Source organism: Uliginosibacterium flavum (assembly GCF_040566545.1).
Taxonomy (GTDB): domain Bacteria; phylum Pseudomonadota; class Gammaproteobacteria; order Burkholderiales; family Rhodocyclaceae; genus Uliginosibacterium; species Uliginosibacterium flavum.
This window is the reverse complement of sequence record NZ_JBEWZI010000001.1, coordinates 172,231-396,649: the sequence shown is the minus strand read 5'-3', so window position 1 is coordinate 396,649 and position 224,419 is coordinate 172,231. Positions and strand designations below refer to the sequence as shown.

General features: G+C 60.2%; 190 protein-coding genes, 1 tRNA gene, 1 other RNA gene and 2 riboswitches (1 of these 194 cut by a window edge). Of the genes, 104 read left to right on the top strand and 88 right to left on the bottom strand.

Annotated features, from left to right (window positions below):
* Window positions 1–107 precede the first annotated feature (107 nt).
* Window positions 108–710, top strand: a complete 603-nt coding sequence (locus ABXR19_RS01735; RefSeq protein ID WP_354599347.1) for a DUF4125 family protein — start codon at window positions 108–110, stop codon at window positions 708–710.
* Between the two features lie 95 nt (window positions 711–805).
* Here the strand turns inward: ABXR19_RS01735 and ABXR19_RS01730 are convergent, their stop codons facing one another.
* The 5 genes from ABXR19_RS01730 to ABXR19_RS01710 all read right to left on the bottom strand — a co-directional run bounded on the left by ABXR19_RS01730 (window position 806) and on the right by ABXR19_RS01710 (window position 4,462).
* Entirely contained in the window at window positions 806–1,357 is a 552-nt protein-coding gene (locus ABXR19_RS01730) for a DsbA family protein (protein ID WP_354599346.1), read from the bottom strand.
* The gene (locus ABXR19_RS01725; protein WP_354599345.1) at window positions 1,354–1,809 is read right to left on the bottom strand and encodes an OsmC family protein; all 456 of its coding nucleotides are present in this window, start codon (window positions 1,807–1,809) and stop codon (window positions 1,354–1,356) included. Before ABXR19_RS01725 ends, ABXR19_RS01730 begins: the two co-directional genes overlap by 4 nt.
* 44 nt (window positions 1,810–1,853) lie before the next feature.
* Window positions 1,854–2,924: a flavodoxin family protein gene (locus ABXR19_RS01720; protein WP_354599344.1), complete on the bottom strand. Its 1,071-nt coding sequence runs from the start codon at window positions 2,922–2,924 to the stop codon at window positions 1,854–1,856.
* A 294-nt stretch (window positions 2,925–3,218) separates the two neighbouring features.
* A complete protein-coding gene (locus tag ABXR19_RS01715) occupies window positions 3,219–3,563 on the bottom strand; it encodes a YkgJ family cysteine cluster protein (protein WP_354599343.1) in 345 nt (114 codons plus the stop codon).
* Window positions 3,564–3,802: 239 nt separating this feature from the next.
* On the bottom strand, window positions 3,803–4,462 hold the full coding sequence (locus ABXR19_RS01710; RefSeq protein WP_354599342.1) for a hypothetical protein: 660 nt from the start codon (window positions 4,460–4,462) through the stop codon (window positions 3,803–3,805).
* A gap of 591 nt (window positions 4,463–5,053) precedes the next feature.
* Between ABXR19_RS01710 and imuA the strand changes: the two genes are divergently transcribed.
* The 9 genes from imuA to trhO all read left to right on the top strand — a co-directional run bounded on the left by imuA (window position 5,054) and on the right by trhO (window position 15,899).
* Window positions 5,054–5,761: a translesion DNA synthesis-associated protein ImuA gene (gene imuA / locus ABXR19_RS01705; RefSeq protein WP_354599341.1), complete on the top strand. Its 708-nt coding sequence runs from the start codon at window positions 5,054–5,056 to the stop codon at window positions 5,759–5,761.
* Window positions 5,762–5,764: 3 nt separating this feature from the next.
* The gene (locus ABXR19_RS01700) at window positions 5,765–7,204 is read left to right on the top strand and encodes a Y-family DNA polymerase (RefSeq protein ID WP_354599340.1); all 1,440 of its coding nucleotides are present in this window, start codon (window positions 5,765–5,767) and stop codon (window positions 7,202–7,204) included.
* Window positions 7,205–7,397: 193 nt separating this feature from the next.
* The gene (locus ABXR19_RS01695; protein WP_354599339.1) at window positions 7,398–7,694 is read left to right on the top strand and encodes a GIY-YIG nuclease family protein; all 297 of its coding nucleotides are present in this window, start codon (window positions 7,398–7,400) and stop codon (window positions 7,692–7,694) included.
* A 224-nt stretch (window positions 7,695–7,918) separates the two neighbouring features.
* Window positions 7,919–11,029, top strand: coding sequence for an error-prone DNA polymerase (locus ABXR19_RS01690; RefSeq protein ID WP_354599338.1), 3,111 nt, complete (start codon window positions 7,919–7,921; stop codon window positions 11,027–11,029).
* Window positions 11,030–11,231: 202 nt separating this feature from the next.
* Window positions 11,232–11,918, top strand: a complete 687-nt coding sequence (locus ABXR19_RS01685) for a bifunctional 4-hydroxy-2-oxoglutarate aldolase/2-dehydro-3-deoxy-phosphogluconate aldolase (RefSeq protein WP_354599337.1) — start codon at window positions 11,232–11,234, stop codon at window positions 11,916–11,918.
* A gap of 87 nt (window positions 11,919–12,005) precedes the next feature.
* On the top strand, window positions 12,006–13,109 hold the full coding sequence (locus ABXR19_RS01680) for a sugar kinase (protein WP_354599336.1): 1,104 nt from the start codon (window positions 12,006–12,008) through the stop codon (window positions 13,107–13,109).
* Between the two features lie 202 nt (window positions 13,110–13,311).
* Window positions 13,312–14,523 carry a selenium metabolism membrane protein YedE/FdhT gene (gene yedE / locus ABXR19_RS01675; protein WP_354599335.1) on the top strand — a complete coding sequence of 404 codons (1,212 nt, stop codon included), beginning with the start codon at window positions 13,312–13,314 and terminating at the stop codon, window positions 14,521–14,523.
* Complete coding sequence (gene yedF, locus ABXR19_RS01670; protein WP_354599334.1) at window positions 14,520–14,759, top strand: sulfurtransferase-like selenium metabolism protein YedF; 240 nt, start codon at window positions 14,520–14,522, stop codon at window positions 14,757–14,759. The genes yedE and yedF overlap by 4 nt, the downstream gene beginning before the upstream one ends.
* 267 nt (window positions 14,760–15,026) lie before the next feature.
* Window positions 15,027–15,899, top strand: coding sequence for an oxygen-dependent tRNA uridine(34) hydroxylase TrhO (trhO, locus tag ABXR19_RS01665; RefSeq protein WP_354599333.1), 873 nt, complete (start codon window positions 15,027–15,029; stop codon window positions 15,897–15,899).
* Between the two features lie 79 nt (window positions 15,900–15,978).
* Here trhO and ABXR19_RS01660 read toward each other — a convergent pair whose 3' ends face one another.
* The 3 genes from ABXR19_RS01660 to ABXR19_RS01650 all read right to left on the bottom strand — a co-directional run bounded on the left by ABXR19_RS01660 (window position 15,979) and on the right by ABXR19_RS01650 (window position 18,841).
* A complete protein-coding gene (locus ABXR19_RS01660; RefSeq protein WP_354599332.1) occupies window positions 15,979–16,410 on the bottom strand; it encodes a COG4315 family predicted lipoprotein in 432 nt (143 codons plus the stop codon).
* A gap of 86 nt (window positions 16,411–16,496) precedes the next feature.
* Window positions 16,497–17,123 (bottom strand): lytic transglycosylase domain-containing protein, encoded by a 627-nt coding sequence (locus tag ABXR19_RS01655; protein ID WP_354599355.1) that lies wholly within the window; start codon window positions 17,121–17,123, stop codon window positions 16,497–16,499.
* 8 nt (window positions 17,124–17,131) lie between these two features.
* The gene (locus ABXR19_RS01650) at window positions 17,132–18,841 is read right to left on the bottom strand and encodes a proline--tRNA ligase (RefSeq protein WP_354599331.1); all 1,710 of its coding nucleotides are present in this window, start codon (window positions 18,839–18,841) and stop codon (window positions 17,132–17,134) included.
* 143 nt (window positions 18,842–18,984) lie between these two features.
* Between ABXR19_RS01650 and ABXR19_RS01645 the strand changes: the two genes are divergently transcribed.
* Both ABXR19_RS01645 and coq7 read left to right on the top strand, forming a co-directional pair.
* Entirely contained in the window at window positions 18,985–19,512 is a 528-nt protein-coding gene (locus tag ABXR19_RS01645) for an RNA pyrophosphohydrolase (RefSeq protein ID WP_354599330.1), read from the top strand.
* 11 nt (window positions 19,513–19,523) lie between these two features.
* Window positions 19,524–20,144 carry a 2-polyprenyl-3-methyl-6-methoxy-1,4-benzoquinone monooxygenase gene (gene coq7 / locus ABXR19_RS01640; protein WP_354599354.1) on the top strand — a complete coding sequence of 207 codons (621 nt, stop codon included), beginning with the start codon at window positions 19,524–19,526 and terminating at the stop codon, window positions 20,142–20,144.
* A 16-nt stretch (window positions 20,145–20,160) separates the two neighbouring features.
* On the opposite strand, the gene ABXR19_RS01635 is transcribed toward coq7, so the two are convergent.
* Window positions 20,161–20,592 (bottom strand): OsmC family protein, encoded by a 432-nt coding sequence (locus ABXR19_RS01635; protein WP_354599329.1) that lies wholly within the window; start codon window positions 20,590–20,592, stop codon window positions 20,161–20,163.
* A 494-nt stretch (window positions 20,593–21,086) separates the two neighbouring features.
* Between ABXR19_RS01635 and rplM the strand changes: the two genes are divergently transcribed.
* Entirely contained in the window at window positions 21,087–21,515 is a 429-nt protein-coding gene (gene rplM, locus ABXR19_RS01630) for a 50S ribosomal protein L13 (protein WP_354599328.1), read from the top strand.
* A gap of 17 nt (window positions 21,516–21,532) precedes the next feature.
* Window positions 21,533–21,928, top strand: coding sequence for a 30S ribosomal protein S9 (rpsI, locus tag ABXR19_RS01625; RefSeq protein ID WP_354599327.1), 396 nt, complete (start codon window positions 21,533–21,535; stop codon window positions 21,926–21,928).
* A 130-nt stretch (window positions 21,929–22,058) separates the two neighbouring features.
* Here the strand turns inward: rpsI and folE2 are convergent, their stop codons facing one another.
* From folE2 to ABXR19_RS01605, 4 genes are all read right to left on the bottom strand, one after another.
* Window positions 22,059–22,868: a GTP cyclohydrolase FolE2 gene (folE2, locus tag ABXR19_RS01620; protein ID WP_354599326.1), complete on the bottom strand. Its 810-nt coding sequence runs from the start codon at window positions 22,866–22,868 to the stop codon at window positions 22,059–22,061.
* Between the two features lie 106 nt (window positions 22,869–22,974).
* Complete coding sequence (gene dxs / locus ABXR19_RS01615) at window positions 22,975–24,822, bottom strand: 1-deoxy-D-xylulose-5-phosphate synthase (protein ID WP_354599325.1); 1,848 nt, start codon at window positions 24,820–24,822, stop codon at window positions 22,975–22,977.
* 42 nt (window positions 24,823–24,864) lie between these two features.
* Entirely contained in the window at window positions 24,865–25,758 is an 894-nt protein-coding gene (locus ABXR19_RS01610; RefSeq protein ID WP_354599324.1) for a polyprenyl synthetase family protein, read from the bottom strand.
* Window positions 25,755–25,994, bottom strand: a complete 240-nt coding sequence (locus ABXR19_RS01605; protein WP_354599323.1) for an exodeoxyribonuclease VII small subunit — start codon at window positions 25,992–25,994, stop codon at window positions 25,755–25,757. The genes ABXR19_RS01610 and ABXR19_RS01605 overlap by 4 nt, the downstream gene beginning before the upstream one ends.
* An 89-nt stretch (window positions 25,995–26,083) precedes the next feature.
* Between ABXR19_RS01605 and ABXR19_RS01600 the strand changes: the two genes are divergently transcribed.
* Window positions 26,084–27,238, top strand: a complete 1,155-nt coding sequence (locus tag ABXR19_RS01600) for an aromatic ring-hydroxylating oxygenase subunit alpha (RefSeq protein ID WP_354599322.1) — start codon at window positions 26,084–26,086, stop codon at window positions 27,236–27,238.
* Between the two features lie 229 nt (window positions 27,239–27,467).
* On the opposite strand, the gene ABXR19_RS01595 is transcribed toward ABXR19_RS01600, so the two are convergent.
* From ABXR19_RS01595 to eat, 8 genes are all read right to left on the bottom strand, one after another.
* Window positions 27,468–28,136, bottom strand: coding sequence for a hypothetical protein (locus tag ABXR19_RS01595; protein ID WP_354599321.1), 669 nt, complete (start codon window positions 28,134–28,136; stop codon window positions 27,468–27,470).
* A gap of 526 nt (window positions 28,137–28,662) precedes the next feature.
* Window positions 28,663–29,100 (bottom strand): Cu(I)-responsive transcriptional regulator, encoded by a 438-nt coding sequence (gene cueR, locus ABXR19_RS01590; RefSeq protein WP_354599320.1) that lies wholly within the window; start codon window positions 29,098–29,100, stop codon window positions 28,663–28,665.
* Between the two features lie 54 nt (window positions 29,101–29,154).
* Window positions 29,155–31,152 carry a methyl-accepting chemotaxis protein gene (locus tag ABXR19_RS01585; protein WP_354599319.1) on the bottom strand — a complete coding sequence of 666 codons (1,998 nt, stop codon included), beginning with the start codon at window positions 31,150–31,152 and terminating at the stop codon, window positions 29,155–29,157.
* Between the two features lie 129 nt (window positions 31,153–31,281).
* Entirely contained in the window at window positions 31,282–33,663 is a 2,382-nt protein-coding gene (locus ABXR19_RS01580) for a heavy metal translocating P-type ATPase (protein WP_354599318.1), read from the bottom strand.
* A 448-nt stretch (window positions 33,664–34,111) separates the two neighbouring features.
* Window positions 34,112–34,975 carry a TorF family putative porin gene (locus ABXR19_RS01575; protein ID WP_354599317.1) on the bottom strand — a complete coding sequence of 288 codons (864 nt, stop codon included), beginning with the start codon at window positions 34,973–34,975 and terminating at the stop codon, window positions 34,112–34,114.
* A 70-nt stretch (window positions 34,976–35,045) separates the two neighbouring features.
* Entirely contained in the window at window positions 35,046–35,837 is a 792-nt protein-coding gene (gene eutC / locus ABXR19_RS01570; RefSeq protein WP_354599316.1) for an ethanolamine ammonia-lyase subunit EutC, read from the bottom strand.
* On the bottom strand, window positions 35,834–37,231 hold the full coding sequence (locus tag ABXR19_RS01565) for an ethanolamine ammonia-lyase subunit EutB (protein WP_354599315.1): 1,398 nt from the start codon (window positions 37,229–37,231) through the stop codon (window positions 35,834–35,836). The genes eutC and ABXR19_RS01565 overlap by 4 nt, the downstream gene beginning before the upstream one ends.
* 18 nt (window positions 37,232–37,249) lie before the next feature.
* Window positions 37,250–38,638: an ethanolamine permease gene (gene eat, locus ABXR19_RS01560; RefSeq protein WP_354599314.1), complete on the bottom strand. Its 1,389-nt coding sequence runs from the start codon at window positions 38,636–38,638 to the stop codon at window positions 37,250–37,252.
* 281 nt (window positions 38,639–38,919) lie between these two features.
* Between eat and ABXR19_RS01555 the strand changes: the two genes are divergently transcribed.
* From ABXR19_RS01555 to ABXR19_RS01545, 3 genes are all read left to right on the top strand, one after another.
* On the top strand, window positions 38,920–39,891 hold the full coding sequence (locus ABXR19_RS01555) for a helix-turn-helix domain-containing protein (protein ID WP_354599313.1): 972 nt from the start codon (window positions 38,920–38,922) through the stop codon (window positions 39,889–39,891).
* 144 nt (window positions 39,892–40,035) lie between these two features.
* Entirely contained in the window at window positions 40,036–40,227 is a 192-nt protein-coding gene (locus tag ABXR19_RS01550) for a heavy-metal-associated domain-containing protein (RefSeq protein ID WP_354599312.1), read from the top strand.
* Between the two features lie 367 nt (window positions 40,228–40,594).
* The gene (locus tag ABXR19_RS01545; protein WP_354599311.1) at window positions 40,595–41,443 is read left to right on the top strand and encodes an SIR2 family protein; all 849 of its coding nucleotides are present in this window, start codon (window positions 40,595–40,597) and stop codon (window positions 41,441–41,443) included.
* Window positions 41,444–41,679: 236 nt separating this feature from the next.
* Here the strand turns inward: ABXR19_RS01545 and ABXR19_RS01540 are convergent, their stop codons facing one another.
* Both ABXR19_RS01540 and pap read right to left on the bottom strand, forming a co-directional pair.
* The gene (locus ABXR19_RS01540) at window positions 41,680–42,318 is read right to left on the bottom strand and encodes a DUF2971 domain-containing protein (RefSeq protein ID WP_354599310.1); all 639 of its coding nucleotides are present in this window, start codon (window positions 42,316–42,318) and stop codon (window positions 41,680–41,682) included.
* Window positions 42,319–42,480: 162 nt separating this feature from the next.
* Window positions 42,481–43,959: a polyphosphate:AMP phosphotransferase gene (gene pap, locus ABXR19_RS01535; protein WP_354599309.1), complete on the bottom strand. Its 1,479-nt coding sequence runs from the start codon at window positions 43,957–43,959 to the stop codon at window positions 42,481–42,483.
* A gap of 187 nt (window positions 43,960–44,146) precedes the next feature.
* Here pap and ABXR19_RS01530 point away from each other — a divergent pair, with 187 nt between their 5' ends.
* The 3 genes from ABXR19_RS01530 (at window position 44,147) to ABXR19_RS01520 (ending at window position 45,692) form a co-directional block, all read left to right on the top strand.
* Window positions 44,147–44,530, top strand: coding sequence for a DUF2946 family protein (locus tag ABXR19_RS01530; protein ID WP_354599308.1), 384 nt, complete (start codon window positions 44,147–44,149; stop codon window positions 44,528–44,530).
* Between the two features lie 80 nt (window positions 44,531–44,610).
* Window positions 44,611–45,135 carry a YcnI family copper-binding membrane protein gene (locus ABXR19_RS01525; protein ID WP_354599307.1) on the top strand — a complete coding sequence of 175 codons (525 nt, stop codon included), beginning with the start codon at window positions 44,611–44,613 and terminating at the stop codon, window positions 45,133–45,135.
* A gap of 56 nt (window positions 45,136–45,191) precedes the next feature.
* Window positions 45,192–45,692, top strand: a complete 501-nt coding sequence (locus tag ABXR19_RS01520; protein ID WP_354599306.1) for a copper chaperone PCu(A)C — start codon at window positions 45,192–45,194, stop codon at window positions 45,690–45,692.
* Window positions 45,693–45,982: 290 nt separating this feature from the next.
* Here ABXR19_RS01520 and ABXR19_RS01515 read toward each other — a convergent pair whose 3' ends face one another.
* The gene (locus tag ABXR19_RS01515; protein WP_354599305.1) at window positions 45,983–47,428 is read right to left on the bottom strand and encodes an MORN repeat-containing protein; all 1,446 of its coding nucleotides are present in this window, start codon (window positions 47,426–47,428) and stop codon (window positions 45,983–45,985) included.
* A 146-nt stretch (window positions 47,429–47,574) separates the two neighbouring features.
* Window positions 47,575–49,035: a S41 family peptidase gene (locus ABXR19_RS01510; protein ID WP_354599304.1), complete on the bottom strand. Its 1,461-nt coding sequence runs from the start codon at window positions 49,033–49,035 to the stop codon at window positions 47,575–47,577.
* A gap of 167 nt (window positions 49,036–49,202) precedes the next feature.
* Between ABXR19_RS01510 and aroG the strand changes: the two genes are divergently transcribed.
* Window positions 49,203–50,285, top strand: a complete 1,083-nt coding sequence (aroG, locus tag ABXR19_RS01505) for a 3-deoxy-7-phosphoheptulonate synthase AroG (protein WP_354599303.1) — start codon at window positions 49,203–49,205, stop codon at window positions 50,283–50,285.
* A gap of 76 nt (window positions 50,286–50,361) precedes the next feature.
* On the opposite strand, the gene ABXR19_RS01500 is transcribed toward aroG, so the two are convergent.
* The 5 genes from ABXR19_RS01500 to pgl all read right to left on the bottom strand — a co-directional run bounded on the left by ABXR19_RS01500 (window position 50,362) and on the right by pgl (window position 56,040).
* A complete protein-coding gene (locus tag ABXR19_RS01500; RefSeq protein ID WP_354599302.1) occupies window positions 50,362–51,075 on the bottom strand; it encodes a PEP-CTERM sorting domain-containing protein in 714 nt (237 codons plus the stop codon).
* 627 nt (window positions 51,076–51,702) lie between these two features.
* Window positions 51,703–52,497, bottom strand: coding sequence for an N-formylglutamate amidohydrolase (locus ABXR19_RS01495; protein ID WP_354599301.1), 795 nt, complete (start codon window positions 52,495–52,497; stop codon window positions 51,703–51,705).
* A 31-nt stretch (window positions 52,498–52,528) separates the two neighbouring features.
* Complete coding sequence (pgi, locus tag ABXR19_RS01490) at window positions 52,529–54,151, bottom strand: glucose-6-phosphate isomerase (protein WP_354599300.1); 1,623 nt, start codon at window positions 54,149–54,151, stop codon at window positions 52,529–52,531.
* A 244-nt stretch (window positions 54,152–54,395) separates the two neighbouring features.
* Window positions 54,396–55,379 (bottom strand): glucokinase, encoded by a 984-nt coding sequence (locus ABXR19_RS01485; RefSeq protein ID WP_354599299.1) that lies wholly within the window; start codon window positions 55,377–55,379, stop codon window positions 54,396–54,398.
* Complete coding sequence (gene pgl / locus ABXR19_RS01480) at window positions 55,360–56,040, bottom strand: 6-phosphogluconolactonase (RefSeq protein ID WP_354599298.1); 681 nt, start codon at window positions 56,038–56,040, stop codon at window positions 55,360–55,362. Before pgl ends, ABXR19_RS01485 begins: the two co-directional genes overlap by 20 nt.
* 330 nt (window positions 56,041–56,370) lie before the next feature.
* On the opposite strand from pgl, the gene edd reads away from it, so the two are divergent.
* The 3 genes from edd to ABXR19_RS01465 all read left to right on the top strand — a co-directional run bounded on the left by edd (window position 56,371) and on the right by ABXR19_RS01465 (window position 60,831).
* Entirely contained in the window at window positions 56,371–58,194 is a 1,824-nt protein-coding gene (gene edd / locus ABXR19_RS01475) for a phosphogluconate dehydratase (RefSeq protein WP_354599297.1), read from the top strand.
* A 272-nt stretch (window positions 58,195–58,466) separates the two neighbouring features.
* Window positions 58,467–58,835 (top strand): hypothetical protein, encoded by a 369-nt coding sequence (locus ABXR19_RS01470; protein ID WP_354599296.1) that lies wholly within the window; start codon window positions 58,467–58,469, stop codon window positions 58,833–58,835.
* A gap of 526 nt (window positions 58,836–59,361) precedes the next feature.
* A complete protein-coding gene (locus tag ABXR19_RS01465) occupies window positions 59,362–60,831 on the top strand; it encodes a pectate lyase (protein ID WP_354599295.1) in 1,470 nt (489 codons plus the stop codon).
* A gap of 220 nt (window positions 60,832–61,051) precedes the next feature.
* On the opposite strand, the gene ABXR19_RS01460 is transcribed toward ABXR19_RS01465, so the two are convergent.
* A complete protein-coding gene (locus ABXR19_RS01460; RefSeq protein WP_354599294.1) occupies window positions 61,052–62,305 on the bottom strand; it encodes a putative Na+/H+ antiporter in 1,254 nt (417 codons plus the stop codon).
* Between the two features lie 144 nt (window positions 62,306–62,449).
* Between ABXR19_RS01460 and ABXR19_RS01455 the strand changes: the two genes are divergently transcribed.
* On the top strand, window positions 62,450–63,244 hold the full coding sequence (locus tag ABXR19_RS01455) for a secretin N-terminal domain-containing protein (RefSeq protein WP_354599293.1): 795 nt from the start codon (window positions 62,450–62,452) through the stop codon (window positions 63,242–63,244).
* Window positions 63,245–63,425: 181 nt separating this feature from the next.
* Here the strand turns inward: ABXR19_RS01455 and msbA are convergent, their stop codons facing one another.
* The 6 genes from msbA to tfpB form a co-directional block, all read right to left on the bottom strand.
* The gene (gene msbA / locus ABXR19_RS01450; protein ID WP_354599292.1) at window positions 63,426–65,222 is read right to left on the bottom strand and encodes a lipid A export permease/ATP-binding protein MsbA; all 1,797 of its coding nucleotides are present in this window, start codon (window positions 65,220–65,222) and stop codon (window positions 63,426–63,428) included.
* A gap of 105 nt (window positions 65,223–65,327) precedes the next feature.
* Complete coding sequence (locus ABXR19_RS01445; protein ID WP_354599291.1) at window positions 65,328–65,987, bottom strand: hypothetical protein; 660 nt, start codon at window positions 65,985–65,987, stop codon at window positions 65,328–65,330.
* A gap of 127 nt (window positions 65,988–66,114) precedes the next feature.
* On the bottom strand, window positions 66,115–66,780 hold the full coding sequence (locus ABXR19_RS01440; protein WP_354599290.1) for a tyrosine-protein phosphatase: 666 nt from the start codon (window positions 66,778–66,780) through the stop codon (window positions 66,115–66,117).
* 322 nt (window positions 66,781–67,102) lie between these two features.
* Window positions 67,103–68,719, bottom strand: coding sequence for a methyl-accepting chemotaxis protein (locus tag ABXR19_RS01435; RefSeq protein ID WP_354599289.1), 1,617 nt, complete (start codon window positions 68,717–68,719; stop codon window positions 67,103–67,105).
* A gap of 91 nt (window positions 68,720–68,810) precedes the next feature.
* Complete coding sequence (locus tag ABXR19_RS01430; protein ID WP_354599288.1) at window positions 68,811–69,266, bottom strand: cache domain-containing protein; 456 nt, start codon at window positions 69,264–69,266, stop codon at window positions 68,811–68,813.
* A gap of 330 nt (window positions 69,267–69,596) precedes the next feature.
* Window positions 69,597–71,429: a type IV pilus assembly ATPase TfpB gene (gene tfpB, locus ABXR19_RS01425; protein WP_354599287.1), complete on the bottom strand. Its 1,833-nt coding sequence runs from the start codon at window positions 71,427–71,429 to the stop codon at window positions 69,597–69,599.
* A 295-nt stretch (window positions 71,430–71,724) separates the two neighbouring features.
* Here tfpB and yoaA point away from each other — a divergent pair, with 295 nt between their 5' ends.
* Both yoaA and ABXR19_RS01415 read left to right on the top strand, forming a co-directional pair.
* Entirely contained in the window at window positions 71,725–73,686 is a 1,962-nt protein-coding gene (gene yoaA / locus ABXR19_RS01420; RefSeq protein ID WP_354599286.1) for a DNA repair helicase YoaA, read from the top strand.
* Window positions 73,687–73,880: 194 nt separating this feature from the next.
* Window positions 73,881–74,387: a hypothetical protein gene (locus tag ABXR19_RS01415; protein WP_354599285.1), complete on the top strand. Its 507-nt coding sequence runs from the start codon at window positions 73,881–73,883 to the stop codon at window positions 74,385–74,387.
* 2 nt (window positions 74,388–74,389) lie between these two features.
* Here the strand turns inward: ABXR19_RS01415 and msrQ are convergent, their stop codons facing one another.
* Complete coding sequence (gene msrQ / locus ABXR19_RS01410; protein ID WP_354599284.1) at window positions 74,390–75,085, bottom strand: protein-methionine-sulfoxide reductase heme-binding subunit MsrQ; 696 nt, start codon at window positions 75,083–75,085, stop codon at window positions 74,390–74,392.
* Complete coding sequence (gene msrP, locus ABXR19_RS01405; RefSeq protein ID WP_354599283.1) at window positions 75,085–76,026, bottom strand: protein-methionine-sulfoxide reductase catalytic subunit MsrP; 942 nt, start codon at window positions 76,024–76,026, stop codon at window positions 75,085–75,087. Before msrP ends, msrQ begins: the two co-directional genes overlap by 1 nt.
* Before the next feature lie 221 nt (window positions 76,027–76,247).
* Between msrP and ABXR19_RS01400 the strand changes: the two genes are divergently transcribed.
* Window positions 76,248–76,338, top strand: a tRNA-Ser gene (locus ABXR19_RS01400).
* A 185-nt stretch (window positions 76,339–76,523) separates the two neighbouring features.
* Here the strand turns inward: ABXR19_RS01400 and ABXR19_RS01395 are convergent.
* Entirely contained in the window at window positions 76,524–77,693 is a 1,170-nt protein-coding gene (locus ABXR19_RS01395; protein ID WP_354599282.1) for a branched-chain amino acid ABC transporter substrate-binding protein, read from the bottom strand.
* Window positions 77,694–77,849: 156 nt separating this feature from the next.
* Here ABXR19_RS01395 and ABXR19_RS01390 point away from each other — a divergent pair, with 156 nt between their 5' ends.
* Window positions 77,850–78,776 (top strand): malate dehydrogenase, encoded by a 927-nt coding sequence (locus tag ABXR19_RS01390; protein WP_354599281.1) that lies wholly within the window; start codon window positions 77,850–77,852, stop codon window positions 78,774–78,776.
* Here the strand turns inward: ABXR19_RS01390 and ABXR19_RS01385 are convergent, their stop codons facing one another.
* The 7 genes from ABXR19_RS01385 to gcvT form a co-directional block, all read right to left on the bottom strand.
* The gene (locus ABXR19_RS01385; protein WP_354599280.1) at window positions 78,777–79,046 is read right to left on the bottom strand and encodes a biotin/lipoyl-containing protein; all 270 of its coding nucleotides are present in this window, start codon (window positions 79,044–79,046) and stop codon (window positions 78,777–78,779) included.
* A 290-nt stretch (window positions 79,047–79,336) separates the two neighbouring features.
* Window positions 79,337–79,642, bottom strand: coding sequence for a DUF5710 domain-containing protein (locus ABXR19_RS01380; protein WP_354599279.1), 306 nt, complete (start codon window positions 79,640–79,642; stop codon window positions 79,337–79,339).
* A gap of 122 nt (window positions 79,643–79,764) precedes the next feature.
* Window positions 79,765–80,553, bottom strand: coding sequence for a DUF2971 domain-containing protein (locus tag ABXR19_RS01375; protein ID WP_354599278.1), 789 nt, complete (start codon window positions 80,551–80,553; stop codon window positions 79,765–79,767).
* A gap of 70 nt (window positions 80,554–80,623) precedes the next feature.
* Complete coding sequence (gcvP, locus tag ABXR19_RS01370; RefSeq protein WP_354599277.1) at window positions 80,624–83,551, bottom strand: aminomethyl-transferring glycine dehydrogenase; 2,928 nt, start codon at window positions 83,549–83,551, stop codon at window positions 80,624–80,626.
* A 107-nt stretch (window positions 83,552–83,658) separates the two neighbouring features.
* Window positions 83,659–83,826: a hypothetical protein gene (locus ABXR19_RS01365; RefSeq protein WP_354599276.1), complete on the bottom strand. Its 168-nt coding sequence runs from the start codon at window positions 83,824–83,826 to the stop codon at window positions 83,659–83,661.
* Window positions 83,827–83,970: 144 nt separating this feature from the next.
* Window positions 83,971–84,351, bottom strand: a complete 381-nt coding sequence (gene gcvH / locus ABXR19_RS01360; RefSeq protein ID WP_354599275.1) for a glycine cleavage system protein GcvH — start codon at window positions 84,349–84,351, stop codon at window positions 83,971–83,973.
* Between the two features lie 51 nt (window positions 84,352–84,402).
* Window positions 84,403–85,500, bottom strand: coding sequence for a glycine cleavage system aminomethyltransferase GcvT (gene gcvT / locus ABXR19_RS01355; protein ID WP_354599274.1), 1,098 nt, complete (start codon window positions 85,498–85,500; stop codon window positions 84,403–84,405).
* Between the two features lie 50 nt (window positions 85,501–85,550).
* Window positions 85,551–85,749: riboswitch (glycine riboswitch) on the bottom strand.
* Window positions 85,750–85,833, bottom strand: a riboswitch (glycine riboswitch).
* A 272-nt stretch (window positions 85,834–86,105) separates the two neighbouring features.
* Here gcvT and ABXR19_RS01350 point away from each other — a divergent pair.
* The 15 genes from ABXR19_RS01350 (at window position 86,106) to ABXR19_RS01280 (ending at window position 102,928) form a co-directional block, all read left to right on the top strand.
* A complete protein-coding gene (locus tag ABXR19_RS01350) occupies window positions 86,106–86,948 on the top strand; it encodes a 3',5'-nucleoside bisphosphate phosphatase (protein WP_354599273.1) in 843 nt (280 codons plus the stop codon).
* Between the two features lie 52 nt (window positions 86,949–87,000).
* Window positions 87,001–87,624 carry an L-threonylcarbamoyladenylate synthase gene (locus tag ABXR19_RS01345; protein WP_354599272.1) on the top strand — a complete coding sequence of 208 codons (624 nt, stop codon included), beginning with the start codon at window positions 87,001–87,003 and terminating at the stop codon, window positions 87,622–87,624.
* Between the two features lie 110 nt (window positions 87,625–87,734).
* Complete coding sequence (locus ABXR19_RS01340) at window positions 87,735–88,391, top strand: site-2 protease family protein (protein ID WP_354599271.1); 657 nt, start codon at window positions 87,735–87,737, stop codon at window positions 88,389–88,391.
* A gap of 42 nt (window positions 88,392–88,433) precedes the next feature.
* Window positions 88,434–89,276, top strand: coding sequence for a segregation and condensation protein A (locus ABXR19_RS01335; protein WP_354599270.1), 843 nt, complete (start codon window positions 88,434–88,436; stop codon window positions 89,274–89,276).
* Between the two features lie 40 nt (window positions 89,277–89,316).
* Complete coding sequence (gene scpB / locus ABXR19_RS01330) at window positions 89,317–89,955, top strand: SMC-Scp complex subunit ScpB (protein ID WP_354599353.1); 639 nt, start codon at window positions 89,317–89,319, stop codon at window positions 89,953–89,955.
* Window positions 89,870–91,345 (top strand): 23S rRNA pseudouridine(2605) synthase RluB, encoded by a 1,476-nt coding sequence (gene rluB / locus ABXR19_RS19670; protein WP_435594290.1) that lies wholly within the window; start codon window positions 89,870–89,872, stop codon window positions 91,343–91,345. Before scpB ends, rluB begins: the two co-directional genes overlap by 86 nt.
* Window positions 91,346–91,574: 229 nt before the next feature.
* Window positions 91,575–92,003: a ribosome maturation factor RimP gene (gene rimP, locus ABXR19_RS01320; RefSeq protein ID WP_354599269.1), complete on the top strand. Its 429-nt coding sequence runs from the start codon at window positions 91,575–91,577 to the stop codon at window positions 92,001–92,003.
* Between the two features lie 27 nt (window positions 92,004–92,030).
* Window positions 92,031–93,503, top strand: coding sequence for a transcription termination factor NusA (gene nusA, locus ABXR19_RS01315; RefSeq protein ID WP_354599268.1), 1,473 nt, complete (start codon window positions 92,031–92,033; stop codon window positions 93,501–93,503).
* A gap of 21 nt (window positions 93,504–93,524) precedes the next feature.
* Window positions 93,525–96,311: a translation initiation factor IF-2 gene (infB, locus tag ABXR19_RS01310; RefSeq protein WP_354599267.1), complete on the top strand. Its 2,787-nt coding sequence runs from the start codon at window positions 93,525–93,527 to the stop codon at window positions 96,309–96,311.
* A 71-nt stretch (window positions 96,312–96,382) separates the two neighbouring features.
* Window positions 96,383–96,799, top strand: a complete 417-nt coding sequence (gene rbfA / locus ABXR19_RS01305; RefSeq protein WP_354599266.1) for a 30S ribosome-binding factor RbfA — start codon at window positions 96,383–96,385, stop codon at window positions 96,797–96,799.
* Window positions 96,796–97,701, top strand: coding sequence for a tRNA pseudouridine(55) synthase TruB (truB, locus tag ABXR19_RS01300; RefSeq protein ID WP_354599265.1), 906 nt, complete (start codon window positions 96,796–96,798; stop codon window positions 97,699–97,701). Before rbfA ends, truB begins: the two co-directional genes overlap by 4 nt.
* Window positions 97,702–97,785: 84 nt before the next feature.
* A complete protein-coding gene (gene rpsO, locus ABXR19_RS01295; RefSeq protein ID WP_354599264.1) occupies window positions 97,786–98,055 on the top strand; it encodes a 30S ribosomal protein S15 in 270 nt (89 codons plus the stop codon).
* 221 nt (window positions 98,056–98,276) lie between these two features.
* Complete coding sequence (gene pnp / locus ABXR19_RS01290; RefSeq protein ID WP_354599263.1) at window positions 98,277–100,394, top strand: polyribonucleotide nucleotidyltransferase; 2,118 nt, start codon at window positions 98,277–98,279, stop codon at window positions 100,392–100,394.
* Between the two features lie 139 nt (window positions 100,395–100,533).
* Complete coding sequence (locus ABXR19_RS01285) at window positions 100,534–102,060, top strand: YiiX/YebB-like N1pC/P60 family cysteine hydrolase (RefSeq protein WP_354599262.1); 1,527 nt, start codon at window positions 100,534–100,536, stop codon at window positions 102,058–102,060.
* A gap of 43 nt (window positions 102,061–102,103) precedes the next feature.
* Entirely contained in the window at window positions 102,104–102,928 is an 825-nt protein-coding gene (locus ABXR19_RS01280; protein ID WP_354599261.1) for an HDOD domain-containing protein, read from the top strand.
* A 125-nt stretch (window positions 102,929–103,053) separates the two neighbouring features.
* Here ABXR19_RS01280 and pbpC read toward each other — a convergent pair whose 3' ends face one another.
* Entirely contained in the window at window positions 103,054–105,402 is a 2,349-nt protein-coding gene (gene pbpC / locus ABXR19_RS01275) for a penicillin-binding protein 1C (RefSeq protein ID WP_354599260.1), read from the bottom strand.
* 52 nt (window positions 105,403–105,454) lie between these two features.
* A complete protein-coding gene (locus ABXR19_RS01270; RefSeq protein ID WP_354599259.1) occupies window positions 105,455–105,931 on the bottom strand; it encodes an OmpA family protein in 477 nt (158 codons plus the stop codon).
* 258 nt (window positions 105,932–106,189) lie between these two features.
* On the opposite strand from ABXR19_RS01270, the gene ABXR19_RS01265 reads away from it, so the two are divergent.
* From ABXR19_RS01265 to ABXR19_RS01250, 4 genes are all read left to right on the top strand, one after another.
* The gene (locus tag ABXR19_RS01265; protein ID WP_354599258.1) at window positions 106,190–106,849 is read left to right on the top strand and encodes a retropepsin-like aspartic protease family protein; all 660 of its coding nucleotides are present in this window, start codon (window positions 106,190–106,192) and stop codon (window positions 106,847–106,849) included.
* Between the two features lie 4 nt (window positions 106,850–106,853).
* Complete coding sequence (locus tag ABXR19_RS01260; RefSeq protein WP_354599257.1) at window positions 106,854–107,441, top strand: CoA pyrophosphatase; 588 nt, start codon at window positions 106,854–106,856, stop codon at window positions 107,439–107,441.
* 22 nt (window positions 107,442–107,463) lie between these two features.
* Entirely contained in the window at window positions 107,464–108,441 is a 978-nt protein-coding gene (locus tag ABXR19_RS01255) for a CobD/CbiB family protein (protein ID WP_354599256.1), read from the top strand.
* A gap of 228 nt (window positions 108,442–108,669) precedes the next feature.
* Window positions 108,670–110,265, top strand: coding sequence for a GDSL-type esterase/lipase family protein (locus ABXR19_RS01250; protein WP_354599255.1), 1,596 nt, complete (start codon window positions 108,670–108,672; stop codon window positions 110,263–110,265).
* Window positions 110,266–110,391: 126 nt separating this feature from the next.
* Here the strand turns inward: ABXR19_RS01250 and trmA are convergent, their stop codons facing one another.
* Window positions 110,392–111,495, bottom strand: a complete 1,104-nt coding sequence (gene trmA / locus ABXR19_RS01245) for a tRNA (uridine(54)-C5)-methyltransferase TrmA (protein ID WP_354599254.1) — start codon at window positions 111,493–111,495, stop codon at window positions 110,392–110,394.
* A 287-nt stretch (window positions 111,496–111,782) separates the two neighbouring features.
* On the opposite strand from trmA, the gene ABXR19_RS01240 reads away from it, so the two are divergent.
* The 5 genes from ABXR19_RS01240 to ABXR19_RS01220 are packed head-to-tail and all read left to right on the top strand — an operon-like array spanning window position 111,783 to window position 115,404.
* Window positions 111,783–112,199, top strand: a complete 417-nt coding sequence (locus ABXR19_RS01240; protein ID WP_354599253.1) for a DUF1924 domain-containing protein — start codon at window positions 111,783–111,785, stop codon at window positions 112,197–112,199.
* Window positions 112,200–112,209: 10 nt separating this feature from the next.
* Window positions 112,210–112,665, top strand: a complete 456-nt coding sequence (locus ABXR19_RS01235) for a cytochrome C (RefSeq protein ID WP_354599252.1) — start codon at window positions 112,210–112,212, stop codon at window positions 112,663–112,665.
* An 11-nt stretch (window positions 112,666–112,676) separates the two neighbouring features.
* Window positions 112,677–113,357: a cytochrome b/b6 domain-containing protein gene (locus ABXR19_RS01230; protein WP_354599251.1), complete on the top strand. Its 681-nt coding sequence runs from the start codon at window positions 112,677–112,679 to the stop codon at window positions 113,355–113,357.
* A 54-nt stretch (window positions 113,358–113,411) separates the two neighbouring features.
* Window positions 113,412–114,083 (top strand): response regulator, encoded by a 672-nt coding sequence (locus ABXR19_RS01225; RefSeq protein WP_354599250.1) that lies wholly within the window; start codon window positions 113,412–113,414, stop codon window positions 114,081–114,083.
* Window positions 114,073–115,404 carry an ATP-binding protein gene (locus ABXR19_RS01220; RefSeq protein WP_354599249.1) on the top strand — a complete coding sequence of 444 codons (1,332 nt, stop codon included), beginning with the start codon at window positions 114,073–114,075 and terminating at the stop codon, window positions 115,402–115,404. The genes ABXR19_RS01225 and ABXR19_RS01220 overlap by 11 nt, the downstream gene beginning before the upstream one ends.
* A gap of 119 nt (window positions 115,405–115,523) precedes the next feature.
* Here the strand turns inward: ABXR19_RS01220 and ABXR19_RS01215 are convergent, their stop codons facing one another.
* The 5 genes from ABXR19_RS01215 to ABXR19_RS01195 form a co-directional block, all read right to left on the bottom strand.
* A complete protein-coding gene (locus ABXR19_RS01215) occupies window positions 115,524–118,007 on the bottom strand; it encodes an ATP-binding protein (RefSeq protein WP_354599248.1) in 2,484 nt (827 codons plus the stop codon).
* Entirely contained in the window at window positions 118,004–119,008 is a 1,005-nt protein-coding gene (locus ABXR19_RS01210) for a TRAP transporter substrate-binding protein (protein WP_354599247.1), read from the bottom strand. Before ABXR19_RS01210 ends, ABXR19_RS01215 begins: the two co-directional genes overlap by 4 nt.
* Complete coding sequence (locus tag ABXR19_RS01205; protein WP_354599246.1) at window positions 119,005–119,817, bottom strand: transporter substrate-binding domain-containing protein; 813 nt, start codon at window positions 119,815–119,817, stop codon at window positions 119,005–119,007. Before ABXR19_RS01205 ends, ABXR19_RS01210 begins: the two co-directional genes overlap by 4 nt.
* Window positions 119,814–120,542 (bottom strand): transporter substrate-binding domain-containing protein, encoded by a 729-nt coding sequence (locus tag ABXR19_RS01200; protein WP_354599245.1) that lies wholly within the window; start codon window positions 120,540–120,542, stop codon window positions 119,814–119,816. The genes ABXR19_RS01205 and ABXR19_RS01200 overlap by 4 nt, the downstream gene beginning before the upstream one ends.
* Before the next feature lie 167 nt (window positions 120,543–120,709).
* A complete protein-coding gene (locus ABXR19_RS01195; protein WP_354599244.1) occupies window positions 120,710–121,525 on the bottom strand; it encodes a transporter substrate-binding domain-containing protein in 816 nt (271 codons plus the stop codon).
* A 236-nt stretch (window positions 121,526–121,761) separates the two neighbouring features.
* Between ABXR19_RS01195 and pyrG the strand changes: the two genes are divergently transcribed.
* From pyrG to ABXR19_RS01165, 6 genes are all read left to right on the top strand, one after another.
* Window positions 121,762–123,396, top strand: a complete 1,635-nt coding sequence (gene pyrG, locus ABXR19_RS01190) for a CTP synthase (RefSeq protein WP_354599243.1) — start codon at window positions 121,762–121,764, stop codon at window positions 123,394–123,396.
* Window positions 123,393–124,232: a 3-deoxy-8-phosphooctulonate synthase gene (gene kdsA, locus ABXR19_RS01185; protein WP_354599242.1), complete on the top strand. Its 840-nt coding sequence runs from the start codon at window positions 123,393–123,395 to the stop codon at window positions 124,230–124,232. The genes pyrG and kdsA overlap by 4 nt, the downstream gene beginning before the upstream one ends.
* Window positions 124,233–124,236: 4 nt before the next feature.
* On the top strand, window positions 124,237–124,530 hold the full coding sequence (locus ABXR19_RS01180; protein WP_354599241.1) for a Dabb family protein: 294 nt from the start codon (window positions 124,237–124,239) through the stop codon (window positions 124,528–124,530).
* A gap of 165 nt (window positions 124,531–124,695) precedes the next feature.
* Entirely contained in the window at window positions 124,696–125,985 is a 1,290-nt protein-coding gene (gene eno, locus ABXR19_RS01175; protein WP_354599240.1) for a phosphopyruvate hydratase, read from the top strand.
* A 229-nt stretch (window positions 125,986–126,214) separates the two neighbouring features.
* A complete protein-coding gene (gene ftsB / locus ABXR19_RS01170; protein WP_354599239.1) occupies window positions 126,215–126,505 on the top strand; it encodes a cell division protein FtsB in 291 nt (96 codons plus the stop codon).
* 29 nt (window positions 126,506–126,534) lie between these two features.
* Window positions 126,535–128,349: a tetratricopeptide repeat protein gene (locus ABXR19_RS01165; protein ID WP_354599238.1), complete on the top strand. Its 1,815-nt coding sequence runs from the start codon at window positions 126,535–126,537 to the stop codon at window positions 128,347–128,349.
* Here the strand turns inward: ABXR19_RS01165 and ABXR19_RS01160 are convergent.
* The 7 genes from ABXR19_RS01160 to ABXR19_RS01130 form a co-directional block, all read right to left on the bottom strand.
* Window positions 128,346–128,669 carry a hypothetical protein gene (locus ABXR19_RS01160; RefSeq protein WP_354599237.1) on the bottom strand — a complete coding sequence of 108 codons (324 nt, stop codon included), beginning with the start codon at window positions 128,667–128,669 and terminating at the stop codon, window positions 128,346–128,348. The two genes, ABXR19_RS01165 and ABXR19_RS01160, sit on opposite strands and share 4 nt — an antisense overlap.
* Before the next feature lie 76 nt (window positions 128,670–128,745).
* The gene (locus ABXR19_RS01155) at window positions 128,746–129,564 is read right to left on the bottom strand and encodes an FkbM family methyltransferase (RefSeq protein WP_354599236.1); all 819 of its coding nucleotides are present in this window, start codon (window positions 129,562–129,564) and stop codon (window positions 128,746–128,748) included.
* 1,065 nt (window positions 129,565–130,629) lie between these two features.
* Window positions 130,630–131,148 (bottom strand): C40 family peptidase, encoded by a 519-nt coding sequence (locus tag ABXR19_RS01150; protein WP_354599235.1) that lies wholly within the window; start codon window positions 131,146–131,148, stop codon window positions 130,630–130,632.
* Window positions 131,148–131,585: a D-aminoacyl-tRNA deacylase gene (dtd, locus tag ABXR19_RS01145; protein ID WP_354599234.1), complete on the bottom strand. Its 438-nt coding sequence runs from the start codon at window positions 131,583–131,585 to the stop codon at window positions 131,148–131,150. The genes ABXR19_RS01150 and dtd overlap by 1 nt, the downstream gene beginning before the upstream one ends.
* On the bottom strand, window positions 131,582–132,109 hold the full coding sequence (locus ABXR19_RS01140; RefSeq protein WP_354599233.1) for a DUF6036 family nucleotidyltransferase: 528 nt from the start codon (window positions 132,107–132,109) through the stop codon (window positions 131,582–131,584). Before ABXR19_RS01140 ends, dtd begins: the two co-directional genes overlap by 4 nt.
* Window positions 132,099–132,422 (bottom strand): hypothetical protein, encoded by a 324-nt coding sequence (locus tag ABXR19_RS01135; protein ID WP_354599232.1) that lies wholly within the window; start codon window positions 132,420–132,422, stop codon window positions 132,099–132,101. The genes ABXR19_RS01140 and ABXR19_RS01135 overlap by 11 nt, the downstream gene beginning before the upstream one ends.
* 112 nt (window positions 132,423–132,534) lie before the next feature.
* A complete protein-coding gene (locus ABXR19_RS01130; protein ID WP_354599231.1) occupies window positions 132,535–133,056 on the bottom strand; it encodes a gamma carbonic anhydrase family protein in 522 nt (173 codons plus the stop codon).
* A 348-nt stretch (window positions 133,057–133,404) separates the two neighbouring features.
* Between ABXR19_RS01130 and ABXR19_RS01125 the strand changes: the two genes are divergently transcribed.
* The 8 genes from ABXR19_RS01125 to ABXR19_RS01090 all read left to right on the top strand — a co-directional run bounded on the left by ABXR19_RS01125 (window position 133,405) and on the right by ABXR19_RS01090 (window position 143,708).
* The gene (locus tag ABXR19_RS01125; protein ID WP_354599230.1) at window positions 133,405–133,932 is read left to right on the top strand and encodes a pilin; all 528 of its coding nucleotides are present in this window, start codon (window positions 133,405–133,407) and stop codon (window positions 133,930–133,932) included.
* Between the two features lie 164 nt (window positions 133,933–134,096).
* Window positions 134,097–134,849, top strand: a complete 753-nt coding sequence (tfpZ, locus tag ABXR19_RS01120; protein WP_354599229.1) for a TfpX/TfpZ family type IV pilin accessory protein — start codon at window positions 134,097–134,099, stop codon at window positions 134,847–134,849.
* Window positions 134,850–135,107: 258 nt separating this feature from the next.
* The gene (locus tag ABXR19_RS01115; RefSeq protein ID WP_354599228.1) at window positions 135,108–135,638 is read left to right on the top strand and encodes a pilin; all 531 of its coding nucleotides are present in this window, start codon (window positions 135,108–135,110) and stop codon (window positions 135,636–135,638) included.
* Window positions 135,639–135,766: 128 nt separating this feature from the next.
* A complete protein-coding gene (locus tag ABXR19_RS01110) occupies window positions 135,767–137,470 on the top strand; it encodes an O-antigen ligase family protein (protein ID WP_354599227.1) in 1,704 nt (567 codons plus the stop codon).
* 295 nt (window positions 137,471–137,765) lie between these two features.
* On the top strand, window positions 137,766–138,866 hold the full coding sequence (locus ABXR19_RS01105) for a glycosyltransferase (protein ID WP_354599226.1): 1,101 nt from the start codon (window positions 137,766–137,768) through the stop codon (window positions 138,864–138,866).
* Window positions 138,863–140,290: a lipopolysaccharide biosynthesis protein gene (locus ABXR19_RS01100; RefSeq protein WP_354599225.1), complete on the top strand. Its 1,428-nt coding sequence runs from the start codon at window positions 138,863–138,865 to the stop codon at window positions 140,288–140,290. Before ABXR19_RS01105 ends, ABXR19_RS01100 begins: the two co-directional genes overlap by 4 nt.
* Window positions 140,287–141,411: a glycosyltransferase family 4 protein gene (locus ABXR19_RS01095; protein ID WP_354599224.1), complete on the top strand. Its 1,125-nt coding sequence runs from the start codon at window positions 140,287–140,289 to the stop codon at window positions 141,409–141,411. The genes ABXR19_RS01100 and ABXR19_RS01095 overlap by 4 nt, the downstream gene beginning before the upstream one ends.
* A complete protein-coding gene (locus ABXR19_RS01090; RefSeq protein WP_354599223.1) occupies window positions 141,408–143,708 on the top strand; it encodes a glycosyltransferase in 2,301 nt (766 codons plus the stop codon). The genes ABXR19_RS01095 and ABXR19_RS01090 overlap by 4 nt, the downstream gene beginning before the upstream one ends.
* 78 nt (window positions 143,709–143,786) lie before the next feature.
* On the opposite strand, the gene ABXR19_RS01085 is transcribed toward ABXR19_RS01090, so the two are convergent.
* Window positions 143,787–145,031, bottom strand: coding sequence for a nitronate monooxygenase (locus ABXR19_RS01085; RefSeq protein WP_354599222.1), 1,245 nt, complete (start codon window positions 145,029–145,031; stop codon window positions 143,787–143,789).
* A gap of 183 nt (window positions 145,032–145,214) precedes the next feature.
* Between ABXR19_RS01085 and purB the strand changes: the two genes are divergently transcribed.
* From purB to ABXR19_RS01060, 5 genes are all read left to right on the top strand, one after another.
* Window positions 145,215–146,591 (top strand): adenylosuccinate lyase, encoded by a 1,377-nt coding sequence (purB, locus tag ABXR19_RS01080; protein WP_354599221.1) that lies wholly within the window; start codon window positions 145,215–145,217, stop codon window positions 146,589–146,591.
* 9 nt (window positions 146,592–146,600) lie between these two features.
* Window positions 146,601–147,431: a glutamate racemase gene (gene murI, locus ABXR19_RS01075; protein WP_354599220.1), complete on the top strand. Its 831-nt coding sequence runs from the start codon at window positions 146,601–146,603 to the stop codon at window positions 147,429–147,431.
* Window positions 147,428–147,814 (top strand): MAPEG family protein, encoded by a 387-nt coding sequence (locus ABXR19_RS01070; RefSeq protein ID WP_354599219.1) that lies wholly within the window; start codon window positions 147,428–147,430, stop codon window positions 147,812–147,814. The genes murI and ABXR19_RS01070 overlap by 4 nt, the downstream gene beginning before the upstream one ends.
* Before the next feature lie 57 nt (window positions 147,815–147,871).
* Window positions 147,872–148,741: an HDOD domain-containing protein gene (locus ABXR19_RS01065; RefSeq protein ID WP_354599218.1), complete on the top strand. Its 870-nt coding sequence runs from the start codon at window positions 147,872–147,874 to the stop codon at window positions 148,739–148,741.
* An 85-nt stretch (window positions 148,742–148,826) separates the two neighbouring features.
* A complete protein-coding gene (locus tag ABXR19_RS01060; RefSeq protein WP_354599217.1) occupies window positions 148,827–149,573 on the top strand; it encodes a PP2C family protein-serine/threonine phosphatase in 747 nt (248 codons plus the stop codon).
* Window positions 149,574–149,801: 228 nt separating this feature from the next.
* On the opposite strand, the gene ABXR19_RS01055 is transcribed toward ABXR19_RS01060, so the two are convergent.
* The 8 genes from ABXR19_RS01055 to amrB form a co-directional block, all read right to left on the bottom strand.
* A complete protein-coding gene (locus ABXR19_RS01055; RefSeq protein ID WP_354599216.1) occupies window positions 149,802–150,833 on the bottom strand; it encodes a hypothetical protein in 1,032 nt (343 codons plus the stop codon).
* A gap of 300 nt (window positions 150,834–151,133) precedes the next feature.
* The gene (locus ABXR19_RS01050; protein ID WP_354599215.1) at window positions 151,134–152,180 is read right to left on the bottom strand and encodes a hypothetical protein; all 1,047 of its coding nucleotides are present in this window, start codon (window positions 152,178–152,180) and stop codon (window positions 151,134–151,136) included.
* A 266-nt stretch (window positions 152,181–152,446) separates the two neighbouring features.
* Window positions 152,447–153,559 carry a pectinesterase family protein gene (locus ABXR19_RS01045; protein WP_354599214.1) on the bottom strand — a complete coding sequence of 371 codons (1,113 nt, stop codon included), beginning with the start codon at window positions 153,557–153,559 and terminating at the stop codon, window positions 152,447–152,449.
* Window positions 153,560–153,759: 200 nt separating this feature from the next.
* Window positions 153,760–154,278, bottom strand: coding sequence for a putative metalloprotease CJM1_0395 family protein (locus tag ABXR19_RS01040; RefSeq protein ID WP_354599213.1), 519 nt, complete (start codon window positions 154,276–154,278; stop codon window positions 153,760–153,762).
* Between the two features lie 71 nt (window positions 154,279–154,349).
* Window positions 154,350–155,045: an alpha/beta hydrolase gene (locus ABXR19_RS01035; RefSeq protein WP_354599212.1), complete on the bottom strand. Its 696-nt coding sequence runs from the start codon at window positions 155,043–155,045 to the stop codon at window positions 154,350–154,352.
* Window positions 155,042–156,115, bottom strand: a complete 1,074-nt coding sequence (gene amrS / locus ABXR19_RS01030) for an AmmeMemoRadiSam system radical SAM enzyme (protein ID WP_354599211.1) — start codon at window positions 156,113–156,115, stop codon at window positions 155,042–155,044. The genes ABXR19_RS01035 and amrS overlap by 4 nt, the downstream gene beginning before the upstream one ends.
* Window positions 156,112–156,678 carry an AmmeMemoRadiSam system protein A gene (amrA, locus tag ABXR19_RS01025; RefSeq protein WP_354599210.1) on the bottom strand — a complete coding sequence of 189 codons (567 nt, stop codon included), beginning with the start codon at window positions 156,676–156,678 and terminating at the stop codon, window positions 156,112–156,114. The genes amrS and amrA overlap by 4 nt, the downstream gene beginning before the upstream one ends.
* Before the next feature lie 14 nt (window positions 156,679–156,692).
* A complete protein-coding gene (gene amrB / locus ABXR19_RS01020) occupies window positions 156,693–157,508 on the bottom strand; it encodes an AmmeMemoRadiSam system protein B (RefSeq protein WP_354599209.1) in 816 nt (271 codons plus the stop codon).
* A gap of 136 nt (window positions 157,509–157,644) precedes the next feature.
* Between amrB and lpxC the strand changes: the two genes are divergently transcribed.
* A complete protein-coding gene (gene lpxC, locus ABXR19_RS01015; protein WP_354599208.1) occupies window positions 157,645–158,568 on the top strand; it encodes a UDP-3-O-acyl-N-acetylglucosamine deacetylase in 924 nt (307 codons plus the stop codon).
* Window positions 158,568–158,756: a hypothetical protein gene (locus ABXR19_RS01010; protein WP_354599207.1), complete on the top strand. Its 189-nt coding sequence runs from the start codon at window positions 158,568–158,570 to the stop codon at window positions 158,754–158,756. Before lpxC ends, ABXR19_RS01010 begins: the two co-directional genes overlap by 1 nt.
* A gap of 272 nt (window positions 158,757–159,028) precedes the next feature.
* On the opposite strand, the gene ABXR19_RS01005 is transcribed toward ABXR19_RS01010, so the two are convergent.
* Window positions 159,029–159,472, bottom strand: coding sequence for a DciA family protein (locus ABXR19_RS01005; RefSeq protein WP_354599206.1), 444 nt, complete (start codon window positions 159,470–159,472; stop codon window positions 159,029–159,031).
* A 160-nt stretch (window positions 159,473–159,632) separates the two neighbouring features.
* Between ABXR19_RS01005 and secA the strand changes: the two genes are divergently transcribed.
* Together secA and ABXR19_RS00995 are read left to right on the top strand one after the other, a co-directional pair.
* Entirely contained in the window at window positions 159,633–162,371 is a 2,739-nt protein-coding gene (gene secA, locus ABXR19_RS01000) for a preprotein translocase subunit SecA (RefSeq protein WP_354599205.1), read from the top strand.
* Window positions 162,372–162,648: 277 nt separating this feature from the next.
* Window positions 162,649–163,290 (top strand): RpiB/LacA/LacB family sugar-phosphate isomerase, encoded by a 642-nt coding sequence (locus ABXR19_RS00995; RefSeq protein ID WP_354599204.1) that lies wholly within the window; start codon window positions 162,649–162,651, stop codon window positions 163,288–163,290.
* 157 nt (window positions 163,291–163,447) lie between these two features.
* Here ABXR19_RS00995 and rlmF read toward each other — a convergent pair whose 3' ends face one another.
* The 3 genes from rlmF to ABXR19_RS00980 form a co-directional block, all read right to left on the bottom strand.
* Window positions 163,448–164,419, bottom strand: coding sequence for a 23S rRNA (adenine(1618)-N(6))-methyltransferase RlmF (gene rlmF, locus ABXR19_RS00990; RefSeq protein ID WP_354599203.1), 972 nt, complete (start codon window positions 164,417–164,419; stop codon window positions 163,448–163,450).
* Between the two features lie 278 nt (window positions 164,420–164,697).
* Window positions 164,698–165,060, bottom strand: coding sequence for a nucleotide pyrophosphohydrolase (locus ABXR19_RS00985; RefSeq protein WP_354599202.1), 363 nt, complete (start codon window positions 165,058–165,060; stop codon window positions 164,698–164,700).
* Window positions 165,044–166,075, bottom strand: coding sequence for an aminoglycoside phosphotransferase family protein (locus ABXR19_RS00980; protein WP_435594289.1), 1,032 nt, complete (start codon window positions 166,073–166,075; stop codon window positions 165,044–165,046). Before ABXR19_RS00980 ends, ABXR19_RS00985 begins: the two co-directional genes overlap by 17 nt.
* Window positions 166,076–166,379: 304 nt before the next feature.
* Between ABXR19_RS00980 and ABXR19_RS00975 the strand changes: the two genes are divergently transcribed.
* The 10 genes from ABXR19_RS00975 to ABXR19_RS00930 all read left to right on the top strand — a co-directional run bounded on the left by ABXR19_RS00975 (window position 166,380) and on the right by ABXR19_RS00930 (window position 179,634).
* Window positions 166,380–168,842, top strand: coding sequence for an LPS-assembly protein LptD (locus ABXR19_RS00975; RefSeq protein ID WP_354599200.1), 2,463 nt, complete (start codon window positions 166,380–166,382; stop codon window positions 168,840–168,842).
* Between the two features lie 37 nt (window positions 168,843–168,879).
* Window positions 168,880–170,157, top strand: a complete 1,278-nt coding sequence (locus tag ABXR19_RS00970) for a peptidylprolyl isomerase (RefSeq protein ID WP_354599199.1) — start codon at window positions 168,880–168,882, stop codon at window positions 170,155–170,157.
* A gap of 10 nt (window positions 170,158–170,167) precedes the next feature.
* Window positions 170,168–171,160 (top strand): 4-hydroxythreonine-4-phosphate dehydrogenase PdxA, encoded by a 993-nt coding sequence (gene pdxA, locus ABXR19_RS00965; RefSeq protein ID WP_354599198.1) that lies wholly within the window; start codon window positions 170,168–170,170, stop codon window positions 171,158–171,160.
* A gap of 15 nt (window positions 171,161–171,175) precedes the next feature.
* On the top strand, window positions 171,176–172,093 hold the full coding sequence (locus ABXR19_RS00960) for a patatin-like phospholipase family protein (RefSeq protein WP_354599197.1): 918 nt from the start codon (window positions 171,176–171,178) through the stop codon (window positions 172,091–172,093).
* Window positions 172,094–172,104: 11 nt separating this feature from the next.
* Window positions 172,105–172,893 carry a 16S rRNA (adenine(1518)-N(6)/adenine(1519)-N(6))-dimethyltransferase RsmA gene (gene rsmA, locus ABXR19_RS00955; RefSeq protein ID WP_354599196.1) on the top strand — a complete coding sequence of 263 codons (789 nt, stop codon included), beginning with the start codon at window positions 172,105–172,107 and terminating at the stop codon, window positions 172,891–172,893.
* A 121-nt stretch (window positions 172,894–173,014) separates the two neighbouring features.
* Window positions 173,015–174,121 (top strand): nucleotidyltransferase family protein, encoded by a 1,107-nt coding sequence (locus ABXR19_RS00950; RefSeq protein WP_354599195.1) that lies wholly within the window; start codon window positions 173,015–173,017, stop codon window positions 174,119–174,121.
* The gene (locus ABXR19_RS00945; protein ID WP_354599194.1) at window positions 174,118–175,101 is read left to right on the top strand and encodes a serine/threonine protein kinase; all 984 of its coding nucleotides are present in this window, start codon (window positions 174,118–174,120) and stop codon (window positions 175,099–175,101) included. The genes ABXR19_RS00950 and ABXR19_RS00945 overlap by 4 nt, the downstream gene beginning before the upstream one ends.
* A 16-nt stretch (window positions 175,102–175,117) precedes the next feature.
* Complete coding sequence (gene rfbC, locus ABXR19_RS00940; RefSeq protein WP_354599193.1) at window positions 175,118–175,666, top strand: dTDP-4-dehydrorhamnose 3,5-epimerase; 549 nt, start codon at window positions 175,118–175,120, stop codon at window positions 175,664–175,666.
* Window positions 175,667–175,976: 310 nt separating this feature from the next.
* The gene (gene galE, locus ABXR19_RS00935) at window positions 175,977–176,993 is read left to right on the top strand and encodes a UDP-glucose 4-epimerase GalE (protein ID WP_354599192.1); all 1,017 of its coding nucleotides are present in this window, start codon (window positions 175,977–175,979) and stop codon (window positions 176,991–176,993) included.
* Window positions 176,994–177,438: 445 nt separating this feature from the next.
* The gene (locus tag ABXR19_RS00930) at window positions 177,439–179,634 is read left to right on the top strand and encodes an OsmC domain/YcaO domain-containing protein (RefSeq protein ID WP_354599191.1); all 2,196 of its coding nucleotides are present in this window, start codon (window positions 177,439–177,441) and stop codon (window positions 179,632–179,634) included.
* A gap of 161 nt (window positions 179,635–179,795) precedes the next feature.
* Here the strand turns inward: ABXR19_RS00930 and ABXR19_RS00925 are convergent, their stop codons facing one another.
* Complete coding sequence (locus tag ABXR19_RS00925) at window positions 179,796–180,515, bottom strand: TonB family protein (protein WP_354599190.1); 720 nt, start codon at window positions 180,513–180,515, stop codon at window positions 179,796–179,798.
* Between the two features lie 93 nt (window positions 180,516–180,608).
* Here ABXR19_RS00925 and ABXR19_RS00920 point away from each other — a divergent pair, with 93 nt between their 5' ends.
* From ABXR19_RS00920 to ABXR19_RS00905, 4 genes are all read left to right on the top strand, one after another.
* Complete coding sequence (locus ABXR19_RS00920; protein ID WP_354599189.1) at window positions 180,609–181,784, top strand: M20 aminoacylase family protein; 1,176 nt, start codon at window positions 180,609–180,611, stop codon at window positions 181,782–181,784.
* A gap of 402 nt (window positions 181,785–182,186) precedes the next feature.
* A complete protein-coding gene (dctP, locus tag ABXR19_RS00915) occupies window positions 182,187–183,155 on the top strand; it encodes a TRAP transporter substrate-binding protein DctP (RefSeq protein WP_354599188.1) in 969 nt (322 codons plus the stop codon).
* A 172-nt stretch (window positions 183,156–183,327) separates the two neighbouring features.
* Window positions 183,328–184,461 (top strand): chorismate synthase, encoded by a 1,134-nt coding sequence (aroC, locus tag ABXR19_RS00910; protein WP_354599187.1) that lies wholly within the window; start codon window positions 183,328–183,330, stop codon window positions 184,459–184,461.
* Between the two features lie 157 nt (window positions 184,462–184,618).
* Window positions 184,619–186,829, top strand: a complete 2,211-nt coding sequence (locus ABXR19_RS00905; protein WP_354599186.1) for a PhoX family protein — start codon at window positions 184,619–184,621, stop codon at window positions 186,827–186,829.
* A gap of 314 nt (window positions 186,830–187,143) precedes the next feature.
* Here the strand turns inward: ABXR19_RS00905 and ABXR19_RS00900 are convergent, their stop codons facing one another.
* The 4 genes from ABXR19_RS00900 to ABXR19_RS00885 all read right to left on the bottom strand — a co-directional run bounded on the left by ABXR19_RS00900 (window position 187,144) and on the right by ABXR19_RS00885 (window position 191,822).
* A complete protein-coding gene (locus ABXR19_RS00900; protein ID WP_354599185.1) occupies window positions 187,144–187,866 on the bottom strand; it encodes a PEP-CTERM sorting domain-containing protein in 723 nt (240 codons plus the stop codon).
* Between the two features lie 179 nt (window positions 187,867–188,045).
* Window positions 188,046–188,594 (bottom strand): PEP-CTERM sorting domain-containing protein, encoded by a 549-nt coding sequence (locus tag ABXR19_RS00895; protein ID WP_354599184.1) that lies wholly within the window; start codon window positions 188,592–188,594, stop codon window positions 188,046–188,048.
* A gap of 465 nt (window positions 188,595–189,059) precedes the next feature.
* Entirely contained in the window at window positions 189,060–190,229 is a 1,170-nt protein-coding gene (locus tag ABXR19_RS00890) for a hypothetical protein (protein ID WP_354599183.1), read from the bottom strand.
* Between the two features lie 204 nt (window positions 190,230–190,433).
* Window positions 190,434–191,822 carry an esterase-like activity of phytase family protein gene (locus ABXR19_RS00885; RefSeq protein ID WP_354599182.1) on the bottom strand — a complete coding sequence of 463 codons (1,389 nt, stop codon included), beginning with the start codon at window positions 191,820–191,822 and terminating at the stop codon, window positions 190,434–190,436.
* A gap of 184 nt (window positions 191,823–192,006) precedes the next feature.
* On the opposite strand from ABXR19_RS00885, the gene ABXR19_RS00880 reads away from it, so the two are divergent.
* Window positions 192,007–193,101, top strand: a complete 1,095-nt coding sequence (locus ABXR19_RS00880) for a glycerophosphodiester phosphodiesterase (protein WP_354599181.1) — start codon at window positions 192,007–192,009, stop codon at window positions 193,099–193,101.
* An 83-nt stretch (window positions 193,102–193,184) separates the two neighbouring features.
* On the opposite strand, the gene ABXR19_RS00875 is transcribed toward ABXR19_RS00880, so the two are convergent.
* The gene (locus tag ABXR19_RS00875) at window positions 193,185–195,056 is read right to left on the bottom strand and encodes a glycoside hydrolase family 64 protein (protein ID WP_354599180.1); all 1,872 of its coding nucleotides are present in this window, start codon (window positions 195,054–195,056) and stop codon (window positions 193,185–193,187) included.
* Between the two features lie 498 nt (window positions 195,057–195,554).
* Between ABXR19_RS00875 and ABXR19_RS00870 the strand changes: the two genes are divergently transcribed.
* A complete protein-coding gene (locus ABXR19_RS00870; protein WP_354599179.1) occupies window positions 195,555–196,730 on the top strand; it encodes an acetylornithine transaminase in 1,176 nt (391 codons plus the stop codon).
* 369 nt (window positions 196,731–197,099) lie between these two features.
* On the top strand, window positions 197,100–197,522 hold the full coding sequence (locus ABXR19_RS00865) for a carboxypeptidase-like regulatory domain-containing protein (RefSeq protein ID WP_354599178.1): 423 nt from the start codon (window positions 197,100–197,102) through the stop codon (window positions 197,520–197,522).
* 388 nt (window positions 197,523–197,910) lie between these two features.
* Here the strand turns inward: ABXR19_RS00865 and ssrA are convergent.
* The 5 genes from ssrA to ABXR19_RS00840 all read right to left on the bottom strand — a co-directional run bounded on the left by ssrA (window position 197,911) and on the right by ABXR19_RS00840 (window position 202,502).
* Window positions 197,911–198,275, bottom strand: a transfer-messenger RNA (tmRNA) gene (gene ssrA / locus ABXR19_RS00860).
* A 109-nt stretch (window positions 198,276–198,384) separates the two neighbouring features.
* Window positions 198,385–199,959 carry a TRAP transporter large permease subunit gene (locus ABXR19_RS00855; protein WP_354599177.1) on the bottom strand — a complete coding sequence of 525 codons (1,575 nt, stop codon included), beginning with the start codon at window positions 199,957–199,959 and terminating at the stop codon, window positions 198,385–198,387.
* Between the two features lie 12 nt (window positions 199,960–199,971).
* A complete protein-coding gene (locus tag ABXR19_RS00850; protein ID WP_354599176.1) occupies window positions 199,972–200,511 on the bottom strand; it encodes a TRAP transporter small permease in 540 nt (179 codons plus the stop codon).
* 68 nt (window positions 200,512–200,579) lie between these two features.
* Window positions 200,580–201,551, bottom strand: a complete 972-nt coding sequence (locus ABXR19_RS00845) for a TRAP transporter substrate-binding protein (protein ID WP_354599175.1) — start codon at window positions 201,549–201,551, stop codon at window positions 200,580–200,582.
* A gap of 219 nt (window positions 201,552–201,770) precedes the next feature.
* The gene (locus ABXR19_RS00840) at window positions 201,771–202,502 is read right to left on the bottom strand and encodes a FadR/GntR family transcriptional regulator (RefSeq protein WP_354599174.1); all 732 of its coding nucleotides are present in this window, start codon (window positions 202,500–202,502) and stop codon (window positions 201,771–201,773) included.
* Window positions 202,503–203,037: 535 nt separating this feature from the next.
* On the opposite strand from ABXR19_RS00840, the gene ABXR19_RS00835 reads away from it, so the two are divergent.
* Together ABXR19_RS00835 and ABXR19_RS00830 are read left to right on the top strand one after the other, a co-directional pair.
* Complete coding sequence (locus ABXR19_RS00835; RefSeq protein ID WP_354599173.1) at window positions 203,038–205,365, top strand: Tex family protein; 2,328 nt, start codon at window positions 203,038–203,040, stop codon at window positions 205,363–205,365.
* 463 nt (window positions 205,366–205,828) lie between these two features.
* Window positions 205,829–206,251 (top strand): universal stress protein, encoded by a 423-nt coding sequence (locus ABXR19_RS00830; RefSeq protein ID WP_354599172.1) that lies wholly within the window; start codon window positions 205,829–205,831, stop codon window positions 206,249–206,251.
* A 101-nt stretch (window positions 206,252–206,352) separates the two neighbouring features.
* Here the strand turns inward: ABXR19_RS00830 and ABXR19_RS00825 are convergent, their stop codons facing one another.
* Window positions 206,353–208,719 carry a pectate lyase family protein gene (locus ABXR19_RS00825; RefSeq protein ID WP_354599171.1) on the bottom strand — a complete coding sequence of 789 codons (2,367 nt, stop codon included), beginning with the start codon at window positions 208,717–208,719 and terminating at the stop codon, window positions 206,353–206,355.
* A gap of 501 nt (window positions 208,720–209,220) precedes the next feature.
* Between ABXR19_RS00825 and ABXR19_RS00820 the strand changes: the two genes are divergently transcribed.
* The 6 genes from ABXR19_RS00820 to ABXR19_RS00795 all read left to right on the top strand — a co-directional run bounded on the left by ABXR19_RS00820 (window position 209,221) and on the right by ABXR19_RS00795 (window position 216,216).
* A complete protein-coding gene (locus ABXR19_RS00820) occupies window positions 209,221–210,171 on the top strand; it encodes an RluA family pseudouridine synthase (protein WP_354599170.1) in 951 nt (316 codons plus the stop codon).
* Window positions 210,172–210,527: 356 nt separating this feature from the next.
* Window positions 210,528–211,412, top strand: coding sequence for an NAD kinase (locus tag ABXR19_RS00815; protein ID WP_354599169.1), 885 nt, complete (start codon window positions 210,528–210,530; stop codon window positions 211,410–211,412).
* A 55-nt stretch (window positions 211,413–211,467) separates the two neighbouring features.
* Complete coding sequence (gene recN, locus ABXR19_RS00810) at window positions 211,468–213,132, top strand: DNA repair protein RecN (RefSeq protein WP_354599168.1); 1,665 nt, start codon at window positions 211,468–211,470, stop codon at window positions 213,130–213,132.
* 80 nt (window positions 213,133–213,212) lie between these two features.
* Entirely contained in the window at window positions 213,213–214,136 is a 924-nt protein-coding gene (locus tag ABXR19_RS00805; protein ID WP_354599167.1) for an alpha/beta hydrolase, read from the top strand.
* Entirely contained in the window at window positions 214,133–214,630 is a 498-nt protein-coding gene (locus tag ABXR19_RS00800; RefSeq protein WP_354599166.1) for a heme-degrading domain-containing protein, read from the top strand. The genes ABXR19_RS00805 and ABXR19_RS00800 overlap by 4 nt, the downstream gene beginning before the upstream one ends.
* 5 nt (window positions 214,631–214,635) lie before the next feature.
* On the top strand, window positions 214,636–216,216 hold the full coding sequence (locus tag ABXR19_RS00795) for a B12-binding domain-containing radical SAM protein (RefSeq protein WP_354599165.1): 1,581 nt from the start codon (window positions 214,636–214,638) through the stop codon (window positions 216,214–216,216).
* 572 nt (window positions 216,217–216,788) lie between these two features.
* On the opposite strand, the gene glnE is transcribed toward ABXR19_RS00795, so the two are convergent.
* Window positions 216,789–219,455, bottom strand: coding sequence for a bifunctional [glutamate--ammonia ligase]-adenylyl-L-tyrosine phosphorylase/[glutamate--ammonia-ligase] adenylyltransferase (gene glnE / locus ABXR19_RS00790; RefSeq protein WP_354599164.1), 2,667 nt, complete (start codon window positions 219,453–219,455; stop codon window positions 216,789–216,791).
* Window positions 219,456–219,751: 296 nt separating this feature from the next.
* On the opposite strand from glnE, the gene ABXR19_RS00785 reads away from it, so the two are divergent.
* Window positions 219,752–223,726 (top strand): YhdP family protein, encoded by a 3,975-nt coding sequence (locus tag ABXR19_RS00785; protein ID WP_354599163.1) that lies wholly within the window; start codon window positions 219,752–219,754, stop codon window positions 223,724–223,726.
* Window positions 223,723–224,419, top strand: partial view of a carbon-nitrogen hydrolase family protein gene (locus ABXR19_RS00780; protein WP_354599162.1) — the 5' portion only. It continues 116 nt past the right edge of the window; the window shows 697 of its 813 coding nt (coding positions 1–697); its start codon is at window positions 223,723–223,725; its stop codon lies off the right edge, out of view. Before ABXR19_RS00785 ends, ABXR19_RS00780 begins: the two co-directional genes overlap by 4 nt.

Below are 224,419 nucleotides of genomic sequence, written 5' to 3'. Positions count from 1 at the left end.
CTTGCGACTTGCGACTTGCGACTTGCGACTTGCGACTTGCGACTTGCGACTTGCGACTTGCGACTTGCGACTTGCGATAACGATTCATCACCACAGGACTCAGCCCCATGACCCCCATCGACGCCATCATCAGCCTGGAATGGAGCGCCTTCGATAAGGTGAATAACGCCGGCGGCCGCGCGAATTGCCAGGACGATTTCGCCACGTTTGAGCTCATGCGCAAGAGCCAGTTTCTGAGTTGGGATAAAGCCACGCGGGAGAGCTATCTGGACGATCTGCAGCGCGCCAAAAAAGCTGGCCGCAACCTGATCCAGGAAAAATACGCGCGCATGATGATCTCCACCGCGCCGCAGGAATACGCCACTTTTGAGCACACCTTGCCGCCGCTCAGCGCCTGGCAGCTCAGCACTATCGAGGCGATCATTACCCAGCAGCTCGAATGGCGCGAAGCCTTTGCGCGCGTGTATCCGCGCATGTCCAGTCAGGCCCGCCTGATCCGCACGGCAGAGGATTCGCCCAGCGGAACATCGTTTGAGACCTATCTGCGCGGGGAGCTGGGCACCTATTCCGAGGCGACGCTGCAGGCCTATCAGAAAATGATCGATGACTATGTGCAGCGCGGCGAGAACATCACGACGGCGGCCATGCAACACACGGCGCTGCTCTACGGTTACGAGAGTTTGGCGGCGGCGGAACAGAAGCTGCAGTAAGGCAGGCTGTAGAGCCTCATTTGGCTTCGCTCTTCACGATGCCTGCCTGAAGAAGCCCGACAGATGAGGATCTTCAGGCAGGCGATGAACGCCCTTTATTTTCCGGCCAGAGCGGCACGAACCGCGTCTTCAAGTTTTCCGAAACCATCAGAAACGTCGATCAACTTGCCGTCGAGGAAGAAGGCTGGCGTGGTCTGCAGGCCGCTTTGCTCCCCCGCCCGCCGGTGTTCCTGCACGCGCTGAGTGTAGATCCGGTCCGCCATTTCGCCGTTGAAGCGGATCATGTCGAGTTCGATTGATTCGGCATAGGCGGCAAGGTCCGGCAAAGTCAGCTTGTGGATCTGGCTGAAAAGCAGTTGGTGCATGGGCCAGAACTGGCCTTGTGCCGCCGCGGCTTCGGCTGCCTCGGCGGCCAGTTCGGCGTGGGCGTGCAATTCGACCAGCGGGTAGTGGCGGAACACGAAGCGCAAGCGCGGGCCAGTGGTTGCGATCAGACCTCGCACCAGCGGTTCGGCGCGGATGCAGGCGGGGCATTCGTAATCGCCATATTCGAGCAGGGTCACGCTGGCGTGGGATTCGCCCAGGCTGTGCTCGGTCGCGGCCAGCGCGGCTTCAGGCGCGTCGACGGTATCTTCGGCGTAAATCATGAGGCGGCACCTTTGCTGGTCTGGAGCGTGGCGCGCAGAGTGATCTCGGGCACGCTCGCCAGCGCCTTGGACAGCGGGCAGTCGCGCTTGGCTTGCTCGGCAATTTCCTGGAAGCGGGCATCGTTGATCCCGGGCACGCTGGCCGTCAGGCTCAGGGCGATTCGGTCGATCACGAAGGCGTCGCCTTGCTGGGTCAGGCGCACCTTGGCCTGGGTGTCGATCACGGCGCTGGGGAATCCGGCTTTTTCGCAGGCAAAAGAGAAGGCCATGGTGAAACAGGCTGCATGCGCTGCGCCGAGGAGTTCTTCGGGGTTGCTGCCTTTGCGCTCATCCTCGAAGCGGCTCGCAAAGCCGTAGGGATAAGCCTTGAGCGCCGCAGTTTGAGTGCTGATCTGGCCCAGGCCGGCTTTGCCGGAGCCTTCCCAATGTACGTTGGCGGTTTTTTCGGTCATGGTGAAGCCTTTCAAGTAAGGGGTGGGTGGATGAAGCGGCCGGCCTATTTGGGGCGCGGTGGCCGGGTTTGTTTGTCTGGCCGGCTCAGGCGCCCGGCGCGCAGTTCCGCGACCGCGCTGACTACCGCGCGCGCCACGTTGCGGACTTCTTCCTGCATGGCCGTGTCCTTGTCCAGCGCCGCGTGGCTGCCGTAGTAGGACTCGTAGTAGGCGATGTAACGGTCGATTTTGGCGGCCGCGCCGGCATCGATCATGCCCATCCACTCCAGCCAGTCGCACAGATTGCGCCGGTGCACTTCAACGCCGGCCACGTCGCCATGCACCACTACGCCAAAGGCGCGGCCAGCCAGATGCTTGGGGTAGTCCCAGCCTTGTTGTTCGATGAGTCTGGCTTCGGCCAGATGTTTGCCGTGAGTCGTGGTCGGATCGGGATTGCCCCCATCGGCACAGACCATGCGGTCGATCATCTGCTTCAGCGGGCCGGGCGACTGATACCAGTAAGTCGGCGCCAGAATGATTACGGCATGAGCGGCGACCCAGCGCTCGTAGATCTCGGCCATCCAGTCGTCGGCGTGATCGAGGGCGTGATTCGGGTAACAGCTGCAGGGCCAGTGGCACAGCGGCATCGCACTCGACACACAGCCCTTGCACGGCTGAATGCTGCGGCCATATTCGGAAGTGACCAGACTCAGATCCAGCACATCGGCCTCGACGCCGGCCTGCTCCACGATCTGCTGGGCAAGCCCGGTCAAACGCCAGGTTTTCGAGTTCTCGCCCGCGCAACTGCCATCGTTGCGCGCGCTGCCACAGATCAGCAGGACGCGTGAGGGCGCGGCGCTGTCTTCCCAGCGTGCCTGCGCCAGACGCAAACGCTTGCGGGTTTCCAGCCACTGCACCGATATCTGATAGCTCGGGTCGGCAAACTCCGGCCCCGCAGCCTGGGTGATCGGCGCCTTGCGCCCGTCCTGAATGGCTTGCCAGGCAATCTCTTCGAGGCGGGCAATCGCTTCCTGCTCGACCGCATAAGCCGGGTCGTAGAAGCGGACCTGATAGAGCGTATGAAACTGCTCGCGCGTCAAAGGCGCCGGGGCCTGTCCCGTCCGGATTTCGCTCATGTCCATTCCTCGCTGCAGATGCCGTCAGGCAATGACGCGATCTGCGTGCCCGGCAGCACAGTCGCGCCGGTACGACGCACATCGAGGCGCAATGGTCGCAGTCAGGAAACGGGAGGTCTGTTTGCCAGCGTACAAAGCTCATTCATGCGCTGCACGGGACGCGAGAAGGAATGATCCGAGGTGCAGAGGGATTACGGCGATGTGGGGCAGGGTGCCCGAAGAACCGCACCCCGCCAGGCTGCGCACGATGCCATGCTGAAGAGGCTTGCTGGGGGCGGCTCTTCAGGTAGGGGCCTAAAACGGCCCCTTCAGCGGATGCACGGTGCCGCCGTTTTTGGGCGCATCAAGGTGCGCGCGCTCCTCGATACAAGCCAACCCGCCCATGTCGTAGTCGCGGCACACGTCCGGCCGGCGCTCGTAGATCGTGCACAGCATCGTGTCGCGATTCAGCGCCACGCACCAGCCATCGTCGAGGCGACGCATCACCTCGCCGCCCCATTCATCTTCATGCGTCAGGTGGCGCGGCACGCTGTCCTCGCCCATCAGGATCACTTCCAGCTGACAGCAGCAGGCCCGGCAGGTGGAACAGCTGACGCTGGGGTCGATGAAGGCGGCGTCGGAAGGGTAGGTGGAACTCATGGCGGGCATTGTCCCACGCCGGCCGCCATTCCCGTTCCTGAAAAACCGGTTCAGGACGCCCGCAGAATTGGGTCAGCCGCGAGCATCTGGTTGATCAGCGCGCTGGCGGCATCTGATCACGCTGCTGAGTAGCCGCTTGAACGTTTGACATGAAAGGCGCTTTGAGGCCGTAGGCCGGAAAGCGTCCTCTCGATGGAAGGTTAGGCGCTTCTTATGGGCATGTGCCGTTTTCTTTGTCTTCAGACAACACGGTGAACCTCACCAATTACGAAGCGTTCAGCCTCAGCGCTAAGATCGAAACGTACTTCTCCTGGCAACCCATCTGCATCTACGTAGTTGATGGTTGCAATGGTTGGGTTTGGACTCGCCTTGAAACTAAGGCTGATGACTTCCCCGTTGGAGACGATGGCTTGGTTGTGAAATGAGAACCCATCTAGCTCTGGATCGACTCTCATCCTGAATTTGGTTGCGGTATTCCCGACATTCACCAACTTAATCTTGTATTCAGTCGTTCCACCGCTTCGTATAGTAGTGGAGTGCTGAGGAATAAACTTTGGTCGCGCTGCGTCTCGTCGTCTTTCGCGCTCATCCTCCAGCGCGCGCAGTTCTTGCTGCATCTGCTCGCGACTTACTGCGACAAGCTGACTCTGCTGCTCGACGGAGTTCTTTAGTTCTTCCGCTTGCAGTCTTAGTGCCTCGGTACTGTGGCGAAGCTCCTCACCTTGCTGCAAGTAACCTAGAACTAGCCAGAGGAAGGCGAGTGGTGCAAAGAACCCTGCAAAGAAATCACCCCATGCATTCAGCTCTGTTGGCTGCTTTTTAGTCAAGAGCATGTATAGCGAGAAGCCCAACCAGCCGACAGTAAAGATCAATCCAGCAACGAAACGCTTGTCTTTCATGGTTCCTCGATTCGCATAGCGCTGCGATGAAGCGCCTAACGTGTTATAGGGCGCAGGTTTGCCTTTAATTATCGGCGTGTGCTCCCTGTTATGGCGCGACCGAATGGCGAAGAATGGCTTCCTTCATTTTGGGGACTCTGCCGGAGAGTCCGCTCATGGCGACAGCCGCCAAATGATCTCAGCGACCAGCACGCCAGCATCATAGCAATAGCGTCGTGATCATGTTGCTCCAGCACGGGTGATCAAGTGCGGCGGCTTGGGCAAGGGCTTGCCTGAAAGCCTTGCTGGGCGGTAATGCAGTTTAGTTAAGCCTCCAAAACACCGTTCGCCCTGAGCGTAGCGTAGCGAAGTCGAAGGGTTGGGGCCCAGCCCTTCATGCTTCGACTTCAGTCGCTTCGCTCTTTACGCTCTGCACGAACGGCTTAACTATGCTGGGCGGCCCTGTTCGGGATGCCTGCCTGTAGAGCGCCACTGCGCGCGGCTTTCAAAGAGGGCTGGCATTCGGGCTGAAGCGCTTTATACTGTGTAAAAAACTACTGTATAAATAATCAGCATTCGCTGGCGCCTGCGTGCCAGGCCGGATCGGAAACCATGGCTGCCGCTGCGCAAATTGCCCCTTCTCTGCAAACCGTTCTGCTGCGCAACGACATCTGGCGTGGCGACCGCTTGGCTATGCCGGGCGAGGCCGGCGTGGCCAGCGGCTTTGCTGCACTGGATGCGGAGTTGCCGGGCGGCGGCTGGCCGCGCGGGGCGCTGAGCGAATTGCTGCTGGAGGCCAGCGGGATCGGTGAGTTGTCGCTGTTGCAGCCGGTGTTGCAGGCCTGCGCGGTGCAGGCGCCGATTGCGCTGATCGCGCCGCCACAGCGCCCGCACGCGCCGGCCTGGGCGGCGGTGCTGCCGCTGGAGCGTCTGTTGCTGGTCGAGGCGCGCGGGGCGGAAGTCGCCTGGGCGGCGGAGCACCTGCTGGCTAGCGGTGCGCTGGGCGCCTTGCTCGTCTGGCTGCCGGCGCAGATCGATACGCGCACTTTGCGCCGCCTGCAAATGGCTGCCGAAGGCCATCCCGCGCCGGCTTTCGTGTTTCGCCCGGCGGCGGCTGCGCGTCAGGCTTCGCCAGCACCCTTGCGTTTGAACCTTGCCGGCTCGGCCGAGGGTTTGCAGCTGCGTGTTTTCAAGCGGCGCGGCCCGCTGAGTTCGCAGACTTTGTGCCTGCCGGTCGCGCGGCCGGTGGCGCAGGCGCGTCTGCTGGCCCGGCTGGCGCCCGCGCAAACGCCACTCGTGGCGCAAGCCGCATGGGCCTGAGCCATGTTGTGGCTGTGCTTGCGTTTTCCTTTGCTGGCGCTGGAGGTCTTTCCGCCCGATGACGGCCCGGTGGTGGTGACGGCGCGCCAGCGCGTCGTGTGCGCCAACGCTGCGGCGCAGGCCGCCGGCATCGCGCCCGGCCTGCGTCTGGCCGCAGCGCTGGGGCTGGCGCCGGGGCTGAACGTGCGCGAACAGCAGGCGCCGCGCGAGGCCGAGTTGCTGCACATGCTGGCGTGCTGGGCCGAAGGTTTTACGCCGCAGGTCAGCGTTGCGCCGCCCGATGAGTTGCTGCTCGAAATCGGCGGTTGCGTGCGCCTGTTCGGCGGCTTGGCCGCCTTGTGCGACAAGGCCCTGGCCGAGTTGCAGGCGCAGGGGCTGACGGCCGTTCAGGCGGTGGCGCCCACGCCGCTGGGCGCGCAGTGGCTGGCGCGCGCCGAGGACGCCGGGCCCTGCGAGAGCCTGCTCGACTTGCCGACGCGGCTCGCCCCTTTGCCACTGGCGGTGCTCGGCGAGCTGGATGGCCCGACGACGCGCACCCTGGCGGCGCTGGGTGTGCGCGCGCTTGGCGATCTGTTCACCTTGCCTGCGGCCGGATTGCGCCGGCGCTTTGGTGGCGCGCTGCCGCTGTGGCTGGCGCAGGCGCGCGGCGAGGTGCCGGATCTGCGTGAGAGTTTCATCTTCCCCGAGCATTTCGAGCAGCGTCTGGAGCTGCCGGCCAAGGTTTCTGACGCCAGCATGCTGCTGTTTGCGGCGCGCCGGCTGATGGCGAGTCTGGCCGGCTGGCTCGCCGCACGCAGTGCGGGTGTGGCGGAGTGCAGCTTGCTGCTGGAACACGAAGACGGCCTGCCGCCGACCGTGCTGACGCTGGCTTTCGCCGAGGCCACGGCCGATCTGGCGCGCCTGGAACGGGTGCTGCGCGAGCGCATCGAGCGCTGCCGCCTGACCGCGCAGGTCTGGCGCCTGCAACTGGTGGCCGCTGCGCCGCAGCCGCTGGCCGGCCGCACGCTGGGCCTTTTCGGACAGGAAGCCGCGCTGGCCCTGGCCCCGGTGATCGAGCGCCTGCGTGCGCGGCTGGGCAAGGACGCCGTGCACGGCCTCACGGCCGTGGCCGATCACCGCCCGGAATGCGCCAGCCGCGTCGTGGCAGAAGGCGCTCCGGCGGCGGCCGGATTGGCGGCGGGTGCGCAGCCCCTGTGGTTGCTGCCCGCGCCGCAAGCCCTGAGCGAGCGCGATGGCGTGCCGCAGCGCGGCGGCAATCTGCTGCGCCTGGCCGGGCCCGCGCGCATCGAAAGCGGCTGGTGGGAGCAGGGCGAACAACGCGAAGCGCGCGCGCTGATCGGCGACGTGCAGCGCGATTACTTCGTCGCCTGCAGCCCGCGCGGCGAGTGGCTGTGGGTGTTTCGCGATGCGCGGGGTTGGTGGTTGCACGGGCTGTTTGCGTGAAAGATCACAAATTTCCCGTCGTTCCCGCGAAGGCGGGAACCCAGAGTCTTTGGGGGGGCGGTGAGTCGCTGGGTCCCCGCCTTCGCGGGGACGACGGTGTTGCTGGTTTGTGTGGGTGTCTGTTGCTTTGGGCGTCTGTCAGCGCGGGAGCGACGGAGTTTGATGGTTTGTTTCGATTGAAGAGGCCGAGGTGATGAGAGAGCGGAATCCGTGTGTCTACATTCTGGCGAGCCAGCGCAACGGCACGCTCTACGTTGGTGTGACTTCCGATCTCATCAAGCGAGTCTGGCAGCACAGGAATGGTGAAGTGGATGGGTTCTCCAAACGTCATGGCGTTAGCCTGCTCGTCTGGTTCGAACAGCACGCGACCATGGACTCGGCGATCACGCGTGAAAAACAAATCAAGAAATGGAACCGGGACTGGAAGCTGCGCCTGATTGAGGAACGTAATCCCTATTGGCATGATTTGTGGGAGCAGGTTTGTGGTTGAACATGCGCATTTTCGTCATTCATGTCACCGACTAATTCTTTCGAGCACAGGCTACGGCGGGAGCCAGCGATCCGCAGAGCGGCAGCGGCCGACAGCAAGCCGTCGTTCCCGCCCCCGACTAATTCTCTCGAGGGCAGGCTGCGGCGGGAATCCAGCGACTGTGGGCGCGCGTGGTAAGTCACTAGGTCCCCGCCTGCGCGGGGACGACGGGAGGGGGCGTGTTCATGTCTAAACTCCCCGATTACGCCGAACTCCACTGCCTCTCCAGCTTCAGCTTCCTGCGGGGCGCCTCGCTGCCGGCGGAGTTGATCCAGCAGGCGGCGCAGCGTGGCTACCGGGCGCTGGCGATCACCGATGAATGCTCGCTGGCCGGCATCGTGCAGGCCTGGCAGGCGCAGCGGGAACTGGAGAAAGCCGGCATCCCGGCGCCGCAGTTGATCATCGGCAGCGAGTTCCGGCTGGCCTGTGGCTTGCGGCTGGTGTTGCTGGCGTGCAATCGCGAGGGCTACGGCAATCTGTCGGCGCTGATCACGTTGGCCCGACGGCGTTCGGAGAAGGGCAGCTATCGCCTGCTGCGAGGTGACTTGGAGGCAATCTCGCCGAGCGGCGCGGTGCCGGATTGTCTGGCGCTGTGGCTGCCCGGCGAAGAATCCGCAGAAGCCGACGGCCACTGGTTGAAAGCGCGCTTTCCGCGCCGTCTGTGGATCGCCGCCGAGTTACTGTGCGGCGCCGATGATGCGGGCTGGCTGGCGCGGCTACGCGCGCTGGGCGCGGCGTGCGAGTTGCCGCTGGTGGCTGCGGGCGATGTGCACATGCATGCGCGCAGCCGTCGCGCGCTGCAGGACACGCTGACCGCGATCCGCCTGCGCACGCCGCTGTTCGAGGCCGGCAAGGCGCTGTTCCCGAATGCCGAGCGCCATCTGCGCACGCGCCTGCGTCTGGCCCGTCTGTACCCGCCAGCGCTGCTGGCCGAAACGCTGAAGATCGCCGCGCTGTGCCGTTTCTCGCCAGCGGAGTTGCGCTACGAATACCCGCAGGAGGTGGTGCCGCCCGGCCACACGCCGACGAGCTGGCTGCGCGCGGCGACCGAAGAAGGCCTGGCGCGGCGCTATCCGCAGGGCGTGCCGGCCAAGGTGCGCGCGGGCGTGGAGAAGGAATTGAGCTTCATCGCCAGCGTGGCGTATGAACCTTTCTTTCTGACCGTGTATGACATCGTTTTGTTTGCACGCTCGCGCGGCATCCTGTGTCAGGGGCGCGGCTCGGCGGCGAATTCCACCGTCTGTTATGCGCTGGGAATCACCGAGGTGGACCCGATGCGCGCCGAGTTGCTCTTCGAGCGATTCCTGTCGAAGGAACGCGATGAGCCGCCGGATATCGACGTGGATTTCGAGCATGAGCGGCGCGAAGAAGTGATCCAGTACATCTATGGCAAGTACGGCCGCGAGCGAGCCGCACTGGCCGCCTCGGTGATCTGCTACCGAACGAAAAGCGCGCTGCGCGATGTGGGCGTGGCGCTGGGTTTTGGCGAAGCCGAGGTGTCGGCGCTGACAAGCTCGCTGGCCTGGTGGGACAAGCGCGAAGAGCTGCCCGAGCGCCTTGCGGCCATCGGCCTGAATCCGACCAGCCCGCGCGTGGCGCGCTGGCTGGCGCTGGCCGAGCAGTTGCGCGGCTTTCCGCGCCATCTCTCGCAGCACGTCGGTGGTTTCGTGATTTCGCGCGGGCCGCTGGCGCGTCTGGTGCCGGTGGAAAACGCGGCGATGGCTGAGCGCTCGGTGATCCAGTGGGACAAGGACGATCTCGAAGCGCTGGGTCTGCTCAAGGTCGATGTGCTGGCGCTGGGCATGCTCACGGTGATCCGCAAGGCGCTGGATCTGGTGGCGCAGCGTCGCGGAGTCCCGTTTGGCATGAGCGACATTCCGGAGGGCGACCGCGCCACTTACGAGATGCTCAGCCGCGCCGATTCGATTGGCGTGTTTCAGGTCGAATCGCGTGCGCAGATGAGCATGCTGCCGCGCCTGAAGCCGCGCCAGTTCTACGATCTGGTGGTGCAGGTGGCAATCGTGCGGCCCGGCCCGATTCAGGGCGACATGGTTCATCCCTACCTGCGCCGGCGCGAAGGCAAGGAGGCCGTGGCGCGTATCAGCCCGGAGATCGACGCAGTGCTGAGCCGCACCTATGGTGTGCCGATTTTTCAGGAGCAGGTGATGCAGCTGGCCATTGTCGCGGCGGGCTTCACGCCTGGCGAAGCCGATCAGCTGCGCCGCGCCATGGCGTCCTGGAAGCAGAAGGGCCACGTCGAGCGTTTCAAGGATAAATTGCGTGCCGGCATGCACGCGAAGGGTCATCCGGCCGAATTTGCTGATGCCTTGTGCCGGCAGATCGAGGGCTTTGGCGAGTACGGCTTTCCCGAGTCGCACGCCGCCAGTTTCGCGCTGCTGGCTTACGTGTCGGGCTGGCTCAAGCGCCACGAGCCGGAGGCCTTCTTGTGCGCACTGCTTGATAGCCAGCCGATGGGCTTCTACGCCCCGGCGCAGCTGCTGCAGGACGCGCGCCGGCATGGTGTGACAGTGCTGCCGGTTGATGTGAATGTGAGTGCGGCGGATTGCATGCTGGAGCCGTGTGCGCCCCGCCGGCCGGCTGTGCGGCTTGGCCTGTTACAGGTGGCCGGCCTGAGCTTTGAATCTGCGCAGGCTATCGTGGCGGCGCGCGCGCAGGGCGCCTTTCGCGATGTGGCGGATCTGGCTGCGCGCGCCGGGCTGGAGGCCGGGCAACTGCGCCGCCTGGCCGAGGCCGATGCGCTTGCCGGTCTGTCCGGTCATCGCCGTGATGCGGCCTGGCAGGTCAGCGGTCTGCACTTGCAGCACGATCTGTTTGAAACCGTGCCGGCGCCCGAAGCGCTGGTCGAATTCGTTGCGCCCAGCGTGGGCCAGAATCTGGTGGCGGACTATGCCAGCCTCGGCATGAGCCTGCGAGCCCATCCGCTCAGCCTTTTGCGCGAGCGCCTCGCGCAGAGGCGCTTCCTGCCTGCGTCTGCAGCCATGCAGGCGGGAGACCGAGCACTGGCGCGGGTCGCGGGCATTGTGACTTCGCGGCAGAAGCCCGGCTCGGCCAAGAGCGTATTCGTTACGCTGGAAGACGAAACCGGCATGCTCAACGTGATCGTTCATCCCTGGCTGGCCGAGCGCCAGCGCCGCGAGTTGCTGGGGGCGCGCCTGCTTGGCGTCTTCGGTCAGTTGCAGTCCGAGGGCGGGGTGGTGCACCTGATTGCCAAGCGCCTGGTTGATCTGACGCCCTGGCTGGGTCGGCTGGATACGACGAGCCGGGATTTCCACTAGTTGCTTTGCACTGTGTCAAATCCCTGTAAAGCCTTGCGTGACATCATCCTTCCGCTTTTTATCGTCCGTTTTCCGGGAATATTGCTGATGAATCAGGGTCTTTGCCTTGATAGTTGGCTGCTATTGCGGGAAAATCGCGGGCTTGCTGGACCGCGTGTCGCTCCCCCTGCGGCGCAACTTAATACTAATCAGGAGATTTGCAATGGCTGCAAAAGACCGTATGGCCGTATTGGCCGCGATGATGGACCAGGCTGTGATTCCGGTGTTTTATGATTCGGACGTCGAAGTTTGCAAGAGCGTTATCCAGGCTTGTGCCAATGGCGGCGCGCCTTGCGTCGAGTTCACCAACCGTGGCGATTTCGCTTCGCACGTGTTTTTTGAAGTCACCAAGTACTTCTCCAAGGCTGATCCGTCCGTGATCATGGGCGTGGGCTCCATCGTTGAAGCCCCGACAGCCGGTATCTATATTGCCAACGGCGCCAAGTTCATCGTCGGCCCGATGCTGAACGCCGAAGTGGCCAAAGTCTGTAACCGTCGTGGCATTCCTTACAGCCCCGGCTGTGGCTCCGCGACCGAAATCGGCTACGCACAAGAGCTGGGCTGCGAAATCGTCAAGGTGTTCCCGGGCGCTTCCGTGGGCGGTCCCGAGTTCGTCAAGAGCGTCATGGGCCCGATGCCCTGGACGCGCATCATGCCCACCGGTGGTGTCGAGCCGACCGAAGAGTCCCTGCGCAAGTGGTATGGCGCCGGCATCGTTGCTTGCGGTATCGGTTCCAACTTGATCACCAAGAAGCTGCTCGACGCCAAGGATTACAAGGGCATCGAAGAAAACGTTCGCAAGACCGTTCAGCTGGTCAAGACCATCAAGGCCGAACTGGCTGCGAAGTAATCTGTTTTGAATTCTGTCGGGCCGCTCAGCGCAAGCTGCGCGGCCCGCAGTACGAACATCGACTCCACTCACATCACAGGATAAAAAATGTCTTCTGAACTGATCATCAAATCTGCCGCCGAAACCAAGTGGGACTGCGTGTCCTTCGGTGAAGTCATGCTGCGTTTCGACCCGGGCTTCGGCCGCGTGCGTAACTCCCGCCAGTTCCAGGTGTGGGAAGGCGGCGGCGAGTACAACGTCGCTCGCGCCATGAAGAAGTGCTGGGGCAAGCGCGCTGCAGTCGTCACGGCTCTGCCGAAGAACGACCTGGGCTGGCTGGTTGAAGATTTCATCATGCAGGGCGGCGTGGACATGTCCCACGTCATCTGGCGCGATTTCGACGGTCTGGGCAAGAACACCCGCGTCGGTCTGAACTTCACGGAAAAGGGCTTCGGCATCCGTCCGGCTCTGGGTTGTTCCGATCGCGGCCACACGGCTGCTTCGCAAATCCGCCCGGGTGAAGTGAACTGGGAAAAGCTGTTCGGTGAAGAAGGCGTGCGCTGGTTCCAGACCGGCGGCATCTTCGCCGCGCTGGCCTCGAACACCGCTGAAGCCGTGATCGAAGCCGTTGAATGGGCCAACAAGTTCGGCACCGTCGTGGCCTATGACCTGAACTACCGCGCTTCCCTGTGGAAGAGCCAGGGTGGCAAAGAAGGCGCGCAGAAGATCAACCGCAACATCGCCAAATATTGCGATGTGATGATCGGCAACGAAGAAGACTTCACCGCCTGTCTGGGCTTCGAAGTGGAAGGCGCCGACGAGCACCTGACCAACATCGAAACCGACAGCTTCAAGAAGATGATTCAAACCGCTGTCGCCGAGTTCCCGAACTTCAAGGTGGCTGCCACCACCCTGCGCAACGCCAAGACCGCGACGATCAACGACTGGTCCGCACTGTGCTATTACCAGGGCGAGCTGTATCAGTCCATGAAGCGCGAAAACCTGGAAATCTATGACCGCGTCGGTGGCGGTGATGGTTTCGCTTCCGGTCTGGCCTATGGCTTCCTGGAAGGCAAGGGCCCGCAAGCTGCCGTCGAATACGGCGCAGCGCACGGCGCACTGGCCATGTCCACCCCGGGCGATACCTCCATGGTTCGCGTGGAAGAAGTTGAAGCTGCAATGAAGGGCAAAGGCGCTCGCGTCATTCGATAAATTTGCGCATTGCGCTACTGCGCGGGCCGATCTCGAAACTCCGGTGCTCAACGTACTCACGTACGTATCCGCTCCTCGTTTCGACCTCGACTCCGCTCGCTACGCGCCCTGCACAAATCTGACGGTTGGGTTGTAAATCAAAAAACCCGCAGGCAATGTCTGCGGGTTTTTTGTTGGGAAACATGAAAGAGAGTGTCACGCCATGACCTGGCAAGAATTCAAACAGAACTATCTGGTGCGTTTCTGGGCGCCTGTGCCTGCGGTGCTCGCGGCGGGCGTGCTCTCGGCGTATTACTTCGGCATCACCGGCACCTTCTGGGCCGTGACTGGCGAATTTACGCGCTGGGGCGGGCATCTGCTACAGGCCTTCGGCGCTCAGCCTGAAAGCTGGGGCTACTTCAAGGTGATCGGGCTGGCGGGTACGCCGTTGGATCGCGTCGACGGCATGATGATCATCGGCATGTTTGCCGGGTGTCTCTCTGCCGCGTTGTGGGCCAATAACGTCAAGTTGCGTATGCCGCAGCACCGCATCCGCATCGTACAGGCGGTCGTCGGCGGCATGATCGCCGGTTTTGGCGCGCGGCTGGCGATGGGCTGCAACCTCGCGGCTTTCTTCACCGGCATTCCGCAATTTTCCCTGCATGCCTGGTTTTTCATGCTGACGGCGGCGGCCGGCTCCTGGTTCGGTGCGCGCTTCACCATGCTGCCGGTATTTCGCATTCCGGTGAAGCTGCAGAAGGTGTCGGCCGCCCAGCCGCTGACGCAGCATCCCGATCACGCCGCACGGCGTTTCCGCTTGGGCATGCTGGTATTTGTTGGCGTCGTCTTGTGGGCTGTCGCTACCACCTTTTCTGCACCCAAGCTCGGGTTGGCGGCCTTGTTCGGCGTGGCCTTCGGCTTGATCATCGAGCGTGCGCAGGTGTGTTTCACTTCGGCCTTCCGTGATCTGTGGCTCACCGGCCGCACCCAGATGGCCAAGGCCATCCTGATCGGCATGGCCGTGAGCACCATCGGTGTGTACAGCTACGTGCAGCTCGGCGTGCCCGCCAAGATCATGTGGATGGGGCCGAATGCCGTCATCGGCGGGCTACTCTTTGGCTTCGGTATCGTGCTGGCGGGTGGCTGCGAAACCGGCTGGATGTATCGCGCGGTGGAAGGACAGGTGCATTACTGGTGGGTCGGGCTGGGCAACATCATCGGCGCCACCGTGCTGGCCGCCATGTGGGATGACATTGCCCCGGCGCTTGCCACCAGCTATCCCAAGACCAATCTGCTGGAAGTCTTCGGTCCGCAAGGTGGTCTGATCGTGACTTATTTGTTGCTCGCGCTGGCCATGCTGGCCGTATTGGCCTGGGAGAAACACTTCTTCGCCCGTAAAGCCGCAAAAGATACCCTTGCCAAGGAGGCTGTATGAACAAGCCCGTTTACGTTCCCGACTATCGTTTGGATATGGTCGGTGAGCCCTGTCCTTATCCTGCGGTCGCCACGCTGGAAGCTATGCCGCAGCTCAAACCCGGCGAGATTCTGGAGGTGGTCAGCGACTGCCCGCAGTCCATCAACAACATTCCGCTGGATGCGAAGAATCACGGTTATGAAGTGCTGGAAATTCAGCAGGATGGCCCGACCATCCGTTATCTGATCCGGCGTTGAAGCGCAGGCAATAGTGAAATAGCCCGCCGGCGGAAAAACGGTGGGCTTTTTCTTGTCTGTAGTGCTGTGTTGGGGCGCTGAGAGGCTCGGCCTGAAGAGGCTTTCTGCTGCTTGTTCTTCAGCGTGCCTGCCTGCACAGCAAGGCGGGGTGAGGCTGTGCAACAGGCCTGCTCGAAGACGCCCGCTGCATGCGGCTCTTCATGTGTTTGTCCGCTGGCGCGCGATAGCGGCTATCATCGCCGCGCCCCCGTTAGCCCAGAACAAGACATGCCTACCCCAGAGACCTTGTCGCCCGAGTCGGCGATTTTTCACATTTCCTTTTACAAATTCGTTGCCCTGCCTGATCCCGAGGCAGTGGTGGAAACCCTGTGTGAGCTGACCGAAGGTTTGCTTGGCAGCATCCTGGTGGCGGGTGAGGGCATCAACGGCATGCTTGCAGGTAGTGCGCTGGCGCTGGATGCGTTCGAGCGTCAGTTGGCGACCGATCCGCGTCTGGCGGGAAAATTCGTTGGCCTGCATTTCAAGCGCAGCCCGTGCAGGACGGCACCTTTCGGCAAGATGAAGGTACGGCTGAAGGCGGAGATTCTGCCGCTGGGTGTGCCGGGTGTGGATGCGACTGCGCAGACCGGTATCGACCTGAATCCGCAGCAATGGCGCGAGCTGATTGCGCAGGATGATGTGGTGTTGATCGATAACCGCAACAGTTTTGAATTCCGTCTGGGTCACTTCAACAAGGCCATCGATCCGCTGGTGAATAACTTCCGCGACTTCCCGCGTTATGTTGAGGCGCATCTGGATGAGTGGAAGAGCGAGGGCAAGCGTGTGGCCATGTATTGCACCGGAGGCATCCGCTGCGAGAAGACCAGCGCCTGGTTGCTGGATCGTGGGCTGACGGTGTATCAGCTCGAGGGCGGCATTCTGAATTTTTTCGAGAAAATGCCGGATGCCGAGGCGGACTGGCAAGGCGAGTGTTTCGTCTTCGATCGGCGCGTCGCGCTCGATACGCATCTGCAGGAAACCGCCACGACCGTGGAGGATGTGTATGTCGATGCGCCAGGTGAGCAATGGCGGCTGGCGCGTGCGCAACGTCTGGATCAGGAGCCGGAGGGGGCTGCAGATCGGGATGCTGAGATTTCGTAAGCAGCCTGCGCAAATAAAAATGCCGCCAAGCTGACTTGGCGGCATTTTTTCGAGCAGCCCTTTTCAGGCTTGCCGGATATTACGGCTTGGCGATTTCAAAGTCGGCCATGGCCTTGGCACAGTTCGCGGCAGCTGTTTCAGCTGCTTTTACCATTGATGCGGGGGCGCCCGTTGGAGCCTTGGCGCCCGTGCACAGGTACAGTGGCTTGCCTTTGAGTGCCCATTGGCTCATGCCGTCAGTGCGCTCGATGATCTTGTAGTCACCAATATCTGCGTCATCAGGCGTCGGAAACAGAGGGCCAAACACTTTGAGGCAGTCGCGTACGCATGCGCTCTCATTGGGCTTGGTGTCCTTCTTGTAGAAGTACAGTGTTTCGCCGCTGGTGCTGACCAGCATGTCGCCCTTGACGATGGCAGGGGCGACAGCTTCCGGAACGGAGGGAGTTGAACTGCATGCAGACAGCAGTGCGAGAGAGAGCGATGCAACGACGAGGCTAAGCTTTTGCTTCATATGTGTGTCCTCCTGGTGTGTTGTCAAACAAACTCTGGGTCATTTTGGGACGCCAATCGGCATTATTCCAAGTACTGCGCGCTTTCTCAATGGATAATTGCAGCAGGTGACGATTGTGCAACAGTATCCGACGTCAGCTTCCAGTTGTTCTGCCAGGCAGCGCGTACGGCGTTGGGATATTCTGCTTTGCCTAGGCTGCCGTTGTAACGCCCCAGTGCTCGGTATAAATCCCCTTTTTCAATGTCGAGATAGTGACGCAGGATCGTGCAGCCGAAACGCAGGTTGGTGCGCAAGTGAAACAAATTTTGATCCGGAGCGCCAATCTGTTTTACCCAGAAGGGCATGATCTGCATCAGCCCGCGTGCGCCAGCGCTGGATACTGCGTATTTGCGAAAGCCACTTTCCACCTGGATCAGACCCAATACCATTTGTGGGTCGAGGCCTGCCCGTTGCGCTTCGTAATAGACTGTTTTGAGGAGATCAATGCGTTCCTGTGGATCAGGCATTTTGCGAGCGAGCCGTGGAACCATCTCGTTAAGCCAGCGTAGTTTGCTGTCGAGAGACGAGAAAATCGGCTCAGGCGAAGCCCGGTCGCTGACCGCCGCATGCAGGGCAGCCTGTACGCTGGCTGCGAGCTCCTCTTCTTTTTGCGCCCCCGCCCAAGCTGGCGCGCAAAGCAGAACAAAGAAGAGGGCTGCGAGGCGTTGAAGCATTTTGATGTTCACTGCCCGAGCTTGGTTTTGATGAAGGAGACGATATCCGTGATGTTTACTTTGGTGGCTTCGGTATCACGACGGCCCTGATATTCGGCCTGGCCTTCTTTCAACCCGCGATCACCAATGACGACGCGATGTGGCACGCCAACCAGCTCCCAGTCGGCGAACATGACGCCAGGGCGTTCGTCACGGTCATCAATGATGACGTCGATGCCGGCGGCAAGCAGTTCGGCGTGAAGAGCATTGGCGGCATTACGAACGGCTTCAGAACGGCTCCATCCCATTGGGCAGATCACGATCTGGAACGGGGCGATGCTGTCGGGCCAGATGATGCCGCGGTCATCGAAATTCTGTTCGATGGCGGCTCCCATGATGCGGGTGACGCCCACGCCATAGCAGCCCATCTCCATGATCTGCTCCTTGCCATCTTCGCCAATGAATTTGCAGCCCATGGCTTCGGAGTAGCGCGTACGCAGCTGGAAAATGTGGCCGACTTCGATGCCGCGACAAATGGCTAACTGGCCTTTACCGTCGGGCGAGGGATCGCCTGCCACGACATTGCGGATGTCTGCGAATTCGGGCTCAGGAAAATCGCGGACAAGGTTGGCGCCGGTGAAGTGGTAGTCGTTTTCATTGGCGCCGATGACAAAATCTGCCATTGCGCTTACTGCACGGTCAGCATAAATGCGGCCTTTGAAACCGATTGGCCCGAGCGAGCCGGGTTCGCTGCCGAAGGCGTCGCGGATGGTGGTGGGGGAGGCGAAACGCAAGGGCGAAAAAACGCCAGCCAGTTTGCTGGCCTTCACTTCGTTCAGCTCGTGGTCACCGCGCAGCAGCAGCAAGACCGGAATGCCATCCTCACCGTCGACGACGACGGACTTGAGTGTCTGTGTGGCTGAGAGCTTGAGGAAGGCCGCCAGTTGTTCAATGGTCTTGGCGCCGGGCGTGTGAACTTTGACAAGTTCAGCCTGGGCTGTCGGCCGGACTGCCGCTGGCGCCATGGCTTCTGCCAGTTCGACATTGGCGGCGTATTCGGAGTCGGGATTGTAGGCAATCGCGTCTTCGCCGGTCTCGGCAATTACGTGGAATTCGTGCGAGCCAGTGCCGCCGATAGCGCCTGTGTCGGCTGCCACGGCACGGAACTCAAGGCCCAGGCGGGTGAAAATCCGCGAATAGGCGCTGAACATGTTCTGGTATTCGCGTTGCAGATCTTCAAAGCTGGTGTGGAAGGAGTAGGCATCCTTCATCGTGAACTCGCGGCCACGCATGATGCCGAAGCGCGGGCGGCGCTCGTCACGGAACTTGGTCTGGATCTGATAGAGATTCTTTGGCAGTTGGCGATAACTGCGCAAATCCTGACGGACGATGTCGGTCACTACTTCTTCGGAAGTTGGCTGGATGATGAAGTCGCGATTGTGGCGATCCTTGAAGCGCAACAACTCGTCGCCCATCTTGTCGAAGCGGCCCGTTTCGTGCCACAGCTCGGCCGGTTGCACGACCGGCATTGACAGCTCGATCGCGCCGGCTCGATTCATTTCCTCGCGGATCACGTTCTCGATCTTGCGGATGACGCGCAGCCCCATCGGCATGTAGTTATAGATGCCCGCAGATAGTTTTTTGATGAATCCGGCACGCATCATCAGTTTGTGGCTGACGATCTCGGCGTCGGACGGAGCTTCTTTGAGGGTGGAGATGTAAAACTGGCTGGCACGCATGGTCTGGGAGGGGCGCTGATCGTGAAAAGAGGGTGAATTGTACCCGAGCGGCTGTATTGGCGGACATGGCGGAGCCGGGTGGTTTCCTTGGGCGGTGATCTGTGAAAGAATCGGTTCAACGTTCAACATTCAGGTGATTCATCATGCTCGACCGGGACGGTTATCGCCCCAATGTCGGCATCGTCATCGTCAACTCGAACAACGAGGTATTCTGGGGCAAACGCATCCGCGAACATTCTTGGCAGTTTCCACAAGGTGGCATCAAGCAGGGTGAATCACCCGAGCAGGCGATGTTCCGTGAACTCTACGAGGAAGTTGGCTTGCGTCCCGAGCATGTGCGTGTGCTCGCCCGGACTCGTGACTGGTTGCGCTATGACGTGCCCAAACACTGGATCAAGCGCGAATGGCGCACGACATACCGTGGACAGAAACAGATCTGGTTTCTGTTACGTCTGGCTGGTCGCGATTGCGATGTTGATCTGCGCGCCAGCGGGCATCCCGAGTTCGACGCCTGGCGTTGGACCGGATTCTGGGTGCCACTGGAGTCGGTAATCGAGTTCAAGCGTGGTGTTTATCGCTTGGCGCTCAATGAATTGGCCGACATCCTGTTTCATGGGGATGTACAGGCCCGACCGCGCGGCTATGAGCTTGATGTGGCGGGAAGCCAGTGAGTCCGTTTTCCATGCTCGACAAAGCGGTTCTGCATTTTGATCGCGTTCTGCGCACGCTCGCCGCGCCGCCACGTTCCGCCCGCCCGACCCCGGGCGCCGACTTGCCTGAGTGCGAAATGGCCGAAGCCGAGCGGCGTCACACTGCGGGGCTCATGCGCGTCAATCACGTCGGTGAAGTTTGTGCTCAGGCCTTGTATCAAGGCCAGGCGCTGACGGCACGTTCGGATCATGCGCGTGCGGCGCTGGACAAGGCTGCTGATGAAGAAACCGAGCATCTGGCCTGGACGCACCAAAGGATCAAGGAATTGGGTGGGCGAGTCAGCCTGCTTAACCCTTTGTGGTACGGCGGCGCTTTGTCGATCGGTGTGGCGGCAGGGCTGGCAGGGGATAAATGGAGTCTCGGGTTTCTTGCTGAAACAGAGCGACAGGTAGAAGCCCATCTGGGTTCACACCTTCAAAAAGCTGCGGCCCAGGATTTGCGGACCCGCAGCATTCTTGATCAGATGCAGCGCGATGAAGCTGCACATGCCGAGATGGCAGTCCAGCTTGGCGCGCACGCATTGCCGGTTCCTGTGCGCATGGCGATGAAGCTGGCGTCGCGCGTGATGACGACGCTGGCCTATCGTATATAAGCCAGCGCAAGCGTCATCAGGGCGCCGTTGCTGCAGTCTCGATGATCTCGAAATCGTGGCTGATCTCCGCTGTTTTGCCGAGCATGATCGACGCAGAGCAGTACTTGTCGGAAGAGAGCTTGATGGCTCGTTCAACGACTTCCGGTTTAAGGCTCTGTCCGCTGACTACATAGTGATAGTGGATGCGGGTAAAAACCTTGGGGTCGGTTTCAGCGCGCTCCGCACTCATGCGTACTTCGCAGCCATTCACGGCGTGCCGGCCGCGTTTGAGGATGAGTACGACATCATAGGCGGTGCAGCCGCCGGCGCCGACCAGAATCAATTCCATGGGGCGTGGCGCCTGATTCGTGCCGCCGAGCTCGCCTGCGCCTTCCATGGCAACCTGATGACCGCTACCTGTCGTCGCGCTGAAGGACGCGTCTCCGGTCCATTTGACTGTGCATTCCATGCTGAAATCTCTGTAAGTGGTGGGTTTGAGAGTGTAGCGGCAGGCGAAGATTTGCGGGGTTTCTGTCCGCAAGCCCGCTGTATCAGGGCTTCGTAAGACTTTGTGGCAGCAGGGCCGTCTTTGATAAGCGTGATTTATTTACTTATAGAAACATTCTCCATGCGTCAAACAAATAGATCTTGCAACGCAACATCGGGCTGACACATAATGGAACTGTGCTGATCGACATGCCTTGCATGTGCCGGATCAGAAGATTGTCTCCTCCACCCTCCTCCTTTGGTGTGGACTTGGCGCAGCCCCACAAGGGCTGCGTTTTTTTATTCCGAATTCACGGTGAAGCACGAACAGGTCGGGCGAATGCTTGGGCTGCAGAGTTTTGCTGAATGCGCAGATCTTGTTTGACAGCGCTGTTTGAACAGGCATATACTTGCCGACTTTCCGCGCACGGGTGTCCGTGCGACGCACAACAAGACAAGACAAGAGGAAACTCTGTGATGAAGACCTTTTCCGCCAAGCCGCATGAAGTGACGCACGATTGGTTCGTCGTCGATGCGACTGACAAAGTGCTCGGTCGTTTGGCTAGCGAGATCGCTCGCCGCCTTCGCGGCAAGCACAAGGCTATTTATACGCCGCACGTTGATACCGGCGACTTTATTGTCGTCGTTAATGTTGAGAAGTTGCGCGTTACGGGTGACAAAGCCCAAGACAAGAAGTACTACAGCCATACCGGTTATCCGGGCGGCATCAACGAAACCAACTTCACCAAGCTGCAACAGCGCTTCCCGGCGCGTGTGCTTGAGAAGGCCGTCAAGGGCATGTTGCCCAAGGGTCCTCTCGGCTACGCCATGCTCAAGAAGCTCAAGTGCTATGCTGGCGCTGCGCATCCGCACGCTGCACAGCAGCCCAAGGTGCTGGACATCTAATTCAGGAGCGATAGAGTATGCCCGTCGGTCAATATAATTACGGTACGGGTCGTCGCAAGACGGCTGTTGCCCGTGTCTTCATCAAAGCTGGTTCTGGCAAGATTGTTGTCAACGGCAAGCCTGTTGATGAGTTCTTTTCGCGTGAAACCGGTCGTATGATCGTTCGTCAGCCGCTTCAGCTGACCGAAAACGTTTCGACCTTTGACATCATGGTTAACGTTATCGGTGGTGGTGAGTCTGGCCAAGCCGGTGCGGTGCGTCACGGCATTACGCGTGCCCTGATCGACTTCAGCCCTGAGCTGAAGCCGGTTCTGAAGAAGGCTGGTTTCGTGACACGTGATGCGCGTGAAGTGGAACGTAAGAAAGTCGGCTTCCGCAAGGCACGTCGGCGTAAACAGTTCTCCAAGCGCTAAGCGCAGGGGAATTGCCCAAAGAACCCGCTTCGGCGGGTTTTTTGTTGCCCAGTTTTTCGTGCGTGCGTGCGTGTTGTCAATGTGGAAAAGGCCGCAATTGCGGCCTTTTGTCATTCTGGTGACGCAAAACTCACATGGGTTGTGTGCGTTTGTCGTGCTCGATCAGCGCGTAAGCCGAATGGTTGTGGATGGATTCGAAATTTTCGGATTCGACGACATAGGCATCGATGCGCACTTCGGCATTCAGGCGTCCTGCTACGTCGCGTACGAGATCTTCGACAAACTTTGGATTGTCGTAGGCGCGTTCGGTGACGTATTTTTCATCCGGGCGCTTGAGCAGGCCGAATAACTCACACGAAGCCTCTGCCTCGGCCAGTTCGACCAGTTCCTCGATCCAGACCAGCGTATTGGTTTTCGCCGTGATGGTGACGTGTGAGCGCTGGTTGTGCGCACCGTAAGCCGAAATTTTCTTGGAGCAGGGGCACAGGCTGGTAACGGGGACGATGACCTGCATGGTCAGTGAGAAGTTGCCACCTGCGACAATTTCGCCAATGAAGCGGATGTCGTAGTCCATCAGGCTTTCGACCCCGGAAACAGGGGCTGTTTTGTTGATGAAGTAGGGGAAGCGCATTTCCAGGTGGCCGGTTTCGGCCTCCAGGCGCTTGACCATTTCACGCAGCATCGGCTCGAAGGATTCGACCGAAATTTCACGATCTTGGCTGTTCAGGATCTCCACAAAGCGCGACATGTGGGTGCCCTTGAAATTGTGGGGCAGGCCGACATACATGTCGAACGTGGCAATGGTGTGCTGTATTCCATGGCCGCGATCCATAACGCGTACAGGATGGCGGATGGATTTGATGCCAACTTTGTTGATGGCCAGGTGGCGGCGATCTTCAGAGCCTTGGACGTCGGGGATTGTTGTGTCTGGGGAATTCATGGGGGCCTTGTCGATTCACCCTGTGCTTGAGGGCGAGGGTGGTTTTTGTATCAGTCTCAAGTGTAAGTCTATAAATCCTGAGTGAAAAACTCAACTATTCTTGGTCTTAGCTTTTGGCTATTGCCGCATGCAGGCGGATTCGCGCGAGGATTGCAGGCGCGTCCAGCCCTGCATCATGCAGAAGTTGTGCCTGATCTCCGTGATCAATGAAGTGGTCGGGCAAACCCATGCGCAGCAGGGAGGTTTTCAGTCCTGCCTCTTCCAGCACGCGCGCCACTTCACTGCCGGCGCCGCTGATGACGGCATTTTCTTCCAAGCTGACCAGCAGCTCATGGCTGGCAGCGAGTTCACGAATCAGTGCCGCGTCAATCGGCTTGGCAAAACGCATGTTGGCGACCGTCGCACCGATTTCTTCACCGACTTTGATGGCTTCATGCAGCAGTGTGCCGAAGGCGAGTAGGGCTACTTTGCTGCCTTGACGACTGATAGCGCCTTTGCCGATAGGGAGCGCCTGCATTTCGGCGGCGGGGGCAATGCCATTGCCGCTGCCGCGCGGATAGCGCACGGCGCTGGGGCCGTTGTGTTGATAGCCCGTTGTGAGCATCTGGCGACATTCGTTCTCGTCGCTGGGCGTCATGACGATCAGATTTGGCACGCACAGCAGAAAAGACAAGTCGAAGGCGCCGTGGTGCGTGGCGCCATCAGCGCCGACCAGACCGCCGCGGTCTATCGCCAGCAAGACCGGTAGGTTCTGCAATGCGATGTCGTGGATCAGCTGATCGTAGGCGCGTTGCAGGAAGGTGGAGTAGATCGCCACGACCGGCTTCATGCCTTCGCAAGCCAGGCCGGCAGCGAAGGTCAGCGCGTGCTGTTCGGCGATGCCAACGTCAAAATAACGCTGGGGGAATTCCTGCTCGAAGCGCACCAGACCCGAGCCTTCGCGCATGGCAGGGGTGACCGCCATCAGACGCTCGTCCTGTTTGGCCATGTCACACAGCCAGTCCGAGAAAACCTGGGTAAAGGTCAGCTTGCCGCTGCTCTTGCCTGTCTGAATGCCGGCGGTGCGATCAAATTTTCCGACGCCGTGATACAGGACCGGATCGGCCTCGGCGAGTTTGTAGCCTTGGCCTTTGCGCGTGATTACGTGCAGGAACTGCGGCCCCTTCAGGTTGCGGATGTTCTGCAAGGTGGGGATCAGGGCATCGAGATCGTGGCCATCAATGGGGCCGATATAGTTGAAACCGAATTCTTCGAACAGGGTGCTGGGCGTGACCAGGCCTTTGACGTGCTCTTCAACTTTTCTGGTCAGCGACGGGCCCAGTACCCGTTCGCCTGCGCGGCGTGCGGCGGCGTAGGTCCGGCCTGAAAGCATGCGTGCGAGGATCTTGGTCAGTGCGCCCACCGGCGGTGAAATCGACATTTCATTGTCGTTGAGCACCACCAGCAGATTGGCATCCAGTACGCCACCGTTGTTGAGCGCCTCAAAAGCCATGCCGGCCGACATGGCACCGTCACCAATCACGGCGATGCCATGACGATCTTCCCCCTTGCGTTGCGCGGCTACGGCCATGCCGAGCGCGGCGGAAATCGACGTCGAGGAGTGGGCGGTGCCGAAGGTGTCGTATTCGCTTTCGCTGCGACGTGGAAACCCGGAGATTCCCTTGTACTGGCGCAGGCTGGCCATGGCTTCTCGGCGACCGGTGAGGATCTTGTGGCCGTAGGTCTGATGACCGACGTCCCAGACGATGCGGTCTTCCGGCGTGTTGAACGCGTAGTGCAGGGCAATCGTCAGTTCGACGGTGCCGAGGTTGGACGATAGGTGGCCGCCGGTTTTTGATACGGACTCGACCAGAAAGGCGCGCAGTTCTTCAGCTACTTGTGGCAGTTGCTTGCGATCAAGCTGGCGCAGATCGCTCGGCGAATTGATCGTTTTCAGCAGCGGATAGGAGTTCATGAGTCGGGGCTTTGCCTTGTAATTATCTGTGTGTGCGGCGGATCAGAACTGGCGGCTGACGATGTAGTGCGCCAGCTCACGCAGGCAGGCGGCACGGTCGCCAAAACTGGAAAGTGCGTCCGTGGCTTCTGCAGCGAGTTCCGTGGCCAGTGCTTTGGATTCGGAAAGCCCCAAGATGCTGACGTAGGTGGGCTTGTTGTTGGCAGCATCCTTGCCGGCCGTCTTGCCCAGCGTAGCGGTGTCGGCCACCGCGTCGAGCACGTCATCGACGACCTGGAACAGCAGGCCGATGCATTTGGCGTAACGGTCGAGGTGCTGCAACTGTTCGTCGCTGACTTCGCCAGACAGTGCGCCGAGCAAAACGGCGGCGCGGATCAGCGCGCCGGTTTTGTGCAGATGCATCACTTCCAGCTCGGCGCGGGAGAGTTCCTTGCCGACCGAGGCCAGATCGATGGCCTGGCCGCCGGCCATGCCGCGCGAGCCGGAGGCTTGCGCCAGCGTGTGGATCGCGCGCAATTGGCGCGCCGGATCGGCAAACAGGCCGGGGGCGGAAAGGATGTCGAAGGCCTGTGTTTGCAGTGCATCACCGACCAGCAGGGCGGTGGCCTCGTCGTACTGCACATGCACGGTGGGTTTGCCGCGGCGCAGTGCGTCGTCGTCCATACAGGGCATGTCGTCATGCACCAGCGAGTACACGTGGATGCATTCCACGGCGCAGGCGGCTGCGTCCAGCGTCTTTGCTGCAGCATTGGCCAACTCGCCCGCCGCGTAGGCCAGCAGCGGGCGTACCCGCTTGCCGCCCCCCAGCGTGGTGTAACGCATGGCTTCGTGCAGGCGTTCGGGCGCAATGCTGGCCGCGGGCAGGGCGTGCTCCAGCGCTGTCTCGACGCGTTGCTGATGGTGGTGCATCCAATCGGTGAATTTTACTGCGCTCATGCGGCGTCTCCGGCGGGCAGGTCGACGAGTTTGCCGTCTTCCAGCATTTTGATCTTCTGTTCGGCGGCCGTCAGCGTGCCCTGACACTGGCGCAGCAAGGTGATGCCGCGTTGATAACTGGACAGCGCCTGTTCCAGCGGCAGATCGTCGCGCTCCATGGCGGTGACGATGGATTCGAGTTCGGCGACGGCCTTTTCGAAGCTTTCCGGTTGTTCCGTTTGTTTGCTTTTGACCATTGCGATGGGCGATACGGGGGTTTAGCTCAGGGTAAACAGTTGATTATAATTTATCGCCCCGGGTTTCCGGCCGAAAAGGATTGTTCTGCATGTTCGAAATCGCATCATCCCGCCAGTCGGCAGCTGCAAGTTCCAGTGAACAGGCTCAGTTGCCGGTCTCCGCTTACTTTGATCCAGCGCTGTTTGAAGTGGAGAAGCGCCTGCTTTTCGATGCCGGGCCGGGTTATGTTGGGCATGCGCTGATGGTGCCCGAAGTGGCCGATTACCATACGCTGCAGTGGCTGGATCACGCGCGCATGTTGATGCGCGGCGCAGATGGCGTACACCTGATGTCGAATATTTGCCGGCACCGGCAAGCCTTGATGCTGGAAGGGCGGGGCAAGGCGCGCAACGTCGTGTGCCCGGTGCATCGCTGGACCTACAGCAATCAGGGCGAGCTGATCGGCGCTCCGCACTTCCCGCAGAACCCTTGCCTGAATCTGGAACGGCAGGAGCTGGAGACCTGGCAAGGCTTGCTGTTCAAGGGGCCACGCAGCGCAGGTGCCGATCTGGCCGGCATGCAGCTGGCGCCGGAGCTGGATTTTTCCGGCTACGTGCTCGGTCACGTCGAGCATCATGAATGCAAGTACAACTGGAAGACTTTCATTGAAGTTTATCTGGAGGATTACCACGTCGCGCCTTTTCATCCGGGCTTGGGCAACTTTGTCACCTGCGACGATCTTTCCTGGCAGTTTGGCGATTGGTATTCGGTGCAGCGCGTGGGCAGCACTTCACTGAAGAAGGCCGGCAGCCCGGCTTATGCGCGCTGGCAGAAGGCGGTGCTGGAGGCCAATGGCGGCGAATTGCCCAAGCACGGCGCGATCTGGCTGACCTATTTCCCCAACATCATGGTCGAGTGGTATCCGCACGTGCTGGTGGTCAGCCATCTGCAGCCGCTGGCCGTGGACAAGACGCTGAATGTGGTCGAGTTCTACTACCCGGAGGACATCGCGGCCTTCGAGCCGGAGTTGATCGAAGCCGAACGCGCCGCCTATATGGAAACCGCCGTTGAAGACGATGAGATCGGCGAGCGCATGGATCGCGGCCGGGCAGCGTTGCTCAAGCAGGGCATCAATGACGCCGGCCCTTACCAGTCGCCGCTGGAGGATGGCATGCGGCATTTTCATGCGTTTTATCGTCGGCAGATGGGCGGGTACTTGCCGCCTGCGGCGGAGGATTGTGTGCTGCCTTCGGCAGAGTGCTGAGCAATGAGGACTGAGTGCTGAGTGGGCATGCTTGTAGAGCCGCGCGCGGTAAGCTTCTTCGAGTAGGTGTGCTGCAGAGGGAATACGGGTGCGAATCTTTGGATGTGCGTGGTAAAGAGGCTTGGCCATCGCGCTTCTCGGAACAAACTGCCCACGCACTCAGCACTCAGCACTCAGCACTCAGCACTCAGCACTCAGCACTCAGCACTCAGCACTCAGCACTCAGCACTCAGCTTTTCGGCTTGAAGATCTGCAGGCGCATCTGCTCTTTGTCGGGCAGGGCGTTGGCGGGCCAGCGTAGTACGCGCAGGCGGTGCTGGCGCAACAGGGTTTCGGCGCGATCGAGCATCGGGTCGATTTGATCGCGCTCGATGAAAATCACCACGACCGGCGAGAAATCTTTCTTGCACACCACGAAATCGGCCTGCACGCGCGGTGGCGTTGGGCCATGCGGGTCGAGCAGGCTGGCGATGTCCACGCCTGCGAGTACCGGGAAGTTGTTCAGATCATTGCGTAGTTGCAGAAAAACAGATTGCGCAGCCGCGTCCAGCACGGGTTTGCGGCGTGCAGGCTGAAGGTCGTTGCTGGGCGGGGCTTTGCGATGATTCTTATGAAGATCTACCACCGGCGCGGCTTTGCGCGCAGGCTTTGCAACGAGGTCTGGATTCGAAGCGACAACGACGGCGCGCGGCGCGCGTGGTTTGCGCATTGCCAGCACTTCGGGCGTGGGGGCAGGTTCGGCGGGTAACTCGAATTCTTCGCGCTGTGCCATCAGCAGGGCGAGGTGGTCGGCGTCGAACTCGTGGCGGTTCGCAAAGCGTTCCTGCCACACCTTCCAGGCACGGAAAAGGAAGTAGCCCATCACTCCGAATATTGCCGCCAGGATCAGCCAGCCCACGTTAATGCCTCCGCAAAAGTTGGGGCATTGTAGAGCGATGCGCTGCCGGATGGGTGGGCAGGTGTCCAGAAGATGGGGCCGTCGGTCTTGTTAACGGCAGGACTGAGCTGCCGCCTGCGGCGGAGTGCTGGGCGGTTGCCTTCAGCAGAGTGCTGAGCAATGAGGACTGAGTGCTGAGTGGATATTTCCGCCGGCTTCGCCTGCGTGGGTTTTGTAGGAGCGGCTTTAGCCGCGAAGAGCATTCGCGGCTAAAGCCGCTCCCCCGATCAAGTCGAGGGCAGTCTCTACAGGGCATGCTTGCAGAGCCTTGCCTGTATTGGGTCTTCGGGTAGTCGCGTTGCAGAGGCAATATGGGCGAGGCTCTGCGATCATGCCGAAACCGTAGGGCGGACGAGCGCAGCGAATTCCTGCGTATGGGGTTTTGCGGCGTGGCGTGAGGCGATCCTGCAGATCGTTGGCAGAATTCGCTTTGCTCGTCCGTCCTACGAAAATCAAGCGAGAGTGCCGAGTTTGATTGGGGCGGTGTTTAACTTTGCCCCGCCAGATCCGCCAGAATCGGGCAGTCCGGGCGGGCGTCGCCGGCGCAGCAGGCGGTGAGCTGGCTGAGGGTGTCGACCATGCCTTGCAACTCGGCAATGCGCGCTTCCAGCTCGGCAATGTGGCTTGCGGCGATCTGTTTGACGGCGGCGCTGGAGCGCTGGCGATCCTGCCATAGGCCGAGCAGGGTGCGGATCTCGTCCATCGAGAAGCCGAGTTTGCGGCTGCGCAGGATGAAACGCAGGGTGTGGACGTGCTGCGCGGCATACACGCGGTAATTGGCGGCGGTGCGCGGCACGGCGCCCAGCAGGCCGAGTTCTTCGTAATGGCGGATCATTTTGATCGATACGCCGCTGGCGGCCGAGGCGGCGCCGATGTCTACGAAGCCGGCCTCGAGGGCGTCGGCGTGTTCAAGCGGGACGGGCATGGCGTGATTCCGGCAAGGTGAGTGCCGATTTTAACGCTGCCTCGCCAGCGCGTGTCAGTAGCGCACGAAACCACCGCGCTCTGGCGCGATGCCTGAAGAGCCTCGTCGGTTGGCGCTCTCCGGGCTGTTGCCGTGAAGAGAGCCGCCCGCTGCGGCTCTTGAGCCTGCCAGCTTGAAGAAGTCCATCAGCTGCTGCAGTTGCTCGGCCTGCCCGCTCATTTGCTCGGCAGTGGCGGCGAGCTCTTCGGAGGCCGAGGCGTTCTGCTGGGTCAGCTGCGAGAGCTGGCCCAGTGCGGTGTTGATCTGGCCGACGCCAGTGGATTGTTCCGTTGAGGCCGCGGCGATTTCCTGTACCAGTTCCGCGGTTTTCTGGATGGCGGGCACGATGGTGTCGAGCAGTGTGCCCGCCCGCTCGGCCATGCTCACGCTGCTGCCGGCCAGTTCGCCAATCTCCTGTGCGGCCACCTGGCTGCGTTCGGCGAGTTTGCGCACCTCTGCGGCCACCACGGCGAAACCCTTGCCCTGCTCACCAGCGCGGGCGGCTTCAATCGCCGCGTTCAGCGCCAGCAGATTGGTCTGGTAGGCGATGTCATCAATGATGTTGATCCTGGCGGCGATCTGTTTCATCGCGTGTACGGTTTGCCCGACGGCTTTGCCGCCATCGCCGGCTTCGCGGGCCGCCTGGACTGCCATACTGTCGGTGATGCGAGCGTTGTCGGCGTTCTGGGTGACCGAGCTGCTCATCTGTTCCATCGAGGCGGAGGTCTGTTCCACGCTGGCGGCCTGCTCGCTGGACGATTGCGACAGGGATTGCGAGGTGGCGCTGATCTGGCCGGAGGCGCCGGTCAGGCTGTCGGCGGCACTGCGCACCTCGGCGATGATCTCGGCGAGTTTGCCCGTCATGGCGTGCATGGCGATCATGAGCTTGCCGACTTCATCGTGACTGCGCGCTTCTACGCGTACGGTCAGGTCGCCCGCCGCAATTTTTTCGAAGACCCGTACCGCCTCATCCAGAGGCTGGCTGATCCAGAGCCGCCCCATCAGTGCAGTGCTGGCCGCAATCAGCACGGCGATCAGCAGCACCGCGACAATGAGCATGGTCTGCACGCTACGCGCATCGCGCGTGAATTCCTCGACGAAGCCGTCCGAGACGATCAGCCAGTTCCAGTGGGGGAAGCTGCCGAACACGCTGAGTTTTTCCCGGCTCTGGCCTTGTGTGGTTTTCTCGTTCCAGGTGAAGGCGCCGGTTTTCTGTTCCAGCATCTGGCGAATGACTGACTTGTCATCCGTCGATTTCAGATCCAGCAGGCTTTTGCCCTCGGCCTCAGGGTGCACCACGGCCTTGCCCGCATCGGCACCACTGCTTTCCAGCACGAAGACGTGGCCGGTCTCGCCGATGCGGAGGTCGCGGATCTTCTGCTTCAACGTGGCCAGCCCCTCGGTGAAATCGATGCCGATGAAGCCGATGCCGATGACCTTACCGTTTTCCAGCAAGGGTAGATAACGCACGACGTAGTCGCGGCCGAAGAGCTTGGCGCGCCCGGTGTAGGGCTTGCCGGCCTGCATCAAGTCATACGCCGGGTGCTTGTGGTCGAGTTGGGTGCCGGTGGCACGTTTGCCGTTGGCGTCTTGCAGCGAGGTGGCAACGCGGGTGAAGTCATCGCCTTCGCGCACAAACAGCGTGGCAACCGCGCCTGAGGCGGCGCTGAAGCTGTCGATCAGCGCGGCAGCCTTGCTGTGATCCGCTTTCACGCTGCTCTGGCGCATGGTTTCCGGCACGGCACTGCCCAGGCGCGAAACGAATTCGGCGCCGAGCTGGGTGGCCGTGTTTTCCAAGCTGACAGCGTACACCTCGACCATGTCGACGATGCGTTGGTTGGCCACTTGCAGCGCAGTCGTGGCACTGGTCTGCATGCGGCTGGATAGCTGGCTGCACAGATAGCTGCCGGCGATGCCGAAAATCAGTACCAGCAGGCCGACCGTGAGCAAGCTCAGACGGGTGGCGATGGACAGGTCGGCAAAACGGGTGCGGATTGAGGCGTGACGGATCATGACGGAGTCTTCCGTTTATCGGGCCGGCGCTTGTCGGGTGGCGGTCGGCCAATGTCTGGACATTGGTGGCTACTTCCCTGTTTGCGGCACGCCGATCAGATCGCTGGAGCCCTCTGCCCGAATGGTCGATCAGAAGCGTCGGCCATGCCAGCGCTTCAGCAGTAATGCATTCGTGACCACGCTGACGCTGGAAAAGGCCATCGCCGCACCGGCAATCACCGGGTTCAGCAAGCCCGCGGCCGCCAGCGGAATGCCGATCAGGTTGTAGATGAAGGCCCAGAAAAGGTTCTGGCGGATCTTTGTCGTGGTGCGGCGCGAGATGTCGATGGCGTCCATCACCCGGCGCGGGTCGGCCTGCATCAGCGTGATGCCGGCTGCGCCCATGGCCACATCGGTGCCGCTGCCCATCGCGATGCCGACATCGGCGGCGGCCAGTGCGGGGGCGTCGTTGATGCCGTCGCCGACCATGGCGACTGTGCCATAGGCTTCACGCAACTCCCCTACGATGCGCGCCTTGTCGGCCGGCAGCACCTCGGCGCGCACATCCTTGATGCCGAGTTGCTGGGCGATGGCGGCCGCCGAGGTGGCATGGTCGCCAGTCAGTAATACCGGACGGATGCCGGCGGCTTTGAGTGCAGCGACGGCATCACGTGCCTCCGCGCGAGGCTGGTCACCAAAGGCGAGCAGGGCGAGCAGTTTGGGCGTTTCAGTGATGTCAGCCAGCCAGGAAGCGGTGTGACCCTGCGCCTGATGTACTGCGGCTTGCACTGTCAGCTCTTCACGCTTGAAGCCCAGCTCCTCCATCCAGCGCAGGCTGCCCAGCGCGTAGTCGCGGGCGCCAATGCTGCCGCGAATGCCGCGCCCGGCTTCGGCCTTAACACCGCTGGCGGTCGGTAGCGTGAGATCTTTTGCCGCAAGGACGACGGCATGCGCCAGCGGATGCTCGCTGCCGGCCTGCAATGCCGCAGCGATGGCAAGTGCATCGTCGCAGTCAGATTCGATGGCCGCCAGTGTCGGTTTGCCAAGCGTCAGCGTACCGGTCTTGTCGAAGGCCACCACCTGCACGCGGTGGGCGATCTCCAGTGCCTCGGCGTCGCGGATCAGGATGCCGTGCTTGGCCGCCACGCCCGTGCCCGCCATGATCGCCGTGGGCGTGGCCAGCCCCAGCGCGCAGGGGCAGGCGATGACCAGCACGGCCACCGCGTTGAGAATGGCCTGCTGCCAGTCGCCGGCCGCAAAACCCCAGCCGAGCAGGGTGGCGAGCGCGATCACCAGCACCACCGGCACGAACACTGCCGCGACCTGATCGACGAGGTGCTGGATCGGCGCCTTCTTGGCCTGAGCGTTTTCTACCAGTTCGATGATGCGCGCCAGTGCGGTTTGCGCGCCGACTGCCGTGGTGCGCAGCGCGATCAGGCCTTCGCCATTCACGCTGCCACCAATCAGCACCGCGCCGGGCGATTTGGCGACCGGCAGGCTCTCGCCGGTGATCAGTGCCTCGTCGATGTGCGATTCGCCTTCGATCAGCACGCCATCAGCCGCGATGCGCTCGCCGGGGCGCACGATCACGATGTCATTGACGCGGAGCTGGCCGATGGGGATTTCCTTTTCGCCATCCGCTGAGCGCACTCGCGCGGTTGCCGGTCGCAGCGCCTGCAGCGCGCGGATCGCGGCGGTGGTCTGGCGCTTGGCGCGGCTCTCCAGCCACTTGCCGAGCTGCACCAGCGTGATCACCACGGCAGCCGCCTCGAAGTACAGATGCATGCCGCCAGCGAGCCACTGGTACAGGCTCAGGCCGTAGGCCGCGCTGGTGCCCAGCGCCACCAGCAGATCCATGTTGCCGCTGCCCGCGCGCAAAGCTTTCCAGCCCGCCCGATAGAAACGCGCGCCGAAGACGAACTGCACCGGTGTGGCCAGCGCCAGTTGCAGCCAGCCCGGCAGCATCCAGTGCGCGCCCCACAACTCGCCCAGCATCGGCAGCACCAGCGGCAGGCTCAGCGCAATACTGAGGACCAGCGCGAGCCGCTCCCAGCTTTGCTTCGCAGACAGGCCATCTGAAGAGTCGCTTTCAGCGGCGTTCTCGCGCACACTGCCGTCGAAACCCGCGCGCAGCAAGGCTGCCAGCAGGGGGGCGGGATCAGCATCCAGCCGGGTATGTACGCGCGCCGATTCAGTCGCCAGATTCACGTCCGCCGCGCTCACGCCCGCTACCTTCAGCAAGGCTTTCTCGACGCGGCCGACGCAGCTCGCGCAGGTCATGCCGAGTACGTTCAGATCCAGCGTGCGCTCGGGCACTTCGAAACCGGCGCGGGTGATGGTGGCGAGCACCGCCTCCAGCGCCACTTCGCCACTCACACTGGCCCGCTCGCTGGCCAGATTCACCGTGGCCTCAGCCACGCCGGGCGTGGCGCGCAGCATTTTCTCCAGCCGCGTTGAGCAGCTCGCGCAGGTCATGCCTTCGATGGGGAGTGAGAAATGAACAGAAGCAGGAGCAGGGGCGGGCGCGTTCATGGCGGGAGTCCGGAGTGGCGAGACAGTTTTACTTTATTGTCTCCCATCGTGGCAGGGTCAAGACTTCCTGTCGGTGGGTTGAAGCACATTCCTTTGATTGCTACAGCGGGTATTAATCAGATCAGATTTGAATCAGCGGGGCGCTTTGAGCGGCTACGCCGATTGCAAAGCTGAAGGTGCGTTTCAAGCGAATCACAAGCAGGGGCCAACCATGTACGGCGTGTGCTTGAAGAGCCGCATGCAGTAAGGCTCTTCGGGGTGCGCCTCGTAGACGCAAGCGGGGTGCGGGTCTTCGGGCATGTTGTGTGATGGCTTAGGGCGGAAGGCAAAGCGATTCCGTCAGTCGCCTGAAGAGCTCGCGTCGGTCGAAGCCCTTGGAAAATGACGAGGCCATCCCGGCATGCCGGGATGGCCTCGCGTGCTGCACTGCTCTTCTCGTTCAGAAGGCTCAGAAGGTCTTGCTCAGGCTCAGGACGGTCTTGTCCTTGGCGATGTTGGAGCTTGAGGTGGTGTTGGCCAGGCTCAGGAAGCCCTTGTAGGCATCCGGTTCGTTGGAGCCGTAGTAAGCCAGACCGACCGACCAGCCTTGGGGTAGGGATTTGGTGACACCTGCTTTGTAATAGGTGATGTCCAGTCCGGTTGCGTTGGCGATCACCTGATGGCCAAGCTGGCCGTTTAGGTTCCAGCCTTCGGCCACGTCGTAGCTGGCGTTCAACTCGTAAAAATAGGAGCCACGCGTGCTGCCGGTCACGCCTGCGTCTGCGTCGCCCGCAAAGCCGCCCCCCGTCGGGGAGTTGTTGGTGCTCCAGCCGAAGTATTCGGTCAGGGTGCGACCGGTCTTGAAGCTGATCCAGTTGTAGCTCAGCGAGACATAGGCTTCGGCGGTGTTGAGGCTGTTTGAATCGTTGTAACCGGAGAAGGCGGAATCCTTCCAGTTGGCGCCCGGGTAAGCGTAGTAAATCACGCCCACGTCATAGCCGACGGTGTCGGCGATCTTGTTGCGGTAACCTGCATAGAGATCCGTTTCGGCAGAAGCGCCCGGCAGCCAGTGCTCGGAAACATTGGAGGTGAAGAAGCCGCCGTAGAGGCCGGAGGCATGATCGGCCTCAAGACTGAGTTGCACGGCAGGTTTGCCCCAAGTCTGGGATTGACCACGGAAGATGTAATCGCTGACCAAGCCGACGCTGCTGGGGAAGGTCCAGGCGGGCGCGGGCGCCGTTGGCGCGGCTTCTTCAGCGTGTGCGGGCAGGGCCAGACCCAGGCTGAGGACGGCCAGAGCGGCGGGAAGACTACGTTTTGCAAAGCTGATCATGGTTCTCTCCTGTCAAAAACGGGGTTGGACAAACTGGAAAAAGCACGCACAAGGGCGCGGTAAAAACGGGTCAGTTGGCATTGGAAAGCTCCGCAGCATCTGCACGGTGGACAAGGGCGGGCGCATCGCTGTCGTCCTTGAGTTCGACGCCGGTGCGGCCGAGCTTGCGCGCACCAGAAATCAGGAAAGCGAGCTTGCGCGCGGCTTCCGCGTACGCCAGCCCTTGCGGACGAACGTTGGAGATGCAGTTGCGCTTGTCATCGGTGAGCCCGACGCGTGGCCCGCCCGTGAGGTAGATGCCCAGACTGTCCGGCGAGGACAGGCCGGGGCGCTCGCCAATCAGCACGACGACCAATTCGGCCCCAAGTAACTGGCCGATTTCGTCACCGAGCGCTACGCGCGACTGAGTGGCAATCACCACCGGCGTGTCACGCAGATCCGGAAAATACGGCAGCAGGGCCTGCAGCAGCGGCAGGGCGTGGCTGCGTGTGGCGAGTGAGGAGAGACCGTCGGCCACTACAAAAACCAGCGGCACGGGTAGGGCCGGGGCCGCCTCCCAGAGCAGTTCCGCGCTGGCCGTGGCGAGGCGCCGGCCCATATCCGGGCGGCGCAGGTAAGTGCCGCGATCCGCTGCCTGACTGGCCACGCTCATGCTTGAGAAACCTGCCTGCTTGAGCGCCAGCGCCAGTGCCTCGACATCCAGCGCTTGATGCACCGCGTCGCGCGCCTGGGCATGCGCCAGGCCGAAATGCAGGATCTCGGCCGTGGGCAGGCTCACGCCGCAGCGTCCGAGTGCCAGGCGGGCGCTGGTCAGGCTGCGCAGCCGTGTCCAGGGGTCCGGCGTGCAAAGCTCGTTCTTCATGCTGCGCCTCCCCAAGACGTGCCGGCCATCGCCAGCAGTGCTTGCTGCTCGGTCTGGGCGAGCAGCTCGCCGCGATAGTCGGCGATACCCATGCGCTCCAGCCATTCCTCGAACTCGGGGGCGCGGCGGCGATTCAGCACGCGGCGCAGGTAGAGCGCGTCGTGGAAAGAGGTGCTCTGGTAATTCAGCATGATGTCATCCGCGCCGGGCACGCCGATGATGAAGTTGATGCCAGCCACACCCAGCAGGGTGAGCAGGGTGTCCATGTCGTCCTGATCGGCCTCGGCATGGTTGGTGTAACAGATGTCGCAGCCCATTGGCAGGCCCAGCAGCTTGCCGCAGAAATGGTCTTCGAGGCCGGCGCGGATGATCTGCTTGCCGTCATAAAGGTACTCCGGGCCGATGAAGCCGACCACGGTATTGACCAGCAGCGGTTTGTAGCGTCGTGCCAGTCCGTAGGCGCGTGCCTCCAGCGTCTGCTGGTCCGCGCCATGGTGTGCGTTGGCCGACAGCGCGCTGCCCTGGCCGGTCTCGAAATACATCACGTTGTTACCCAGCGTGCCGCGTTTCAGGCTGCGCGCAGCGTGCATGGATTCCTCAAGGATGGCTGCCGTGACGCCGAAGCTGCTGTTTACGGCCTCGGTGCCGCCAATCGACTGGAATACCAGATCCACCGGCGCGCCTTTTTCGATCGCGCGAATGGTGTTGGTGACGTGGGTCAGCACGCAGCTCTGGGTGGGCACCTCGTACTGCTCGCGAAAGCCGTCGATCAGGTGCAGCAGGGTGGTAATGGCCGGCAGGCTGTCGCTCGCCGGGTTGATGCCGATCACCGCGTCGCCCGCGCCGTAGAGCAGGCCATCGAGCATCGAGGCGGCGATGCCACGCGCATCATCGGTCGGGTGATTCGGTTGCAGGCGCACGGCGAGCCGCCCGCGCAGGCCGAGGGTGTTGCGGAAGCGGGTGATGACCTCGCATTTTGCGGCGACGAGGATCAGATCCTGGTTGCGCATCAGTTTGCTGACGGCCGCCACCATCTCCGGCGTGAGGCCGGGGGCCAGCGCGGCAAGCGCCAGGCCATCGGCCGCATCCGACAGTAGCCAGTTGCGGAACTCGCCGACACTGAGTCCCGCCACGGCCGCAAAGGCGCCCGCATCATGATCATCGATGATGATGCGGGTGACTTCATCCACTTCGTAGGGCACGATCACTTCTTGCAGGAAACGCGCCAGCGGAACGTCCGCCAGCGCGATCCGGGCCGCCATGCGCTCTTCCTCGGACGCCGCAGCGACCCCGGCGAGCAGGTCGCCGGAGCGCAGCGGGCTGGCCTTGGCGAGCAGGGTCTTGAGGTCGGCGAACACGTGTCGCCGCACACCCACGTTGGCGGAATAAAGCATTTTCCTGGACTCCCGCGCTTACTGGGCCTCGACCGCCAGAGCGGCCATGGGCGAAGCTGCGCGCTGGGCGTGGGTGGCGCGGAAGTAGGCGTAGCCCACGGCCAGGATGGCGGCAAACACGCCAGCCAGCAGCGGGTTGAACCAGGTCACGGTGATCAGGCAAATCACTGCGCCGCTCAGCGCGATGGCCGGGAAGACCGGGAAGAACGGTGCCTTGTAGGAACGCGCCAGGCCCGGCTCGCTGCGACGCAGCTTGAACAGCGAGGCCATGCTCAGGATGTACATCAGTAGTGCACCGAAGACCGACATGGTCACGATGTTGGCCGTCAGGGTCTGGCCGCCGAAGGACAGGAACTCGTCGCTGAAGATGGCTGCGATGCCGATCACGCCGCCCGCGATGATGGCGCGGTGCGGAGTCTTGTACTTCGGATGCACAGCACCGAGCCAGCCCGGCAGGTAGCCGGCACGGGCCTGGGCGAAGATCTGACGCGAGTAGCCGAGGATGATGCCGTGGAAGGACGCCACCAGACCGAACAGGCCCAGCCAGACCAGCATGTGCAACCAGCCGCTGGATTCGCCGACAATCATCTTCATGGCTTGCGGCAGCGGGTCGTTGATGTTGGCAAGCTTGGTCCAGTCACCGGCGCCGCCCGCAAAGACCATTACGCCGATCGCCAGCACCACCAGGGTGATGATGCCGCCGGTATAGGCGATGGGGATGGAGCGCTTCGGGTCGCGGACTTCTTCGGCGGCCATGGCCACGCCTTCAATCGCGAGGAAGAACCAGATCGCGAACGGGATGGCCGCGAAGATGCCGGCAATCGATGCCAGCGAGAAGCTGTCGGCGCCCGCCCAGCCGCCCTTGGCGAAATTCGCGAAGGAGAAGCCGGGAGCGACCACGCCCATGAATACCAGCAGTTCGACGATGGCCAGCACCGTAACGAAGAGCTCGAAGGTCGCCGCTACGGTTACGCCGACGATGTTCAGACCCATGAACACCACGTAGGCGCCCACTGCCGCGATTTTCGGATCGAGGCTGGGGAATTGCACATTCAGGTAGGCGCCGATGGCCAGCGCAATGGCCGGCGGGGCGAACACGAATTCGATCAGGGTCGCCATGCCGGCCAGATATCCGCCGGTGGGGCCGAAGGCATGGTAGCTGTAGGCAAACGGGCCGCCCGCATGCGGGATGCTGGTCGTCAGTTCGGTGAAACTGAAAATGAAGGTGCCGTACATCAGCGCCACAGCGATGGTGGTGATAAGGAATCCCAGCGTGCCCGCCGTGGCCCAGCCGAAGCTCCAGCCGAAATATTCCCCCGAAATGACCAGCCCGACAGCGATGCCCCACAGCTGCCAGGTTCCTAGACTTGCCGCCAGCCCGTGCGGCGTTTGAGTTGATCCACTCATGATTGACTCCAGTTGAGTTGGTTTGGTGAGTGCATCGTGAGTCAAAGGCCCTTTGCACAGGTATCAAGTTTTGGCACGTCGATATCAGGATTTGGCACACCTGTGTTTGCGCCCGCCCGGCGCACAGCCTCAAGGCAGGCCTGCACCAGGCCGGGGCGCAATCTGTCGCAATCCCAGGCAAGGCAACGTGTCAGCGCCCTCTGCGGTGTCTGCATGCAATGATTGGGCCCGGTACGCTGCTTGCTTATGGCTAAAGTATTAGAGTCAGGACAGCTATTGCCATGAACCAGTTTGTTGAGCCCCGGGAGCCAGACGCTTCCTGTCTGCGCCGCGTGAGTCGTGCGCGGGATGCGGATGAACATGCGCTCAATCTCTCGCAGTGGGATCAGCGCTACGATCAGCTCTCGGCTGGCGTCTTTGAAGGCGAAGTCATGGAGTTATGGCTGCCGAAGACGCAGATCTTCGTCGAGCGCGCCAACCGCCAATTGCGTCAGACCTGCGCGGCCTGGCGCGAATCGGTGTGGTTCGGCATCCCGGCAGCCGAAGACGGCATGATGTGGATGGGCAGCAAGCCGCTCGCCGCCGATGCCGTGTGCGTACGCGATGGCGGCGTCGAGTTTGACCTGATGACTGCGCCGGACTTCGACCTTTACGGCATCGTTGTGGATCGCCTGGCCTTTGCCGAATACCTGGAAGATACGACGCGCCTGGATCTCGATCGTGTGCTGCTGCAACGCGACGTGATCTCCCTCGTCCCGGCCCGCAAGCATCGCCTGTGCGCAGCGTTGAGCAATATCCTGTCGGATGCCGAACTGGCCGGTGATGATCCGGCCACCTTGCAGCTGCGGGTTTTCGATGTGCTGGTGGAAGTGCTGCAGCAAGGCCGTACCAGTCCGCCTGCCGCTCGCCGCTGTGTCTCTTCGCGCCAGCAGATTGTCAGCCGCGTCCGTGAGCAGGTGCTTGCCCAGCCGGGCGAGGCGCCGTCGATTCCGGATCTGTGCCGGGATCTGCATGTCAGTCGCCGCACCCTGCAGAACAGCGTCGAGGAGGTGACCGGCATGCCGCCGCTGGCCTTCATCCGCAGCCTGCGTCTCAATGAAGTAAGACGCTCGCTCAAGCAGGGCGACAGCCGCATGTCGATCTCGGCCGTGGCCTATTCCTGGGGCTTCACGCACCTGAGCCAGTTTGCCAAGGACTACCGCCAGCTCTTCGGCGAGTTGCCGTCGGAAGCCCGGAATTTCGCCGAACACTGAGCCGCGGCGCTGAACTCGCGCTTGACTCTCCCTCCATGGCAAGGCTGATCATTCATTTCGTTTTCAAAGCCGCTCCGTCCATGTCGACTGCATGAGCGGTCCGCTTTGCACACCGGATCCGCCATTCAACCCAAGGAGCTCACCATGTATGAATTCACCGTGCCGGGCATCAGCTGCGGCGGCTGTGCCAGGACCATCACCCGTATCCTTGGCGAGCTGGACGCCAGCGCCCAAGTCGAGATTGACGTCGCGACAAAGCACGTCAAGGTCGAAACCAGCCAGTCGCGGGATGCGGTCGTGGCGCGCCTGTCCGACGCAGGCTTCGATCCAGCCTGAGTTACCACGTGCCCGAAGAGCTGCATGCAGCAAGGCTCTTCAGGGAGGTGTCTGCAAAGGCACGCGGGGAGCCGCTCTTCGGGTAGGTCGTGGGCGGTCTCGTAGGCGGCCAATAGACGCTGCGCATTCTGCTGGATTGGCGTCGTACCGTAAGGATCAACAGCCTTCGCGGGAACGACGGAAGTTTGATGCCAAAGGCCTGCCTGAACGGGACTGCCGGATCGGGTGGCATTGCGACAATGTTTCATTCGGCGCATTACGAACGCATTGCGCCTGAATGATTTTCTGGTCACGGATCGCATCCGTCGTTCAGGGCCTGGATCTTGCGTGGAGTGCTTCATGACCCACTTTGTGACAGGAAACCGCCATGGATTCAGCGCTACTCTCAGAGATCATTGCCGGCCTGAAGGACGGCTCCGTCGTGCCTTGTCTTGGAGCCGAGGTACTGGCCGATGTCGTGTCTCCGCCAACGCTGGCGCGCATGCCCGCCACCAGCGACGAGCTGATCTACGGCTTGAATGATGGCAAACCGATGGCGCAGAAGCTGATGTACGAATTCGCACGCGCCGCGATGAATATCGAGCTCAAACGCGGGCGTGCCAGCATCAGCAACTTCCTGACCAAAACCTACGGCGAGACGCCCTGGACGCGCTCCGCGTTGCACGACTGGATCAAGCACATCAGCCCGCGCTATGTGATCGACATCAACCGGGACACCCAGCTGCTCGACAGTTACGCAGGAATCCCGCATTACCTGGTGCAAGGCTGCGCCCGCATGAGCGGACTGCTGTATCGCTTCAACCTGTACCAGAGCGACGGCCAGCGCTACACCCCGATTCAGCCCGAGGACGCCACCGAAGCCTTGCCCGTACTGTTCAAGCCACTCGGCTCACCGCTACCGCAGCCCAGTTATATCGCCTCGGACGCTGACTACGTCGACTACATCACCGAATTGATGGGCGGCCTGGCCGTTCCACCTTTCGTCAAGACTCTGCGCCTGAACAAGCGCTACCTCTTCATCGGCATGCGCCTTGATCGTGATACCGAACGCATGGTGATGAGTGACCTGATCGCCGGCGCAGCCCCCGAAGGTGGATGGGCGTTTTTGCCCGAGCCGACGCGCAAGGAAATCAAGTTCTGCAAGCGCCACAACATCATGCTGATCGAAGAAAGCTTTCAGGCCTTGATGAAAGAGCCTGACGCGGCTGTGTGCTGATTCTTAGCGCTGCTTACATGCCTACCTGAAGAGCCGCCTGCAGCAAGGCTCTGCGGGATGGGGTGTCGTAGAGGAAAATGGGGTGCGGGTCTTCGGGCAGGTCGGGTTTCAAGGGCGGGTTAGCCGTAGGCGTAAGCCGCGCGGAATGGTGCGGATGACAACATCGTCCCGGATTGGATGTTTGGACCGCGCGGGTCAATGAGCTGCCTTGTATTCAGCTACGAAAACTATTCAGCTTACCGCTTTTCGACGATAGAAACTCTTTCGTAGTCCAGTCGAGTTCGAACCAATTGTATGTGTGAAGGGAGGAGTTTTTTCAGAAGACAATATCGATCTTCCGATGCTTTATGACCAATTAGAACGCGTTTTACTCTGCCCGAAATCGGGTAATACGCAACGTCATTTATGATCCTGTACTCGCTTTCGTACTCCCACGCCTTCGTTTTGCGAAGAAGAACATTTTTTGGCTCCAAAAGCGCAATGCCCGACTCCGAATAATCTGGAAGGGTGTCTTCATATTCAACCTTTAAAGCGTCGGTAATGTTATCGAAATCAATTTCGACGGTTACGCCGGTGTGACCTGCAGCATAAAAGGACCAAAGCTTAACGTCTGTTGGATCCGAAGAAAGGCTGCATACTCTTGGTTCGTCTTTCAGAATAAAAGCATCTTTGACTGGGGAAACGGCCCTGACGGATTTTTGTGAGGCTGGATGGAAGTTCCCCCTGAAAGAAATAAATCCCCTTTTCATATGAAAGAGCATGCCTTCAAACGGATCATTGAGGTTGCTATAGCTTGAGCAATATAGGCGTTCAGAAACAATGATATCGAGCAGGAATTCAAGTTGCTCAAATGTTCTGTATTTGTAGAGAAGCATGATTTTCCTGACACATAAGAAACTGAGGCCTTAACCCGGAGTAACCCGGTAGGGTGCGCACCGCGCACGCGGATCGGTACAACGTCCGCGCACCGGCACACCTGATCCGGTTCCTGCGATGATCGCGGCGACGGAATGGTGCGCAATGCGCACCTTACACATTCACCCCAGCGCCTTCTCCAGCGCCCCGCAAATCGCCTTCAAAATCTTCACCCGCGCGAAGTTCTTGTCATTGGCTTCGACCACGATCCACGGGGCTTTGCCGGTGCTGGTGCGGTCGATGAGGTCGACGGCGGCTTGCTGGTAGGCGTTCCATTTCTTGCGGTTGCGCCAGTCATCGGGGGTGATCTTGAAGCGCTTGTGTTCGATGGCTTCGCGTTCCTTGAAGCGGCGCATCTGCTCGGCCTTGTCGATCTGCAGCCAGAATTTCAGGACGATGGCGCCAGCTTCGACCAGTTCGTGCTCGAAGTCGTTGATCTCGGCGTAGGCGCGCAGCCAGTCGGCTTCGCTGCAGTAGCCTTCGATGCGCTCGACCAGCACGCGGCCGTACCAGGAGCGGTCGAAGATGCTGACCCGGCCCTGGCGCGGGATGTGCCGCCAGAATCGCCACAGATAGGGCTGGGCGCGCTCTTCGTCGGTGGGCGCGGCGATCGGGATGATCTGGAACTGGCGCGGGTCGAGCGCGGCGGTGATGCGGCGGATGCTGCTGCCTTTGCCGGCGGCGTCCATGCCTTCGAAGGCGAGTACCAGCGAGCGGCCGGCGAATTTCTTGTGGCGTGAGAGTTCGGAAAGCTTGCCTTGCCATTTGGCGAGTTCGAGCTGGTATTTCTTGTCCGGCAGCACTTGCGACAAATCCAGCGCAGTCAGCACGTTGCGATCATCGATGCTGGTGATCAGCGGGGCGGGTGGTGCCACGGGCGGCTGATGGCTGTCGGCCAGATGCGCCTTGAGTGCATCGAGCAGGGCACGGCCGACGCGCAGGTTGCGGTAATTGTCGTCGGTGCCGTCGACGATGATCCAGGGCGCGGCGGCGGTGTTGGTGACGCGCAGCACGTGACCGGCCACGTCCTGCAGTTCGTCATAAGTCTTGGTGCGCGCCCAGGACAGCTTGGTGACGCGCCAGGCGGTGCGCGGATTTCTTTCGAGCGTCTTCAGGCGGACTTTCTGGCCCTCGCGCGAGAGGTGGAACCAGAATTTGAGGACCAGCGCACCTTCATTCACGAGCATGGATTCGAAGTGGTTGATCTGGTCCAGGCGGTTGTCCAGCCCGCCGCGTGAGAGCTTGCGGGTGATGCGCTCGGCAATCGGGATCGAATACCAGGAGCCGGAGAAGATGCCGATGCGGCCCTTGGGCGGCAGCGCCCGCCAGTAGCGCCACATGAAGGGGCGCTCGCGTTCTTCGTCGCTTGGGGCGGAGAAGGCGAAGGTGCTGAGAAAACGCGGGTCCATCCATTCGTAGAGCTGGGCGATGGTTTCGCCCTTGCCGGCGCCGTCGACGCCAGAAATCAGCAGCACCACCGGGAATTTGCTTTGCTCGCGCAGCGCGTTCTGCGCCAGCAGCAGTTCGCCACGCAGGGCTTCTTCGGCGGCACGGAAGGTTTTCTTGTCGATGGCGTGACCGACTTCGGCGGATTCGAACATGGCGGGCTCCGTTATTGGACTTGTGCTGCAAGCATAAGGGCAGGGGATGGGGGTGGGGGTGCTGATATTCCCGTAGGAGCGGGCTTTCGATTCGATGCTGCGCAGGGCATGGCTGTGGATTGGCATTAAAACCTGTATTGCAAAGCGGGTTTATGCTCCGGCCTGCTCAGGCATAATCCCGCCCAGCATGCACATCCGCGTTTCTGCCGCTTCGCCTCGTATCCTTGTTCTCGCCATTCTGGCGGTGATCTTTCATGCCTTGATGCCTGTGTGGATGGCCTTGCCGATGCAGGCCGGCGTGCGCATGGAAGTGTGTTCGACGATGGGCGTGCGAAGTGTCTTCGTCAAGTTTGATACTCCCGGGAAAGACGCGCCAGTCAAGGCTTTGCAAGCAAGCTGCCCGCTCTGCCTTGCGGGTGCTCACTTTGCGCTGACGCCGTCGGTAGATGCCCAGCCTGCGCTGCTCTCCGGGATGGAGCATGTTCAGGCCTCTCTGCCAGTTCTTGCTGCGCTGCCTGCGCCGGGCTGGCCGGCGTATATCTCGCGCGCGCCGCCCCTTTTCTCCGTTTGAGCTGATTCAACAAGCGCTGTGCATTTCGCCCTGCGGGTGCGGAATGCCTCTGGCCGTTCGTGGCCGCAATGGAGAGAAGAATGAATACAAAAATGAAGTTCGCGCTGCAGGCCCTGCTTGCCGGCAGCCTGCCTGCCGCGCAGGCACATGTCACCCTTGAACAGCAATCTGCCGCTGTGGGCAGCAATTACAAGGCTGTTTTCCGCGTGGGACATGGCTGTGAGGGGGCGCCGACGACCAGTGTCACGGTCTTTTTGCCCGCCGGATTCGTCGGCGCCAAGCCCATGCCCAAGCCGGGTTGGGGGCTGTCCATCCGCACGGAAAAACTGGCCCAGCCTTACGACTCGCATGGCAAGCCGGTGACGGAACGCGCCGCCGAATTTACCTGGAGCGGCGGCCGCCTGCTGGATGCGGAGTACGACGAGTTTGTCGTGCGTACGACGCTGCCGGCGCAGGCGGGCAAGCAGTACATCCGCGTGCTGCAGCGCTGCGAAAAAGGCGAGAACGATTGGGCGGCGATTCAGGACGGCAAGGATCGCCCGGCTTTTCCGGCAGCTCAGCTGTTACTGACGCCGGTGGATGCGGTGCCTGCGCATCAGCATTGATATTTTCTTCTATCCGGCAAGGCCCGATGGGTCTTGCTCAAACGAAAGGATGTTTTATGAAAAACTTTAAATACTTCATCAGCCTGGCGGCGCTTGTGCTGGTTTCAAACGGTGTCAGTGCTCACGATTACACGACTGGCACGCTCAAGATCATTCAACCCTGGACGCGCGCCACGCCCCCGGGTGCGCAGGCGGGCGGCGGTTTTCTGAAGATTGAAAACAGCGGCCCGGCGGATCGCCTGGTTTCGGCACAGGCTGGCGTGTCGAATGTGGTGGAGCTGCATACCATGATCATGGAAGGCAACGTGATGCGCATGAGCAAGCTGGAGCGTGGGATTGATTTGCCTGCCGGCAAGAGCGTGGCCTTGCAGCCGGGCGGTTTGCACATCATGTTCATCGAACTGAAGGCGCCGCTGAAGGAGGGCGAGAAATTTCCGCTCAAGCTGAAGTTCGAGAAGGCGGGCGAGATTACGGTGGAGGTGGAGGTACAAGGTCTGGGTGTGGCGGCTCCGGTAGCCGGCTCCGCGCCAGCAATGGGGCGTGCGCATCAGCATTGATTCTGCAGTGGCATTGCTTGAAGAGCCTCGCCCGGCTTTGCTCTTGAAGCAGGGGTGCTGAAGAGCTAGTCTGGGTGCGGCTCTTCAGTGGCCGGCCCAAAACGGCTCCTTCCCCCTTCAAGGGGGAAGGTTGGGATGGGGGTTCTCACGTTCAATAAGGCCAAGTCTTGTCTTTGACGTATTTACCCCCACCCTCGCCCTCCCTCTTAAAGAGGGAGGGGATGTTCGGGCCTGCCGACTTCAGCTTAAGGGAAACCGGCCTTTCAACGTGGCCGTTACAAATTCACGAATCAGCCGCCGCGCTCGCAGGCGCTCTTGAACCAGCCCTTGATGGTTGCTGCTGGAATGGCCTTGCCGACGTATTTGTCGAAGTTGCGGTCTAGCGTGCAGGTCGCTGTTTGCGCGCCGCCCGTGCAGTTGTAGAGCAGCTGGATTTCCAGCGCTTCGCTGCGGCAGTCGTACTTGATGCCGGTGTTGCGTGAGTCGCCATTTGCCGAGTTCAGGAAACGGAACCATGAAAAAACGCGGCCGAGTTCGCTGACGCTGCTCTTGTCCACTTCGTAGCTCGTCGGGGCTTTGCCGGCCGCGTTGTCGCTGAACATGGTTTGCCAGTTGTGTTTGAACAGGCTGCCTGTTTCGACTTCGCGCAGCACGCGCTGGCGGCAGTCGAGGGCTGCCTCGGGGCGCTCGCAGACTTTCAGTTCCAGCGCGACCATCGGGATCGCCGACAGGCGTGCCACATCCAGTGGTTTGTCGCTGACGCTGCGGGTGCCGCCTGAGTCGTAGGCCGCACGGGTCTGCTGCACGAGTTTTTCGATGGCGGCCTGATCCACAATGATGTTGGGTGTGAAGTACAAGCGCCCATCCAGCTGACGATCGTCGGAAAAATTGCCTTCCCAGTAATCGCCATTGACCCAAGTGTAGCGACCCGCGCCAGTCTTGCGGCCGCTGGCCCATGCGCCTTGGTACAGGTCGCCGCTCTTCCACAGGTAGTTGCCGCTGCCGTGAGCTTCGCCGGCTTTGAATTCACCTTCGTAGCGGTCGCCCGAGGAGGCGAAAATCTTGCTGCCCTTGCCCTCCGGCAAGCCGGCCTTTACGGCACCGGTATATTTGTCGCCATTCGCAAAAATCAGCTCGCCCTGGCCCGAGGGGTGATCTTGAACCCAGTCGCCGTTGTAGGACTGACCGTTCGCCCACTGATATTTGCCTTTGCCGTGTTTCAGACCGGCTTGCCAATTGCCTTCGTAGCGGTTGCCGGCTTTGTCTGAATAGCTGCCGAAGCCTTCCGGAACGCCAGCTTTCATGTCGCCTTCGTAGCGGTCGCCGCTGGCGAAAATCTGGCTTCCGCGCCCGTCGGGCATGTCGTCGCGCCAGTCGCCCTCATAGCTCTGGCCGTTGGCCCATTCGAATTTGCCCGGTCCCTGGCGTTTGCCACTGATCATGCGGCCGCTGAAACGATCACCGTTGTCCCAGCTGATCGTGACCTGGCCGGTGATGACACCGCTTTTGGCATCGGTGATGAAACGCCCTTTGAAGCTGGCGTTGCCAATGCGCAGGGATTGCTCGGGGATTGACGGATCCAGCGGCGGCAAGGGTTCGCGGCTCAGATCGACTGTCGTGATCGCAGGTGGGCTGAGTGGCTCGGCGGCAAGCGCTGGCTGGCTTAGCAGCAGGGCGAGCAGCAATGGCGCGACACAGTGGTGAGGGGAGGGCTGGAAGCGCGGCAGGCAGGTCATGGTGGCAGAGTCCGGGAAGTCGCGCCCCGCACAGCAGGGCTTGCCTTGACGATATGCGCGCCAACCCGCTGCCGTCAAGAAAAACGCCCCAAGGGCCGCGCGGAGCAGCTTGACTTGGGGCGTTTTGCTTCTGGAAGACGTGGGTTTTAACGGATATTGAGGATGCTGGTTCCCCAACTACGCTTCTGTACGTTGTCTTGGATCGACAGGGTTGCCGTCCCTGCGCTTGTGGCGAATCCCGTTGCAACGACGGCAGGACACAGACCTGTCGCCCGATGGGTCAACGCTGTGGCCAGCAAACCTTCCGCTGGGTTGGCCAGTTCATGATCCAGATCGTCAGAAACGGAGCAGGTGGGCGTCATTCCACTAGTGAAGTCGCCGAAGCCTTTGGCGTTGAAGCCCTGGAATGCGAGCGCAAAGTAGCTGTTGTCGCAGTTGTCGGTCTGGTACATGCCAAAAGGCTTGCCGCAGGTCGTTTTGCCGATCGTGATGACTTCGATATCGATGCCACGCAGTCCGTTGATGATGGCTTCGCTGGCCGAACAACTGGAGCCGGTGGTGAGGATATATACCTTCTTCAGGTTCAGACTTGGCAATATTTCATTTTTTCTGGCTGTGTCCAGATAAATGTAATCCAGAAAGCCGAAGTTGAAATTCTCCGCAGAGCGTTTGTCGTTGAATTCAAGTCGATCGAAAATCTTTGTGTAGCCTGCGGGCATGTCCGCGGTCCTGGTGCTTGTGCCAGCAATCATGTACGCCACTTGCGAGGCTATCGAAATGTAGCCTCCACCGTTGTAGCGCAAATCCAGCACAAGATCGCTGACGCCTGCCTTGGACAAGGTTCTGAAAGCATCGGCGAGCTTGGTTTCTGATGGTGCCGTGTGTTCATGAAAGGCAATGTAACCAACTGTGCTTCCGTTGCTGGCTATGGTGGTGGCAAGGGGGACCGGGTCAGAGGTAAAGGTGGATGCCTTCATGCTTGCGACTTGAGTGGCCGTGCTTGGCAGACGTTGATATTCCAGACTTAGACTGGTGCCAATGCTCGAGTAATACAGTGCATTGCTTTGTGCGGCGGTCATGCTCGCGCCGACCGTTGCGCCATTGATACTGGTGATGCGATCTCCACGTTCCAACCCCGCCACAGATGCGGGTGAGCCCGGCTCAATCAGTGCAATACGCAATCTTCCTTGCGCGTCACGCCGCGTATCAAGACCAACTCCTGTGCCAATGCCGCTTTGAAAAACCGCTTGCGCTTCAGCTGCGGTAATCACGAAGCTGAAGCGATCTTTTGCAGGCTGTGCCCGAGTTGTCAGGTCGTAGAAAAAATTGTTTGGTGTGCCGGTGTAACCCGCCGCGCTGGTGCTTGGAGCCCCTTTGTAGAAAAGATAATCCTTGTCGATGTGATTGCGTACGAAGCTCAGTTGTGTCGCGTTGGAACACGTAGTCGGGTTTTTTGTCGCGTCGGTGATGATAGAGCTTCCGCCGTTGCTTCCTCCCCCTCCACTGCTATCACCACCGCCCCCGCCGCCACAACTTGCCAAGCCCAAGGCAGTCATCATGATTGTAAAAACGCGTATCCAGAATTGCATAGAGATCCCTTGATTCATGCTTATGGCTTGAATATTGAATATCTATTCATGATAACTTGTTTGAGCTAAAACCCTTCCTGGATGCTTGATCTTCTTTTGTATGACTTGATGTGGATCAGCGTAACCCGGTACGCCGAGGTTTAGGGCTAAAATGAGCGGATTGACACACTTTCGTTGCGCAGACCATGAACGCTTCAAATCAGCTCCATATCGATGATGTCCGCATCCGCGAAATCAAGGAACTCGCCCCCCCCGCCCATGTGCTGCGCGAATTTCCGGTCACCGAGCGTTCCGCCCGGACGGCCTTTGAAGCCCGGCAGGACATTCACCGCATTCTGCATGGTGCGGATGACCGCTTGCTGGTCGTGATCGGCCCGTGTTCGATCCACGATACGGCTGCAGCCGTCGAATACGCCAAACGCCTCAAGGCCGAGGCGGATCGCTTCAAGGATGAGCTGCTCATAGTCATGCGCGTGTACTTCGAGAAGCCGCGCACCACGGTGGGCTGGAAAGGCCTGATCAATGATCCCGGCATGGACAACAGTTTTCGCATCAACGATGGCCTGCGCCTGGCGCGTAAAGTGCTGTGGGAGATCAACGAACTGGGCCTGCCGGCTGCGACTGAATTCCTCGACATGATTACTCCGCAATACATTGCCGATCTGATCGCCTGGGGCGCCATCGGCGCACGCACCACCGAGAGCCAGGTGCATCGCGAGCTGGCCTCCGGCCTGTCCTGCCCGGTGGGGTTCAAGAACGGTACCGACGGCAACATCAAGATCGCCATCGATGCGATCAAGGCCGCCGCCTCGCCGCACCATTTCCTGTCGGTGACCAAGGCCGGTCATTCCGCCATCGTGTCGACCGCTGGCAACGAGGATTGCCACCTGATCCTGCGCGGCGGCAAGGAGCCGAATTACGATGCGGCCAGTGTCGATAAATCCTGCAAGGAACTCGCCGGGGCTGGCGTATCGGCCAAGGTCATGGTCGATTTCTCGCACGCCAACAGCAGCAAGAAGTACGAGCGCCAGATCGAAGTCGCCAAAGACACGGCCGCCCAGCTTGCCGCTGGCGACGACCGCCTCTTCGGCGTCATGTGTGAATCGCATCTGGTCGAAGGTCGTCAGGATCTCGTGCCCGGTAAGCCACTGGAATACGGGAAGAGCGTGACCGATGCTTGTATCGGTTGGGAGGATTCAGTCGGCGTGCTGGACACGCTGGCCGAAGGCGTGCGTGCGCGCCGGGTTAAGAAGGCGCTGGAAGAATAGGCGGCGCGGATTCCGTGTCCAAAAAAAAAGCGGTCGATTGCCGCTTTTTGTTTGGGCTGAAGTTTCAAGGTTTGCGTCAGGCGTCTGTGCGACGACGAATCATGACGCCCAGCATACCCAAACCGCCCAGAAGCATCAGGATACTGTTAGGTTCCGGTACGGCGGCGACCGTTACGCCTGCAAGGAAGGGAACACCGCGCAAGTCAAGAGCGTTGGGGTTTAAAGGAGCATGGTTTTCATTGCCAAAACCGACGAAGACAATACGATCCAGTCCTTCAGTGTGGAATATCGAAGGTAGAGCGAACGCCTGCATGTCAAGGTGGGCGGTGTCTTCGGTGTTTGTGCCCAGCACCGACTGCGTCACATAGCTAGCAGTTGTCGTGTTAACGAAATTGCCGTAGTAATGGTCGCGCACGTTGTCGCCTTCGACCAGATTCACGGTGTGCCAGCTACCGCCATTGCTCCGGAAACTGATGGAGCCTACGGTTGCTCCCTCCAGACCCCAACCTGTGCTGATCAGCGTGTAAACCGTACTGGCATCAGCAATGTCGACATCCATCGTCAGTATCCCGGACGCGAAGGCTTTGTCGCCTTGACGATCCTGCTGCAGTACGAATGGAATACCGCCCAAAGTCTGAGCACCGGGGAAATAGGGGTCGTACGCGATTCCGTTTGACCAGGTTTCGATGTTGGTATTGAGGGTGGGCAGCGCCACTTGTGTGTAGGTCAGCGCTTGCGCACTGAACGAGAGGGCGCACGTGATAGCCGCCACAAGATGGGTTAATTTCATGATGTGTTCCTTAGGCTGGGGTTGGAGGTGCGCTGGCTAATCACTGCCCCGCAAAGGGCTGGAGGACCAGTCTGTAAATCAGGAAAACTCAAGGAGACCGCGTCTCGGGCGAGCGCGTTTAACCATGAGCGATGAGTCAACCTGTACCGGCAGGCGCAGGAAAACAAATCAGCCAAGGTTGCTGAAATGCTAGTTGCGGGCTTGTTGGAACACTATGGGAGCTTTGTCACGTTGCGAACAGAGTCGCCTGACCTTCAGGTGCGAGCACGCTGGATGTATTGATGTGGCCGCTGGGCGCGAAGGCATTGGTGCAGGCGAAAGCTTCGATGCGACTCCGTGCGGAACCAGCTTGATGGCCTTGGACTATGCGAGTGTTGTGCTCGCTGTGAACGGTCCGTGCCATTTTTCTCCCATCAAGGATACTCGAAGAGCAAGGCTGGGTGAGGCTCTCCAAGCATGACATGTAGCGGCTTGCGTAGGGTGTCAATAAGTCTGTCCTGAGCCCCGTCGAAGGGCGCAGCGCATTGCTCCGCCCGGGGTGGTCTCGTGTCTATGGTTCATGCAGCGCAATTCGCTTTGCTCATTGACGCCCTACGTTCTTTTGTGACGATTACTACGTACAGAATATCAGTTCGAAGCTGGAGCCTCAGTCAGGAACTTGTTCTGGAAAGCGATGATGGCATCGGCAAAATCAGAGGCAAGGCTGGCGTTCTCGCGTGTGCGTTTGCCGAATTCAAGTTGAATTGCATCAATGCCTGTGGCGTTGTTGCTGCCATGAGCGGAGATGATGTAGCCGCCATTGAAGCGTTTGTCTTCTTTCAAGTCTGTAGCGTCGATGGCTGGAAACACCTGATAGCTCTTGCTTTGTAGTTGCCCGGTGATGCTTGTCGGTCCCTGCAATGCTACGTTTCCGGCGCGTTTGAGCAAGCGCTTTGTCGTTGTTCCATTGCGACTGCCACGGAATATCGTTCCTGGATCGTCCGATTGTCCGTGGATGTCTATCAGGAGGGCGTTTCCTGAGTATTTTGAGGAAACCTCGGTCACGAATCCGGCCAATTGTTCGTGGTAGTGGTGATAAGCGGGGATTGCCTCGGCAGATTCTTGTGCGTCCTCTTCCTTGCGGTTCACGTCGAGAAATTTCCGGCTGAATTTTGCGATGACTAGGTAAGGCCGTTTGCCGGTTTTCTTTTCTAGCAGATCTGCCGTTTTTTCAGCGAGTTCCCGTGTGTCTGCATCGCGAACGGTTGCACCTTTCGAGCGCGGACTGATCCAGCCAAGAGACTCATCACCGTCGTGAGGGACTGAAAAAATGATTGGCATGTTGCCAGGTTTGACGATGACCTTGTCTGCCGGGTCGTAAGCTTTGGCGAGGCTGCAAATGGACACCAGAAGCAGTGGAAGTGCAAATTTTTGAATGTGCATGCAGTTGCTCCTGTGAGTCGTTGGCAGGGGGTTAGAGTTGGCCGATATAGCCCAACAAAGCCTCTGTCGAGGCGTCATACCCCGGCCCGCCAGTCCCTGCCAGACGCTGTTCGATACCGCTGGCCAGCTGCTTGCCCAGTTCCACGCCCCACTGGTCGAAGGAATTCAGTCCCCAGATCGAGCCCTGCACGAAGACCTTTTGTTCGTAGAGCGCGAGCAGGGCGCCCAGCGCGTGTGGCGACAGATCGTCGAGCAGCAGGGTGTTGCTCGGGCGGTTGCCGGGGAAGCTGCGGTGCGGGATCAGGGCTTCGATTTCTTTTGCGGCAACGCCTTTGGCGGACATCTCGGTGCGGACTTCCTCGGCCGTCTTGCCTTGCATCAGGGCGGCGGATTGGGCGAGGCAGTTGGCGATCTGGCTCGTGCGGTGGGCGTCGAGCTGGCCGGGCTGCTTCAGGGCGAGAATGAAGTCGACCGGAATCACCGCCGTGCCCTGGTGCAGGAGCTGAAAGTAGGCGTGCTGGCCGTTGGTGCCCGGCTCGCCCCAGATCACCGGGCCGGTGGCGTAGTCGACGGGTTCGCCATCGGCGCGTACTTGTTTGCCGTTGGACTCCATGTCCAGCTGCTGCAGGAAGGCGGGCAGGCGGTGCAGGGTCTGGTTGTAGGGGGAGATGACCTGCGAGGCACAGCCGAGGAAGTTGACGTTCCAGATGCCGAGCAGGGCGAGCAGCACCGGCAGGTTTTCGGCCAGCGGGGCAGTGCGGAAGTGCAGGTCCATCTCGGCGGCGCCGGCGAGCAGGGCTTCGAAGCCGGCCGGACCGATTGCCAGCACCACGGGCAGACCGATGGCACTCCACAGCGAGTAGCGACCACCAACCCAGTCCCAGAAGCCGAACATGTTGGCCGTGTCGATGCCGAACTCGGCGACCTTGGCGGCATTGGTCGACACGGCGACGAAGTGTTTGGCGACGGCGGATTCGCCGCCGGCGGCGACCAGCCAGGCGCGGGCGCTGCGGGCGTTGGTCAGGGTTTCGGTAGTGGTGAAGGTCTTGGAGGCGACGATGAACAGGGTGCGTGCCGGGTCGAGCGTCTTGAGCGTCTGGGTCAGGTGCAGGCTGTCGACGTTCGAGACGAAATGCACGCGCGGGCCGTCGGCGTAAGGCTTGAGCGCCTCAACCACCATCAGCGGGCCGAGGTCCGAGCCGCCGATGCCGATGTTGACGACGTCGGTGATGGACTCGCCGCTGAAGCCTTGCCAGTCGCCGCTGCGCACGCGTTCGCTGAAGGCGTTCACGCGCTCGCGCACTGCGCGGATGGCGGGCAAAACGTCTTGGCCGTCGACCAGTACGGGCACGTCGCTTTGCGTGCGCAGTGCGGTGTGCAGCACGGCGCGGTGCTCGGTGCTGTTGATCGCTTCGCCTTCGAACATCGCCAGGATATGCGTACGCAGATCGCTTTCGTCGGCCAGCGCAAACAGGTGGCGCAGGGTGTCGTCGCAGATACGGTTCTTCGAGTAGTCGAGCAGGATGCCGCAGGCCTTGGCGACGAAACGCGTGGCGCGTTCCGGGTCGGTGGCGAAGCGTTCGCGCAGGTGGGCTTGCGGGCTCGCGGCGTGTTCAGCAAGGCGGGCCCAGGCGGGGGTGGTGGTTGGATTCATGGTGAGTCTCGTCTTGGATTTGTGTATCGCCGAATGATAGCTGGGTGGCATGAGGCTGGCGAGAGGCGGGGCTCCCGTAGGCGCTAGCGAAGCTGGCGATTCACGCGTTCAATCGCCAGCTTCGCTAGCGCCTACGGTCTGCTTGGAAAACCGCGCCCAGCTTTATCCTTCAGCATGCCTGCCCGGAGAGGCCCGCTAAATGGGGTTCTACGGGCACTCTGCCCCAGTTCCCAGTTCCCAGTTCCTAGCCCTTTACCACAGCCTGTTCCAGCGCCACCGCCGCGCCGATCAGGGCCGGATTGCTGGCGGTAATGACGTAGCTGGGGATCTGCGCCATGTAGGCGGCGAAGCGACCTTTGGCTTCGAAACGGGCGCGGAAATCTGACTGATCGAAATACGCGCCCAGGCGCGGCACGATGCCGCCGCCGATGAAGATGCCGCCGCGTGCCCCCAGGGTCAGGGCGAGGTCGCCGGCGCAGCTGCCGAGCAGGGCGCAGAAACTGGCGAGCGTGGCCGCGCACAGGGCGTCGCTGCCGGCCAGCGCAGCGGCGGTGATGGCGGCGCTGTCGAGATCCTGAGCGGGCAGGTCGCGCACGCTGGCAAGGCCGCGGTACAGGGTGATCAGGCCGGGGCCGGAGAGCAGGCGTTCGGCGGAAATGCGCCCGAATTCGCGGGTCAGGCGGGCGAGCAGGGCGAACTCTTCGTCGGTATAGGGCGCGAGGCTGACGTGACCGCCTTCGCCGCCCAGCGGCACATAGCCGCCTGTGCTGGGGATCAGGCCCGAAACGCCCAGACCGGTGCCGGGGCCGATCACGCCTATGCTGCCGCCAGGGATGCAACTGCCGCCGCCGACCTGGCGCCGTTCGGCGTCGTTCAGATGCGGCAGTGACAAGGCCAGCGCGGTGAAGTCATTCACAAAGATCAGGCGATCCAGACTCAGGGCGCGGCGTAGGGCCTCGACAGAAAATGCCCAGGGATTGTTGGTCAGACGCAACTCATCGCCGGTGACCGGATTGGCGATGCCGACAGCGCCGTTGCGTGGGGCGGGGGCGGCGGTTTGTGCACGCCAGGCCTGAATCGCTTCCAGCGGCCCGGCGTAGTCGGCACAGGCCAGCGTGGCGAGGTGGCTGATCGGCGCGCCGGGCGCTTCAATCAGGGCAAAGCGGGCGTTGGTGCCACCGATGTCGCCGAGCAGGCGTGGGTAAGTTTCAACGAGTCCAGAAGACATGTTTTTTGACCCCCTCGGCGTGCAGGAAATGGCTGATCGGCAAGGCCGGTGTCGGGGCCAGCAGGGCTTGTCCCAGCACTGGCCATTTGGTGTCGCCGGTGATATGCAGGATCAGGCTGCGTGTGTTGAGCAGGCGCGGCGCGGTGAGCGTCAGGCGTGCGGTGATGGGCGCTTTGCCTTCGGCGAACAGCAGGGGGTTGCCCGTGGAATCGAGCAGGGCCGCGTCGCGTTGCGGACTGTCTGGGAAGATCGAGGCGGTGTGGCCGTCGTCGCCCATGCCCAGCACCACGGCGTCGAATTGCGGCAACCGGGCCAGGCGCGCGTTGGCGGCGTCAATGGATTCTTTGGGCTGGTACAGCGGCAGGAATGTGGCGGCTGCCGCATTGCCTTGCAGCAAGTGGGCGCGCACGCTGCGCGCATTGCTGTGCGGGCTGTCTTCGTCGACGCAGCGCTCGTCGGCGAGGGTAATGGTGACGCTTGCCCAGTCCAGGTTCATGGCGCTCAGGGCGCGGAAGAAACCCGCCGGGGTGCGGCCACCGGAAACCACCAGCGTGGCGTTCTGATGGGCGTTGATGCCGGCGCGCAGGCTCGCTGCCACACAGGCTGAAAGCGCCTGATCAAGGGCGTTGGCGTGAGGAAAGGTGTGCAGCTTGAGATTCACGGCGGAGCTTCTTCACAAGGGCAGGGATCGGAGTGTAGCGCGAGGCCTGTTGGAGCGGGCACTGGCTTTGCAGCTTTAAGGCTGCCGCGGTGAGGATATGCTCCAGATAACGATGGCTTCAAGAGCCGCGCGGGGCGTGCTTCTGCGGACATGCCTCGCGTACAGGACCGCTCCGCGCGGCTCTTCAGGCAGTGGCTGGCTTGCGGCCTTGTGCAAGCGGCGCGTCGCCACGTAAAAATCAAACCTGTCCGTAGCACGACAAGGCTTGTGTGCGCAGCAGCATTGAACTACTTTCCAGTCTCACGCATCGCATTCGAAAAAGGCCGGCTCATGTCACTCAACCCCATCGTCGACGCGGTTACCTGCCGCATTGTTGCTCGCAGCGCCGAAGGCCGCGCCCGCTATCTGGCCCGCCTTGATGCGGCCGTCCCTGGCGCTCCGTATCGTGGCGCGCTGGCCTGTACCAATCTGGCGCATGGTTTTGCTGCCAGCCCGCTCGAAGACAAGCTGCGCATCAAGGCCATCAAGGCGCCGAACATCGGCATCGTCACGGCCTACAACGACATGCTCTCGGCGCATCAGCCCTATGGCGTGTATCCGGACATTATCAAGGACGCGGCGCGCGCGGCGGGCGCCACGGCACAGGTGGCGGGCGGTGTGCCGGCCATGTGCGACGGCATCACGCAGGGGCAGGACGGCATGGACTTGTCGCTGTTCTCGCGCGACGTGATCGCCATGAGCACGGGCATCGCCTTGTCCCATAACATGTTTGATGCCGGGCTGTGTCTGGGCATCTGCGACAAGATCGTGCCGGGCTTGGTGATGGGCGCGCTGCGTTTCGGCTTTCTGCCCTTCATTTTCGTGCCCGCCGGACCGATGCCGACCGGCGTGTCGAATGACCAGAAGGCCAAGGTGCGACAGAAATATGCCGCCGGTGAAGTGGGCAAGGATGCCTTGCTCGAAAGCGAATCGCAGTCCTATCACGCACCCGGCACTTGCACCTTTTACGGCACGGCCAACAGCAATCAGATGCTGATGGAGATGATGGGCCTGCACCTGCCCGGCGCCGCCTTCGTACCGCCCGGCACACCGCTGCGCGAAGCCCTGACGCGCGCCGCCACCCTGCGGGTGCTGCAGATCACCTCGCAAGGCAATGAATTCACGCCGATCGGCCGCATGATCGACGAGCGCAGCATCGTCAACGCCATCATCGGCTTGCTCGCCACCGGCGGCTCCACCAATCACACCCTGCATCTGGTGGCGATGGCCCGCATGGCAGGTATCCTCATCGACTGGAGCGATTTCGAAGCCTTGTCGAAAGTCGTGCCGCTGCTCGCCCGCGTCTATCCGAACGGCCCGGCAGATGTGAATCAATTCCAGGCCGCAGGCGGCGTCGCCTGGGTGATTCGTGAATTGCTGTCGGCCGGTCTTGTGCATGAGGATGTGCACACGGTCTTTGGCAAGAGCCTCGCGGCCTACGCCAAGGCGCCCACGCTGGACGCGCAGGGCCAGGTGGTGTGGCAGGACATCCCGGCCCTCAGCGGCGATGCCGCCGTGCTCGCCACGGCGGCGCAGCCCTTCAGTGCCGATGGCGGTTTGCGTTTGCTCGCTGGCAATCTGGGCCGTGCGGTGATCAAGGTCTCGGCGGTGAAGCCGGATCATCGCGTGATTCGCGCGCCCGCCATTGTTTTCGAAAGTCAGGATGCGCTGCTGGTGGCTGCCAAGGCCGGCAAGCTGGAGCGCGATTTCATTGCCGTGCTGCGTTTCCAGGGGCCGCGTGCGATCGGCATGCCCGAACTGCACCAGCTCACGCCCACGCTGGCCAATCTGCAGGACAAGGGCTTCCGCGTTGCGCTGGTCACCGACGGGCGCATGTCCGGCGCCTCCGGCAAGATCCCGGCGGCCATCCACGTCACGCCCGAGGCTTTGGCCGGCGGCCCGATTGCCCGCGTACAGGACGGCGACATGATCGAGCTGGACGCCGAGGCCGGCATCCTGCGCATCGAATCGCGCGAAACCGATTTCGAAAGCCGCAGCCCGGCGATTTTCAATGGCAGCGGTCAGACCGGCATGGGGCGTGAGCTGTTTGGCGTATTTCGCCATGCCGTCAGCGGCGCCGAGCAAGGCGCGACGGTGTTCGGTTTCGACGAATGAGCGTCGTAATCTGGTGCGTATCGATTGCGGTGCTGTGGGTGTGATGACGGCTTGATTGTTGTGATGGGCGGCTGTATTCGGGTGAGAGCGGACGCTCGTTCCATAAGCCGAAAGCGGGTATTTGTAGGGTGGGTTCGGAGCGCAGCGACAACCCACCGTCGTGCATTGGCTCATGGTGGGTTGCTTCGCGAACCCACCCTACTTTCACCCACCTTACGCGTTGCGCAGCCCATCAGCTCAAACGTTGTACCCAGATAAAAAGAGAATCCTCTATGAAAATACACGTAGCTATCGTCTCTCTATTTTTTCCATTAGCTTGCTTTGGTGCAGAGATGTACCGTGCGCCATCATCCGGCGACAGCGGCGCGTACTACATACTGAAGCAAGAGACCATCGGCGCTGAAATGTTCAAAGTGCTGAGCAACCGAGTCGGCAAGGGTGCTGCTTATACGGACTTCACAGAGCTCAAAGTAAATTGCAAATCAAAGCAATTCTTTGAGCTTGCTGGAGGCGAAGCGGATGGAAAACAAATGACGCCGCCGCCAGAGCTTACGCTGCGAAAAAATTCTAAGTGGGTACATCTGGTTCCGGGCTCCAGCAAATCCGACCTCGTGAAATTCGTGTGTTCCAAGAAAAAATAGCCCGGCCCAACAATCCGCTCCCGCCGAGCGTCAAAAAACTACGCTTTATGCGGTCGGCTGAGCTTCCTCGTTCGAGCGGCCGCTTTCCCAAAGTCTGACCGTCGCCTTTGGGTCGTCCTGAGCCACTCAAGATCGTAAGTGGGCCGATAGCAATACTCGGCATTTCCAGCCGAATGCTCATGCCAAAACAGCACAGCGTTCATCAGCACCCGAATGGGGGCATTCCAGTGAGTATGTAGTGCAGGAGCCTGAAGATTCGCATGGGGCGGTCTTCTTCAGCATGCCTGTCTGTACAGGTCCGCCCCGCGCGGCTGTGCGGGCAGTTGCCTGATCTGGCTGATTTTTCCGTTGATCTGTCCGTCTGGCCATCGAGGCGCTTTCCGCCTTGTAATTCATCGTCCCTCTGCTAGCTTTAGCAAGCCGGGGGGCGAATAATCGTGAAATTCATCACGGTTTTTGTGTCGTTCTGGCATTCAGGAAACATAAACGCATGGCGCCAAGCCATGCATAAGCCAGGAGACAAAAGATGAAAATTCAGCATGTGGTGCTCGGCCTGTTGGCCGCAGCATTGGCGGGGCAGGCTTCGGCCGCCAATCGCCCGACAGGTTATGTAACCCTGTGTACCGAAGGCAAGACCTGTTCGGTGGCGACATCCAAAAATGTGGCCTTTGGCCGCGCCGACAAGTTCTTCTACAAGCAGCTCATTGGCAGTTTTGTGTGTAACGAGGCCACTTTCGGTGGTCGCACCGCCGGTGGCGTGAATGAGTGCTCGATTCCCTCGGGTAGCTCAAGTTCATCAAGCTCTTCCAGCAGCTCGTCCTCCAGCAGTTCGAGTTCTTCTTCGAGCAGCTCCAGCTCCAGCTCCTCGTCGAGCAGCTCGAGTTCTTCATCAAGTTCATCTTCGTCTTCTGGTAGTGGTGTCGGATATATCCTGACCAATATTGCTGCTTCCGGCGTAGCCTCGGCCAGCAGTCAGGCCAGCACGACCCAGACGGCTGCGCAGGCAGTCGATGCCAATTTCACGACCAAGTGGGTCGCTGGGACAAACACTGCCGGCAACTGGCTGCAGGTGAGCTTTGCCTCACCCGTTACCTTGGGTCGCGTCGTTCTGAGCGAAGCGGGCGAAGGGGTGAGCAGCCACGAAATCCAGGTGTTGAAGAGCGGTGTGTGGAGCACGGTGTCCACCGGCACGACGATTCGCGCCAATAAATCCCATGATTTCGCGCTGACCCAGGCCTCGGCCGTGCGCGTGCTGTTTGCCGCAGTGCAGGCGGGCAAGCCGAATATCCTGGAGTTCCTGACCTATGCCGTGGCGAGCAATGCGCAAGCCTGCGCACCGGGCAATGTGCTGGTCGATAGCGTCGTGGATTGTGGTGGCATCACTGTCGGCACGACCTGCGCGGGCGGCAGCGAAACTCAGCAGCCGGTATTCACCCTGCGTAATTCGACGATCCGCAATCTGCGCATCAACAAGAACGCTGCCGACGGTATTCACTGTACGGCCGGTCATTGCCGCATTGAAAATACCGTGTGGGAAGATGTCTGCGAAGACGCGGCGACGCTCAAGGATGGCGGCCTGTCGCTGACCGTTTCCGGCGGTTCGGCGAATGCTGCGGATGACAAGGTGTTCCAGCACAATGCCAAGAACGGCAGCACTTTCAATATCGAGAACTTCCAGCTCTACGGCCGCATCGGCAAGCTGTATCGTTCCTGTGGCGATTGCACCGGCAATGGCGGCCCGCGCTATGTGAATATCAACAACGTGCAAAGCAATGGCTCCATCGGCGTGGTGGTGGGCGTCAATCGCAATTACGGTGACAAGGCCACGATCCGCAACATGCGTATCTACAACTGGGCGGCGCCGGACAGTGGCGGTGAAATCTGCATGGAATACAACGGTGTGGAAAAAGGCAGCGGCAGCGCCAGCGAGCTGGGCCTGTTCTTCAATACCGCGACCTGCAATGTCAGCGTGACGGACATCACCGGCTTCAAGTAATTTTCCGGTGGTACCTGGAAATGGAAAAGGCCCGCGAGGGCCTTTTCCATTTCTTCCCGCCGATCAGGCTGAGGTTTTTCTCAGCACGGATTGGTTTGGTTTCGGCAGGCCGCCAGACTCTTGCGCAGCCTCGCAGGGCGGGTTATTGACCCGCGCGGTAAATCGTTGGACGTGGGCGGTGGGTTGTCGCGGCGCTCCGAACCCACCCTAGCTCCAAAACTCACAAAACCAGAAACGCCCCAGCCGCCACCGCCGTCGGCAGGGCCGCTGCCGCCAGCAAGCCGAGCGGGCTGATGGCGCCATCGTCGAAGCATTCACGCAGCACGGCGAAGCCGGCGGGGTTGGGGGCGTTGGCGATGACGGTGAGGCCGCCGCCAGTCACTGCGCCGGCGACCAGCGCGTAGCGGAAGCCGTCCGAGCTGCCTTCGACCAGTGAACCGAGGTAGGTGAGGGCCGCGTTGTCGGTGAAGGCGGTGAGACCTAGCGCACCGAAGAACAGGACGAGGTCGTTCATGCTGGACAGGATGGGCTGCAGCCACCATTTCTGGAAGGAGCCGAGGACGACGAGGCCGGCGAGGAAGAGGGCGACCATCAGGCCTTCGCGCAGGATCAGGCGGTCCTGATAGTGCTCGTACGCGTCAGCGAAACCGAGAAAGAGCAGGAAGAGGGCCATGAATACGATGGGGTGATGGCTGTACAGCACCACGCCGGCAAGGCAGGCCAGATGGACGGCTACGACGGGCCATGGTGCAGAGCCGCGCGGGGCGGACTTCTCCGGGGCGATCCCTTGTAGATCCTTTCTGAATGCGGCGGTCAGGGCGATGGCATTGATGATGACTGCAATGGTCGCTTTCCAGCCGAAGGTGCTGGCCATGAAACCGGACGTCCATTCCCAGGCGCCGGCGACCATCAGTACGGGCGGCGCGGCGAAGTTGGTGAGGGTGCCACCAATCGATATGTTCACGAAGAGCACGCCGAGGGTGGCGTATTTGAAACGCGTGGAGACTTTCTGCGAGTAGTAGTGCTCGCGCAGCAGCAGGGCGGCGAGCGTCATGGCGGCAGGCTCGGTGATGAAGGAGCCGAGCAGGGGCACGCCGGAGAGCACGACAAAATAGCGCGCCATCGAATGCGGCAGGGGAATGACACGTGCGTGCCATTCGACCAGTTTGCCGCAGAACTCCAGTACCGGCCTTGAGGCGGCGACGACCATGATGGCGAAGACGAACATCGGCTCGGTAAAGTTGAGGCTCTCCAGATGCGCAATCGCTGGATTCGAGCCCAGCCAGGCAATCATGGCCACGATCAGCACGGTGGCCCAGATGCCGAACACGGCTTCGATCTCGCCCATGAAATGCCACAGGCCGGCATGCGTGCCGCCAGCATGGGCGAGCTTCTCGAAGCGTGGGGCGATGAAGGTGTGCACGATGGCCAGCGCAAAGAGTGCGGTGGCGAGGAGTTCGATGCTGTGATTCATGCTGGGCCCTGTTTTATGTTCTCGATATTTCCAGACTCCTATTATGCGTCGAGGTTCCGCTGATCGTCCCGGCCTTTCGTGTGCATGGCGCGAGCGCGGGTGAGCGTCGATAATGGAGAAGCCTTTTCTGGCACTGGAGCCCTCATGCGAAATCTTCTGTTTGCCCTTGTCCTCATCCTGCTGGCCCCGCTGGTGCAGGCGCAGCAGCGTATGGAAATCATCCCTTTGCGTTACCGTTTGATCGAACAGGTGATGCCGACGCTGCGGCCCTTGCTGGAGCCAGGCGGGTCGATGTCGGCCATGAGTGGCAAGATCATCGTGCGGGCCTCGCCGGAAAATATCGAGCAGATTCGTCGTGCGCTGGAGGCTATCGATACGCGTGCGCGCAGCCTGATGATCTCGGTGCGCCAGGGCGGCTCGGCGCAGGAAGAGGACACGCGCATCGGCGCGGATGGCCGGGTGGTAATCCGCAATGGCGATATCGATGTGAGTGGGCGCGGGCAGGCCTACTCGCGTAATTCGCAAAGCAGCGGCCAGACCCTGCAGACGATCCAGACCGTGGAGGATGGCGAGGCTTACATCTACCTTGGCAAATCCGTGCCGCTGCCGATGACGCAGATGGTGTACGGCCCCGGCGGCGCGGTCGTTTCGCGCGGCACGCAATATGTGGATGTGGGCTCAGGTTTCTCGGTGCGTCCGCAACTGGCCGGTGATCAAGTCGTGCTGACCATCGCGCCGCAGAATCAGCGCATGAATGGAAGCGGGGCAATTGAAGGGAGTCGCCTGTCGACCACCGTGCGCGGCCGGCTCGGGCAGTGGATGCCGCTGGGCGGGGTGAGTCAGCAGAGCGATAACCGGGGCAGCGGGATTGTGGATTACCGCAGTGGGCGCAGTGAGCAGACGAGCGAATACTGGATCAAGGTTGAGGCGATGGAGTAAAGAGATGTGCTGAGTTCTGAGGATTGAGTGCTGAGTGGGGCATGCTTGCAGAGCCTCGCCCGCTAAGCCTCTTCGGGCAGGGGTGCTGAAGAGGCTTGACTGGCGCGGATCTCGAACACACAGTGCCTACGCACTCAGCACTCAGCACTCAGCACTCAGCACTCAGCACTCAGCACTTTTTTCAACCCCGCGCCACCGTCTCGTTGAACATCTGCATCTCGGAGACCGCACCTGCACCTGCGTCTTCGACGATGTCTTCACCGCTGGCGAGCAGGCGGGCGTAGGCGCCGTTGGCGTTCACGAGTTGTTCGTGATTGCCGATTTCGACGATACGCCCGCGTTCCATCACCACGATGCGGTTGGCATCGCGGATGGTGGTCAGGCGATGGGCGACGACCAGCACGGTGCGGTCGCGGCGCAATTCCACCAGCGCCTCGCGCACCACGCGTTCGGATTCGTTATCCAGCGCCGAGGTAGCTTCATCGAGCAGCAGAATCGGCGCGTTCTTGAGGAAGGCGCGGGCAATCGCCAGGCGCTGGCGCTGGCCGCCGGAGAGCTGGTTGCCGTTGGTGCCGATGCGCGTGTCGAAACCCTGATTGAGTTTGCTGATGAACTCCATGGCGTGGGCCTGGCTGGCCGCGGTTTCGATCTCGCTCATGTCGGCGCCCTGGCGGCCATAGGCGATGTTGTGGCCGACGCTGTCGTCGAACAATGCGGCGTGCTGGCCGACCAGGGCGAGCTGGCTGCGCAGGGTGGTGAGCGGCATGTCCTGCACCGCGATGCCGTCGATCAGGATGCGGCCTGACTGGATTTCGAAGAAGCGTGCGACCAGCGCCATCAGCGTGGTCTTGCCACTGCCCGAGGCGCCGACGAAGGCGACGGTTTCGCCGGGGGCGATGGTCAATGACAGGTCGTTGACGGCCGGCGTGTCCTGGCCCGGGTAGGCGAAGCTGACGTTCTCGAAACGGATTTCGCCGCGTGCGCGTTCGATCTGCTGCGTGCCGCTGTCGACTTCGGGTTCCATGTCGAGCAGCTCGAAGATGCTCTGCGCGCCGGCCAGGCCGCGCTGGATGGTGGCGTTGATGTTGGTCAGGCGCCGGATCGGCTCGAAGATCAGCGAGGTGACCGTGACATAGGCCATCAGATCACCCGGGGTGAGTTGGCCGCTGGCGGCCAGACGACCTGCCGCGTACAGCACGCCGGCTACGGCCGTGAAGGCCAGCACCTGCACCATCGGCACGTTGGCGGCGGAGATGCGCACGACGCGCATGGTTTCCTTGCGCAGGCGCGTGGCGATGTCGGCGAAACGGTTCGCTTCATGTTGCTGGGTGCCGAAGATCTTGATTTCGCGCAGGCCGGCGAGCTGCTCCTCGACCGTGCTGGTCATCTCGCCCATGGTCGTCTGCTGGGCGCGATTGGAGGTGCGCATGCCGGTGCTGGCCTTGCGGATGATCCAGGCGATCACCGGTCCGGTGGCAATGATGATCAGGGTCAGGTGCCAGGCGTTGTACAACAGCCAGCCGAGCAGCGCGAGTACGGTCAGGGTGTCCTGGATGACGATGATCCAGGCGTTGGACAGGGCGGTGCCCACTTGCGGGATATCGTAGGTGACGCGCGAGAGCATGCGTCCCGAGGTTTGTGCCTGCACGCTGGAGAAGGGCAGGCGCATGTGATGCTCGAAGACGAAGCGGCGCAGGTCTTCAACCGCTTTGTTGGCGACCCACTGGCTGGCAACGCTGGAGGCATATTCGGCCAGACTCTTGCAGACTACGATGCCGATCAGCATGAGCATGACGCGCAGCAGGGCGTCCTGATCCTTGGCGATGAGCACATCATCGACCAGAAACTTCATCTGCTGACCCATCAGCGGATTGAGCAGGGCGACGGCGGCCATGGTCAGCATCGACAGGGCCGACACGCGCCAGTAAGGCTTGATGTAGGCGAGCAGGCGGAGGTAGAGCTGGAAGGAATCTTTCATTCGCGGCGTTTGAAGCTAACCACTGCAAGGGGGCTGCATTGTAGCAGTGGCGGACCGCATATCCTGCAGAAGCGGGACCGGCTTGGATAAGCCGCCCCGCTGCGATTAGAAACCGATGCTCAGCCCCATGCTGATAACCGGATACCACTGGTATTTACTGGCCTTGTCTTGAACCTTGATGCGTTCTGCTTCGCCATCGGCCCTCAACTGCGCGCACTGAGATGCATCGAGTGCGGTGCCGCATGTGAGGTTGAGTGTGGTTTTGGATTTTCCTTGGTACATGGCGCCAATATCTGCGTAGAAGCCGATCCCCGTGCTGCTGACCGAACCCCAGCCAAGGCCCAGATACGGCGCCGCGCTGTTCTTCCATTTGATCTGGCCATCAAATTGACCTACGTCGCTGGCTTGGTAGGTCGTGCCGTTGATGGTGTAGGTGCCACCGGAAGGCTTTCCGGTGAGATTGATTTTGTTGCCTTGGAAAATCAGGCCACCGGTTGCCCGGAACCCTAGTGGCAGGCTCAGGTCGGCGAGCGTACGAATGTTTGAAAGCGTGAGTTTGCCGTCGTAGTCGACGTCGTTGTAGTTTGATGTCTTGTTGTAGCTATACCCAGAGTAGCCAACGCGGGCGGTGATCAGATTATTGAAGGCATACGCGGCGTCAACGCCGGCACCCGTCGTGCCAATTTGAACCCCAGCGCCGATTTCGGCCATGACGGTGCCGCTGCAGAGAGTCAGTACTGCGGCAAAGAGAATATTTTTTTTCATGAAGCCCTCCTTTGCGATGTTTTTACGAAAGCTGATCAAACGAATCGCTCGGTGAAGCCTAGTGAAACGAAGTAGTTTCGGCAATGCCGGGGCGCCAGTACAGAAGGGTATAGCGATCAGTAGTGACTTACTCCCGGTGCAGCACTTTGTCGACCAGAAAATCAGCCCAGCCACGGGTGTGGAAGGCTTGTTTGAGTTGATCGCGATGGTAGGCCGTGGTGAGCCAGGTCTTGAATTCGATGGGGAATTTGGCGTTGGCGGCCAGATATTCCTCGAAGAAAAAATCGAGGATGCCGGTCTTCGATCCTTTGAGGTGGCCGTAGTACCAGGCCAGCTCGCGCATCGCGTCTTGTACCGGTTCGCCCAAGCGGAACATGCGGTACAGCGCAGCCGCAAAACCGGCCCGGTCGGCACCGCTCTTGCAGTGGATCAGGGCGGGATAGGCCGCCTCGGCGAGCATGGTTTCCGCTTTGAGCAGCCATTCGACTTCCGGCGCGCTACGCGAGAGGATGCCTTTGAAATCGATCAGGGTAATGCCCAGACGGCGGCATTCCTCGGCTTCCAGCGCATAGCGGCGCGTGTCGTCCGCCCCGCGCAGATTGATGATGGTCTTGATGCCATATTTGCGCTGGTATTTGCGGATCTGGCCCGGGCTGGGCTGGCTGCAGCGGTACAGGCCGCCGGGCAGGGCGTGCAGGTTGTTGTAGACCACGCGGATGAAGCCGTGATCGATAAAGAGCATATCCAGATAGGCCAGAAACCGGCCAGAGAAACTTGTTACGTCGCGTGCCACGGAAAAACCCGGTGAGCCCGAATGGGGAAAGGGGGGGATTATCCTTGGCTAGGGCGGAAATGGGAACTCGGAACTGGGAAATGGGAACTCGGAGGGCTGGCTTGACCATCGTGCCCGGTGCGAAGTGTTGACTTGCAAAGCGAGCTAACGGTTTTTCCACGTCCGCCAACGGTGGGTTGTCGCTGCGCTCCGAACCCACCCTACGAAAACTGGCATTGCTGCAGAGCCTTGCCCAGCAATGCTCTTCAAGCAGCGGTGCGACGACGCTTGACAGGAGCGGCTCTCCGGCCATGCTGCCGGCCCAGTCCCCAGTCCCCAGTCCTTAACAGCGAAACCGTTCCACGCTGTGCAGCAGCGTGCGGGCCAGGCCTTCCAGTTCTGTGGCGGCTTCGCGGCCGCGTCCTACGGCGGCGGAGTTGCTTTCGCTGGCGTTGGCGATGCGTTCCACGCTCTGGGCGATTTCGCTGGCTGAACTGGATTGCTGGCGCGCCACTTCGCTCAGTTCGCGCAGATTGTCCAGGGACTGATGGGCGCCTTCGTCCAGCGCCTTGAGCGGTTCGCGCAGGCCCTCCACTTCGGCCACACCGGACTCCACGCGGGCTTTCGCCACGCCCATTTCATCGGCCGCTTCACGGGCCTGACGTTGCACCAGTTCGATCATTGTCTGGATCTGGCTGGTGGCCAGCGCGGTTTTCTCAGCCAGCTTGCGTACTTCGTCGGCGACGACGGCGAAGCCGCGGCCTTGCTCGCCTGCGCGGGCGGCCTCGATGGCGGCATTCAGTGCGAGCAGATTGGTCTGGTCGGCAATTTCATGGATCACGTTGGCAAAACCGCTGATCTCTTCGGCACTCTTGACCAAGGTCGTCATCGAAGCGGCGGTGCCATCGACCGTGCTGACGATCTTGCGCACCTCGTCGGCCGCATGCAGTACGCGGTCGCGTCCTTCGGTGGCGGTTTGTGATGTTTCGTGCGCCACTTTTACGACGGCTTCGGTGCGTTCGGCTGCGTTCCAGATGCTCTCGGTCAGGTTCTCGACCATCGCCGCAATCCCGCTCAGGGATTCGCTTTCTTCGCTGACACTGCTGGCTACGCCGCCGACAACGTCGCTCATGGCATGGGCGGCGCCTTCGACATTGCGCGAGCTGTCCTGTACTTCGCCAATCACCGTGCGCAAGCCATTCTGCATGCGCGTCAGGGCACTCAGCAAATGGCCCAGTTCGTCATTCGAGCCCGCTTCAATGTTCAGGCTCAGATCACCATCGGCGATCCGTTCGGCGACTTTTACGGCTTTGTGCATCGGTCCGACGATGCTGCGCGCCATGTAGTAACTGATGGCTGTCGCCAGAATGATCGACGCCAGCAGCGTGCCCAGCGTTCCCCATTGTGCGTTGCGCGCGTTGCTGTCAGCCAGCTCATAGCGTTCGCGTGCGGCCTCGGTCTGGCCATCCACCGCCTGGCTTACGGCCCGCGAGACTTCTTTGAACACGTCGTCCGCCGTCTGCATGCCTGAGCGCCCCATGGCCGGGTCGACGCTGGCCATGTCCAGTGCGGTGCTGACCGCCTTGCGATATTTTTCAAGGCCGCCGGCAATCTCGGTCAGCAGTTGTTTGTCTGTGTCAGAAATGTTGTCGGCCGTCTGCATGGCCTGTACCTGGCTGCCGATACGTGCAGTCGAGGCGTCAATGCTGGCGATGCGCGTGGCGAGTTTGTCTGCCGCGAGGCCGTCAAGCGAGGTGAACAGGCTGTAGGCATCGGCATGGGTCAGCAGCAGGCTGCTTTCCAGGCCTTTGACCAGCAGGACCTGGTTGAAGCGTTGTTCAAAGAGTTCGCGCAGCGCGCCACTCATCGAGCTCAGCGACCAGTAGCCCACGCCGCCCATAACCAGCATCAGCAGCACGCATAGCAAGGGCGCTGCCAGCATTCGATGAATGATCCGCATGAAACCTTCTCCCCTGAAACATGCTGCAGAAAAGCGCCGGTTTGTTACGCAAAGAATCGGCGCGAGATCGCCTCGCGCCGTCTGGTTTTTCTCAACGTTTGTAGACGCCGGCGCAGACGATGTCCTCACCGCTGCGCTCGCAATAAGCCTGTTTGGGCAGGACCTTCTTGCTCAGCGGATCGGTGAACTTGTAGTCTTGCCAGAATTTGCCTTTGCTCTTGGCCAGATCCACGCGTTCGCGCACAAACAGCTTGCCATCCGGATCCTTGAAATCGATCAGATCCTTACCGACCATTTTTTCGTTCTGACCATGAGCCTGCACTTGCCCTTTGGTGTCGTAGACCACCGGGTACAGATCCCGGTCGATCCATTTGGCGTTTTTAGCGGTGATCTCTGCCAGCGTTGCTGCACGATTGGCTTTGACTGCCGCCACCACTTTGACCACCATGGCTTCGGCCTCTTTGGCCGAAGCAAATTCATCAGCTGCGTGCGCCGTGCCCAGCAGCGAAATCATCGAAACGAGCAATAGTTTTGAAATTTTCATCATGCCTCCGCGTCAAGGTGTGGGAGTGACGCAAACGCCATCCGCACAGGGGGTCGTGGCCGCGGCGATAGACACTCCCGGGCCAAAGGGAGTTACGGCTGGCGTGGCGGATAACTTGAGGTTTATGCCCTTGTGGCGGCCTGCCGCCTGCGGCGGAGTTCTGAGTATTGAGTGCTGAGTGGGGCATGCTTGTAACGCCGCGCCTGCCAAGCGTCTTCGGGTTGGTGTGCTGAAGAGCCTTGACAGGCAAGACTCTCGGGGCACATTGATTACGCACTCAGCACTCAGCACTCAGCACTCAGCACTCAGCACTCAGCACTGCGCCGCAGGCGCTCAACCCATCTTCTCATCCTGAGCAGGCGGGGCGATGCGCAGTACTTCGTCCAGACTGGTTTGCCCTTTGGCAATTTTCAGGGCGCCGGAGATGCGCAGCGGTTTCATGTCTTCGCGGTAGGCCTGCTGGCGCACCAGCGCCAGATCGGCGCCGCTGTGGATCAGGCGGCTGATCGCGGGCGACATCAGGAGGGTTTCATAGATGCCCATGCGCCCGCTGTAGCCGGTGTTGCGGCATTCCAGACAGCCGACCGGATGATAGATCTGGGTGGGTACGGGCGCCTTGAAGGGGATCGCCAGCTGCGTCCAGGCCGCGGCCTCTTCTTCGGTCGGCGCGGCGGCTTCCTTGCAATGCGGGCACAGGGTGCGCACCAGACGCTGGGCCATCACGCCGAGGATGGTGGCGTTGAGCAGATAGGCCGGTACGCCCAGATCGAGCATGCGGGTGATCGCCGAGGGCGCATCGTTGGTGTGCAGGGTGGAGAGAACGAGGTGACCGGTCAGCGCCGCCTGGATCGCCATTTCGGCGGTGGGCAAATCGCGGATTTCGCCGATCATGATGATGTCCGGATCCTGCCGCATCAGGGCGCGCACGCCATCGGCAAAGCCCAGATCAATGGAGGCTTGGACCTGCATCTGGTTGAAGGCGCCTTCGACCATTTCGATCGGATCTTCGATCGTACACACGTTAACTTCCGGCGTGGCCAGTTGCTTGAGCGTGGAGTAGAGCGTGGTGGTCTTGCCTGAACCGGTCGGGCCGGTGACCAGAATGATGCCATTGGGCTGACGCGTCATGTGCGCCCAGCGTGTCGTGTCATCGTCGGTGAAGCCGAGTTCGACGAAATTGCGCACCAGCACGTCCGGATCGAAAATCCGCATCACCAGTTTTTCGCCGAAGGCGGTGGGCAGGGTCGACAGACGCAGCTCGACTTCGGTGCCCTGCGGCGTGCGTGTCTTGACGCGGCCATCCTGTGGCCGGCGTTTTTCGACCACGTCCATGCGCCCGAGGATCTTGATACGGCTGGTCATGGCGTTGATCACGCCCATCGGCAACTGATAGACCTGATGCAGTACACCGTCGATGCGGAAACGCACGATGCCGATGTCGCGGCGCGGTTCGACGTGGATGTCTGAGGCGCGCTGCTCGAAAGCGTATTGCCACAGCCAGTCGACGATGCTGACGATGTGCTGCTCGTTGGCGTCGAACTGGCGATTGGTTTTGCTGAGCTCGACCAGTTGTTCGAAATTGGAAATCTGGCCGCCTTGCAGCGCTTCCTTTTGCGTGGCCTTCTTGACCGAACGCGCGAGGTTGTAGAACTCGACCTGAAAGCGCTCGATATCCAGCGGGTTGGCGAAGACGCGGCGGATCGGCTTGCGCAGCACCGGTGTCAGCTCGAGTGCCCATTCGCGCACATACGGCTCGGCGCTGGCGATCACTACCTCATGGGGCGTGACCTGCACCGGCAGCACTTGCAGGCGCGAGGCATAGGCGGCGGACATCACCTCGGTGACGATCGAAAAATTGATCTTGAGTGGATCAATATGGAAATATTCCAGCCCGAGCTTGCCTGCCAGCCATTCGGTGAGGGCTTCCAGATGCAACGGCTTGTGTGGCGGCTGCTGGTTCTTGAACTGGCGTTCCGCGATCACTGACAGCGGATGGACTGCCTTGCTGTTATGGCGCTCGGCGTGCACCTGCTCGGCTTCCTCGCGCGTAAGGATTTGATCATCAAGCAGCAGGCGCAGTACTTCCTTGAGCGTGAGCTTGCGATCAGCCTCGGTGATGGGCGTGACGGTGGCCTTGAGGTGGACAATGCTGGCGGCTTTGGGCATTTGGGCTGGGCGAGGATAAATTGTTGCTGACTGTAGGCTTGCGCTTCGGAAGTCGCAATGCGGCAGGCGGAGTTTTCGGGAACCTTTGCAGGTTTTAACGACCGGCGGCGGCGAAGATTGAGCCGACAGAGGCATGCTTGAAGAGCCGCGCCTGTATTGCCTCTACAGAATGGGGCTTTGCACAGGTAAGCTGGGTGCGGATCTACAGCCATTCATGAACTCGGCCTCAGGTTTTCGGCCCTCAATCCGGCAGGCTGCGCGTGCTACCATCGCCCGGCTTTTTTCCGGTTTCCCCATGAACGATATTGCTGCACATTTTGCTGATGAAGGTTCGCTGGCCCGCGTGATTCCGGGCTTTCGCGCGCGTCCGCAACAGGTCGAAATGGCCGAAGCCATCGCCCGCGCGATCAAGGGCAACCGTGCCCTGGTGGCCGAAGCCGGCACCGGCACCGGCAAGACCTTCGCCTATCTGGTGCCTGCGCTGCTTTCCGGCGGCAAGGTGATCATCTCCACCGGCACGAAAACGCTGCAGGATCAGCTTTTCCACCGCGATCTGCCGGCCGTGCGCAAGGCGCTCAAGGTGCCGGTGCGCGTGGCGCTGCTCAAGGGGCGACAGAACTACGCCTGCCACTATCACATCGAGCGTTCGATGTCGGAAGGGCGCTTCCTCAATCGTGAGGATGCGGTGCAGATCCGCACGATTTCAAAGTGGCTGCTGACCACCATGACCGGCGACAAGGCCGAGTGCGCGGGCGTGCCCGAGGATTCGACGGTGTGGATGGCGGCCACCTCGACGCGCGACAATTGTCTTGGTCAGGAATGCCCCTCGGCCAAGGAATGCTTTGTGATGGCGGCGCGGCGCACGGCGCAGGAATCTGATGTAGTGGTGGTCAATCATCACCTGTTTTTCGCGGATGTGATGTTGCGCGATGAAGGCATGGGCGAGTTGCTGCCGGCCTGCAATACCGTGATCTTCGATGAGGCGCATCAGCTGCCGGAAACCGCCAGCATGTTCTTCGGCGATTCGGCTTCGACCGGGCAGCTGCTGGATCTGGCACGCGACACGCGCACCGAGGCACTGATCGCCGCACGTGATTTTGCCCCGCTGCAGGACGCCACGCGTTCGCTGGAAAAGGCTGCGCGCGATCTGCGTCTGGCGATTCCGGGAGAGAACGCGCGTCTGGGCTACGAACAGGTTGCCGACAAGCTGGATTTCACCAACGCGCTGGATGTGGTCGAGAAGGAGCTGGAGCATTACCTGACGCTGGCCGAATCGCAGGCCGAGCGCTCGGAAGGCCTGGAGAAATGCTGGCAGCGTGGCACCGAAATGCACCGCCGGGTGACGAACTGGCGACGCCTGAACCAGCCGGACACGATCCGCTGGGTCGAAGTCTTCAGCCAGTCCGCTTCGCTGAACACCACGCCGCTGCGCGTGGGCGAAATCTTCCGCAAGCAGATCGAGGGCAACGCCAAGAGCTGGATCTTCGCGTCAGCAACCTTGGCCGTCGGCAAGAACTTCGCGCATTACAACGCCGAGCTGGGTCTCGATGCGCTTGATCCGCCGCCCGAAACCGGGATGTGGGGCAGCCCTTTCGATTACGCCGAGCAGGCCGTGCTCTACGCGCCGCCCAATATGCCCGACCCGAATAGCCTGGATTACGCCGATGCCGTGGTTGAGGCTGCGCTGCCGATCATTCGCGCGGCGCAGGGACGCACCTTCGTGCTGTGCACTTCGCTACGCGCGATGAAAACCATTCACGAAGGCCTGGAGTCGCACTTCCATCGCCAGGCCCTGGATTTTCCGCTGCTGCTGCAGGGCCAGGCTTCGCGCAGCGAGCTGTTGGAGCGTTTCCGCATGCTTGGCAATGCGGTGCTGGTGGCCAGTCAGAGTTTCTGGGAAGGCGTGGACGTGCCCGGCGATGCGCTGTCGGTAGTGATCATCGACAAGCTGCCGTTCGCGCCGCCAGATGATCCGGTGCTCAAGGCGCGCGTGAGCTGGATCGAAAAGCAGGGCCGTAATCCCTTCATGGACTATCAGCTGCCGCGCGCGGTGATCAGCATGAAGCAGGGCGCCGGGCGCCTGATTCGCAGCGAACGCGATCGTGGCGTGCTGATGGTGTGCGATCCGCGCATGCTCAGCAAACCCTATGGCAAGCGCGTCTGGCAGAGCCTGCCGGCGATGCGCCGATCGCGCGTGGAAGCCGAGGTGGTGGCGTTTCTCGAAACTTTGCCGGCGCCCGCGGCGAGCGAGATCTGAGCGACCGCTGCCTGCGGGCTGCTTTTAGCCGGCTAACCGGGCTTGGAGTGTGAATTTAGTCACAACTGTGGGCTGATGCAGGGTCAATTTTTGCATTAGGGGAAACCGGGCGTTGCAATAGCGCGAAAGTCGTAGCTATCATTAGGCTTGTGGCTCGCGCCGCTGTAAGTATTTCTTACCTTATCGAGGCAAATATGGACGCCGTCGTTTTCACCAAAACCGTGTTCGGCATCGACGAGTTGCAACAGCGCCAGATGCGCCTGCATCCGCGTTTGCGTACCTTGCTGGTGATGGTTGATGGCAAACAGCCCGCGCATCATCTGGTAAAAACCCTGTCCGCTGCTGGTGTGACCGAAGCGCATCTGCAGGAACTGCAGGACGCGGGTTTGATCCAGCCTGTACATGTGCCGCCAGCTCAGGCCCCCGCCAGCCCGGTTTCTGCCGCCTTGCTCACCATCTTGCCCGACGAGGTGCCGGCAGACGAGTCCAGCCGCCTGATGAGCCTGTACCGCTTGTATGCCGAGATGATTAACGAAGTTTTTGGCTCAAAGGGCGGCGCGTACCAGAAGAAACTCGCCCAGTCTGCCCGCATTGGCGATTACATCGCGCTGGGCAACGAGATCATCACCGCGCTGAATCAGTCGATGCGCATCGAGCAGGCCGTTGCCTTCAAGGCGCGGGTGAAGCCGTATTTGCGCTGAACTCAGCGCGGCACGATCGGAATCACACGTTTCTTCGAGAGCCGCTCCGGTATTGGCTTTGGCGTGAGGCTGCCCTGAGACTGGCTTCTGCGCTCGTTCTCCCGCCATGCCGCCCGCAAACCCAATAGCAGAGCCAGTATCGCGGCATAGATCAGCGGCTGGGTGATATCTCGCTTCACCAGCCACCAGTAATGCACCACCCCGATGATGGCGATGGCGTAGACGCTGCGGTGTAGCGTTTGCCAACGCTTGCCGCCCAGGGCGCGGATCGCCGCGTTGAAGGACGTGGCGGCCAGCGGAATCAGCAGTACGAAAGCGGCGAAACCGGCGGTGATGAAGGGGCGCTTGAGGATGTCCTTGGCGATGCCGCCCCAGTCGAAGAACTGATCCAGCCACAGATAAGTCGTGAAGTGCAGTGACGCATAGAAAAAGGCGTACAGCCCGAGCATGCGCCGCGTGCGGATCAGCCAGTTCATGCCCGTGATTTTGCGTAGAGGCGTGATGGCCAGCGAAATCAACAGGAAGCGCAGCGTCCAGGTGCCGGTGTCGCGGGTGATGGTTTCAATCGGGTTGGCGCCCAGCTCATCCGCATAGAAGCCCCAGCCCAGCAGCGCCAGCGGGATCAGGCAGGCGACAAACAGCAGGAATTTGAATGCCGCGATGCCGCGTCGGCCGGGGTTGCGCAACCAGTCTGTCATCAGAAATTCTTTTTCAGATCCATGCCCGCATACAGCGAGGCGACTTCATCGTAGCCATTGAACATCAGGGTTTTGCGTTTGGTGAGCTCGCCAATGCGCCGCTCGGTGTCCTGCTTCCAGCGTGGGTGGGCCACATCAGGATTCACGTTGGAGTAGAAGCCGTATTCATTGGCAGCGGCCTTGTTCCAGGCCGTGCCCGGCATCTTCTCGACCAGACGGATGCGCACAATGGATTTTGCATTCTTGAAGCCGTACTTCCATGGCACAACGAGGCGGATCGGCGCGCCGTTTTGCGGCAGCAATTCCTCGCCATACAGGCCAACCGCCAGGGTCGTCAGCGGATGCAGCGCCTCGTCCATCCGCAAGCCTTCGGTGTAGGGCCAGTCCAGCACAGGTTGCCAGGTGCCGATCATGGTTTTCTTGTCGTAATGCGTGACGAACTCCACATACTTGGCGCTGCCTTGCGGTTCGACCTGCTTCAGCAAGGCAGAAAGCGAGAAGCCCACCCAGGGAATGACCATCGACCAGCCTTCCACGCAGCGCATGCGGTACAGGCGCTCCTCCAGCGGAGCAAGTTTGAGCAGATCTTCAATCGCGAAGCTGCGCGGCTTGTTGCACAAACCTTCCACTACGACTGACCATGGCCGTGTCTTCAGCGCCCGGGCGTTCTCGGCAGGGTCTTCCTTGTCGAGGCCGAACTCGTAGTAATTGTTGTAAGTCGTGATGTCCTTGATGCGTGTCGGCTTGTCTTTCAGCGGCATCTTGTTTGGCTGCACATTCGCCAGCGCAGCCGCTTCGGCGGCCGACCAGGGCATTGCCAGCATCGATGCGCCGGCCAGCGCCAAGCGGCCGCTGTGAGCCATGAACTCGCGGCGGGCGCGATACAGCTCGGGCGAGGTGATTTCCGATGGGGCAATATCGGCGGGGCGGCGGATCAGCATGGTGCATCCTTTCGTGGCTTGGGGCTGCCAGACTCTCTGTTTTCAGAACTTGCTCATGATCTTGCCGCGATGGCGTGATCAGCTTCTTCTTAGTAGACCTCTGATTTGCGAAAAGCTTACGGCAATTTTCAAATTCAGGGCGTTTGTTGTCACTCCGTCCGGAATGTTGCGTGGCGGGATTGCCCAATCGGGCTTCTGTGGCTATAATCGCGCCTCTTCGCGGAGAGGTGGATGAGTGGTTTAAGTCGCACGCCTGGAAAGCGTGTGTGGGATAACATCCCACCGCGGGTTCGAATCCCGCCTTCTCCGCCACGAATGAAACGAAAACCCGCACTGCTACTGGCAGTGCGGGTTTTTTGTTTTCAGTCATCCATCAATAGAAGAACGCCACTCCAACCAAGTTAAATTTCAATGCACACGGGTGGCCGATATTCAATGCGTGCCACCATCATAGAAAGGACCGGCAATGCCGGCCCTTGGTTTTTGTGCAACAAGACTTACTCGGCGATGGTTTCCATCACTTCCCATTTTCCGTTCACGACCTTGTATACCGTGATGCCGCCATTGGCGAGATCGCCCTTGGCATCGTAGGCAATCTTCGGCGCGGTGACGCCGGTGTGTTCGATAGCCGCGAGGACTGGTAGATATTTTGCGGCCTCGGTTGAGTCGGCCTTGAGCATGGCGGCGATCAGGATGCGCGTTGCGTCATAGCCATAGGGTGAGTAGATCTCGGGTTCGCCATATTTGGCTTTGAAGCGGGTCAGGAAGTCCTGACCACCCGGCATCTTGTCCATTGGCAGGCCGGCCAGCGAGGCGATGGTGCCTTCGGCAGCATCGCCGGCAAGCTTCAGGAAGGTGTCGGAGCGGGTCATTTCGCCAGACAGCAGCGGAGTTTTGAGGCCGATCTGTTTGATCTGCTTGGCGAGCGGGCCGGATTGCGCATCGGTGCCGCCGAAGAAAATGACGTCGGGCTTCTTGCTCTTGATGCTGGTCAGGATGGCCATGAAATCACTGGCCTTGTCGTTCGTGAATTCGCGTGCCACCACATGGCCGCCAGCGGCTTTGACTGCCTTGTCGAACTCGTCGGCGAGACCTTGGCCGTAGGCCGTGCGGTCGTCGATGATGGCGATTTTCTGCGCGCCGAGCTTGCTCACCACGAAGCGGCCCATCACCGAGCCTTGTTGGGTGTCAGAGGTCATCGAGCGAAAGGTGGTTTTGAAGCCCTGCTGGGTGAAGGTGGGAGCGGTGGCCATGGCGATCTGCGGCAGGCCAGCGTCCGAATACACCTTGGAGGCCGGAATCGAGGTGCCGGAGTTGAAGTGACCGATCATGCCTGCCACGCCGGCATCCAGCACGCGCTGGGCCACTTGGGTGGCAGTCTTGGGGTCAGCCATGTCGTCTTCGGCGACCAGTGCGAACTGCACGGTTTGCCCGGCAATCATCGGATTCAGTGCATTGGCATCATCAATCGCAAGTTGCACACCGTTCTGGTAACCCTTGCCGTAGTGTGCCTGCGGTCCGGTCAGCGGGGCGGCAAAACCGATTTTGATGATGCGTGCGGCGGCTGTGCCGGCATTTGCTGTTTCTTCCTGTTTGGGCTGGCAGGCGCTGAGTGCCAGCAGCATGCAGAATAGCGATGACAGGAGCAAGGAGGTGCGACGTGACATGGGCGATGACTCCGGAGATAAATGCTGAAGTCGCGATTATTGCCGCATCCGGCTCCGTATGGATACGGATAGGCGTAAATCAGTCTCAGGAATAGACTTGCTGAGAGCATCAACACAATCCGTTGCAGGTGCGCTCAACGTCTTCAGGAGCAGGGCATGAAAGTATCCGTGATCGGCATGGGGGCCGTTGGCACCGAAATTCTTGGGCTTCTACTCAATATGAGCGAAGTCACCGAGATAGTGGCGGTCGACAAGGCGCGCGAAAAAGCCGAGGCCGAAATCTGGGATTTCTCGCACACCACGCCCTTCACCTATGCCAAGAATCCCTCTCTGGTGGCCGGTGATTATCCAGAGACCGCCGCGAGCGACATCGTCGTGATTACGGCGGGCGCCCAATTGCAGAAAGGCCAGAGTCGCGATGATCTGGTGCGGGTGAATGCGCTCATCCTGCGCAGCATCATCGCTGATGTGGAGCGCTATTCGCCCGGGGCCATCGTGATCAATGTGACCAATCCGGTCGACGTGATGACCCAGGTGATGCTGCGCGCGTCGAGCTATCCGCCGGAGCGCCTGATCTCGGCCGGCACATTGATCGATACGGCGCGCTTTCTGCGAATACTCAGCGATCATGTTCAGGTCGACCCGAAGAACCTGCATGGTTACTTGCTGGGCGATCACGGTGCGACGGGTTTCATTCCCTGGAGTCTGTGCAAGGTGTGCGGGCTGGATGTGGAGAGCTACTGTCGGCTCAATGGTCTGCCGCCGGTGGATCGCGACGCGGTCCGCCAGCAAACGCTGGAGGCCGGATTCCGTATTTTCGAGCGCAAAGGCAATACCAATCACGGCATCGCGGCCAGCGTCTTCCGCATCATTCGCGCCATTGAGGCCAATGAAAAATCGATTCTGCCGCTGGGCGTACTGCTGCAAGGGCAGTATGGGGTTGAGGATCTGGTGATGAGCGTGCCCTGCGTGGTCGGGCGCGGCGGCGTGGAACGCATCCTCAACTACGAATTCAGCGCTGAGGAGCAGCTAGCGTTCAGAGCGTCCGAGCAGCACCTGCGCGCCTTGCTTGCGCTGACCTGACTACGGCTTGATCAAGGTAGCGATCAGTGCGCCCGCTTCGGGCTTGTCGCCTACTTGCAGATGCACCTTGACCACCACCCCCGCGTAAGGGCTGGGGATATCCAACGCCACCTTGCCGGTTTCCAGCGTGATCAGATTGTCGTCGGCACGCAGCACGTCACCGGGCTGCACCAGCACGTCGATGATGAACACCTCGCCGCTGGCGCAGGAACCACAGCTCTCCCAGCATTCGGGATAACGCGGCATGCGGACTTCGATCAGATCAGACATGAGGCCGGTGCTTCGGGAACAGGTTTGCAGCTTCGCACAGGGCGAGGCTGCGCAGCCTTGATCTGGGGCAGGCGGTCGTCGCAGGACCAGGCCGATAAGGGTTGTCTTTCAAATGTGCCTCTGGAGACCCGCGCGCATCCTGCCTCCTGGCGGAGGCTGCCTGCAGAGCCAATGCTGATGCGGCTTTGCAAGCAGGTCTAATAGCAGTTCAGCGAAGGTCCCAATCCTGATTGCGCTCTGATGGCTTTGCGCCGCGCGCAGTGCTTGCCGCAAAAATAGCGGAGTAGCGATCAGGTCGCGCGGCACTTGTCGCAATCATCCCAAGGCAGGCATTCGCACACGCGCGGCAACTCGACATATTTGCTGCCGATCTGGACGATGCCTGCGGCGGGCGCGGCGGCTTTCGCTGGAGCCCGCCCTGACGCAGACGGCGCCGCGCTTGCAGACGCATCGCGCGGCGTCGGATTCCACTTCGCGAAAGGCGTCATGTCCGCCTTGTCCGCGACATACCACAGCTTGTTCGCTGCATCCCAGCGCGCACCTTGCTTCTTGGCGGCGTCTTTCTCTGCGAAGGGAACCTTCAGATTGAATTTCATGATGTGGCGGGGGTGAATGGCGAGGGCGGGATGATACGGGAAGGTCCGCCCACGTGGAGTGTTACTCCGTGGTTGCCCGTGCGAACAGCATTTACTAGGAGCGACCATATTTGGACGTTTCTTCAAGCATCCACAACTTGAAGGCCGTACTGGTTAGGAATGCGTTTGGCTCGTCGGAAATGAACATTTCGGCCTTCGAGTAAGCGTCGAATAACTGCCTCGTTGTCTGGAGCGAAGTGTTCTCCGAATACGATTTCTGCGATGTCTTCGGGGCTGTGCTCATACAGGCCGTGTCCTGCATATTTCTTGTTGGTGTCGTCTTTCCCAACGAAGACGATGCGGATTTCCTGCTCCCCCTTGAAGGCGTTGGATTTATGAGCGAATTGCTTTTGTCGCTCTCTACCTTGCTGTTTGTAATTACCACTATGTAGAAGTTTGAACTTGATTTTCTGGGGGCGGTTTCCGTATTCCACGCGATAGACATATCTCCAGCGTGGGACGTGCTCGTCTTTGTCCAAGGAGCAGGGCCTCAAATTTTTGAGGAGAGATTCAAGTCTGTAACCTATGGCTAATCCACCCAGCCCACATCCTCTCTCGTCGCCCCCGTAGAAAGACCACATGTGCAGGTTGTTTGCTGTTTCACAGAGACAGAAAATGCCACAGTCAGAAAATAGATCATTAACTACTTTTACGGCCCTTTCGTGATCATAGCCGGTGGTGTCTACATCTAGATCGGTGAAGGATTTTTTCTCGAACGGGTCGTTGAACGCAGCAGAGGGCGCGAAGTAGGCTTGGCTCATCAGCAAACTTTTGAGCGCTCGTTCATTGAATTGCCGGTATTTGTAGACAATCGTGCCTTTGTCAAACCCGTCATGAGGCACAAGAAATACATAGCTTTTGATCTCCTCCATGCTTAGCCTGCCCGCGCTCATCTAGGTTTTCCCCGATTCATGATGTATTGAGTAATGCCCGATCAAGCCCTCAGCCCTCGTACGCCTCCATCGGCACACAAGCGCAGAACAGATTCCGGTCGCCATACACATCATCAATGCGATTCACTGACGGCCAGAACTTGTTCTCACGCACATACAGCAGCGGGAAGACGGCTTCATCGCGGCTGTAGGGGCGTGTCCACTCCGTGCTGATCACATCGCTTTGGGTGTGCGGTGCATGCTTGAGCGGGTTGTTGTCAGGCGTGAAGGCCCCCGATTCGATGCGGCGGATTTCCTCGCGGATCGCCACCATTGCGGCGATGAAGCGATCCAGCTCGGCCTTGGATTCCGATTCGGTCGGCTCCACCATGATCGTGCCGGCCACCGGGAAGCTCATCGTCGGGGCGTGGAAGCCGTAGTCCATCAGGCGCTTGGCGATGTCGACTTCGCTGATACCGGTCGCCGCCTTGATCGGGCGGATGTCCAGAATGCATTCGTGGGCGACCCGGCCCTTGCTGCCGGTGTACAGCACCGGATAGTGCGCATCAAGCGCACGGGCGACGTAGTTGGCGTTGAGGATGGCGATTTCGGTGGCGCGCTTGAGCCCCGTGCCGCCCATCATGCGGATGTACATCCACGAGATCGGCAGGATGCTGGCTGAGCCAAAGGGCGCGGCAGATACCGCGCCTTGCCCGGCATGCAAACGGCCGTCTTCGCCGGTCGCGGCGACGACGTGGTCGGCCATGAAGGGCGCCAGATGCGCGGCCAGACCAATCGGGCCCATGCCGGGGCCGCCGCCGCCGTGCGGGATGCAGAAGGTCTTGTGCAGATTCATGTGGCTCACATCCGCGCCGATGGTGGCGGGCGAGGTGAGGCCGACCTGAGCGTTCAGATTCGCGCCATCCATGTAGACCTGACCGCCGGCTGCATGCACCAGCGCGCAGATTTCCTTGATGGCTTCCTCGAACACGCCGTGCGTGGAGGGGTAGGTGATCATCAGCGCGGCGAGCTTGTCCTTGTGCTGCTCGATCTTGGCTTTGAGATCGCTGACTTCGACGTTGCCGCTGTCATCACAGGCCACGACAACGACTTCCAGCCCGCACATTTGCGCGGTAGCCGGGTTGGTGCCATGCGCCGATTTCGGAATCAGGCAGATGGTGCGATGCGCGTCGCCGCGCGCCGCGTGGTAGCGGCGGATCGCCACGAGGCCGGCGTACTCGCCCTGCGCGCCGGAGTTGGGCTGCATGCAGATCGCCGGGAAGCCGGTGACCGCGCGCAGGTAGTCGGCGAGGCCTTCGATCATGTCGAGGTAACCCGTCACCTGCTCACGCGGGGCAAAGGGGTGGATGCGGCCGAACTCGGGCCAGGTCACCGGAATCATCTCGCTGGTGGCGTTGAGCTTCATGGTGCAGCTGCCGAGGCTGATCATCGAGTGATCGAGCGCCAGATCCTTGTTCTGCAGCTTCTTCAGGTAGCGCAGCATCTCGTGTTCGGTGTGATGCGTGTTGAACACCGGGTGGCTGAGGATGGTGCTCGTGCGCACGAGGCTGGCCGGAATGCTGGCGGGCAGGCTGGCGTCCAGCGTGTCGATGTCGTGCGCGGCGAAAGGCTTGGCCAACTCGCACACGTTGGCCAGCTTGCCGGCTTCGGCGAACACGTTGAGCAGGGCGAGCACTTCTTCGCGCGTCGTCGTCTCGTCAAAGCTCACCCCCAGCACCGAGGGGGAAACCTGGCGCAGGTTGTAGCCGGCGCGCTGGGCGGCCGAGAGGATGGCGGCGGTCTGCGTGCCGGTAGCGATATCCAGCGAATCGAAGAAAGATTTCGTGACCAGCTTGAAGCCGGTCTTGGCCACGCCCGCGGCGAAGATCGCGGCCAGGCGGTTGATGCGCCCGGCGATGGTCTTCAGGCCCACCGGGCCGTGATACACGGCATACATGCCGGCCATGTTGGCGAGCAGGACCTGCGAGGTGCAGATATTGGAGTTGGCTTTCTCGCGGCGGATGTGCTGCTCGCGGGTTTGCAGGGCCATGCGCAGTGCTGTCTTGCCGGCGACGTCTTTCGATACGCCGATGATGCGGCCCGCCATGCTGCGGGCATTCGATTCGTGGGTGGCGAAGAACGCGGCGTGCGGGCCGCCGAAGCCCATCGGCACGCCGAAGCGCTGGCCGGAGCCGAAAGCGATGTCCGCGCCCATCTCGCCGGGGCTCTTCAGCAGTACCAGCGCCATCAGGTCGGTGGCCACGGCCACAGCGGCGCCCTTGGCCTTGGCGGCAGCAATGATTTCACTGTAATCGGCGATCTCGCCCGTGACATTCGGGTACTGCAGGAGCATGCCGAAGAAGTCCGCCTGGCGCGCTTCTTCAGGCTGTCCGATGAGCAATTCGTAGCCAAAGTATTCGGCACGAGTCTTCACCACGTCGATGGTCTGCGGGAAACAGGCCGCGTCGATGAAGAACACATTGGACTTTGATTTCGACATGCGCCGCGCCATGGTCATGGCTTCGGCGGCGGCGGTGGCTTCGTCCAGCAGCGAGGCGTTGGCCAGTTCCAGCCCGGTCAGGTCACAGACCATCTGCTGCCAGTTCAGCAGGGCTTCGAGGCGGCCTTGGGCGATCTCGGCCTGGTAAGGCGTGTAAGCCGTGTACCAGCCCGGATTTTCCAGCACATTGCGCAGGATGACGCCCGGCGTCAGCGTGTCGTAGTAACCCATGCCGATCAGCGAACGCATGATGACGTTCTTGCCGGCAATCTCCTTGAGCTCGGCCAGTGCGACGTGTTCCGGCGTTGGCGCGGCAATCGGCAGCGGCTTTTCCAGCCGGATTGCGGCGGGCACGGTCTGCTCGATCAGGCCATCCACGCTGGGCGCGCCGATGGCAGCGAGCATGGAGGCGATTTCGGCTTCATTCGAGCCAATGTGGCGCTCGATGAAGGCGTCGCGGGCTTCGAGTTGGGTGAGGGATTGGGGCAGTTGGGACATGGTTTTCTCTGTGGGGCGTATAGGGTTTGTAGGGTGTCAATGAGCAACGCGAATTGCACCGGATTTGCCTCGTTGCGTGCGGTGCAATGCCCTTCGGTTATTGCACCCTACGTTTTTCGTTTGAACCGGATGACCACAAACACCAACCACACCCCGATCAGCAAGGCCGTGAGCCACTTGCCGCGCGTCAGCACGAGCATGGCGAGGCACATGCCCGCTGCGACGATGGCGTACTTCAGCAGTTCGTTGAGCGGGTCGCGATCAGGTTTTGGCATGGTGAGCTACCTTAATCCGTTCGTGCCGAGCGTCAGGAGCACAGCGAGTGGAGTCGAAGCAGGGGCGCGATGGTCTGCCCTTCGAATTCGCTGCGCTACGCTCAGGGCGAACGGGTTGGGGGATGTGGCTCACTGGTCAAAGACTTAGGCGTCGATGGCCTTGGCATAGCCGGCCGCATCCAGCAGCGCGTCGATGTCATCCAGGTTTGCCGGCTTGATCTTGAACAGCCAGGCGCCGTAGGGATCGCTGTTGACGCTGTCGGGTGCATCCACCGCAGCCGTGTTGGCTTCGATGATCTCGCCGGCGACCGGGGCGTAGATGTCGGAGGCGGCCTTGACGGATTCGACGACAGCGACTTCCTCACCTGCCTTCACGACGCGGCCAGCTTCCGGCAGCTCCAGAAAGACGATGTCGCCGAGGGCTTCCTGCGCGTGATCGGTGATGCCGATGGTCAGGGTGTTGTCCGGCTCCTTGCGGATCCATTCGTGGGATTCGGTGTAACGCAGCGTGGTCGGGATGCTCATGTCTTGCTCCTTGGATTGATCTTGTTTGGAAATGATGAAGTGGGTGATGAATCAGTTTGCTGCCTGAACCAGAACCTTGCCCTTGCGCACGAAGGACATCTTCGTCACGCGCGCTTTGAGCCGTTTGCCACGCACTTCGACTTCGACCGTGTCGCCCAGCGCCACGCCGACGGGCACGCGGGCAAAGGCGATGGAAGCGTTCATGCTCGGGGCGAAGCTGCCGCTGGTGGTTTCACCCGCGCCGTGCGTGGTGAACACTGGCATGTGGCTGCGCAAAACGCCACGGTCTTCGAGCAGCAGGCCGACGAGTTGTTGGGTGGGCGGATTGGCTTCCAGCGCGGCACGGCCGATGAAGTCGCGGCCGGTGGAGAAGTCGACCGTCCAGGCCAGACCGGACTCCAGCGGGCCGACGCTCTCGTCCATGTCCAGTCCGTAGAGGTTCATACCGGCTTCCAGACGCAGGGTGTCGCGCGCGCCGAGGCCGATGGGTGCGACGCCCTGGGCGCGCAGCGCGTTCCAGATTTCAATGGCTTGGCCGGCGGGGAAAATCAGCTCGAAACCAGACTCACCGGTGTAGCCCGTGCTGCAGAGCATGAGCTCGCCGAAGCGCGCGGCCTGGAAGTATTTGAGATGGCTGGATGCCGCTTCAGAGCCGGGCAGGGCGGCCCAGACCTTGGCCTGGGCGTTCGGCCCTTGCACGGCGATGATGGCCAGATCACGGCGCGGGTTGATCGTCACATTGCCGCCACCGGGCAGCTTGCCGGCCTGCTCACGCATCCAGGCCACGTCCTTGTCGGCGGTGCCGGCGTTGACCACGATGCGGTAGTCGTCGGCGGCGAAAAAGTAGACGATCAGGTCGTCGAGAATGCCGGCATCCTCTTTCAACATGCAGGAATACAGTGCCTTGCCCGGCTCGGTGAGCTTGGCAACGTTGTTGGCGAGCAGCTTCTGCAGGAAGGCCTGGGCGCCCGCGCCGCTAACGTCGATGGGCAGCATGTGCGAGACGTCGAACATGCCGGCGTCGGCGCGCACCTGCTTGTGCTCTTCAAGCTGCGAGCCGTAATGGATGGGCATGTCCCAGCCGGCGAAGTCGACGATCTTGGCGCCGGCGGCGAGGTGTGCGGGGTAGAGCGGAGTCTGCTTGGCCATGTTTCTCTCAGGGACAAATGAAAAAGGGCCGGACTCCTCGTGTGTGAGTGCGGCCCCCATCTGTCCTTGATACCTGAGAGATTGAAAAGCTGTGCTTTCCGTGCCCCTTCGGTGGGTACCCAAATTCCGGTTTGCAATCGGGCCGAGGCGCGAAGACGAGTCGCAGACAGTGCTGTAGCACGGTAAGACGACGTCGACAAAGTGTCGGTTCGATTTCAAACTGGAACGAGCACCGCTCTCCAGATTTGTGATCTTCGTCCGGTCCTTGATACCTGAGCGTTCCCGGGGGGTTGCGCCTTCGGCGGTCTTGCGACTCTCTCCCGAACGAGGCGCGAATGTAACCTGCCTTGGCGGCGAACTCAAGCCGGAGAAATGGAGTGTTAATGAGGGATGCCCGAAGAGCCGCGTGTAGTTTTGATCTTCGGGTGGTGTCTTTGTAGATCTCCGTCAGGCAAGGTCGTGCGGGTAGGGTGCTTGTAGATGTCCATCAGGCGCAGCTCTTCGAGCTGCTTGTGGGGTGTGGCGGATTGCTGGTGCGAGCGCCCACACGTGAAGCCTTGCGGATCGATCCGCGGCGGGGCAAGCCGGGCTGTTAAACTGTAGGCATGAGCTCAAGCATCAACGCCGATCTGCACTGTCACTCCACCGTTTCCGATGGTCTGCTTACGCCCACGGAACTCGTGCGTCGCGCCCACGCCAACGGCGTGAGCTTGCTGGCGCTGACGGATCACGATGAAACCGGCGGGCTGGACGAAGCGCGTGCCGAGGCCGATGTGCTGGGCCTGCGCTTCGTAAACGGCGTGGAGATTTCCGTCTCGATGGGCGACCAGACTGTGCATATCGTCGGGCTGGGTTTTGATGCCTCGAATGCCGCGCTGCTGGCCGGTCTGCAGCAGGTGCGCAGCGGCCGTGACGAGCGTGCGCAGCGTATGAGCGATGGCTTGGCGCAGATCGGGATTCGCGGTGTGCTGGAAGGTGCGCAAAAATATGTGGGCAATCCGGCGCTGGTCAGCCGAGCGCATTTCGCCCGCTATCTGGTCGAAATCGGCATCGCCCGCGACATGCCGAATGTGTTCGAACACTATCTGGTGCGCGGCAAGCCGGGCTTCGTCGAACACGAGTGGGCGAGTCTGGAAGATGCGCTGGGCTGGATTCACGGCGCGGGCGGTCTGGCCGTAATCGCGCATCCAGGGCGTACGCGGCTTTCCAAGGCCGAGATGATCACGTTGTATGAGAGCTTCAAGGCCTTGGGCGGCGAGGCTATCGAGGTGGTGTCGGGCTCGCAGTCTGGCGCCGAAGCGCTGGAATATGCGCGCATCGCGCGGCGTTATGGCTTTCTGGCGTCACGCGTGTCGGACTTTCATGGGCCGGGTGAAAGTCCGGTCGATCTGGGCAAGGCCGAGATCCTGCCGCCGGATTTGATGCCCGTGTGGGAGCGTTTGGTGTAAGGTTCCGCCTTCTTTTCCGTGCCCCTGCAGCCAGTTGCAGCAGATTGACGCCATGCCACAGCTATTTGAAATTCATCCCGAGCAACCGCAAGCTCGCCTGATCCGTCAGGCGGCGGAGATTCTGCGCAAGGGCGGCCTGATTGCCGTGCCGACCGATTGCGCCTATTCGCTGGTGGGTCTGACCGGTGATGCGGCCGTGCTGGATCGCATCCGGAAGATTCGTGGCGTGGATGAGCGTCACCACTTCACGCTGATGTGCCGCGACCTGTCGGAAATCGCGACCTATGCGCGTGTCGATAACGCCCAGTATCGTTTGCTCAAGGCGACTACGCCGGGCGCCTACACTTTCATTCTTGAAGGCACCAAGGAGCTGCCGCGCCGGGTATTGCACCCCAAGCGCAAGACCATCGGCCTGCGCGTGCCGGATCATCCGGTGCTCAGCGCTTTGCTGGCAGAACTGGGCGAGCCGCTGCTGTCCTCGACCTTGCTACTGCCTGATGAAGAATTGCCGCCGACCGACGCCGAAGAGATTCGTGATCGCCTGAAGAAGGTGCTGGATCTGGTGATTGACGCGGGCTCTTGCGGCCTTGAAGCGACGACGGTCGTCGATCTGACTTCCGGTGCACCGGAGTTGATCCGCGAGGGTAAGGGCGCTTTAGGGCCTTTGGGTCTGTAGCTTCATCTCAAATCAGGCCTGCCTTTGGCAACTTCGGCTGGTCGTGCTTCAGCACTGAGCCTCGTCTTTGCGGCTGCCTCGCTTTTGAAATGGAATAAAATAGCGATCTTATGGACAAGATAATTCTCGATATCGTCATCTGGGCAGTTCCCGTCGTGTTGGCGATTACACTGCACGAGGCGGCTCACGGCTATGTGGCGCGTATGTTCGGCGATCCGACTGCGCATTTGGCAGGGCGGATTACGCTCAACCCGATCAAGCACGTCGATCTGGTGGGGACCTTGTTGGTACCGGGAGGTATTGTGCTGATGAACGCCATCACCGGCGCCAGTTTTCCGCCTTTCGGTTGGGCCAAACCAGTGCCGGTGGATTTCAATCGTTTGCGTAGTCCGAAGGCCGATATGCTGTGGGTGGCTGCGGCTGGCCCAGCATCGAATTTTGTACAGGCAATTGTTTGGGCACTACTGATCGGGTTTCTGATTCGCTGGCAGAGTTCGCCAGATTCACTCTGGTTTGATCTGGCCCAGCGCGGCATGTTGGTGAATGTCGGCCTCATGTTGATCAATCTGGTTCCCATCCCGCCGCTGGATGGCGGGCGCATTGCGGTCAGCCTGCTGCCGATGCGACAGGCGATTGCCTGGTCACGTCTCGAACCTTACGGTTTTTATATCCTGATTGGCTTGCTGTATTTCGGTGTGCTTGATTACGTGTTGCGCTATGTTGCGCGCCCGATTTTGTCATTCCTGCTGTTTTTTACCGGAGTCTGAGCTTCGTGGTCCGGCAACGCGTTTTCTACGACTGAGTGCAGCATGACGAGTTCTGTGACCCAGGTTGACCAAGCTGCCCCCGAGCTGCCGCTGCGCTTTCACGCGCGGATTCATGGCGAATCGATGCTGGCAATGCCGACGGATCTGTATATTCCGCCGGATGCGCTGGAGGTGTTTCTCGACACTTTTGAAGGGCCACTGGATTTGTTGTTGTACCTGATCCGGCGCGCCAGCCTGAATATTCTGGACATCCAGATGGCGCCGCTGACCGCGCAGTATCTGGTGTATGTCGAGGCGATGCGTTCGACCAATCTGGAGCTGGCGGCGGACTATCTGTTGATGGCAGCGACGCTGCTCGATATCAAGTCGCGCATGTTGCTACCCAAGCCGCCACGCGAAAAGGCTGAGGACAGCGAGCTGGATCCGCGCGCCGAGCTGGTGCGCCGGCTGATGGAATACGAGCGCATGAAGCGCAGCGCGCAGCAGCTGGAGCGGATGCCGCGTGCCGAACGGGATTTCGAGTGGGTGGCCGTGCATGTTGCCGAGAAGACGGTGGAGCGTTTGCCGGATATCGACCTGATTGATCTGCAGACGGCCTGGCTGGCGCTGCTGCGTCGAGCCAAGTTGAACCAGAATCACCATATTCAGCGCGAGGAATTGTCGGTGCGCGAGCACATGACCCTGATTCTGCGGCGCCTGCAGGGCGCAGGCGATGTGGCGTTTGAGGATCTGTTTGACTTTACGCATGGTGTGGCCAGCTTGGTGGTGGGCTTTCTGGCGGTGCTGGAACTGGTCAAGGAAAGGCTGGCGCTGGTGACCCAGAATGCGCCGATGGAAGCGATCTATGTCCGAATCAATGAATCCGCAAATGTCCGAGCAGCCTGAGCAAAACGCCGAACCGATCGATGAGTCGCCGTTGGCCGAGATGCCGGGGGAGGCTGCGTTTGGCGGGATCGATGTGAAGCTGGCCAAGCAGGTGATCGAGGCGGCGCTGCTGTCGACGACCGAACCGCTGAGCGCGGCAGTGCTGCGGCGCCTGTTCGAGCCCGATATCGGTGCCGAGCTGATGGGGCGTTTGCTGGTCGATCTGCAGGCGGACTGGCAGGGGCGCAGCGCCGAGCTTTTGCGCCTGGCGACGGGCTGGCGGTTTCAGACCCGGGAGGCTTTGCAGCCGTATCTGGATCGTTTGAAAGAAACCCGCGCGCCGCGTTATTCGCGCGCGGTGCTGGAAACCTTGGCAATCATCGTGTATCGTCAGCCCGTTACTCGCGGAGACATTGAAGATATCCGCGGGGTCACGGTCTCCAGCCAGATAGTTAAATTGTTGGAAACCCGCGGTTGGATCGACACGATTGGTCACCGCGATACCCCGGGCCGCCCGGCCCTTTATGCCACCACGAAGAAATTCTTGGATGATCTCGGCCTGCGCAGCCTGACTGAGCTGCCACCTTTGGCCGAGCTAGAAGGAGTATTAGATCTTGTCGACACCGCCCAAGCCGCGTCGTCCACGCCCGCCGAACAGCCCGATCCGTCCCTCGACGACGACAGGCAATCGCTCGCGTAACAACAATCACGCCGGCGCACGCCGCCCGGCTGCACCGTCCGTACCGGATATCGATTTTGATTCGCCCGATTTCATCGAAGGCGAACACGACGGCCAACTTGCGTTTCTGAGCGTGCTGGAACAACCCGCCAATCCCGAGCTGGCTGGCGGCGCACGCCGTGGCCGTTGGGGCGCTGCGGTCGATGAAATGGCCGGTCGCAAAGGCACGACGGTGATCGATGCGCCGAACGAGCGCATCCAGAAAGTGTTGGCGCAGGCCGGCTATGCGTCGCGTCGCGAGCTTGAGGAGTGGATTACCGCCGGCCGCGTCAGCGTGAATGGCGAGCCCTCCTTTCTGGGTCAGAAAATCGGCCCCGGTGATCGCGTCAAGGTGAACGGCAAGATGGTGAATCTGCGCTTTGCGGCTGAGCTGCAGAAACGTGGTTCACGCGTGCTGGTTTATCACAAGCCGGAAGGCGAGATCGTTTCCAAGGACGATCCGGAAGGTCGTCCGAGCGTGTTTGATCGTTTGCCGGCCATCAACAAGGGGCGCTGGATCGCGATTGGCCGTCTGGATTTCAATACCTCCGGCTTGCTGTTGTTTACCGATGACGGCGATCTGGCCAACCGCATGATGCATCCGCGTTACGAGATCGAGCGCGAGTACGCGGTGCGTTTGCTGGGTGAATTGACGGATGAGCAGATCAAGCAGCTCACCGACGGGATTCAGCTTGAAGATGGCATGGCCAAGTTTGCGACTCTGCGCGACGAAGGTGGTGAAGGTTCCAATCACTGGTATCGCGTCACTCTGTCGGAAGGGCGCAATCGCGAAGTGCGGCGCATGTTCGAAACCATTGGCCTGACGGTTAGTCGTTTGATGCGCGTGCGCTACGGGCAGGTTGAACTGCCGAGTCGCCTCAAGCGCGGTATGTACGAAGAGATGTCGGCGGAGCAGGTTGCCGTGCTGACCGGCAAGCCGGTTGAGCAGCGCCAGCAGCGTCCGGAAGACAAGCGTGCGCCCAAGGGTCCGCGTAGTACCCGCCCACACGTTAAACAGGCTGGGCCACGCCCGGAAGGCGCGCCGGCTGAAGGACGTCGGGGCGAGGGTGGTGGCAATCGTGATGGTCGTCGTGGCGGAGCAAATCGCCAGCGCCCGCGACCTGAAGGCGCTCCGCGCGTCGAGGGCGCGCCGGCTGAGGGTGCGAGTGCTGAGGCGCGTCCTGAAGGCACTAATCGTGATGGCCGTCGCGGCGGCAATCGCCAACGTCCGCGTGCGGAAGGGCCTCGCGCAGAAGGCGCTCCGGTTGAAGCTGTGAGTGTTGAGGGCGGGGGCGACAAGCCCGCCAGCAGCAAGCGTCGTCGGCCACGTGGGCCTCGGCGCAATAAACCGGCTGCTGTGGAAAGCGCGTAAACATTGCCTGTGCGGGCAGGGTGCTTGGTCAGGTCCGCCAGGCGTGGTGTTTCAGGGGGCATGCATTCAGGGATTGCGTGTATGCCAACAGACCTTGGCATGCCGTGGCGATTTACTGTGCGGCGGCGATGTGCTAGAATCCGCGCGTTTTGTTGATTCCCGTCGGCCTTTTGGCCGGCTTAAGTAATCAAGATGGGCTTTGTGCCCATTTTTTATTTGTGGCGCCGGAATGGATCTTGTACAGCTAGTAGAACAAACGCTCAGTGGTATGGGCTACGAATTGGTGGATATCGAAATGTCGCCCAAAGGGCGTGTTTTGCGTATTTTCATGGATATCGAGCGTGGCATTGTGGTGGAAGATTGCGCTGCAGTGAGTAATCAGTTGACGCGTTTGTTCGAAGTTGAGCAGTTCGAGTACGACCGTCTTGAGGTGTCTTCGCCGGGCTTGGATAGACCGTTGAAGAAGGCTGCGGATTTTGAACGTTTTGCGGGGCAGCAAGCGCAGGTTCGGACCCGTTTGCCGATTGGTAATCAACGTAATTTTGCAGGGGTTCTGCTGGGTATGCGCGATGGTGCAGTGATCCTTCAGACCGAAAAAAGTGAGGTCGTTTTGCCACTGGATCAAGTGGAAAAAGCGCGCCTGGTACCCAAATTTTGATGAATTCGCTTTCAGGGGATTGAAATAATGAGCCGCGAAGTTTTGCTGCTTGTCGATGCGTTGGCACGTGAAAAGAACGTTGCCAAGGATATCGTCTTTGCTGCGCTGGAAATGGCGTTGGCATCTGCTACCAAGAAGTGGATTCACGAGGAAGCCGAAGTGCGCGTGTCGATTGACCGCGAATCCGGCGACTATGAGTCTTTCCGTCGCTGGCTGGTGCTGCCCGATGCTGAGGTTGAAAACGATGAGGCCCAGATGGGTCTGATCGATGCTCGCGAACAGTTCCCGGATATTGAAGTCGGTGAGTACGTCGAAGAGGCGCTGGAGCCGATTGACTTCGGTCGTATCGGTGCCCAGGCCGCCAAGCAGGTGATTCTGCAGAAGATCCGTGACGCCGAGCGCGAGCAGATCCTCAATGACTTCCTGGATCGTGGCGAGCATCTGGTGACGGGTAGCATCAAGCGCATGGAGCGCGGCAATGCTATCGTCGAAGTCGGCCGCATGGAGGCTGTGCTGCCGCGCGATCAGCAGATTCCGAAAGAAAATCTGCGTGTCGGCGACCGCGTGCGTGCTTTCTTGTTGCGTATTGATCGTGGTGCACGTGGTCCGCAGTTGGTGCTCTCGCGCAGCGCTCCGGATTTCATCACTTATCTCTTCGAACTTGAAGTTCCGGAGATGGAAGATGGTCTGCTGGAAATCAAGGCTGCCGCGCGTGACCCTGGCTTGCGTGCCAAGATTGCCGTGAAGTCGAATGATCAGCGAATTGATCCGATCGGTACCTGTGTGGGCTTGCGCGGTTCGCGCGTCACCGCCGTGCGTAACGAGCTGGGTGGCGAGAACGTCGATATCGTGCTGTGGTCTGCCGATCCGGCGCAGTTCGTGATCAGCGCCTTGGCACCGGCCGAAGTCAGCTCCATCGTGGTCGACGAAGAGTCACACAGCATGGATGTGGTGGTGGATGAAGGCAATCTGGCGATGGCGATTGGTCGTGGTGGTCAGAACGTCAAGCTGGCTTCCGAGCTGACTGGCTGGAACATCAACCTGATGACCGAAGCTGCTGCCGCGCAGAAGAGCGGGGAAGAGCAGGGGCGTTTGCTGGCCTTGTTCTGCGCGAAGCTGGATGTGGATGAAGAAGTTGCCTCTATCCTGATCGAAGAGGGGTTCTCTTCGCTGGAAGAGGTGGCTTATGTGCCGCTAGCCGAAATGCTGGAAATCGAAGCTTTTGACGAAGATACCGTTAATGAGCTGCGTCAGCGTGCGCGGAATGTGCTGCTGACCGAAGCGATTGTGAGTGAAGAACAGCTGGAAGGCGTGGCAGATGATCTGCTCAGTCTTGAAGGTATGGATAATCCGCTGGCGGCCAAGTTGGCCCAAGGCAGTGTAAAGACTCGCGAGGATCTGGCCGATCTCGCGGTGGACGAACTGGTGGAAATCGGTGGTATCGATGAAGCCCGTGCCAAGGATCTGATTACCAAGGCGCGTGCGCACTGGTTCGTGTAAGTAAGCGGGGAGAAGTACACAATGGCGCAACTAAGCGTGGCGGAATTTGCCACGGAATTGAAAATGCCGGCGCCGGCTTTGCTCGAACAATTCGAGAAGGCTGGTGTGGCGAAGTCTGGTCCGAGCGATGCAGTGAGTGAGCAGGACAAGGCTCGTCTGCTGGAATACCTGCGCAAATCGCATGGCGATACCACTGGCAAGTCGAAAATTACGCTGACGCGTAAGCAGACGACCGAAATCAAGGCCGCTGATTCGACGGGCAAGGCCCGTACGATTCAGGTGGAAGTGCGTAAAAAACGCACCTTCGTCAAGCGCGACGATTCTGATGAATCTGCGGACGGGGCGTCTGAAGAGCAGGATGTGCTTGCTGTGGCATCGGCTGACGATGCGCAGGAGTATGTTGCGCCAGTGGAAAAAGAGGTGGTCGCTGAGTTCGTGCCTGAGCCTGAGCCCGTTGTCGAGCCTGAGCCCGTTGTCGAGCCTGAGCCCGAGCCGGTTGTTGTGCCAGAACCTGAGCCCATTGTTGAACCTGAGCCGGTTGCCGCTCCGGCTGCTGTCGCTGAACCAGAGCTTGTTGCACCTGTGGTCGAGGCTGCTCCGCGCGTGGAAACCGCACGTGAACGTGACGAACGACGTCACCGTGAATTGCTCGCCCACCAAGCGGCCGAGAAGCGCGAGAAGGAAGCTCAGATTGTGGCGCGCAAGCTGGCCGAAGAGGCTGCTGTGCGCAAAGCTGCTGAAGCCAAGGTGAAAGCAGAGGCCGATGCGGTTATTGCACAGGCCAAGGCTGCCAAAGCCGCCAAGGCTGAAACTGCTCGCAAGGACGGTACTTTGCACAAGCCGGCCAAGGCCGCTGATGCACCGAAAAAACCGGCTGCTCCTGCCAAGACCGCATGGACTGATGATGCCAAGAAGCGTGGCGGGATCAAGACGCGTGGCGACACGACGGGCGGCACTGCAAACTGGCGTGGCGGTCCGCGTGGTGGTAGCCGTCATGGCAACCGTCATGGTGCTGACAGCGCGACGCAATTCCAGGCTCCGACTGAGCCCGTGGTGCGTGAAGTGCATGTGCCTGAAACCATTTCAGTGGCCGATCTGGCGCACAAAATGGCCGTAAAGGCGACCGAAGTCATCAAGAAAATGATGATGATGGGTCAGATGGTGACGATCAATCAGGTGCTGGATCAGGAAACCGCGATGATTATCGTGGAGGAAATGGGCCATCAGGCACTGGCTGCCAAGCTTGATGATCCGGAAGCCTTCCTGGTAGTTGATGGCGAAACCAAAGACTTTGAGCTGATCCACCGTGCGCCGGTCGTGACCATCATGGGCCACGTGGACCACGGCAAGACCTCATTGCTCGACTATATCCGGCGCGCCAAGGTGGCTGCAGGTGAGGCTGGCGGGATTACGCAGCACATTGGTGCTTACCACGTAGAAACCCCGCGCGGCATGATCACCTTTCTCGATACGCCGGGTCACGAGGCCTTTACGGCCATGCGTGCCCGGGGTGCCAAGGCGACCGATATCGTGATTCTGGTGGTGGCGGCGGATGACGGCGTGATGCCGCAGACCAAGGAAGCTATTCACCATGCCAAGGCTGCGGGCGTGCCTCTGGTTGTGGCGGTGAACAAGATTGACAAGCCGGATGCCAACCCTGAGCGCGTCAAGCAGGAACTGGTGACTGAGGGTGTGGTGCCGGAAGAGTACGGTGGTGATTCGCCGTTCTGTCAGGTGTCGGCCAAGACGGGTCTGGGTATCGACGAGTTGCTCGAAAATATCCTGCTGCAAGCCGAAGTACTGGAGCTGACGGCCGCGATTGATTCGCCGGCCAAGGGCCTGATTATTGAGGCGCGCCTGGATAAGGGACGTGGTCCGGTCGCCACCATGCTGGTGCAAAGCGGCACGCTGCGGCGCGGCGATACGGTGTTGGCTGGCGCTGCCTTCGGCAAGATCCGTGCAATGCTGGATGAGAACGGCAAGGCGATCAACGAAGCGGGCCCTTCGATTCCAGTCGAAATTCTTGGCCTGTCCGAAGTGCCGTCTGCGGGCGATGAAGTCATGGTGATGGCTGACGAGCGCAAGGCGCGTGAAATTGCCCAGTTCCGTCAGGGCAAGTATCGCGATGTGAAGCTCGCCAAACAGCAGGCCGCCAAGCTCGAAACGCTGATGGATCAGATGACGGAAGGCGAAGTCAAGTCGCTGAACCTGATTGTCAAGGCCGATGTGCAGGGTTCGCAAGAGGCTTTGGTGCAGTCGCTGCAGAAGCTGTCTACGGGCGAAGTGCGGGTCAATGTCATTCATGCCGCAGTGGGCGGGATTTCGGAGTCGGACGTCAATCTGGCTCAGGCATCGCAAGCGGTCATCATCGGCTTCAATACCCGGGCGGACGCGAATTCGCGCAAGTTGGCTGAGAACTTCGGTGTGGATATCCGCTACTACAACATCATCTATGCGGCTGTAGATGAAGTGAAGTCTGCGCTGTCTGGCATGTTGGCACCTGAAAAACGTGAGCAGATCACGGGTTCGGTCGAAATTCGTCAGGTTATCGTTATCTCCAAGGTTGGCTCGATTGCCGGTTGTTACGTGCTGGATGGCACGATCAAGCGCAATTCACGTGTGCGCCTGTTGCGTAATCACGTGGTGCAATTTGACGGCGAACTTGAGTCGCTCAAGCGCTTCAAGGATGACGTCAAGGAAGTCAAGACGGGTTACGAGTGCGGTCTGTCGCTCAAGAACTACAACGATATTCAGGAAGGCGATCTGCTGGAGGTTTACGAAATCCAGGAAATCGCTCGTAGCCTGTAATCGGGTTGCGCTGCAAGCTGTAACGCAAGCGGGCCCTGCGGGGCCTGTTTGCATTGAAACAGGAGGCTGTCATGCCCAAGGAATTTTCACGCGGCACTCGCGTAGCCGAGCAAATCAAGCGCGAGCTGGCCGAACTGATCCGCTTGGAAGTAAAAGATCCGCGTGTGGGTTTCATCTCTCTGACGGATGTTGAGCTCACGCCGGATTATGCTCACGCCAAGATATTTTTCACCTCGATGTATGGTGAAGAGGGTCTGGATGAGATTTTGCATGGTTTGCGCCGGGCCAGCGGCTTCTTGCGTCGCGAACTGGGTAAGCGCGTGCGTATCCATACCAGTCCGGAACTTCATTTTGCGTATGACAACTCTGTGGTCGAGGGCAGTCGCTTGTCCGCGTTGATTGATAAAGCTGTTGCGGAAGACAAGGCTCTGCGTGGCGATGAAGAGGCGGATGAGCTACCCACCTCAGATCAAGCGCCAACGGCATGAATCAGGCCCCTGTCCGCAAACGTTGGCAAATCGTTGACGGCGTATTGCTGCTCGATAAGCCCGGCGGCTTGAGTTCCAATGACGCCCTGCAAAAGGCGCGACGCTTGTTTTCTGCCGCCAAGGCCGGGCATACCGGCACCTTGGATCCTATGGCAACGGGCTTGTTGGCCCTGTGTTTCGGAGAGGCAACGAAGTTCTCGAATCGTCTGCTTGAAGCTGACAAGACCTATGCGGCGACCCTGCGCCTGGGGGTTACGACCACGACCGGAGATGCCGAGGGTGAGGTGCTTGAGGAGCGTCCGGTTACTGTTGATGCCGCGGTCGTTCATGCGGCCTGTGCCGGCTTTCTCGGTGAGATCGAGCAGGTGCCACCGATGTATTCGGCGCTCAAGCACCAGGGCAAGGCTTTGTACGAATATGCGCGTCAGGGCATCGAAATCGAACGCGCTTCACGCCGGGTGACGATTCGGTCGCTGGATGTGACGCGGGTGGGCAGTTTTGAGGTGGATATCATTGTTCGCTGCAGCAAAGGCACTTATGTGCGTACCTTGGCCGAGGATATTGGTGAGGTTTTGGGGTGTGGTGCACATCTGACGGCCTTGCGGCGTACTTCAATTGGCAGTCTGCAGCTGGCTGACGCTTTGACGCTGGAGCAGATAGCGGCAATTGACGAAGGCGCTCGCCGTCCCTTGTTGGCGTCGCCTGACGCTTTGTTGGCGCACCTGCCTGCCGTCCAGCTGGATATGGAGACGCGACGTTTGTTTTTACACGGACAGGCTGTGCGAGTGGCAGCGCCCACTGGCGAAGTACGGGTGTACGGGCCGGAGTTTCTGGGGCTTGCGCAGACCGAAGGTGATGGATGTATTAAACCGGTTCGGCTGATTGCCTTTCCGGAAGTTTGAGATTTATGAAGCGCTTGTGTTGTCCGGGGTGTTTCCCGTACAATCGCGGGCTTACCAAAAGCACAAACCTGAAGAGATACAAGAATGACTATTGCTACCGCACAAAAGGCGCAAATCGTTGCCGACTATCAGCGTGCTCCGGGCGACACCGGCTCTCCTGAAGTCCAAGTCGCACTGCTGACCGCCCGCATCAATGGTTTGACCGACCACTTCAAGGCCAACGTCAAAGATCACCACTCCCGCCGTGGTCTGCTCAAGATGGTGAGCCTTCGTCGCAAGCTGCTGGACTATTACAAAAGCAAAAATCTTCAGGGCTATCGCGCCCTGATCGAGCGTCTCGGCCTGCGTAAGTAATGCAGTTTGGGGCTCGCTCGCAGCGCGGGAGTGTCCCGCGCTGAGATCAGCAAAGCCGGCGCCGGCCTGTGGGGCTTCGCCGGCTTTGTTTTGTGTGCGTTATACGTACGCAATGCTGCGAGATCCGTTTTATTCGTTGTGCCCGCCTTGCCCGCTGCATGATGCAGCCGGGAAACTGTCTTTTGCGCTTCATGTGAAGCGCATCCAGAAAGGATAATTTCGTGCCTATCGCTATCAAAAAAAGCTTTCAGTACGGACAGCATACCGTGACCCTTGAGACCGGTGAGATTGCTCGCCAGGCTCACGGTGCTGTCATCTGCACCATCGACGACACCGTGGTGCTTGCCACCGTCGTCGCCGCCAAAGACGCCAAACTCGGTCAGGACTTTTTTCCGCTGACCGTGGATTACATGGAGAAGTTCTATGCTGCGGGTCGTATCCCGGGTGGCTTCTTCAAGCGCGAAGGTCGTCCGACCGAGAAGGAGACGCTGACTTCGCGTCTGATCGACCGTCCGATCCGCCCGCTCTTCCCTGATGGCTATTACAACGAAGTTCAGATTGTGGCGACCGTGCTGTCGCAGAACCCTGAAGTGGATGGCGACATCCCGGCGATGATCGCTGCTTCGGCTGCTCTGGCTATTTCCGGCGTGCCTTTCAACGGCCCGATCGGCGCAGCTCGCGTGGGTTACATCGATGGTCAGTACATCCTCAACCCGACCACGACTCAGCTGGCTGAGAGCCAGATGAATCTGGTGGTGGCGGGTACCGAAGTCGGTGTGCTGATGGTTGAATCCGAAGCCGATCAGCTGTCCGAAGAAATCATGCTCGGCGCCGTCGTGTATGGTCACCAGCAGATTCAGATCGCCATTCAGGCGATCAACGAGCTTGTGGAGCAAGCTGGCAAGCCGGAAATCGAGTTTGTCGCAGCGCCGAAGAACGAAGCCCTGATCGCCAAGGTCAAGGACGTCGCTCAAGCTGATCTGGAAGCCGCTTTCGGCACCACCAGCAAGTCCGTGCGTAGCGGTTTGCTCAAGGACGTGATGAAGAAGGCTGTTGCTGCTCTCGTCACCGGCGAAGAAGGCGCTCCGACCTATACCGACGTCAAGAACGTGCTCTTCGATCTGGAATCCGCAATTGTCCGCAACCGGATTCTGGATGGTCAGCCGCGTATTGATGGTCGTGACACCCGTACCGTGCGTCAGATCGACATCCGCACCGGCGTGCTGCCGCGCACCCATGGCTCGGCGCTGTTTACCCGTGGCGAAACCCAGGCGCTGGTTGTGACCACCCTGGGCACTGGCCGCGACGAGCAGATCATCGATGCCATCGCTGGTGAGTACAAAGAGCGTTACATGCTCCATTACAACTTCCCTCCGTACTCCGTCGGTGAAACCGGCCGTGTGGGTTCGCCCAAGCGCCGCGAAATCGGTCACGGCCGTCTGGCCAAGCGTGCGCTGGCTGCCGTGCTGCCGAGCGCTGCCGAGTTTGGTTACACCATCCGCGTCGTGTCCGAGATCATGGAGTCCAACGGTTCCTCGTCGATGGCTTCCGTTTGCGGCGGTTCGCTGGCGCTGATGGACGCAGGTGTGCCTTTGAAAGCGCCAGTGGCGGGTATCGCTATGGGCCTGATCAAGGACGGCGGCCGTTTTGCTGTGCTGACCGACATCCTGGGTGACGAAGATCACTTGGGCGACATGGACTTCAAGGTTGCCGGCACCACCAACGGTATTACCGCGCTGCAAATGGACTTGAAGATCGACTCGATCAGCCCGGCCATCATGAACAAGGCGCTGGATCAAGCCAAGGAAGGCCGTTTGCACATTCTGGCGCTGATGGAGAAGAGTGTGGGTGCTGCACCGGCTGAGCTGTCAGCCTTTGCTCCGCGCATGAGCTCGTTCAAGATCAATCCCGAGAAGATCCGTGATGTGATCGGCAAGGGCGGCGCCGTGATTCGTGCGCTGACCGAAGAAACCGGCTGCGTCATCGACATCAAGGATGACGGTACCGTGACGATTTCGTCGAGCGATCAGAACAAATCTGACGAAGCCCGTCGTCGTATCGACATGATTACGGCTGATGTTGAAATCGGCAAGATCTACGAAGGCCCGGTCCTGCGCATTCTGGATTTCGGCGCAATCGTGAACATCATGCCGGGCCGTGATGGCTTACTGCATGTGTCGCAAATCGCCAAAGAGCGCGTCAATAACGTGAGCGACTACCTCAAAGAAGGTCAGGTCGTGCGCGTCAAAGTGCTCGAGACCGATGATCGCGGCAAGGTCAAACTGTCGATGAAGGCTTTGCTGGACGACGAAGCGCCTGCAGCACCGGCGGCTGAGTAAGCTGGCAAGAGGATAAACAAAGAAGGGCGCTGCGGCGTCCTTTTTTGTTGTCTGCTTCACGCTGCCCTGATGGCGATCCGCAGGCCGAGGGTGTCTGTGTCCTGTGTCACAATTTGCGAATATTTTCTGGAGTTTGACCATGGCCCTCCGTCTGTCCCGCATCGTTTCGTGTTCAGTCTTGTTGGTGTTGAGCAATTTTGCGTATGCCCTTGTGCCCGCTGCCGCTTCGCAAACATGTCAGGCGCATTTGCGTGCCAGTCACTCTGCCGGGTCGCTGGAGCAGCGTCAGAGCGCCATGCAGACCGAGCTGCTGGCTTACACGCAACTGGCCGAGGAGACGTTGGCGATGCGCGCACGCGCAATCAGCCTGTATACGTATTTGCAGGACAAGATGAAGCGCAGCGAGCCCTTCTCCGGGCGTGACATGCAACGCCTCAATGATGGATCGGCGGAGTTGCTGGGCCAGCGTGCGGCTTTGCTGCAGATCGCGCAGTCGCATGAATGCTGGCTGAATGTGGAGACGCCGAGCGAGCGAGCCGAGGCTGATTTGCGTACGGCAGGCATCAGCATGTCGCTGTCGGCGGCCTTGCTCCTTTACGACAATTACCTGACGGCGATTTCTCTTTATCGCGACAACGCGGCACTGCGTAATCAGCTCAACCAGAGCGACAATTTGCTGGCACGCAAATCCGGCGAGCTTAATGCGATCGCGGAAAGCTTCACCTCAGCCGACAAGCGTCGCCGGGTGCGTCGTGGCATCACCTGGTACGAGCAGGTCCGTGCACAAGGGGCTTCCACGCTGGAGGGGCATGCTTATGCGCTGCAACTGATTGAGCAGAGCCCGTCCCTGAAAATGGTGCGTACTGCGTCTGCCGTGCGTTATTTTGGTCGTCATGTCGAGCTGTTCGGCCTGATTACGCTGGATTCTGTGCGGGGTGTGGGGCGTGAAAGCAGCAACCTGTCCAGCCTGGTGTTCGGTAATACGGTCGGTCTGGTCGAGACGCGCCGTGGCAAGCTCGACAAGCGCCCAGAAGTACAAGCGCGATTGGCGCAGCGCCTGATTGCCGGCGATATCCTGCTCGAAAAAACCCCGTTTCGTCTGACCGATAATTTCATCCCCGGCCATTGGGGGCATGCCGCGATCTGGGTTGGCACCGAAGGTGAATTGCGCGATCTGGGCATTTGGGAACATCCTCAGGTACGCCCGTATCAGCAACAGGTACGCGAGGGCCGCGGGGTGGTCGAGGCGCTGCGTTCAGGTGTCGAGATGAATACCGCCAGTCACTTTCTCAACGTCGACGATGTGGCGGTGTTGCACCACGCTGCCCTGACGGGCGCCGAGCGCGCCAGGCTCGTGTTGCAATCCTTGAGCCATGTGGGCAAGGCCTACGATTTCAATTTTGATGTCGAAAGTACGGATCGTATCTTCTGCTCGAAGCTGGTGTATCTGGTTTATGGCGACTTGAACTGGCCAACTTCGCGCATGCTCGGACGCGTCACGATCAGTCCGGATAATGTTGCCCAGCGCTCGATTGGCAACGGGCCGCTGGAGGTGAGCTTGCTGTATCACGATGGCGTCGAAGTGGCGGCTGAAGAGGCTCGGCGTCGGATGGAGGTGTTCGTGCAGCCCCGGCAGACCGCACAGCTATCAAGTAAGCCGCGCTGAAGGCCGTAAATACAGGCAGCCGTCATCAACAAAGGATGCTGCCATGAGCCCGCTCGAAAAACTCTTCGCCAACCTGCCGCGTCTGCCCAGCATGCCGCGCGTGGTGCAGGATCTGATTGCATCCCTCTGCAAGGACGACGTCGATATCGGCTCGCTGGTGGCGCAGGTCAAGCAGGATCAATCTCTGTCGGCGCGGGTGCTGGCCATGGCCAACTCCAGCGCCTACGGGGCGAGCAAGAAGATCGGCGCCATCGACCAGGCTGTCACCATGATCGGCCTGTCGGCTCTGCGTTCGATCGTGATTGCCTCCGGCATGTCGCGCACTTTTGCCAAAGTCGAAGGCGTGGACATGAAGGTTTTCTGGCGCCACGCCATGATCAGCGCGAGCGTTGCCCGGGTGATGGGCAAGCGCGAAGGCGTGAATCCCGAATTTGCCTATACGGCTGGTCTGATGCATCGCGTCGGTCAGCTCATCATTCACCTGGCCCACCCCGGCGTTGCCAAGCAGCTGGAGCGTGCTCATGCGCCGACCGGGCTGGAAATGCTCAAGGTGGAGCGTTCGCTGATCGAAGTGGATCACTGTGAGGTCGGATCTGAACTGGCATTGCACTGGAACTTCCCGCCGGAAATCCAGAATGCCTTGCGCTGGTATGTTGAGCCGCTCAATCCGGCGGCTGGCTTGCTGGCGGCCGTCGTGCATCTATCCACGCAGATTGCCCAGCGCCTGGACAATGGCGAGACGCCCGAGCAGATTGCAGACGAGCTGGATGAGGCCGTGCTGGCGCGCCTGTCGCTGGAGCGCGCGGATGCCTTGTGGCGCATCGAGTCCTGCAAGGATTTACCGGCTGCAACCGAGCTGCTGATGTAGTCTGCCTGAAGAGCCTCGAGCAGCGTGGCTTTGCAGCATGCCAGCCTGTAGATGCCCGCTGGATGTGGCTGTACGGACAGGCTGCTTGGTGATGGTTGCCCGGTGCGGCTCTTCAGCCTGCTCTCTCAAAACCCCTTCACCATGAAACGCGCGCTGGCGTAGTGCCCTTGCGCGTCCATTACCGTGACATTGTGTTCGCCATTCTCGCGCAGCTCGATGCGCTGGCCTTGATCGGCTGCCGCGGCGCGCAGCAGTTTGCCGTCCAGCAGCCAGTACAGCGTCCCCGTACCACCTGCGGCGCGCAGGTCAATCTGTGCCACATTTTTGCCGGGTGAGGGGCGAATCTGCGCATCCCGGGCAATGCCTTGCAGCTTGAGGCTGCCGGTATTGGCTTCGTTGTGCGGGCAGTCGGGCAGCCAGGCGGGATTGAGGCGGGCCAGCTCATCTGCGCTGATCCAGGGTTCAAGGTAAGTCGGCCAGTGGGCGATTTCGCGCTGGATGGCGGCCCGCGTACAGAAGGGAGTGCTGCGCAGGCCGCTGGCCGGATCGAGCCAGATCGTCTCGCGCAGGCTGCGTTCGCTGGCGCGGTCGGGCAGAGTGGGGGGAATTGCGCCGTTCAGGGTCCAGGCTGTGCGCTTGTGTGGACACAGCTCGGCAGGCGTAGCATCAACGGCCGTGCCCAGGGGCCAGCAGATCTGCGCCGTGCCGACGTTGGCGGGCTTGGCACGCGGCGGTGGAGTGCCGGCAGGCAGGGCGCTGACAATGTCGTGCAGCAGCGGCGCAGCGACGTTGGCGCCGAAGAAGCCGGGGTTGGGCGTGCCGTCGGGGCGGCCGATCCATACGCCAATCGTGTAATGGCCGCTGACGCCGAGCGCCCAGGCATCGCGGAAACCGAAGCTGGTACCGGTTTTCCAGGCGATGCGGCGGCCGCCGTCTTCGACAAAAGGCCGGTCCGGATGGCCGCCACTTTCCAGAATGTCACGCACGATGAAGGCTGCGCCTTCACTCATGATGCGGTTCTCGCTGCGCGGCGCTTCCGGGCTCAGGCGCGGTACGCCAGCGAGGCCCTTGGTGGCCAGTGCGCGATAGGCGCCGACCAGATCTTCCAGCGTGCTGCCGGCGCCGCCGAGGATGATCGATAGATTGGGGTCGCCACCTGCCGGCAGGCGCAGACGCAAGCCGCCGCTGCGCAGCTGGCTGGCAAAACGTTGCGGGCCGAGACGGTCGAGCAGGTCGACCGCCGGAACATTCAGCGAGCGCTGCAAGGCCTCGGAGACGCTGACCGGGCCCGAGAAGTTCGCCTGGAAATTGCCCGGCTCGTAGCCCGCGAAGGATTGTGGCGCATCGGCGAGCAGGCTTTCCGAGTGGATCAGGCCTTCGTCCAGCGCCAGCGCGTACAGGAAGGGTTTGAGCGTGGAGCCCGGTGAGCGTACGCCGCGCACCATGTCGACGTGGTTGAAACGTTTGCCATCACTGAAGTCGGCCGAGCCGGCATAGGCACGGATCGCCAGACTGTCGCTTTCCATCACGATGGCGGCCATCGAGACTTTGGGCGGCAACTGCTCGATGCGATCCAGCAACATGCGCTCCAGCGTGCTCTGCATCTCGGGATTCAACGTGGAGCGCAGCACCGCCAGCTTACCGGTGTTGCGCTGTTTGCGTCCCTGCTGGCGCAGACGCTCGGCGGCAAGCGGGGCTAGCCATTGAGGGCGCAGCGGATTGGCGCCGACGCGCTCAAGGCGGGCGTCGGTGACGGTGACCGGATCCCAGATTTCGAGTTCGGCCATGCGCAGCAGCACTTTGTCGCGCGCCAGTTGGGCGCGGGAGGCGGCCCGGTCCGGGCGCAGACGCGAGGGCGCCTGCGGCAGCACCACCAGCAGGGCGGCTTCGGCGTGAGTCAGATGAGCCGAGGGCTTGCCCAGATACATACGGCTGGCCATCTCCACGCCTTCTACGATGCCACCCATGGGGGCGTGGTTCAGATACAGCGTGAGGATTTCCTGTTTGGACAGGCGTGCTTCCAGTTGCAAGGCACGCAGGATCTGGCGCAACTTGCCGGGGATGGAGCGTCCCGGTGGATCGATCAGGCGAGCCACCTGCATCGTCAAGGTGGAGCCGCCTGAAACGATATGCCCGTGGCGCACCCACTGTACGGCGGCGCGCAGCAGGGCGACCGGATTGACGCCGGGATGACGGTAAAACCAGCGGTCTTCGTAGTTCAGCAGGGCTTGCAGGTACAGCGGCGAAACCTGCTCGGGCGTGACCGGATAGCGCCACACGCCATCCGCACTGGGCCAACTGCGCAGCGGCGAGCCATCTTCGGCCACCACCACCAGACCCGGTTCATCGCGCGGGATGGGGGGCGGGAAGCATTGGTCGAGCAGCAGCGCCAGCGTCAGTAGCGCGGCCAGCGCGGCACGCAGCGGGTGGCGGCGCAGCCAGGCTTGAATGGAACGAAGGAGGGATGCTGTCATTTTGAAAAGAAAAATGCCGGCGGGGCCGGCATTCGTAAGGAAGTAACAAGGCTTATTGCAAGCGGATATCGACGCGTCGCGCTTCCTGCAGGTCTTCATTGCCGGAGATGACTTCCGGTTTACGCAGCCGGATGCGCTCGGCCGGGATGCCGGCAGCGATCAGGGCGTCACGCGCCGCTTCCGCACGCTGTTTGGCCAGCGCGGCATTTTGCTTGGGGTCGCCGGACGGGTCGTGATAGCCGGAGACCAGCACGATCAGGTTCGGCACAACGGTGGCGCGTTCCCGGATGGTTTCGATGGCGCCACCGGCTTCGGCGGGCATGTCGGCGCTGTTGATCTCGAAATAGATTTTGGCCATGGCCTCGCCCTTGGGGGCGGGCGCTTCCGAACTGTTTGCTTTGGAAGCGTTGTGTGATCCAGCTTGCGAGGAATACATGCCCAAACCGATCACGCCGACGACGCAGAGCAGGATTAAACCGCCGAGCAAGAGACCGATTCCGCCAATGCCGATTTCTTCATCGCTTTGCATGAGTTTCCTTTGATTGATGCGTTTTTGGGCCGGGAGGAAGGATACGCGTTTGTCCGGAACTGCGCACGCTTTGTGCCGCTGTACGGCTGCGTGCCCGGCGAGGCTCACCGGGCGGGCCTCTTCAGGCAGGCATGCTGGAGAGCAAGGCGCGGTGAGGCTCTTCAGATGGCCTGTTGGTGCCGCTTGGGCATGCCTTGTCCGGCACAGAAGCTGTCAGAATGGCGAGAGCCCGGATTGGAGCGGTCCGGGATTATTTTCATGGAGTTCATGCAGATGGCAAACAAGCTGTTGCGTTGCGGGCTGGGTTGGGTGTTGGCAGGGTTTGCCACGCTTGCGCTGGCCGAAGATGTGTCGATCGTCGGGCTGTTCAGCGGCAAGGCCGTGCTGGTGATCGATGGTGGCGCACCGCGCACCCTGGCGGTCGGGCAGGCTATAGGCAGGGTTAAGCTGGTCGAGGTAGGCAAGGATGCCGCCACGGTTGAAATCAATGGGCGGCGCGCCAAAATCGGCATCGGCGAGCCGGTCAGCGTGGGGCCAACGAGCGGCGCCCTGCGTCAGATCACGCTGGTGGCGGATGTGCGCGGGCATTTTCTGACCAATGGCGCGGTCAATGGTAGCGGGGTGAAATTCATGGTCGATACCGGCGCGAGCGCCGTGTCGATGGATACGGCCACAGCCATCCAGGCCGGCATTGATGTCAGCAAGGGGCAGACCATCAGTGTCAGTACCGCCAACGGGTCAGCGCAGAAAATACTCGTCAAACTGGATCGGGTGACCGTCGGCGACGTTACGCTTTATAACGTGGATGGGATCGTGGGTGGTCCGCCCATGCCGTTTGCACTGCTTGGCATGAGTTTTCTGAATCGCATGGAAATGCGTCGCGACGGCAGCACCATGGTGCTGACCCAGCGTTACTGAACCCATGCGCGAGCATTCGCCCGCCTCCTTGCGAGCGCACTTTGCGCAAGCGCCGGAATTTGCCTGGCAAAGTGACTGGCCACTGGACGCTGCCCAGGTTTCGGCTGCTGTCTTGCTGCCCTTGGTGCCGCGCCCACACGGCTTGCAGGTGCTACTGACCCGGCGCACTGATCATCTGAATCATCACGCTGGTCAGATCAGTTTTCCGGGTGGGCGTTGCGAGGCGGGTGACGCTTCGCTGAGCGCCACCGCTTTGCGCGAGGCGGAGGAAGAGGTGGGCATCGTGCCTGATGAGGTCGAGCTGCTGGGCGCCTTGCCCGATTTCGGCACACCCAGCGGTTTCCGGATCACTCCGGTGGTCGGCTTGCTGCGCCCGGAAGCGCGTTTGCAGCTTGATCCTTTCGAGGTAGCCGAAGCTTTCGAAATTCCCCTGAGCTTCCTGGTGGAGCGCACCAACTATCAGCATCACCGCATCCGCTGGGCGGGCGGCGAGCGTCACGTGCATGCCGTGCCGTATGCGGGGCGTTTCGTCTGGGGCGCTACGGCGGGCATCCTCTACATGCTTGCCGAATTTCTGTCTGAAGGTCGCTGAATCGGCCGCGAGCAGGGTGCTTGTGCTATCTTCACGCCCTGCTCGGCGGCCTTTCCGCTTCTTTATTTTTTTCGTTCCGATGACCCTGCTCGCGCTCATCCTTACCCTCGTTCTCGAACAGTTCCGCCCGCTCAATGCCGCGCGTTATCTTTATCCCGTGCTGTCCTCCATCGGCCAGTATTTCGAGGATCGCTTCAATGACGGCCAGGCCCGTCATGGCACCCTGGCCTGGTGCTTGATGGTGCTGCCACCGGTGGCGCTGGTCGCCATCCTGAGTTTCGGCCTGTATGAACTGCATGCGCTCGCCGGTCTGGTCTTCAGTGTCGGCGTGCTCTACTGCACCATGGGCTTTCGTCACAGTAGTCATTTTTTTACGCGCGTTCATGCCAGCCTGCGGGCGCAGGACCTGCCGCACGCGCGCAAGCTGATCGGCGAGTGGCGAGGTCACCTGCATGATCAGAGCGGAAGTGAAGAAATTGCCCGCCTGACGCTGGAAAAAGGCATTGTCGGCGCGCATCGTCAGGTCTTTGGCGTGATGATCTGCTTCATCCTTCTCGGTCCCGGCGGTGCCTTGCTGTATCGCCTGGCAGACTATTTCGCTGCGGATTGGGGCGCGCGCCAAGGCCCGGAAGCGGGCGATTTTGGTCGTTTTGCTCAGCGCGCTTTTGTGGCTATCGAATGGCTGCCCGCCCGCGTGACAGCAATGGCTTTCTCCATCGTCGGCGATTTTGAAGATGCTGCGCATTGCTGGCGTACCCAGTCGCCGCAGTGGCCGGATCGCAATGAGGGCATCCTGCTCGCAGCCGGTGCGGGCGCTCTTGGCGTGCGTCTGGGCCAGACCATCGTGCAAAGTGGTGAGCTGCTGGCGCGCCCCGAATTGGGTACGGGCGATGAAGCTGCAGTCGAGTCGCTGCAAAGCTTTGTCGGGCTGGTGCGCCGCACGCTGGTGCTGGATGGTCTGGTGCTGCTCTTGCTGAGCCTGAGCCGCCTGGCTGGCTGATAGGCTGTTCATGATCTTACTGCGAGGCCGTGATCAGGGCTCATGCGCTGCTCGGAATCCTCATGTATCAACATACACTCCGGTTCCTGTGCTGTTCTTCACCCTGCTGACGGCCTCTCGCTACAGATCATGAACAGCCTCTGAGGCAAACACCGCAATCCGTATCAAGCCGGCCCCGCCCGGGGGCGGCTATGCTCGACGGATCGCCAATTGTCCGAGAGCCTCCACATGAATCTGATCACCCGTCGCCGCTTGCTGCTGCTGTCCGTTTCGACCGCCATTCTGGGGCTGAGTGCCTGTGCCTCCTTAAGTCAGCGCGCGCCGATGCTGACTGGCGTGGTGGCTATCGGTGGTCCGCTGGCCAATGCCACCGTGTCGGTAGTGGATGCCAAAGGCCTGCGCGCCAGTGTTCAGGCCGATGCGCAAGGCATGTATGCGCTGGGCGCCGAAGGATTCACCGCCCCCTTGCTGATTTCTGCCATCGAGGCCGGCGGCAACACCAACTGCCGTTACAACGCTACGTTGCGCGCGCGCTGTCTGGCCTCTGTTGTAACGAGTCTGCAAGCCGGCAATACCGTCGCTAATATCAATCCACTGACCGACCGGATCGTTTCCGATGTGGCAGTGAGTCTCAAGTACATCGGCCCGCAGCAACTGGTGGATGGCGGCAAGGCCGCTGGGATTACGCCGGAGGCCGTGCAGGCGGCGAAGAAAACTTCCATGGCGGGTTTTGGCGCGGCCCTGAAGGCGGCGGGCGTGGCGGACTTGGAGAAGTTTGATGCCATCAGCACGCCGATGCAGGCCAATCATCAGGGTGTCGATGCTGTGCTGGACGTGGTTAATCACAACCGCAATTACGACAATCCGACCAGTGAGTCTGCCTATACGGTACTCACCGACATCAGCTTCCGTCCGATCATCGGTTTGACTGGTTCCGGCCCCTACGAACCGCTGGATTTTGCGCGGGCTCAGCAGGAACTGACGGCGATTAAGGCGGCGAAGGTTCGCGTGTTGGTCGTGGGCGATTCGACGGCCGCGACTTATGAGCTGGAACGCGCACCGCGCAAGGGCTGGGGCCAGGTTTTCGAGGATCATTTCAAGCCGGAGGCCGGCGTCAAGGTGCTGAACGCGGCACGCGCCGGGCGCAGTTCCAAAGACTTCTACATGGGCGGCTGGTATCAGCAGATGGCGCGCTTCCTGAAGCCGGGCGATCTGGTGCTGATCAATCATGGCCACAATGACCAGAACTGTGATCTGAGCAAGAAGGAACGCGGTCCGGCTGACGTGGCAGGTTTGTGCAGCTATCCGAACGACATGAACGGACAGCCGCAATTCCCGGCTGGCAAGCCAGAGATGAGCTTTCAGAAATCGCTGGAGCGTTACGTCGAGCTGGCCCGCGCCGCTGGCGCCACGCCAGTGATGCTGACGCCGACCACGCGCGTCTGGAACAAGGATCGCAAGCAGGGTTTTCCGGTCGTGCCACAGCACTTCACCAGCCAGAATGCGAGCCAGGGCTTTGCCTTCATCGGTGATTACAGCCGCACGGTGAAGGATACGGCGGTCAGCAAACAACTGCCGCTGATTGATCTGGAAGCCAAGACCATTGCCTTTGCCAACGCGCATGAAAAGGACTGGCGCGACTACTGGCTGGCCATCGCTGATTTCAAGCAATACCCGTATTACGCCACGCAAAGCTCCGGCACTTTCGACAAACCGGACACTACCCACTTCCAGCACAAGGGCGCCGATGCCGTGGCCGCAATGGTTGCCGAGGGAATCAAGGAAACGCCGGCGCTGAAAGCCTACGTGGCGCTGCTGAAATAGTTTTTTTGTTTTGTCTCTTCAGCCCGGCTGGCAACAGCCGGGCTTTTTTACGTGTATGCCTGAAGATCCTCATCCAGCCTAGCTCTGCGAGCAGGCATACTGAAGACGTCCGTCCGGCGCTGCTCTTCAGGCAGGGGGCTGTTGGCGCCGCGTCAGCAGCAGTCCGCACTCCAGATGATGCGTGTAGGGAAACTGATCGAACACGGCCGAGGCGCTGATCGTGTGCGTGGCCTGCAGCGCGCTGACGTTGTCGTGCAGGGTCTGCGGGTTGCAGGAGATGTAGAGGATGTTGTCGAAGCCGGCGGCCAGCGCCAGGGTCGGCGCATCCAGCCCGCTGCGCGGCGGGTCGACGAAGAGTGTGCTGAAACGGTAGCTCGGCAGATCGACGTCTTTCATGCGCTCGAAGGGCCGAGTGCCGGCCATCGCATCGCTGATTTCATCCGAGGACATGCGCACCATGGCAACGTTGCTAATGGCATTTGCGTCGAGGTTGTAGTGCGCGGCCTTGACTGAGGATTTGCTGACTTCGGTGGCGAGCACTCGATCAAATTGCGGAGCGAGCGCGACGGTGAAGTTGCCGTTGCCGCAGTACAACTCCAGCAGATCGCCGCCCAGGCCGCTGGCCTGCTGGCAGGCCCAGCCGAGCATCTGGCGATTTACGCCACCGTTGGGCTGGGTGAAGCTGCCTTCGACTTGCTGATAGCGCAATTGACGGCCATTGAGTTCGAATTCTTCGAGCAGCCAGTCGCGTTCCAGCACGACCTTCTGCCTCAGGCTGCGGCCGATGATCTGCGCCTGCATGTCGGCGGCCAGGGCGCGTGCGGCCACTTCCCAGTCTTCATCCAGCTTGCGGTGATAGATCAGGGTGATCATCAGTTGGCCGCTCAGCGTGGACAGGAAATTCACCTGGAATAGCCGGGTTTTCAGTGCCGGGCTGGTCTGCAGCGTATCGCGCAGGCGCGTCATGGCGGCGCAGACGGTTTCGCTGGCGGTGGGGAAGCTTTCCAGCACGATCGGGCGCTTGGGCTCGGCCGGATCGAACATGGCGTAGTCGATGCGTTCGCCCTGATGGAACATGCGGAATTCGCAGCGCAGCCGGTAATGCAGCGGCGCGGAGGCGTGTACGGAGGGTTCGGGCAAGTCGAAGGCGGCGAAGTTGGCCTTGAATTCGGCGAGCTTGGCGGCGAGTTGGGCGTCGTAAGTGCTGGGATCGATCTGGGGCAGGGACATGGTGTCAGTGAGCGGGCCAAAGGCCTGAATTGCGAGCAGGCGCAAGGATACCCGTGTCGGCAACAGCTTTGCGTGATTCTGCGGTGATTTGCGAGGGGGAAAGCAGGTAGCTGAAGAGGCCCGTGGGACGGCGCTGTGCGCGGAGGGTGGCTGGAGAAGTCCGCCACAAGCGGCTCTTCAGGCAGGTGTGCCTGGACTGAACCTGGCGGGAAAGCCTCGGGCTGCTTAAGGATGGCTTAAGGAAGCGTCGGCATGCTGCGAAGCATTCCCCCGAAAAGGAGCTTCTCATGTCAAAACCTCGCTTGTCTCTGCGTCATTGTCTTGCACTCGTGTTGCTCTGTGCGGCGGCGCTGGCGCAGGCCGAAACACCGCAGCAGATCTTGTCTGTTTACGAATCTGCGGCGCGCGTACAAGCCCCTGCGTTCAGCGCTTCGGCTGTGCGCGGCGGCGATTTCTTCCGCAACAAACATGGTCGGGAATGGTCCTGCGCCAGTTGCCATACCGGCAATCCCGTCGATGCCGGCAAGCATGCATCGACCGGCAAGGCGATCCAGCCGATGGCGGTTGCCGCCAACGCCGAGCGCTTCACGCAGCCGAACAAGGTGGAGAAGTGGTTCACGCGCAACTGCAAGGATGTGCTCGGGCGTGAATGTTCGGCGGCGGAAAAGGCCGATGTCGTCGCCTTCCTGTCTACCGTGAAATAGGAGTCCGCTCATGCGCTACGCCCTTGTCATCCTCGGCGGTGTTCTCACTGCGTCCGTGGCCTTCGCCGATAGCGGCAGCAAGGCCCCACCCAATCCGCTCTTTCAGCAGGAATGCGGCAGTTGCCATGTGCCTTATCCGCCGCGTCTGCTCGATGAGTCATCCTGGCGCAAGCTGATGGATGGGCTGGACAAGCATTTCGGCTCCGATGCGAGTCTGGATGCGATCAGTCGCAGTGCCATCGAGGCGCATGTCCTTGCCAACGCTTCACGACGCGAACGCCTGGGTGTCGACGGCAAGCCCACTTTGCGTATCACTCAAACCGCCTGGTACCAACGTAAGCATGATGAGATCGGCAGTGCCGTGTGGCGACGTCCGAGCATCAAGACCGCCGCCAACTGTGCGGCCTGCCATCGCGAGGCAGAGCAAGGCATTTTCAACGAGCATCAGGTTCGCATTCCCAAATAAGGCAACTCGTCATGACAACAGAGAACACCCGCATCAAGGTGTGGGACTTGCCCACGCGTATTTTCCATTGGTCGCTGGTCGCGTCCTTCGCTGGCGCCTGGCTCACGTCTGAAGGCGAACGCTTGCGCGCCGTGCATGTGATGTTCGGCTTCACGCTGCTGGGCCTGATTGCCTTCCGTTTGATCTGGGGGCTGGTCGGTACGCGGCACGCCCGTTTTGCGTCCTTTGTGACCGGCCCGGCGAAAATCAAGTCCTATCTCCAATCACTGCTGCAACGAAAGCCGGAGCCGCACGCGGGTCACAATCCGGCCGGCGCGCTGGCCATCGTGCTCCTGCTCGCACTGGGCTTGGCGACTGGCACGTTCGGTTACCTGGCCTACAACGATATCGGCCCGGAATGGATCGGTGAGGCGCACGAGTTTGCGGCCAACGCGATGATCGTCCTGGTCATCGTGCATGTGGTTGGCGTGATCGTGAGCAGCGTCCTGCATCGCGAAAATCTGGTTCGTGCCATGCTCAGCGGCTATAAGCACGGCAGCAGTGCGGATGGCATATCGGGAACGCGGCGCGCTGTCGGCGTGCTGCTTCTGCTGGCCGTGCTGGGCTTCTGGATTGGCTATGGCTGGAGCAATCCGGGCATCCTGCAGGGGCTGGGCAATGCCTCCCACGCCGAACAAGACGATGACGATTGAGCGCGGTGTGGCGCTGTTCTGCTAAGGTGCCGATTCCAGTTAGCCGGCTCCATCATGCGCATCCTTCTGGTTGAAGATCATCAGCTCCTCGGCGACGCCATTCACGTCAGCCTGCGCCAGGTCGGCTACAGCGTCGACTGGGTGCAGGATGGGGTGGCGGCGGAGTCGGCGCTGGTGGCCGAGGAATTTGCCGCCGTTGTGCTCGATCTGGGCCTGCCGCGTCGCTCGGGGCTGGAGGTGCTGCAAGCCTTGCGCCAGCGCGGTCAGCAGGTGCCCGTGATCATTCTCACCGCGCGCGACAGCGTGGAAGACCGGATTCGCGGGCTGGATTGCGGTGCTGACGATTACCTCGTGAAACCCTTCGACATGGGCGAACTTGCGGCGCGGCTGCGCGCACTGGTCCGACGCAGCGTGGGCACGGCCAGTGCGGCCTTGCAGGTCGGTACGCTCAGCGTTGATCCGGCCAGTTGCTGTGCCACGCAAAATGGCCAGCCTCTCAGCCTGTCGGCACGCGAGTTTGCGCTGCTGCATGCGCTGGCCCTGAATGCCGGGCGGGTCATGTCCAAGGCGCAGCTCGAACAGCAACTGTATGCCTGGGGCAATGAGGTGGAGAGCAATACCATCGAAGTATTCATTCATCATCTGCGGCGCAAACTTGGCGCAGATGCCATCCGTACGATTCGCGGCGTCGGTTACCTTTTGCCACGGGATTCACATGCTGTTTGATTCGCTGAAGCGTCGCATCGTGTTGCTCTGCATCGTCGCGCTGAGCGTGATCTGGTTGGGGGCGCTGGCCATCAGCTATCTCGATGCGCGCAAGGAAGTCCGCGAGCTGTTCGATGCCCATCTGGCCCAGGCGGCCTCGCTGTTGGCAGCGCAGTCCGGTGCCGAGCTGGAGGAAATCGATACCGACCATGCCGTTGATCTGCACAAATACGCGCACAGCGTCAGTTTTCAGATCTGGAATGCAGGCACGCATCTCGGCCTGCATTCAGCCAACGCACCGGCGACAGCGCTTGGCACGCGCGACGAAGGCTTTTCGGATCGGGAAATCGATGGTGTGCAGTGGCGCGTGTTCACGAGCTGGGATCAGGAGCGCGAGAATCTGATCTACGTCGGGGAGAAAGTCGCCACGCGTGATCACCTGCTCAAGGAAATGGTCGAGCATCTGTTGCAGCCCATGCTGTATGCCTTGCCGCTGCTGGCCTTGCTACTGTGGCTGGCCGTGTATCTGGGGCTGCGTCCGCTGGATCGGGTGACTGCCGAAATTGCCCGCCGCGATCCGCAGCGCCTGGACGCTGTTGACGCCATCGGCGCGCCCTCGGAAGTGCGCCCGCTGATCGGCCAACTCAATCAGCTGCTCGCACGCATTGCCGAATCACTCGACAACACGCGACGCTTCACGGCCGATGCAGCGCATGAACTGCGCACGCCGCTGGCTGCGATCCGTGCGCAGGCGCAAGTCGCACAGGGCAGTCATGCTCGGGATGAGCAGGATCGGGCAATCCAGCAAGTGCTGCGCGGCTGCGATCTGGCGACGCACCTGATCGAGCAGTTGCTGACGCTGGCGCGGCTGGATGCATCGAGCCGCCCGGCGTGCGAGCCGGTCGAGTTGCGCGCACTGGTGGCCGAAGTACTTGCTGAAGTGGCGGCATCAGCCGTCAATACGCAGGTCGCAGTGGCGCTGGAAGAAGGCGATTCGCTGCAACTACAAATTCAGCCCGGCCTGATCCGCGTCTTGTTGCGCAACCTGCTGGATAACGCCATTCGTTACAGCCCGGCGGGCAGTGAAGTCAGTGTGGCGATTCACACGGGCAATCGAAATGCCATTATCGATGTGCTCGACAGCGGGCCGGGCATTCCGGCTGACCAGCTGGAGCGCGTTTTCGACCGTTTCCATCGTGTGCTTGGCAGCGCACAGCCCGGTAGCGGACTGGGCTTGTCCATCGCCCGGCGCATCGCCGAAATCCACGGCGGAAGCATTCTGATTCAGCCGCGTGAAGAAGGGGCCGGCCTGCGCGTGCGCACCACGCTGCCTGTTCGGTGATCCGCTTCTAGCGGTCGTCTTCAGGCTAGGTTCGCGCTTAGCCTTGTCTGGCGCGGGTCTTCACCTTGCATCCTTCAAGATTACGGCTGGGTGCGGCTTTTCAGGCGTAGCTTGCTTTTCTATGTTTCGTCTTGATCGGCAATCAAATCAAGTGTGGTCTGGGTAAGGAGTTGCGGGCTGCCGTGTACATTGGCGGCATTTTCGTCGGCGTGAGGGGCGTCCAGCGGGATGTGAATAAGGAAGCAGGTGCCGGTGCCGGGGGTGCTGACCAGCTGGATGTGGCCGCCGAGCAGACTGGTGACGATGTTGTAGACGATGTAAAGACCGAGGCCGCTGCCGCCCTGACCCAGACGAGTGGTGAAGAAGGGGTCGAAGACGCGACCTTGTTTGTCCAGCGGAATGCCGCCGCCATTGTCGGAGAGCATGATCACGACTTCCTTGTAGCCGACGGCGGTGGCTGAAATCAGCAAGGCGCCGGGCTGGCCGGGCTGGAAGGCGTGCACCGTGGCGTTGGTAATGATGTTGGTAATGACTTGATCCAGCGGGCCCGGATAGCTGTCGAGCACGATGTTGGCGGGGATGTCGACGGTGAGCGTGTGTTGCTGTTTGCGCAGGGTGGGGCTGAGGGTGGCTACCACTTCCTGGATGGTTTGCTGGAGGTTGAATTCCCGACGCTGGGCACTGGTCTGATCCACCGCGACCTGTTTGAAATTGGATACCAGGGTGACTGCACGATAGGCATTGCGTTCAATCAGCAGGCAGCCTTCTTCGCAGGTCGCCATGAACTCGGTGAGGTCGGATTTGCGCAGGGTGCCGGCGTCAACCGCACGGTTCATGTCGCGTACCTGGTCACGCAAGGAGGTGGAGGCGACCAGAGCGTTGCCCAGCGGGGTGTTGAGTTCGTGGGCGACACCGGCAACCAGATTGCCCAGGGAAGCGAGTTTCTCGCTCTGTACCAGTTGCTCCATGGCTTGCGAGAGCTGGTCATTGGATTGGCGCAGCGCGGTGGTGCGCTCGATGACGCGTTGTTCGAGCGTCTGGTTGAGCTGGCGGATCTCGGCTTCAATCGACTTTTGTGCGGAAATATCTTTGGCCGTACCGCGATAGCCGGTGAATTCATTGTTGATGCCAAATACAGGATCGCCACTGGCGAGCAGATGCAGCAATTTGCCATCAGGCATTTGCAGGGAAAATTCAAAATCGCGAAAGGCCTGATGGGTTTCGACTATCAGCCGATGTTGCGCCCAGCTGTCTTCGTAGCCCAGATTGCGGGGATTGTCCCAGGCGCGCAGGCCCAGCATCAGGACGTTGCGGGCCAGCAATTCGCCAGCGCGCTGACCGGAGAACGCGGTGTACTGGAGCATTTCGTTCTGCTCCCAGAAAAAATCGCTGGACATGTCGGAGAGCGCACGGAAACGACCTTCGCTGTCGCGCAAGGCGTGCTCGGCCAGGGTTCGCTGCATGGCGCTGTTGCGGAATTCGCGTAGCCCGCCAGCCAGCATGCCGAGTTCGTTGTGGCCGACTTCGGGAACTGGGTGTTGAAAATTTCCTGAGGAGAAGGCTTCTACCGTGCGCAGCAATGCAGCCAGGGGAGTGCGAATGGAGTTGAAGACCAGTGCGCCGAAGCCGAAGGTGAAGGCGATGATCAGCAGACTCAACACGATGGCGAAGGCGTTGATGAAGCTCAGACGCTGTGAATAGCGGTTGCGCAAAGTGGATTCTATTTCGGCATAGCGTTTGTCCAGACTCTCAGCCGTGTGTGCGATGGCGCGCTGGTTGGCTTCGATCCTGGTTTCCATGATCTGGGTGCGAATGGCATAGCTGCGCTGCAGGCTGCCCAGGCCCGAAATCATGGTGTGAACCTGTTTTTGCAGTTTGTTCAGAGCCTTGCGCTCAAATTCACCAGGGGCAAGGGATTCAAGCAATGGCGCGAGTTGAGCAACGCGTTCAAGGGAGCTGCGTGTGCTCAGACTGATGACTGTTTCGCGCTTGGCATAATAAACATTCATTTTGAGCAGCGCATCAATGAAGGCGTTGACGGCGACGACAGAGGCGGGGCCGAGAAGGGTCTGGCCTTTTTTCTGGCTGCTGCTGCCAATGACCATTGCCAGAAGTTCGGCGGCATGCCGGCTGGGATCTATCAGTTCATTCTGGTATGTCTTGTCGATTTCATGATTGAGCTGTTTGAGTTCGCGGTAACCGGTAATGAAGCTTTTCAGGGATTCGCGCAGCAGAAGCAAATTTTCGGTGTAGTCGCTCTTGTTCTTTTCAAGTTGCGAAAACTCTTCGAACAGTCGTTCGGTTGATTTGTCGATTTCCTGTTGCAGGCCTTCGTCCGATGAGTTGAGGTAGTTCTGGATGGCGACCTGCAAACGGGCGGTTTCCGTATTGAAATGCTGAAGCTGACGCTGCTGCGTGTTCAGATTCTGAAGGGCGTCGAAATAGCCATCCTTGAGTGCGCTGGAGACCAGACTCAAGCCCAGCAGCAGTACGAGCCCGGCTACGTTCAGCAGGGTCAGATAGCGCAGGCGTTGCTGGATCGACGTGGCGCTGAGCCAGTGTCGAACGCGATCCAGCATGAGCTTGGCCGACAAGGGGTTCATTTGAGCGCCCGGATCCTTTTGATCAGCGCTTGTTGTTGTGGCTCACCCGCGAATTTTGTGTATACCGGCTGAACGGCTGCCGTGAAACGGGCCAGTTGTTCTTTGGGTAGCTCGTGGAATTTGACTCCGCTTAACTTGAGCGTGGCTTCCACGCGTTCCTCACGCTGCTGCCACATGTCGCGCATGATGCCGACGGATTCACGAGCGGCCTTGCGCAGCATGGCTTGCTCGGATGCAGAGAGTTTGTCCCAGCTGATTTTCGACATGACCAGAACTTCAGGGGACATGGTGTGGCGGGTCAGTGAGTAGATCGGGGCGTGTTTGTAGTGCTCGGTGCTGCTGTAGGAGGGCAGGTTGTTCTCGGCCGCATCCACCAGATCGTTGCTCAGCGCCCGTGCGGTTTGGGCAAAGGGCAGGCGGACGGGGCGTGCGCCGAGTAGATCGAAGACCATCAAGGACATTTCAGAAGGCTGCACGCGGATGTTCAGATCTTTCATGTCTTCAAGCTTCAGGATCGGCTTTCTGACCGTATAAACATTGCGGATGCCGGCATCGTAGTAGGCCAGGCCGACCAGCCCTTGGCTGGGGAGTGAGTCGAGGACTTCCTGGCCGATCGGCCCATCAAGCACTTTATGCAGATGCTCGGTGTCGCGGAACAAATAGGGCAGGGAGAAGACCCTGCTCAGTGGGGCAATGGCGTCCAGAGCCTGAATGCTGACGCGGTTCATGTCCAATTCGCCTGACTGCACAAGTTGCAGCAGAGGGGCTTCATCGCCGAGCAGGCCAGAGGAAAAAACGCGAATTCCCAGCTTGCGGCCCGAAGCTTTCTGGATTTGTTGATTCATGAACTGCACCGCCTGTACGGTCGGGTAGTCCTCTGCGTGGACGTCAGCCGAGCGCAGGGTGCGCATGCCATCTGCTGTATCAATGGCGTTGGCCGTACAGGCCAGCATGAAAAGAAGTGCTGTCGTAAATATATGGATTTTGTTGCGCCTGGTCATTTTATGCCTGCCTGTCTGGAGTTCGCGCTTGGCCGTAGTTCGATGGGCAAATCACGTCCGTGATGTTTTCGATATATTTCGTTGAGCTGACCGTTGCGCAGGTTTTCGATCACCCATTTGCTGATTTGCTCGCGCAAGGCTTTTTCTTGTCTGGGTATTCCTATCGCCAGTTCGAATTCTTTTTGCACGAATTTTTCTTCAAAGACTGGTTTGGCGCCCAGGTGGTTGATTTCGTCAATTACAGCCGGCTGGCTGGAAATAAGATTCAATTTTCCGGCGACCGCTGCTTTCATTAACGAGGCATCATCATCAAAAGGCAGCATGATGGCGCTGGGTGCATTTTGTTCGATCAGCGTGGCGTTCGACGTCAGGCGTGTTACGCCGATTTTCTGGCCTGCCAGATCGGCGTAGCCCGTGATTTTCAATTGCGGATGTGCGGCAACGACGGTGAAAAGTTTGGCGTAAGGGGGCGAAAAACTGATGATACGTTCGCGTTCCGGGGTGATCGACAGGCTGGATATGACAATATCCGCGCCGTGGCTTTCGAGGATTTTGATCCGGTCAGCATTGCTGATGCGAACGATGTCGAGTTCAACGCTCATATTCTTTGCCAGTGCTTGCGCGGTATCTACATCTGAGCCGCTGAGTTTTTGCTGCTCATCCAGATAGCTGAAGCGCGGGACCCCCACAGCAATGCCCACACGCAATTTTCTACTCTGGCGGATGTCGGTCAGCAAGTCTGCCTGGGCTGGCTGGCATAGTCCCAGGAGCAGAGTGATCAGGCCCAGTTTCAGGATTGAAGAGATCACTTGCTGCCCTCCGTTGCCGGGATGATTGTGGCCGGGAGGTTGTGGTTATGAAATTTCCGATAAATCTCACCCAGGCTGCGATCGCGTAACCGCGTGACGACCCATTGGTTTATGCGGTCGCGCAAGGCTTTTTCGCCCTTGGGCATGCCGACGGCAACTTCGAATTCCATCTGAGTGAACTGGATGATCAACGGGCGCTTAGGATTCAGGCGGTTGGTGCTGTCGACAATGCTTTCCGGCGCGGTCATGACGTTGAATTCTTCGGCAACATAGCCAAGGCTCATTTCGTCGTTTTCGGGGTACTCCGTTATTTTTGCGTTCGAGGTGTTTTGCCGTAAGTGCGCAAGATTGGAGCTGGCCGCCAATGCGCCGACGCGCTTGTCGTTCAGATCCAGCATCGAGGAGAGCTTGTAGGGCTGAGGGGCCGCGATCACAACTGCGATGCGCGCATAGGGAACCGAGAAGGCAATCTCGCGTTCACGCTCAGGCGTGATGGACAGGGCGGAGACGACCAGGTCGGCACGCCGCTCCAGCAGGACTGAAACCCGCTCTGAATTGGTGATGCGCACGATATCCAGTTTTACGCCCAGATCCTGAACCAGTAATTTTGCGGTCTCGACATCCGAGCCGATCAACTGTTTGTTCGTATCCAGAAAATTGAACGGCGGGACCGCCCCGGCAATCGCGATGCGGACTTTTCCTGCCTGGCGAATATTGGCGAGCATGTCGGCATGTGCCGGCAGACACACGAAAAAAGAAAAGCCTGCAAGTAGAGTGGCGTTCAAATGGCGGCGAACTGTCACAGGACTCCCTTTTATGGTGGGATGTTTGGGCTCAGGGTTGATGGGTATTTGTCGAGGAAAGCTGGCACTGGATGCGGAATGAACGCATCTTAAATTCGGCGCGGAACAACCTGCTTGGGTAAAACTGATTCCGGCAGTTCGTGGCCGTGGTGGCGGCGGAAAATATCGTTAAGACGGCCATTGGCCAGATTGCTGACTACCCAGTTGTTGACCCACTCGCGCAAGGCGCGCTCGCTCTTGCGCATGCCAACGGCGATCTGGAATTCGCGCTGGATGAATTTGGCTTCCAGTCGACGATCACTCACCATGTTATTGATTTCCTTGAGGGTGGCGTGCTGGCAGGAAATGATGTCGAACTGGCCTTTCAGATAGCCTTCGATCAGGCTGCGTTCGTCCTCATACTCGATGATTTCTACGCCATTGCTGTTTTGTTTGAGTAAAGAGCCATTCGATGTGTTGCGCCCCACCCCGACTTTTTTGCCGCGCAGGTCCGCATAACTCGTGATCGCGTATTGGCGCGGGGCGGCAATGATCAGCGCGATGCTGGAGTAGGGCACCGAGAAGGCGATCAGTTGTTCGCGTTCCGGGGTGATCGACAGGGCTGAAATGATGAGGTCCGCTTTTTTTGATTCCATCGCATCAATCCTGTCTGCGTTCGTGACGAAAACGAATTCGGGGGTGAGGCCCAGATCTTTGGCCAGCAGTCTGGCGGTGTCGACGTCCGAGCCGGTGAAGCCGGCCTTCGGGTCGGTTACGCTGAAGCTGGGCAGACCGTTGATGATGGCAATCCGGAGCTTTCCGGCGGCCTTGATGTCGGCAAATTGGTCGGCGCTGGAAAGTTGCGACGCAAAGCAGGCGCTCAACGCCAACAGCCCAGTGACAAGCCTTGCTGCAAGGTTCTTCATGTCTTTGTCTCCTTTGCGCGCAAGTATAGGGTCTTTTATGGGCCTGGCCGATTTGCTGCCGGGCAGCCAGAAGGCCCGAGAAAAGGTTGATCTGACTGTATACGTTACGGAAGAAGGGCTGAAAACTTGAACGCGAGCCTCGTTTTCAGGGGCTGGCGGCAAGCGGGTTTGAGTATGGGGTTTGAGTGCGACCCCGCCTCTGCGGTATCATTCGATTTTCCAGCACCTGTACTTCCATGACCAAGTACGTTTTCGTCACGGGCGGTGTCGTGTCCTCTCTGGGCAAAGGCATTGCGGCCGCATCTTTGGGTGCCATTCTCGAATCCCGCGGGATTCGCGTCACTCACCTCAAACTCGATCCCTATATCAACGTCGATCCGGGCACCATGAGCCCGTTCCAGCACGGCGAGGTCTTCGTGACCGACGACGGCGCTGAGACCGACCTTGATCTTGGCCATTACGAGCGCTTCACCAGCGCCAAGATGGCCAAGCGCAACAACTTCACCACTGGCCAGATCTACGACAGCGTGATCCGCAAGGAGCGGCGCGGCGAGTATCTGGGCAAAACGGTGCAGGTGATTCCCCATATTACCGACGAGATCAAGCTCTCGATCAAGCGTGGTGCCGAAGGCGCCGACGTGGCGATCATCGAAGTCGGCGGTACGGTGGGCGACATTGAGTCGCTGCCTTTTCTGGAAGCCATCCGCCAGATGGGTTTCGAGGAAGGACGTACCAACACCTGCTTCGTGCATCTGACGCTGTTGCCCTACATTGCGACGGCCGGCGAGCTGAAGACCAAACCGACCCAGCACTCCGTCAAGGAATTGCGCGAGATCGGCATCCAGCCCGACGTGTTGCTGTGCCGTTGCGATCGATCCATTCCAATGGAAGAGCGGCGCAAGATCGCGCTGTTCTGCAACGTGATGGCCGAGGCCGTGATCGAAGTGCAGGACGCGGATTCCATCTACAAGATTCCCGGCATGTTGCACGGACAGATGCTGGACGAGATCGTCTGTCACCAGCTCAACATTCTGGCTAAGGCGGCCGATCTGTCGGTGTGGACCAAGCTCATTTACGCCATGGAAAACCCGCGGCACGAAGTGAATGTGGCCTTCGTCGGCAAATATGTGGATCTGACCGAGTCCTACAAATCCCTGATCGAGGCGCTGAAGCACGCCGGTCTGCATACCGAAGCCAAGGTCAATCTGCACTACTTCGACTCGGAAGATGTCGAGAAGGATGGTTGCGGCGTGCTCAAGGGCATGGATGCGATTCTGGTGCCGGGCGGCTTCGGCAAGCGCGGCACCGAAGGCAAGATCGCGGCGATCCGTTATGCGCGCGAAAACAAGGTCCCGTATCTGGGGATCTGTCTGGGCATGCAGCTGGCGACCATCGAGTTCGCGCGCCATGTTGCCGGGCTGGAAGGCGCTAACAGTACCGAATTCGAGCCGCAAGGCCCGCATCCGGTGGTGGCCCTGATCACCGAATGGCTGGATCGCGAAGGCCGTGTCGAGACGCGTACGGAAGAGTCCAACATGGGCGGCACCATGCGTCTGGGTGCTCAGCGTTGCCCGGTCAAACCCGGCAGTCTGGCGGCCAGCATTTACGGCAAGGATGTGAACGAGCGCCATCGTCACCGCTATGAAGTGAATAACGTCTACGTGCCCAAGCTCGAAGCGGCTGGCTTGATCATTTCGGCGCGTACGCCCACCGAGAATCTGCCGGAAATCATGGAGCTGCCGCAAGACATGCATCCTTGGTTCGTGGGCGTGCAGTTCCACCCGGAATTCACCTCCAATCCGCGCAATGGTCATCCGCTCTTCATCGCCTATGTGAAGGCCGCCATTGCTCAGCACGAGGGCAAGCTATGAAACTGTGTGGATTCGATGTTGGTCTGGACAAGCCCTTCTTCCTGATCGCCGGCCCGTGCGTGATCGAGTCGCGCGAGATGGCCCTGGAAACGGCTGCCGAGTTGAAGGCAATCACTAGTGAACTGGGGATTCCATTCATCTACAAGTCCAGCTTCGACAAGGCCAATCGCTCATCCGGCAAGAGCTTTCGTGGCCCGGGCATGGATGCCGGACTGGAAATTCTGGCCGAAGTGCGTTCGACCCTGAACGTGCCGGTGCTGACCGATGTGCACGACGAGGCGATGATCGCTCGCGTGGCGTCCGTGGTGGACGTGCTGCAGACGCCAGCTTTTCTGTGTCGTCAGACCGATTTCATCCACGCAGTCGCCACTTGCGGCAAGCCGGTGAATATCAAGAAGGGCCAGTTCCTCTCGCCGGATGACATGAAGAACGTGGTCGACAAGGCGCGTGAAGCCAATGGCGGCGCCGACAACATCATGGTTTGCGAGCGCGGCGCATCTTTCGGCTACAACAATCTCGTCTCCGACATGCGTTCGCTGGCGATCATGCGCAATACCGGTTGCCCGGTGGTGTTTGACGCCACCCACTCGGTGCAACTGCCGGGCGGGCAGGGCGACAAGAGCGGTGGCGCACGCGAGCACGTGCCTGTGCTGGCACGCGCAGCGGTGGCGGTGGGGATTTCCGGTTTGTTCATGGAAACCCACCCGAACCCGGAATGCGCCATGTCCGACGGCCCGAATTCCTGGCCGCTGGGCCGAATGCGCGAGCTGCTGGCGACGCTCAAGGCCATTGATGCGGTGGTCAAGCAGCAGGGTTTTGCCGAGCTGAGTCTGTAAGCGCGTGATCACGCACGTCGTCCTGTTCAAGTTGCTACCCGGCATCTCCTCGGAGAGCCGCACTGCGCTTGAGTTTCACGCGGCCATGCTTGATCTGCCTCGCCAGATCCCGCTGATCAGGGCATGGCGCTGCGGATTCAATACCATGGCCGATGCGCAGGCAGCGGACTATGTGTTGGTGGCAGAGTTTGCCGATCAGGACGATCTGTTCGCGTATTTCGAGCATCCGGCGCATCTGGCCGTACTGGCGCAGCTGGAAGGTCTGGCCGAGCTGCTTTTTGGTGATATTTCGGTCTGAAAGCGCGGAGTGTCTGCGTCCGGTCAAGCGAATGAAATCTTATTTGCGTAGAATTACGCAGTTTTTCGCGTAGGCAGCACTCCCCCTGTGTGTGCGACGCGCCTGATACATCGGCCGCTCAAACGGCCAGCTCATCGAACGATTTGATTAATAAAGGAAAGACACATGAGTGCAATTGTTGACGTTATTGCCCGCGAAATTCTGGACTCCCGTGGTAACCCCACTGTTGAAGCCGACGTGCTGCTCGAATCCGGCATTATGGGCCGTGCCGCAGTGCCGTCAGGCGCCTCCACCGGCTCGCGCGAAGCCATCGAACTGCGCGACGGCGACAAGGGCCGCTATCTGGGTAAGGGCGTGCTCAAGGCTGTCGAGAACGTCAATACCGAAATCTGTGAAGCGCTGGTCGGCCTGGATGCTGAAGAGCAAGCCTACATCGACCGCGTCATGATCGAGCTGGACGGCACCGAGAACAAGAGCCGCCTGGGCGCCAACGCCATGCTGGCTGTGTCGATGGCCGTGGCCCGTGCTGCTGCTGAAGAAGCCGGCCTGCCGCTGTATCGTTATTTCGGTGGTTCCGGCCAGATGACCCTGCCAGTGCCGATGATGAACATCATCAATGGCGGCGCACACGCCAACAACAGCCTGGACTTCCAGGAATGCATGATCCTGCCCGTGGGCGTGCCGACCTTCCGCGAAGCCCTGCGTTGCGGCGCTGAAATTTTCCACGCGCTGAAGAAGATTCTGGACAAGAAGGGCTACCCGACGACCGTGGGTGACGAAGGCGGTTTCGCTCCGAACGTCGCCGGTGCTGTCGAAGCGCTGGAACTGATCATGGAAGCCATTGAAGCTGCTGGTTATGTACCTGGCAAGGACGTTGTGCTGGGTCTGGACTGCGCCGCTTCCGAGTATTACAAGAACGGCAAGTATGAAATGGTCGGCGAGAAGCTGTCGCTGACCTCCGCCGAGAAGGTCAACTTCCTGGCTACGCTGGTCGACAAATTCCCGATCCTCTCCATCGAAGACGGCATGGCCGAACAAGACTGGGACGGCTGGAAGCTGCTGACCGACGCGCTGGGCAAGAAGATCCAGCTGGTGGGCGACGATCTGTTTGTCACCAACACCAAGATCCTGCAAGAAGGCATCGACAAGGGCATCTGCAATTCCATCCTGATCAAGGTGAACCAGATCGGCACCCTGACCGAGACTTTCGCGGCCGTCGAAATGGCCAAGCGTGCCGGCTACACCGCCGTCATCTCGCACCGCTCCGGCGAAACCGAAGACAGCACCATTGCCGACATCGCTGTTGGCCTGAATGCTGGTCAGATCAAGACGGGTTCACTGTCCCGTTCGGATCGCGTCGCCAAGTACAACCAGATCCTGCGCATTGAAGAAGATCTGGGCGAAATCGCCATCTACCCGGGCCGCGCGGCCTTCTATAACCTGCGCCTGAAGTAATTCCAGGTTTACGCAGGCGCTTGCGCCCCACGAAGCTCCCCTCTACCGCTTGCGGGGCGAAACAGGGGTTTCGAGCCGCATGCGGCTTGCCTGTGCAGCCGGTTGGCAGTGCAATGCCAACCGTGGGGCGCGGAGCGGGGGCTGGGGGAGAGGGAGGCAAGCAGGTACAATCAGGGCGCACTGCGGTGCGCCCTTTTTGTTGCCCATTCACCTTTTACGACGACTGTTTATGCGCTGGCCCGCCATTTTTTTCCTGACCTTGCTGCTTGCCCTGCAATACCCGCTGTGGCTCGGCAAGGGCGGCTGGCAAGACGTGCACGAAGCCGAAGCCAGGCTTGAAGCGCTGCGTGCCGAAAATCGCGAACTCGAAAAGCGCAACGCTGAGCTCGCTTCCGAAGTGAAAGACCTCAAGTCCGGTTACGAAGCCATGGAAGAGCGCGCCCGTCTGGAGCTCAATCTGGTCAAGCCAGGCGAAATTTTTGTACAGATTCCGGATGCTCCGGCCAATAATAGATATTAATCACCACGATATTTGAAGTGGATACTTGAATGCTAAAAAAATTGTTTCAAAAATTGACTTCTAGTGGTGTTGTTAATCCTTTGACTGAAACTCCTGCCGTTGCGATTTCTGTCGTAGAACGGAAACAGGCTTTGCGCAAGGCCAAGACGGCTTTGTTAGAGCGGAAAATGGAGTTGACAAAGGAACTGCTTGATCCATTGTTGCGTGCAGATAAGAACGATGGAGATGCCTTGGCAATTGAAGGTATGCGTCTTTTTGAGTTGGGGCACGATGAGCTTGCTGCAGGAGTGCTGCAGCGTGCAATAAATTGCGGCTCCGATGACCCATTACTTCTCAAATGCTTGGCCTCCGTATTTTCCAGGCAGGGAAAGCGGGTGCCCGCGTTAGCCGCGGCGGAAGAGGCGAGAAAAACTTCGCCTAATGACGCGATGTTGTTGAATATGCTTGGATCCTTGTATCTGTCGGCAGATCGCTACGATGAAGCGGCTGATGCATTCAATGTCGCATTGGAACATGCTCCTCGTGATCTGGCCTTGATCATTATTTGCAATATCGCGATGCTCGATGGTCGTGGCGGAGCCACCTTGCATCGTAAAGCGGCTTCGGCTAAGGGGGTTTCTGTTCGCAAGCAGCTGGTTCGATATTTGCTGACAGAGAGAAAACGACGGGCGCTGAGTGAAAATGAAATAGTGGGTTTGATGATTCTTTGTGGCGTAAGCCTTGAGAATTATCAGGCAGCGTGCGAAGAGGCAGAGCACCTCTATGCGCGACCAATGCTTGATGAGTATAGCGCAGCGCAGTTGGGGAGGTTTTATGCTACCGCAGGGAATTTGCCTCGTGCAATTGAGTTGTGTGAGCAGGCCATTGAGGGCGGCGAAGGTGTCACTCGTTATTTTCTGGGCTTTTTGATGGCTGCCGCAGCTGGCGCGAATTGGTTTTCTGGTTGGAAAATGATGGATGAAGGGTTTTTGGGGATGTATGCGATGTCCAGGGTTGTGACAGAGGTCCCTATCTGGGATGGGCGTCCTCTTGGAAAAAAGCGCTTGTTTGTCTACCAGGATCAGGGCTTCGGCGATATTTTGTTGGGTTTGCGTTTGCTCAAGCAGCTTTCCAGCAAAGGCATTCACGCCGTATTCGTGTTTAAACCTGAAATGGAGGCCGTGCTTGCGACGGTGGATGTTGGTGTGGAACTTGTTGCAAACGAGGCACGGCCAGATCCACGAGATCTGAATTGTGCCGTTGCGGTTCCAATGTTTACCCTTATCAGTTTGTTGAATTTGAGGCCGGAGGATTTAAAAAAACCCGTTCTGATCAAAGCCCAGCCGGAGCGTTGTCAGTCTTGGCGAGCTAGCTTGCAAGCAGAGACAAAATTGCGGGTTGGCTTGGTCGTGACGGGTAATGTTTGGCGAGCCGATGATTGGTACCGTTCCCTTTCCGCTCAGGCGGTGGCTCCCCTGGCCGCGATTGATAATGTTTGTTGGGTTAATCTTGCCGTTGACGTCCGTCCGGAAAGGGATGCCATCATCGAAAAATTCGACATGCTGGATCCTGTGCCTGACATCAGGGATTTTGCTGATACCGCTGCTGTGATCGATGTGCTGGATGTGGTAGTGGCCATTGACTGTTCGGTTGCCCACGTAGCGGCTGCGTTGGGTAAGCAGGTACTGGTGCTGGTGCCATCGTCCATCGACTGGCGTTGGCAGATTGGTGGGGACACGCAACCGTGGTGGCCGACGGCCAAAATATTCCGTAGTTCCGCACCTGCCTGCTGGGATGATGCCGTAAGTCGCCTAGCTCAAGATCTTGCGGCGATGGCTAGAAATAAGGCCGATAAAGACGCTTAGGCCGGAGTTTTTTTGCGCGTTGCGCTAGGTGTCAGCCGGACCGCAATGTCGCGACTGATTTTGTGTGCGACGTCTTTGTCATACCCATTTTCAATCAATGCCCACTGAAAGGTATTGATCAGGCGGGCTTTTCCGAAAGTTCCCAGTTTTTCTTTTCGCTGAAAGCCTTGAATGTGTCCCAGCGCCGTTTCAAACTCAAGGGTTAGCCGTTTTTCGTCCTTAATCCGATGAATTGGCAGGTGTTGTACAAACTGCGTGCCCAATCTTTTAGCAACGGTGTCGATGGCTTTGCGTTTCAGAAAGTCAGAAATGAATATCATTGTCAATCTCACTGGTGATTTGGGGCTGTGATTGTTGGTACTCACAGCCCCGTTTATTTAATGGGGCTGCTGGAGGCTAAATTGAAATGCTAAAAGTCCCGTTGTTTTCTGAAACTTTTCTGAGTGTCGGGTCGGATTCATGTATGGCCAGCATGTTCATGCCAAGGTTAAATACCTGGTAGTCAAGTTCAGCCATGAAGGCGATAAGCTCAGCTCGATCTGATTTGATGACTTCCACCATCATGATGGGTTTGTGACGAGCAATGCTTTTTTTTCCCCCAAGTAATACATCCAGCTCCATGCCTTCGACATCAATTTTTATGAAATCGATTCGGGGGAATTCGAATGTATCGATGTGAGCCATCGGAACAGTGGCGCATTTTGCTTTCTCATAGGAGATTTTTTGGCCGATAAACTCAGTGGTTGCTTTCCTCAGTTCCAAGCTTCCGAAGCTTGCCGGTTGAAAATAATCCGGGCAAGGGATTTCTATCGAGCCGTTTGATTCACCCAAGGCGCAGAGTCTGGCGTGAGCATTCAGGCAGTTGTTCAGTGCCAGGTTGCCGGCAAGAGCGTAAAAAATCGCCTCTTGTGCTTCAAACGCATACACTTCCCCCCAGCCAAACATATGCCTTGCCCACTCGACGGTATGTACCCCAATATTGGCTCCCCCGTCGATTGCGAATACGCTTGGGCCGAAAAAATTACGCCGATGTGTGAGCAACTCGAGTGCCAACTGGATTTCGTTCTGTGCATAACTTGATTGATTCAGTATTTCGTGGCCGACGCCAAACGCAGTATCTGCATTGACGGGACAATAATCGTTGCGATTGACGATCATACTGCCGTGATTGCTCGACGTAAGCACAAATGCGATTGGGCGGGGTGGAAATGACATGTTGAATCCTTGGTTGTTGAAGAAATGTCGTCTTGCTTGAGCTGTTGCGCCTAGAAACGGCTGCCTTTATTTAAAAAATAATCATTCAACAAGATCGGTGTATGGTCCAAAATCGGCCGCATGACCAATGATATTGTAATGATCTGGCGTTAGCCAGTATCTGGGCGGATTGTACAAGTTCTCCGGAGTGGCTTCACTTTCAAAACTATTACCAATCAGGTCACTGCGGACAAATAATGCATTAGCGCTGGTAATATTGGTGGCAACCAGGGCGTAGCCTTTTTTTGGCAACCGTGTTGATGGCGACTAGGCTTGAGCCCATATAATCACTGCCACGCTAGGTGTTGCTGCGGTCGCATACAGGCCTCTTCGATATGGGTGGTGGGAATTTTGCATTGTATCCAATGCATATGACTTTCGGTTTGCTTGTCAGCGTATTAATCAGACAAATGTTGTTACTGTCGACGTCTGTGGATAAAAAATCCAGTTTCCCCATCTTTCGTCCCACGTGGTTTCAGCGTTCTTCTGATGCAATCGGAAATATTTTCCGGGTAGGCGTAGACAACATCCAGAAAAAATATTTTTGTGTCGATTTAGGCCTGAAATTTTGCAGGATAGGGCTTCGTTGGGGCTCGTTGCCCTCAATCCACGATCCGCGCCATCCTTGTGAAGAAGGTTGCGTGAGTTGCACCCCTGTCCGTTTTTGACACCTGTTTTGCAAAAAAACTGATTTATTCCAAAGCGTTTTAATATTTTATGAAAAATTCCGTCTTCGTCACTTCGGCTGTATAATTTGTATCCGAATGGCTCCAGTCTTTTTGGTGTGACGCGCAGCGGCGAAATGATCTGCTCAATTTCCTGACGCGCCAGATAACCGGCGCTGCGCCTGACCTGCGAGTAAAAGGCGTTGATTAAGTGTTTTTTCTGTGCGTCTACGAATCAATCTTTGCTGCGGATGAAGGGGGAGGGTTTGTTGGTTGTGCTGATGTATTTGTAGCTAAGGTGCTTTGAGCCATCTTACCCGAAGGCTACTTGTCAGGGCAACGGCATCAGGCGGTGGATGTTTCAATCAAACAAGCTTCGAGCCCCGCTGAAGCGCTGAGCGAAATAAGCCGAATCCAGGCGTTCCTTCTTGACCTGCCCCTTGCTGGAGGGGGCATGCAAAAACAGATCGTCGCCCAGATAAATGCCCATGTGCGAGAACTTGCTGCCGTTGGTGTTGAAGAACACCAGATCGGCCGGCTGCAATTCATGGCGGCCAATTGGGCGGGTTTGCGAGGCGATCTTCGCGGCGTTATGCGGCAGCTTGCGGCCAGTGACCTGCTCCACCACCAAACTCACCATGCCGCTGCAATCCAGGCCGGCCTCCGGGTTGCGCCCGCCGAACTGGTATTTCGTACCCAGCAAACCATGGGCGTAAAGCACGATTTCATTGGCGGTTTGTTGGTCCTCGATGCGCAGGCGCGCGGGGCGGGCGTCTGCAGACGGCTTGCCTGCAGCGTTAGGTGTGCTGGGCGTGTGTGAGCAGGCTGCCAGCAGAGCAAGGCTTAGTGCGGATCCCCAAAGGTTTCGAGTCAGGCGCATCACACCTCCAGCCAGAAAGTCACCGGCCCATCGTTGATCAGACTCACCTGCATATCCGCGCCGAATTCACCGGTCGCCACGATCGGATGTGCGTTGCGGGCGAGGTCCGTCAGATGGTCAAACAACTCTCGCGCCTCTTCAGGCGGCGCGGCCGGCGTGAAGCTCGGGCGTGTGCCCTTCTTTGTATCGGCCGCCAGCGTGAATTGTGACACCAGCAGCAAGCCGCCGCCCGTATCGGCCAGCGAGCGGTTCATGCGCTGCGCTTCATCGGGAAAGACGCGGTAGGCCAACAGCTTGTCCAGCAAGTGCCGCGTATGCGCCGCCTCATCACCTCTTTGCACGCCGATCAGCGCCAGTAGCCCGGGGCCGATCTCGCCCACGCGGCGGCCATCCACCACCACAGCTACCTGCGAAACACGCTGGATCAGGGCAATCATGCGACTGAGTGTGCTTTTAGCCAGCCGAGTAAACTGCTTCCTTGCTCCTCGGTAAGCGGCAGCGTGGCAATGCGCTCAGCAAGCGTGACGCTGTCGATGAGCTGGTGTTTGAGCATTGTTTCAACGAAAGCCCAGTCCTTGTCGCGCCCGGCGGCCAATTTAGATGCCGCCAGATCATGGGGCTCCAGGCAGTAACCGATCTTCAGGTCGGTGTGTTCGCTCTGGATCTTGATCAGCCGATTTTCCCAGCCCGTGGGCAGAATGGCTGTTTCCGGGCCAACGCCCTGAGCGTAATAGCCAAAGCATTCCTCAAAGGGCGAGAGTTCGCCAATGGCCCCGTCGATCAGATTAGCTAACTCTGGGTGGTGCAGCGGGTACAGATCCGCCTTCATTGATTGCAGTAAAAACTCTGGCGCATTCGGCACCGCGCCGAGAATGGATTGACTGCCGATCACCACGATTTCGTATTCGTTGGTAATCGCGGCTGCAGCGCGGATCAGCTGTTCCAGCTCTTCACGCCTCATGCTGAGTCCGCCATGTTTTCAGGAAATTGAAACGCTCCTGATTGGAAAGGATTTCCGTAAACGGCGAGCATTGGCGCAAGGCGCGCGCATGTTCAGAGTCCTCGGTGGCCAGCTTCAGGCTAGCGCTTGCGCCCGCTTGCAGTGCCTGAAACCACTCATCCAGATAAGGCTGCGACGCAGCACAAACCGTCTGGCGCCAGCGCGTGATAGTCGCCTCTGCATGGGCGTGCAACGCAGGTTCGCGTTGAATTTTCTCGGTAATCAGGCGATGCAAGGCGAGGCTGCGGGCATCAATATCGGCATGGCTACGCATGGCCGCTCCTTATTTCATTTTCAGACAAATACTGCATTTGTCGACTTCGTCTTGCCGTGCTCCAGCAATGTCTGCGCCTCGTCTTCGCGGCATTATTGATCTGGAAACGGAATTACAGAAGTCGTAAGCCCGTGCGGAAGCGTTCCGCATTCTCGACGTAATGATCCGCACCTGCTTGAATGCGCGCCACTTCCTCATCCGTCAGTTCGCGGATGATGCGCCCCGGGGTGCCCACCACCAGCGAACGATCCGGAATCACCTTGCCCTCCGGGATCAGCGCCTTGGCGCCGATCAGGCAATACTTGCCGATCACCGCGCCATTGAGCACCACCGCATTCATGCCGATCAGCGTGCCGTCACCCACCGTGCAGCCGTGCAGCACCGCCATGTGGCCCACAGAAACGTGGCTGCCCAGCGTCAGGGGAATGCCATCGTCGGTATGCAGGATCGCACCGTCCTGGATGTTCGTATGCTCGCCCACCGTGATCGGATCGTTGTCGCCACGCAAGATTGCGTTGAACCAGATGCTCACACGCTTGCCCAGCGACACCTTGCCGATCACCCGCGCGTTGTCCGCCACCCACACACCTTCGCCCAACTCCGGCACCCGATCACCTAGCGCATAAATCGCCATTCCGATATCACCTTGCTTGAAATTGCTGCTGCGCACAGCGAGGCTGAATCATAGCAGCGAGGGCTTTGTGTTGGCGCCTGGCTCGGAAAAGTGTCGTGAAAATGCGCGGATAAGCTCGGTGTGCGGTGTGTGCGCTGCCGTGCAGCGGCACGAAAGATGACAAAAAAGGTCACTTTTTACTTCTTTTGATGAGCAGTGTCGGCAGTTGGTTTTTTTTGTTTGTATTCTAAGTGACTGGTTTTGTTTGACTATTTTTAAGTCTGACAGACGGTCTGCCCTTTTGGCACAGGCTTGGCTAGGAGAGAGCTAACGGAAATTGTCCGTTTCTTTCCTCCAAGGAGATTGCTCATGAAACGCATTCAACAAGGCTTTACCCTGATCGAGTTGATGATCGTGGTCGCCATCATCGGTATTTTGGCTGCTATCGCGCTGCCCGCTTATCAGGACTATACGGTTCGCTCGAAGGTTACTGAAGGTCTGACCCTGGCCGAAGCCGCCAAATCGGTGGTTTCCGAAACTTGGCAAAACAATGGCTCCCTTGCTACCGTGACGCAAGAGGTTACGTCTGCCTCGACCGGCTGCGCAGCAAGCGTGGTGTATTGTTTTACCGTGACCAAGTATGTGTCGGCGATTTCGATTGCTGCCACCAATGGCGAAGTTTTGGTGACGTACAACGTCACTGCCAGCGGCATTAACCAATTGGGCACAAACAATACTGTTTACTTGATTCCGACCATCGGTAACGCCGCTCTGGCTGCTGGTTCGCAAGGCAATATTGACTGGCATTGCAAGGGGGCTGCTTCCACTTATGCGGTGGGTTCCACTGGCTTGTTGCCGGGTCGTTATTCTCCGACACAATGTCGCAGCGCAGTCTGATTTTTGTCTGGTAGTACCAAAAGGGCCAACGATGTTGGCCCTTTTTTGTTTGTCCTTCTCTTGCTTGCTGGAGACTGGTTGGCGCTTGTCGTATCGGCGCCATTGCCTGTTGCACTGAGCGTCGCCGGCTGAGGTTTTACTTATTGCGCATGGATTTATTGACTATGGCTTTGACACGCACACAATTGGTTGTTACGCATTTGGTGATCAGCGCGATCATTGTTACAAGTTTCATTTTGTTTGCGGTGCTGCAATGGTGTCCGCCGCCCCTGACCGCCGCAACGGGGCTGGTGAAGGTGTTGTTAATCCTGTTTTGTGTTGACGTTGTGCTGGGGCCGATACTGTGCCTGTTCTTTGTTAAGCCCGCACGATCTAGCTACCGATTTGATCTGGCAACGGTCATCTGCTTGCAGTTGGTGGCATTTGTGTTCGGTGCTTGGAGCATTTATCAAGGCCGGCCGGCCTATCTGGTATTTGCGCTGGATCGTTTTGAGGTGGTGGCGGCCTCTCAAATTGAGTCTGCCGAACTGGCAAAAGTAAAACACCCGGAGTTCAAGGTGCTTCCTCAATCCGGCCCAGTTTTTGTTTATGCCGAGCAACCCAATGATCCAGTCGAAAAACAGCGTATTCTTTTTTCATCCATGTCAGGGGCTGATTTGCAGGTTTTTCCTCAATACTATCGGCCCTATCAGGAGCATGCCGCAGAGGTTCTTGGTAAATCTCATGCGATTGAGGAATTATTGAAACTCAATCCTGAAGCCAAAGCCCGGCTAGAGGATTTACAGAAAAAATTTGCTCGGCAAGCCGATCGGTTCCGATACATCCCTCTTGTTGCCAAGCAAAGAGAAATGTCTGTGCTGATTGATGCAAAATCGGCCGAAATATTGGAAATAGTGGATCTTCGTCCATGGAAATAGTCTGGCGTGAGCGGGCGTTCTGGTCCGACTGGCCTGAGCCTATTGTGAAGTGATTGTGTAACATTTGGCGGGATGCGGCAGGGGGAGTGACAAATTTTGTCACTTTGAATGCTTGGGTTAATCAGGGTGAAATCAGGCTTGTTTTTAACTCGCTGTATAAAAAGACTTTTTTCCTGATGGGTAGGTCTTGTGTGCTTGGTACGGACTTGGCTAATGTAAGGCGGTGGGTATCCCTGTTTTTCCTCAGGAGAGTTAGTCATGAAACGTATTCAACAAGGTTTTACCCTGATCGAACTGATGATCGTGGTAGCTATCATTGGCATTCTGGCGGCTATCGCGCTGCCAGCCTATCAAGACTACACCGTGCGTTCAAAGGTCACAGAAGGCCTGACCCTGGCCGAAGCGGCCAAGTCAATTGTCTGGGAATTCTGGCAGAGTAGTGGAAATCTGGCTGTGGTGACGCAGGAGGTCACCAGTGCTTCGACCGGCTGTGCGGGCAGCATTGTGTATTGTTTTACCGTGACCAAGTATGTGTCTGAGGTTTCGATCAATATCAACAATGGTGAAGTTAAGGTGTCGTATGACATTACGTCAAACGGCATTGCCCAACTAACCGCGGCGACGAATTCTGTGTTTTTTGTTCCGACGATTGGTGACGTGGCATTGGCGCCTGGGTCGCAGGGCAGTATTGACTGGCACTGCAAGGGCGCTGCGTCGACCTACGCCCCCGGCAGTGTCGGCACTTTGCCGGGACGGTATTCGCCGACACAATGTCGTGGCGCTGTTTGATTCTTTGAGGCCGGCCTCTTTTGCGGGCCGGGCTTGAGTTTCTTCGTGCCGGCTATGAATCAGGTGTTTATTGTGGGCTGATCAATAATATGATTCGGGCACTCTGAATTGTTGCTGCATTTGCCCACATGATCTCTCAACGCCTGTTTTGGCTAGCCGCTATTCCGTTGTTTGTCGGTCTGGTGCTGTCTTCCCTGATCAATATCCACCCCAATCCGCAAACCGTGGTGTACGCGGAGTGGGCTATGGCCCTGGCGGCAGTGCTGAGCTTTGCCGGGTGGGTGATTGCCCGGCCGCAGGGGCTGGAGCTTCGGGTCGGCGGTGCGGCGGGCTTGATCCTGCTGGTGTTGCTGGCCTGTCTGGGCTGGCAACTGCGCACGCCAGGCTTGGGCTATGCGGTGTATCTGGGCTTGTTCCTGCTGTGCTACGCGCTGGGGGCGAGTCTGCGCTCGGGGACTTTGGTCGATGCGATGGCGGCCGGCATGTTGGGGGGTGCGCTGCTGCAATCCTTGGCCGGGGTTTTGCAGCTTTCCGGCGTTACGCTGGGCGGGCTGGTGATGGGCAAGATCTATCTGCAGGCCTTCGGCAATGTCGGGCAGGCCAATCATTATGCGGATCTGCTGTTCCTGGGGCTGGGTTCCTTGAGTTTTCTGTTCGCGCGGCGTTGGCTGAATGCGTGGCTAGCGCTGCCGTTGGCGGCTTGGCTGGCGCTGGCGGCGGCGGCTTCGGCTTCACGTGGCTCGCTGCTTTACACCGCAGCCTTCCTGGTGCTGGGCGGGCTGAGCCTGTGGCGCGGTGATCCGGCGGCACGGCGCATCGGGCAGGCCTTGCTGGTGGTGGCGGCATTTTCGGTGCTGGCGCAGGCGCTGGTGACCTACGGCCATATTCTGAATTCCTTCGGTGTGACGACCGCGCTGGATCGGGCGGGCGATGCCGGCTCGAACGGCCAGCGCCTGTTCAACTGGACGGCGGCCTGGCAGGCGATTGTGGCGCATCCGTGGCTGGGGCAGGGGCCGGCGACTTTTTACAAGGCGTCCATCGATGCGATGTTTACGACGCCGCCCGCCACCTTTCCCAAGTTTGCCGAGCATGCACACAATCTGCCATTGAACATGGGTGCGGAATTCGGTTTGCCGCTGACCGTGCTGGTGATCGGCGGGCTGCTGCTGTGGTATCTGCGCCAGCTGTTGTTTGTGCCGACCGCCGCGCGTATGTGGGCGTTGGCCTGTGTCGGCGTGGTGGGCCTGCACAGCATGGTGGAATATCCGCTGTGGTACGCCTATCTGCTGGTTCCGGTGGCGTTGGCGATGGGCGTGGCAGATGGCGAAAATCTGCGTCTGCCGGTGCTGCGCTTACCGCTCTGGCTTGGCGCGGGCGTGGCAGCGTTGGCTGTGGTGGTGTTGAGTTGGGTGGCGTTTGACTGGTTTGCGGTGCGTGCGGCCTACCAGACGCTGGCCGCCGAGGAGCCGGACACGAAGCTGGCGACGCGCATCAAGGCGCGCGAGCAATTGGCAAAGGTATCGCGCTATTCGGTGTTCGCCCTGCATGCCGAGAGCCTGCGTCTGCAAAGCTGGCATCCGGACGAAGGCGATGCGGCGCAGATCGCGGATCGCTGCGATGCGCACTGGCAGTACAAGCCGGGCTGGTATCTGATGATGCGTTGTGGCGAGGCCTACGCGCTGAGCGAGCGTGGTCCGGCGCTCAAGCGCATTGTGGTGGCAATGTGTGATGGCTTTCCCTATCACCGCCCGGCGCTGAATGATTGGGCGCGGGCGTATGACGAGGCGGCCAAGCGCGGTTACCGGATTGGTGGGCGGGCTTGTTTGCAGTGAGCTGATTGCTGTCGCAAGTCGCAAGTCGCAAGTCGCAAGTCGCAAGTCGCAAGTCGCAAGTCGCAAGTCGCAAGTCGCAAGTCGCAAGTCGTGGTCTACGGATTGGGGTTTTGCGCAACAAGGCCAGTCCTTGATTGACGTTTTTTTACCCCCACCTTTCCCTGAAAAGGAGGATGGAGTGTTCGGGCCTGTTGGCTCCAGCGTGCAAAGGCGCGCTTTTGCTCCTTGTCACAGGGCTGCGCTTGAGGTGAGGACGTATACTGCGCGCTTCGCTTTTTCGCCCATTTTCGCCCGCATGAAAATCCTCGTCGTGATTCCCCTTGTGTATGGTGGTGGTGCCGAGCAGGTCGCGGCGGTGCTGTCACGCGAGTGGGCGCAGGCACAGACGCATCGCGTGCGGGTGCTGGCTTTCAATGCGGCGGGCGAGCAACTGGATTTCGGTGTTCCCATTGAGGATATGCATCTGCCTGCGCAAGCCGGGTTGTGGCCGCGCTTGAAAACCGCGTTGCGCCGCGTGGCTGTCGTGGGCCGCGTGGCGCGCGAATTCCAGCCGGACGCGGTGATGGCTTTCATGGACGAGGCCGGTATGGTTTGCGCGCTGGCTGGGCTGCGTGGCGGCTGGCTGAACAAGTTGGTGGTCAGCGTGCATCACAATCCGCAATGGCTTGGGCGCGGGCGACGTGCCTTGCTGGCGCTGTTTTATCGCTTACCTGCCGCTGTGGTGGCGGTGTCGCAGGGCGTGCGTGACGAGCTGGCGGCGGCTTTGCATTTGCCTGTCCAGCGCCTGAAGCACATCCCGAATCCTTTGCTGCAGCGTGATGACGCTGGCTTGGCTGAGTCGCGTGTCGTGGCGGAATCCTTGCCGGCGGGCTTCATCCTGTTTGTCGGCCGCCTGGATCGGCATACCAAGGGCCTGGATGTGGTGCTGGCGGCCTATGTCGCTTTGCCTGCTAAAAGGCCGCCGCTGGTGATCGTCGGCGACGGGCCGGATCGTGACTGGCTGCGGGCCGAAATTGATCGGCTCGGTTTGAACGACGTGCATTGCGTGGGCTGGCAGCGCGATCCGCAGCCTTTCTACCGGCGCGCGGCGCTGTTCGTGATGAGTTCGCGCTTCGAGGGTTGGTCCAACGTGCTGATGGAGGCGATGGGTCAGGGCTGCCAAGTGCTGGCCTCGCGTTGTCCTTATGGTCCGCCGGAGATTCTCGGCTCCGATCTGCAGGACTTGTTGTTGCCGGTCGGCGATGTGGCGGCTTTGTCGGCGGCGATGCAGGCGCAACTGGATTTGAAGGACGACGCGCGGCTGGCTTTGCAGGTGAGGCTGCGTGAGCGCGCGGCGATCTTTGCGGCGCCGGCGGTGGCGCAGCGCTGGATCAAGCTGGCTGAGGGGCTGCGATGAGTCTGCGCACTTCCGCCGCCTACGTTGCGGTGCGTATCGCTTCAGGCGCGCTGGCGATGGCCAGTCTGGCGCTGATCGTGCGCGGGTTGGGGCCGGCCGGGTACGGGCAACTGACGCTGGGGCTGGCGGCCTCGGCGGTGGTGACGCTGATCCTGTTCAATCCGCTGAATGGCATGCTGGCGCGATTCTATGGCGAGCTAGCCCTGAGAGCCGCACTGGTCGGACTTCTGCGGGCAATGCTGCTGGGGACAGGCGTGCTGCTTGTGTGTGCGGCATGGCTGGCTGAAGAGGCAGGCTGGGCGCTGCTCTCCAGGCATGTATTGGTGGCCGCTGCGTGTATGGCATTGGCGCAGGGGATGTTTGATTTCAGTGGGAATTATCTGGCGGCGGCGCAGCAAAGTCTGCGTTATTCGTTGCAGTTTCTGGGCAAGGCACTGCTGACTTTGCTGCTGGCCTGGGGCGTGCTGCGCGCGGGTGGCGGTGCAGCGGCGGTGCTGGCGGCGATGGCGATTGCATTTCTGGTGGCGGCTCTGGCGAGCGGCGGGCGGTTGTGGTGGTGGGGAGCGGTGCTGAGCCCGGATTCCGCGGCTTTGCCATCGCGCGACATGCTGCGTCTGGTGGCCGGTTTCGCCGGGCCGCTGATGATTACTTCCTTGCTGGGTTACCTGCTCTTGTGGGGCGACCGTTATCTCTTGCAGCAATTGGTGCCGCTGGCCGATCTGGGCCGTTACAGCGCCGTGGCCGATCTGGCGCAGCAGACGCTGGGCCTGATTTTCAGCGGCTTGTGCACGGCCTGGTATCCGCGCATGGTGCTGGCCTGGGGGCAACAGGATTTTGCCGAGGCGCAGCGCCTGTATGGGCGCTATGCAGCGCTGGGCCTGGCGGTGATCCTGCCGGCTGGGGTGGGCTTTGCACTGCTGCTGCCGGAGGTGGTGCCGCTGATGTATGGCGCGGCGTTCACGCAGCTTCCGTCTTTGCTGCTGCCACTGGTGACGGCGGCGGCGATTGTGGCGGCGGTGAAAGCCTATTATTTTGATTTGCCCTTGCTGCTGGCGCGCCGCGTCTGGCGGCATTCGGCGAGCATAGCGGGTGCGGCGTTGGCGTCCTTGCTGATCGCCTGGTGGATGGTGCCGCAGATGGGTACGGCTGGTGCGGCGCTGGGCTTGCTGCTGGGGCAAAGTCTCGGGATTGGTTTGAGTTTGTGGGCCGGGCGTGGCGTGCTGTGCCATCGCTTGCCGCTGGTCTTGTTGTGGCCGCCTTTGCTGGGCGCGGGCGTGATGGCAGGTTTGCTGCTGGCGTGGCCGGCGGCGGGATGGTTTGGCGTAGCCGCCAAGGCGCTGGTGGGCGCAACAGTGTATGTATTGGTGATGTTGATGGCGGATTTCGATAGCGTGCGCGGGCGTCTGACAGGCAGGCCGGTATGAAGATCGTACTGTTCGCCAACACCGACTGGTTTCTTTTCAACTTCAAACTCTCGCTGGCCAAGGCTTTGCGCGCACGCGGCGATGAGGTGATCCTGCTCAGCCCACCCGGCGAATACGGCCCGCGCCTGCGCGAATTGGGCTTTCGCTGGGAGCCGTTGCCGGTGTCGCGCAGCGGGGTGAATCCGCTGGCCGAGCTGGCGGTGATCCGACGCATCACCCAGCTCTATCGCGAGCTGAAACCGGATCTGGTGCATCACTTCACGATCAAGTGTGTGATTTATGGCTCGTTTGCGGCGCGGCGCGCGGGCGTGCGCGGCATCGTCAATTCGGTGACCGGCCTGGGCTTTGCGTTGTTGGCCGAGACGCCCAAGGCGCGTCTGATCCGGCCGGTGGTGCTGGCCCTGTATCGGCGGGCGCTGCGCGGCACGCAGGTGATTTTCCAGAACGCCGACAATCGCGACACGCTCGCCGCTCATGGCGTGCTGGCGCAGAGCGGGGTGCAGGTGATCGCGGGCGACGGGATCGACACGGCATTTTTCGTCGCTGCGCCGCGTCAGGCTGAGCCGCCCATCGTGCTGATGATGGCGCGCCTGCTGCATTCCAAGGGCGTATCCGATCTTGTCACGGCGGCGGGCATTGTGCGTGCGCAGATGCCGGACGTGCGTTTTCAGCTGGCCGGTGCTCCCGATCCGGGTAATCCGGAGAGCATTACGGAAGCCGAACTGATGGCCTGGCGTGCGCAAGGCGCGGTCGAGTTTCTTGGCCAGCGTAGCGACGTGCTGGCGCTCAATCAGTCGGCCAGCATCGTCGTGCTGGCCAGCACGCAAGGCGAGGGCATTCCGCGAGCGTTGCTGGAAGGCGCGGCCTGTGGCCTGCCGATGGTCGCGACCGATGTGCCGGGCTGCCGCGACGTGGTGGTGCATGGCGAGACCGGCTTGCTGGTGCCGCCTGCTGCGCCGGATCAGCTTGCGGCGGCCTTGCTGCAATTGCTGGGCGATGCGGTCTTGCGTGCACGTATGGGGGCGGCGGCGCGGGCGCATGTCGAGCAGCGTTTCTCGGATCAGCAGGTGATTGTGCAGACCTGCGCGGTGTATCAATCGGCTTTGGGTGAGCGGCTATGAACATGTTTTTGTGCCTGCTGGCCTTCGTGAGCAGTGCGGTCGCCTGTCTGCTGCTGGCACGCTGGGCGCCGACTTTGCGTCTGGTGGATCTGCCGGACGAGCGCAAGCGCCACGCCGCGCCGATTCCCCTGGTGGGTGGCATCGCCGTGCTGCTGGGCTTTCTGCTGGCAACGCTGGCAGCTGGGCAATTGGCGGGTCTGCATGAAGTGGCCGGGCCGATGGCCTTGATATTCGTGGTGGGCTTGGTGGATGACGCGCGCAACCTGTCGGCGAAGCTCAAGCTTGTCGTGCAGATTTTCGCGGCCTGGTGGCTGGTGCATGCCACGGGCGCGGCGCTGTATGCGATGCCGATCCCGTTTCTGACCGGTCACCTGGATCTGGGCTGGGCGGCGGTGCCGCTGACGGTGTTGATGGTGGTGGCGATCCTCAATGCCATCAACATGATCGACGGGCTGGATGGTCTGGCCGGAGGCTGTATCGCGATTGCGGTCGCTTCGCTGGGCGCCGCTGCGGGCTTGAGCGGACGCCACGATCTGGCGCTGATCGCAGCGCTGTTGTGCTCGGCGGTGCTGGGCTTTCTGCTGTGGAATGCACGCTTGCCCTGGCAGGCGCGGGCACGGGTTTTTCTGGGCGATGCCGGTGCGCTGGCCGTCGGGATGCTGCTGTGCTGGCTGATCCTCAAGCTGTCCCTGAGCTGGCAGGGCTTCTCGATTGCACGTGTGCCACTGACGGTGGTGTTGGCGCCGGTCGCCGTGCCGGTGATCGACCTGATCGTGGTGGCTTTCTGGCGCGCGGCCGAAGGACGCAACCCGATGCAGGCCGATCGCGGCCATTCGCATCATCTGCTACTGGAAATGGGATTGACGACAGTGGCTGCCGTGCGCCTGATCTGGCTGGCGGCGGCGATCATTGCGGCGGCGACCTTTGTGGCCTGGCGATTCGGTGTGGCGGAAGGACGATTGCTGGGGGTGCTGGTGGCGGCTTCGCTGGCTTATCTGGTGTGGTTCCGGCTGAGCTGGTTGAAGGTGCGGCGGGGTTTGTTGCCCTCTCCCCCAGCCCCGCTCCCGTGTGCCCTCTCCCCCAACTCCTCTCCCGCAAGCGGGCGAGGGGAGCTTGAAGCGGCTTCGCCGGAAGCAAAGCTGGAGGGGAGCGGAGAGTGCCGCTACGCGACGGCGGTAAGGAAGCGCGTGCTGTTCGTGACGACCGGGCTTGGCGTGGGCGGTGCCGAGCGCGCACTGGAGCGGCTCCTGCCACGTCTGCAGGCGCAGGGTCTGGTGGTCGCGGTGCTGTCCTTGCGCGAGCCGCAGGAGGTCGGCGTCAGCTTGCGCGCGCTGGGTATCGAAGTCTTTGAATTGGGGATGGCGCCCTCGCGCCCGACGCTGGGCGGCTTGTGGCGACTGTGGCGGGCGGTGCGTCAATTCAAACCTGATGTCATTCAGGGCTGGATGTATCACGGCGATCTGGCCGCGCATCTGGCACGCTTTGCCGCGCCACGAGCGAAAGTCGTGCTGGGAATTCATCAGACGCTCGCGCGCCTTGAACTGGAAAGTCGTGCCACGCGGGCGGTGATCCGCGCGGATGCCTGGCTGTCGCGTTTCGCGGCGCGGGCCTTGTATGTGGCGCGCGCGGCGCAGCTTCAGCATGAAGCGGCGGGTTTCGCGGCGCCCGGCGTGGTGCTGCCGAATGGCGTCGATACCGAGCAATTCAAGCCCGATGCGGCGCTTCATGCGGCTTCGCGCGCCTTGCTGGGCGTGGCGGTCGATGAGCTGCTGGTCGGTATGGTCGGGCGGCTGCACCCAAGTAAAAACCACGCAGGTTTTCTGCGAGCGGCGGCCATGGTTGCTGCAGCGCAGGCGAACGTGCGTTTTCTGCTGATCGGCTTGAATGTGAGTGCTGACAATCCAGAATTGATGCCGCTGCTCGCTGCGCCGAGTCTGCAGGGACGAGTGATCTTGCTGGGGCCGCGCGAGGATGTGCCGCAACTGCTGCCGGCGCTGGATCTGTATGTACTCAGCTCGATTCAGGAAGCGTTGCCGAATGTGGTGGCCGAGGCGATGAGTTGCGGCGTACCGTGCGTGGTGACCGATGTGGGCGACGCAGCCTGGATGGTCGGCGAAACAGGCTGGGTTGTGCCTCCGGCTGAAGACCGGCGCCTGGCGGACCTGATCGGGCAGGTGCTTTGCGAAGAACCGTCTGTATTGGCTAGGCAAGGGATGGCCGCCAGAAGCCGCGCCCAGAGCGTGTTTGCGGCCGATGCGGTGGCGGCGCGCTATGCGGACTTGTACGCGTCCTTTTAGGCTTCACCGAGGGGCGCATGCAACAAAAAGGCCGCCGGATTGCTCCAGGCGGCCTTTTGTTTACCTTGCTCTGCCTGATCAGGCGGGCAGGGCGATCTGGTTGTCAATGCTGAACTGGTAGTCCTTGAAGATGTGCTCGGCGGTGAGCGACTGATAGCCGCCGTCTTCGCGTTTCTTCGTAGTGTCCTTGAGGCGATAGGTGTAGTGGCCACAGGTCCAGCAATCGAAGTTGCGCATGTGCGTACACAGGCAGGTCTTCTCCATGACTGACACTTTTTTGGCGCCGGGGTTGGCTTCCACCGCCTTGTTGTAGGCCGTGATGTAGGAGCAGTTGCCCGTGGCGTCGAGCAGGTAGCCGTAGGCTTCGCAGTTCGGACGGATGCCGGCGCCAATCGACGGGCTGCTCTTGAGCATGCGCATCGGGTAGCCGGTCGGCGAGGTTTCATTGACCTCGATATCGTCTTCGCTGGCTTTGAAGTATTCCTGCTTGACCTTGTCCGGCAGCCCGCATTCGTCGCTGACGGTGAAGCGCGTCGCCACTTGCACGCCGGCTGCGCCCATTTCCATGTAGCGCACGGCGTCGGTGCCGGTGAAGATGCCACCGGCGGGAATCACGGGAATTTCCAGCTTCTCGTTCTTCAGCCAGGCCAGCACTTCGGCGACGATGGTGGAGAGCTCGTATTTCGCCCAGTCCATGCCGAAGCCGAGGTGGCCACCGGCCAGCGGGCCTTCGACTACGACATAGTCGGGCAGGCGATTGGTGCGCGCACTCTTGCGGATGAACAGCTGCAGCGCACGCACAGAGGAGACGATGATGCCCAGCTTGGCATCGCGGAAACGCGGGTGATCTTCGATCATCGCGAAACTGCCCAAGTGCAGGCCAGCGGCCAGCGTGATGCCGTCGATGCCGGCATCCAGCGCTGTGCGCATGCGCACCGCAAGGGTTTCCCTGGGTGCGTTCATGGTCAGCTTTTCCATGCAGTTGATGAAGACCATGCCAGCGCCGCGGACCTGCTCCATGGTCTTGCCAACGTGCAGGCGGGTCGCTTCGGCAAGCTCTTCCAGACGGAACTGGACGACGGATTTGTCAGAGTTGGCGACGTTGAATTTATAGCGTTTCAGTTTTTCCTTGACGTAATTGGTGTCAAAGCGGCGATCACTCACCGTCTTGATCATCGCGTCGGAAATGTGGCCGATGCCACCGAGACGGGCGGCTTCGAGGGCCAGAGCGGCCGTCGAGATGTCGACACCCATGCCGCCGATCATGATCGGCACGAACTCGCGCTGGCCGAACATCAGACGAAAATCATCCAGTTTCTTCATTAAAGCTTCCTAATTGGCCGCGGTGGGCGGCGTGACGGCCATTGACGCGCCGCCTTGTGCGCAGGCAAGTGCCCGCTCTCTGTAACCGGCGAATTGTACCGGGCCAGGTCTTCTTCGGGGCGAAAAGCCTGCGCGCCCGGCTATAATCGGCGCTCAAAAGCTCAATTTTCATCGGAACTGCTCATGTCTTCCCAGCTCAATACCCTGCTTGCCCTTTCGCCGCTTGATGGTCGCTACGCCGGCAAACTCGACGCACTGCGTCCGCATTTTTCCGAGTTCGGTCTGATCCGCAACCGTGTGCGCGTCGAAATCGAATGGCTCAAGGCGCTGGCCGCCTCGCCTGAAATTCCTGAAGTGGTGCCGTTCTCCGCGGCTACGCTGGCCGATTTCGAGCGCGCCGTGGCAGATTTCTCGGAAGCCGATGGCGAAGCGATCAAGCAGATCGAAGCCAAGACCAATCACGACGTGAAGGCCATGGAATACTGGATGAAGGAGCAGCGCTTTGGCGCTAATCCCGAGGTGACCAAGGCCGCCGAGTTCATTCACTTTGCCTGTACCTCCGAAGACATCAACAACACCTCGCACGCCCTGATGCTGCAGGAGTCGCGCGATCAGGCCTATCTGCCGCAGTTTGACAAGGTGGTCGAGCGTTTCGTTCAACTCGCGCATGAACTTGCCGATGTGCCCATGCTTTCGCGTACCCACGGCCAGCCGGCCAGCCCGACGACCATGGGCAAGGAAATGGCCAATATCGCCTACCGTCTCAAACGCGCACGCAAGGCGATTGCGGCGGTGGAGATGACGGCCAAGTTCAATGGTGCGGTGGGCAACTACAACGCGCATCTGTCGGCGTATCCGGAAGTGGATTGGGCCGCCTTCAACCAGAAATTCATCGAGTCGATGGGCCTGGTCTTCAATCCCTACACGATCCAGATTGAGCCGCACGACTCGATGGCCGAGCTGTTCGATGCCGTGGCGCGCGCCAACACCATGCTGATCGACGCCTGCCGCGATCTGTGGATGTACATCTCGCTGGGCTTCTTCAAGCAGCGCCTGAAAGATGGCGAAGTCGGCAGTTCGACCATGCCGCACAAGGTCAATCCGATCGACTTCGAGAATGCCGAAGGCAATTTCGGTGTATCGAATTCTCTGCTGCGTCATTTCAGCGAGAAGCTGCCGATCTCGCGCATGCAGCGCGACCTGACCGATTCCACCGTGCTGCGCAACATGGGCGTGGCGATTGGCCACAGCCTGCTGGGTCTGGATTCCTGTCTGCGCGGCTTGGGCAAGCTGGAAGCCAACCCGGCGGCGCTGGCCGCCGATATCGACAACGCCTGGGAAGTGCTGGCCGAGCCGATCCAGACGGTGATGCGCCGCTATGGCTTCGAGAATCCGTATGACCAACTCAAGAAGATGACGCGTGGCGCGGGCATCAGCAAGGAAGCGCTGCAGGAGTTCGTCACCGGGCTGGAGATTCCACCGGCCGACAAGGCGCGCCTGCTGGCAATGACACCGGCGAGCTACATCGGCGCGGCGGCTGAACTCGCGAAGAAAATCTAAGCAGGTTCGATGAGCGATCCGCGTCCCATCGGCGTATTCGATTCTGGCGTGGGCGGCGTGTCCGTCTTGCGCGAGATCCGTGCACTGCTGCCGGCCGAGGATCTGCTCTACTGCGCGGATTCGGGCCACGCGCCCTATGGTGAAAAACCGCAAGCCCTGATCACCGCACGCTCACTCGAGTTGTGCGGCTTTTTACTGGAGCAGGGCGCCAAGGCGCTGGTGCTGGCCTGCAATACCGCAACGGCGGCTGCGGCGCAGGCAATCCGCGCGCAGTGGCCGGATGTCCCGGTGATCGGCATGGAGCCGGCCGTCAAGCCGGCGACGGCTGCGACGAAGAATGGCGTCGTTGGCGTGCTGGCGACGACCGGCACGCTGGAGAGCGCACGCTTTGCCGCGCTGCTTGATCAGTTCGGTAAAAATGTGCGTGTGTTGACCCGCCCTGGTACCGGTCTGGTCGAAGCTGTGGAGCGTGGAGAGCAAGGCTCCGCGCGGCTCTTCAGTCTGCTCGAAAGTCATCTGGCGCCGCTGCTGACGGGTGGCGCGGATGTGATCGTGCTGGGCTGTACGCACTATGTTTTTTTGCGCAAACAAGTCGAAGCTATCGTCGGATCAGGTGTGCAGGTGATCGACACTGGCGAGGCGGTGGCGGCGCAAGTGCAGCGCAAGCTGAGCGAACGCGGAATGCTCGCCAGTCCGCGGGGTGGCAGCGAACAGTTCTGGGCCAGTGGTGAATTGGCCGCGGTTGAGCATGCCCTGGGCGTGTTGTGGCCCGGGTTTTCCGGTGGCAAGCCTTTGCCGCCTTCCGATTGCATGATTTCCTTGTCTGAAAGAAGCTCATGAACCAAGCCTATCTGTGCATTCTGCTGGCCGCAGTTTTTCCTCTTGTGCTCGCGGGACTCGCCAAGTTTGGCGGCAAGAAGCTGGGCGTGGATTACGACAACGCCGCGCCGCGCCAATCGCTGGCGCGTCTCGCTGGCTGGCCGCAACGCGCGAACTGGGCGCAGCAGAACAGCTGGGAGGCTTTTCCGGTGTTTGTGGCGGCGGTACTAATGGCGCTGCAGGCGGGGCTGGATGCGGGCAGCGTGGCACTGTGGGCCTGGATTTTCATCGCGGCACGCGTGGCGTATGCGGCGTGCTATCTCCTGGATTTGGCCAGCATACGATCCTTGTGTTGGGCAGTCGGTTTTGCCAGCTGTTTACGTTTGATGATTGCGGTCATCTGAATCCGTTTTTTGCCGTGCCTGACTTCAGTTCCGCTTGCGCCGGACGTTATTCAGAGGATGCAAACGAGCGCCTGTCAAAGTTCCGAACAGATTGATGCCGAGGTAGCCAGACTGGTCTCCTCTGGCATCCGTATTCCGCCGCAACCCAAGCTTGTGCAAGAGGTGGTGAGCATGCTCCAGACCAATGATCTGGACCTGCGCGTGATGGCCGATGTGATTGCGCAGGATGCCGGGCTGACCGCAATGCTTTACAAGATCACCCGTTCTGCGGCCTTTGCGCGTCGCCGCCCGCCGCAATCGGTCGAACAGATTCTTGTCCTGGTTGGCGTACGCCAAACGGCAATGCTGGTGCAATCCTATGGTTTGACGGCTGCTTTCGGCAGCAAGAGCCCGATGCTGGAGCAGTTCTGGGCACGCTCTGGCGATATTGCCCAGATCGCTTCCGTGGTGGCGTATGAGCGAGTCTCCGTTTGCAATATCTTTGCCGAGCAGGCCTACATGGCTGGCATTTTCCACGATTGTGGCGTGCCGATCCTGATGCAGCGTTTCCCTGACTACTGCAAGGCTACCGGCACGAACGCGCCGCCCAGTCAATGGGCGGACGCCGCAGCGGAAGATCGCGCTTTTCAAGTGGATCATTGCTCGATTGGCTATCTGCTCGCCCGTCACTGGCGCTTGCCTGATTTCGTGGCCAATGCGATCCTGCACCACCACGATCTGGCGGGCCTCACTGCGCAGGCTTCACGCTCGATGGTGGCGGTGCTGCAACTGGCGATTCAGATCTATTCCGAAGAGCGTGGCTTGAGCAATCCCGAGTGGGAGCGGATTGCCAAACCGGTGCTTGAAGAGCTGGGCGTTTATCCAGCTGATTTGCACGAGTTGTGTGACACAGTGCTCGATATGTTTCACGGCTTGCAGGCAGAATAGCGAACCGTCTGGCGAGCGGCCATCGCGCAAGCATGGGTTTAGTTATAAAATTACCAAAATCGTCAAATTCACCTAAAAGAGCCGAATGCCTTTCGCCATAGATACCTGTTGTGCCATGCAAATTGGCGATCGTCACGAGCAACAGGATCGTGTCGCCATCCTGCCGCATCCGACCCGTTCGGATTGTCTTCTGGCCGTGTTGGCCGACGGTATGGGCGGTCACACTGGCGGGGCGATTGCCGCGCAGCAGGTGATTCTCAAAGCCAAGCAGAATTTTTCGGAATTCCAGCCCAGTGGCGAGGCGACTCAGGAGTTCCTGCGCAGCGTTATCGACGAGGCACACGTCGTCATCAAACTCACGCGTTTCACCAGCGAAGCCGATCCGCACAGCACGGCGGTCGTCATGGTGCTGCGCCCCGGTCATGCGGATTGGGCGCATTGTGGCGATTCCCGGCTGTATCACTTCCGGCGCGGCAAAATGGTCTCGCACACGCCTGATCACTCCTTGGTCGGGGAGCTGATCCGCACCAACCGCATCACCGAGGAAATGGCCCTGCATCACCCGCAGCGCAATCTACTGCTGTCGTGTCTGGGCGCAGAAAAAGAGCCGCGCATCGATTACGGTGGCGCACCCGAACTGGAACCCGGCGATTGCTTCCTGCTGTGTTCCGATGGTCTGTGGGGTCTGGTGGGCGATGAGGAGTTGGGCAATACATTGCATGAACTGGATGCCCGTGCTGCCGCACGGGTGTTGATCAACGCCGCGCGCAGTCGTGGCGAGGGCTGCGGCGACAATATCTCGCTGGCCATTGTCAAGATCATGCCGACCTGAAAGCTTGCTGCCTGCGGCGGAGTGCTGAGTGCTCAATGGGTATGCTTGCAAAGCCACGCCGGTATTGAGTCTTCAGCTTGAACGATGGTGTATTTCTGAACGGGCCGAAAGGCCCGTTTTTTGCGTGCATGCATCTGATTAAAGCATTTCCTTGTACGATTTTCGGGCAGTTTAAAAACAAAGCCGGGCCGTCTTGCGACGGCCCGGCTTGGATGTCAACCCGATCAATCAGTTGGATGCTGTTTTACCAGAAACCGCTTCGGGAAGAGATTGATCGAATGGAGTAAATACTACTTTGTCATCAACCGCATAGAAACGGCACTCGGCAGTCGAGCGCTCCTTTTTGCAACGCTCTATTGGCGTACGGTAAGGGGTGGCTGTTTGAGCGCTGTTGAAGTAGCAGCCTCCATTTGATGTGATGACGAACGCACGCGGTGAGTCATAACGCAAGAAATCCTTGTAGCGATCACGACAGGCGTCGCTGGCTGGTGAGGGAGGGGCGTCTTCAAGTTTGGCAAAGCTGGTTGGTGCTGGTGGGGCGATGTCACTCACCTCTTTGAGTTCCTCGGCATTCAGGAAGAGATCTGCACTCGTTACGATTCCGGCTTTTAGCGCATCAAGATCGGACACCGCTTCACAGTCTTCATGAAGATTCTGTTTGTTTCCCCAGCAGTGAATGGTGTTGCCCTTGGATGTTTTGGCGCTGACAGGGAAGAATACTTTGGCTTCAACTGGCAGGACGCCGGGTGCGCGAATGAAATCTTTGTGCAGGTACTTTGTGTTGGAATAGCCCAGATTGCTATGTCCGCGATACCAGTCCATTACCTCGTTCCACTTTGTTCCTTTGCTCTCGTTTTCCTGGGGGAAATGCCCTTCACCTATAGCGACGCGCACCGAGTTTGCCTCAGGCCGCAATGCTCCGCTGAACAGGCGCTGCTTGCCTGACAGGAACAGGGCACTGCAGATCAGGGTGGAGCAGGTGCCGTGTGCAACCGTTGTGACTTCGGCCTTCTCTATGAGGTCCGTCATCTCCCGGATATCGGTCCAACTGCCGTTGCTTGGCGCATAAAGAACGATGGTCTTGATATCCGGAGTCAGTTGTTCCTTGAGTTTGGTTACGTCTGCTGCCACAGCCTTGCCGGAGATTTTCATGACTCCGCCACGTTTGAAGAAGCTCAAATCCGCTTGCGCGGCGCCTGTCGTGAAGATGCCGATGGTGGCCAGCAGGGCAAGGAAAATAGTGCGTTTGAGATGCTGCATGTGTGATTTCCCTTTGTATTTTTGATTGAAATGATTTGACGCTTTATATGGTTGAACGGCGAGCATAGCGTAGTACGGTATTAGCGCAGTTTTATGCCTTGTGGGATTGGTTGTCCGGCGATGTGCGGCGGCGCAATGCTTGTGTTTTTGCGTCTGGAGCGCGTCGCTTTGTACAGATCGTCATTTGCTACACCTTGAAGAGCCGCACCCTGCTTGGCTCTACGGCAGGGTGCTGCGGAGAGTCAAGCGGGGTGCGGCTTTTCAAGTGAGGGTAGGCGGGGCTTGTATAGCTGCGATCAATCAGTTGGAGGCGGTCTTGGCCGGAGCTACCTCAGGCAACGCTTGGTCGAAAGGCGTGAAGACCACCTGATCATCCGCTGCATAGAACCGACAGGCGTTGTTGTTGGCCTTGTTGCAGTTGTTCAGGGCGATGCTGTAAGGCGCGGTTGATTGAGGGCTGGCCCAGTAGCAGTTCCCGTTTTCGCTGACAGCAAAAGCGCGCGGATTTGGATGTTTCAGATAGTCCTTGTAGGCGGTCTGGCATGCGTCGGACAGTTTGAGGGCCGGCATGTCTTCCAGCTTCGCGAAACCGGTCGCAGCAGGCGCTGCCATGTCGGATTTGAACTCAAGGGAGGGATGGGCGAACCGCTCATTGGTCGTGACGATGCCCTTCGAGAGGGCCGTAGCGTCCTTGACCGGCATGCAGTCGGGGAACCAGACGTTCATGCCCGTTTTTTCCTGCAACTCTCCGGCGCAGTGCAGAACGTTTCTGTTCGGGGTTTTTATCTCGGATGGGAAAAAGACCTTCCGGTCGTTGTAGTAGGTATTGCCACGGGTATAGAAGATGGATGCGTGATAGACGCGCAAATCGCTGCCGCTCAGTTTTGTGTGGCCCGACCACCAAGTCAAAATGTCATCCATCGTACTGTTGTCCGACGTAATGGCATGGTTGCTGCCGGTATTGGCTTCCCAGAAGCTCAGCGATACGTAATGGATTTCTGGGCGGCCTGCGGCGCTGAACATGCGTTGTTCGCCGGACAGGAACATCATGGCGCAGGTGTAGCTGTTGCAGGAGCCGTGAGCGACCGTGGTGAGTTTGCGTTTTTCGATTTCTTTGGCCAGGTCGCGGGCCAGGGTCCAGTTCCAGCCATCTGGCCATTGCAGGACAACTGTCTTGATTGCCGGAGTGAGTTTGGTGGCAAGTTTTTCAACATCGCCAACTTCGGCTTTACCGCTGACTTTGAGTATGTCGCCGACGGTCATGTAGGACAGTGCTGCTTGCGCAGATCCCGTCCAGATCAGGCTTGCCGCCGCGAGCGTGCCGAGCAGATATTTTTTCAAACGCATTGCGTCCCCTTTTTTGCATCTTTAGTTGTTGAAATGGCTGGCGGATTTTAGTGGGGTTTTGACGGGTGGCTCCAGTCCTTTCGGGCGGAGCTTCATGTGTTTTGTCCTGGCGCAATTGGTCTGGCGCGAGGGTCTTGCGCATGCTTGGTTGAAAAGTCGCGCCCACATTGACTCTTCAGTACAGCATGCTGCATACCCAATGCGGATGCGACTCACCAGTCGTGTTGCTTGTGTAAGCTGAATGGTGTGCGCATGCCCTCTGTGCCTCAGGGCTTCCACCCATCCAGCACTTTGTCGCGGGTGTAGTCGGCCAGCTGTGCTTCTATGAGCTGACGGCGCTTGGGGTTGATCACTGCGCCCGGCCCGCTGCTCTTGTATTCGAAGAAGCGTGAGTCTTCGGGGGTGAAGGTGACGCGTTCGCCGGCCTTGTTGGTGTTGCTCATCGAGTCCCAGCCGTCGGGGTTGATGTGATCGTCCATCCAGCATTCGATGAAGACCGCGCTGCCAATGGCTTGCGGGTCGCCATTTGGGTGCCATGGGCGACCTAGCGGGCTGCAGGCGACAGGGACTTGGGCGTTTTCACGCAGCAGCTTGCAGCGCTTGAAAACAAAGCCGTATCTCTTGTTGATGGAGGTGCTGGGGGCGGTGACGAAGCCGACCTTGCTGGTGACGCGGCCGGCGGGGCGGGTGATGAGTTCGCATTCTTCGAACCAGGCCTGGCCGCCACCGAAGATGAAGTCGACATTGCCGCTGATCTGGCAGCGCTCGAAGTGGGCTCGGCCGACGTAGGGACACAGCGTGTCTTGATAGCCGCTGAGCTTCACGTTGCGGAAGCTGGCGCGGTCGGACTGGCCGCCGATGTAAACGGCAAGTGCCTGCGAGCCCCGGATATAGGCAGGGTTGGACGGGTCGAGTGCGGCGTTGGCCAGATAGTCGAAGCTGTTTTCGATCGTCAGGTTTTCAGCGCTGAAGTCCGTGGTTCGGATGGTCAGCGTGGCGCTGCCGTCGGTGCCCCACAGGCCGCCCGCGGGTTTCATCTGGCCGGCATAGGCATTGAAGCTGATGATGGTCTGCTCGCGGTCTTCGCCGATCAGGTGGATGCCGGATTTGGTGAGGGTGAGTTTTTCGACGTAGCGTCCCTTGCGCAGTTTGATCTGCCAGTCGCCACCGAAAACCGGGGCTGCATCGAGTGCTTCCTGCACGGTTTTGTAGGTGGGCGTGCCATTGACGAGATTGCCAGGCTTGCCGTTGAAGCTGGCGTCGACGACGGCATCCGGGCCGGTGCGGAGTTTGGCCGGGCTGCCAGCGCAGGCGCCGAGTGAAAGGGCGGCCAGCGTGAGGCCGCTGTGGGCGAGGAATTTGCGGCGGGTGAGCGGCATGTGAGCAGGCTCCGGGCGGGATGAAAAACGCGAGGATAGCGCTGTTTGCGGCAGGGCGGAATCTGGATTGTTTTCGGTCTCATGCACGGCATGCCATACAGCCGCACCGAGCGGACTTGTGCAGACAGGCTGCTTGCAGAGGGCCGCCGGATGGCGCTGTGCGGCAATGAGGGCTGAAGAAGTCCGCGCGCTGCGGCTCTTCAGGCCGCTATATCGAGCAAGGCGCCGGTTTGGCTGGGCTCGTTGCGCGTGTAGGCAGCGGCTTGTTCACGGCTGAGGGCGAGGCGTGCATCGGCGCCCATGCGGTCGGCCATGGCGGCGACGGAACGGTCTTGCGCAGAAGGGTCGACTGGTGCCAGCGCGGCGCGGCGGATGCTGGCGGCTTTGAGCAGGGTTTCGGTGGGGGTGTTGGCGGGGCTGGCGCCGATGCTGACTTCGCCACCCACGGCATAGCGTTTGCCATCGGGCCCTGTGGTGTAGGTGAAACTGGCGCCGCTGACGGCCAGGCCTTGCGCGGCAGCAATATGGGCGGCTTCGTGGGCGCGCACCTTGCGGTCGCTAGCCGCGAGGGCGGCAATCGTGCGTTCGTCGGCTTTTTGCTGGGCGACGGATTTTTCCTTGCCGGAGACCTCAGACGAGGCGCTGGCGCGCGCGCTGTCCTGCGCGGGAGTGGATGCGTAGCTGGAACTGGCACTGGCGGATGACACGCTGGAGATCATGCCGACCCCCTCGAAAATACCTATTTCAGCCTAGGCCAGATCTGCCCTGCAAGACAGGGCGCAGCGGGCCTTCAGGCGGTCGGGGTATCTTCAGCGGCCGGTGGCAGCGGACGGGCGGGCAGGTGTTGGAGAAACCAGTCAGAGGCTTCGCGGGTAATGGATTCGAGGGCGCCGGGTTCGATGAAGCCGGCGCTGGCATTGCTGATCTCGTGCCATTGCTTGTTGCCGCTCAGGTGTGCGTAGGCCTGCTGGCTGGGTTTGAGCAAGTCGCGTGCTTCGCCGGGTACTTGCAGCAGGATCGGTACGGACAGGCGGCGCAGCGGATCGGCACCAGCCAGATCGGCCCGGCCGGCGCGGCTGACCAGCGCGCTGACGCGATGCGGTTCGCGCACCAGATGGCGGATGCTGGCGGCGACCACAGTGCCGGTGGCCTGCAGACCCAGTGGCATGTCGCTCAGGCCCGCCTGCTGGTCGATCCAGGTGAGCAGCGCGTTCAGGCGGTTGCCGAGCAGGGACACGTCATAGCGCACGTCGGGGTCGCGGCTCTCTTCGTAGGGCGTCAGCATGCTGACCAGCAGCGTGCCATAGCCTGCCTCGTGCAGGATGCCGGAGGCGTAATTGTCGCGTGAGCCGCGCAGGTGGCCGATGTAGGGTGCGGCGCAGATGATCAGGCCACGCACGTCCGGCGCGAAGGTGAGCAAGGCGTCCAGCCAGGCGCGCTCGGCCTGGATGCGGATGTCGGTGTGGCGCAGGTGCATCGGTTTCATGGGTTTACAGACAATTGGATCGGTATGCGGCGGTTGCCGAATTTGCCTGCCTGCGCAGCGAAGTGGCCAGCCAGCGGCGTGCTGCAGTCCGGACAAAGGCCTTCAGGCGTGAGGCGATATTTGAGGATTGCATAGCCATCGCGTTCGATCAAGGGTGTGGCGCAGTGCGCACAGTGGGTGATGGCGCCAGCGGGGTCCTGCACGTTGCCGGTGTATACGTGCTGCAGGCCTTCGCTGCGGGCGATGTGGCGAGCGCGCTGTACGGTGGCGAGCGGTGTGGCCGGGCGGTCGGTGAGCTTGTAGTCGGGGTGGAAGGCGGTGAAGTGCAGGGGTACATCCGGCCCCAGTTCGCGCGCGATCCATTGGCTCATGGCGGTGATTTCGGCATCGCTGTCATTGGCGCCGGGAATCAGCAGCGTGGTGATCTCCAGCCAGGTCCGGCTTTCGTGTTTCAGCCACACCAGGGTATCGAGGACCGGGGCCAGATGGGCGCCACAGAGCTTGACGTAAAACTCGTCGCTGAAGCCTTTCAGGTCGACATTGGCTGCGTCCATTACGGCGAAAAACTCGCGGCGCGGTTCGGCGTGAATGTAGCCCGCCGTCACCGCGACGGTGCGTACATTCTCGACATGGCATTCCACGGCGATGTCGATGGCGTACTCGGCGAAAATCACCGGGTCGTTGTAGGTGAAGGCGACGCTGGTGGCGCCGACATTGCGCGCGGCACGGGCAATCGCCAGCGGCGAGGCGGCGTCCATCAGCCGATCCATGTCGCGGGACTTGGAGATGTCCCAGTTCTGGCAGAACTTGCAGGCCAGATTGCAGCCGGCGGTGCCGAAGGACAGGATGCTGCTGCCCGGATAGAAGTGGTTCAGCGGTTTTTTCTCGATGGGATCAATGCAGAAGCCGGAGCTGCGGCCATAGGTATTCAGCACCATCGCGTCGCCGACGCGTTCGCGTACGAAGCAGGCGCCGCGCTGGCCCTCATGCAGGTGGCAGTCGCGCGGGCACAGGTCGCACTGGATGCGACCGTCCGGGAGCGTGTGCCACCAGCGGGCCGGATGGTTCATGGTTCTTCCTTGAATTTCTGCACCTGATAGCGACCCAGCTGCATGTCCGAAGGCCACAAGGCGACAGGCAGACCGGCTTTCTGCAGCAGGTGGGCGATGAATTCCTGGGGGTCGGGCAATTGCTCCCATACCTGCGGCAGGAAGGTGGCGCGGCGTGAGCCGCTGATGAGGATGACGCCGTCTTCGAAGGGCACGATCTGGCGCAGGCAGTCTTCTTCGGTTGGGCAGTGGGTGAAGGTGGCCGGGCCGAGTACCGAGACTTCGATGGCAATCTCGGGCCATTCAGCGGCTTTCACCGGAGGAAAGCGCGGGTCGCGGAAGGCGGCTGCCAGCGCGTTTTCACGAACATCCGCGCCCAGTGTCTGGACGGGCGCAAGGTGACCGATGCAGCCACGCAACTGGCCTTGGCGGGTCAGGGTGACAAAGCTTGCGCCGGGGTTGTGCAAGGCGGGATGATCAGGTACAGAGGGGACGGGCAGACTGAGCTGTGCGGCAATGGCGGCGCGAGCGTGGGCGAGGAGCAGGGGGCCGGGGAGTTGGGCAAGCTCGGCGCGATCAGGCATGAGCGGATTCCTCGTCAGTGCGTATTGTGTAGTGAGGGGACGAAGCTGACGGCCGCGTAGCCGACGACACGCGAGCGATCACCGGCGGTGTCGCCCGAATTGCGCAAATCCAGCAGGCGCGGTGAGAGCTTGTGACGGCTTGCCGCCAGCAGCAGGGCGTTGATGCCGGTGGCGCCACAGGCCTGCTCGTGCGTCAGCGGAGGCTCCAGCGCCAGTACCTGATCGATGCTGGCCCGGTCATCGCGCTGCGCGATTGCGTAGGGATTGAAGTGCGACAGGTCGGAGCTAACCAGAATCAGGGTCTCCGGCCCGCCCCACAGGGCGTCGAGCAGATTTGCAGTGGTGTTGGCGTCGATCATGCCAAGCGTTAACGGCAGGATGCGGAAATGATCCAGTACGGTCTGCAGGAAAGGCAGTTGCACTTCCAGCGCGTGCTCCTGTGCGTGGGCACGGTCTTCGAAAATCACGCCGGGATGTTGCGCGATGGCGAATACCGCTTCGCTGTCGATTTCAACCAGTCCCAGCGGGGTCGCAAAGGCGGCGCAACTGGGCAGCGCGATGCCCTGAAAACCGACGCGATGACTGGGGCCGAGCAGGATTACGCGGCGGATCACGTCGCGCAGGGGTTCCAGTAGTGCGTAGGCGCTGGCAGCAACCGGGCCGGAGTAAATGTAGCCGGCATGCGGCACAATCAGTGCCTTGGGCGCGGGCTGATGGCCGGCAGGTGTGGCGTGGGCCAGCAGGTTCTGCACCTGGGCGGCGAGCGTATGTGCATCGGCCGGGTAAAAAACACCGGCGACCGCAGCGGGACGGATGGGTTGGCTGGCCATGATGACTCCAGAGAGGCAACTATCCTGATTATAGGTAGCGATGTCGGACCCATCCCCCCTTGCGCTGCCCGGCAGTCGGCATGGCGATGTTAAACTTCAGGTGAAAACTTGGTTAGACAACAACAGGATATCGGTAGTGATCAGGCAAAGAACCCTCAAGGCAGTGGTGAAGGCGACCGGAATTGGTCTGCACGGCGGGCGCCGCGTGGAAATGATCCTGCGCCCGGCTGCGCCCGATACCGGCATCGTGTTCCGCCGCGTGGATCTGGATCCGCCGGTGGAGTTGCCTTGCGATCCGTACGCCGTGGTTGATACGCGCATGTGTTCAGGCCTGCAAAAGGACGGCGCCAAGATCGGTACCGTGGAGCATCTGATGTCGGCCTTGTCCGGGCTGGGCGTGGATAACTGCTATGTGGATGTCGATGCACCGGAAATTCCGATTTTCGATGGCAGCGCCGCGCCCTTTGTGTTCCTGCTGCAGTCCGTAGGTTTCGAAGTGCAGAACGCGCCCAAGCGTTTTCTGCGCGTGAAGAAGGCCGTCGAATATGTCGAGGGCGACAAGTACGTGCGCCTGCTGCCTTACGACGGATTCAAGCTCAGTTTTGCGATTCACTTCAACCATCCGGCCATCGACAATACCGCGACCGACATCACCGTTGATTTCGCCTCCCAGCAGTATGCCCGGGACGTGGCGCGCGCCCGCACCTTCGGTTTCGTGCAGGATCTTGAAGTGCTGATCGGTATGGGGCTGGCGCAGGGCGGCAGTCTGGATAACGCCATCGTGCTGGATGAATACAAGGTGCTGAACGCCGACGGCCTGCGCTACGACGATGAGTTCGTGAAGCACAAGATCCTCGATGCGATTGGTGATCTGTATCTGTGCGGCCATCCGCTGCTGGCCCATTACGTTGCCAACAAGGCCGGCCATGCGCTGAACAACCAGATCCTGCGCGTGTTGCTGGAAGACAAGGACGCCTGGGAGATCGTTACCTTCGAAGACGATGCCGTGCTGCCCGAAACCCTGCGCGGCCAGCTCACCATTCAAATGGCCTTCGCCTGATGCTGATCCTGCGCGCAATCGGCCTCTTGCTGCTGCTGGCGATAGCGCTGTGCGTGGGGCTGGGCATCCTCTCGCGCCAGAAGCATTACTTCACCTGGGCCTGGAATTTGTTCCGCTATGGTGTGGTGGTGGCGCTGGTCTTCATGGCGCTGTTCATTCTCGAACGGCTGATTGCGCCAATTCTGTAAAAAGTGCTGAGCTGCCCGCCTGCGGCGGAGTGCTGAGCAATGAGGACTGAGTGCTGAGTGGGCTCGTTTGCAGAGGTGCGCCTAGTAAGCATCTTCGGGAGGGTGTGTTGCAGAACCAATGCGCGAGCTAATCTTCGGATTGGTATGCTGAAGAGGCTTACTAGGCGCGGCTCCCGGAATATGCTGCCCGCGCACTCAGCACTCAGCACTCAGCACTCAGCACTCAGCACTCAGCACTCAGCACTCAGCACTCAGCACTCAGCACTCAGCACTTATTTTTTCGCACTTCTTTCCACGATGCGCTTCAGCGCCTTGGCCAGCGGATCATCCGCTTCGAGTCCTTCACTCAGATGGAGCAAGGCCTCCCGGCCGCCTTCGCCAATCGGGCGGACTTTCACTTCGTCGGCCTCCGCCTTGCCCAGAAAGGGATTGACGCGAACCTTTACCGTGATCGACTGAACCGGTTCGCCTGCCGCCTGCAGATTGGCCTTCAGCGTTTGCAGGCCGAGTTTGAGGCGCGTAGCCATTACGGGTGAGGTGGCGTGCAGGATCAACTCTCCATCCAGCAAATTGGCGACTTGCGCCGCGCCGCGCGAGGACGCAGGCAGGGCTGCATCCAGCTTGCGTTGCAGACGGATCAGGCGATTCGCGTGGTCCTGCAGGCGGGAGAGAACTTCCGACTGGCGGAATAGTTTGTTGATAGGGCTTGTGGCCATGGAAAGAAGCCCAACATGAGCAGAAGTTCAGGAGGAGAGCGGGTTTGCCTTAACGCAAGCCTGCAAGCATGAATGGGGTCGGGTCCGCATCGTTAGCGGGCTTGTGGGTGGGCTGCATGTTAGAATGCCCGTTTTGCCGCTTTTTCTCAATAAATACAAAATGATCCAAGGCCTGCTCAAGAAAGTGTTCGGTAGCCGCAATGATCGGCTAGTCCGCCAGTACATGCAGAAAGTGCGTGCCATTAACGCCTTGGAGCCGCAGATTCAGGCTCTGAGTGATGAGCAGTTGCTCGGCAAGACGGCTGAATTCAAAGCCCGTCTGGCTCAGGGCGAGGCGCTTGACGCCTTGCTGCCCGAGGCCTTTGCGGTGGTGCGCGAAGCCGGCGTGCGCGTGCATGGCATGCGTCACTTCGACATGCAGATGGTCGGCGGCATGGTGCTGCATAACGGCAAGATCGCCGAAATGCGCACCGGTGAGGGCAAGACCCTGACCGCGACCCTGCCCGTGTATCTGAATGCACTGACCGGCAAGGGCGTGCATGTGGTGACGGTGAATGATTATCTGGCTCGCCGCGATGCCGAGTGGATGGGGCGCATCTATCGCTTCCTTGGCATGAGCGTGGGAGTGATCTATTCGCAGCAGCCGCAGGAAGAAAAGCTCGCGGCCTACGCCAGCGACATCACCTACGGTACCAACAACGAATACGGCTTCGACTACCTGCGTGACAACATGGTGTATGAGGTTCCGCAACGTGCCCAGCGCGGTCTGAACTTTGCCATCGTCGATGAAGTGGATTCGATCCTGATTGATGAAGCGCGCACGCCGCTGATCATTTCTGGCCAGGCTGAAGATCACACCGAGCTCTACGTCAAGATTAACGCCGTCGCACCGCTGCTCACCGAGCAGAAGGGTGAGGGCACCGAGCAGGATCCGGTTACCGTGCCGGGCGACTACACGGTCGATCTGAAGCAGCATCAGGTGCTGCTGACCGAGCAGGGTTACGATCACGCCGAAGAAATTCTCGTGCGTCTGGGTTTGTTGACCGAAGGCGCCAGCCTGTACGAGCCGGGCAACATCCTGCTGATTCACCACCTGTACGCAGCGCTGCGCGCGCACTCGCTGTTCCACAAGGATCAGCAGTATGTGGTGCAGAACAATGAAGTGGTGATCGTCGATGAATTCACCGGCCGTCTGATGGTGGGGCGCCGCTGGTCCGACGGCCTGCATCAGGCGGTGGAAGCCAAGGAAGGCGTGAAGATAAATTCCGAGAACCAGACCCTGGCCTCGATCACCTTCCAGAACTTCTTCCGCATGTACGGCAAGCTCGCCGGCATGACCGGTACGGCGGATACCGAAGCCTTCGAGTTTCACTCGATTTACGGGCTGGAAACCGTGGTGGTTCCGACCCATCGGGACATGATCCGGATCGACATGAATGATCTGGTCTATCGCACCGCAAATGAAAAGCACGCAGCGATCATTGCCGACATCAAGGATTGTCATCTGCGCGGCCAGCCCGTGCTGGTCGGCACCACTTCGATTGAAAATTCCGAGTTGCTGTCCGACTTGCTGAACCGTGAGAAGCTGCCGCACAACGTGCTCAATGCCAAACAGCATGCGCGCGAAGCGGAGATCGTGGCCGAGGCCGGTCGTCCTGGCGTGATCACGATTGCGACCAATATGGCCGGCCGTGGTACCGACATTGTGCTGGGCGGCAACATCGACAAGCAGACCGCGCAGATCAAGGAAGATCCCGCGCTGAGCGATAGCGAGAAAGCCTACAAGGTCACCAAGCTGCGCAACGAATGGCAGAGTGTGCATGAGCAGGTGCTGGCTGCAGGTGGTCTGAAGATCATAGGCACGGAGCGCCACGAATCCCGCCGGATCGACAACCAGTTGCGCGGCCGTTCCGGTCGTCAGGGCGACGCCGGCGCCAGCCGCTTCTACCTGTCGCTGGAAGATCCGCTGATGAAGATCTTTGGTGGCGAGCGTCTGAACGCGATCATGGTGCGTCTGAAGATGCCCGAGGGCGAGCCGATCGAAGCCGCCATGGTCAATCGTTCGCTCGAATCCGCTCAGCGCAAGGTTGAACAACGCAACTTCGACATGCGCAAGCAACTGCTTGAGTATGACGATGTGGCCAACGATCAGCGTCGCGTGATCTACCACCAGCGGAATGAATTGCTGGAAGCTACCGACATCGCCGAGACCATCACCTCGATGCGTCAAAGCGTTATCGTCGAACTCTTCCGTGTTTATGTGCCGGCGGAATCGGTTGAAGAGCAGTGGAAACTGGCGGGCTTCGAGACGGCACTCAAGGCTGAATACGGTCTGGAAATTCCGGTCGCTGAGTGGGCGAAAAAAGAGACTAGCCTCTCTGATGACGATCTGCTCAAGCGCGTGCTTGAAGTCGCCGATCAGGCTTACGTCGACAAGGTCAAAAACGTGAACCCGGAAGCTTGGGCCGGTTTCGAGCGCAACGTCATGCTCAATAGCCTCGACCAGCACTGGCGCGAGCATCTGTCTGCGCTTGATCACTTGCGCCAAGGCATCCATTTGCGTGGCTACGCCCAGAAAGATCCGAAACAGGAATACAAGCGCGAAGCTTTCCAGCTTTTTGAATCCCTGCTGGATCAGGTGCGCAGCGAAGTCGTGCGTCTGCTCATGACCGTGCAGATCCGTTCCGAAGAGCAGATCGAAGAAGCCGCCGAAGTGCGTCCGGGCGTCAGCAATGTGCAATACCAGCACGCAGATTACGAAGAGGCGTTGGCGACCGCCGCAACGGCCGAGAAAAAGCCGATGCCGTTTGAAAATACCGGGTTGCGGGTTGGCCGCAATGATCCATGTCCCTGTGGATCCGGCAAGAAATACAAACAATGCCACGGGGCATTGGCATAAAACTACTGCGCGTCCCGATCTCGAAGCTCCGGTGCTCAACGTACTAATCGTACGTATCTGCTCCTCGCTTCGACCTCGGGCCGCTCGCTACGTTTTCTGCCAACGCCCGGTTTGGGCTTTGTTGAAAAACAAAAAGCTGGGCTTTGAGCCTGGTTTTTTGAGTCGGGCTGAAGTTGGAACCGGATTTTGGCCAGTCTCAAATTTGAGACAAATGCAGTAACAAGAAGTTGAAATTATTCGATATCGCAGCACCCCTCTTTTTTAAAAGGAACACAACATGAAAATCGCACTGATCAGTGAAAACAGCCAGGCCGCCAAGAACGGCGTTATCGAAACCGCGCTGCGCACCGTTGCCGAGCCGCTGGGCCACCAAGTGTTCAACTACGGCATGTACTCCGCCGAAGACGCTTGCTCGCTCACCTACGTGATGAACGGCATCCTGGCTGGCATCCTGTTGAATTCCAAGGCTGCTGACTTCGTCGTCACCGGCTGTGGCACGGGCATGGGCGCCATGCTGGCTTGCAACTCGATGCCGGGCGTGTTCTGCGGTCTCGTGGTCGATCCGACCGATGCCTTCCTGTTCGGCCAGATCAATGACGGCAACGCCATCTCCATGGCCTACGCCAAGGGTTTCGGTTGGGCTGCCGAACTGAACCTGCAAGATGTGTATCGCAAGCTGTTCGACGGCGAGCGCGGTCTGGGTTATCCGAAAGAGCGCGCCGCCATCATGGCCAAGAACCGCGGCATCCTGAAGGATGTCAAGGCTGCCGCCACCAAGGACATCGTGAGCGCTCTGAAGGCCATCGATCAGGACCTCGTGAAGGCCGCCATTGCTGGCGACAAGTTCCAGGAATATTTCTTCGCCAACAGCCAGGACGAAGCTATCACCGCCTACGTCAAGGGCGTGCTGGCTGCCTGATTGTCATAGGCAGAAACAAAAAAGCCGACCTTTCGAGGTCGGCTTTTTTGTGGGCGAAAATTTCAGGGGGCTTGCTCAAGAGCCGCTTCCAATAAGCCTCTGCAAGACACCATACTGAAGACGCCCGCGCAGAGCGGCTTTGCAGCATGCTTGCGTTTTAGCGTGCCTTCTTGCGCCGGTTGCGCGCCCATTCCTGCATCTCGTCCAGCGTGTAAAAACTCCAGGCCACCGCGCGGCTGATTTTCTGACCTTGGGCCATGTCCAGGGTGCGCATGTTGCGGGCGCCGACGCGTTCGATCTCGGCGTAGATCATCGGCAGGTTGTCGAGTTTGGACACCAGCGTGCTGAACCACAGGCATTGGTGCGCGAGCGGGCGGCTCTGGCGGATCATCTGGCGGATGAATTCGACTTCGCCACCTTCGCACCACAACTCGTGGCTTTGCCCTTCGAAATTGAGCAGCGGCTTTTCGGTGACGGCCTTGCCGATGTTGCGCAGCTTGCGTTGCGAGCCAGCGGCGGATTCTTCGGCCGAGGCGTGGAAGGGCGGGTTGCACAGGGTGAAGTCGAAGTATTCGCTGGCGCGCACGGCGGTCTGCAGGATGTCTTCGGGATAGGCATGTGAGTAGGTTTCAAGGCCACCGGCAAGGCAGGCGTTGTCGGCGAAAATCTTCTCGGCATTCTTGACGGCAACCGGATCGATCTCGGTGCCGACGAATTGCCAGCCGTAGATGGCGCGGCCGAGCATGGGGTAGATGGCGTTGGCGCCGACGCCGACATCGAGGCCGCGTACCGTGTCACCCAGCGGAATCTCGCCGCCATTGCTCTCGGCGAGCAGGTCGGCAATGTTGTGCAGATAGTCGGCGCGGCCGGGGATCGGCGGGCACAGGTAACCGGGTGGAATGTCCCAGTGCTTGATGCCGTAAAAATGGGCGAGCAAGGCGCTGTTGAGCATCTTTACCGAGGCCGGATCGGCAAAGTCGATGGACGCATCGCCATAGGCGTTGGTCAGCACGAAGGCGGCGAGAGCCGGGTGGCTGGCGATCAGCGCGGGGAAGTCGTAGCGCTCCCGGTGCAGATTGCGCGGGTGCAGGCCGTTTTTGACGGTGGGAAAGCTCTTATTCTGGGACATGGTGCAGGCAGGGACAGGGCTGAAATGTTTGGGGCGCACCTTAACAGAAAAGGCTTGCTGCTGCCCCGCAGGCGCGGCGTGAACGTCTCCGGAGGAGCAGGGGCTGGGTATCTGTTTCCGCAGGCATGCTCAAGAGCCGCACTGGACAAGCGTCCCGGCGATGCATGCTTGCAGACCCGCTTCCGGTAAGTGTCTTCAGATAGGTATCGTGAAAAATATTGACTGGCGCGGATCTCCGGCCATACTTCCCCAGTCCCCAGTCCCCCAGTCCCCAGTCTTCAACCCAGTTTCGATCCTTCCGGGTTCGCCGGATATTTACGTGCGTTCATGGCGATCTTGTCTTGTACGGCGGCGTCCAGATCAATGCCGAGCACCATGGCCAGACGCGTGAGGTAGAGGAAGACGTCGGCGACTTCCTGACGCACGTGCTCGGCCTTGTCGCTTGTCATGATGGCTTCCGCCTGCGAGTCGGTGAGCCACTGGAAGATTTCAACCAGTTCGCCCACTTCGCCGGTTAACGCCAGCAACAGGTTGCGCGGAGTGTGGAAGCGATCCCAATCGCGCGCATGGGCGAATTCGGCCAGAGCTTCTTCCAGCGCGGCGGTATGGAGTAGGCGTGTGGTTTCAGAAGGTATAGCCAACTTGCACCTCCACGGGGTCGAGCTTGTTCAGCAGCTTTAGCAGCGGGCGCAGTTCGCGGTAGCGCTGGCAGGCGCTACGCAGGTAGTGCATGACCAGCGGCATGTCCTTGAGGTAGGCCTCCTTGCCGTCGCGGTGGCACAGGCGGGCGAAGATGCCGAGCACTTTGATGTGGCGCTGGGCACCCATGAATTCGTAGTCGCGGTGGAAATCGTTGAAATCGGCGCGCACCGGCAGGCCAAGCTGGCGGCCGATTTCCCAGTAGCGCACGAGCCAGTCCAGGCTCTGGGCTTCTTCCCAATGGATGTAGGCGTCCTTGAACAGCGAGGCCAGATCATAGGTGATCGGGCCGTAAACGGCATCTTGAAAGTCGAGCACGCCTGGGTTGGGACTGGATGTCATCAGGTTGCGACTGTGGAAATCGCGGTGCACGAAAACCTGCGGCTCGGCCAGATTCACGGCGATGATGGCCTCGAAAACCTGTAGCAGTTCGGCCGTCTCGGCATCCGACAAAGTAATGCCCTTGTGGCGAGCGATGTACCACTCAGGGAACAGCATCATCTCGCGCAGCAGCAGGGCGCGGTCGTATTCAGGCAACACGCCGGGGCGGCTGGCCTGCTGGATGGCCGCGAGGGCGCCGAGCGCGTCGGCATACAGCGCGTTGGCGTTGTCGGGTGTCAGGGCAGCGAGATAGGTCGTGGAGCCAAGGTCGGAGAGGAGCAGGAAGCCTTGCTCCAGATCCTGCGCGAAGACTTCGGGCACATGCGCGCCTGCAGCGCGGAACAACTCGCCGACATGCAGGTAGGGGCGGCAATCTTCATGACTTGGCGGCGCATCCATGATGATGCGGGTGCTGCCGTCGGCAAAGCTGGCGCGGAAATAGCGCCGGAAACTGGCGTCGGCGGAGGCTGGAGCGAGGGTAAAAGGGCTGCCGGGCAGGGTTTTTTCTAGCCAAGTGTGAATTAGTTGCTGACGATGCAAGGCGTGCTCCGGTTCTGGGTTAGGGTCTGTTGACATACATTCGGCGGATCGCGTTGAAGCGTATGGCTTGTGGAACAAGGCGTGTGACGCCGTGTGGAGTGGTCCTCCACACAAGGAGCGCAACGCAGTGCCACGAGCCATACGCTTCAACCCGCAGGGCTCGGGCGCTTTGAGCACGGAACTGTGTTGCAGCTTCTTGTCAGGGGACCACCCTGACTTCGGCGCTGCGCCTTGTTCCGCGCCCAAAGCACCACGAGCGCGACCGGCGAATGTATATCAACAGACCCTACGTGCTCATGTAAAATGCCCGGCAATCTTACCAAACCCGGCCGGCACATCCATGCCGCCGTTCCTCGATTTACTCAGCAAGGCGCTCATGAACCGAACCTGTCGCTTGCGTCATACCTTACCCGGCTGGAGTTCCCGCCCGCGTCTGTTGGTTCTGGCCGTGTTGGCGGCCTTGCCGGGTGCGCTTCTGGCGCAGACCGTGGCGCCTGTGCCGGGCACCGGTCAAAGCCGGCCGGCAGTGCAGCCTGCCAAACCACGTTCAGCTGCGGCAATCAAGGCGGCCGAAGTCTTGCTGCCACTAGCGAATCCAGCGACGCCGCGCGATCCGCGTGCCACCCAGATCGAAGCCGGGCGCATAGATGGGCGCGATCAGGTCGAGATGACCGCTGTGGGTAATGTGCGTCTGGAGCGGGGCAATATGGTGTTGACCAGTGACCGCCTCTATTACGATCAGGTCGCGAATGAAGTGCAGGCGAAGGGTAACGTCAGGTTGGAGCGTGGCGCTGATCTGATCGAAGGTCCGAGCGCGCACATGAATCTGGATACATGGTTCGGCGAGTTCGAGTCGCCCAGTTATCAGTTGCAACGTGAGCGGCACGTGAGCGTGGATTCTCGGCCCACATCCGGTCGTCCTGCAAGACCGTTGACGCAACTGATCTCCGGATCCGGCAATGCCGATTTGCTGAATCTGGAGGGCGAGAATCACTACCGTCTTACCAATTCCACCTATACGACTTGTCCGGCGCCGGATCCTTCCTGGTACTTGCGCATGAGCGATCTGGAGCTGGATTTTGATCGCGACAAAGGCGAGGCTACGCATAGTCGTCTGATATTCAAAGGCGTGCCAATTGCCTATATGCCCTGGGCTGAATTCCCGCTTAATGGTGGGCGGCAGTCGGGGTTTTTACCTATGACTCTTGGCGCAACCAATAGCACGGGCTTTGATGCAACCGTACCGTACTATTTCAATATTGCTCCGAACTATGATGCCACCGTGGCGCCACGCTGGATGAGCGAGCGGGGCCTGCAAGTCGGCGGAGAGACTCGTTATCTCACACCATTAAGTAGTGGCACCTTGCGTGGTGAGTATTTGAACGAAGATAAGGTGACGCAGACATCGCGATCCCTTTATTCGTGGAAGCATAACCAGAATTTTGGGTATGGCTTGAGCGGCGCCGTTGATGCTGCGCAGGTGTCGGATAAAACTTATTTTTCTGACCTGAGCTCGAAGATAGCCTCTACTTCTCAGTCTTCCCTGAATCAGCAGGCTAATCTGAACTACAACAGCGGGACATGGCTTTCCGGGGGACTTCTCGTGCAACGCTATCAAGTTTTGCAGCCGGAAAATGGCGTGCCTTATAACCGCATGCCGCAGTTTACGGCGCTGGCAAAACAAACTGATTTTCACGGCATGTCCATGTTGATGCCCGTTGAATATACGGATTTTGCTCATCCGACTGCGGTTGAGGGCAGGCGCATGGCGATGAATCCGCAGATAGCCTACCCGTTGCAGAATTCGGCGTTCTATCTGACGCCGAAAGTTGGTGCGCATCTTAGCCGTTACGAAATCGACGGGCGGGATGGCTCCGGGAGTTCGACCATTGGCAGAAGCGTTCCGACCGTATCTCTGGATTCCGGGGTGGTCTTCGAGCGCAATACGACATCCGGGGACAAGGACCAGACTCAGACTCTCGAGCCACGCTTGTATTACGTGCATACACCCTATCGCGATCAGAGCGATATTCCGGTGTTTGACTCCGGGCTGGCGGATTTTAATTTCGCACAGATTTTTTCGGAAAATCGTTACTCGGGGCAGGATCGGATTGCGGACGCCAATCAGCTGACTGCCGGGCTGCAGTCGCGCATGATTGAAAACTCTTCCGGTGAGGAATGGCTGCGCGTGGCGCTGGCCCAGCGTTATTACTTTGCGGAGCAGCGCGTGACGCTCCCCGGAGAGACTCCGCGTTCCGGACGGTTTGCGAATATGCTGGGTGCCGTATCCGGACGGATACGTCGCGATTTGTGGACGGACAATGCCGTGCAGTACGATCCGCGAGTTGGCTTGTGGCAGCGTGCGACGACATCCCTGCGTTATCAGCCGGATTTTTCCAAGACAGCCTCAATCAGTTATCGTTATGTGCGTGATCCGAGTCCTGGTGTTGCCGGCTCCCGCGATCTGGATGTCTCGGCACAGTGGCCTTTATGGGGCAATTGGTATGGTGTCGGGCGTTACAATCTGAACATGCGTGACCATCGATTGACCGAGGCAATTGGCGGACTGGAGTACAAGGGTGATTGCTGGGTGGTGCGTGGTGTGTGGCAGACCTTGTTGACGACCGCCCAGTCGAATGGCCAGACGCGGAATAACTCGGTGTTTTTGCAGCTCGAGTTCAATGGGCTGGCTTCGCTGGGTTCCAATCCGGTCAGTCTGCTCAAGCGCAGCGTGACCGGTTATGGCAAGATCAACGAGCCCGGAGTAGGCGATCCGATGTTCGGTGATGCCACTCAACCCTGATTCACTTATGTTTTACGAGACTATGCCTGTTGCAATCATGATGAAAAGCCTGACCCGTGGCCTGCTGGCCTTCTTGCTGTTGTCGGCTGTTGCGCATGCAGCTGAACTTGATCGTGTTGTTGCCGTGGTGAATGACGAGGTTATTACCGCGTCAGAGCTCAGATCGCGGATTGCGCAGGCTGAACGTCAGCTTGCGACACAGGGAACCCAGGCGCCGGCAGCCAGCTTGTTGCGTCGTCAGGTACTGGACCGGATGGTGCTGGATCGCGTCCAGCTGCAGACGGCCAAATTGCGCGGTGTCACGGTGGATGATGTTGCTCTGGATCGTGCGATCGGACGGATTGCCGAGCAGAACAAATTACCGGTCGCTGATTTGCCCAAGGCTGTGGCGACCGAGGGTTACACATGGGAGCAGTTCCGCAGCAATATTCGCAATGAAATCATGATGTCACGCCTGCGTGAGCGCGAAGTCGATGCGCGCATCACGGTCAGTCAGGGTGAAGTTGATGCGCTGCTGGCTGCTGGCGCGACGGCGCCCAAGGCACGTGAATATCTGCTTTCCCACATTCTGTTGCGTGCGCCGGAAGGGGCAACACCCGAACAGTTGAATGCCTTGAATCTGCGCGCTGACGATGTTCAGCGCCTGATTCGTCAGGGCGATGATTTTGCCAAGTTGGCGGCGACGTATTCCGCTTCGCAGGATGCCCTGCAGGGCGGCTCGCTGGATTGGCGTCCGCTAGAACGGGTTCCTTCGATTTTCGCCGAAGGCTTACCGGGCATGCGCAAGGGCGAGGTCAGCAAGACACTGCGCAGTGCGGCCGGCCTGCATATCTTCAAGCTGATCGATATGCGCGATGCAGTTGAAAGCAAGGTCGAAATTGAACAGACGCATGCGCGCCATATTCTGGTGCGCACCAGCGCGGCAAGCGATGCGACCAAGGAGCGTCGTCGTCTTGACGATATTGCTGCCCGGATTCGTGGTGGTGTGGATTTTGCCGAAATGGCGCGTGTGCACTCCTCCGACATCACCGCAGCCAAGGGCGGTGAACTGGGCTGGTTGTCGCCCGGGGATACCGTGCCGGAATTTGAGCGTGCGATGAATGCCCTCAAGCCGGGTGAGATCAGTGCTGCGGTCGAGACTCCGTTTGGCTGGCACTTGATCCAGGTGCTGGAGCGCAAGAAAGTGGATGTCACTGCCGACCGTCGCAAGATGGAGGCGCGTCAGGCTTTGCGCGAACGCAAGATGGACGAGGCCTATGAGGACTGGTTGCGCCAGATGCGCGACTCGGCCTGGGTGGAAATCAAGCCCGAGTAAGGTGGGCCCCATGCTTCCTGTGCTGGCAATCACCTCTGGCGAACCGGCCGGGATCGGCCCCGAGCTGTGTGCTGCGCTGGCCTTGCGCCCGCTGACGGCGCGGATCGTGTTGATCGGTGATCGTGAGCTGCTGGCAGCGCGTGCGCAGCAGATCGGTCAGCCCCTCAGCCTGCGCGATTACCAGGCCGGGCAAGTACCTGAGGCGGGCGTGCTCGAAGTCCTGCACGTCCCCTTGGGTGCCGCCGCAGTGGCCGGGCGACTAGATACCGCCAATGCCGGCTACGTACTGCGTACGCTGGATGCAGCGATTGATGGCTGTCTGAGCGGCGAGTTTTCAGCCATGGTCACTGCTCCGGTGCAGAAAAGCATCATCAATGAAGCCGGCATCCCCTTTACCGGCCATACCGAATATCTGGCTGAACGCACGCACACGCCGCAAGTCGTGATGATGCTAGCCGGGCAATACGGCAACGACAATCCGCGCGCCTGGTTGCGGGTGGCGCTGGCCACGACACATCTGGCTTTGCAGGACGTGCCTGCCGCGATTACACCGGATTCGCTGGCGCGCACGCTGCGCATTCTGCATGCCGATCTGCGCGACAAGTTTGGTTTCGCCGTGCCGCGCATTCTGGTGGCCGGCCTCAATCCGCATGCGGGCGAGGGCGGGCACATGGGCCGCGAGGAAATCGAGATTATTGAGCCCGTGCTGACCAAGTTGCGCGCCGAGGGCATGCAGCTGATCGGCCCGCTGCCGGCCGATACTTTGTTCACTCCGCATCAGCTGGCGCGCGGTGACGCGGTGTTGGCGATGTATCACGATCAGGGCCTGCCTGTGCTCAAGTTCGCCACCTTTGGCGGCGGCATCAACGTCACACTGGGTTTGCCGATCATTCGCACTTCGGTCGATCACGGTACTGCGCTGGATCTGGCGGGCACGGGTCGTGCTGATGCTGGCAGCCTGCATGCTGCGGTGGATTGTGCGCTGGCCATGCTCGCTCCTTAAACCTGAAGGATTTCTGTGATTGTGAAGTTGTTTCCGAGAAGTGTTTTTCTGTTGCTGCCCTTGTCGCTGGTGGCGTGTGGCCTGCTGGGCAGCAAGTCTGAACCCGAGCCTGTCAAACCGCAGCCTGTTGTGATCGTTCAGCCTCTGCCAGTGCTCAAGCCCCGGCCGAAAATTGCCTTGGCGCTGGGCGGTGGTGCCGCGCGCGGTTTCGCGCATATCGGCGTGATCAAGGCGCTGGAAACCAATGGCATCGTGCCTGACATCATCGTCGGTACCAGCGCCGGTTCGGTCGTTGGCGCGCTGTACGCAGCGGGTGGCGATGCGTTTGCCTTGCAGAAGCTGGCCTTTGCCCTCGATGAAAGTGCCCTCACCGACTGGGCGGTATTTGATCGTGGCTTCCTCAAGGGCGAGGCGCTGGAAAAATTCATCAATCAGCAGGTCGGCGGCAAGCCGATCGAGGGCCTCAAACGCAAGTTTGCGGTGGTCGCCACCGATCTGGCTGACGGCCAGCAGGCTGTGTTTGTATCGGGTAATGTTGGTATGGCGGTGCGCGCCTCTTCCGCCATTCCCGCCGTGTTTTCGCCGGTGACAATTCGCGGCAGGGAGTATGTGGATGGTGGGCTGGTCAGCCCGATTCCGGTGCGCGCCGCGCGTCAGCTCGGTGCCGATATCGTGATTGCCGTGGACATCAGCAGCCGCCCGTCCGGCAAACGCAATCAGGGCAGCATTGATCTGATGCTCGACACCATGACGATCATGGGCACGACCATCGGCGCCTACGAGCTGCGCGATGCGGATATCGTCATTCATCCCGAAACCAATGGCCTGCCGGCCGCCAATTTTCAGCAGCGCCACGAGGCGATCCTGCGCGGCGAGCAAGCCGGTTTTGCCGCCATCCCCCGCATCCGCGAAAAAATCGCGGCGCGCCAATAAGGAATCCAGCCATGCACCAGGGACATATCGCCCGCAAGCGCTTCGGCCAGAATTTCCTGACTGACAAGGCCGTCATTTACCAGATCATCAGTGCGATTGCACCCAAGCCCGGCGAGAATATCGTCGAGATCGGGCCGGGGCTGGGCGCCCTGACCGTGCCGCTGCAGGCGGCTTGCGGGCATCTTCAAGTGGTCGAGATTGACCGCGATCTGATTGCGCGCCTGAAGGAAACCTGGTCGCCGGCGCAAATCACGATCAACGAGGGCGACGCGCTCAAGTTCGATTTCGGCAGTCTGCCTGCGCCGCTGCGTGTGGTGGGTAATCTGCCTTACAACATCTCGACGCCGCTCTTGTTTCATCTGGCCAGTTTTTCCGGGCATGTGCAGGACATGACCTTCATGCTGCAGAAAGAGGTCGTCGATCGAATGGTCGCCGAGCCGGATAGCGCGGAATACGGGCGCCTGTCAGTGATGTTGCAATACCGTTTCAACATGGTGAGTCTGTTCGATGTGCCACCGACAGCTTTCAAACCAGCGCCCAAAGTTACGTCCGCGATTGTGTCCATGCAGCCCAAAGCGGCCAGCGAATGTGCCTGCCGCGATGAAGCCTTGTTCGCAAAAGTTGTTACGGCAGCTTTCGGCCAGCGTCGCAAAACCTTGCGCAACACCTTGCGCGATTACGTCAGCGACGCGGATTTTGTTGCGCTGGAAATCAACCCGCAAGCACGCGGTGAAACATTGAGCCTGCAGGATTACGTGCATATCGCCGACTATCTGGCCGGGCGCAAAGCGCTGGTTTGAGGTTTTGAAGAGCCTTGTCTGAAGAGCCGCTCCGGGCGGGTCTCTTCAGGCATGCAGGCTGAAGAGTGAAGCGCAGTCCGGTTGTACGGGCTGCTCACGAATTTATATAGGAGAATGATCCATGGCAAAGGCAATGATTCTGGCGGCGGGGCAGGGCACCCGCGTGCGTCCCCTGACCAAGGACATCCCGAAACCGATGATTCCGATCCTTGGCAAGCCCGTGCTCGAATACATCATCGAACATCTGGCCCGCCACGGCGTGAAGGAGATCATGATCAACGTGGCCTTCATGCACCGCAAGATCGAGGAATATTTCGGCGACGGGCACCGTTGGGGCGTGGAGATCGGCTACTCCTACGAAGGCGCTTACGAGCACGGCGACATCCTGCCCAAGCCCATCGGCTCGGCCGGCGGCATGAAGCACATTCAGGACAATTCCGGCTTCTTTGACCAGACCACGCTGGTGCTGTGCGGCGATGCGATCATCGATCTGGATATTGGTGCAGCGCTGCACGAGCACAAGCATAAGGGCGCGATTGCCAGCGTCGTGGCGCTGGACGTGCCGCTGTCTGAAGTGAAGAACTACGGCATCGTCGTGTCTGACGAGAATGGCAAGATCATTTCCTTCCAGGAAAAACCCAGTCCTGAAGAGGCCAAGAGCACTTTGGCCTCGACCGGCATCTACATCTTTGAACCCGCTGCGCTGGAGTTGGTGCCTTCCGGCAAGGTGTATGACATCGGTAGTGAGCTGTTCCCGCTGCTGGTCGCAAAGGGCTTGCCCTTCTACGCCCAGAACCGCTTCTTCAACTGGATCGACATCGGCCGGGTTACTGATTACTGGACCGTGTTGCAACGTGTATTGCGCGGTGAGATAGCGCAGATGGACATGCCCGGCAAGGAAGTGAAACCGGGCGTCTGGGTCGGCCTGAATACCCGCATCGACTGGGACAAAGTGCACGTCGAAGGCCCGGTGTATATCGGCTCCAGCGTGCGCATTGAAGAAGGTGCAACCATCATCGGCCCGAGCTGGATCGGCCACGGCTGCCATGTGCGCAAGAGCGCGACGGTGGTGCGCAGCGTGCTGTTCGAATACACCCGCGTCGGCGCCGGTATGACCTTCGCCGAGATGGTCGTGTCGCCGCGCTATTGCGTGGACCGCACCGGCCATACTGCTTATGTGGGTGACGACAGCTGCGCCCTGCGTTGGGGTGATGCGCGCGGGCGATGAGCAATTGCGTCCATCCCTTCGCCACCCTGACGCCCGATGGCGTGCTGAATGCCATTGATGCGACCGGGCTGGTCACCGATGGGCGCCTGCTCACCTTGAACAGCTACGAGAACCGCGTGTATCAGGCCGGGCTGGACGAAGGCCCTTTTATCGTGGCCAAGTTCTACCGGCCGGAGCGCTGGAGTGATGCCGCGATCCGCGAGGAGCACGCTTTCACCCTGGAGCTGGCCGAGCAGGAAATTCCCGCCGTGCCGCCAATGCGCCTTGCCGCAGGCGACACTTTGGCGCAGGTCGGCGGTTTTCGTGTCGCGGTGTTCGAGCGGCGCGGCGGTCGCACGCCGGAGCTGGAAGACGCCAGCGTGCTCGAATGGCTGGGACGCTTCATCGGGCGCATTCACGCCGTGGGCGGCACGCAGACATTCGCGCACCGGCTGACTCTCGATCTACCCACCTACGGCACGCTGCCGGGCGAATTCGTGCAGACCTGCACCTACTTGCCGGAAGACTTGCGTGACGCCTATCGTGAAGCCCTGCAGGCCGCGCTGGCTGGCGTAGCGGAGAGTTTCGAGCGAGCTGGTGTACTGCGTCAGATTCGCCTGCACGGTGATTGTCATCCGGGTAACGTTTTCTGGACCGAGCAAGGTCCGCACTTCGTTGACTTCGACGACAGCTGCATGGGCCCGGCGGTGCAGGATCTGTGGATGCTGCTCAGCGGCGAGCGCCGTGACATGACGCGCCAGCTCTGCGATTTGCTCGCCGGTTATGAAGATTTTGCGGAATTCAATCCGCGTGAGGTGCAGGCCATCGAGGCGCTACGCACCCTGCGCCTGATTCACTACGCGGCCTGGCTCGCGCGGCGCTGGACGGATCCGGCTTTTCCGGCCGCCTTTCCGTGGTTCAACACGCGCAGCTGGTGGGAAGAACATATTGGTAACCTGCGCGATCAAGTGCCGCGCATGGCTGAAAAATGGCATTTTTGAAACAAGGAATGAACGCATGAACGTAATTCAAGGTGAACTGCCCGGCTTGTTGATTCTGGAACCCAAGGTGTTTGGTGATGAGCGCGGCTTTTTCATGGAAAGTTTCAATGAAAAGACCTTCACTGAAGCTACCGGCGTGAAAGTGCATTTCGTGCAGGACAATCACTCGCGCTCGCAGCGCGGCGTGCTGCGCGGCCTGCACTATCAGCTGCAACAGCCGCAGGGCAAGCTGGTGCGTGTGGTTGATGGGCGCGTGTTTGACGTGGCTGTGGATCTGCGTCGTTCCTCGCCGACTTTTGGCAAGTGGCAGGGCGTCGAACTTTCCGCCGAGAACAACCGCCAGTTCTGGGTGCCGGCCGGCTTTGCGCATGGCTTCGTGGTGCTGTCAGAAAGCGCGGATTTCCTCTATAAAACGACTGATTACTATGCGCCGGAGTACGAACGTTGTCTCGCCTGGAATGATCCCATCGTCGGTGTGAAATGGCCGCTCGATGGCATCGAACCTGCGCTTTCCGCCAAGGATCAGGCGGGTCGGAAATTTGTGCAGTGTGATACCTATCCCTGACGGTGACGCGATGGAGAGCGTGTTTGTGTTTCAACATTTGCATGTGCTTACAGATGGAGAAGAGGACGTCAAACTGGTTGGCGTATATCGGACAAAGGCATTGGCGCACGCCGCCGTGACGCGTTTGATGTGATTTCCCCGACGTGATTGGCTCAAGTCATACGGGCAGTTCAGATGGTTTTATCTCGATAAATATCAACTCGATATGGATCACAGGCAGGATGGATTCGTGACGGCGTAGCTGGTTTTACGATAGCGTTTTGTATCTCAATAATTCTCGGAGTGGCGTGTTGTTAATGCGGGGATAAACATGAAAACAGTCTTGGTCACCGGCGGTGCCGGCTACATTGGTACCCACACTTGTATTGAGCTGCTCGCAGGAGGGTATGAGGTCGTCGTGGTCGACAACCTGTGCAACAGCAAAGTCGAATCATTACGCCGCGTAGAGGGATTGGCAGGGCGCAAGCTGGCCGGCTTCCACCAGATCGACGTGCGTGATCGCGCAGGCATGCACGATGTGTTTGGCCGCTACGAAGTCGATGCTGTGATCCATTTCGCCGCGCTCAAAGCGGTTGGCGAATCGGTCGCCAAGCCGCTGATGTATTACGAGAACAACATCGCCGGCACCGTTGTGCTGGCCGAGGTCATGCAAGAGGCGGGCGTGAAGACTCTGGTCTTCAGCTCCTCCGCCACCGTGTATGGCGATCCGGCCAGCGTGCCGATCCGCGAGGATTTTCCGACCGGGCCGACCAATCCCTACGGCCGCACCAAGTGGATGATGGAATTCGTTCTCAGCGATCTGGCGGCGGCGGACAAGGACTGGCGCGTGGCTTTGCTGCGCTACTTCAATCCGGTCGGCGCGCATCCCTCGGGGCGTATCGGCGAAGATCCGAATGGCATTCCGAACAACCTGATGCCCTTCGTCTCGCAAGTCGCCGTCGGCAAGCGCGCCAAATTGTCGGTGTATGGCGGCGATTACGCCACGCCCGATGGCACCGGCGTGCGCGACTACATCCACGTCGTCGATCTGGCTAAAGGTCACGTCAAGGCGCTGGAACGCCTAGCGCAAAAGAGCGGCGTGCTCACTGTGAATCTGGGCACCGGCATCGGCTATTCCGTGCTGGATGTCGTCAAGGCTTTTGAGGCCGCCAGCGGCAAACCTGTGCCCTACGAAATTGTCGCCCGCCGCGCTGGCGATGTGGCGCAGTGCTACGCTGACCCGGCCATGGCTGCGAACGAGCTGGGCTGGCGTGCCGAGCGTGGCATCGGGGAAATGTGTGCGGACTCCTGGCGCTGGCAGAGCAACAATCCGGACGGCTACGTTTGATCAATGCCTGAAGACCCGCGCACAGCATGCCTCTTCGGGATGCCTGCCCGGAAAAGCCCTTTGCTTAAGCGTCGCAGGGCAGGGTAGTCGAAGAGGTCCGCTGCAAGCGCCTCTTCAGTGGCTTGCTTTCAGTCTTTCAAGTGTTATGACCGAGTTGCAAGACGGAAGACTGCTCAATCGCGCTATCAACGGACAGTCTGCGCGCTCACCAAACGGCCATTCGATCCACTGGCTGGTTCGGTCTGCCTCGTGTCGCTGACGCACCTTGTCGTAGTGGTGCTCCGCCTTGGCTTTAAGGCGTACCCGACCTTTGAACATTCGTCGCGGCGACTCATGCTGCTGTCGACACCCTGGATCCTCAAAGTGTTGAGAAACGCGGCTTTCCCCAAAGGAAAGCACGATAATGGCGGCCGACTCGGTTTTGAGCGCTATTTCAGGATCCCACATGGAAATCAAGGTCAATTTTCTCGACAAGCTTCGCCTTGAGGCCAAGTTCGATGACTTCACGGTCATCGCCGATCAGCCTATCCGCTACAAGGGCGATGGTTCGGCGCCGGGACCCTTCGATTACTTTCTGGCCTCATCGGCCTTGTGTGCGGCTTACTTCGTGAAGCTGTACTGCGACACGCGCAATATTCCCACCGAGAACATCCACCTCTCGCACAACAACATTGTTGATCCGGAAGACCGCTACAAGCAGATTTTCAAGATCCAGATCGAGCTGCCGGCGGATATCTCCGCCAAAGATCGGCAGGGCATCTTGCGTTCCATCGAGCGTTGCACGGTGAAACGGGTGGTGCAGACCGGTCCCGACTTTGTGATTGAGGAAGTTGAAAATCTGGATGTCGATGCGCAGGCCTTGCTCACGCTGAATCCGGATTCCGAGGCCCGCACTTTCATTGCGGGCAAGGATCTGCCGCTCGAAGAAACCATCGCCAACATGTCGGCCTTCCTGGCTGGCCTCGGCATCAAGATTGAAATCGCGTCCTGGCGCAATCTGGTCCCCAACGTATGGTCACTGCATATCCGCGACGCGCACTCGCCGATGTGTTTCACCAATGGCAAGGGGTCGAGCAAGGAAAGCGCACTGGCGTCAGCGCTGGGCGAATATATCGAGCGCGCGAGCTGCAATCATTTCTACAACGACCAGTTCTGGGGCGAAGACATCGCCAACGCGGCCTTCGTGCATTACCCGGAGGAACGCTGGTTCAAGCCGGGCCGCCGCGACGCGCTGCCGAAAGGCATACTCGATGAATACAGTCTTGCGATCTACAACGCCGATGGCGAGCTGCGCGCTTCGCACCTCTTTGACACCAACTCCGGCAACACCGAACGCGGCATTTGTGCCTTGCCCTATGTGCGCCAGTCGGACGGCGAGCGGGTGTACTTCCCTACCAATCTGATCGACAACCTCTTCCTCAGCAATGGCATGAGTGCCGGCAATACGCTGGTGGAAGCACAGGTGCAATGTCTGTCGGAGATCTTCGAGCGCGCGGTCAAACGCGAAATTCTGGAAGGTGAAATTGCCCTGCCCGATGTGCCGCAGGAGGTGCTGGCGAAGTACCCCGGTATCGTGGCCGGTATTGAGGAGCTGGAAAAACAGGGCTTCCCGGTGCTGGTGAAGGATGCCTCACTCGGCGGTGAGTTCCCTGTGATGTGCGTCACCCTGATGAACCCGCGCACCGGCGGCGTGTTTGCCTCCTTCGGCGCGCACCCGAGCTTCGAGGTGGCGCTGGAGCGCAGCCTGACCGAACTGCTGCAGGGGCGCAGTTTTGAAGGTCTCAACGATCTGCCCCGGCCGACGTTCGAGAGCAATGCCGTCACCGAGCCGAATAATTTTGTCGAACACTTCATCGACTCCAGCGGCACGGTGTCATGGCGCTTCTTCTGCGCCAAATCGGACTACGAATTTGTCGAGTGGGATTTTTCTGGGCACGGAGAAAACTCGAACGCCGACGAAGCCGCGACCTTGTTCGGTATTCTCGAAGGCATGGGCAAGGAAGTGTACATGGCGGTGTATGACCAGCTCGGCGCCACGGCCTGCCGCATTCTGGTGCCGGGCTACTCCGAGATTTATCCGGTCGAGGATCTGATCTGGGATAACACCAACAAGGCACTGGCCTTCCGCGCCGACATCCTGAATCTGCATCGTCTGGACGACGCCTGCCTTGAAGCTTTGCTGGAACGACTGGAAGACAGCGAACTGGATAATTACACCGACATCATCAGCTTGATCGGCGTCGAGTTTGACGAGAATACGGCCTGGGGTCAGCTCACGATTCTGGAGCTGAAGCTGCTGATTCGTCTCGCCTTGCAGCAATTTGAAGAGGCGAAAGAGTTGGTGGAAGCCTGGCTGCAGTACAACGAAAACACGGTCGAGCGCGGCTTGTTCTATCAGGCCTTGAACGTGGTGCTGGAAGTGCAGCTGGACGACGAACTGGAGCTGGCTGATTACGAAGCCAATTTCCGCCGCATGTTTGGCAGCCCGCGCATGGATGCGGCGCTGGGCTCGGTGGACGGTAGCGTGCGCTTCTTCGGCTTGACGCCAACAAGCATGAACCTGGAAGGGCTCGATCGGCACCAGCGCCTGATCGATAGCTATAAAAAGCTGCACACGGCGCGGGCCGGGGCGGCGACTTGATCCAGTCGGGCTGATGACTCATGCAGAGATCCACCACAAGAGTGATTGCGTATGTTCTCGTCACCCTTCAGGTGCAAGGCCAGGCTTCGCCGTCGCTTGGTCTGAGGGTCTGCAACGGATCGTCCTGAGCCTCAGGCCTTCTGGATTCCCGGCTTTTGCGTCTATTCCAGCCCGAACACAAAAGACACCCGCACGCTGTCGCCGGCCTGGCCGCTGGGCAGGCAGCGCCATTGCAGGGCGGCGAGGCGGGTTTCGGTTTCGAAGTAACCGCGTGGCGTGGCTTCGATGATCTGTACGGAACGCACCCGGCCATCGGCTTCCAGATACAGACGGGCGAGAACGCGGCCTTGTTCGATGTCATCGTTGCGCGCCCGCTGCGGGAAAACCGGTTTGATCTGCACGCCGCAGCGCTGCTTCAAGGGCAGACTGGCGATATTGGCATGGCTGGCTGACTGGCTGGAAAGCGGCGCTGCGCCTTGGTTTGCAGGCAGTATGTTCGTAGAGGTAGGCGTGGCGGTCGTCTCCGCGATGGTAGGGCTGGGAGGCAATACAGGTGCGGCTTGCAGGGCAGGGTCTGGCGTGCTCAGGATTGGCGCCAGGTTGACTGCGCTGTCCGGCGCAGGCTTTGCCGTATGGGGCGCGGCAGGCTGGGCGATGGGCGCGGCTGGTTTCACGGCGGGCGCGTCGGTTTGATGCAGGGCGACAGCGAGGCGTTCGGGTGGCGGCGCCGAGGCTTGCCAGGGACGGCTGACGGTAGCCAGCAGGGCGAGCATGCCCAGCGTGAGGATCAGCGCCAGCGTCCAGGCGAAGGGCCAGCGCAGCCAGCCGCCTTGTGCGTGGCTGGGGCGGTAGCGGGCGGAAGGGTGTTCAGGGCTGATCATGGCAAGCCGCGAGTGTAAGATTCGGGGCTCGGAAACGCCATGTCGCTGCGCAATTATTCGTGACGCCAGGCTACGCGTACTTTGGATCTGATTATGCCCATCATCCCCGAAATTGCCGCGCGCCAGGCCGCGCTGACTGAAATCCGTCGTGATATCCACGCCTTTCCCGAACTGGCTTTCGAGGAGGCGCGCACGGCCGAGCTGGTCGCATCCCAGATGGAGCGCTGGGGCCTGGAGGTGCATCGCGGCGTCGGTCAGACCGGCGTGGTGGGAGTGATCTACAACGGTGACTCGAAGCGCGTGATCGGCTTGCGTGCCGACATGGATGCGCTGCCCATCGAGGAGGCCAATCAGTTCGCCCACCGTTCGCGCCACGCAGGCTGCATGCACGCCTGCGGCCACGACGGGCACACCGCAATGCTGCTCGGTGCGGCAGAATACTTGGCCGAGCGCCGCAATTTTGATGGCACGGTGGTGCTGGTATTTCAGCCCGCCGAGGAGGGGCGCGGCGGTGCGGCGGCGATGATTGCGGATGGCTTCTTTGAGCGCTTTCCGGTTGATGCCATCTTTGGCATGCACAACTGGCCCGGCATGCCGGCCGGGCGTTTCGGCATTTCGCCGGGCCCGGTGATGGCCAGCGCGGATCGCTTTGACATTGTCGTCACGGGCCACGGTGGCCACGCGGCGATGCCGCACCTGACGGTGGACCCCATCGTCGCGGCGGCAGCGCTGGTGACGGCGCTGCAGACAATTGCCTCGCGCAGCATCGATCCGCTGGATGGCGTGGTGGTGTCGGTGACGCAGTTCCACGCGGGTGAAGCCTATAACGCGATTCCCGGCGAAGCGCGCCTGTGTGGCACGACCCGCGCGCTGCGCCCGGCGGTGCGCGCCGCCACGGCACAGCGCATGCGCCAGATCTGTGACGGGATTGCAGCGGTGCACGGAGTGAAAGTCGAATTCACCTGGATGGATGGCTACCCACCCACCGTCAACACGCTTGCCGAGGCCGAGTTGTGCCGCGCCGTGGCTGGCGAGCTGGCCGGCGTTGAGCAGGTGGATTGGGCGCTACGCCCGAGTATGGGGGCAGAGGATTTCTCCAACTTTCTCGAACATCGCCCCGGCTGCTACGTGTGGATCGGCAACGGCCCAGGCGAAGGCGGCTGCACCTTGCACAACAAGCATTACGACTTCAATGACGAGAACCTCACACTTGGCGCCAGTTACTGGGTGCGGCTGGTTGAAGCGGCATTGGCGCCGGAGGCTCTTTGAGTTTGGGGGCTCCGGCTGCTTGCCATGCAGATGAATAGTTACTGAAAACTTGGCAAATAGTGGTACCTCATCGTTGCCTGACAAATGTTTGCATTTGCCGGGTTGATTGTCTTTGTTAACTAAAATTTTATTTTTTAACAATGAGTTGCGTTTTGTTCGGGTAAATGTTTCGTCATTTTTAACGCCATTGGCTCTACAGACGGCATATAGGCTCCTGATCCCCGCTAAGCGTGGCCGCATATGGCTTTGGCAGGGGTTCGACTCGAAGGATTGACGGACGCGTGCGTTCATTAGCCGGGCAAATGCGAAGATTGGCCATTTTGATTGGGGTTTACCCTCTATTTGGGGCAGGATTACTTCACGTGATTCACGAATCCAACCGTTTTTGCCCGAAAGATAGCCATGTTCAAACGTTTCGCCTCCCTCGCCGTACTGGCGCTCAGCCTGTCGATTTCTGCCCAGGCTGCCGATCTGACCGCCTGGTCACCGCAGCCTGAAGAGCACCCGACCACCATCGCACTGCAGGGCATGCTCAAGCGTCTCAAGGAGACCAGCAGCCGTCTGGATTCGAGCCTGATGCCGGTGGCCGCCGCGTCAAATCAGAACAAGCTGATCGCCGGTCTGCAGAGTGGTGAAATCGGCGTGGCCGTGATCACTCCGAGCACTGTGGCACGTCTGGCGCCGCAGGCCCGGGTGCTGGCTTTGCCCTTCCTGTTCCGCGATTCGAAGCAGATGTTCAAGCAGCTGGATGGCGAAGTGGGTAAGGAGCTGGAGCAGAGCATGGCCACTCAAGGCGTGGTGCTGTTGGGCTGGTACGACGGTGGGACGCGCTCCTTCTATATGCGCAATCGCCCGCCGCGCTCAATCAGTGATCTGGACGGCCTCAAGGTACGCATTCCGAATCGTGCTGATCTGCGCGAAACGGTGAGCGCGCTTGGCGGCGTGCCGCAGGTGCTGGCGTATCAGGACGTGAATGCCGCATTCGAAGCCGGCAACATCGACGCAGCAGAGAACGATCTGCTGTCCTACGAAGCTGATCAGCACTACAAGCGCGCCAAATTTTTCGTCACTACCAGTCATGCCGTGCAGTACGAGGCCCTGGTGGTATCGGCCGTGGTGTGGAACAAGCTCAGCGATGCCGAGCGTGCCGGCTTGCGTGAGGCGGGTCGTGATTCTGCCTTGGCAGACCGTGAAATCTGGGCCAAGCGCATGATCGCAGCCCGCATGCGGCTGGAAAAGGAAGGCGTGAAATTTGTCGATCAGCGTGACAGCATGGCCTTTGCCTCGCGTGTGACGGCGACCTACAAGCCTTACATGGAAAATCCCGTGACGGCACCGCTGTTGCTGAAGCTGATGACGGCGAAGGGCTGATCAGGCGCTTGCTGCCTGCGGCAGAGGACTGAGCGGGCATGCTTGTAGAGCCGCGCGCAGCAATGCTCTCCGGACAAGATGCCCGTACAGGTCCAACCACTGCGGCTGTGCAGGCAGAGGCCCGCGCCGGCCATGCTAAAATCCGGGCCTGAACAGATTGATCGGGAAACCCATGTCCGGCAGCATTTTTGGCACGCTCTTCACGGTAACTTCATTCGGCGAATCGCATGGCGCGGCCATCGGCTGCGTGGTCGATGGCTGCCCGCCGGGGCTGGCGCTGACCGAAACCGACATCCAGCTCGAACTGGATCGGCGCAAGCCGGGCACCTCGCGCCACGTCACCCAGCGCAAGGAGCCGGACGCCGTCGAGATCCTCTCCGGCGTGTTTGAAGGCAAGACCACTGGCACGCCGATTGCGCTGCTGATCCGCAACCAGGATCAGAAGAGTGGCGACTATTCCAAGATCATGAATACCTTCCGCCCTGGCCACGCGGACTACAGTTACGAACACAAATACGGCGTGCGTGACTATCGCGGCGGCGGCCGCTCTTCGGCCCGTGAAACCGCTGTGCGCGTGGCGGCCGGGGCGATTGCCAAGAAATGGCTGAGCGAAAAATATGGCATCGTGATCCGTGGCTTCATGAGCCAGCTCGGTGAAATCGCGATTCCCTTCCAGAGCTGGGAAGCCGTGAGCGAGAACGCCTTCTTTGCGCCGAATGCGGAAATCATTCCGCAGCTGGAAGCCTACATGGACAAGATCCGCTCCGAGCGCGATTCCATCGGTGCCAAAATCGATGTGATCGCCACTGGCATTCCGCCGGGCTGGGGCGAGCCGGTGTTTGATCGCCTGGATGCCGACATTGCCTACGCCATGATGAGCATCAACGCCGTCAAGGGCGTGGAAATCGGCGACGGTTTCGGCGTGGTGGCGCAGCGCGGTAGCGTGCATGGCGACGAACTGACGCCGGCCGGTTTTCTCAGCAATCACGCCGGTGGCGTGCTCGGCGGGATTTCCTCGGGGCAGGACATCCGCGTTTCGATGGCGATCAAACCGACTTCCTCCATCCCGCAGGATCGTGCCTCGATCGACCGCGACGGCAATCCCGTGCAGATGCAGACCACCGGCCGCCACGATCCCTGTGTCGGCATCCGCGCCACGCCGATTGCCGAAGCCATGCTGGCGCTGGTGCTGATCGATCACGCCCTGCGCCAGCGCGCGCAGAATGCCGATGTTGTGGCGCCGCTGCCGCGTATCGCCGGCCTGGCGCCCGACGGGCAACAGGACATTCCGTCGCCCAAGGCTTGAGATCAGGCCTGCTCTGAATTCGAAAGCCGCAGGGATTCGTCCTCGCGGCTTTTTTGCTTTCTATCTCTGAGTTTGATGGCGCTGTCACAGCGGCGTCACAGAGCGTGTCTATGCTCGCTGCTCGCAGCACACCCATAAAAAACACAGAGAGAATTTCATGAGCAAAATCACCAAGACGCTCGGCATGCCCGATGCGGACGATATCGGCCATAACGACTCCGCCAATACGCATATCCAGGACGTGCTGGTGAAGCGCCGCATGCTGCTCAAGAGCGGCACGGGCGCCGCGTTTGCGGCCCTTTTCGGCGGCTTTGGCCTGAGTGCCTGTGGCGGCGGCGGATCGACCAGTTCCGGCGACAGTGCCTCGGCGTCCTCGTCTTCTTCCTCATCATCTTCTTCCTCTTCCGGCGGCACGACCGGCCTGCTCGGTTTCACCCCGGTCAACAAGAGTCTGGCGGATGTGTTTACGGTGCCAGTGGGCTACACGGCATCCGTGATCTACGCCCTGGGCGATCCGCTGAGCGCGGGCACCGCCGCCTTCAAGAATGATGGCACTGACAGCGATTTCGACAATCGCGCGGGTGACTGTCACGACGGCATGGAATATTTCGGTCTGTCCGGCAGCGGTTTGCCGGATCAGAGCAGCACGGATCGCGCCTTGCTGGCGATGAATCATGAATACGTGATTCCACAGTTTCTGCATGCCAACGGCGCCACCTCCGGCACGCGTCCGGCGGCCGAGGTGGACAAGGAAGTGGCTGCGCACGGCGTCTCCGTCGTCGAAATCAAGAAGGCAGCTGGCAAGTTTGCCACGCTGCAATCCTCCAGCTTCAATCGCCGCGTCACCGGCATCAGCGAAATCGAAATCGCTGGCCCGGCGGCGGCTCACGCCTTGCTGAAGACGAAGTTTTCGACTTCTGGCGTCAAAACGCGCGGCACCCTGAACAACTGCGGCACTGGCAAGACGCCCTGGGGCACGCTGCTGACCGGTGAAGAAAACTGGTCCGGCTATTTCAAGCGCGCATCGGGCGACGATGCCCTGCGTGACGCAAAGAGCGTTGTCTCGCTTAATCGTTATGGCCGCAAGCAGAACTCCAGCAGCCGCTACGGCTGGGAAACCGGTGGCGCTGCCGACCAGTACGCCCGCTGGAACATCAGCCAGACCGGCGCTTCGACAGATGGTACGGACGACTACCGCAACGAATTGAACGGCCAGGGCTACATCACCGAAATCGACCCCTACAGCAAGAGCGCCGCAGTCCGCAAACGCAGTGCACTGGGGCGTTTCAACCACGAAGCCGCCGCCATCTCCAAGCCTGTGGCCGGCAAGCCACTGGCGGTTTACATGGGCGACGATGCCCAGAATGAATACGTCTACAAGTTCGTTTCCACCGCCGTGTGGGACGCCGCTGATGCCAATCCGCTGGATCGGATCGCCACTGGTGACAAATATCTGAACGCTGGCAAACTCTACGTCGCCAAGTTCGCTGCTGACGGCACGGGCAGCTGGCACGAGCTGTCGATGAGCAACAGCGCCGTGGCCGGCTATGCGACTTACGCGTTTGCCGATCTGGGCGACATCGTCATCAATGCCCGCCTGGCTGCTGATGCCGCTGGCGCGACCAAGATGGATCGCCCGGAGTGGTGCGGCGTGAATCCGGCCAATGGCGAAATCTACTTCACCATGACCAACAGCAGCAGCCGCGCTGAAGCCACGGTGGATGCCGCCAACCCGCGCGCCTACACCGATACCAAGGGCAGCGGCACACAGAAGGGCAACGTCCACGGTCACATCATCCGCATCGCCGAAACCGGCAACGAAGCCGCTGCGACCAGCTTTGCATGGGACGTGTATGTGTTCGGCGCCGAAGCCACTTCGCCAGCCGCCAGCGTGAATCTGTCCGGCCTGACGGACGCCAATGACTTCTCCAGCCCGGACGGTCTGGCTTTCACCGCCAGCACCGGTATCTGCTGGATCCAGACCGATGACGGCGCTTACACCGATGTCACCAACTGCATGATGCTTGCCGGCGTGCCCGGCACGGTGGGCGATGGCGGCAACGTCAGCGTCACCAGCGGCGCCACGACAGTCACGACCAAGATGGGTAAACAGCCGGGCGCCAAGCTCAAGCGTTTCCTCGTTGGCCCCAGCGAGCAGGAAATCACCGGCATCTGCGAAAGCCCGGATGGCAAAGTGCTGTTCGTCAATGTTCAGCATCCTGGCGACGGCACATCGGTAGCCAATCTGGCCGACCCGACGAAATACACCAGCCAGTGGCCCAGCAATGCAGGCTACGGCGCTGGCAAGCGCCCGCGCTCGGCGACCGTGATGATCACCAAGAATGACGGCGGCCTGATCGGCAGCTGATTGTTGGTAGTAGAAATAAAAAAAACGGGGCGCTTCCTTGCGGGAGCGCCCCGTTTTTATATTCTGCTGTCTGATTCGAGTCCTTAAGGTGTGCTTGCAGAGCCGCTCCGGACGGACTTCTTCGGGCACGTGTCTTGTAGATCAAAGCCAGGAGCGTTTCAGATCGAGGGCTGCTTGAAGAAACCCGCTGGGCGTAGCTCTGTGGGCAGGCATGTTCGCTGCAGTGAAAAGGGCGCAGAAGCTATTTCTGCGGCCTTTCTGTTCAGCGTGGCGTCAGGCTTGATGGTGCAAGTAGAAACGCTCTTTCTGGCACTTCAGACTGCCGAACGGCGGCGACTGGCCCCGCCCAGCAGTGCCAAGCCTCCCAGCATCAGCGAAAGGCTGGTGGGTTCGGGCACAGCACTCACTGTGCCGTTTAGTGCGAAGGGCAGGGTGACGCTGGTTTCTGAACCGGTTTGGGTGAGGGGGGCAAACGCAGCCCCAAGGATGCTTTGTACCGCATTGCCGCCAGCCGGATTGTTGGCAATGCCGGGCACCCATGGGCCTGATGAGAGCGAACCGGCAAGGCTCCAGGTCAGCCAGTAATTGCCTGTAGAAAGGGAAAAATCACTGACGTCAGCAGCGATGCTATAGATGCCGCGCTGGGTGTTTGTTGTCGTTGTCGTTGTGACGCGATAGCCCACCAGTTCGTTGTCGGTCACGCTGGTAATGCCTGAGGCGACAATCGTTCCGCTGTTGATGTCGCCGCTGATGATGCTCCAGTTGGCTGTCTGGAAAGTGAAACTAGTGCTGCCGGTTTGATAAGCAAAAAAGTTGATGCTTTCAATGTTCCAGATTTCTCCGGCCGTGATGCTGAAGTCTTCGCCGATGCGATTGTTTGAGTTTGTCTGGGCACCCCAGCCCCAAGAACTGCCATCAGTAATGGAAAGTTTTTCGCCGTCCACGACTGGGCCGTTGTTGTAGATTTCGATGGCCTGAGCGGAAATGCTGACGCTGGACAAAGCAATTACAACACTCAATGCACGTATTTTTTTCATGACGTTTCTCTCTGTTGAGTGAGCCTTCAGTTATATCTGAAGGGGTGATGCGGTAAAAATCGACAAATCCTTTGAGCCAAGAGCGAAATTTTGTGCATGGATAAACACAAAATCACGGGCATTAAAAAAGCGGAACAGTTGAGTGGTCCGCCTTGGAATTGCTCTTGGGTGTTGATCGATCAGCTGGCGCGGCGTTTGAGGCTTAAGCCCAGAATCCCAAGGCCTGCCAGCAGCATGGCGTAGGTGCCGGGCTCCGGAACGGCGGTGACGCCGATGTTGTCCAGGCGCGTGAAGCTGGGGTCGTTCCGCACACCAAATTTCAATTCTGTAGAAAGCCCAGTCGCAACCAGATTGGCAAATCCGTGGTTCGTCCAGTTTTGCACTTCATTGCTGAAGCTGTAAACCAGTGCACCATCGAACCATGCCTCGAAAGTTTGATTGCTCGTGGCTGAGTTGAATACATCGAATGACAGGGTGTACAGACCACCGACGGTGGTGGCCAGATTCTGGCTGATGTAGTTCAGTGAGCCAGTTGCGCCGGAACGCCAAACATAGGTGCTGTTTGAAGTGACCGAGTTCGCAATGACATCGGAAAGGCTGGTGTTGCCTGATTTTGTCCAGCCGGTGAAGTTGCCTGTCTCGAAGTCGCCGTTGACGACAAGGTTTTGTTGCGCATTTGCTGTAAATGCAGTCGCAGCGAGGATGAGCGCAAGAAAGACGTTTTTCATGTCAATTAGCCCTGTTGGATGTGTTTTGTTTTAAAAGGCATCTAGGAGTGCCGTGAATGCTTTTAGCATGCGTCTTGATCATCTCATGCAGCTATTATTTTTGCTGTGTATAAAGTCACAGAAGTGAATAACGTAGGCTCTTTTTGTTATTTATTCTGTTTATTTGACCGCATTTAAAAAGGTGTTTTTACGAGCCTGTAGGCCCTTCTGTTTCCATCGGATCAGAGTAATTCGAGAGGTTTTCTGGTATCGAGCGACTGTGTGTCGGCTTTCAGGTGGGCATATGTGTCCCCGCCTGTATGGCGCCAAGAGGTATGCGTGTGCCGTGAGCGAATATGCATCACTTGCCCGCAGCGCCCCTCCGGGCGGACTTCTTCGGGTATGCCTCTTGTAGATCCAGTACCAGCAAGCCTAAAGCCGATGCCATGCTGCAGAAGTCCGCCAGATGCGGCTCTGCAGGTGGGTCTATTGCAACGTTGAATTGCTGGTCTGCGGCGAGCCACTGCCCAGGTAGAAGATGCCGGGATAGCCGCTGGTCTCGAAACGCTGGCTCACATTGCTGCTCAGCGCCGAATCCGTGATCGCCAGCGTTCCGGTCAAATCATTGCTGACGAAGAAAATCGCGCCGCCGCCTTCGTTGGCGTGGTTGTTGTGGATCTTCGTGCCGCACAGACTCAGATTGAAGGTGTTGCCATCCGTGTAAATGGCGCCGCCGCTGCCGCCACCGGGCGTGCCTGCGCGTGCCGGGTTGGCTCCGCTGCCGACCGCGTTGTTGTAGCTGAACAGGCTGTTGCGCACGTTGAAGGACACGCCGATAGCCGACAGGCCGCCGCCGTTCGAGCACACATTGCCCAGATCGCTGCGCCCGCCGAAGGTGCTGCCGGTTACGTAAAGCGGCAGGCCGTTGGACTGCTGGAAGGCGCGCACCGCAGCGCCGCCCACATCCGGTCCGGTCGCGTCGCAGCTGTTGCTGAAGAAGCGGCTATTGACGATCTTGAGCCGTCCGCCCTGGGCGTAGATGGCGCCGCCGCTGCCTTCCGGGCTGGCGCCGCTGGCATTGCCGCTGATGAAAGTCAGGTTCTGCACGGTCAGTTGCGGGTGATCCTGATTGTCGCAATGCGAAGTCGTCCAAACCTGCGCGGGATCACAGGTGTTCATGTACAGGATGCGCCGCGTGCCACCGCCGCTCAGGGTGATCTTGCCGCCGCCGTCGATGACGATCTTCGGCCCGGTGTTGTTCACGATCTTGGCCGTCGCGGCGAGCGTGATGGTCAGCGGATTCGCGCCGCAATTGAAGGTAATGACGCCGCCCTTGGCGACCCCCGCGACCACGGCGGCAGAAGTGCAACTGGCGGGAGTGCCGTTACCGATCACGGTTGTGGGGCTGGTCACGCTTTCGGCGGCGGCCTCAGCCGGCACGCTGCAGTTGCCATCCGGATTGCCGGCCGCCGGGAAGCTGTCGCCACCGCCGGAGCTGCTGCTTGAGGAGCTGCCCGAGCCGCTACTGGATGAAGAGCTGCTGCTTAACGACGAAGAACTGCTGCTCGCCGGACTGGACGAACCGCCTCCGCCACTGCCACCGCAGGCCAGCAGGATTGAACTCAGGAGGGCAGGGACAAGCAGACGTGTTCGCATGGCAGACTCAAAATTCGTGAGATGTGTCACGTTGCGCGAGCTGTTGCGGGTGGGTCAAGTTTTCTCTGGCGGGCGTGGCCATGCGCCGCCGGATGGGCGGGGAGGGACTTCAGGCTGATCTGCCTGAAGCGCCGCACTCAGCCTACCTCTCCAGCATGCCTGCCTGAAGAGCCAGTCTGCGTGCGGCTCTTCAGAACGGTGTTTTCAGCGTGAAAACCAGTTCTGCAGCGGCTTGTTCAGGCGGATCAGCCACAGCTGGGTGGCTTCCTGGCTGGGCTTGAGGCTGTAGCGGCCCTGATGGTTGAGCTGGCCGTCACGCACGGCGTAGGCGCCCATGTCTGCGCCTTTATCGCCGCTGATCTCACTCTTCAAACCGAAGTCGTTGTCGTTGATGACGGCAAAGCCGCCGGGAATCAGCGCCAGACCTTCAGCCTTTTCAGGCTTCCAGCCCAATTCGCGCAGATCCAGCACGCGCTGTTTGCGGATGAACTTGAGGCTCGCCAGTTCAGCGGCGCTGGCGTATTCCAGCGCTTTTCCGCTGGCGCTCAGGCGGGCGCTGATGTCGTCAGCCCCGGCAATGTCGATGACGTAAATCACATTGCGCGTGCCGCGCTTGCCTTCGCCCTGGTCGATCAGGGCGAAGTGGCTATCGTCGATGGCGACCAGATCGCCCAGTTTCACATCGCCGGCGCGTTTGTAGTCGTCCAGATCAAGCGGATAGGCGAACTGGCGCGTGGCGCCGCTGACCGGGTCGAGTTCCACAATGCGGATGAAGCGGGCGAGATTTTTCGTCTTGCCATCGACATCCAGGGTGGATTGCACGGCGGCGTAAATCTTGCCCGCAGGCGTGATGGCCAGACCTTCGAAACCGCGATTGGGCTGGCGCGCAGCGAGGATTTCCGGCAGGCCTTTGCCCGGCGCGTACTGAAGCAGAACCTGGCCACGCGGGGTGGTCTTGACGATGAAGGGGCCATATTCGTCGGCGAGCCAGAAATTGCCGGCGCGATCCGTGGCGATGGCTTCCGGGTCGATTCCGCGCGGGCTGTAGGCCAGCGGCTGAAGGCGATCATCCAGGGCGACTTCGCCGGTGGCGCCGGTATTGCCCGGCGCGAGTGGCAGGCCCGAGGCGCTGAGCCCGTCGTAGCTGAGCGGGATCGTGCGCGTGACGCGCGCGTGCTGGCCCGGTGTGAGGCGGATTTCGGCAATCCGCGGTACGAAGTCCGGCGTGAGGAAGACCTTGCTGGCCTGCGCCTTGCCCTTGATCTCGACTTTGGGCGAATCGCCATTCGGGCCACGATCACCCAGCCCCCAGAACAGCAGCCTGCCATCGGCCTCGGTGCTGCGATAGCTGAGGCCGGAGCCCGGCGCATAGGGCAGGTAAGCGCCAAATCCGCCCGAAAACTGGTTGCCATAGCGCAGATGTTCGCGGGCCGGCAGGAGCACCTCGTAATGCTCGATGCTGGCGACGCCCGGGGCGTTGGTAACGATGCGCTCGAAGGCCTTGCCCTGAGGTGCGTCAAGGCGATCCGGATTGACCGCGCAGGCGGCAAGCAGACCGAGAGCGGGCAGGGCGATAAACAGGGGTGTACGCATTGATTTCTCCACATTGACCGACGAGTCTTGCGCGGGCTTGTTACATCGGTGTGACAGCCAATCATTCGACCGTAGCAAACTTGTCATGCTGAGATCCTAGACTCGTCCTGCTTTCTTCACACGATAAACCGGGGGTTGATTCATGAGTACGAAAATGTTTGGGCTGCTTGCCTGCAGTCTTATCTTGTCCGCATGCTCAAGTCAGTCGGTGCGTGTCGGCCGTACTGCTGATGATCAGCCCATGGTGATTGCCCATCGTGGTGCCAGTGCCTATCGTCCCGAGCACACTCTGGCGGCGTATCAACTTGCCATCGACATGGGCGCAGATGTGGTGGAGCCCGATCTGGTGAGAACGCGCGATGGTGCGTTGGTCGCCCGTCACGAAAACGAAATTGGTGGCACTACCGACGTGTCGGCGCATCCCAAATTTGCGGCGCGCAAGGCAACCAAGCTGATTGATGGCGTGCCGATGACGGGTTGGTTTTCCGAGGACTTCACGCTGGCCGAAATCAAGACGCTGCGGGCACGCGAGCGGATTCCCGCAAATCGCCCGGAGAATGCCAAACACGATGATCGCTACGAAGTGCCGACATTGCAGGAGATCATCGCCCTGGTAAAAATCAGTGAGCAGAAGACGGGTCGACGCATTGCGATCTATCCGGAAACCAAGCACCCCAGCTATTTCCGCGGCATCGGCATGCCGCTGGAGGAGCCGCTGGTCAAGGCTCTGCACGACGCCGGATTCCACGGCAAGGGCGCGCCGGTGTTCATCCAGAGTTTCGAGGTGGCCAATCTGAAAATGCTGCGCACGATGACGGATCTGCCACTGGTGCAGTTGCTCAACAATCCGCTCAACAAGCCGGCAGCGAATGGCGTGCCGCAGAATGTACCGTATGACTTCATCGTGGCCGGTGACAAGCGCGGCTATGCCGATATGACCAGTGCTGCTGGTTTGCGCGAGATTGCCACTTACGCTGACGCGGTAGGCCCCTACAAGGAAATCATCATTCCACGTACGGCAGACAATCATATGGGTCAGGCGACGACGTTTGTCGCCGATGCACATGCCGCTGGCCTGGGTATTCACATCTGGACGTTGCGCCCGGAAAACACCTTCCTGCCTGTCGAACTACGTCAGGGCGATGCGGCGTCAATCACCGCACGCGGCAATCTTGTGGCAGAAATTCTGACCTATCTGCAGGCGGGCGTGGACGGCATTTTTAGTGACGATCCCGCCGCTGCGCGCGAGGCCGTCAACCAGTTCCGGCGTAAAAAATAGACGGCTGCTCATACAAGAGCCGACCCGCAGGTCGGCTCTTGCTTGCGACAAGGTGCGCCATCTCAGATGGGCGCATGCACAGATCACCAGCCCAGAGTGATCACCAGCGCCTGCGGTTTCGAGGAATATAACAGCGTGCTCTTGTCGCGCACATCATCGTAGGCGAAGCCGTAGGCCAGCCCGTCGATGCTGTGCTGATGCCAGAACTTGGCATAGTAGTTTGCTGGAGCGCTGGCGTAATAAGTGCTGGCATTGCTCCATTGTTCACCCGCCACCGTCTTCACGAGATGGCGGTTCAACGCAGCGCAGATTTGCGCCTGTACAACGAGGTCGAGCCGCGCACCGGAGGCCAGTGGGCCGGAACCTTCCAGTACGTTCAGCGTTGAGGGCTTGCCGCGGATATAGGCGTATTCAGCGCCGTTGTTTTTACTGAACACGAAGGTGTCTCCACTTACGCGGCCAACAAAGCTGGACATCGTGCCGTCGGTGAAGGAGAAGCGCAGATCATTGTTCCGGTAGTAGTCCCACACCTCGTTTATGTAGCTGTCCAAATAGTTCGCGTACGGAGCCCCGGTCGCCATCGTCCCCTTGCCGGGGGCAACGATTCTGTAGGGCTGCTTGAGCAAGCCTTTGAATGCATCGGGCACTTCACGCTGAAAGGCCGAGAATAGCCCCGCGCGTGTTTCAGTCTCTCCTACCGTTTTATCAACGCCATCCCGGCCGACCAGACGGGCAGTCAGCGGAAAGCCGAATTGATCAACACGAGTCGTGTTTCCCCAGAAGCCGTTCGCCAGTAGCGTGAACTCGGCGAAGTCGAAATACACATCCTGATTGGGGTCTTGCGGGTTGCCAAGGTTGGCCCCCGCAAATCCCATCCGCCCATCCGCGCCGCGCACGATGCGGATATACATTGGCGAGCCGACGCTCATGAACAGGCGGGCACCCTCCAGCGGAGGAATGGACACCCAGGAAGCCTCTGCCACCGTGTGGAAATAATTGGCGTAATTCACGCCGCCTTTGCTCAGGTGATTGGCGCCATTGTTGTCCGCATCCGACACGGGCACGACACTTCCATCCTTGGCGATGTATGACATCACCTTGGTATCCGGTTTCAAGCCGATGATCGCCCAATAGAGCTGAGTATCTGGAAAATTGCCACGCGTGCCGTTCTTGATCTGGATCGTCATTGCGCGCGAGCCGATCGGGATATCGCCTGTGCCGCCACTGCTGGAAGAACTGCTGCTTGAGCTACTGGAGCTGCTGGAGGAGCTGCTAGAACTGCTGGAGCTACTCGACCCACCCGACGAGCTGCTGGAGCTGCTACCCGCACTACTACCCAATAAGATTGAGGTGCTGGCTGAGTTGATTGCCGGCGTACCATTGTTGTAGGTAAACCAGTAGCTGAGCGTTTGCCCAGCTTGTGCAGCAAAGCTCCACTCGAAGCGGCTGCGCGTGGCGTTCCAGCTCATGCGCACGTTCTGCTGCGCACCGCTCGCCAGGCTGAAATGTACATCTACCCAACTCGTATTCACGCGTGATGCGAACCACAGCGTGGCGCGGCCACCACTCAGTTCCGTTCCCGTTGTGAAGTCACCATTTGTGACGACAGAGGGTGGTTCGCTGATTACGGTATTGCTGCGCGCTGAGTCATACGCAAGTGATCCGTTGTTATAGGTGAACCAGTAACTCAGCGACTGGCCAGGCTTGGCAGCGAAGCGATACTCAAAACGTCTGCGCTCGCCGCTCCAGGTCATACGCAAATTCTGCTGTGAGCCGCCGGACAAAGAGTAATGAGCATCTACCCAAGTCGTATTGAGCTGCGATTTGAACCATAGCGTGGCAGCGCCATTGGCATAGTCCGTCCCCGCGCTGAAGTCTGCCGCCTGCGCACCGCAGACCATACTGCTAAGCCATATAAAAATCAGTACAAATACGCGCCTGACAGACTGTGCCATTACCCCACTCCCAATATTTTTCAGGAAACCGAGAGGCCTCCACGTGCGTGGCAATATATTGGTCGGAAAATAGTGGAACAAGCCGTATGTGATGAGTGGTGCATATGTGCGGCTGAGCCTCTCGAACATATGTAAAACGGGCGGCAAGGTGATGAGTGGGCTTGCGCGCTTGATTTTTTCGCATGGGTCTGCGTGACCGAGCTGGGCGGTTTGTGTCCCTTCGTGGATGTGGACGAATCCGCGTTGGCAGCGTGCCCCACTTGACCATGCTGCACCGCCGCAGCATTATTCGTCCATGCACAGCACCTCATCCTCCTTGTTCCGACGCCAAACCGCTGCCCGCCGACCGGGCAGGCTGTGGCGCGCGAGCATGAGGGCGGGCTGCGGAATTTGGCGATGCTGATCTAGCCTCGCGATTCCCTGCAGCAGCTTTCCCCCAGCGGGCCACGGCTAACACCGTGGCCCGCTTTTTTTCGTCTGTCGTTTCTGGAGAACACCATGAATCCATCCGTCCTGCCCCATGCCCTGATGCCGATCACGCCCCGCCCGCAGCAAATCTTTGTGCGCGGAGCTGGTGCGCGCCTGTTCGACGAAGCCGGCCGCAGTTATCTGGATTGGGTACAGGGCTGGGCCGTGAATGCGCTGGGCCATGCCCCGGCCGTGATTGCGGCGGCGCTGGCGCAGCAGGCCGGCGTGCTGATCAATCCCGGCCCGGCTTTCTACAACCAGCCCGCGCTGGATCTGGCCGCCTGGCTGGTGGCGCATTCCGGCTTCGATCAGGTCTTCTTCGCCAGTTCCGGTGCCGAGGCGAACGAAGGCGCGATCAAGCTGGCGCGCAAGTGGGGCCAGCTGCACAAGGGCGGCGCTCACGAGATCATCACCTTCAGCAACGGCTTTCACGGCCGCACCCTGGCGACCATGGCGGCGACCGGAAAACCCGGATGGGATACTTTGTTCGCGCCGGCGATGCCGGGTTTTGCCAAGGCGATCTACAACGATCTGGCCTCCGTGCGCGCCCTGATAGGGTCGCAGACCGTGGCGGTGATGCTGGAACCGGTACAGGGTGAAGCTGGTGTAATTCCGGCGACACCCGAATTCATGCAAGGCCTGCGCGCCCTGTGCGACGAACTCGGCCTGCTGCTGATCGTGGACGAAGTGCAGACCGGCTGCGGCCGCAGCGGCCCGCTGTTTGCGCACAGCGCCTACGGCATCGCGCCGGACATCATGACCTTGGGCAAAGGCATCGGCGGCGGCGTGCCGCTGTCAGCCCTGCTGGCGCGCGAAGCCGTCTGTTGTTTCGAATACGGCGATCAGGGCGGCACCTACTGCGGCAACCCGTTGATGTGCGCGGCCGGTCTCGCCGTGATGCAGACCATCGGCGCACCGGGTTTTCTCGATCACGCCAAGGCGATGGGCGAAAAACTGGCCACGGGTCTGCGCGCCCTCAGCACGCAATTCTGCCTCGGCGAAGTGCGCGGCAGCGGCATGCTGTGGGCGCTGGTGCTGGGCAGCGATGTCGCACCGGAAATCGTCACGCGGGCACGCGAAGCCGGGCTGCTGCTGAACGCGCCGCGCCCGAATCTGCTGCGCTTCATGCCCGCACTGAACAGCAGCCCGGCCGAGATCGAGGAAGGGCTGGCGCTGCTGGGGAGGGTTTTGGCAGAAGTTCTGTGAGCGACCTGCCCGCACAGCCGCGCTGGATAAGGCTGTGCGGGCAGGGTGGCTGGAGAGTGGCGGCTGCTGGGCTCCTTGATTCGCTCCGGCTGGAGCGGCACCCAACTTCCGCCTGGCTGCACGCATTCGGCATCCACTTTGCAGTTCAGAGTCTTTAAGTTCCGCGTTCTCCGCCAATAGCGATCAAGGGTTCAGCTAATCCGAAAGAAGGGGGACGTGGTCGGCGAAAACGTCTATTCGAAGTTCCCTTGTGTTCGAATCCGAATCCGAATCCGTTCGCTGTCGTACAGAGGACGAATGGGTTCTGAACTAGGATATCGCGACCTTCCGGTTTCATCGATATCGGATCAATCATCAAGGAGCATGGTCATGCACAGAAATATTCTGTTGGTGTTGTCAGGCGTATTGATCACTCATCTGGCACTTGCCGCTGAGCTTCCCGCAAATTTGCCGGCGCCCACGACAAGGGGCGCCGTGACGTTTGTCTCAGGCGGCATCGGACTGGACGAATCAACGGCCATGAAGGCGGCTGAAAAAGACTACCCGCTGACGCTTGAATTCGTGGTTAAAACCGCATCGACCAGTGGGTATACCTCAGACGTTAAAGTGCTTCTTGCCGATCACAATGGCAAAACGCTGCTCGATACCGTCTCGAACGGTCCCTTCCTGCTGGTCAAGTTGCCTCCGGGAAATTATCGGCTCGAAGCGAGCAAAGATGGACAAACCAAGCTGCGTCAGGTGGATGTTCGCGCCGGCAGCCATCAAAAAATCCTGATTGAATGGGGCACATGATGCTGCCGTTCCTGGCCGCTGGCGAGTGAGTGTGGCTGGGCGGGCGTCCTTGCTGCTCACGTCAGGATGGACGCCAAGCGAGATGCGCTTCTCCTTGCCCCCAAAACGGTACTTGAGGCGCCACCACTTGCCCCCACTGGGGCTATTTCCAGATACAGGCCGCCTCCGTCAAACAGGCGCTGGGTCTTGTCTGTGGGCTTGGCTGTGCGGTTCTGCAGGTCAGTGATCGTCATTTGGGGGCAACTTGTGTGACTGGATAGCTAGTGTTCCCAAATTTTGCCCCCGGATTGCAATAGCCCTTCTCGGCCTGCTATGGACGCAAAAAAGGCCAGAATCCTTGATTTCTCAGGGTTTGCTGGCCTTCGTTGCACTGCTTTGGAACACTTAATGGTGGAGGCGGGGGGAATCGAACCCCCGTCCGCAAGACTTCCACGAATGGATCTACATACTTAGCTGGTCAATTTTTGTTTAACCCTGTGCTCTGCCGATCAGCAGGCCGACACAGGGCGAGTCACCTTGATTTTAGCTCCGTCTCAAGTAACCCGAGACAGCACGAGCCTCTGTGAATGACACTGCTGCAAGTTTTACCTTACCTGACCCAGAGACAAATCAGTGCAGTGGCTAAAGCCTTAAGCGGCTAAAGCGAATTGCTCGTCGTTTGCGAGTAGAACTTTCCAGATGGATTTACGAGGTGACTGGTCCTCGGTATGCACCACTTCGCTTCTTGACCCACGTCGAAGCCAGGTCGCCCCCAGTCTCGATACCGGCAGAAACGACTGCCGATGAAGCAATCCCATTATAGCTCAGGCAAACAAAAACCCGGGCTTGCCCGGGTTTTTGTTTGTGAAGCGGTCGTACTCGATCAAGGTGCTACGGTGATCTCGATCTCGGCTTTTTCGCTGCCGCCAACAAAGTCTGTCGCCTTGTATGTGACGATCGCTTTGCCGGTGAAGTCCGCTGCCGGTGTGAAAGTTACGACCCCGTTTTCGTCGACACTGGCTTCGCCCTTGCCTTCGGTAACGGTGACCGATTCGATCATGATCCCGTTCTTTTCCTTGTCGGTGTCGTTCTTCAGTGCTTCGATCTTGACGGCCTGGCCTTTGGTGGTTTTGGCAACGTCGTCCTCCAGTGAAGGCGGTGCGTTCAGTTCGCCTGCGACGGTGGGCAGCCAGAGGGATACTTGCGGCACATAGGTCACGATCATCAGTACTGCGAATAGCGCGCCAAAGAAGGGAATCATGGCCTTGGTGACCTGCTCCATTTTCTGGCCTGACACTGCACTGGCGACGAAAAGGACCGAGCCTACGGGCGGGGTAATCAGGCCGATACCGAGGTTGACCATCATGATCATGCCGAAGTGCACCGGGTGTACGCCCAGCTGGGTGACGACGGGAAGCAGGATCGGGGTCAGGATCAGGATCAGCGGGGCCATATCCATCAGGGTGCCGAGGATCAGCAACAGGACGTTGATCGCCAGCAGAATCAGGATGGGGTTGTCTGACAAACCGGTAAAGAAGCCCGAGATCTGCGTCGGCAGTGACAGCATGGTCAGGATGTGACCAAAGGCCGCTGCGAAGCCGATCAGGATCATCACGATGGTCACTGTTTTGACCGTGCGATGAACCAGCGTCGGCAGCTGATGCCATTTGTAGTCACGGTAGTAGAACATGGTGACGGAAAAGGCCCAGACGCAGGCAATGGCAGCTGACTCGGTGGCGGTATACCAGCCGGAGAGGATGCCGCCGAGGATGATGACCACGGTGAACAGGCCGGGCAGGGCATCCACCATGATGCGGATGGCTTCCTTGACCGGAATGACTTCACCCTTGGGGTAGTCGCGCTTCACCGCGAAGTAGATGCACATGCTCATCAGTGTGATGCACAGCACCAGGCCAGGTACGACGCCAGCCAGGAACAGGGCGCCAATCGAGATGCTGCCACCAGCGGCCAGCGAGTAGATCACGGCGTTGTGGCTGGGCGGAATCAGGATGGCTTGCACCGAACCCGAGGCCGTTACGGCTGCCGCATAGTCACGCGGGTAGCCGTGCTTTTCCATCTGCGGAATCATGACCGAGCCGATCGAGGCGGTATCTGCCACCGATGAGCCGGAAATGGCACCGAAGAAAGTCGAGGCCAGAATATTCACCAGTGACAGGCCGCCGCGGATGAAGCCGACGAAGATCGAGGCGAAGTTGATCAGGCGCGTGGCGATGCCGCCTTCGGCCATGATGGCGCCGGCCAGCACGAAGAAGGGGATGGCCAGCAAGGAGAACTTGTTGACGCCGTCACCCATCTTGAGCATGACGGTAGTCAGAAAACTCATGTCTCCGGTGAAATAAATCGCACCCACCAGGGCTGTCATCCCCAATGTGTAGGCTACCGGCAGGCCAACAGCCAGCAGCAGGAAAAAAGTACCCATTATTACGAAAGCATCCATGATCGCGGTTCCTTACTTGTGCTCTTCTTCGGTGTCGCCACCATGATTGCCGATCATGACGATCGGGCGATTATGCTGCGAGCCAAACAGGATGGCTTCAATGATGAACAGCAATGTGGCCAGCGAACCCAGCGGCAGCGGCAGGTAAGTCCAGCTTACGCGCACGGAGGGGAAGTCCGGCAGGCTTTGGCCTGTACCCATGAAGAACAGCACGCGGTCGGCGCCGTACCAGATGATGAACAGTGCAACCAGCGCCATCAGGATGTCGACAATGCGTGCAGCAATGACTTTGCCTTTGGGCGACAGGCGATCCGTCATCATGGTGACGGCAATGTGGCTGCCCGCGCGATAGGCGGCGGCGGCACCGATGAAGGTGAAGACAATCATGCAGATCAGTGATGCAGGTTCCGGCCAGGACAGGCCAGAATCGAAAAACTTGCGGGCGACAACCTGGATCGGGATCACGATGGTCATGACTACCATGGCGAGGCCGGCAATCCAGATGCACAGCCAATAGACCTTGTCCATTGCTGAACAGTATGTTTCTTTCATTTCTTGCTCCTGAGAACTACAAAAAAACTGGCGGATCAGGGGAGACCCGCCAGTTCCTTCCTGCTGTTTTACTTGACGGCCTGGATGCGTTTGATCAGGTCGGCGTAAGCAGAACCATATTTGTCACGCACCGGCTGGGTAGCCTTGAAGAATGCGTCCTTGTCGACGTCAGCCACGATGGTGACGCCAGAAGCCTTCATGCGGGCAGTGTCCATGGTGACGCGTTTGTCCCACAGTTGACGCTGTTCCATCTGGGCTTCGCGGGCCAGCTTCTTGATCAGGGTTTGATCTTCGGCGGACAGCTTGGCCCACTTGGCCTTCGAGAACACGAAGATTTCGGGGATGATCAGGTGGCCCGTCAGGCTATAAACCTTGGCGACGGTGAAGTGGTTGCCCGTCACATAGGACGGAACGTTGTTTTCAGCACCATCGACCACGCCGGTTTGCATGGCGCTATACAGCTCGCCAAAACCCATCGAGATGCCCGAGCCGCCCATGGCGTTCATGGTGTCGACGAAGAGCGGGTTACCCATCATGCGAACCTTCTGGCCAGCCAGGTCAGCAGGCTTGCGCACAGCTTTCTTGGTGTAAAGGTTGCGGGTGCCGCCGTCCATCCAGCCCAGTGCGACCAGATTGGCCGAGCTGTTGGTGATCTTGGTGAGAATTTCTTCACCGATCGGGCCGTCGACCACTGCACGCATGTGCGCTTCGCTGCGGAACACGAAAGGCATGTTGAACACGTTCACTTCAGGCACAACCGGACCCAGCGGGCCGAGCGAGGTGCGCAGGATGTCGATACCGCCAGCCTGGGTTTGCTCGATCATCGATTTTTCGTCGCCCAGTACGGCGCCCGGGAACATCTTCAGCGTGAGGCGGCCTTTGGTGGCGGCATCCAGCTTCTTGCCCAGACTCTGCATGGCGACTACGTTCGGGTAGCCTTCCGGGTGAACGTCAGCCGCTTTCAGTTCAAGGGCTGCTACGGGGGCTACGGCGAAGACCGCCGTAGCCAGGAGTACTGCCAGCTTTGAAGCACGCATCATTGTGTCTCCTAGAGAGTGACAAAAAAACAAAAACAAAAAACGTCCGGCCTGAGCCGTACAACCTCAAATTACAGACTCGTTCCGACAGAGTAACAATAAGAAGAAACCCTTTACTTTGCCAGTTGAATCCTTGAGGACGATACCACTGCAGGCATGGCGGTCCGGGTGCCATGCCCTTCGGTGTTTGCTGTGCTGTTGTGTTGAAGCAACAGATACTGATTATTTCTGGCTCGGTCCTTCAAACAAACGCCGCCGGGCGTTGCCCAGATGAAAGCGCATGGCTTCAGCCGCGTCTACGGAGGAGCCTTTCTGAATAGCGGTCATGATTTCGCGGTGTTCGATCTGTACCAATTCGCGCCATACCCGTTCGCGTTCCAGCGACAGATTCAAGGCCAGGCGCATGCCTACGCGCATCTGCTCGATGATCATTTCCAGAGCGGTGACAAAAAATACATTCTGCGAGGCGCGGGCGACCATCAGGTGGAACTGCAAATCGTGTTCGACGAAGCCGATGTTGTCGTCGGCCTTGCGAGTCAGCTCCATGGCCTCGAAGGCCGCATGAATTTCTTCCATGTCGCGTGTGCTGCGCAGGTCAGCGGCCATGCCAGCGCTGGCCGATTCCAGGGCAATCCGGAAGGCAAAGCAACGCTGCACGTCGGCAATGCTTTCAATAGGGGCGAAGCGTTTGATATTGCGATCCGGTCGGCGCAGCACATAGCTGCCCGATCCGCGGCGCGAGGCGATCAGCCCATCCAGACGCAAACGCGAGAGGGCTTCACGTACGGTCGGGCGCGACACGCCATAGTTCTGCGCCAGTTCGGTTTCAGTGGGCAGGCGAGCACTTTCCGGATAGAGGCCGCTGGACATGGATTCGATGATTCCCGCGTAGACGGTATCGACCCGATTGCCTGCTGCGGCTTTCAATTTTTTGTCCGGCTGGGTGTCAGCCATGTGAATACCTCCTGAAAGTGGGCGCATTCTGCCTTACATCTTGGGGAAGTTGTAAGGCCATTCTTTGTGATTCTAAAAAAATAGGCCAAGCATTTGATCTATAACGAATTTGCACGGGTTAACCCGAAGGTTTTTGACTAGGGCTTACCCGTATTTGTATGACAGCTTTTCTGTGGCAAGCAGGGTTTTTGTGAGTTGGTGGGCTGAAGAGCCGCTCCGGGCTTGCGTCTTCAGGCATGTGCCTTGTAGAAGACCGCCCAGAGCGGCTCTTCAGGCAGTGTCTGGGTTCGTGTGCATTCAGCGCCTCAAGGTTTGTCGTTATTTGGAGGCCGATTGATTCGGCCCGTAACCAGTTGCAAGTGCATGGATGTAGGGCCGACTTCAGTCGGCCATTCACGCGCGGCGTGCGACTGAAGTCGCACCTACGTTTCAAACCGAAGTTGGGCCGAATCAATAGTCCTTGCCGTGGTCCCTCGGCTTGGGCATAGTCCCGCCCCAGTCCCCAGTCCCCAGTCCCCAGTCCCCAGTCCCCAATATGCTGCCTTCCATTGCTCACCGTCTTGCCGCCGAACTCGGCGCCCAGCCCCGTCAGATCATTGCCGCCATTGAATTGCTCGATGGCGGCGCCACCGTGCCCTTCATCGCGCGCTACCGCAAGGAAGTTACCGAGGGTCTGGACGATACGCAGCTGCGCAATCTGGAAGAGCGTCTGGGCTATCTGCGTGAGCTGGAGGATCGCCGCGCGGCGGTGCTGGCCAGCATCGAAGAGCAGGGCAAGCTGACGCCGCAACTGCGCCATGACATCGAACACGCCGAGGCCAAGCAGCGCCTCGAAGACTTGTATCTGCCTTACAAGCAGAAGCGCCGCACCAAAGCGCAGATCGCCCGCGAAGCCGGCATCGAGCCGCTGGCCGATGCGCTGCTCACCGATCCGACGCTGAAACCGGAAGACGCGGCCGCAGCCTATTTGAATGCCGACGCCGGTTTTGCCGACGCCAAGGCCGTGCTGGACGGTGCGCGTCAGATCCTGATGGAGCGCTTCGCCGAGAACGCCGCGCTGGTTGGCAGCTTGCGTGAATACGTCAGCGAACATGGCGTGGTCCGCGTCGAAGTTGCCGAGGGCAAGGAAAACGATCAGGAAGCGGCCAAGTTTCGCGACTATTTCAAGTACAGCGAAAAGCTCGGCAACATCCCCTCGCACCGTGCGCTGGCGCTGTTCCGCGGGCGTAACGAAGAATTCCTGCGCGTCAAACTGGCGCTGGACACCGATCCCGAAGACGGCACGCGCAGCCCGGAACCCAATCCTTGCGAGCGCAAGATTCTGGTCGCCGCGGGCATTCGTGATCAGGGCCGCGCCGCAGACAAGTGGCTGGTCGACACGGCGCGCTGGACCTGGAGCGTGAAGCTAGCGCTGTCGATGGATCTGGACCTGATGGGCAAGCTGCGCGAACGCGCCGAGGAAGAGGCGATCCGCGTCTTCGCCCAGAATCTGAAGGCCTTGCTGCTCGCTGCGCCGGCTGGCCCGCGCGTGACCATGGGTCTGGACCCCGGCATCCGTACCGGCGTGAAAGTGGCCGTGGTGGATGCCACCGGCAAACTGCTCGACACCGCCACGATCTACCCGCACGAGCCGCGCAAGGATTGGGATGGCTCGCTGCACGCGCTCGCCAAGCTGGTCGAGAAACATGGCGTGCAACTCATCGCCATCGGTAACGGCACGGCCAGTCGCGAGACCGACAAGCTGGCGGGCGAGGTGATCAAGCGCACCGCGCCAGCGAAGGTGACGAGCATTGTTGTGTCCGAAGCCGGAGCCTCGGTGTACTCGGCCTCCGAGCTTGCCGCCAAGGAATTCCCGGAGCTGGACGTGAGCCTGCGCGGCGCGGTATCCATTGCCCGTCGCCTGCAGGACCCGCTGGCTGAATTGGTGAAGATCGAGCCGAAAGCCATCGGCGTTGGTCAGTACCAGCACGATCTGAACCAGAGCAAGCTCGCCAAATCGCTGGATGCGGTGGTCGAGGATTGCGTGAACGCCGTGGGCGTGGATGTGAATACCGCCTCGGTCGCGTTGCTCACGCGCATTTCGGGCCTCAACACCACGCTGGCGCAGAACATCGTGGCGCACCGCGATGCCAACGGTGCCTTTGCCAGTCGGGCGGCGCTGAAGAAAGTGCCGCGTCTGGGCGACAAGACTTTCGAGCAGTGCGCGGGTTTCCTGCGTGTGAACGATGGCAGCAATCCGCTGGATCGCTCCTCCGTTCACCCGGAAGCCTATCCGGTGGTCGAGAAGATTCTGGCCGACGTGCAGAAGAAAGCACGCGAGCTGATCGGTGATTCAGCCACGCTGAAGAATCTGGATGCGAAGAAATACACCGACGAGCGTTTCGGCTTGCCGACCGTGCAGGACATCCTGCTGGAGCTGGACAAGCCCGGTCGTGATCCGCGGCCCGAGTTCAAGACCGCGTCCTTCCGCGAAGGCGTCGAGGCAATCAAGGATCTGGAGCCCGGCATGCTGCTTGAAGGCGTGGTGACCAACGTCACCAATTTTGGCGCTTTCGTGGATATCGGCGTGCATCAGGATGGCCTGGTCCATGTCTCCGCAATTGCCAACCGCTTCATCAAAGACCCGGCCGAAGTCGTCAAGGCCGGCGACATCGTCAAGGTGAAGGTGGTCGAGATCGATCTGGCGCGCAAACGCATCGCGCTGACGATGCGCTTGTCCGACGAGGCCGTCCGCAAACCCAATACGGACGCGGATTCGCGAGGCAATGCTCCAAGAGGCAAGCCAGCTGCGGCTCCCCGGGCAGCTGAAAAGGCGCCGGCCAACAATGCTTTCGCGGCGGCGCTTGCCAGGGCGAAACGTTGAGCCGTTTGCGGTGGCAGGCCTGAGCTGAAGCCGCTCCGAAAGGCGGGGCACGCCGTTTGGAATAATTCACAAGCGTTGAACCTAGAAACCGCAGTTGACCGCTTCTATTCGCTGGCAAGTCCGCATGAGCACTCAGCTTCGTCCACACGACAACCCTCACCATTGGGGTGAGAACGCTACACACCCGATTGAGCCACGCTGCCGCACGTTGGCGGCGTTGCTTCTCCTTGCGGGCAAAGGCCCGCTGCGTCGGCGCGCCTTGCCAACGCACCGCATCACGGCCCACTCGGGCGCGTCCAACTACGGTTTCTAGGTTGAAGCAGCGCGCCTGGCATTGTTCGCGAATACTCGCGAGCAATGCTGCGCTTGCGCCCGGGTGAATCAGGCTGCGCTGAATATCTTCCGCATGATGGCCTCCGGTCTATGCTGAAAGCAGAGGTTTTCATCCTGCACGGAGGCCATCATGCGCAAGATCCTGCTCGCCGTTGACGGTTCGGAACAATCCCATAATGCCGTTCGCTTTGCCATCAATTTCTGTCGCGATCATGGCGCGCTCGAAATTCATTTGCTCACTGTCGAGCCCAAGCCTGAAGCCTGGCAGACCCACGGCATGGAGCCCGAGGTGATCAAGGCGCACCTCAAGGCTCACTGTCATGCCGTTCAGCAATCGGCTCAAGCCTTGCTCAAGGATGCCGGACTGAGTGCGCAGGCCCATTTCCGTGAGGGCGACGTGGCTCAGACCATCGTGATTGAAGCAGACCGCCTTGCGTGCGATGCCATCGTGATCGGCTCGCGCGGGCTCGGCGCTTTTGCCGGAATTGCGCTCGGCTCCGTCACTCGCAAGGTGCTGCACTTGGCCAATTGCCCGGTGGTGTGCGTGAAATAGTGCCGGGCTGTCAAGCCGGGCTGTTTCTGTGGAGAAAGCACGGACGAAAAAAAACCGGGGTCTCGCGACACCCGGCTTAAAGACTTGCTGTGAGGTAAAGCTTAGATGCAGTTCAGGCTGATGCTGCTGATCTTCATGGTTACGCTTGATTCCGTCCGGAATGCGATGAAGGATCCGCCTGTGAAGCCGCTTGTTGCATAGTTCAGAGGAAAACTGAGAGTTTGCGCGGTGATAGTGTTTGCGGCCGTGTTGTAGAAGCGTGATGACGAGCCATGCACTGAATTGCCGCCTGAGTCGGTGTTGTTGTCGACCATGATTTGAAATTTCTTGGTCGTAGTTCCAATGCCGGTTTCAGGAATGACAACCTTGAGCGTGCATGCCTTGTTGTTGATGCTGAACATCCCACCTGGCGTTGTGGTAGCCGTGGTGACCGTTGATGCCAGCGCTCCGAACGACATGATTGTGCTGGGCGGAATGGTGATTACTCCGTTGGCGTCAACCGTGACACTGCTTGCACTGGTATTCAGAACAAAGACCGGCTTTTCAACACCTTCAACCGTTGCCTTGGCGTAACCCGTCGTAAAGAGGCTTGTGTTGGTCGGAATTGCATAGTCAGCGCTCGACCATGCGCTCAATACCGGCGCTGGCAGCGTCGTCGTTCCACCCGAAGACGAGCTCGATGAGGAGCTGCTCGACGAAGCGCCACCAGACGAGCTGGAACTGCTCGAAGAGCTGCCGCTATACACATTCGTTTCGTAGCAGCTGTTGCTGGAGAGTGTGTCGGTGGATGTGCCCAGCACCGCATTCAGGCCGATACGTCCTGCGCCGGCGTTGATCTCGATATTGCGACGCGCTTGTGCTGCACAGACGGCGCTGTAGGTGTAAGGCACCGTCCAGGCAATGTCGGCGGCAGGAAGCTCGGAAATGCATTTGGTTTGGAGCTTCATGGCGGCGTCGACGCTGACCGGGCCTGCGAAAGGCCAGGCTTTGCCGTCTTCGGTGTCGCTGATGAAGTAATTGCCCGCGGTGCGGAATCCCGTCCCCGCCTTGCCACCGATGATCTTGCCACACAGTTCAGAGGCTTTAAGCCCGGTGAAAAGGTGGAAGTTGTTCTCGGAGAATACTGATGCGTTGTAGCGTACGTCCAGACCACCTGCAAACTGGTGGCCGTAGGTTGGCGTATTGCTGGTGCCCTGCATCAGGTTGTTGAAGGTGTGCAGTTGGCCAAAGCGGATCAGTGGGTGACGCGAGGCAACGCCGCTCCACCACAAGCCCGTGAAGGTGGTGTGCAGGCGATCCTGATCGCTCCAGGCGCGGCCTGAATCCCCATTGCCGACCAGCGTGAGTTTGCCGTGGTCACCAAAGAAAGTGTTGGAAAGGGTGACGTAATCGGAGCCACGCACAATGTCCAGCGCGCCGTCGTGACGGGTGTCGCTGGCCATGCTGTCCGGGGTGTCGCCGTCAGTGATGCTCAGGTGATCGATCCAGATATTCTGGGCGCGCGACAGGGTGACGCCATCGGCGTAACCGTTGCCGGAGTCTTCCGGATCAACGTCCCAGGGCGTATCGATCTTCAGGTTGCGCACGATGACGTTGCGCGTCCAGGTGGGATACAGATCGCCATCATTGCCGGCGGCGATCCAGGCCTTGAAGCCAGCCTCAGGGTCGTCTGTGCCGGAGCCCAGTTCGCCGCCAATCAGGATCGATGTGCCGGTGATGCGTGCCGGATTGCCACTGGCATCGTTGATGCCGACTAGCGTGGTATTCGACGGAATGCTGATCGAACCACCGAATTTCTGGTCGGTGTAGCTGATGTATTCCTTGAAGACGGTGTTGTTGGCGCTGTAGCGCAGGTCGATGTGACCCACGACGCGAACGATCTTCGGCTCCAGGCCGCCTTCGTTCAGTGCGGCAGTCAGCTGCTGGCCGTTATAAACCGTGTAGATGCGGTTGGCGGCGGCGTTGCGGCCACCGGTTACGACGACCTTGCTGTGTGTGATGCTTGGCGAAGTGCCGCTGCTGCGCACGTAGTTGTGCCAGCCGACATCCGGTGCAACATCGCATTCAAGGCTGCTCAGCACACCATTGCTAGGATCAGTTGTGGCGAACTGCCAGGCCGGCATGGCGGGGGCGGCAATGTATTTGTAACCGTACTTGCCATCAATTGCCTGGAAGGGCAGGATTTTCGGGTTGGTGACGCCCTTGCTTTCCCGGTAGTAATCGGCAGTCTGCATTGGTGTGCTGGTGCCGGTGTAGCTGGCCGCATCTGTGGCACTCAGCGTGATCGCCGGGCAGGTGCCTGCGCTGCCGCCGCCCGAAGAGCTTGAGCTGCTTGAAGAAGAGCTGCCCGCAGTCGTTCCACCGCTGTCTGATCCGCCGCTACTGCCGCCACCACCGCCACCGCAGGCGCTAAGGATGCTTACGGCCGCCACGATGGCGGCCAGACTTGAATTTCGCACTACGGACATTTCTGACTCCTCCTGAAAACCTGCTGATGTATGCCTTGGCTTGGTTCTGCGACCAAGTTTTGCTTATGGCTCTATAAGATATTCTCTTACAAACTGAGGTCTATTGGTACCGGAAACATTTGTTTTTGGCGGTTTTGACGATCTCTTCCTGTGAGGCGTGTCGGGGCTCATGCCTTGCTGTGTGCGTTGGGCGCTGCTGAGTTCAGGCGATATTAGCGATTGGAAGAGGGGCATTTTGGCTGGCGCGGATGTTGTGTGCGTGCAACAGATCAGCTGCTTGCGCTCACGGCTGCGTGCTGCGGACTGCGGACTGAGTAAAGAGGCATGCCTAGGAGCCGCTCGGGGCATGTGTCTGCGGGACGGGGCGTTGGAGAGGCTTGCTGGATGCGGATCTCGAGCAGGCTTTCCGTTAGCCGCAGTGCTGGAGCTTGTCGCGCCACGGCGGAGGTGGCAGGGTGGGCGTTATCATTGGGGCGCTTCCCGATTGCTCCTGATCCCGATATGAACAAACCCGCGCGCGTTCCGCCCACCCTGAATGGCGTCAGCCCGAGCTGCATTGCACTGCCGGCGGGGGCCTGGCGCAGTATTGTGGATTTTCTGTGCGAGCGTTTTCCAGATGTCGCGCCGGCCGAGTGGGCGGCGCGCATGGCAGCGGGCGCGGTGGTCGATGAGTGTGGCCGTCACGTCAGCGCGTCGAGTCCGTTTCAGGCGGGTTTGCGTGTTTACTATTACCGCTCGTTGGCCGATGAGGCGCCGATTCCGTTTGAGGAAAGTGTGCTGTTTCAGGATGACTGGCTGGTGGTGGCGGATAAGCCGCATTTCCTGCCGGTGATGCCGAGCGGGCGGTATGTGCAGGAGACCTTGCTGGTGCGCCTCAAGCGCCGACTCGGCATTGATACGCTGAGCCCGATTCATCGCATCGACCGCGAAACGGCCGGGCTGGTGGTTTTTGCGGTACAGCCTGCGACGCGTGGCGCCTATCAGACGCTGTTTGCGGACAAGGCGGTGAGCAAGGAGTACGAGGCCATCGCGCCATATCGCCAGGATCTGAGCCTGCCCCGCATTCATCGCAGCCGGTTGGAAGAGGATTCCTGCTTCATGCAGATGCATGAGGTAAGCGGTGAGCCGAATACCGAAACGCGCATCGAGCTGATTGAGCAGTCTGGCGGCCTGGCGCGTTGCCGCCTGAGCCCGGTCACCGGCCGCAAACATCAGTTGCGTGCGCACTGCGCGTCGCTGGGCATGCCGATCCTGCATGACCGGATTTATCCCGCCTTGCTGGCCGAGAATACCGATGATTGCGCGCGCCCTTTGCAGTTGCTGGCGCGGACGCTGAGCTTTCGCGATCCGCTGAGCGGGGCTTTGCGCAGTTTCGCGAGTGAGCGCAGCCTGATGAGCCTTGAGGCAGCGAGCCGCTTGCAGCAAGGCTCTGCGGGTGGGGTGGCTGGATAGGCGCGTCCATATTGGCTGTGCGGCATGGCTGTCTGGAGAGGGCCTCTGGGCGCGGCTTTTCGGGCTAGCCTCTGAAAGTCGCAAGTCGCAAGTCGCAAGTCGCAAGTCGCGTGTAGGGGCGCTGCTTGCTGCGCCCGCTTGCCGCCCGCCCAAGATGTCTTCGTGTGGCATGCAGCGTCAGGAGGGGGCGAGCAGGCCCGATTGGCGTGAATGCGCACCCTCTCCCCCAGCCCCTCTCCCCTGAAGGGCGAGGGGAGCAACCCGGCCCGCTCGCGCCAGCGAAACCATGCCTCCACGCAACAAATCCCGCGCTGCGCAAATACCAAGCCGCGCCGCCTGTGGTTTAATCCCGGCCCATGAGCGAGGAATTCCGGATCGTTGCCCTTGTTGGCAAATACCAGAGCGCGGACGTGGCTGAGGCCTTGTCGCGCATGGCTGCGTTTTTGCATGGCCGGGGCCTGGAAGTCTGGCTGGAGGCGAAGACGGCCGAGTCCGTCGGGCATGCCGGTCCGGTGCGGGTGCGTTGTTTTGACGAGATCGGCGAGGGCGCAGATCTGGTCATCGTGATGGGCGGCGATGGCACCATGCTGACGACCGCACGCGCGCTGGCGGGCCACAATCTGCCGCTGATTGGCGTGAATCAGGGGCGTCTGGGCTTTCTGACCGATGTGTCGCACGACGAGATGCTGGTGCGCGTTGGCGAGATCCTTGACGGACAGTATCTGCGCGAGCGCCGCGCCTTGCTTGAAGCCGAAGTCTGGCGCGATGGCGCGCTGGTGTTTTCCAATATGGCGCTGAACGACATCGTGCTCTCGCGCGGTGAAATCGGCCGCATGATCGAATTCGAACTGCATGTGGATGGTGAGTACATCTATTCGCAACGTTCGGATGGCATGATCGTCGCCACCCCGACCGGCTCCACCGCCTATGCGCTTTCGGCCAATGGCCCGATTCTGCATCCGCGTCTGGCCGGCATTGTGCTGGTGCCGCTGTGCCCGCATGCGCTGACATATCGTCCGCTGGCGCTAGCGCAGGAAAGCACGGTCGAGCTGGTTGTGCTCGGCGAACGCGATGCGGTGGTGCATTGCGATGGCCAGACCCTGTTCGAGGTGCGCGCCGGCGACCGTCTGCGGGTCGTGCGTTCGCAGCAAGGCGTGACCCTGCTGCACCCCGAGGGCTACAGTTATTTTGCCGTGCTGCGTGAGAAGCTGCACTGGAGTGCGCTGCCGCACATGGCCTGAGTTTTCTGGTTCCTGCCGATTCTTTCCCCCGATTACCGTCTAAAGAATTGAACCCATGCTGCTGCGTTTGCTGATTCAGGATTTTGTACTGGTCGACCGGATCGAACTGGATTTTCGCGCCGGTTTTGGCGCGCTCACCGGCGAGACGGGTGCGGGCAAATCCATCCTGCTCGGCGCCTTATCCTTGCTGCTGGGCGAGCGTGCCGAGGGCAGCGTGGTGCGTACCGGTTGCGACAAGGCCGATCTGGTCGCTGAATTTGAAATCGCAGCTGATTCGCCCGCGACTGCCTGGCTGTTGGCCAATGATCTGTCCGCCGATGAAGGCGTGTTGCTGCTGCGCCGTGTGGTCGATGCCGGCGGGCGTTCGCGTGCTTACATCAATGGCATGCCGGCGACCGCAACTCAGCTGCGCGAACTGGGCGACTTCCTCGCCGATATTCACGGCCAGCACGCGCATCAAGCGCTGCTGCGCGCGGATGCGCAGCGTGATCTGGTGGATAGCCACGCCGGTTTGCGTCCTTTGGCGAAGGAAGTCGGCGCGCTGTATCGCGATTGGCAGGCCGCACGGCGTGCGCGTGAAGAAGCCGAGAAGGGCGCCGAGGCGCTGCTGCACGAGCGCGATCTGCTCGCCCATCAGGTCAAGGAATTGCAGAATCTGGGCTTCAATGCCGCCGACTGGGAGGCGCTGAATACCGAGCACGCCCGTCTGGCGCATGCCGCGTCCCTGCTTGAAGGCGCCGAGATGGCGCTCGAGGCGATCAGCGAAGGGCAGGCGCCGTTGGGGGCCGAGGCGGAGCGCATCGCGGCCAGGCTTTCCGAATTGAGCAGCTACGACAGCAGTCTGGGCGAAATCGCCGAGCTGCTTTCCGACGCGGCCATCCGTCTGGACGAAGCCGGCCACGCGCTGCGCCGTTATCGTGATCGCGTCGATCTCGATCCGGCGCGTTTGAACGAGGCCGAGCAGCGCATCGAGGCGGTGGTCAGCCTGGCGCGTAAATACCGCGTGCAGCCGGATGGCCTGGCTGAACTGCTGAGCGAATCCGTGACGCGTCTGGAAAATCTGACCCAGCTCGCCGATCCGGCCGCGCTGCAAGCTCGCGAAGCCGCCGCTCACAAAGCCTTCACGGCTCAAGCGCAAGCGCTTTCCGCTGGCCGCACGCAAGCCGCACAAGCGCTGGGCGCCGCGGTGACGAACGCCATGCAGGAACTGGCGATGGCTGGCGGGCGTTTCGAAATTGCCTTGCAGCCGGAGCCGGACGGTTCCGCAGTCGGCTTCGAGCGCATCGAATTCCAGGTTGCGGCCAATCCGAACCAGCCCTTGCGGCCCTTGGCCAAGGTCGCCTCGGGTGGTGAGCTGTCACGCATCGGCCTGTCGATCCAGGTGATCACCTCCGAATCGCAATCCACCCCGACCCTGATCTTCGACGAAGTCGATTCCGGTATCGGCGGCAGCGTGGCCGAGATCGTCGGCCGGCGTCTGCGAGAGCTCGGCAGCAAGCGTCAGGTGCTGTGCGTGACGCACTTGCCGCAGGTGGCTGCGCAGGCCAACTGGCAGTGGCGTGTGCTCAAGGAAACCAACGACGGCGCGACCCGCTCGCGCCTGATGGATCTGGACGAAGCCGGGCGCATCGAAGAAATTGCCCGCATGTTGGGCGGCGTCAACATCACCGGCACGACGCGCACGCATGCTGCGGAGCTGTTGGGCGTGAAGCAGGGTTGATGCGGCAATCGCGATCAAGCGCGCCCGGCGCTGCTTCGCGATACTGACGCCTCCGCTGACTCAAACATTGATGGATTCTCATGACCCAGAGCCTCACCCATCTGCAAGAAATTCCCCTGTGGCCTGACGTGCCGCCCGGTTCGGCGGGTGTGCAGCTCACCGAAACCATCGAGGAGCGCAGCCCGGATGTGGCGGCCTTTATGGATCGGGCGATCACCGGTATCAGCCGGCCGGCCCTGACGGCTTATGTGCCGGCCCGACCTAATGGCACGAGCGTCGTGTTGGCGCCCGGTGGCGGCTACATCCGCGTGGTGCTGGACAAGGAAGGTATCGAGATCGCCGAGTGGCTGAACACCTTTGGCATCACTGTTTTCATCCTCAAATACCGTCTGCCCGGCGAAGGCCATGCCTCGCGTTCTGATGTCCCACTCCAGGATGCGCAGCGCGCGCTGCGACTGGTGCGCGCGAATGCCGCTGCCTGGAGACTGGCTCCAGACAAGGTCGGCGCGATGGGCTGCTCGGCGGGCGGCCATGTGATTGGCGCTCTGGCTACCCTCTTTGCAAAGTCAGTGTACAAGCCGGTCGACGCGGTGGATGCGGTATCGGCCCGACCGGATTTCGTCTCGCTGCTGTATCCGGTGATCACCATGGATGTGCGTTGGGCGCATCCGGGTTCGCGCGAGAAATTATTGGGCGACAATCCATCCGAGGCGCTGGTCAAGGCTTGGTCCTGCGAAGAGCAGGTCGGCCCGGACATGCCGCCGTGCTTCATCTGCCATGCGGCCGATGATGCGTCGGTGCCGGTGGAGAATGCCGTGAATTTTTACAATCGCCTGCATCACCAGCGCATCCCGGCGGCACTGCATGTGTTTGAAAGCGGCGGTCACGGCCACGGCATTCGCCTTGCCAAAGGCAAGCCGGTGGAGCGCTGGACCGAACTGTTTGCTGACTGGCTGCGCGTGCGCGGCTATCGGACTATCACCCCGGAGGAGTGCCTGGCATGACCATCGAACAGGATGTAGAAAAAATGGCTTTGCAGGAAGAACGCCTGCAGTTCGCGAACTTCGATGCGGATACCGCCTGGGCGCTGGGCTGTGCGCTGCGCGAAGCGGCGATCAAGCGAGGCTACAAGATCGCCATCGAGGTGCGTCAGATGGGATTTCCGCTGTTCTACAGCGCGCTGCCCGGCAGCTCGCCGGATAACGCCGACTGGCTGCGGCGCAAGCGCAATGTGGTCGAGCGCTTTCACAAAGCCTCCTACGCCATTGGCCACAACCTGCTGCAGCGCGGCCTGACGATTACCGAGCGTTACGGCATCGCGCTGGCGGATTTCGCCGCGGCCGGTGGCGGCTTCCCGATCCGCGTGCGCGGCACGGGCGTGGTGGGCTTTGTCGGTGTGTCCGGCCTGGCGCAGCGCGATGACCACGGTTTCATCGTCGAAGTGCTGGCGCAGATGCTGGGCGAATCCGTTGCGGAACTCGCTTTGGGCGAAGAGTAGCGCGCATGCGCATTACGCTGGTTCATCCTGCCGGCTTCAATTTTGTTCCCGGCCAGCCGGATTTCACCGTGCTGGCCAATCGCATGGCGCCCATCGGGGTGCTGCAGCTCGCTTCATGGCTGGAACGACACGGCCACCCCACGGCCGTGCATGATTGCCTGGGCCCCAGGGCGCCGCGCGGAGCCCAGGCGAACGTGGATCAGATTCTTGCTACGCAGCCCGAGCTGATCGGCTTCTCGGCCACCACTTCGGGCTTCATGGATGCGGTGGACATGGCGGCGCTGATTCGCAGTTGTGCGCCGCAGATCAGGATCGCCTTTGGTAACGTGCACGCCTCGTCCATCGGTGCGCCGCTGCTGGGGCACTTTCCCGAGATCGATTATCTGTGCATCGGTGAGGGCGAGGGCGCCATGCTCGACTTGGCCAATGGCCTGGCGCAGAAGGATATCGGCAACCTCGTCTGGCGTGAAGGCGAGCACATCGTCACCAACCCGCGCCGGGATCGCATTCAGGATCTGGATGAGTTGCCTTTTCCCGCCTGGGAAAAACTCGAGGGCTTTCCGGCCGGCTATCACTTGCCCTTGTTCGGCTACGTGAAGCGTTGGGGCGCGACGATGATGACCTCGCGCGGCTGTCCCTACACCTGTTCGTTTTGCGAGCGCACGGTGTTCGAGCGCATGTACAAGGTCAATTCGCCGGCCTACATCTACGCGCACATGAAACACCTGCGCGACAGTTTCGGTGTGCGTCACATCAATCTGTACGACGACCTGTTTTCGGCGCAGAAAAACCGCGTTACGGAACTGTGCCAGCTGCTGATCGACAAGCCGCTGGGCATCAGCTTCAACTGCGCGATCCGCACCGGCCACACCTCGGATGAGATGCTGCGTCTGCTCAAGGCGGCGGGTGCGGTGATGGTGTCGATGGGCGTCGAATCGGCCTACCCTGCGATGATGGCGCGCCACAAGGCCGGCGTGAGCCTTGAGGCTGTGCGTGAGACGGTCGAAAAGATCCACGCCGCTGGCTTGCGCGCCAAGGGCTTGTTCATCTTCGGCCTGCCCGGCGAGACGCCGGAAACCTTCAGGACCACCAGTGATTTCATCCTGTCACTGGATCTGGATGACATGGCCATGACCAAGTTCAGCCCGCTTTACGGTGCGCCGCTGTGGGATGAATGTGCGAGCGGGCAGGAAGGCGATCTGATCGAAGACTGGCGCCTGATGAATTGTCTGAATTTTGTTTTCAAGCCGAGCGGCTTCGCATCACGGGACGAAATGGATGCGCTCTACAACTGGCATATCCGCCGTTTTTACCAGAGTACTGCCTATCGCCAGCGCTTCGCCAAACGCCTGTGGCAGCACCGCTGGAGCCTGTGGCATCTGATCACGCATCTGCCGAAAGTGTTTCAGGCCGTGCATTACTTCCACGCCAACAAGGCCGAGCTGGAACGCATGAAGACCGATTTCCAGCTCCATCCGCGCCAGCCCTTGGGCTTGCACGCTTCGCTCTCTGCCGAACTGAAGGCTGATGCCGTCGCCGCGATTGCGCCGGAGGGGATCAAGGTTTTACGGCGGGTGGCGGTTTAGGCGGCAAGTCGCATTCGCAAGTCGCAAGTCGCAAGTCGCAAGTCGCAAGTCGCAAGTCGCAAGTCGCAAGTCGCAATTTTAGTGGGCTGCCTGAAGAGCCGCGCGTGGATTGGTTGTGCGGGTAGGGTCGTGTGAGAGTGAGACTGCGGGCGGCTGTGCGGGCATCCGGATTTGATCTGCAGATTCTGCGGCATTCGATCAAGGGTGAATCTTCTTTTTTCGAGAAAAATTGCCAAGCAGCTTATCGACACCTCCGCTGATGTATGTCCTGAAACCGCCGGTCAGGTGTAAGACGGATTCCTACAAAATACATTCACAAGGAAGAGGGTCTCTGTTACTTTTCGCCACCGGAGTGCCAACTAAGTCACACTTTTTGGTGTTCCGGTGACAATAAGAAGACGTGACGCCAAGTTCATCAAGGATGTCCGGAGACAAGTAGCAAAACGCACAATCCATTCGTGCGTTGCTGGATTCGGGTGGTTGGAACAGTTCGGCTGCCAACCGCCCGATCAGCTAAAGCCAGTCGTCATTGAAGCCAAAATACATCCTCCCAGCTGCGTTTCGCTTCTGTGTTACTCCCCGAATACTACCCGCCACAAGGCTTGCACTGGTATGCGTGCGGCGTCCAGGCTGCCATCCAGCACCCGGCTCTTGAGTTGATTCAGGCGCTGGCCGTGCTGAGCATGGCGCATGGTGCGGTAGGCGTTGGCACTGCCCGTGGCCAGATCTTCGGGGATCAGACCCGCCGCTGCGGCGCGGCCGAGCAGGGCGATGTTGCCCTTGTTTTCGGTCAGCTCCGGATGGGCATGGGCGTGGGCCAGGACCAGGAACTGGACGATGAATTCCACGTCGATCAGGCCACCCGCATCGTGCTTGAGCTCGAAACCTTCGCCCTTGTTGGCGAAGGAGTCGCGCATCTTGTGGCGCATCGCCAGTACTTCGCTGCGCAGTTTCTCAATGTCGCGGGCTTCGGCCAACAGGCTGCTGCGCAGGGCTTCGAATTTCGCGCCGACCTCAGCGTTGCCGGCGCAAAAACGCGCGCGAGTCAGGGCTTGCAGTTCCCACACCCAGGCGTCATTGCGCTGGTACTGCTCGAAGGCTTCCAGCGAGACGACGATCAGGCCGGATTCGCCATTCGGGCGCAGGCGCATGTCAGTTTCGAAAAGGTGGCCGGCGGCGGTGCGGCTGTCCAGCCAGGTGTTGATTCGCTGGGCCATGCGGGCATAAACCACCTGGCATTCCGGGTCGGGATCGTCGTGCACGAAGACCAGATCCAGATCGGACGCGTAGCCCAGTTCCTTGCCGCCAAGTTTGCCGTAGCCGAGGATGGCGAAGCGGTGTTCGGGGGCGTGGCGCTTGGCCCGGCGCCAGTTCAGCCTCAGGGTTTCGGCAAGGATGGCGTCGGCCAGGGCGGAAAGATGATCGGATAAATGCTCGACGCTGAGTCCGCCGGCCAGATCCTGATTGAGCAGGCGGAAGAGCTGGGCATGGTGGGATTCACGCATCACGTCCATCTGGCGTTCGACGTCATCGCCCAGATCGTCCATGACGCCGGCGAGCTGGCCGGCAAAGGCGCTCCAGTCCGGTTGCACGGTGAGCTGGCGACCGTCCAGCAATTCATCGAGCAGCAGCGGGTGGCGCGTCACATAGCTGGCCGCGAGGCTGGAGCTGGAAACCAGTTCGACCACGCGCGCCAGGGCCTGCGGATATTGCTGCAGCAGGGCCAGATAGGCCGCGCGGCGGCAGATGGCTTCGAGCAGCTCGATCATGCGCGCCAGGGTTTCGTCTGGATTGGTGCGCACGGCGGCGAGTTCGAGGATGCGCGGCATCAGCGCATCGAGCCGGTTGCGGGCATCTTCGCCCATGCTGCGCAGACGCGCGCTGTTGTGAAAGGCTTCGAGGCGGGCGGCGCTTTCGTGCGGATGACGGTAACCCAGCTCGCCCAGACAGTCGCAGGTCGGCCCGCCCTGGCAGGCGCCTTGCCAGACCGGTTCAAGCGGATGCTCCTGCGCCACCGGGTCGGCGAAGACTTCATCGAAATTTTGACCGACCCGCTGGCGATGCGCGTCCAACTTGGCTTGCAGAGCAGGGGCGTCGGAGAAGCCCATGGAGTGCGCCAGACGCAGCATATCCTCTGCAGAATCAGGCAGGCTGTGGGTCTGCGCGTCATCCAGATATTGAATGCGGTGTTCCAGACGGCGCAGGAAGTCGTAGGCGCTGGCCAGATCTGCGACAACTTCGGCGCTGAGCTGGCCGCGCTCGACCAGCGCATCGAGCACGCGCAGGGTCGGGCGGATGCGCAGACCCTGATCGCCACCGCCGCGAATCAGCTGGAAAACCTGGGCGATGAATTCGATTTCGCGGATGCCGCCAGGGCCGAGCTTGATGTTGTTGCCCATCTCGCGCCGGGTGACTTCGCGGCGGATCTGCGCGTGCAGATCGCGCATGGCATTGATGGCGCCAAAGTCCAGATACTTGCGGAAGATGAAGGGCCGGGCGATGGCCTTCAGTTCCTCGTGATGCGTGCCGGTGAGCGGGCGGGCCTTGATCCAGGCATAGCGTTCCCATTCGCGGCCCTGGGTGATGAAGTAGTTCTCCAGCATGTCGAAATTGGCCACCAGCGGGCCGGAGTCGCCGTTCGGGCGCAGGCGCATGTCGACGCGGAAAACGTAGCCATCGCCGGTCAGCTCGGAGATTGCGCCAATCATTGCGCGGCCCAGACGGTTGAAGAATTCGAAATTGCCGATGGGCCGTGCGCCGTCCGTCTCGCCGTCTTCCGGATAGGCAAAGATCAGGTCGATGTCCGACGAAACATTCAGTTCGCCGCCGCCCAGCTTGCCCATGCCGATCACGATCAGTTCCTGCAGCTCGCCAGTGGCGTTGCGTGGCAGTCCGTGGCGGATCGCCAGATGGGCGCTGAGGACGCGCTGGGCGGTGCTGACGGCGACTTCGGCCAGTAGCGTCATCGCGCCGGTGACTTCCGCCAGCGGGGCGAGGCCGGCCAGATCGCGAACCATGACCTGCGCGGCGACCCAGGATTTGAGTTGGCGCAGGCGCGGGCCGAGCGTGCTTTCGTCGAGCGGGCTCTCCGCCAGGAACGAATCCAGGTCCGCGCGCGTCAACGCATGCTCAAGGCTGCTGGCGAGGCGTTCAGGCAGCCAGGCGCGGGCACTGAGCAGACTGCGGAGGTAGCGGCTGTGGGAGCTGGCGGCGTCGATCAGGGCTTGGCTTGAGGTCATGGCAGGCATCGTGTGGAAGTTTTAAAGGGTTTTACCGCAAAGGATGGATACGATGCAAAGGTTCTCAAAGGGAGGTGTGCTGCAGACCCGCTACTGGCGGACGTCTTCAGGCAGGCTTGCTGTAGATCGAAGCGGGATGCGGCTCTTCAGGCCACGCTTGTTTCAAATGGCTTTCTTTGATTTTCTTCTGCGGCGTTTCGCGCTGTCACGGCATTTGCCTGTGATCTGTCGCCCATGGGTTAAAATCACCACCGACTTCATCATGCCGCCTTGCTGCGCGCCGCGTCCAGCCCTTCATGGCCGACATCCCGACTGATTCCCATAAATCGCCGACTTGGCGTACCCGCCTGGCGGCAGCCCTGCATTGGCGCAGCCTCGTGCGCCTGCCGCTGCATCTGCCGCGTCTGGCCTGGCGTTTTCTGTGGCTGGGTTTTTTCGTGCTGGCCATTGGCTTCTTGCTCCTGCGTTATGTTGCTGCGCCGCAGATTGCCGAGCAGCGGGAGCGAATCGAGCAGGCGCTGTCGCAACAATTGGGTCTGAAGGTGCAGATCGCGGCACTGGATGCGAACTGGCAAGGCTTGCGCCCGGAGTTGTCGATTCGTGGTCTGAAAATTTTTGATCACGAGAATCGTGTGGCGCTGGAGTTGCCGCAGATTGAGGCTTCGATGGCCTGGTCTTCCTTGTTCTACCGGAGTTTGCGTTTGTACCGGCTGGAGGTCATCAAGCCTGAACTGGATCTCCGGCGTCTGGCGGATGGGCGGATTTTCATCGCGGGCCTGCACATCAATAGCGGTGGCGCTGATTCCGGTATGGGCGATCTGGTGCTGGGCCAGCGTCAGGTGGTGATTCGCGATGCACGCCTGGTGTGGACTGATGAGCAGCGGGATGCGCCGCCGCTGGCGCTTGATCAGGTTAGCTTCCGTCTGGAAAATTCTGGTGATTCGCACCGCTTTGCCTTGCTGGCCAGTCCTCCGGCAGCCTATTCGGCCAATCTGGATGTGCGCGGCGATCTGTATGGCAGTGGCTTCAAGGATCTGGCTGATTGGCGGGGCAGCATTTACCTGTCGCTGGACGAGGCCGATCTGGCGGTGTGGCAGAAATGGCTGGACTATCCGCTGGCCTTGCCGCGTGGGCGAGGCGGGATACGCACCTGGCTCAGTTTCGATGGCAAACATCTGGAAAGCCTGACGGCGGATGTAGCGCTGGCGGATGTGGCGTTGCGTTTTGGCAAGGAGTTGCCGCAGCTGGATCTGGCGTCCTTGCAGGGGCGCGTGACGCTGAACGCCCGCGAAGATGAAATCAATTTCGCGGCCGAGCGCCTGAGTCTGGCAACGCAGGACGGCCTGCGCGTCGGGCCGACACGGATCGGCTTCCGGTATCTGATGGCCGATGACCAACGTCCGGCGCAGGGCAGTTTCTCCTCCGGCGAGCTGGATGTGCGCGTGCTTTCGCAGCTGTCGGCCTATCTGCCATTGCCGGCGGATTCAGCCAGGCGTCTGGTTGAGGCGGCGCCGAGCGGGCGCATTGTGGATTGCAAGCTGACCTGGGAGGGGCCGGCGGAGAAGATCGAACATTTCGAGTTGAGTGCGCGTGCCGAGGCGCTGAGCTTGCAGCCGGTGGGGAGCTTCCCCGGCTTTACGGGCCTGTCTGTGCAGGTCACGGGCACCGAGCGCAAGGGTGAATTCAAGCTGGGCGTGAAAGATGGCGCACTGAGCGTGCCGACTGCATTGACCGAAAGCATGCTATTGACCCGACTGGATCTGGCCGGCGGCTGGTCCTACGAGAAGCCCAAGGGCAGTGCGCAGGAGGCGCTGACCGTGAAAATTGCCAGCGGCCGCGTCGTTAATCCGCACACCAGCGCCGATGTTTCGGGCTACTGGCAGGCGCGGGCCGCAGGGCCGGGCTATCTGGATATACATGCACAGGCCAAGCGCGCGCAGCTGGATGCGGTGTGGCGCTACATCCCGAAAATGCCCGGAGATTATGTGGAGAATTGGCTGCATGAATCTTTGACCGCTGGGCGCGGCGAAGATCTGCGTTTTCAGCTGACGGGCGATCTGACGCAATTCCCTTTTCATAAGAGCCCGGGCGCTTTCCGTCTGGAAGGCAAGCTGGTTGATGCGACGCTGGAAACCTTTGCGCCGGGCTGGCCGGGGGCTACGGCCATTCAGGGCAGCCTGGTGCTGGATCGGCAGCGCCTGACCATTCGTGCTGACAAGGCACGCTACCAGAACGTGCCTTTGCGTGCAGTGAAGGTTGAGATTCCCGACCTGATGGATGAAGGCAAGCAAGTGCTGACCGTCGATGGCAAGGCCAGCGGTGCGACCACTGATTTCCTGCATTACGTGAATGCCAGCCCATTGGAGAAAATCGCCGGCAGTTTTACGCGTGAGTTGCGTGCCAGCGGTAACGGCAATCTCGATTTGCATATTGAGGTGCCTTTGCACGATGCACTGCACACCCGCGTCAAGGGCGATTACCGCTTTGCCGGCAATACGCTGCGCCTGATCCCGGCACTGCCGGAATTCAGCGAGGCAACGGGGATACTGGGTTTTACTGAGAAGGGCGTGAGTTTGCCGGGCGCGGATGCGACTTTCCTCGGCAAACGCGTGCGCGCAACTGGTGTCACTGAAGCCGACGGCAGCTTGCGTTTTGATGGTCAGGGTGCGATTACGATGGCTGGCCTGCGCAAGCTGGCGCCGAACCCCGCCTGGGATCATTTGAGCGGCGAGACGGCAGTGACGACGCTGATTCGCGTGCGCCACAATCTGGTTGACGTGAGCGTGGACAGCAATCTGGTCGGTGTGATCAGCGAACTGCCTCCGCCCATGGTCAAGGATGTTGCCGAGCGCTGGCCGCTGCATTTCAACGTGCGCGCCGAGTCGCGCGATGGCAGTCCGGAGAGCAGCAATACTTGGCGGGTGAAGCTGGATCAGCGTGTCGATGTCGCCTGGGGCGAGTCGTGCAGTGACAAACAATGCACGCTGACGCGCGGCGCGGTGGCTGTGGGCGAAGATGCCGTGCTGCCGGCACAGGGCTGGCGGGTTTCAGGCATTGTCAAAGCTGTGAATGCAGAGCAATGGCAGCCTGTCATCGAAGACATGCTGGCTGGTTTTGGGGCGGGCTCGGGCGGGATGGCTGGCGAATTGGCGGTGGCTGTGCAGGTTGCCGATCTGCGGGTAGCTGGGCATCGCTTCCGTGATGTCAATGGCAAGGCTTTGCGTCGCGACGGTAACTGGACTTTGCGCCTGGACGGCCCTGATCTGGCGGGTGATCTGAGCTGGAGTGAGGCCGGCAATGGCAGTTTGCGCGCACGTCTGTCGCAGTTGTCCTTGCAGCCGGTGGTAGGTGGTTTTGAGCCAGTCCCTGCGCTAGTGACGGCCGAGGGCCGACGACCCCTGCGCCAGCCTCCGGCTCTGGATGTAGTCGCCGAGCATTTCCGTTTGCGCAGCATGGATCTGGGCAAATTGTCCTTGCAGGCCGTGAGTGATGACAAACGCTGGCAACTCAAGAATATCAGCCTCACTGCGCCGGATATGGTGATTACGGGTTCGGGCGTCTGGCAGCGCAACGCGGGTACGCGGCTGGATTTCAAGCTTTCCAGCGAGGATGCGGGCAGCATGCTCGGGCGTTTTGGTCAGGAAAATGCACTGCGCAAGGGCGCGGTGGACTTTGAGGGCAATCTGGCCTGGGCAGGCCTGCCCACTACCCTGCATTACCCGTCCATGAACGGGGCGCTCAAGCTCAAGGCCAGCGATGGCCAGTTCCGCAAGATGGAACCGGGCGCCGGACGCTTGATCGGTATTCTCAGTTTGCAATCCTTGCCGCGCCGGATCTCGCTGGATTTTCGCGATGTGTTTTCAGAAGGGTTTGCCTTCGACAGCATTACCGGTGACATGCGCGTGGAAGCCGGCGTGCTGAATACCGGCGATCTGGAAGTGCGCGGACCTGCGGCCAAGGTGTTCCTTACGGGGAGCGCGGATCTGGCGCATGAAACGCTGGACATGCATGTGCGCGTGCAACCCACGCTGTCCGAGACTGTCGCCATCGGTGTAATCGTGGGTCAGGCCGCTGTCGGGATTCTGAATCCGGCGGTCGGCGCTGCGGTCTATCTGGGGCAGAAGCTGCTGCGCGATCCGGTCGAAAAGATTTTTGGCTATGACTACGCGGTGACCGGTGCCTGGGCTGATCCGAAAGTAGAGAAAGTGGGAAGTAAATTGTCTGTGCCGGCCGCTTCGGAGCCTGCCGTGGATTTGAGTGCGCCACGATGAACGCGCCGATTTGCAAGCTCGCAGCGGTGCAGCTGATTGCCGGCCCGGATGTGGCGAGCAACTTGATCGAGGCTGCGCGCCTGATCGCCGAGGCCGCCACACAGGGCGCCCAACTGGTGCTCTTGCCCGAATATTTTGCCTGCATTTCGGCGGATGAAACGGCCAAGATCGGTTTGCGCGAGGCGCCGGGCCATGGCCCGATTCAGGCTTTCCTGAGCGAAGCCGCACGCCGTTACTCTGTCTGGCTGATCGGTGGCACGCTGCCCTTGCAAGCCTCTGATGATCTGCATGTGCTCAATACCTGTCTGGTCTTCAACCCGCAGGGCGAGCAGGTCGCGCGCTACGACAAGATTCACCTCTTCGGCTTCAAGCGTGGAGCCGAGTCTTACGACGAAGCGCGCACCATCGAGGCGGGCCACAAGGTGGTGACGTTTGATGGCCCCTGCGGCCGCGTCGGTTTGTCGGTTTGCTACGACTTGCGTTTCCCGGAACTGTACCGGCGTATGGGTGCGGTAGATCTGATCGTTGTGCCCGCTGCATTCACTGCTACGACAGGCCGCGCTCATTGGGAGGTTCTGCTGCGCGCCCGTGCCATCGAAAATCAATGCTATGTGCTGGCCAGCGGGCAGGGCGGCACGCATCCGTCCGGCCGCCAGACTTGGGGTCACAGCATGTTGATCGACCCCTGGGGCG

Excerpts from the sequence above, each read along its gene's own strand:
- ABXR19_RS01500 (WP_354599302.1), bottom strand. The coding sequence starts at position 51,075 with ATGAAATTAACCCATCTTGTGGCGGCTATCACGTGCGCCCTCTCGTTC.
- ABXR19_RS00855 (WP_354599177.1), bottom strand. The coding sequence starts at position 199,959 with ATGGATGCTTTCGTAATAATGGGTACTTTTTTCCTGCTGCTGGCTGTT.
- infB (WP_354599267.1), top strand. The coding sequence starts at position 93,525 with ATGGCGCAACTAAGCGTGGCGGAATTTGCCACGGAATTGAAAATGCCG.
- ABXR19_RS00800 (WP_354599166.1), top strand. The coding sequence starts at position 214,133 with ATGACCATCGAACAGGATGTAGAAAAAATGGCTTTGCAGGAAGAACGC.
- ABXR19_RS01580 (WP_354599318.1), bottom strand. The coding sequence starts at position 33,663 with ATGAACGCGCCCGCCCCTGCTCCTGCTTCTGTTCATTTCTCACTCCCC.
- ABXR19_RS01085 (WP_354599222.1), bottom strand. The coding sequence starts at position 145,031 with ATGAAGAAACTGGATGATTTTCGTCTGATGTTCGGCCAGCGCGAGTTC.
- ABXR19_RS01260 (WP_354599257.1), top strand. The coding sequence starts at position 106,854 with ATGCGCGAGCATTCGCCCGCCTCCTTGCGAGCGCACTTTGCGCAAGCG.
- ABXR19_RS00925 (WP_354599190.1), bottom strand. The coding sequence starts at position 180,515 with ATGATCAGCCCTGAACACCCTTCCGCCCGCTACCGCCCCAGCCACGCA.
- pbpC (WP_354599260.1), bottom strand. The coding sequence starts at position 105,402 with ATGACAGCATCCCTCCTTCGTTCCATTCAAGCCTGGCTGCGCCGCCAC.
- ABXR19_RS01210 (WP_354599247.1), bottom strand. The coding sequence starts at position 119,008 with ATGACCAGGCGCAACAAAATCCATATATTTACGACAGCACTTCTTTTC.
- ABXR19_RS01700 (WP_354599340.1), top strand. The coding sequence starts at position 5,765 with ATGTTGTGGCTGTGCTTGCGTTTTCCTTTGCTGGCGCTGGAGGTCTTT.
- eno (WP_354599240.1), top strand. The coding sequence starts at position 124,696 with ATGAGTGCAATTGTTGACGTTATTGCCCGCGAAATTCTGGACTCCCGT.
- ABXR19_RS01110 (WP_354599227.1), top strand. The coding sequence starts at position 135,767 with ATGATCTCTCAACGCCTGTTTTGGCTAGCCGCTATTCCGTTGTTTGTC.
- msrQ (WP_354599284.1), bottom strand. The coding sequence starts at position 75,085 with ATGACAGACTGGTTGCGCAACCCCGGCCGACGCGGCATCGCGGCATTC.
- rpsO (WP_354599264.1), top strand. The coding sequence starts at position 97,786 with ATGACTATTGCTACCGCACAAAAGGCGCAAATCGTTGCCGACTATCAG.
- ABXR19_RS00825 (WP_354599171.1), bottom strand. The coding sequence starts at position 208,719 with ATGTCCGTAGTGCGAAATTCAAGTCTGGCCGCCATCGTGGCGGCCGTA.
- ABXR19_RS01155 (WP_354599236.1), bottom strand. The coding sequence starts at position 129,564 with ATGTCATTTCCACCCCGCCCAATCGCATTTGTGCTTACGTCGAGCAAT.
- ABXR19_RS01685 (WP_354599337.1), top strand. The coding sequence starts at position 11,232 with ATGGCTGCAAAAGACCGTATGGCCGTATTGGCCGCGATGATGGACCAG.
- amrB (WP_354599209.1), bottom strand. The coding sequence starts at position 157,508 with ATGGCCAGCCAACCCATCCGTCCCGCTGCGGTCGCCGGTGTTTTTTAC.
- aroG (WP_354599303.1), top strand. The coding sequence starts at position 49,203 with ATGAACGCTTCAAATCAGCTCCATATCGATGATGTCCGCATCCGCGAA.
- ABXR19_RS00995 (WP_354599204.1), top strand. The coding sequence starts at position 162,649 with ATGAAAATCGCACTGATCAGTGAAAACAGCCAGGCCGCCAAGAACGGC.
- ABXR19_RS01540 (WP_354599310.1), bottom strand. The coding sequence starts at position 42,318 with ATGCTTCTCTACAAATACAGAACATTTGAGCAACTTGAATTCCTGCTC.
- rbfA (WP_354599266.1), top strand. The coding sequence starts at position 96,383 with ATGCCCAAGGAATTTTCACGCGGCACTCGCGTAGCCGAGCAAATCAAG.
- ABXR19_RS00815 (WP_354599169.1), top strand. The coding sequence starts at position 210,528 with ATGAGCGAGGAATTCCGGATCGTTGCCCTTGTTGGCAAATACCAGAGC.
- dtd (WP_354599234.1), bottom strand. The coding sequence starts at position 131,585 with ATGATTGCCCTGATCCAGCGTGTTTCGCAGGTAGCTGTGGTGGTGGAT.
- ABXR19_RS00970 (WP_354599199.1), top strand. The coding sequence starts at position 168,880 with ATGATGAAAAGCCTGACCCGTGGCCTGCTGGCCTTCTTGCTGTTGTCG.
- ABXR19_RS01660 (WP_354599332.1), bottom strand. The coding sequence starts at position 16,410 with ATGAAGCAAAAGCTTAGCCTCGTCGTTGCATCGCTCTCTCTCGCACTG.
- gcvP (WP_354599277.1), bottom strand. The coding sequence starts at position 83,551 with ATGTCCCAACTGCCCCAATCCCTCACCCAACTCGAAGCCCGCGACGCC.
- ABXR19_RS01095 (WP_354599224.1), top strand. The coding sequence starts at position 140,287 with ATGAAGATCGTACTGTTCGCCAACACCGACTGGTTTCTTTTCAACTTC.
- ABXR19_RS01575 (WP_354599317.1), bottom strand. The coding sequence starts at position 34,975 with ATGATCAGCTTTGCAAAACGTAGTCTTCCCGCCGCTCTGGCCGTCCTC.
- ABXR19_RS01270 (WP_354599259.1), bottom strand. The coding sequence starts at position 105,931 with ATGCAAAGCGATGAAGAAATCGGCATTGGCGGAATCGGTCTCTTGCTC.
- scpB (WP_354599353.1), top strand. The coding sequence starts at position 89,317 with ATGCCGGGGGAGGCTGCGTTTGGCGGGATCGATGTGAAGCTGGCCAAG.
- ABXR19_RS00865 (WP_354599178.1), top strand. The coding sequence starts at position 197,100 with ATGCACAGAAATATTCTGTTGGTGTTGTCAGGCGTATTGATCACTCAT.
- ABXR19_RS01060 (WP_354599217.1), top strand. The coding sequence starts at position 148,827 with ATGCCTTTCGCCATAGATACCTGTTGTGCCATGCAAATTGGCGATCGT.
- ABXR19_RS00845 (WP_354599175.1), bottom strand. The coding sequence starts at position 201,551 with ATGATGCGTGCTTCAAAGCTGGCAGTACTCCTGGCTACGGCGGTCTTC.
- secA (WP_354599205.1), top strand. The coding sequence starts at position 159,633 with ATGATCCAAGGCCTGCTCAAGAAAGTGTTCGGTAGCCGCAATGATCGG.
- ABXR19_RS01215 (WP_354599248.1), bottom strand. The coding sequence starts at position 118,007 with ATGAACCCCTTGTCGGCCAAGCTCATGCTGGATCGCGTTCGACACTGG.
- ABXR19_RS01115 (WP_354599228.1), top strand. The coding sequence starts at position 135,108 with ATGAAACGTATTCAACAAGGTTTTACCCTGATCGAACTGATGATCGTG.
- ABXR19_RS00830 (WP_354599172.1), top strand. The coding sequence starts at position 205,829 with ATGCGCAAGATCCTGCTCGCCGTTGACGGTTCGGAACAATCCCATAAT.
- trmA (WP_354599254.1), bottom strand. The coding sequence starts at position 111,495 with ATGTCCCTGCCCCAGATCGATCCCAGCACTTACGACGCCCAACTCGCC.
- ABXR19_RS01365 (WP_354599276.1), bottom strand. The coding sequence starts at position 83,826 with ATGCCAAAACCTGATCGCGACCCGCTCAACGAACTGCTGAAGTACGCC.
- yedF (WP_354599334.1), top strand. The coding sequence starts at position 14,520 with ATGAACAAGCCCGTTTACGTTCCCGACTATCGTTTGGATATGGTCGGT.
- ABXR19_RS01435 (WP_354599289.1), bottom strand. The coding sequence starts at position 68,719 with ATGCGGATCATTCATCGAATGCTGGCAGCGCCCTTGCTATGCGTGCTG.
- amrS (WP_354599211.1), bottom strand. The coding sequence starts at position 156,115 with ATGAACCATCCGGCCCGCTGGTGGCACACGCTCCCGGACGGTCGCATC.
- ABXR19_RS01470 (WP_354599296.1), top strand. The coding sequence starts at position 58,467 with ATGAAAATACACGTAGCTATCGTCTCTCTATTTTTTCCATTAGCTTGC.
- ABXR19_RS01040 (WP_354599213.1), bottom strand. The coding sequence starts at position 154,278 with ATGATCTCCAGCGTGTCATCCGCCAGTGCCAGTTCCAGCTACGCATCC.
- ABXR19_RS01100 (WP_354599225.1), top strand. The coding sequence starts at position 138,863 with ATGAGTCTGCGCACTTCCGCCGCCTACGTTGCGGTGCGTATCGCTTCA.
- gcvH (WP_354599275.1), bottom strand. The coding sequence starts at position 84,351 with ATGAGCATCCCGACCACGCTGCGTTACACCGAATCCCACGAATGGATC.
- msrP (WP_354599283.1), bottom strand. The coding sequence starts at position 76,026 with ATGCTGATCCGCCGCCCCGCCGATATTGCCCCATCGGAAATCACCTCG.
- murI (WP_354599220.1), top strand. The coding sequence starts at position 146,601 with ATGAGCGATCCGCGTCCCATCGGCGTATTCGATTCTGGCGTGGGCGGC.
- ABXR19_RS00980 (WP_435594289.1), bottom strand. The coding sequence starts at position 166,075 with ATGTCAACAGACCCTAACCCAGAACCGGAGCACGCCTTGCATCGTCAG.
- nusA (WP_354599268.1), top strand. The coding sequence starts at position 92,031 with ATGAGCCGCGAAGTTTTGCTGCTTGTCGATGCGTTGGCACGTGAAAAG.
- ABXR19_RS01525 (WP_354599307.1), top strand. The coding sequence starts at position 44,611 with ATGAATACAAAAATGAAGTTCGCGCTGCAGGCCCTGCTTGCCGGCAGC.
- pdxA (WP_354599198.1), top strand. The coding sequence starts at position 170,168 with ATGCTTCCTGTGCTGGCAATCACCTCTGGCGAACCGGCCGGGATCGGC.
- ABXR19_RS01280 (WP_354599261.1), top strand. The coding sequence starts at position 102,104 with ATGAGCCCGCTCGAAAAACTCTTCGCCAACCTGCCGCGTCTGCCCAGC.
- ABXR19_RS01150 (WP_354599235.1), bottom strand. The coding sequence starts at position 131,148 with ATGCGCCTGACTCGAAACCTTTGGGGATCCGCACTAAGCCTTGCTCTG.
- ABXR19_RS01220 (WP_354599249.1), top strand. The coding sequence starts at position 114,073 with ATGCTGTTTGATTCGCTGAAGCGTCGCATCGTGTTGCTCTGCATCGTC.
- rfbC (WP_354599193.1), top strand. The coding sequence starts at position 175,118 with ATGAACGTAATTCAAGGTGAACTGCCCGGCTTGTTGATTCTGGAACCC.
- ABXR19_RS01010 (WP_354599207.1), top strand. The coding sequence starts at position 158,568 with ATGCTGATCCTGCGCGCAATCGGCCTCTTGCTGCTGCTGGCGATAGCG.
- ABXR19_RS00850 (WP_354599176.1), bottom strand. The coding sequence starts at position 200,511 with ATGAAAGAAACATACTGTTCAGCAATGGACAAGGTCTATTGGCTGTGC.
- ABXR19_RS00870 (WP_354599179.1), top strand. The coding sequence starts at position 195,555 with ATGAATCCATCCGTCCTGCCCCATGCCCTGATGCCGATCACGCCCCGC.
- ABXR19_RS01055 (WP_354599216.1), bottom strand. The coding sequence starts at position 150,833 with ATGCAGCATCTCAAACGCACTATTTTCCTTGCCCTGCTGGCCACCATC.
- ABXR19_RS01730 (WP_354599346.1), bottom strand. The coding sequence starts at position 1,357 with ATGATTTACGCCGAAGATACCGTCGACGCGCCTGAAGCCGCGCTGGCC.
- yedE (WP_354599335.1), top strand. The coding sequence starts at position 13,312 with ATGACCTGGCAAGAATTCAAACAGAACTATCTGGTGCGTTTCTGGGCG.
- tfpZ (WP_354599229.1), top strand. The coding sequence starts at position 134,097 with ATGGCTTTGACACGCACACAATTGGTTGTTACGCATTTGGTGATCAGC.
- rpsI (WP_354599327.1), top strand. The coding sequence starts at position 21,533 with ATGCCCGTCGGTCAATATAATTACGGTACGGGTCGTCGCAAGACGGCT.
- coq7 (WP_354599354.1), top strand. The coding sequence starts at position 19,524 with ATGCTCGACAAAGCGGTTCTGCATTTTGATCGCGTTCTGCGCACGCTC.
- ABXR19_RS01445 (WP_354599291.1), bottom strand. The coding sequence starts at position 65,987 with ATGAAAAAAAATATTCTCTTTGCCGCAGTACTGACTCTCTGCAGCGGC.
- ABXR19_RS00820 (WP_354599170.1), top strand. The coding sequence starts at position 209,221 with ATGAACAAACCCGCGCGCGTTCCGCCCACCCTGAATGGCGTCAGCCCG.
- ABXR19_RS01160 (WP_354599237.1), bottom strand. The coding sequence starts at position 128,669 with ATGATATTCATTTCTGACTTTCTGAAACGCAAAGCCATCGACACCGTT.
- ABXR19_RS01735 (WP_354599347.1), top strand. The coding sequence starts at position 108 with ATGACCCCCATCGACGCCATCATCAGCCTGGAATGGAGCGCCTTCGAT.
- rsmA (WP_354599196.1), top strand. The coding sequence starts at position 172,105 with ATGCACCAGGGACATATCGCCCGCAAGCGCTTCGGCCAGAATTTCCTG.
- ABXR19_RS01690 (WP_354599338.1), top strand. The coding sequence starts at position 7,919 with ATGTCTAAACTCCCCGATTACGCCGAACTCCACTGCCTCTCCAGCTTC.
- ABXR19_RS01655 (WP_354599355.1), bottom strand. The coding sequence starts at position 17,123 with ATGCTTCAACGCCTCGCAGCCCTCTTCTTTGTTCTGCTTTGCGCGCCA.
- gcvT (WP_354599274.1), bottom strand. The coding sequence starts at position 85,500 with ATGGCCAAGCAGACTCCGCTCTACCCCGCACACCTCGCCGCCGGCGCC.
- ABXR19_RS01235 (WP_354599252.1), top strand. The coding sequence starts at position 112,210 with ATGCGCTACGCCCTTGTCATCCTCGGCGGTGTTCTCACTGCGTCCGTG.
- ABXR19_RS01600 (WP_354599322.1), top strand. The coding sequence starts at position 26,084 with ATGTTCGAAATCGCATCATCCCGCCAGTCGGCAGCTGCAAGTTCCAGT.
- ABXR19_RS01720 (WP_354599344.1), bottom strand. The coding sequence starts at position 2,924 with ATGAGCGAAATCCGGACGGGACAGGCCCCGGCGCCTTTGACGCGCGAG.
- ABXR19_RS00905 (WP_354599186.1), top strand. The coding sequence starts at position 184,619 with ATGAGCAAAATCACCAAGACGCTCGGCATGCCCGATGCGGACGATATC.
- ABXR19_RS00835 (WP_354599173.1), top strand. The coding sequence starts at position 203,038 with ATGCTGCCTTCCATTGCTCACCGTCTTGCCGCCGAACTCGGCGCCCAG.
- ABXR19_RS01520 (WP_354599306.1), top strand. The coding sequence starts at position 45,192 with ATGAAAAACTTTAAATACTTCATCAGCCTGGCGGCGCTTGTGCTGGTT.
- ABXR19_RS01455 (WP_354599293.1), top strand. The coding sequence starts at position 62,450 with ATGCGAAATCTTCTGTTTGCCCTTGTCCTCATCCTGCTGGCCCCGCTG.
- ABXR19_RS01285 (WP_354599262.1), top strand. The coding sequence starts at position 100,534 with ATGGCCCTCCGTCTGTCCCGCATCGTTTCGTGTTCAGTCTTGTTGGTG.
- ABXR19_RS01340 (WP_354599271.1), top strand. The coding sequence starts at position 87,735 with ATGGACAAGATAATTCTCGATATCGTCATCTGGGCAGTTCCCGTCGTG.
- ABXR19_RS01585 (WP_354599319.1), bottom strand. The coding sequence starts at position 31,152 with ATGATCCGTCACGCCTCAATCCGCACCCGTTTTGCCGACCTGTCCATC.
- galE (WP_354599192.1), top strand. The coding sequence starts at position 175,977 with ATGAAAACAGTCTTGGTCACCGGCGGTGCCGGCTACATTGGTACCCAC.
- rplM (WP_354599328.1), top strand. The coding sequence starts at position 21,087 with ATGAAGACCTTTTCCGCCAAGCCGCATGAAGTGACGCACGATTGGTTC.
- ABXR19_RS01545 (WP_354599311.1), top strand. The coding sequence starts at position 40,595 with ATGGATTCAGCGCTACTCTCAGAGATCATTGCCGGCCTGAAGGACGGC.
- ABXR19_RS00975 (WP_354599200.1), top strand. The coding sequence starts at position 166,380 with ATGCCGCCGTTCCTCGATTTACTCAGCAAGGCGCTCATGAACCGAACC.
- rlmF (WP_354599203.1), bottom strand. The coding sequence starts at position 164,419 with ATGTCCCAGAATAAGAGCTTTCCCACCGTCAAAAACGGCCTGCACCCG.
- ABXR19_RS01335 (WP_354599270.1), top strand. The coding sequence starts at position 88,434 with ATGACGAGTTCTGTGACCCAGGTTGACCAAGCTGCCCCCGAGCTGCCG.
- ABXR19_RS01725 (WP_354599345.1), bottom strand. The coding sequence starts at position 1,809 with ATGACCGAAAAAACCGCCAACGTACATTGGGAAGGCTCCGGCAAAGCC.
- ABXR19_RS01140 (WP_354599233.1), bottom strand. The coding sequence starts at position 132,109 with ATGAGGCGTGAAGAGCTGGAACAGCTGATCCGCGCTGCAGCCGCGATT.
- imuA (WP_354599341.1), top strand. The coding sequence starts at position 5,054 with ATGGCTGCCGCTGCGCAAATTGCCCCTTCTCTGCAAACCGTTCTGCTG.
- ABXR19_RS00920 (WP_354599189.1), top strand. The coding sequence starts at position 180,609 with ATGCCCATCATCCCCGAAATTGCCGCGCGCCAGGCCGCGCTGACTGAA.
- ABXR19_RS00805 (WP_354599167.1), top strand. The coding sequence starts at position 213,213 with ATGACCCAGAGCCTCACCCATCTGCAAGAAATTCCCCTGTGGCCTGAC.
- pap (WP_354599309.1), bottom strand. The coding sequence starts at position 43,959 with ATGTTCGAATCCGCCGAAGTCGGTCACGCCATCGACAAGAAAACCTTC.
- ABXR19_RS01385 (WP_354599280.1), bottom strand. The coding sequence starts at position 79,046 with ATGTCTGATCTGATCGAAGTCCGCATGCCGCGTTATCCCGAATGCTGG.
- truB (WP_354599265.1), top strand. The coding sequence starts at position 96,796 with ATGAATCAGGCCCCTGTCCGCAAACGTTGGCAAATCGTTGACGGCGTA.
- ABXR19_RS01035 (WP_354599212.1), bottom strand. The coding sequence starts at position 155,045 with ATGAAACCGATGCACCTGCGCCACACCGACATCCGCATCCAGGCCGAG.
- ABXR19_RS00875 (WP_354599180.1), bottom strand. The coding sequence starts at position 195,056 with ATGGCACAGTCTGTCAGGCGCGTATTTGTACTGATTTTTATATGGCTT.
- ABXR19_RS01605 (WP_354599323.1), bottom strand. The coding sequence starts at position 25,994 with ATGGTCAAAAGCAAACAAACGGAACAACCGGAAAGCTTCGAAAAGGCC.
- ABXR19_RS01345 (WP_354599272.1), top strand. The coding sequence starts at position 87,001 with ATGCCACAGCTATTTGAAATTCATCCCGAGCAACCGCAAGCTCGCCTG.
- ABXR19_RS00900 (WP_354599185.1), bottom strand. The coding sequence starts at position 187,866 with ATGAAAAAAATACGTGCATTGAGTGTTGTAATTGCTTTGTCCAGCGTC.
- ABXR19_RS01510 (WP_354599304.1), bottom strand. The coding sequence starts at position 49,035 with ATGAATCAAGGGATCTCTATGCAATTCTGGATACGCGTTTTTACAATC.
- ABXR19_RS01050 (WP_354599215.1), bottom strand. The coding sequence starts at position 152,180 with ATGCGTTTGAAAAAATATCTGCTCGGCACGCTCGCGGCGGCAAGCCTG.
- eat (WP_354599314.1), bottom strand. The coding sequence starts at position 38,638 with ATGAGTGGATCAACTCAAACGCCGCACGGGCTGGCGGCAAGTCTAGGA.
- ABXR19_RS01130 (WP_354599231.1), bottom strand. The coding sequence starts at position 133,056 with ATGGCGATTTATGCGCTAGGTGATCGGGTGCCGGAGTTGGGCGAAGGT.
- ABXR19_RS01635 (WP_354599329.1), bottom strand. The coding sequence starts at position 20,592 with ATGGAATGCACAGTCAAATGGACCGGAGACGCGTCCTTCAGCGCGACG.
- ABXR19_RS01610 (WP_354599324.1), bottom strand. The coding sequence starts at position 25,758 with ATGAGCGCAGTAAAATTCACCGATTGGATGCACCACCATCAGCAACGC.
- ABXR19_RS01350 (WP_354599273.1), top strand. The coding sequence starts at position 86,106 with ATGAGCTCAAGCATCAACGCCGATCTGCACTGTCACTCCACCGTTTCC.
- ABXR19_RS01375 (WP_354599278.1), bottom strand. The coding sequence starts at position 80,553 with ATGGAGGAGATCAAAAGCTATGTATTTCTTGTGCCTCATGACGGGTTT.
- ABXR19_RS01715 (WP_354599343.1), bottom strand. The coding sequence starts at position 3,563 with ATGAGTTCCACCTACCCTTCCGACGCCGCCTTCATCGACCCCAGCGTC.
- glnE (WP_354599164.1), bottom strand. The coding sequence starts at position 219,455 with ATGACCTCAAGCCAAGCCCTGATCGACGCCGCCAGCTCCCACAGCCGC.
- pgi (WP_354599300.1), bottom strand. The coding sequence starts at position 54,151 with ATGAATCCAACCACCACCCCCGCCTGGGCCCGCCTTGCTGAACACGCC.
- ABXR19_RS01530 (WP_354599308.1), top strand. The coding sequence starts at position 44,147 with ATGCACATCCGCGTTTCTGCCGCTTCGCCTCGTATCCTTGTTCTCGCC.
- ABXR19_RS01250 (WP_354599255.1), top strand. The coding sequence starts at position 108,670 with ATGAATCTGATCACCCGTCGCCGCTTGCTGCTGCTGTCCGTTTCGACC.
- kdsA (WP_354599242.1), top strand. The coding sequence starts at position 123,393 with ATGAAACTGTGTGGATTCGATGTTGGTCTGGACAAGCCCTTCTTCCTG.
- ABXR19_RS01165 (WP_354599238.1), top strand. The coding sequence starts at position 126,535 with ATGCTAAAAAAATTGTTTCAAAAATTGACTTCTAGTGGTGTTGTTAAT.
- ABXR19_RS00840 (WP_354599174.1), bottom strand. The coding sequence starts at position 202,502 with ATGGCTGACACCCAGCCGGACAAAAAATTGAAAGCCGCAGCAGGCAAT.
- eutC (WP_354599316.1), bottom strand. The coding sequence starts at position 35,837 with ATGAAGAACGAGCTTTGCACGCCGGACCCCTGGACACGGCTGCGCAGC.
- ABXR19_RS01710 (WP_354599342.1), bottom strand. The coding sequence starts at position 4,462 with ATGAAAGACAAGCGTTTCGTTGCTGGATTGATCTTTACTGTCGGCTGG.
- ABXR19_RS01380 (WP_354599279.1), bottom strand. The coding sequence starts at position 79,642 with ATGAAATTCAATCTGAAGGTTCCCTTCGCAGAGAAAGACGCCGCCAAG.
- ABXR19_RS01485 (WP_354599299.1), bottom strand. The coding sequence starts at position 55,379 with ATGTCTTCTGGACTCGTTGAAACTTACCCACGCCTGCTCGGCGACATC.
- ABXR19_RS01265 (WP_354599258.1), top strand. The coding sequence starts at position 106,190 with ATGGAGTTCATGCAGATGGCAAACAAGCTGTTGCGTTGCGGGCTGGGT.
- ABXR19_RS01650 (WP_354599331.1), bottom strand. The coding sequence starts at position 18,841 with ATGCGTGCCAGCCAGTTTTACATCTCCACCCTCAAAGAAGCTCCGTCC.
- ABXR19_RS00785 (WP_354599163.1), top strand. The coding sequence starts at position 219,752 with ATGGCCGACATCCCGACTGATTCCCATAAATCGCCGACTTGGCGTACC.
- ABXR19_RS01465 (WP_354599295.1), top strand. The coding sequence starts at position 59,362 with ATGAAAATTCAGCATGTGGTGCTCGGCCTGTTGGCCGCAGCATTGGCG.
- edd (WP_354599297.1), top strand. The coding sequence starts at position 56,371 with ATGTCACTCAACCCCATCGTCGACGCGGTTACCTGCCGCATTGTTGCT.
- ABXR19_RS01225 (WP_354599250.1), top strand. The coding sequence starts at position 113,412 with ATGCGCATCCTTCTGGTTGAAGATCATCAGCTCCTCGGCGACGCCATT.
- ABXR19_RS01565 (WP_354599315.1), bottom strand. The coding sequence starts at position 37,231 with ATGCTTTATTCCGCCAACGTGGGTGTGCGGCGACACGTGTTCGCCGAC.
- ABXR19_RS00930 (WP_354599191.1), top strand. The coding sequence starts at position 177,439 with ATGGAAATCAAGGTCAATTTTCTCGACAAGCTTCGCCTTGAGGCCAAG.
- ABXR19_RS01680 (WP_354599336.1), top strand. The coding sequence starts at position 12,006 with ATGTCTTCTGAACTGATCATCAAATCTGCCGCCGAAACCAAGTGGGAC.
- amrA (WP_354599210.1), bottom strand. The coding sequence starts at position 156,678 with ATGCCTGATCGCGCCGAGCTTGCCCAACTCCCCGGCCCCCTGCTCCTC.
- ABXR19_RS01415 (WP_354599285.1), top strand. The coding sequence starts at position 73,881 with ATGGACGCCGTCGTTTTCACCAAAACCGTGTTCGGCATCGACGAGTTG.
- ABXR19_RS01065 (WP_354599218.1), top strand. The coding sequence starts at position 147,872 with ATGCAAACGAGCGCCTGTCAAAGTTCCGAACAGATTGATGCCGAGGTA.
- recN (WP_354599168.1), top strand. The coding sequence starts at position 211,468 with ATGCTGCTGCGTTTGCTGATTCAGGATTTTGTACTGGTCGACCGGATC.
- ABXR19_RS01555 (WP_354599313.1), top strand. The coding sequence starts at position 38,920 with ATGAACCAGTTTGTTGAGCCCCGGGAGCCAGACGCTTCCTGTCTGCGC.
- rimP (WP_354599269.1), top strand. The coding sequence starts at position 91,575 with ATGGATCTTGTACAGCTAGTAGAACAAACGCTCAGTGGTATGGGCTAC.
- ABXR19_RS00895 (WP_354599184.1), bottom strand. The coding sequence starts at position 188,594 with ATGAAAAACGTCTTTCTTGCGCTCATCCTCGCTGCGACTGCATTTACA.
- ABXR19_RS01195 (WP_354599244.1), bottom strand. The coding sequence starts at position 121,525 with ATGAAGAACCTTGCAGCAAGGCTTGTCACTGGGCTGTTGGCGTTGAGC.
- yoaA (WP_354599286.1), top strand. The coding sequence starts at position 71,725 with ATGAACGATATTGCTGCACATTTTGCTGATGAAGGTTCGCTGGCCCGC.
- folE2 (WP_354599326.1), bottom strand. The coding sequence starts at position 22,868 with ATGAATTCCCCAGACACAACAATCCCCGACGTCCAAGGCTCTGAAGAT.
- ABXR19_RS00945 (WP_354599194.1), top strand. The coding sequence starts at position 174,118 with ATGAGCAATTGCGTCCATCCCTTCGCCACCCTGACGCCCGATGGCGTG.
- ABXR19_RS01105 (WP_354599226.1), top strand. The coding sequence starts at position 137,766 with ATGAAAATCCTCGTCGTGATTCCCCTTGTGTATGGTGGTGGTGCCGAG.
- pyrG (WP_354599243.1), top strand. The coding sequence starts at position 121,762 with ATGACCAAGTACGTTTTCGTCACGGGCGGTGTCGTGTCCTCTCTGGGC.
- ABXR19_RS01495 (WP_354599301.1), bottom strand. The coding sequence starts at position 52,497 with ATGCACATTCAAAAATTTGCACTTCCACTGCTTCTGGTGTCCATTTGC.
- ABXR19_RS01230 (WP_354599251.1), top strand. The coding sequence starts at position 112,677 with ATGACAACAGAGAACACCCGCATCAAGGTGTGGGACTTGCCCACGCGT.
- ABXR19_RS01395 (WP_354599282.1), bottom strand. The coding sequence starts at position 77,693 with ATGTCACGTCGCACCTCCTTGCTCCTGTCATCGCTATTCTGCATGCTG.
- ABXR19_RS01645 (WP_354599330.1), top strand. The coding sequence starts at position 18,985 with ATGCTCGACCGGGACGGTTATCGCCCCAATGTCGGCATCGTCATCGTC.
- ABXR19_RS00890 (WP_354599183.1), bottom strand. The coding sequence starts at position 190,229 with ATGCGAACACGTCTGCTTGTCCCTGCCCTCCTGAGTTCAATCCTGCTG.
- ABXR19_RS01070 (WP_354599219.1), top strand. The coding sequence starts at position 147,428 with ATGAACCAAGCCTATCTGTGCATTCTGCTGGCCGCAGTTTTTCCTCTT.
- ABXR19_RS01005 (WP_354599206.1), bottom strand. The coding sequence starts at position 159,472 with ATGGCCACAAGCCCTATCAACAAACTATTCCGCCAGTCGGAAGTTCTC.
- ABXR19_RS01090 (WP_354599223.1), top strand. The coding sequence starts at position 141,408 with ATGAACATGTTTTTGTGCCTGCTGGCCTTCGTGAGCAGTGCGGTCGCC.
- ABXR19_RS01135 (WP_354599232.1), bottom strand. The coding sequence starts at position 132,422 with ATGCGTAGCCATGCCGATATTGATGCCCGCAGCCTCGCCTTGCATCGC.
- ABXR19_RS01460 (WP_354599294.1), bottom strand. The coding sequence starts at position 62,305 with ATGAATCACAGCATCGAACTCCTCGCCACCGCACTCTTTGCGCTGGCC.
- dxs (WP_354599325.1), bottom strand. The coding sequence starts at position 24,822 with ATGAACTCCTATCCGCTGCTGAAAACGATCAATTCGCCGAGCGATCTG.
- ABXR19_RS01045 (WP_354599214.1), bottom strand. The coding sequence starts at position 153,559 with ATGCCGCTCACCCGCCGCAAATTCCTCGCCCACAGCGGCCTCACGCTG.
- ABXR19_RS00885 (WP_354599182.1), bottom strand. The coding sequence starts at position 191,822 with ATGCGTACACCCCTGTTTATCGCCCTGCCCGCTCTCGGTCTGCTTGCC.
- purB (WP_354599221.1), top strand. The coding sequence starts at position 145,215 with ATGTCTTCCCAGCTCAATACCCTGCTTGCCCTTTCGCCGCTTGATGGT.
- trhO (WP_354599333.1), top strand. The coding sequence starts at position 15,027 with ATGCCTACCCCAGAGACCTTGTCGCCCGAGTCGGCGATTTTTCACATT.
- ABXR19_RS01390 (WP_354599281.1), top strand. The coding sequence starts at position 77,850 with ATGAAAGTATCCGTGATCGGCATGGGGGCCGTTGGCACCGAAATTCTT.
- ABXR19_RS01240 (WP_354599253.1), top strand. The coding sequence starts at position 111,783 with ATGTCAAAACCTCGCTTGTCTCTGCGTCATTGTCTTGCACTCGTGTTG.
- aroC (WP_354599187.1), top strand. The coding sequence starts at position 183,328 with ATGTCCGGCAGCATTTTTGGCACGCTCTTCACGGTAACTTCATTCGGC.
- ftsB (WP_354599239.1), top strand. The coding sequence starts at position 126,215 with ATGCGCTGGCCCGCCATTTTTTTCCTGACCTTGCTGCTTGCCCTGCAA.
- msbA (WP_354599292.1), bottom strand. The coding sequence starts at position 65,222 with ATGAAAGATTCCTTCCAGCTCTACCTCCGCCTGCTCGCCTACATCAAG.
- ABXR19_RS01200 (WP_354599245.1), bottom strand. The coding sequence starts at position 120,542 with ATGCTCGCCAATATTCGCCAGGCAGGAAAAGTCCGCATCGCGATTGCC.
- tfpB (WP_354599287.1), bottom strand. The coding sequence starts at position 71,429 with ATGCCCAAAGCCGCCAGCATTGTCCACCTCAAGGCCACCGTCACGCCC.
- ABXR19_RS00950 (WP_354599195.1), top strand. The coding sequence starts at position 173,015 with ATGGCAAAGGCAATGATTCTGGCGGCGGGGCAGGGCACCCGCGTGCGT.
- dctP (WP_354599188.1), top strand. The coding sequence starts at position 182,187 with ATGTTCAAACGTTTCGCCTCCCTCGCCGTACTGGCGCTCAGCCTGTCG.
- ABXR19_RS01695 (WP_354599339.1), top strand. The coding sequence starts at position 7,398 with ATGAGAGAGCGGAATCCGTGTGTCTACATTCTGGCGAGCCAGCGCAAC.
- ABXR19_RS00795 (WP_354599165.1), top strand. The coding sequence starts at position 214,636 with ATGCGCATTACGCTGGTTCATCCTGCCGGCTTCAATTTTGTTCCCGGC.
- ABXR19_RS01515 (WP_354599305.1), bottom strand. The coding sequence starts at position 47,428 with ATGACCTGCCTGCCGCGCTTCCAGCCCTCCCCTCACCACTGTGTCGCG.
- ABXR19_RS01430 (WP_354599288.1), bottom strand. The coding sequence starts at position 69,266 with ATGATGAAAATTTCAAAACTATTGCTCGTTTCGATGATTTCGCTGCTG.
- ABXR19_RS01125 (WP_354599230.1), top strand. The coding sequence starts at position 133,405 with ATGAAACGCATTCAACAAGGCTTTACCCTGATCGAGTTGATGATCGTG.
- cueR (WP_354599320.1), bottom strand. The coding sequence starts at position 29,100 with ATGCCCGTCCCGCTTGAACACGCCGACGCCCTCGAGGCCGGCTTCGTA.
- ABXR19_RS01550 (WP_354599312.1), top strand. The coding sequence starts at position 40,036 with ATGTATGAATTCACCGTGCCGGGCATCAGCTGCGGCGGCTGTGCCAGG.